The organism is Aminobacter sp. SR38, assembly GCF_014843375.1.
Classification (GTDB): domain Bacteria; phylum Pseudomonadota; class Alphaproteobacteria; order Rhizobiales; family Rhizobiaceae; genus Aminobacter; species Aminobacter ciceronei.
Genome location: NZ_CP062112.1, coordinates 2,983,948 through 3,207,030 on the forward strand (window position 1 = coordinate 2,983,948; position 223,083 = coordinate 3,207,030).

General features: G+C 64.1%; 222 protein-coding genes, 1 tRNA gene and 1 pseudogene (2 of these 224 cut by a window edge). 99 read left to right on the plus strand and 125 right to left on the minus strand.

Annotated features, from left to right (window positions below):
* The 9 genes from IG197_RS14540 to IG197_RS14580 form a co-directional block, all read right to left on the minus strand.
* Positions 1 to 517, minus strand: partial view of a nucleotidyltransferase family protein gene (locus IG197_RS14540; protein ID WP_192319765.1) — the 5' portion only. 188 nt of this gene lie to the left of the window's left edge; the window shows 517 of its 705 coding nt (coding positions 1–517); it begins with the start codon at positions 515 to 517; the stop codon falls past the left edge of the window.
* A gap of 36 nt (positions 518 to 553) precedes the next feature.
* Entirely contained in the window at positions 554 to 2,062 is a 1,509-nt protein-coding gene (gene tsaE, locus IG197_RS14545; protein WP_192312816.1) for a tRNA (adenosine(37)-N6)-threonylcarbamoyltransferase complex ATPase subunit type 1 TsaE, read from the minus strand.
* A gap of 5 nt (positions 2,063 to 2,067) precedes the next feature.
* Entirely contained in the window at positions 2,068 to 4,617 is a 2,550-nt protein-coding gene (locus tag IG197_RS14550) for a PAS domain-containing sensor histidine kinase (RefSeq protein ID WP_192312817.1), read from the minus strand.
* Positions 4,618 to 4,812: 195 nt separating this feature from the next.
* Positions 4,813 to 6,213, minus strand: coding sequence for an adenosylhomocysteinase (ahcY, locus tag IG197_RS14555; protein WP_067955742.1), 1,401 nt, complete (start codon positions 6,211 to 6,213; stop codon positions 4,813 to 4,815).
* Between the two features lie 152 nt (positions 6,214 to 6,365).
* Positions 6,366 to 6,668, minus strand: coding sequence for an HPr family phosphocarrier protein (locus IG197_RS14560; protein ID WP_067955743.1), 303 nt, complete (start codon positions 6,666 to 6,668; stop codon positions 6,366 to 6,368).
* Entirely contained in the window at positions 6,665 to 7,066 is a 402-nt protein-coding gene (locus IG197_RS14565; protein WP_067955745.1) for a PTS sugar transporter subunit IIA, read from the minus strand. Before IG197_RS14565 ends, IG197_RS14560 begins: the two co-directional genes overlap by 4 nt.
* A gap of 159 nt (positions 7,067 to 7,225) precedes the next feature.
* Entirely contained in the window at positions 7,226 to 7,672 is a 447-nt protein-coding gene (locus IG197_RS14570; RefSeq protein ID WP_192312820.1) for an HPr kinase/phosphorylase, read from the minus strand.
* Positions 7,673 to 7,675: 3 nt separating this feature from the next.
* The gene (locus tag IG197_RS14575; RefSeq protein ID WP_182574514.1) at positions 7,676 to 9,436 is read right to left on the minus strand and encodes a sensor histidine kinase; all 1,761 of its coding nucleotides are present in this window, start codon (positions 9,434 to 9,436) and stop codon (positions 7,676 to 7,678) included.
* Between the two features lie 28 nt (positions 9,437 to 9,464).
* Complete coding sequence (locus tag IG197_RS14580; protein WP_109578295.1) at positions 9,465 to 10,166, minus strand: response regulator transcription factor; 702 nt, start codon at positions 10,164 to 10,166, stop codon at positions 9,465 to 9,467.
* A gap of 357 nt (positions 10,167 to 10,523) precedes the next feature.
* On the opposite strand from IG197_RS14580, the gene IG197_RS14585 reads away from it, so the two are divergent.
* The 4 genes from IG197_RS14585 (at position 10,524) to IG197_RS14600 (ending at position 14,037) form a co-directional block, all read left to right on the plus strand.
* Positions 10,524 to 12,134 carry a phosphoenolpyruvate carboxykinase gene (locus IG197_RS14585; RefSeq protein WP_192312823.1) on the plus strand — a complete coding sequence of 537 codons (1,611 nt, stop codon included), beginning with the start codon at positions 10,524 to 10,526 and terminating at the stop codon, positions 12,132 to 12,134.
* Between the two features lie 86 nt (positions 12,135 to 12,220).
* Entirely contained in the window at positions 12,221 to 12,658 is a 438-nt protein-coding gene (gene arfB / locus IG197_RS14590) for an alternative ribosome rescue aminoacyl-tRNA hydrolase ArfB (protein ID WP_192312825.1), read from the plus strand.
* 140 nt (positions 12,659 to 12,798) lie between these two features.
* A complete protein-coding gene (gene lysM, locus IG197_RS14595) occupies positions 12,799 to 13,314 on the plus strand; it encodes a peptidoglycan-binding protein LysM (protein WP_067955760.1) in 516 nt (171 codons plus the stop codon).
* A 99-nt stretch (positions 13,315 to 13,413) separates the two neighbouring features.
* Positions 13,414 to 14,037 carry an alpha-ketoglutarate-dependent dioxygenase AlkB gene (locus IG197_RS14600; protein WP_182576154.1) on the plus strand — a complete coding sequence of 208 codons (624 nt, stop codon included), beginning with the start codon at positions 13,414 to 13,416 and terminating at the stop codon, positions 14,035 to 14,037.
* 12 nt (positions 14,038 to 14,049) lie between these two features.
* On the opposite strand, the gene coaA is transcribed toward IG197_RS14600, so the two are convergent.
* The 8 genes from coaA to hisB all read right to left on the minus strand — a co-directional run bounded on the left by coaA (position 14,050) and on the right by hisB (position 19,065).
* The gene (gene coaA, locus IG197_RS14605; RefSeq protein ID WP_067965886.1) at positions 14,050 to 15,012 is read right to left on the minus strand and encodes a type I pantothenate kinase; all 963 of its coding nucleotides are present in this window, start codon (positions 15,010 to 15,012) and stop codon (positions 14,050 to 14,052) included.
* A gap of 29 nt (positions 15,013 to 15,041) precedes the next feature.
* Entirely contained in the window at positions 15,042 to 15,368 is a 327-nt protein-coding gene (locus tag IG197_RS14610) for a phosphoribosyl-ATP diphosphatase (RefSeq protein ID WP_067965889.1), read from the minus strand.
* A gap of 121 nt (positions 15,369 to 15,489) precedes the next feature.
* On the minus strand, positions 15,490 to 16,275 hold the full coding sequence (gene hisF, locus IG197_RS14615; RefSeq protein WP_154385277.1) for an imidazole glycerol phosphate synthase subunit HisF: 786 nt from the start codon (positions 16,273 to 16,275) through the stop codon (positions 15,490 to 15,492).
* Positions 16,272 to 17,036 (minus strand): 1-(5-phosphoribosyl)-5-[(5-phosphoribosylamino)methylideneamino]imidazole-4-carboxamide isomerase, encoded by a 765-nt coding sequence (hisA, locus tag IG197_RS14620; RefSeq protein ID WP_192312828.1) that lies wholly within the window; start codon positions 17,034 to 17,036, stop codon positions 16,272 to 16,274. The genes hisF and hisA overlap by 4 nt, the downstream gene beginning before the upstream one ends.
* A 2-nt stretch (positions 17,037 to 17,038) precedes the next feature.
* Positions 17,039 to 17,332: a DUF1330 domain-containing protein gene (locus tag IG197_RS14625; RefSeq protein WP_067955765.1), complete on the minus strand. Its 294-nt coding sequence runs from the start codon at positions 17,330 to 17,332 to the stop codon at positions 17,039 to 17,041.
* A complete protein-coding gene (gene hisH / locus IG197_RS14630) occupies positions 17,329 to 17,979 on the minus strand; it encodes an imidazole glycerol phosphate synthase subunit HisH (protein WP_067955767.1) in 651 nt (216 codons plus the stop codon). Before hisH ends, IG197_RS14625 begins: the two co-directional genes overlap by 4 nt.
* 1 nt (position 17,980) lies before the next feature.
* Complete coding sequence (locus IG197_RS14635; protein ID WP_067955769.1) at positions 17,981 to 18,463, minus strand: DUF2628 domain-containing protein; 483 nt, start codon at positions 18,461 to 18,463, stop codon at positions 17,981 to 17,983.
* A 2-nt stretch (positions 18,464 to 18,465) separates the two neighbouring features.
* Positions 18,466 to 19,065 (minus strand): imidazoleglycerol-phosphate dehydratase HisB, encoded by a 600-nt coding sequence (gene hisB, locus IG197_RS14640; RefSeq protein ID WP_067955771.1) that lies wholly within the window; start codon positions 19,063 to 19,065, stop codon positions 18,466 to 18,468.
* A gap of 192 nt (positions 19,066 to 19,257) precedes the next feature.
* Here hisB and hslV point away from each other — a divergent pair, with 192 nt between their 5' ends.
* The 6 genes from hslV to IG197_RS14670 all read left to right on the plus strand — a co-directional run bounded on the left by hslV (position 19,258) and on the right by IG197_RS14670 (position 24,956).
* Positions 19,258 to 19,806, plus strand: coding sequence for an ATP-dependent protease subunit HslV (gene hslV, locus IG197_RS14645; RefSeq protein WP_067955773.1), 549 nt, complete (start codon positions 19,258 to 19,260; stop codon positions 19,804 to 19,806).
* Positions 19,803 to 20,912, plus strand: coding sequence for a glycosyltransferase (locus IG197_RS14650; protein WP_192312831.1), 1,110 nt, complete (start codon positions 19,803 to 19,805; stop codon positions 20,910 to 20,912). Before hslV ends, IG197_RS14650 begins: the two co-directional genes overlap by 4 nt.
* A 9-nt stretch (positions 20,913 to 20,921) precedes the next feature.
* Positions 20,922 to 21,428, plus strand: a complete 507-nt coding sequence (locus IG197_RS14655) for a GNAT family N-acetyltransferase (RefSeq protein ID WP_192312834.1) — start codon at positions 20,922 to 20,924, stop codon at positions 21,426 to 21,428.
* Positions 21,425 to 22,486 (plus strand): hypothetical protein, encoded by a 1,062-nt coding sequence (locus tag IG197_RS14660; protein ID WP_192312837.1) that lies wholly within the window; start codon positions 21,425 to 21,427, stop codon positions 22,484 to 22,486. The genes IG197_RS14655 and IG197_RS14660 overlap by 4 nt, the downstream gene beginning before the upstream one ends.
* A gap of 29 nt (positions 22,487 to 22,515) precedes the next feature.
* Complete coding sequence (gene hslU / locus IG197_RS14665; RefSeq protein ID WP_067955779.1) at positions 22,516 to 23,823, plus strand: ATP-dependent protease ATPase subunit HslU; 1,308 nt, start codon at positions 22,516 to 22,518, stop codon at positions 23,821 to 23,823.
* Positions 23,824 to 23,996: 173 nt separating this feature from the next.
* Complete coding sequence (locus IG197_RS14670; RefSeq protein ID WP_192312840.1) at positions 23,997 to 24,956, plus strand: DUF1402 family protein; 960 nt, start codon at positions 23,997 to 23,999, stop codon at positions 24,954 to 24,956.
* A 6-nt stretch (positions 24,957 to 24,962) separates the two neighbouring features.
* Here IG197_RS14670 and IG197_RS14675 read toward each other — a convergent pair whose 3' ends face one another.
* The 4 genes from IG197_RS14675 to IG197_RS14690 are packed head-to-tail and all read right to left on the minus strand — an operon-like array spanning position 24,963 to position 27,718.
* Positions 24,963 to 25,337, minus strand: coding sequence for a helix-turn-helix domain-containing protein (locus IG197_RS14675; RefSeq protein ID WP_115730016.1), 375 nt, complete (start codon positions 25,335 to 25,337; stop codon positions 24,963 to 24,965).
* Entirely contained in the window at positions 25,334 to 25,882 is a 549-nt protein-coding gene (locus tag IG197_RS14680; protein WP_067955785.1) for a Smr/MutS family protein, read from the minus strand. Before IG197_RS14680 ends, IG197_RS14675 begins: the two co-directional genes overlap by 4 nt.
* Positions 25,879 to 26,985 (minus strand): murein transglycosylase A, encoded by a 1,107-nt coding sequence (locus IG197_RS14685; RefSeq protein ID WP_192312842.1) that lies wholly within the window; start codon positions 26,983 to 26,985, stop codon positions 25,879 to 25,881. Before IG197_RS14685 ends, IG197_RS14680 begins: the two co-directional genes overlap by 4 nt.
* 22 nt (positions 26,986 to 27,007) lie before the next feature.
* Entirely contained in the window at positions 27,008 to 27,718 is a 711-nt protein-coding gene (locus IG197_RS14690; protein WP_067955788.1) for a Tim44/TimA family putative adaptor protein, read from the minus strand.
* Between the two features lie 216 nt (positions 27,719 to 27,934).
* Between IG197_RS14690 and IG197_RS14695 the strand changes: the two genes are divergently transcribed.
* Positions 27,935 to 28,408: an FxsA family protein gene (locus IG197_RS14695; protein ID WP_192312844.1), complete on the plus strand. Its 474-nt coding sequence runs from the start codon at positions 27,935 to 27,937 to the stop codon at positions 28,406 to 28,408.
* A gap of 111 nt (positions 28,409 to 28,519) precedes the next feature.
* A complete protein-coding gene (secB, locus tag IG197_RS14700) occupies positions 28,520 to 29,014 on the plus strand; it encodes a protein-export chaperone SecB (protein ID WP_067955790.1) in 495 nt (164 codons plus the stop codon).
* A gap of 70 nt (positions 29,015 to 29,084) precedes the next feature.
* Here secB and dnaQ read toward each other — a convergent pair whose 3' ends face one another.
* The 5 genes from dnaQ to IG197_RS14725 form a co-directional block, all read right to left on the minus strand.
* The gene (gene dnaQ / locus IG197_RS14705; RefSeq protein ID WP_192312846.1) at positions 29,085 to 29,798 is read right to left on the minus strand and encodes a DNA polymerase III subunit epsilon; all 714 of its coding nucleotides are present in this window, start codon (positions 29,796 to 29,798) and stop codon (positions 29,085 to 29,087) included.
* 70 nt (positions 29,799 to 29,868) lie between these two features.
* The gene (coaE, locus tag IG197_RS14710) at positions 29,869 to 30,459 is read right to left on the minus strand and encodes a dephospho-CoA kinase (RefSeq protein ID WP_067955792.1); all 591 of its coding nucleotides are present in this window, start codon (positions 30,457 to 30,459) and stop codon (positions 29,869 to 29,871) included.
* A complete protein-coding gene (locus tag IG197_RS14715) occupies positions 30,456 to 31,295 on the minus strand; it encodes a shikimate dehydrogenase (protein WP_192312848.1) in 840 nt (279 codons plus the stop codon). The genes coaE and IG197_RS14715 overlap by 4 nt, the downstream gene beginning before the upstream one ends.
* Positions 31,288 to 31,887, minus strand: coding sequence for a Maf-like protein (locus IG197_RS14720; protein ID WP_192312850.1), 600 nt, complete (start codon positions 31,885 to 31,887; stop codon positions 31,288 to 31,290). The genes IG197_RS14715 and IG197_RS14720 overlap by 8 nt, the downstream gene beginning before the upstream one ends.
* A gap of 52 nt (positions 31,888 to 31,939) precedes the next feature.
* Complete coding sequence (locus IG197_RS14725; protein WP_067955797.1) at positions 31,940 to 32,761, minus strand: pyruvate, water dikinase regulatory protein; 822 nt, start codon at positions 32,759 to 32,761, stop codon at positions 31,940 to 31,942.
* 400 nt (positions 32,762 to 33,161) lie between these two features.
* Here IG197_RS14725 and hemE point away from each other — a divergent pair, with 400 nt between their 5' ends.
* The 3 genes from hemE to rho all read left to right on the plus strand — a co-directional run bounded on the left by hemE (position 33,162) and on the right by rho (position 36,159).
* Complete coding sequence (gene hemE, locus IG197_RS14730; protein ID WP_192312852.1) at positions 33,162 to 34,196, plus strand: uroporphyrinogen decarboxylase; 1,035 nt, start codon at positions 33,162 to 33,164, stop codon at positions 34,194 to 34,196.
* Complete coding sequence (gene hemJ, locus IG197_RS14735; RefSeq protein ID WP_182576039.1) at positions 34,193 to 34,732, plus strand: protoporphyrinogen oxidase HemJ; 540 nt, start codon at positions 34,193 to 34,195, stop codon at positions 34,730 to 34,732. The genes hemE and hemJ overlap by 4 nt, the downstream gene beginning before the upstream one ends.
* A 161-nt stretch (positions 34,733 to 34,893) precedes the next feature.
* The gene (gene rho / locus IG197_RS14740; RefSeq protein WP_018430513.1) at positions 34,894 to 36,159 is read left to right on the plus strand and encodes a transcription termination factor Rho; all 1,266 of its coding nucleotides are present in this window, start codon (positions 34,894 to 34,896) and stop codon (positions 36,157 to 36,159) included.
* A 96-nt stretch (positions 36,160 to 36,255) separates the two neighbouring features.
* Here the strand turns inward: rho and IG197_RS14745 are convergent, their stop codons facing one another.
* Positions 36,256 to 38,274, minus strand: coding sequence for a thioredoxin domain-containing protein (locus IG197_RS14745; protein ID WP_192312854.1), 2,019 nt, complete (start codon positions 38,272 to 38,274; stop codon positions 36,256 to 36,258).
* A 61-nt stretch (positions 38,275 to 38,335) separates the two neighbouring features.
* On the opposite strand from IG197_RS14745, the gene mnmE reads away from it, so the two are divergent.
* The 5 genes and pseudogenes from mnmE (at position 38,336) to IG197_RS14770 (ending at position 44,080) form a co-directional block, all read left to right on the plus strand.
* Positions 38,336 to 39,655 (plus strand): tRNA uridine-5-carboxymethylaminomethyl(34) synthesis GTPase MnmE, encoded by a 1,320-nt coding sequence (gene mnmE, locus IG197_RS14750; RefSeq protein ID WP_192319767.1) that lies wholly within the window; start codon positions 38,336 to 38,338, stop codon positions 39,653 to 39,655.
* Positions 39,656 to 39,824: 169 nt separating this feature from the next.
* Entirely contained in the window at positions 39,825 to 41,699 is a 1,875-nt protein-coding gene (mnmG, locus tag IG197_RS14755) for a tRNA uridine-5-carboxymethylaminomethyl(34) synthesis enzyme MnmG (protein WP_192312856.1), read from the plus strand.
* A pseudogene (gene rsmG, locus IG197_RS14760) lies at positions 41,696 to 42,328 on the plus strand (16S rRNA (guanine(527)-N(7))-methyltransferase RsmG). Before mnmG ends, rsmG begins: the two are co-directional and overlap by 4 nt.
* A gap of 39 nt (positions 42,329 to 42,367) precedes the next feature.
* The gene (locus IG197_RS14765; RefSeq protein WP_067955810.1) at positions 42,368 to 43,165 is read left to right on the plus strand and encodes a ParA family protein; all 798 of its coding nucleotides are present in this window, start codon (positions 42,368 to 42,370) and stop codon (positions 43,163 to 43,165) included.
* Between the two features lie 33 nt (positions 43,166 to 43,198).
* On the plus strand, positions 43,199 to 44,080 hold the full coding sequence (locus IG197_RS14770; RefSeq protein WP_192312858.1) for a ParB/RepB/Spo0J family partition protein: 882 nt from the start codon (positions 43,199 to 43,201) through the stop codon (positions 44,078 to 44,080).
* Positions 44,081 to 44,210: 130 nt separating this feature from the next.
* Here IG197_RS14770 and holA read toward each other — a convergent pair whose 3' ends face one another.
* The 9 genes from holA to ccoN all read right to left on the minus strand — a co-directional run bounded on the left by holA (position 44,211) and on the right by ccoN (position 53,327).
* On the minus strand, positions 44,211 to 45,260 hold the full coding sequence (holA, locus tag IG197_RS14775; protein WP_192312861.1) for a DNA polymerase III subunit delta: 1,050 nt from the start codon (positions 45,258 to 45,260) through the stop codon (positions 44,211 to 44,213).
* A 52-nt stretch (positions 45,261 to 45,312) separates the two neighbouring features.
* Positions 45,313 to 45,453 carry a cbb3-type cytochrome oxidase assembly protein CcoS gene (gene ccoS / locus IG197_RS14780; RefSeq protein ID WP_067955816.1) on the minus strand — a complete coding sequence of 47 codons (141 nt, stop codon included), beginning with the start codon at positions 45,451 to 45,453 and terminating at the stop codon, positions 45,313 to 45,315.
* Positions 45,450 to 47,723 (minus strand): cation-translocating P-type ATPase, encoded by a 2,274-nt coding sequence (locus tag IG197_RS14785; RefSeq protein ID WP_192312863.1) that lies wholly within the window; start codon positions 47,721 to 47,723, stop codon positions 45,450 to 45,452. The genes ccoS and IG197_RS14785 overlap by 4 nt, the downstream gene beginning before the upstream one ends.
* Positions 47,720 to 48,217 (minus strand): FixH family protein, encoded by a 498-nt coding sequence (locus IG197_RS14790; RefSeq protein WP_192312866.1) that lies wholly within the window; start codon positions 48,215 to 48,217, stop codon positions 47,720 to 47,722. Before IG197_RS14790 ends, IG197_RS14785 begins: the two co-directional genes overlap by 4 nt.
* Positions 48,214 to 49,770, minus strand: a complete 1,557-nt coding sequence (ccoG, locus tag IG197_RS14795) for a cytochrome c oxidase accessory protein CcoG (RefSeq protein ID WP_192312868.1) — start codon at positions 49,768 to 49,770, stop codon at positions 48,214 to 48,216. The genes IG197_RS14790 and ccoG overlap by 4 nt, the downstream gene beginning before the upstream one ends.
* Before the next feature lie 171 nt (positions 49,771 to 49,941).
* A complete protein-coding gene (ccoP, locus tag IG197_RS14800; protein ID WP_192312871.1) occupies positions 49,942 to 50,805 on the minus strand; it encodes a cytochrome-c oxidase, cbb3-type subunit III in 864 nt (287 codons plus the stop codon).
* Positions 50,806 to 50,808: 3 nt separating this feature from the next.
* A complete protein-coding gene (locus tag IG197_RS14805) occupies positions 50,809 to 50,958 on the minus strand; it encodes a CcoQ/FixQ family Cbb3-type cytochrome c oxidase assembly chaperone (RefSeq protein ID WP_067955824.1) in 150 nt (49 codons plus the stop codon).
* Between the two features lie 10 nt (positions 50,959 to 50,968).
* On the minus strand, positions 50,969 to 51,700 hold the full coding sequence (ccoO, locus tag IG197_RS14810; RefSeq protein WP_067955826.1) for a cytochrome-c oxidase, cbb3-type subunit II: 732 nt from the start codon (positions 51,698 to 51,700) through the stop codon (positions 50,969 to 50,971).
* Positions 51,701 to 51,710: 10 nt separating this feature from the next.
* The gene (gene ccoN / locus IG197_RS14815; protein WP_067955827.1) at positions 51,711 to 53,327 is read right to left on the minus strand and encodes a cytochrome-c oxidase, cbb3-type subunit I; all 1,617 of its coding nucleotides are present in this window, start codon (positions 53,325 to 53,327) and stop codon (positions 51,711 to 51,713) included.
* 83 nt (positions 53,328 to 53,410) lie between these two features.
* Here ccoN and IG197_RS14820 point away from each other — a divergent pair, with 83 nt between their 5' ends.
* Positions 53,411 to 53,959 (plus strand): hemerythrin domain-containing protein, encoded by a 549-nt coding sequence (locus tag IG197_RS14820; RefSeq protein WP_067955829.1) that lies wholly within the window; start codon positions 53,411 to 53,413, stop codon positions 53,957 to 53,959.
* An 8-nt stretch (positions 53,960 to 53,967) separates the two neighbouring features.
* Here IG197_RS14820 and IG197_RS14825 read toward each other — a convergent pair whose 3' ends face one another.
* Positions 53,968 to 54,693 carry a Crp/Fnr family transcriptional regulator gene (locus IG197_RS14825; RefSeq protein ID WP_154387416.1) on the minus strand — a complete coding sequence of 242 codons (726 nt, stop codon included), beginning with the start codon at positions 54,691 to 54,693 and terminating at the stop codon, positions 53,968 to 53,970.
* 187 nt (positions 54,694 to 54,880) lie between these two features.
* Between IG197_RS14825 and hemN the strand changes: the two genes are divergently transcribed.
* Complete coding sequence (gene hemN, locus IG197_RS14830; protein ID WP_067965898.1) at positions 54,881 to 56,230, plus strand: oxygen-independent coproporphyrinogen III oxidase; 1,350 nt, start codon at positions 54,881 to 54,883, stop codon at positions 56,228 to 56,230.
* A gap of 70 nt (positions 56,231 to 56,300) precedes the next feature.
* On the plus strand, positions 56,301 to 57,632 hold the full coding sequence (locus tag IG197_RS14835) for a UDP-glucose/GDP-mannose dehydrogenase family protein (RefSeq protein WP_192312874.1): 1,332 nt from the start codon (positions 56,301 to 56,303) through the stop codon (positions 57,630 to 57,632).
* Positions 57,633 to 57,684: 52 nt separating this feature from the next.
* On the opposite strand, the gene scpA is transcribed toward IG197_RS14835, so the two are convergent.
* The 4 genes from scpA to IG197_RS14855 all read right to left on the minus strand — a co-directional run bounded on the left by scpA (position 57,685) and on the right by IG197_RS14855 (position 64,120).
* On the minus strand, positions 57,685 to 59,826 hold the full coding sequence (gene scpA / locus IG197_RS14840; RefSeq protein ID WP_192312877.1) for a methylmalonyl-CoA mutase: 2,142 nt from the start codon (positions 59,824 to 59,826) through the stop codon (positions 57,685 to 57,687).
* A 165-nt stretch (positions 59,827 to 59,991) separates the two neighbouring features.
* Positions 59,992 to 61,995, minus strand: coding sequence for an acetyl/propionyl/methylcrotonyl-CoA carboxylase subunit alpha (locus IG197_RS14845; RefSeq protein WP_192312880.1), 2,004 nt, complete (start codon positions 61,993 to 61,995; stop codon positions 59,992 to 59,994).
* 11 nt (positions 61,996 to 62,006) lie between these two features.
* Entirely contained in the window at positions 62,007 to 63,539 is a 1,533-nt protein-coding gene (locus IG197_RS14850; protein WP_192312883.1) for an acyl-CoA carboxylase subunit beta, read from the minus strand.
* On the minus strand, positions 63,539 to 64,120 hold the full coding sequence (locus tag IG197_RS14855) for a biotin transporter BioY (protein ID WP_192312886.1): 582 nt from the start codon (positions 64,118 to 64,120) through the stop codon (positions 63,539 to 63,541). Before IG197_RS14855 ends, IG197_RS14850 begins: the two co-directional genes overlap by 1 nt.
* A gap of 167 nt (positions 64,121 to 64,287) precedes the next feature.
* Between IG197_RS14855 and IG197_RS14860 the strand changes: the two genes are divergently transcribed.
* The gene (locus tag IG197_RS14860) at positions 64,288 to 65,700 is read left to right on the plus strand and encodes a short-chain fatty acyl-CoA regulator family protein (protein ID WP_067955840.1); all 1,413 of its coding nucleotides are present in this window, start codon (positions 64,288 to 64,290) and stop codon (positions 65,698 to 65,700) included.
* Between the two features lie 3 nt (positions 65,701 to 65,703).
* Here the strand turns inward: IG197_RS14860 and IG197_RS14865 are convergent, their stop codons facing one another.
* Positions 65,704 to 66,060 carry a DUF423 domain-containing protein gene (locus IG197_RS14865; protein WP_192312889.1) on the minus strand — a complete coding sequence of 119 codons (357 nt, stop codon included), beginning with the start codon at positions 66,058 to 66,060 and terminating at the stop codon, positions 65,704 to 65,706.
* Between the two features lie 203 nt (positions 66,061 to 66,263).
* On the opposite strand from IG197_RS14865, the gene IG197_RS14870 reads away from it, so the two are divergent.
* Positions 66,264 to 68,567, plus strand: a complete 2,304-nt coding sequence (locus IG197_RS14870) for a Tex family protein (RefSeq protein ID WP_192312891.1) — start codon at positions 66,264 to 66,266, stop codon at positions 68,565 to 68,567.
* A 125-nt stretch (positions 68,568 to 68,692) separates the two neighbouring features.
* Complete coding sequence (locus IG197_RS14875; RefSeq protein WP_067955844.1) at positions 68,693 to 69,913, plus strand: argininosuccinate synthase; 1,221 nt, start codon at positions 68,693 to 68,695, stop codon at positions 69,911 to 69,913.
* Between the two features lie 130 nt (positions 69,914 to 70,043).
* Here IG197_RS14875 and IG197_RS14880 read toward each other — a convergent pair whose 3' ends face one another.
* Both IG197_RS14880 and IG197_RS14885 read right to left on the minus strand, forming a co-directional pair.
* Positions 70,044 to 70,562 carry a hypothetical protein gene (locus IG197_RS14880; RefSeq protein WP_154386251.1) on the minus strand — a complete coding sequence of 173 codons (519 nt, stop codon included), beginning with the start codon at positions 70,560 to 70,562 and terminating at the stop codon, positions 70,044 to 70,046.
* A 130-nt stretch (positions 70,563 to 70,692) separates the two neighbouring features.
* A complete protein-coding gene (locus tag IG197_RS14885; protein ID WP_192312894.1) occupies positions 70,693 to 71,511 on the minus strand; it encodes a lytic transglycosylase domain-containing protein in 819 nt (272 codons plus the stop codon).
* 168 nt (positions 71,512 to 71,679) lie between these two features.
* Here IG197_RS14885 and IG197_RS14890 point away from each other — a divergent pair, with 168 nt between their 5' ends.
* Together IG197_RS14890 and IG197_RS14895 are read left to right on the plus strand one after the other, a co-directional pair.
* Positions 71,680 to 72,933, plus strand: a complete 1,254-nt coding sequence (locus IG197_RS14890; protein WP_192312897.1) for an NAD(P)/FAD-dependent oxidoreductase — start codon at positions 71,680 to 71,682, stop codon at positions 72,931 to 72,933.
* Positions 72,934 to 73,043: 110 nt separating this feature from the next.
* Entirely contained in the window at positions 73,044 to 73,655 is a 612-nt protein-coding gene (locus tag IG197_RS14895; protein WP_192312900.1) for a DUF1236 domain-containing protein, read from the plus strand.
* 38 nt (positions 73,656 to 73,693) lie between these two features.
* Here the strand turns inward: IG197_RS14895 and IG197_RS14900 are convergent, their stop codons facing one another.
* Complete coding sequence (locus IG197_RS14900) at positions 73,694 to 75,394, minus strand: bifunctional diguanylate cyclase/phosphodiesterase (protein WP_192312903.1); 1,701 nt, start codon at positions 75,392 to 75,394, stop codon at positions 73,694 to 73,696.
* 393 nt (positions 75,395 to 75,787) lie between these two features.
* On the opposite strand from IG197_RS14900, the gene ffh reads away from it, so the two are divergent.
* The 5 genes from ffh (at position 75,788) to IG197_RS14925 (ending at position 81,625) form a co-directional block, all read left to right on the plus strand.
* Positions 75,788 to 77,371: a signal recognition particle protein gene (gene ffh, locus IG197_RS14905; protein ID WP_067955854.1), complete on the plus strand. Its 1,584-nt coding sequence runs from the start codon at positions 75,788 to 75,790 to the stop codon at positions 77,369 to 77,371.
* A gap of 8 nt (positions 77,372 to 77,379) precedes the next feature.
* Positions 77,380 to 77,706, plus strand: a complete 327-nt coding sequence (locus tag IG197_RS14910; RefSeq protein WP_067955860.1) for a chorismate mutase — start codon at positions 77,380 to 77,382, stop codon at positions 77,704 to 77,706.
* A 59-nt stretch (positions 77,707 to 77,765) separates the two neighbouring features.
* Positions 77,766 to 78,158, plus strand: a complete 393-nt coding sequence (gene rpsP, locus IG197_RS14915; RefSeq protein WP_154386255.1) for a 30S ribosomal protein S16 — start codon at positions 77,766 to 77,768, stop codon at positions 78,156 to 78,158.
* A gap of 415 nt (positions 78,159 to 78,573) precedes the next feature.
* Positions 78,574 to 81,021, plus strand: a complete 2,448-nt coding sequence (locus IG197_RS14920) for a bifunctional diguanylate cyclase/phosphodiesterase (protein ID WP_192312906.1) — start codon at positions 78,574 to 78,576, stop codon at positions 81,019 to 81,021.
* A gap of 67 nt (positions 81,022 to 81,088) precedes the next feature.
* Entirely contained in the window at positions 81,089 to 81,625 is a 537-nt protein-coding gene (locus IG197_RS14925) for a cupin domain-containing protein (protein ID WP_192312909.1), read from the plus strand.
* Here the strand turns inward: IG197_RS14925 and IG197_RS14930 are convergent.
* From IG197_RS14930 to IG197_RS36660, 5 genes are all read right to left on the minus strand, one after another.
* Positions 81,616 to 82,521, minus strand: a complete 906-nt coding sequence (locus IG197_RS14930; RefSeq protein ID WP_192312912.1) for a bestrophin family protein — start codon at positions 82,519 to 82,521, stop codon at positions 81,616 to 81,618. The genes IG197_RS14925 and IG197_RS14930 overlap by 10 nt on opposite strands.
* A gap of 143 nt (positions 82,522 to 82,664) precedes the next feature.
* On the minus strand, positions 82,665 to 83,828 hold the full coding sequence (locus IG197_RS14935; RefSeq protein WP_192312915.1) for a glycosyltransferase: 1,164 nt from the start codon (positions 83,826 to 83,828) through the stop codon (positions 82,665 to 82,667).
* Between the two features lie 141 nt (positions 83,829 to 83,969).
* On the minus strand, positions 83,970 to 84,446 hold the full coding sequence (locus IG197_RS14940) for a GNAT family N-acetyltransferase (protein WP_192312918.1): 477 nt from the start codon (positions 84,444 to 84,446) through the stop codon (positions 83,970 to 83,972).
* 5 nt (positions 84,447 to 84,451) lie between these two features.
* A complete protein-coding gene (locus tag IG197_RS14945) occupies positions 84,452 to 85,486 on the minus strand; it encodes an aspartate-semialdehyde dehydrogenase (protein ID WP_192312921.1) in 1,035 nt (344 codons plus the stop codon).
* A gap of 110 nt (positions 85,487 to 85,596) precedes the next feature.
* Entirely contained in the window at positions 85,597 to 85,728 is a 132-nt protein-coding gene (locus tag IG197_RS36660) for a hypothetical protein (protein WP_256438667.1), read from the minus strand.
* Between the two features lie 143 nt (positions 85,729 to 85,871).
* Here IG197_RS36660 and IG197_RS14950 point away from each other — a divergent pair, with 143 nt between their 5' ends.
* Both IG197_RS14950 and IG197_RS14955 read left to right on the plus strand, forming a co-directional pair.
* Positions 85,872 to 86,258: a DUF6152 family protein gene (locus IG197_RS14950; protein WP_067955873.1), complete on the plus strand. Its 387-nt coding sequence runs from the start codon at positions 85,872 to 85,874 to the stop codon at positions 86,256 to 86,258.
* 14 nt (positions 86,259 to 86,272) lie between these two features.
* Entirely contained in the window at positions 86,273 to 86,731 is a 459-nt protein-coding gene (locus tag IG197_RS14955; protein WP_067955875.1) for a hypothetical protein, read from the plus strand.
* Between the two features lie 12 nt (positions 86,732 to 86,743).
* Here the strand turns inward: IG197_RS14955 and IG197_RS14960 are convergent, their stop codons facing one another.
* Positions 86,744 to 88,648 carry an ABC transporter ATP-binding protein/permease gene (locus tag IG197_RS14960; RefSeq protein ID WP_192312924.1) on the minus strand — a complete coding sequence of 635 codons (1,905 nt, stop codon included), beginning with the start codon at positions 88,646 to 88,648 and terminating at the stop codon, positions 86,744 to 86,746.
* Positions 88,649 to 88,951: 303 nt separating this feature from the next.
* On the opposite strand from IG197_RS14960, the gene IG197_RS14965 reads away from it, so the two are divergent.
* Positions 88,952 to 89,674, plus strand: a complete 723-nt coding sequence (locus tag IG197_RS14965; protein ID WP_192312926.1) for a DUF805 domain-containing protein — start codon at positions 88,952 to 88,954, stop codon at positions 89,672 to 89,674.
* A 67-nt stretch (positions 89,675 to 89,741) separates the two neighbouring features.
* Here the strand turns inward: IG197_RS14965 and leuB are convergent, their stop codons facing one another.
* The 5 genes from leuB to leuD form a co-directional block, all read right to left on the minus strand.
* The gene (gene leuB / locus IG197_RS14970; RefSeq protein ID WP_067955881.1) at positions 89,742 to 90,845 is read right to left on the minus strand and encodes a 3-isopropylmalate dehydrogenase; all 1,104 of its coding nucleotides are present in this window, start codon (positions 90,843 to 90,845) and stop codon (positions 89,742 to 89,744) included.
* A 137-nt stretch (positions 90,846 to 90,982) separates the two neighbouring features.
* Positions 90,983 to 91,786, minus strand: a complete 804-nt coding sequence (locus IG197_RS14975; protein WP_192312929.1) for an endonuclease/exonuclease/phosphatase family protein — start codon at positions 91,784 to 91,786, stop codon at positions 90,983 to 90,985.
* 17 nt (positions 91,787 to 91,803) lie between these two features.
* Positions 91,804 to 92,184 carry a RidA family protein gene (locus IG197_RS14980; protein ID WP_067955882.1) on the minus strand — a complete coding sequence of 127 codons (381 nt, stop codon included), beginning with the start codon at positions 92,182 to 92,184 and terminating at the stop codon, positions 91,804 to 91,806.
* Between the two features lie 13 nt (positions 92,185 to 92,197).
* The gene (locus IG197_RS14985) at positions 92,198 to 93,025 is read right to left on the minus strand and encodes a hypothetical protein (protein WP_246765153.1); all 828 of its coding nucleotides are present in this window, start codon (positions 93,023 to 93,025) and stop codon (positions 92,198 to 92,200) included.
* Positions 93,026 to 93,246: 221 nt separating this feature from the next.
* The gene (leuD, locus tag IG197_RS14990) at positions 93,247 to 93,852 is read right to left on the minus strand and encodes a 3-isopropylmalate dehydratase small subunit (protein ID WP_192312931.1); all 606 of its coding nucleotides are present in this window, start codon (positions 93,850 to 93,852) and stop codon (positions 93,247 to 93,249) included.
* Here leuD and IG197_RS14995 point away from each other — a divergent pair.
* A complete protein-coding gene (locus IG197_RS14995; protein ID WP_154386260.1) occupies positions 93,851 to 94,012 on the plus strand; it encodes a hypothetical protein in 162 nt (53 codons plus the stop codon). The two genes, leuD and IG197_RS14995, sit on opposite strands and share 2 nt — an antisense overlap.
* Here IG197_RS14995 and IG197_RS15000 read toward each other — a convergent pair.
* Positions 93,988 to 94,902 carry an ABC transporter substrate-binding protein gene (locus IG197_RS15000; protein WP_192319771.1) on the minus strand — a complete coding sequence of 305 codons (915 nt, stop codon included), beginning with the start codon at positions 94,900 to 94,902 and terminating at the stop codon, positions 93,988 to 93,990. The genes IG197_RS14995 and IG197_RS15000 overlap by 25 nt on opposite strands.
* 122 nt (positions 94,903 to 95,024) lie before the next feature.
* On the opposite strand from IG197_RS15000, the gene IG197_RS15005 reads away from it, so the two are divergent.
* From IG197_RS15005 to IG197_RS15025, 5 genes are all read left to right on the plus strand, one after another.
* The gene (locus tag IG197_RS15005) at positions 95,025 to 96,014 is read left to right on the plus strand and encodes an iron ABC transporter permease (protein WP_246765154.1); all 990 of its coding nucleotides are present in this window, start codon (positions 95,025 to 95,027) and stop codon (positions 96,012 to 96,014) included.
* Positions 96,011 to 97,063 carry an iron ABC transporter permease gene (locus IG197_RS15010; RefSeq protein WP_192312933.1) on the plus strand — a complete coding sequence of 351 codons (1,053 nt, stop codon included), beginning with the start codon at positions 96,011 to 96,013 and terminating at the stop codon, positions 97,061 to 97,063. The genes IG197_RS15005 and IG197_RS15010 overlap by 4 nt, the downstream gene beginning before the upstream one ends.
* Positions 97,056 to 97,871 (plus strand): ABC transporter ATP-binding protein, encoded by an 816-nt coding sequence (locus IG197_RS15015; RefSeq protein WP_192312936.1) that lies wholly within the window; start codon positions 97,056 to 97,058, stop codon positions 97,869 to 97,871. Before IG197_RS15010 ends, IG197_RS15015 begins: the two co-directional genes overlap by 8 nt.
* A gap of 181 nt (positions 97,872 to 98,052) precedes the next feature.
* A complete protein-coding gene (locus IG197_RS15020) occupies positions 98,053 to 99,600 on the plus strand; it encodes a phospholipase D family protein (RefSeq protein WP_246765155.1) in 1,548 nt (515 codons plus the stop codon).
* A gap of 32 nt (positions 99,601 to 99,632) precedes the next feature.
* Positions 99,633 to 100,820, plus strand: coding sequence for a chloride channel protein (locus IG197_RS15025; protein ID WP_192312938.1), 1,188 nt, complete (start codon positions 99,633 to 99,635; stop codon positions 100,818 to 100,820).
* 12 nt (positions 100,821 to 100,832) lie between these two features.
* On the opposite strand, the gene IG197_RS15030 is transcribed toward IG197_RS15025, so the two are convergent.
* The 7 genes from IG197_RS15030 to IG197_RS15060 all read right to left on the minus strand — a co-directional run bounded on the left by IG197_RS15030 (position 100,833) and on the right by IG197_RS15060 (position 107,220).
* A complete protein-coding gene (locus tag IG197_RS15030; protein WP_067955894.1) occupies positions 100,833 to 101,189 on the minus strand; it encodes a potassium channel family protein in 357 nt (118 codons plus the stop codon).
* A 65-nt stretch (positions 101,190 to 101,254) separates the two neighbouring features.
* Positions 101,255 to 102,385 (minus strand): aminotransferase class V-fold PLP-dependent enzyme, encoded by a 1,131-nt coding sequence (locus IG197_RS15035; RefSeq protein ID WP_192312940.1) that lies wholly within the window; start codon positions 102,383 to 102,385, stop codon positions 101,255 to 101,257.
* Positions 102,386 to 102,415: 30 nt separating this feature from the next.
* A complete protein-coding gene (locus IG197_RS15040) occupies positions 102,416 to 103,093 on the minus strand; it encodes an amino acid ABC transporter permease (RefSeq protein WP_192312942.1) in 678 nt (225 codons plus the stop codon).
* Positions 103,094 to 103,172: 79 nt separating this feature from the next.
* A complete protein-coding gene (locus tag IG197_RS15045) occupies positions 103,173 to 103,940 on the minus strand; it encodes an ABC transporter substrate-binding protein (RefSeq protein ID WP_192319777.1) in 768 nt (255 codons plus the stop codon).
* Positions 103,941 to 104,429: 489 nt separating this feature from the next.
* Entirely contained in the window at positions 104,430 to 104,870 is a 441-nt protein-coding gene (locus IG197_RS15050; RefSeq protein ID WP_192312945.1) for a glyoxalase superfamily protein, read from the minus strand.
* A 240-nt stretch (positions 104,871 to 105,110) separates the two neighbouring features.
* Complete coding sequence (locus IG197_RS15055) at positions 105,111 to 105,944, minus strand: aldo/keto reductase (protein WP_192312948.1); 834 nt, start codon at positions 105,942 to 105,944, stop codon at positions 105,111 to 105,113.
* Positions 105,945 to 106,038: 94 nt separating this feature from the next.
* The gene (locus IG197_RS15060; RefSeq protein ID WP_192312963.1) at positions 106,039 to 107,220 is read right to left on the minus strand and encodes an MFS transporter; all 1,182 of its coding nucleotides are present in this window, start codon (positions 107,218 to 107,220) and stop codon (positions 106,039 to 106,041) included.
* 136 nt (positions 107,221 to 107,356) lie between these two features.
* On the opposite strand from IG197_RS15060, the gene IG197_RS15065 reads away from it, so the two are divergent.
* On the plus strand, positions 107,357 to 108,259 hold the full coding sequence (locus tag IG197_RS15065; protein WP_192312966.1) for a LysR family transcriptional regulator: 903 nt from the start codon (positions 107,357 to 107,359) through the stop codon (positions 108,257 to 108,259).
* A 78-nt stretch (positions 108,260 to 108,337) separates the two neighbouring features.
* Positions 108,338 to 108,643 carry a hypothetical protein gene (locus IG197_RS15070; protein WP_246765156.1) on the plus strand — a complete coding sequence of 102 codons (306 nt, stop codon included), beginning with the start codon at positions 108,338 to 108,340 and terminating at the stop codon, positions 108,641 to 108,643.
* Positions 108,644 to 108,669: 26 nt separating this feature from the next.
* Here the strand turns inward: IG197_RS15070 and IG197_RS15075 are convergent, their stop codons facing one another.
* From IG197_RS15075 to IG197_RS15090, 4 genes are all read right to left on the minus strand, one after another.
* Entirely contained in the window at positions 108,670 to 109,158 is a 489-nt protein-coding gene (locus IG197_RS15075) for an SRPBCC family protein (protein WP_067955911.1), read from the minus strand.
* 26 nt (positions 109,159 to 109,184) lie between these two features.
* Positions 109,185 to 109,526 carry a helix-turn-helix transcriptional regulator gene (locus IG197_RS15080; RefSeq protein WP_067955913.1) on the minus strand — a complete coding sequence of 114 codons (342 nt, stop codon included), beginning with the start codon at positions 109,524 to 109,526 and terminating at the stop codon, positions 109,185 to 109,187.
* 181 nt (positions 109,527 to 109,707) lie between these two features.
* Positions 109,708 to 111,147 (minus strand): FAD-binding oxidoreductase, encoded by a 1,440-nt coding sequence (locus IG197_RS15085; protein ID WP_192312968.1) that lies wholly within the window; start codon positions 111,145 to 111,147, stop codon positions 109,708 to 109,710.
* Between the two features lie 194 nt (positions 111,148 to 111,341).
* A complete protein-coding gene (locus IG197_RS15090) occupies positions 111,342 to 112,214 on the minus strand; it encodes a sigma-70 family RNA polymerase sigma factor (protein ID WP_192312971.1) in 873 nt (290 codons plus the stop codon).
* A gap of 127 nt (positions 112,215 to 112,341) precedes the next feature.
* On the opposite strand from IG197_RS15090, the gene IG197_RS15095 reads away from it, so the two are divergent.
* A complete protein-coding gene (locus tag IG197_RS15095; RefSeq protein WP_192312974.1) occupies positions 112,342 to 112,800 on the plus strand; it encodes a carboxymuconolactone decarboxylase family protein in 459 nt (152 codons plus the stop codon).
* Between the two features lie 58 nt (positions 112,801 to 112,858).
* On the opposite strand, the gene IG197_RS15100 is transcribed toward IG197_RS15095, so the two are convergent.
* The gene (locus IG197_RS15100; protein WP_192312976.1) at positions 112,859 to 113,644 is read right to left on the minus strand and encodes a DUF2189 domain-containing protein; all 786 of its coding nucleotides are present in this window, start codon (positions 113,642 to 113,644) and stop codon (positions 112,859 to 112,861) included.
* Between the two features lie 187 nt (positions 113,645 to 113,831).
* Between IG197_RS15100 and IG197_RS15105 the strand changes: the two genes are divergently transcribed.
* Positions 113,832 to 114,074, plus strand: coding sequence for a DUF1127 domain-containing protein (locus IG197_RS15105; protein WP_182574047.1), 243 nt, complete (start codon positions 113,832 to 113,834; stop codon positions 114,072 to 114,074).
* A 74-nt stretch (positions 114,075 to 114,148) separates the two neighbouring features.
* Here IG197_RS15105 and IG197_RS15110 read toward each other — a convergent pair whose 3' ends face one another.
* Entirely contained in the window at positions 114,149 to 114,823 is a 675-nt protein-coding gene (locus tag IG197_RS15110; RefSeq protein WP_083948366.1) for a hypothetical protein, read from the minus strand.
* A gap of 75 nt (positions 114,824 to 114,898) precedes the next feature.
* Complete coding sequence (locus tag IG197_RS15115; RefSeq protein WP_192312979.1) at positions 114,899 to 115,915, minus strand: GlxA family transcriptional regulator; 1,017 nt, start codon at positions 115,913 to 115,915, stop codon at positions 114,899 to 114,901.
* A gap of 203 nt (positions 115,916 to 116,118) precedes the next feature.
* Between IG197_RS15115 and IG197_RS15120 the strand changes: the two genes are divergently transcribed.
* Together IG197_RS15120 and pepT are read left to right on the plus strand one after the other, a co-directional pair.
* Entirely contained in the window at positions 116,119 to 116,979 is an 861-nt protein-coding gene (locus IG197_RS15120) for an alpha/beta fold hydrolase (RefSeq protein ID WP_192319780.1), read from the plus strand.
* Between the two features lie 171 nt (positions 116,980 to 117,150).
* Positions 117,151 to 118,392, plus strand: coding sequence for a peptidase T (pepT, locus tag IG197_RS15125; RefSeq protein WP_192312982.1), 1,242 nt, complete (start codon positions 117,151 to 117,153; stop codon positions 118,390 to 118,392).
* 145 nt (positions 118,393 to 118,537) lie between these two features.
* Here pepT and IG197_RS15130 read toward each other — a convergent pair whose 3' ends face one another.
* Complete coding sequence (locus tag IG197_RS15130) at positions 118,538 to 121,399, minus strand: autotransporter outer membrane beta-barrel domain-containing protein (RefSeq protein ID WP_192312985.1); 2,862 nt, start codon at positions 121,397 to 121,399, stop codon at positions 118,538 to 118,540.
* A gap of 373 nt (positions 121,400 to 121,772) precedes the next feature.
* Positions 121,773 to 122,942 carry an FAD-binding oxidoreductase gene (locus IG197_RS15135; protein ID WP_192312988.1) on the minus strand — a complete coding sequence of 390 codons (1,170 nt, stop codon included), beginning with the start codon at positions 122,940 to 122,942 and terminating at the stop codon, positions 121,773 to 121,775.
* A gap of 97 nt (positions 122,943 to 123,039) precedes the next feature.
* Here IG197_RS15135 and IG197_RS15140 point away from each other — a divergent pair, with 97 nt between their 5' ends.
* Both IG197_RS15140 and IG197_RS15145 read left to right on the plus strand, forming a co-directional pair.
* Positions 123,040 to 123,930, plus strand: a complete 891-nt coding sequence (locus IG197_RS15140) for a CoA ester lyase (protein WP_192312991.1) — start codon at positions 123,040 to 123,042, stop codon at positions 123,928 to 123,930.
* 13 nt (positions 123,931 to 123,943) lie between these two features.
* Positions 123,944 to 124,150 carry a DUF1737 domain-containing protein gene (locus tag IG197_RS15145; protein WP_067955933.1) on the plus strand — a complete coding sequence of 69 codons (207 nt, stop codon included), beginning with the start codon at positions 123,944 to 123,946 and terminating at the stop codon, positions 124,148 to 124,150.
* Positions 124,151 to 124,165: 15 nt separating this feature from the next.
* Here IG197_RS15145 and IG197_RS15150 read toward each other — a convergent pair whose 3' ends face one another.
* Positions 124,166 to 124,588, minus strand: coding sequence for a metallopeptidase family protein (locus tag IG197_RS15150; protein WP_067955935.1), 423 nt, complete (start codon positions 124,586 to 124,588; stop codon positions 124,166 to 124,168).
* A gap of 190 nt (positions 124,589 to 124,778) precedes the next feature.
* On the opposite strand from IG197_RS15150, the gene IG197_RS15155 reads away from it, so the two are divergent.
* From IG197_RS15155 to IG197_RS15165, 3 genes are read left to right on the plus strand one after another with little or no spacing between them, the layout of a single operon-like run.
* Positions 124,779 to 125,765: an ImuA family protein gene (locus IG197_RS15155; RefSeq protein WP_192312993.1), complete on the plus strand. Its 987-nt coding sequence runs from the start codon at positions 124,779 to 124,781 to the stop codon at positions 125,763 to 125,765.
* Positions 125,707 to 127,179, plus strand: a complete 1,473-nt coding sequence (locus IG197_RS15160; protein WP_182574044.1) for a DNA polymerase Y family protein — start codon at positions 125,707 to 125,709, stop codon at positions 127,177 to 127,179. Before IG197_RS15155 ends, IG197_RS15160 begins: the two co-directional genes overlap by 59 nt.
* Positions 127,176 to 130,517 carry an error-prone DNA polymerase gene (locus tag IG197_RS15165; RefSeq protein ID WP_192312996.1) on the plus strand — a complete coding sequence of 1,114 codons (3,342 nt, stop codon included), beginning with the start codon at positions 127,176 to 127,178 and terminating at the stop codon, positions 130,515 to 130,517. The genes IG197_RS15160 and IG197_RS15165 overlap by 4 nt, the downstream gene beginning before the upstream one ends.
* Positions 130,518 to 130,765: 248 nt before the next feature.
* Here the strand turns inward: IG197_RS15165 and IG197_RS15170 are convergent, their stop codons facing one another.
* The 4 genes from IG197_RS15170 to IG197_RS15185 form a co-directional block, all read right to left on the minus strand.
* Positions 130,766 to 130,978, minus strand: coding sequence for a Trm112 family protein (locus IG197_RS15170; protein WP_192312999.1), 213 nt, complete (start codon positions 130,976 to 130,978; stop codon positions 130,766 to 130,768).
* A 22-nt stretch (positions 130,979 to 131,000) separates the two neighbouring features.
* Entirely contained in the window at positions 131,001 to 131,672 is a 672-nt protein-coding gene (locus IG197_RS15175) for an LON peptidase substrate-binding domain-containing protein (RefSeq protein WP_115730104.1), read from the minus strand.
* A 65-nt stretch (positions 131,673 to 131,737) separates the two neighbouring features.
* Positions 131,738 to 132,697, minus strand: a complete 960-nt coding sequence (gene trxA / locus IG197_RS15180) for a thioredoxin (RefSeq protein ID WP_192313001.1) — start codon at positions 132,695 to 132,697, stop codon at positions 131,738 to 131,740.
* 69 nt (positions 132,698 to 132,766) lie between these two features.
* Positions 132,767 to 133,279, minus strand: coding sequence for a prolyl-tRNA synthetase associated domain-containing protein (locus IG197_RS15185; RefSeq protein ID WP_192313004.1), 513 nt, complete (start codon positions 133,277 to 133,279; stop codon positions 132,767 to 132,769).
* A 211-nt stretch (positions 133,280 to 133,490) separates the two neighbouring features.
* Here IG197_RS15185 and IG197_RS15190 point away from each other — a divergent pair.
* Positions 133,491 to 133,565 (plus strand) — tRNA-Gly (locus tag IG197_RS15190).
* Positions 133,566 to 133,900: 335 nt separating this feature from the next.
* Here the strand turns inward: IG197_RS15190 and IG197_RS15195 are convergent.
* The 3 genes from IG197_RS15195 to IG197_RS15205 all read right to left on the minus strand — a co-directional run bounded on the left by IG197_RS15195 (position 133,901) and on the right by IG197_RS15205 (position 137,318).
* Positions 133,901 to 134,953 (minus strand): ornithine cyclodeaminase, encoded by a 1,053-nt coding sequence (locus IG197_RS15195; protein ID WP_192313007.1) that lies wholly within the window; start codon positions 134,951 to 134,953, stop codon positions 133,901 to 133,903.
* A 2-nt stretch (positions 134,954 to 134,955) separates the two neighbouring features.
* Positions 134,956 to 135,876: an arginase gene (gene rocF, locus IG197_RS15200; RefSeq protein WP_192313010.1), complete on the minus strand. Its 921-nt coding sequence runs from the start codon at positions 135,874 to 135,876 to the stop codon at positions 134,956 to 134,958.
* A gap of 335 nt (positions 135,877 to 136,211) precedes the next feature.
* The gene (locus IG197_RS15205) at positions 136,212 to 137,318 is read right to left on the minus strand and encodes an aminotransferase class I/II-fold pyridoxal phosphate-dependent enzyme (RefSeq protein ID WP_192313013.1); all 1,107 of its coding nucleotides are present in this window, start codon (positions 137,316 to 137,318) and stop codon (positions 136,212 to 136,214) included.
* 123 nt (positions 137,319 to 137,441) lie between these two features.
* Between IG197_RS15205 and IG197_RS15210 the strand changes: the two genes are divergently transcribed.
* Positions 137,442 to 138,275 carry a helix-turn-helix transcriptional regulator gene (locus IG197_RS15210; protein ID WP_154386284.1) on the plus strand — a complete coding sequence of 278 codons (834 nt, stop codon included), beginning with the start codon at positions 137,442 to 137,444 and terminating at the stop codon, positions 138,273 to 138,275.
* A gap of 3 nt (positions 138,276 to 138,278) precedes the next feature.
* On the opposite strand, the gene IG197_RS15215 is transcribed toward IG197_RS15210, so the two are convergent.
* Positions 138,279 to 139,124 (minus strand): MurR/RpiR family transcriptional regulator, encoded by an 846-nt coding sequence (locus tag IG197_RS15215; RefSeq protein WP_192313016.1) that lies wholly within the window; start codon positions 139,122 to 139,124, stop codon positions 138,279 to 138,281.
* A gap of 247 nt (positions 139,125 to 139,371) precedes the next feature.
* Here IG197_RS15215 and IG197_RS15220 point away from each other — a divergent pair, with 247 nt between their 5' ends.
* Positions 139,372 to 140,823 carry an MFS transporter gene (locus IG197_RS15220; protein ID WP_192313019.1) on the plus strand — a complete coding sequence of 484 codons (1,452 nt, stop codon included), beginning with the start codon at positions 139,372 to 139,374 and terminating at the stop codon, positions 140,821 to 140,823.
* An 8-nt stretch (positions 140,824 to 140,831) separates the two neighbouring features.
* The gene (locus IG197_RS15225; protein WP_192319782.1) at positions 140,832 to 141,515 is read left to right on the plus strand and encodes an aspartate/glutamate racemase family protein; all 684 of its coding nucleotides are present in this window, start codon (positions 140,832 to 140,834) and stop codon (positions 141,513 to 141,515) included.
* A gap of 33 nt (positions 141,516 to 141,548) precedes the next feature.
* On the opposite strand, the gene IG197_RS15230 is transcribed toward IG197_RS15225, so the two are convergent.
* Positions 141,549 to 142,832, minus strand: coding sequence for a glycosyltransferase family 2 protein (locus tag IG197_RS15230; RefSeq protein ID WP_192313022.1), 1,284 nt, complete (start codon positions 142,830 to 142,832; stop codon positions 141,549 to 141,551).
* Positions 142,833 to 143,030: 198 nt separating this feature from the next.
* Between IG197_RS15230 and cls the strand changes: the two genes are divergently transcribed.
* Positions 143,031 to 144,488, plus strand: a complete 1,458-nt coding sequence (cls, locus tag IG197_RS15235; RefSeq protein ID WP_192313025.1) for a cardiolipin synthase — start codon at positions 143,031 to 143,033, stop codon at positions 144,486 to 144,488.
* Positions 144,489 to 144,494: 6 nt separating this feature from the next.
* On the opposite strand, the gene IG197_RS15240 is transcribed toward cls, so the two are convergent.
* The 8 genes from IG197_RS15240 to IG197_RS15275 all read right to left on the minus strand — a co-directional run bounded on the left by IG197_RS15240 (position 144,495) and on the right by IG197_RS15275 (position 152,826).
* Positions 144,495 to 145,271, minus strand: coding sequence for an SDR family oxidoreductase (locus IG197_RS15240; RefSeq protein WP_192313028.1), 777 nt, complete (start codon positions 145,269 to 145,271; stop codon positions 144,495 to 144,497).
* Between the two features lie 11 nt (positions 145,272 to 145,282).
* A complete protein-coding gene (locus tag IG197_RS15245) occupies positions 145,283 to 146,560 on the minus strand; it encodes an L-fuconate dehydratase (RefSeq protein WP_154386288.1) in 1,278 nt (425 codons plus the stop codon).
* Positions 146,561 to 146,673: 113 nt separating this feature from the next.
* A complete protein-coding gene (locus IG197_RS15250; RefSeq protein ID WP_192313030.1) occupies positions 146,674 to 147,528 on the minus strand; it encodes a fumarylacetoacetate hydrolase family protein in 855 nt (284 codons plus the stop codon).
* 64 nt (positions 147,529 to 147,592) lie between these two features.
* On the minus strand, positions 147,593 to 148,540 hold the full coding sequence (locus IG197_RS15255; RefSeq protein ID WP_182574034.1) for an ABC transporter substrate-binding protein: 948 nt from the start codon (positions 148,538 to 148,540) through the stop codon (positions 147,593 to 147,595).
* Between the two features lie 104 nt (positions 148,541 to 148,644).
* Positions 148,645 to 149,643, minus strand: a complete 999-nt coding sequence (locus tag IG197_RS15260; protein ID WP_192313033.1) for an ABC transporter permease — start codon at positions 149,641 to 149,643, stop codon at positions 148,645 to 148,647.
* Positions 149,640 to 151,181 carry a sugar ABC transporter ATP-binding protein gene (locus tag IG197_RS15265; protein WP_192313036.1) on the minus strand — a complete coding sequence of 514 codons (1,542 nt, stop codon included), beginning with the start codon at positions 151,179 to 151,181 and terminating at the stop codon, positions 149,640 to 149,642. The genes IG197_RS15260 and IG197_RS15265 overlap by 4 nt, the downstream gene beginning before the upstream one ends.
* Complete coding sequence (locus IG197_RS15270) at positions 151,178 to 152,062, minus strand: amidohydrolase (protein ID WP_192313040.1); 885 nt, start codon at positions 152,060 to 152,062, stop codon at positions 151,178 to 151,180. Before IG197_RS15270 ends, IG197_RS15265 begins: the two co-directional genes overlap by 4 nt.
* Before the next feature lie 14 nt (positions 152,063 to 152,076).
* The gene (locus IG197_RS15275; RefSeq protein WP_067955972.1) at positions 152,077 to 152,826 is read right to left on the minus strand and encodes an SDR family oxidoreductase; all 750 of its coding nucleotides are present in this window, start codon (positions 152,824 to 152,826) and stop codon (positions 152,077 to 152,079) included.
* Positions 152,827 to 152,946: 120 nt separating this feature from the next.
* On the opposite strand from IG197_RS15275, the gene IG197_RS15280 reads away from it, so the two are divergent.
* The gene (locus tag IG197_RS15280) at positions 152,947 to 153,729 is read left to right on the plus strand and encodes an IclR family transcriptional regulator (protein ID WP_192313043.1); all 783 of its coding nucleotides are present in this window, start codon (positions 152,947 to 152,949) and stop codon (positions 153,727 to 153,729) included.
* 133 nt (positions 153,730 to 153,862) lie between these two features.
* Here the strand turns inward: IG197_RS15280 and IG197_RS15285 are convergent, their stop codons facing one another.
* The 7 genes from IG197_RS15285 to IG197_RS15315 form a co-directional block, all read right to left on the minus strand.
* A complete protein-coding gene (locus IG197_RS15285) occupies positions 153,863 to 154,303 on the minus strand; it encodes an RbsD/FucU family protein (RefSeq protein ID WP_067955975.1) in 441 nt (146 codons plus the stop codon).
* A gap of 166 nt (positions 154,304 to 154,469) precedes the next feature.
* Positions 154,470 to 155,219: an ABC transporter ATP-binding protein gene (locus IG197_RS15290; protein WP_192313046.1), complete on the minus strand. Its 750-nt coding sequence runs from the start codon at positions 155,217 to 155,219 to the stop codon at positions 154,470 to 154,472.
* Entirely contained in the window at positions 155,216 to 156,049 is an 834-nt protein-coding gene (locus IG197_RS15295) for an ABC transporter ATP-binding protein (protein ID WP_192313049.1), read from the minus strand. The genes IG197_RS15290 and IG197_RS15295 overlap by 4 nt, the downstream gene beginning before the upstream one ends.
* Entirely contained in the window at positions 156,046 to 156,948 is a 903-nt protein-coding gene (nikC, locus tag IG197_RS15300; protein WP_067965920.1) for a nickel transporter permease, read from the minus strand. Before nikC ends, IG197_RS15295 begins: the two co-directional genes overlap by 4 nt.
* Before the next feature lie 11 nt (positions 156,949 to 156,959).
* Complete coding sequence (locus IG197_RS15305; RefSeq protein ID WP_192313051.1) at positions 156,960 to 158,027, minus strand: ABC transporter permease; 1,068 nt, start codon at positions 158,025 to 158,027, stop codon at positions 156,960 to 156,962.
* A 105-nt stretch (positions 158,028 to 158,132) separates the two neighbouring features.
* Complete coding sequence (locus tag IG197_RS15310; protein WP_192319784.1) at positions 158,133 to 159,770, minus strand: ABC transporter substrate-binding protein; 1,638 nt, start codon at positions 159,768 to 159,770, stop codon at positions 158,133 to 158,135.
* Between the two features lie 36 nt (positions 159,771 to 159,806).
* Complete coding sequence (locus tag IG197_RS15315) at positions 159,807 to 160,865, minus strand: dipeptidase (RefSeq protein ID WP_192313054.1); 1,059 nt, start codon at positions 160,863 to 160,865, stop codon at positions 159,807 to 159,809.
* A 345-nt stretch (positions 160,866 to 161,210) separates the two neighbouring features.
* Here IG197_RS15315 and IG197_RS15320 point away from each other — a divergent pair, with 345 nt between their 5' ends.
* Complete coding sequence (locus IG197_RS15320; RefSeq protein WP_067955989.1) at positions 161,211 to 162,476, plus strand: Glu/Leu/Phe/Val dehydrogenase; 1,266 nt, start codon at positions 161,211 to 161,213, stop codon at positions 162,474 to 162,476.
* Between the two features lie 183 nt (positions 162,477 to 162,659).
* Positions 162,660 to 163,301 (plus strand): LysE family translocator, encoded by a 642-nt coding sequence (locus tag IG197_RS15325; protein WP_067955991.1) that lies wholly within the window; start codon positions 162,660 to 162,662, stop codon positions 163,299 to 163,301.
* Here IG197_RS15325 and IG197_RS15330 read toward each other — a convergent pair.
* Positions 163,282 to 163,749: a hypothetical protein gene (locus IG197_RS15330; RefSeq protein ID WP_192313056.1), complete on the minus strand. Its 468-nt coding sequence runs from the start codon at positions 163,747 to 163,749 to the stop codon at positions 163,282 to 163,284. The two genes, IG197_RS15325 and IG197_RS15330, sit on opposite strands and share 20 nt — an antisense overlap.
* Entirely contained in the window at positions 163,746 to 164,981 is a 1,236-nt protein-coding gene (gene rlmN / locus IG197_RS15335; protein ID WP_182574027.1) for a 23S rRNA (adenine(2503)-C(2))-methyltransferase RlmN, read from the minus strand. The genes IG197_RS15330 and rlmN overlap by 4 nt, the downstream gene beginning before the upstream one ends.
* Before the next feature lie 144 nt (positions 164,982 to 165,125).
* On the opposite strand from rlmN, the gene IG197_RS15340 reads away from it, so the two are divergent.
* Positions 165,126 to 165,458, plus strand: a complete 333-nt coding sequence (locus IG197_RS15340) for a DUF1294 domain-containing protein (RefSeq protein WP_192313059.1) — start codon at positions 165,126 to 165,128, stop codon at positions 165,456 to 165,458.
* A gap of 12 nt (positions 165,459 to 165,470) precedes the next feature.
* Here the strand turns inward: IG197_RS15340 and IG197_RS15345 are convergent, their stop codons facing one another.
* From IG197_RS15345 to IG197_RS15360, 4 genes are all read right to left on the minus strand, one after another.
* Positions 165,471 to 165,962 (minus strand): GNAT family N-acetyltransferase, encoded by a 492-nt coding sequence (locus tag IG197_RS15345; RefSeq protein ID WP_192313062.1) that lies wholly within the window; start codon positions 165,960 to 165,962, stop codon positions 165,471 to 165,473.
* Between the two features lie 80 nt (positions 165,963 to 166,042).
* The gene (locus IG197_RS15350) at positions 166,043 to 166,546 is read right to left on the minus strand and encodes an invasion associated locus B family protein (RefSeq protein ID WP_192313066.1); all 504 of its coding nucleotides are present in this window, start codon (positions 166,544 to 166,546) and stop codon (positions 166,043 to 166,045) included.
* 239 nt (positions 166,547 to 166,785) lie between these two features.
* The gene (locus IG197_RS15355) at positions 166,786 to 167,154 is read right to left on the minus strand and encodes a YkvA family protein (protein WP_192313071.1); all 369 of its coding nucleotides are present in this window, start codon (positions 167,152 to 167,154) and stop codon (positions 166,786 to 166,788) included.
* Positions 167,155 to 167,276: 122 nt separating this feature from the next.
* Positions 167,277 to 167,573, minus strand: a complete 297-nt coding sequence (locus IG197_RS15360; RefSeq protein ID WP_067956005.1) for a 4a-hydroxytetrahydrobiopterin dehydratase — start codon at positions 167,571 to 167,573, stop codon at positions 167,277 to 167,279.
* Between the two features lie 49 nt (positions 167,574 to 167,622).
* Between IG197_RS15360 and IG197_RS15365 the strand changes: the two genes are divergently transcribed.
* Positions 167,623 to 168,141 (plus strand): low molecular weight protein-tyrosine-phosphatase, encoded by a 519-nt coding sequence (locus IG197_RS15365; RefSeq protein ID WP_067956006.1) that lies wholly within the window; start codon positions 167,623 to 167,625, stop codon positions 168,139 to 168,141.
* On the opposite strand, the gene thpR is transcribed toward IG197_RS15365, so the two are convergent.
* Positions 168,045 to 168,641, minus strand: coding sequence for an RNA 2',3'-cyclic phosphodiesterase (gene thpR / locus IG197_RS15370; protein WP_067956007.1), 597 nt, complete (start codon positions 168,639 to 168,641; stop codon positions 168,045 to 168,047). The two genes, IG197_RS15365 and thpR, sit on opposite strands and share 97 nt — an antisense overlap.
* 140 nt (positions 168,642 to 168,781) lie before the next feature.
* Positions 168,782 to 169,414, minus strand: coding sequence for an arylesterase (locus tag IG197_RS15375; protein ID WP_192313074.1), 633 nt, complete (start codon positions 169,412 to 169,414; stop codon positions 168,782 to 168,784).
* A 64-nt stretch (positions 169,415 to 169,478) separates the two neighbouring features.
* Between IG197_RS15375 and IG197_RS15380 the strand changes: the two genes are divergently transcribed.
* From IG197_RS15380 to IG197_RS15395, 4 genes are all read left to right on the plus strand, one after another.
* Positions 169,479 to 170,186: an ABC transporter ATP-binding protein gene (locus tag IG197_RS15380; protein ID WP_182574022.1), complete on the plus strand. Its 708-nt coding sequence runs from the start codon at positions 169,479 to 169,481 to the stop codon at positions 170,184 to 170,186.
* Positions 170,187 to 170,409: 223 nt separating this feature from the next.
* Positions 170,410 to 172,953 (plus strand): ABC transporter permease, encoded by a 2,544-nt coding sequence (locus IG197_RS15385; RefSeq protein ID WP_192313077.1) that lies wholly within the window; start codon positions 170,410 to 170,412, stop codon positions 172,951 to 172,953.
* Between the two features lie 195 nt (positions 172,954 to 173,148).
* Positions 173,149 to 173,928 carry a Bax inhibitor-1/YccA family protein gene (locus tag IG197_RS15390; RefSeq protein WP_154386301.1) on the plus strand — a complete coding sequence of 260 codons (780 nt, stop codon included), beginning with the start codon at positions 173,149 to 173,151 and terminating at the stop codon, positions 173,926 to 173,928.
* Between the two features lie 101 nt (positions 173,929 to 174,029).
* Entirely contained in the window at positions 174,030 to 174,605 is a 576-nt protein-coding gene (locus tag IG197_RS15395) for a GNAT family N-acetyltransferase (RefSeq protein ID WP_067956015.1), read from the plus strand.
* Positions 174,606 to 174,609: 4 nt separating this feature from the next.
* On the opposite strand, the gene IG197_RS15400 is transcribed toward IG197_RS15395, so the two are convergent.
* On the minus strand, positions 174,610 to 175,248 hold the full coding sequence (locus IG197_RS15400) for a protein-L-isoaspartate(D-aspartate) O-methyltransferase (RefSeq protein ID WP_067956017.1): 639 nt from the start codon (positions 175,246 to 175,248) through the stop codon (positions 174,610 to 174,612).
* 558 nt (positions 175,249 to 175,806) lie between these two features.
* On the opposite strand from IG197_RS15400, the gene IG197_RS15405 reads away from it, so the two are divergent.
* Entirely contained in the window at positions 175,807 to 177,321 is a 1,515-nt protein-coding gene (locus tag IG197_RS15405) for an aldehyde dehydrogenase family protein (protein WP_192313080.1), read from the plus strand.
* A gap of 97 nt (positions 177,322 to 177,418) precedes the next feature.
* Here IG197_RS15405 and IG197_RS15410 read toward each other — a convergent pair whose 3' ends face one another.
* Positions 177,419 to 178,363 (minus strand): thioesterase family protein, encoded by a 945-nt coding sequence (locus tag IG197_RS15410; RefSeq protein ID WP_192313082.1) that lies wholly within the window; start codon positions 178,361 to 178,363, stop codon positions 177,419 to 177,421.
* A gap of 187 nt (positions 178,364 to 178,550) precedes the next feature.
* Here IG197_RS15410 and IG197_RS15415 point away from each other — a divergent pair, with 187 nt between their 5' ends.
* The 6 genes from IG197_RS15415 to IG197_RS15440 all read left to right on the plus strand — a co-directional run bounded on the left by IG197_RS15415 (position 178,551) and on the right by IG197_RS15440 (position 183,555).
* Entirely contained in the window at positions 178,551 to 178,931 is a 381-nt protein-coding gene (locus IG197_RS15415; RefSeq protein ID WP_192313084.1) for a hypothetical protein, read from the plus strand.
* A gap of 93 nt (positions 178,932 to 179,024) precedes the next feature.
* The gene (locus IG197_RS15420; RefSeq protein WP_192313086.1) at positions 179,025 to 179,555 is read left to right on the plus strand and encodes a copper chaperone PCu(A)C; all 531 of its coding nucleotides are present in this window, start codon (positions 179,025 to 179,027) and stop codon (positions 179,553 to 179,555) included.
* Between the two features lie 4 nt (positions 179,556 to 179,559).
* A complete protein-coding gene (locus tag IG197_RS15425) occupies positions 179,560 to 181,206 on the plus strand; it encodes a copper resistance protein CopC (RefSeq protein WP_192313088.1) in 1,647 nt (548 codons plus the stop codon).
* 77 nt (positions 181,207 to 181,283) lie between these two features.
* Positions 181,284 to 182,189 carry an NAD-dependent epimerase/dehydratase family protein gene (locus IG197_RS15430; RefSeq protein WP_192313090.1) on the plus strand — a complete coding sequence of 302 codons (906 nt, stop codon included), beginning with the start codon at positions 181,284 to 181,286 and terminating at the stop codon, positions 182,187 to 182,189.
* 21 nt (positions 182,190 to 182,210) lie between these two features.
* Entirely contained in the window at positions 182,211 to 182,654 is a 444-nt protein-coding gene (locus IG197_RS15435) for a nuclear transport factor 2 family protein (RefSeq protein ID WP_192313092.1), read from the plus strand.
* 37 nt (positions 182,655 to 182,691) lie between these two features.
* On the plus strand, positions 182,692 to 183,555 hold the full coding sequence (locus tag IG197_RS15440; protein ID WP_192313094.1) for an SDR family NAD(P)-dependent oxidoreductase: 864 nt from the start codon (positions 182,692 to 182,694) through the stop codon (positions 183,553 to 183,555).
* A 13-nt stretch (positions 183,556 to 183,568) separates the two neighbouring features.
* Here IG197_RS15440 and IG197_RS15445 read toward each other — a convergent pair whose 3' ends face one another.
* Positions 183,569 to 185,635, minus strand: coding sequence for a bifunctional diguanylate cyclase/phosphodiesterase (locus tag IG197_RS15445; RefSeq protein WP_192313097.1), 2,067 nt, complete (start codon positions 185,633 to 185,635; stop codon positions 183,569 to 183,571).
* Between the two features lie 238 nt (positions 185,636 to 185,873).
* Between IG197_RS15445 and IG197_RS15450 the strand changes: the two genes are divergently transcribed.
* Positions 185,874 to 186,425 carry a DUF308 domain-containing protein gene (locus tag IG197_RS15450; protein ID WP_192313100.1) on the plus strand — a complete coding sequence of 184 codons (552 nt, stop codon included), beginning with the start codon at positions 185,874 to 185,876 and terminating at the stop codon, positions 186,423 to 186,425.
* On the opposite strand, the gene IG197_RS15455 is transcribed toward IG197_RS15450, so the two are convergent.
* The 4 genes from IG197_RS15455 to IG197_RS15470 all read right to left on the minus strand — a co-directional run bounded on the left by IG197_RS15455 (position 186,426) and on the right by IG197_RS15470 (position 189,643).
* Positions 186,426 to 187,451 (minus strand): histone deacetylase family protein, encoded by a 1,026-nt coding sequence (locus IG197_RS15455; RefSeq protein WP_067956031.1) that lies wholly within the window; start codon positions 187,449 to 187,451, stop codon positions 186,426 to 186,428.
* Positions 187,448 to 187,966, minus strand: a complete 519-nt coding sequence (locus IG197_RS15460; RefSeq protein WP_182574017.1) for a GNAT family N-acetyltransferase — start codon at positions 187,964 to 187,966, stop codon at positions 187,448 to 187,450. The genes IG197_RS15455 and IG197_RS15460 overlap by 4 nt, the downstream gene beginning before the upstream one ends.
* 140 nt (positions 187,967 to 188,106) lie before the next feature.
* Positions 188,107 to 188,493, minus strand: a complete 387-nt coding sequence (locus tag IG197_RS15465; protein ID WP_067956035.1) for a DUF2794 domain-containing protein — start codon at positions 188,491 to 188,493, stop codon at positions 188,107 to 188,109.
* Positions 188,494 to 188,866: 373 nt separating this feature from the next.
* Positions 188,867 to 189,643 (minus strand): thioredoxin family protein, encoded by a 777-nt coding sequence (locus IG197_RS15470; protein ID WP_192313101.1) that lies wholly within the window; start codon positions 189,641 to 189,643, stop codon positions 188,867 to 188,869.
* Between the two features lie 200 nt (positions 189,644 to 189,843).
* Here IG197_RS15470 and IG197_RS15475 point away from each other — a divergent pair, with 200 nt between their 5' ends.
* Positions 189,844 to 190,569, plus strand: a complete 726-nt coding sequence (locus IG197_RS15475) for a ceramidase domain-containing protein (protein ID WP_192313104.1) — start codon at positions 189,844 to 189,846, stop codon at positions 190,567 to 190,569.
* Here the strand turns inward: IG197_RS15475 and zapE are convergent.
* The gene (gene zapE, locus IG197_RS15480; RefSeq protein WP_067956042.1) at positions 190,555 to 191,742 is read right to left on the minus strand and encodes a cell division protein ZapE; all 1,188 of its coding nucleotides are present in this window, start codon (positions 191,740 to 191,742) and stop codon (positions 190,555 to 190,557) included. The two genes, IG197_RS15475 and zapE, sit on opposite strands and share 15 nt — an antisense overlap.
* Positions 191,743 to 191,765: 23 nt before the next feature.
* A complete protein-coding gene (locus IG197_RS15485) occupies positions 191,766 to 192,311 on the minus strand; it encodes a protease inhibitor Inh/omp19 family protein (protein WP_067956044.1) in 546 nt (181 codons plus the stop codon).
* Positions 192,312 to 192,531: 220 nt separating this feature from the next.
* On the opposite strand from IG197_RS15485, the gene dapF reads away from it, so the two are divergent.
* The 7 genes from dapF (at position 192,532) to IG197_RS15520 (ending at position 198,604) form a co-directional block, all read left to right on the plus strand.
* Positions 192,532 to 193,416 carry a diaminopimelate epimerase gene (dapF, locus tag IG197_RS15490; protein ID WP_067956046.1) on the plus strand — a complete coding sequence of 295 codons (885 nt, stop codon included), beginning with the start codon at positions 192,532 to 192,534 and terminating at the stop codon, positions 193,414 to 193,416.
* A complete protein-coding gene (mtaB, locus tag IG197_RS15495) occupies positions 193,416 to 194,699 on the plus strand; it encodes a tRNA (N(6)-L-threonylcarbamoyladenosine(37)-C(2))-methylthiotransferase MtaB (protein WP_192313106.1) in 1,284 nt (427 codons plus the stop codon). Before dapF ends, mtaB begins: the two co-directional genes overlap by 1 nt.
* Before the next feature lie 13 nt (positions 194,700 to 194,712).
* Positions 194,713 to 196,455 (plus strand): signal recognition particle-docking protein FtsY, encoded by a 1,743-nt coding sequence (gene ftsY / locus IG197_RS15500; protein WP_192313107.1) that lies wholly within the window; start codon positions 194,713 to 194,715, stop codon positions 196,453 to 196,455.
* Positions 196,456 to 196,458: 3 nt separating this feature from the next.
* Positions 196,459 to 197,106 carry a septation protein A gene (locus tag IG197_RS15505; protein WP_067956052.1) on the plus strand — a complete coding sequence of 216 codons (648 nt, stop codon included), beginning with the start codon at positions 196,459 to 196,461 and terminating at the stop codon, positions 197,104 to 197,106.
* A gap of 9 nt (positions 197,107 to 197,115) precedes the next feature.
* Positions 197,116 to 197,730 (plus strand): pyridoxamine 5'-phosphate oxidase family protein, encoded by a 615-nt coding sequence (locus tag IG197_RS15510; protein ID WP_192313109.1) that lies wholly within the window; start codon positions 197,116 to 197,118, stop codon positions 197,728 to 197,730.
* A 41-nt stretch (positions 197,731 to 197,771) separates the two neighbouring features.
* Positions 197,772 to 198,305, plus strand: coding sequence for an NADPH-dependent FMN reductase (locus IG197_RS15515; RefSeq protein ID WP_192313112.1), 534 nt, complete (start codon positions 197,772 to 197,774; stop codon positions 198,303 to 198,305).
* 131 nt (positions 198,306 to 198,436) lie between these two features.
* Complete coding sequence (locus IG197_RS15520; RefSeq protein WP_154386754.1) at positions 198,437 to 198,604, plus strand: hypothetical protein; 168 nt, start codon at positions 198,437 to 198,439, stop codon at positions 198,602 to 198,604.
* A 121-nt stretch (positions 198,605 to 198,725) separates the two neighbouring features.
* Here IG197_RS15520 and IG197_RS15525 read toward each other — a convergent pair whose 3' ends face one another.
* The 5 genes from IG197_RS15525 to ccmA all read right to left on the minus strand — a co-directional run bounded on the left by IG197_RS15525 (position 198,726) and on the right by ccmA (position 202,099).
* On the minus strand, positions 198,726 to 199,616 hold the full coding sequence (locus IG197_RS15525) for a bile acid:sodium symporter family protein (protein ID WP_067956066.1): 891 nt from the start codon (positions 199,614 to 199,616) through the stop codon (positions 198,726 to 198,728).
* Positions 199,617 to 199,739: 123 nt separating this feature from the next.
* Positions 199,740 to 200,318, minus strand: coding sequence for a DsbE family thiol:disulfide interchange protein (locus tag IG197_RS15530; protein WP_192313115.1), 579 nt, complete (start codon positions 200,316 to 200,318; stop codon positions 199,740 to 199,742).
* Positions 200,315 to 200,479, minus strand: a complete 165-nt coding sequence (ccmD, locus tag IG197_RS15535) for a heme exporter protein CcmD (protein WP_067956069.1) — start codon at positions 200,477 to 200,479, stop codon at positions 200,315 to 200,317. Before ccmD ends, IG197_RS15530 begins: the two co-directional genes overlap by 4 nt.
* A gap of 120 nt (positions 200,480 to 200,599) precedes the next feature.
* Complete coding sequence (gene ccmB, locus IG197_RS15540) at positions 200,600 to 201,265, minus strand: heme exporter protein CcmB (RefSeq protein ID WP_067956070.1); 666 nt, start codon at positions 201,263 to 201,265, stop codon at positions 200,600 to 200,602.
* A 222-nt stretch (positions 201,266 to 201,487) separates the two neighbouring features.
* On the minus strand, positions 201,488 to 202,099 hold the full coding sequence (ccmA, locus tag IG197_RS15545; protein ID WP_067956074.1) for a heme ABC exporter ATP-binding protein CcmA: 612 nt from the start codon (positions 202,097 to 202,099) through the stop codon (positions 201,488 to 201,490).
* A gap of 284 nt (positions 202,100 to 202,383) precedes the next feature.
* Here ccmA and acnA point away from each other — a divergent pair, with 284 nt between their 5' ends.
* A complete protein-coding gene (acnA, locus tag IG197_RS15550) occupies positions 202,384 to 205,074 on the plus strand; it encodes an aconitate hydratase AcnA (RefSeq protein ID WP_192313118.1) in 2,691 nt (896 codons plus the stop codon).
* Between the two features lie 842 nt (positions 205,075 to 205,916).
* On the opposite strand, the gene IG197_RS15555 is transcribed toward acnA, so the two are convergent.
* Positions 205,917 to 206,363, minus strand: a complete 447-nt coding sequence (locus IG197_RS15555) for a GNAT family N-acetyltransferase (RefSeq protein WP_246765157.1) — start codon at positions 206,361 to 206,363, stop codon at positions 205,917 to 205,919.
* A 229-nt stretch (positions 206,364 to 206,592) separates the two neighbouring features.
* Between IG197_RS15555 and mdh the strand changes: the two genes are divergently transcribed.
* From mdh to lpdA, 12 genes are all read left to right on the plus strand, one after another.
* A complete protein-coding gene (mdh, locus tag IG197_RS15560) occupies positions 206,593 to 207,561 on the plus strand; it encodes a malate dehydrogenase (RefSeq protein WP_115730173.1) in 969 nt (322 codons plus the stop codon).
* A gap of 12 nt (positions 207,562 to 207,573) precedes the next feature.
* Complete coding sequence (gene sucC, locus IG197_RS15565; RefSeq protein ID WP_192313124.1) at positions 207,574 to 208,767, plus strand: ADP-forming succinate--CoA ligase subunit beta; 1,194 nt, start codon at positions 207,574 to 207,576, stop codon at positions 208,765 to 208,767.
* 7 nt (positions 208,768 to 208,774) lie between these two features.
* A complete protein-coding gene (locus IG197_RS15570; protein WP_192313127.1) occupies positions 208,775 to 209,290 on the plus strand; it encodes a hypothetical protein in 516 nt (171 codons plus the stop codon).
* A gap of 56 nt (positions 209,291 to 209,346) precedes the next feature.
* Positions 209,347 to 210,243: a succinate--CoA ligase subunit alpha gene (gene sucD / locus IG197_RS15575; protein ID WP_115730175.1), complete on the plus strand. Its 897-nt coding sequence runs from the start codon at positions 209,347 to 209,349 to the stop codon at positions 210,241 to 210,243.
* Between the two features lie 121 nt (positions 210,244 to 210,364).
* Positions 210,365 to 213,355 (plus strand): 2-oxoglutarate dehydrogenase E1 component, encoded by a 2,991-nt coding sequence (locus IG197_RS15580; RefSeq protein WP_192313130.1) that lies wholly within the window; start codon positions 210,365 to 210,367, stop codon positions 213,353 to 213,355.
* A 23-nt stretch (positions 213,356 to 213,378) separates the two neighbouring features.
* Complete coding sequence (gene odhB / locus IG197_RS15585; protein ID WP_067956082.1) at positions 213,379 to 214,650, plus strand: 2-oxoglutarate dehydrogenase complex dihydrolipoyllysine-residue succinyltransferase; 1,272 nt, start codon at positions 213,379 to 213,381, stop codon at positions 214,648 to 214,650.
* Between the two features lie 126 nt (positions 214,651 to 214,776).
* Positions 214,777 to 215,190: an MAPEG family protein gene (locus IG197_RS15590; protein ID WP_192313133.1), complete on the plus strand. Its 414-nt coding sequence runs from the start codon at positions 214,777 to 214,779 to the stop codon at positions 215,188 to 215,190.
* Between the two features lie 36 nt (positions 215,191 to 215,226).
* Positions 215,227 to 215,685 carry a VOC family protein gene (locus IG197_RS15595; RefSeq protein WP_192313136.1) on the plus strand — a complete coding sequence of 153 codons (459 nt, stop codon included), beginning with the start codon at positions 215,227 to 215,229 and terminating at the stop codon, positions 215,683 to 215,685.
* Entirely contained in the window at positions 215,682 to 216,326 is a 645-nt protein-coding gene (locus tag IG197_RS15600; protein ID WP_192313139.1) for a LysE family transporter, read from the plus strand. Before IG197_RS15595 ends, IG197_RS15600 begins: the two co-directional genes overlap by 4 nt.
* Positions 216,326 to 216,820 (plus strand): hypothetical protein, encoded by a 495-nt coding sequence (locus tag IG197_RS15605; RefSeq protein WP_067956089.1) that lies wholly within the window; start codon positions 216,326 to 216,328, stop codon positions 216,818 to 216,820. Before IG197_RS15600 ends, IG197_RS15605 begins: the two co-directional genes overlap by 1 nt.
* A complete protein-coding gene (locus tag IG197_RS15610) occupies positions 216,817 to 217,572 on the plus strand; it encodes an SDR family oxidoreductase (RefSeq protein ID WP_192313142.1) in 756 nt (251 codons plus the stop codon). The genes IG197_RS15605 and IG197_RS15610 overlap by 4 nt, the downstream gene beginning before the upstream one ends.
* Positions 217,573 to 217,598: 26 nt before the next feature.
* On the plus strand, positions 217,599 to 219,005 hold the full coding sequence (lpdA, locus tag IG197_RS15615) for a dihydrolipoyl dehydrogenase (RefSeq protein WP_154386744.1): 1,407 nt from the start codon (positions 217,599 to 217,601) through the stop codon (positions 219,003 to 219,005).
* A 92-nt stretch (positions 219,006 to 219,097) separates the two neighbouring features.
* On the opposite strand, the gene IG197_RS15620 is transcribed toward lpdA, so the two are convergent.
* The gene (locus IG197_RS15620) at positions 219,098 to 219,451 is read right to left on the minus strand and encodes a hypothetical protein (protein ID WP_083948376.1); all 354 of its coding nucleotides are present in this window, start codon (positions 219,449 to 219,451) and stop codon (positions 219,098 to 219,100) included.
* A gap of 48 nt (positions 219,452 to 219,499) precedes the next feature.
* The gene (locus IG197_RS36215; RefSeq protein ID WP_246765433.1) at positions 219,500 to 219,772 is read right to left on the minus strand and encodes a hypothetical protein; all 273 of its coding nucleotides are present in this window, start codon (positions 219,770 to 219,772) and stop codon (positions 219,500 to 219,502) included.
* Between IG197_RS36215 and IG197_RS15625 the strand changes: the two genes are divergently transcribed.
* Positions 219,719 to 220,114 carry a DUF2867 domain-containing protein gene (locus tag IG197_RS15625; protein WP_371746547.1) on the plus strand — a complete coding sequence of 132 codons (396 nt, stop codon included), beginning with the start codon at positions 219,719 to 219,721 and terminating at the stop codon, positions 220,112 to 220,114. The genes IG197_RS36215 and IG197_RS15625 overlap by 54 nt on opposite strands.
* 9 nt (positions 220,115 to 220,123) lie before the next feature.
* Here IG197_RS15625 and IG197_RS15630 read toward each other — a convergent pair whose 3' ends face one another.
* Positions 220,124 to 221,194, minus strand: coding sequence for a TraB/GumN family protein (locus tag IG197_RS15630; protein ID WP_192313145.1), 1,071 nt, complete (start codon positions 221,192 to 221,194; stop codon positions 220,124 to 220,126).
* A 122-nt stretch (positions 221,195 to 221,316) separates the two neighbouring features.
* Positions 221,317 to 222,255, minus strand: coding sequence for a tyrosine recombinase XerC (locus IG197_RS15635; protein ID WP_192313148.1), 939 nt, complete (start codon positions 222,253 to 222,255; stop codon positions 221,317 to 221,319).
* A gap of 69 nt (positions 222,256 to 222,324) precedes the next feature.
* Between IG197_RS15635 and rimM the strand changes: the two genes are divergently transcribed.
* A complete protein-coding gene (gene rimM / locus IG197_RS15640) occupies positions 222,325 to 222,921 on the plus strand; it encodes a ribosome maturation factor RimM (RefSeq protein ID WP_067965934.1) in 597 nt (198 codons plus the stop codon).
* Positions 222,918 to 223,083, plus strand: partial view of a tRNA (guanosine(37)-N1)-methyltransferase TrmD gene (gene trmD / locus IG197_RS15645; RefSeq protein ID WP_192319786.1) — the beginning only. It continues 536 nt past the right edge of the window; 166 of the gene's 702 nt are visible here — the first part of the coding sequence; its start codon is at positions 222,918 to 222,920; its stop codon lies beyond the right edge, outside the window. The genes rimM and trmD overlap by 4 nt, the downstream gene beginning before the upstream one ends.

A 223,083-nucleotide genomic window follows, 5' to 3' on the forward strand; every position in this document is an offset into this window, starting at 1 on the left:
CGATCGCAGCACCGGCATAGATAAGCCCGTCGGGCGCGCCCCTGGCGCGGCTCAACGTCCCGTCCGGCGCGACCAAGAAGTCGGTACCACCCGAGTGTCCGGTCGCCTGTTCGAGGTCCGCCAGCATCAGCAGAATATCCATGCGCCCGGCATCCCAGGCAAGGGCGAGGCGGGTCAGGTTGGGCACGCCCTCATCGATCCAGAAGGTGTCGGCGTTGACGATGTAGAACGGTGCTGCGCCAAGCCGGGGCAGCGCCCTGACGATGCCGCCGGCGGAATCGAGCAGTCCGTCGCGCTCGTCGGAGATTTCGATGCGCGGCGCCTGGCGGGAAGCGACATGCTCGACGATCTGGTCGGGCAGATAGTGGACATTGACGACGGCTCGCTCGACGCCCGCCTCGGTGAGGCTGTCGAGACCCCAGTCGAGCAGGGTCTTGCCAGACACGCGCACCAGCGGCTTGGGGATCGTATCGGTGATCGGCCGCATGCGCTTGCCGAGACCGGCGGCCAGAACCATGGCGACGGAGGGATTTTTGGCAGGCCCATTCACGCGTCAGAACTCCTCAAGCAGGCGGTTGTCGCGGTAGAAGTCGCGCAGTTCCGCAAGTGACGGGTGTGAGAGCGAGCGGTGCAGATAGTCCCTGATACGCGGCAGGTGCCTGAGATATTGCGGCTTGCCATCGCGCCGGTCGAGGCGAACGAAAATGCCGAGAATCTTCGAATTCCGCTGCGCCGCCATGATGGCGTAGGCTTCGCGGAAGGCCATCTCGTCAAAACTGCCGGCAGCATGTCGCGCGGCGACATAGGCATCGACGGTGCCGCACTCGATGTCGGGCGACACGGTCACCCGCGCATCCATGGCGAGTGAGGCGACGTCATAAGCGACGGGGCCAATCAGCGCGTCCTGGAAGTCGACGATGCCGAGGCGGTCGTGGCCATGGCGATCGCCACGCCAGATGATGTTTGGCGAATGGTAGTCGCGCAGGACAAGGCCATATTGCTTGTCGGCGAGGCGGTCGAAGACGGCGTTCCAGGCGGCGCGGTAGCCGTCGCACAGCTCAGCCGAAGCGGGCGCACCGGTGACCGCCTTCACATACCATTCGACCAGCAGCTCGACCTCGATCATCAAAGCGTCCCGGTCGAAGGGCGGCACCTGGTGGACGACACCGGGCGCGGCCTCCAGCCGGTCGTCCCAATGTTTCCCGTGAATCATTGCCAGCAGTTCTGCCGCAGCTGCGTAGCGCTCGGTGACCGGCCTGCCCTCGGGATCGAGGAAAGCGCCTGAGCCGAGATGCTCGAGCAGCACGAAACCCTGGTCGAGGTCCTGGGCGACGATGCCCGGCACGGTGACGCCACCGGCGGCAAGCGCGCGATCGATGGCGGCGAAGGCGGCGACGGTCTGGGCGGTGTGCGCGATCTCGGCGTAGGGCTTGCCGTCACGCACGGGCGGACCGAGCGTCAGTCTCGGCGAGTTCATCAGCACCAGCGGTGCATGGCCTTCCCTGGTCACCGTCTCATAAGACCGCGCCGATGCGTCTCCGATGAAACGGGCGCGATGAGCATCGCTCCACGCCGAGGCTACGAGGAAGTCGCGCATGGCGAGTGAGCGGGCGACACGGTCGAAGGCCGGTCCATCGCCTGTAATCGTGATGCGGCGGCCATCGCCCTCATGCTGGAACGCAATACGCAGGCTGGTTGCCGGCATGGCATCAATGGCGCGCTCAGGCCATTCGACCAGCGCCACGCCCGAGCTAACCGCCTCGTCGAAACCAAGCTCTTCCAGCTCCTCTGGCGAGGACAGGCGATAGAGGTCGAAATGATGGACGGCGACAGGCGTGTCGTAGCTCTGGACCAGCGTGAATGTCGGGCTCGGCACCTCATGGGCGGGATCGGCGGCCAGGGCGCGGATCAGGCCGCGCGCCAAAGTGGACTTGCCGGCGCCGAGATCGCCGTCCAGCAGGAACACGTCGCCAGGCCGCACGGCCATGGCGAGGTCCTCGCCCAGCTGCGTGGTGGCGGCTTCGTCGGGCAGGTGCCGTTCCAGCGATCTGGCCGTCGTCAAACCTGCTACTCCGCCGCGACCCGGACGCCGGCGGGCATGTCTGGGAACAGGCAGATGACGGTCGTGCCAAGATCTTTGCCGCTGTCGATCCGGACGGTGCCGCCATGCAGCTCAACGAAGCTCTTGACGATCGACAGGCCAAGGCCCGCGCCGCGCTTGCGGCCGCCGTTGACGCGGGATTCGAAGCGCTGGAACATGGTGTCGAGCACCTCGGGCGGCACACCCGGGCCGTCGTCATGGACCGAAAATTCGACGCCTTCGGCGCGCTGGCGGCAAGCGAGCGTGATGGTGCTGGCAGCCGGCGCGTAGTTCACCGCGTTCGAGAGCAGGTTGTAGAGGATCTGGCGGACGCGGGTCTCGTCGCCGTTGAAGCTCTTCGGCGCGCCCTTGATCTCGATGGCAAGCTTGATCGAGTGCTCTTCCAGCCGGTCGGCGACGAGCTCGGCAGCAGCCTCGATGGCGCGATGGACATGCACTTCGGAGATATCGAGCTGCATGATGCCGGCGTCGACGGTAGCGAGGTCGAGGATGTCGTTGACGATGGTCAACAGCACGCCCGACGACGAGCCGATATGCTCGACATATTCGCGCTGGCGCGGCGACAGCGGTCCGGTGCCGGGCAGCGACAACAGCTCGGTGAAGCCGATGATGTTGGTCAGCGGCGAACGCAGCTCGTAGGAGACGTGCTGGACGAACTCGTTCTTGATCTGGTCGGCGCGCTGCAGCGCCTCGTTCTTGTCCTTCAGCGCGCGCTCGACATTGACGCTGTCGGTGACGTCGACGAAGGTCAGCATCACCTGGCCGTTGGGCAGGTGGATGACGGCATGGTGCAGCACCGAGCCGTTCTTGAGCTCGGTCTGGCCATGGCGGTCGCTGCGTTCGTCAAAGCCGGTGACGGCGGAGACGAAATCGCCCCACGGGCTGTTGTCGGCACGCGTGTCGCATTCGGCGCGGATGGCCGAGATGTGCGTGTTCTGCCGCAGCACCTCGGGCGAGACGCCCCAGAGCTGGCCGAAGGCCGGATTGAACAGGCGGATACGGCCATCTGGGCCAAAGACGACGACGCCTTCGGCCAGATTGTCGAGGGTTTCGCCCTGCACACGCACGGCTGTGGTGTAGCGGCTTTCGAGATCGATCCGCTCGGTCAGGTTCTCGAACACCCAGGTGACGCCGCCCTTGGGCTGCGGATTGGCGACGACGCGGATGGTGCGGCCGTCGGGCAGGTGCCAGAGGTGCTCCTGCGGATCGACGGCGCGATAGGCCGACAGCAGGTTCTCCTTCCAGCGGCGCCATTCCTGCTGCTCGGGCAGCTTGCGTTCGCTGCGGAGGCGGTCGAGCAGCAGCGCATTGTCGGGCGCGCTCGAAATGTAGCCGGCGTCGAGATCCCAGAGCTTCTGGAAGGCGTTGTTGTAGAAGCGCAGCTTCTGCCCGGCGTCGAAGGTGGCGACGGCGGTGGCAACCTGGTCGAGCGTATCGGCATGGCTGCGCACGACCAGGCTGTATTCCTCGCGGATGGCGTCGGCAGCGCTCATGTCGGCGGCGATGCCGGCCGAGCCTTCCTTGCCGACCAGATCGGTGACGGCAAACATCTTGCGGTCGCCATCGATGACGGTCGACAGTGTCTGCTGGAACAGCGGCTGCGTCTGGTGCTGCTGGACGATCGCCTCGCGCGCCTGGGTGCCGAGAAATTCCTTGCCGTCACGAATGGCGGCGGACGAATCCACCGCCTCGACGGCCTTGGCGAAGGCCTTGTTGACCCATTTCAGGCGGCCGTCGGCATCGCGCATCCAGAACGGCATGTCGATTGCGTCCATCAGGCCGATCAGCGTCTCGTATTCGGCGCTCAGGCGCTGGTTTTCGAGCTTCAACCGGGCCTGCCCGCGCTGCGCTTCGGAAATCGAGACAAAGCGGACGATGACATGGGCGCCGCTCTTGCGACCATGGACCTCGAGCGCAGCATTGGCGTGGGTCTCGGCAATCAGTTCGAAGGCCGTGCCCTTGTCGCGCAAGGCAGCGATGGCGTTTTCGAGCGCTGCGGCCGAACGCGGCATCAGCCAGCGGCCAAAGCCGAGGAAGGCGGCACGATCATCCGGGGCCCCTGTCTCGATCGGCAGCGAACCGACGAGTTCGGGCTTCTTGTTCTCGTTGGCCCAGACGATGACGCGCTGGTCGCGCAAATTGAGCAGGGCCTCGGAGCGCTGCAGCGAGGCATTGAGATCGGCAACGCGGCCACGCAGCTCGACATTCTCGGCGCTGATGCGGCCCTTCTCGCGGATCAGCGCGATTGCCGAGATCAAGGCAGCGCCCATCACGCCGACGAACATCGCAAGCTGGATGACTTCGACGGTGCTCACGGGCAGGCCGGCAATCGATGCCTGCTGGGCGTGGGCGAAGCCGAGAGGCGTGCAAATCGCAGTCGTGGCAAGGGCCGCGCACGCCGCCCAACCGCCCACACGCCGCAAGGCATGCCAGGAGCGACCTGCGGTCGCGTTCTGCGAATCCTCGTGGCCGCCGGAGACGGCCTGTCCCGCTGGAAGCGGGTATTCCCCCGGCATGTCTTGTTTCCTCTGTGCCGCCCGACTGCAAGACCGCCCCGTAGCGCCCGAAATTCCCGCCAAGAATGGGCGCGTGACGAATCATGTCACCATACCGCTTAGGCGAATCGACGTGAAGCAGGCGAGCGCCCAAAAAAGAAACCGGGCGAAAGTCAATCGCCCGGCTTCAATATCTAGTAGGTATTTTCGCTATGGTTAATAGCGGTAGTGTTCCGGCTTGAACGGACCCTTTGGCGTGACGCCGATATAGGTAGCCTGCTCATCGCTCAGCGTGGTCAGCTTGGCGCCGAGCTTGTCGAGATGCAGGCGCGCGACCTTCTCGTCGAGATGCTTGGGCAGGACATAGACTTCGTTCTTGTACTGGCCGGGCTTGGTCCAGAGCTCGATCTGGGCCAGCGTCTGGTTGGTGAACGACGCCGACATGACGAAGCTCGGATGGCCGGTGGCGTTGCCGAGGTTGAGCAGACGGCCTTCCGACAAAAGGATCATGCGCTTGCCCCCCGGGAAGGTGATCATGTCGACCTGCGGCTTGACGTTGGTCCACTTCAGATTGCGCAGCGCGGCAACCTGGATCTCGTTGTCGAAGTGGCCGATGTTGCCGACGATGACCATGTCCTTCATCAGGCGCATGTGATCGAGGGTGATGACGTCCTTGTTGCCGGTCGTGGTGATGACGATGTCGGCGGTCGGCGCGGCATCCTCGAGGGTTACGACTTCAAAGCCGTCCATCGCCGCCTGCAGCGCGCAGATCGGATCGACTTCCGTGACCTTGACGCGGGCGCCGGCGCCCTGGAGCGAGGCGGCCGAACCCTTGCCGACGTCGCCGTAGCCGCAGACGACGGCGACCTTGCCGGCCATCATGACGTCGGTGCCGCGGCGGATGCCGTCGACCAGCGATTCCTTGCAGCCATACTTGTTGTCGAACTTCGACTTGGTGACCGAGTCGTTGACGTTGATCGCCGGGAAGGGCAACAGGCCCTTCTTCTGCAGCTGGTAGAGACGATTGACGCCGGTCGTGGTCTCTTCGGTGACGCCGCGGATCGCAGCTTTGTGCTTGGCGAAGAAGCCCGGCGTCTCGGCCATGCGCTTCTTGATCTGGGCGAAAAGGATTTCTTCCTCTTCGCTGCCCGGATTGGACAGCACGTTTTCGCCTGCTTCAGCGCGAGCGCCGATCAGGATGTACATGGTGGCGTCGCCGCCATCATCGAGGATCATGTTGGTGGCGCCGCCATCGGTCCACTGGAAGATCTGGTCGGTGTACTGCCAGTATTCCTCGAGCGTCTCGCCCTTGACGGCGAAGACCGGGATACCAGATTCGGCGATCGCCGCAGCGGCGTGGTCCTGCGTCGAAAAGATGTTGCACGAGGCCCAGCGGATGTCGGCGCCGAGAGCCTTCAGCGTCTCGATCAGCACCGCTGTCTGGATGGTCATGTGCAGCGAGCCGGAAATGCGTGCGCCCTTGAGCGGCTGTGCTTCACCGAACTCCTCGCGGCAGGCCATCAGGCCCGGCATTTCGGTTTCGGCGATCTCGATTTCCTTGCGACCCCAGCCGGCGAGCGAAATGTCGGCGACCAGATAATCCTTGCTACCCGTCATGGCTTGCTCCGATTCCTGTTTGCTGCGCGCCGAAGCGGGAGGCTTGAGAGGGCGCGCGAAAGATCGGCCTGACTACCAGATCAGGCCGTCATCGACAATGGGACATAAAGAAATCTTTATTCGTGCATGTCACAGGGCAGATAACCCGGCGATCAGCACTCCTCGCCAAAACGCGCGGCAACGAGTGTCGCAAGCGCTTCCATCGCCTGGTCGGCCTCGGGGCCGCTTGCGGTCACCCGGATCGTGCAGCCGGGACTGGCGGCCAGCATCATCAGGCCCATGATCGAGGTGCCGCCAACGGAAATGCCGTCCTTCTCGACGCTGATCGAGGCTTCGAACTCGCCGGCGATCTGCACGAACTTCGCCGAAGCGCGCGCATGCAGGCCCCGCTGGTTGACGATGGCGAGGTCGCGGACGACGTGGCCCTTCTCGGGCGAGTAGGGCATGCCGCTCATTTGCCGCTCAGCACCTGGCTTGCAACGTTGATGTATTTGCGTCCTGCCGCCTGCGCTTCGTCGAGCGCGCCGGACATGTTGTCGGCCTTGCGAACGCTGGTCAGCTTGATCAGCATTGGCAGGTTCATGCCGGCGATGACCTCGACACGGCCGGCCTCCATCACCGAGATGGCGAGATTCGACGGCGTGCCCCCGAACATGTCGGTCAGGACGACGACGCCGGCACCGGTGTCGGCGCGGGCAACGGCGTTGATGATGTCGCTGCGGCGCTGCGCCATATCATCGTCGGCGCCGATTGAGACGGTCTCGAAATTCTCCTGCGGTCCGACGACGTGTTCCACGGCATGGCGGAACTCCTCAGCCAGTTGACCGTGCGTCACAAGCACGAGTCCGATCATTCTGTCATGGCTCCCGTCATGGCCCTTTCACAGCCGCGCAGTATTTTTGCCGCCTTGGGGGCGGGAGCGCTATCTTGTCGACGGCGAGGGCGTTTACAAGCCCCAATTTACGGCAAGACATGCCATTTTGACGCAATGCAGCAAAAATGTTGGGCAGCCTCAGGCTGGAAACCGGGCGCCGAGCAGCGCCAGCAGCGCGGGTGTGGCCACTGCGATTTCGCGCTCCGCGAGCATCAATCTTGGCACTTTGCAACCCAAGAGAAGCTCACTTGCGTCCTCGGGCAGCCGCTCCACCGCGCCGGCCGGAACCAGCCTGACAAGCAGGTCGACCGTTGTCGCGGCCTCATGTTCGACGGGGATTGGGCCGTCGCCTCTGACTTCAACGAGACCGGCGATCGTTGACGGCGCATGGCAGACGAGCCGACCCTGATGGGCCGACAGGAAAACCTGATCGTCGGATACCAGCCGGGCAAAACGGTTGCCGGCGCGAAATTTTTCGACAAGCGCAAGAGCCAGTGACGATTTGCCTGAGCCCGACGGTCCGGCAATCAGCACGCCGCGATCGCCGAGTACTATCGCCGTCGCATGCATGTTGGTCGGCGCCACGGATCAGCTTTCGGCCGGGAAGGCGACAATGAAACGCGCACCCTTGAGTTCGCCCGGCTTGGTGCCGGTGATGTTCTCGGCCGTCAGCGTGCCGCCATGGGCTTCGACGATCTGGCGGCTGATCGAGAGGCCGAGGCCGGAGTTCTGGCCGAAGGCTTCGCTGGCGGGCCGGTCGGTGTAGAAGCGCTCGAAGATGCGGTCGATGTTTTCGGCGCGGATGCCGGGGCCGTTGTCCTCGACGGTGATGACGTTGAACTTGCCGACGCGTGCAAGCGAAATGGCGATGTGGCCATGCTCGTCGGGCACGAAGGAGCGGGCATTCTCGATCAGGTTGGTGATGACCTGGCCGATGCGCAGATCGTGGCCGGCGACATTGTAGTTCTTCACGCCGGCCGGCAACTTGGCAGGGGTGAATTCGATCTCGACCGGCTTCTTGTGGCGGCCGCTCTCACGCGACACCGAGACTAGGTCGCCGATGAACTTCTTGAGATCGACCCTGCTGGCGTCCTCGCGGGCCAGTTCGGCATCGAGGCGCGAAGCGTCGGAAATGTCGGTGATCAGCCGGTCGAGCCGGCGCACGTCGTGCTGGATGACCTCCATCAGGCGCGCCCGCGAACTTTCATTCTTGGCCAGCGGCAAGGTCTCGACGGCGCTGCGCAGCGAGGTCAGCGGGTTCTTGAGCTCGTGGCTGACGTCGGCAGCAAAGCTCTCGATCGCTTCGATACGGTTGTAGAGCGCGTTGGTCATGTCGCGCACGGCGACCGACAGGTTGCCGATCTCGTCCTGGCGATCCGAGAAATCGGGAATCTCGTCGCGGTTCTTGCTACCGCGCCGGACGCGATTGGCTGCAGCCGAGAGGCGGCGCAGGGGCGTGGCGATCGTCGAGGCCAGAACCATCGAAAGGATGGCGGTGACCAGTGCCGCGACACCGAAGACGCGCAGAATGGCCTTTTGCTCGGCCGCCACGATCTTGTCGATGTCGCCGCCTTCGGTCGACAGCATCAACACGCCGAGCACGGCGCGGAAACGCTGGATCGGAACGGCGACGGAGACGATCTGCTCGCCCTGCTCGCTGACGCGCACGATGGTCGCGGGACCGCCGGTCAGAGCCTGGACGACTTCCGGGAAGGCAGCACCATTGCCGCCCGGCTGCTCCTTGTAGACCGGCAGGGAGCTGTCGACGAAGAAGTCGAAGATGAATTTCTGCGCCCGCTCGATCAGCGTCGGCTCTTCTTCCTCCACCGGCGGCAGGTCGTAGCGCAGGATCTGGTGGCGCGAGTCGAGCAAAAGGTTGGCGTCGCGGTCGTAGATGCGGGCGCGGGTGCGGGTCGGCGAGATGACCCGCCGCAGCAGCGGCGCGACACGCTCCGGATTGATCGGGAAATCGAGGCTGTCGAGCTGGTCGGTGCCGGGGCCAAGGCTTTCGCCGGCCTGCAGCTCAAGCAGCTTTTCCGGATCGATCCTGATGGCATCGGTTTCGACCGTTGCCGACGAGGCGATGGCGCCGGCAATGATACCGCCCTGCGTCATCAGGCTTTCGACGCGTGCCTCGATCAGCGCGCCGCGGAACGCGTTGAGATAGAAGATGCCCGCCACCAGCACCGCCAGACCGGCGAGGTTGAGGAACAGGATGCGGCGGGTCAGGCTCGAGAAGAAATAATGGCCAAGCAGGCGGCTCAGGCGAATCCGGGTCCGGTCGAGAAACAGCAAACGCCCGCGCGGCCGCTTGGAGGCGGCCGCCGGCTTCCTGATCTCTGCGTCCATCGCCATGTGATCTCAGCCCTCGCCGATATCACGCTTCGCGGAATCTGTAGCCGACACCGTAGAGGGTTTCGATCATCTCGAAGTCGTCGTCGACAGCCTTGAACTTCTTGCGCAAGCGCTTGATGTGGCTGTCGATGGTGCGGTCGTCGACATAGACCTGCTCATCATAGGCCGAATCCATCAGGGCGTCGCGGCTCTTGACGACGCCCGGGCGCTGCGCCAGCGAGTGCAGGATCAGGAATTCGGTGACGGTAAGCACGACCGGCTCGCCCTTCCAGGTGCAGGTGTGGCGCTCCTGGTCCATCACCAGCTGGCCACGCTCGAGCGAGCGAGCCTGCTGCGTCGGCGCCTTGGTCGCGGCCTCGCGGGCGCTTGCCCGGCGCAATACGGCGCGGACACGCTCGACCAGCAGGCGCTGCGAGAACGGCTTGCGGATGAAATCGTCGGCGCCCATCTTCAGACCGAAGAGCTCGTCGATCTCGTCATCCTTGGAGGTCAGGAAGATCACCGGCAGATCGGTCTTCTGGCGCAGCCGGCGCAACAGCTCCATACCATCCATGCGCGGCATCTTGATGTCGAGGATGGCAAGGTTCGGCGGACGCGCGGCCAGCCCTTCGAGCGCCGACGCACCATCCGTATAGGTCTCGACGCGATAGCCCTCGGACTCGAGTGCGATCGAAACCGATGTCAAAATGTTGCGGTCGTCGTCGACAAGCGCGATCGTTGCCATTTCCAGCGGCTCCCTCATGAGCGGGTGTCCCTTCCTGCTTAGAGCAGGGCTTGTGCAGGACAAATTAGGTACAAAATGTGGCATAGCCTCCGTTCGAGGGGAGCGCAACCGCCATGCCTTGTGCTTGCCTTATATGGGGCGGCGGCGCCAAAGCTCGAACAAAAAACTGCCGATCTTGTGTGGGCCGGCGACTGCTTGCACACCTTTTAAACGATTTAGACAAATTTCAAATTTTTTAAATCGATTAATGATTTGATATCGCTGATCTTTTCTGTTTCAGCCTGCCTCAGTCCCGTTGGGACAGCGGCGTCCGGCCCGCAGACCGGACACAGCGTCATGGCTACGAGGCTTCACTAAATGACCGAAACCGGTAAGCGAAATCCCGCCTGCGGGATCGAAACGGCAGGGCTCAAAACGTCGGGCACCGTCCGTTACAACTTTGGCGCTGCATTTCTCACCGAAGAAGCGATCCGGCGCGGCGAGGCTAAGCTGACCGCGCATGGCGCACTCGTCGCAGAGACCGGCCAGCACACCGGCCGCTCGCCCAAGGACAAGTTCGTCGTGCGCGACGAAAACACCGAAGACCATGTCTGGTGGGACAACAACAAGCCGATCAGTCGCGCCCAGTTCGACGCGCTGCACGCCGAATTCCTGGCCCAGGCGGCCGACAAGGATCTCTATGTCCAGGACCTGATCGGCGGCGCCGACCGCTCGCTGTGCCTGCCGACGCGCGTCGTCACCGAATTCGCCTGGCACTCGATGTTCATCCGCAACCTTTTGATCCGTCCGACGGCGGCCGAGCTTGCCAGCTTCGTGCCCGAGATGACGATCATCGACCTGCCGTCGTTCCGCGCCGACCCGGCCCGCCACGGCACCCGCACCGAGACCGTGATCGCCGTCGACCTGACCCGCATGATCGTGCTGATCGGCGGCACCGCCTATGCCGGCGAGATGAAGAAGTCGGTGTTCACCGCGCTCAACTACCTTCTGCCGACCAAGGGCGTGATGCCGATGCATTGCTCGGCCAACGAAGGTCCCGACGGCGACGCCGCCGTGTTCTTCGGCCTGTCGGGCACCGGCAAGACGACGCTGTCGGCCGATCCCAAACGCACGCTGATCGGCGACGACGAGCACGGCTGGGGCCCTGACGGCATCTTTAACTTCGAGGGCGGCTGCTACGCCAAGACGATCCGGCTGTCGGCCGAAGCAGAACCGGAAATCTTCGCCACCACCCAGCGTTTCGGCACCGTGCTCGAGAACGTGGTGCTGGACGACAACCGCGTTCCCGATTTCGACGACGGCTCGCGCACCGAAAACACCCGCTGCGCCTATCCGCTCGACTTCATCCCGAACGCCAGCGCCACCGGCCAGGCCAGCCACCCGAAGAACATCATCATGCTGACGGCCGATGCCTTCGGCGTGATGCCGCCCATCGCCAAGCTGACGCCGGCGCAGGCGATGTACCACTTCCTGTCGGGCTACACGGCCAAGGTTGCCGGAACCGAGCGTGGCGTGACCGAGCCGGAAGCGACCTTCTCGACCTGCTTCGGTGCTCCCTTCATGCCGCGCCACCCCTCGGAATACGGCAACCTGCTGCGCCAGCTGATCGCCGAGCACAATGTCGACTGCTGGCTGGTCAACACCGGCTGGACCGGCGGCGCTTATGGCACCGGCTCGCGCATGCCGATCAAGGCAACGCGCGCCCTGCTGTCGGCAGCGCTCGACGGCTCGCTGAACGCGGTCGAGTTCCGCACGGATGCGAATTTCGGCTTCGCCGTGCCCGTCTCGGTGCCGGGCGTCGACAGCAAGATCCTCGACCCGCGTTCGACCTGGGCCGACGGCGCTGCCTATGACCGCCAGGCCAAGAAGCTGGTGTCAATGTTCGTCGACAATTTCGGCAAGTTCGAAAGCCATGTCGACGCCTCCGTTCTGGGCGCAGCACCGCAGGTGCGCGAAGCCGCCGAGTAACACTCGCATCGGCTGAACAAACATCGAAAGGCCCGGCCAAGCGCCGGGCCTTTTCTTTTGCGCGCCGGCACGGCATGACTTCACGCATGAGCGCCGACGACAAGATTTTCATCGCCAATGACGTGGTCATCCATCCCGACGACCTCGAGGAGAACTTCATCCGCTCCTCGGGGCCGGGTGGCCAGAACGTCAATAAGGTGGCGACAGCCGTGCAGCTGCGCTTCGACGCCGCCAACGCACCGGGGCTGCCCGAGCGCGTGCGCGAACGGACCATCAAGCTCGCCGGGCAGAAGGCGACCAAGGACGGCGTCATCGTCATCGAAGCCGGGCGCTATCGGACGCAGGAACAGAACCGCGCCGATGCGCGCGCCAGGCTGACGGCGCTTGTCGCCAAGGCGGCCGAGCCGCCACCGCCGCCGCGCAAGAAGACCAAGCCGACAAAGGGTTCGGTCGAGCGCAGGCTGAAGACCAAGTCCGGCCGCTCGACAGTCAAGAAGTTGCGCGGGCGGGTCGACGGCGACTAGGCCTCTTTAGCCCGACGGCCGACGGCAGGGCGTTTCGCACCTCCTCAGGATTGCCCTGGGACACAGCCTTCGGTTGCCGCTTCCAATTTGCTCCCGCAGATGCCAAGTTTCGGCGACTGCCACAGCAAGGGAGACCACGAATGGGCATGTTCGATTTCGTCAAGAATGTCGGCAAGAAGCTTGGTTTCGGGGATGACGAGGCGCCGAGCGCCGACACGCTGAAGAAAGAGCTCGATTCGCACAAGCTCGGCACCGACAACGTGCAGGTCGTGGTCAAGGGCGACACCGCCGTGCTGACCGGCGTGGTCAAGGACCAGTCGATCTTCGAAAAAGCGGTCATCGCCGTCGGCAACACGCTTGGCGTTTCCAAGGTGCAGGCAGACGAGCTCAAGGTCGTTGCGCCCGACTCCGGCCTCAAGCTCGACGGCACTGTCGACATGACGGAGCTGGTCAAGGCATCCACGCCTGCCAAGGCGCCGGTGTTCTACACCGTCAAGAAGGGCGACAACCTGTCGAAGATCGCCGAAGCCCAGTACGGCAAGGGCAAGGCGTCGAAATACACCGTCATCTTCGAGGCCAACAAGCCGATGCTGACGCACCCCGACAAGATCTATCCCGGCCAGGTGCTGCGTATCCCCGATATCGCGACGGCCTGAGCCGAAGACACTCGGTTCATGCGAACGGCGGCTTTCGGGTCGCCGTTTTGCGTTTCAGCTGGCATCGTGGACGGCCAGATCGAACAAGGCAGCTTAGACGTGCTCGTATTGCCCAAAGGCGTCCGCCACATGCCAGGCTTTCTCACCCGCGAGGTGCAGGAAGGACTGGTCGAAAGCATCCGTGAGGTGGTGAAGGCCGCACCGCTCTACACGCCCGCCATGCCCAGGACCGGCAAGGAAATGAGCGTGCGCATGACCAATTGTGGTTCGCTCGGCTGGGTCACCGACAAGGAGCGCGGCTATCGCTACCAGCCGGAACACCCGGTGACGGGCGAAGCATGGCCGCCGATCCCCGAGGCCTTGCTTGCGCTGTGGCGCGAGGTTTCGGGCTACCCGCATCCGCCGGAAGCCTGCCTCGTCAATTTCTACACCGACGCGGCCAAGATGGGGCTGCACCAGGATCGTGACGAGCGCGAATTCGAAGCGCCTGTCGTCTCTGTATCTTTGGGTGACGCTTGCCTGTTCCGCGTCGGCGGTGTCAGGCGCGACGACCGGACGGTGTCGTTCCGGCTCGAGAGCGGTGACGTGGTGGTGCTGGGCGGGGAGGGGCGGTTGGCCTTCCACGGCGTCGACCGCATCTATCCGATGACCTCGGCCCTGCTGAAGCAGGGTGGCCGTATCAACCTGACGCTAAGACGCGTGACCAAGCCGGCTGCGGCGTAAGCGGCCGAACTCTCAGAGCTTGCGGATCGCCACTTCCTCAACCAGATGGCCGGCACCCTTCTTGAGGATCAGGTCGGCGCGCGGACGCGTCGGCAGGATGTTTTCGCGCAGGTTCTTCAGGTTGATGTTGGCCCAGAGCCCTTCGGCGATGGCACGTGCGGCATCTTCCGACAGCTGCGAATAACGATGGAAGAAGGACTGCGGATTGCGGAAAGCGGTCTCGCGCAGGCGCATGAAGCGTTCGATGTACCACTCGTGGATGATCTGTTCGTCGGCGTCGATATAGATAGAGAAATCGAAGAAATCGGAGACGAAGGGCACGAACTTGCCATCCTTGGGCAGTTCGCGCGGCTGCAGCACGTTGATGCCCTCGAAGATCAGGATGTCGGGCCGATCGACGGTGACGAACTCACCGGGCATGACGTCATAGGTCAGGTGCGAATAGACCGGCGCGCGGACATTGGGCTGCCCCGACTTGATGGCCGAGAGGAAACGCAACAGAGCGCCGACATCGTAACTGTCGGGAAAACCCTTGCGCTCCATCAGATTGTCGCGGCGCAGCACCTCGTTGGGATGAAGGAAGCCGTCCGTCGTCACCAGGTCGACCTTCGGACTCGACGGCCAACGGGTGAGCAGCTCTTTCAGGATACGTGCCGTCGTCGACTTGCCGACGGCGACCGAGCCGGCCATGCCGATGATGAAGGGCGTCTTGGTGCCCTTCTTCTCCGAGTTGAAGAAGCGCTGGCGTTGGCGGAAGAGCTGCTGGCTGGTCTCGACATGGGCCGAGAGCAGGCGCGACAGTGACAGATAGATGCGCCTGACCTCGTCGAGGTCGATCGGCTCGTACATGGAGCTCAGCCGCCTGACCTCGTCGGCGGTCAGTGTCATCGACATGTCGACGCCGAAACCCGCCCAATGCTCGGCGGAGAAGAACCAGTAGGGGGAGTATTTGTCCGTCGGTGCGAGTTGATCCATCGACTGTTCCCTGCGGCGGCCGACCAAGGTCAGCCTTCGTTCTTGCGCGAGGCCTTTTCGGCAATTCCGGACTGCGAGGTGCGCCGCTCCAGTTCGGCCATCACCTCAGCCATCGGAATGCCGGCGACGGCCAGCACGACGAGCCAATGATAAAGGAGATCGGCACTTTCCGAAACGAGCCCGGCGGCGTCGCCCTTGACCGCGGCGATGACTGTTTCAACCGCCTCTTCGCCCAGCTTCTTGGCCGCTCGCTCCATGCCCGACTGGTAGAGCTTGGCGGTCCAGGAACTGGCATCGCCCGAGCGGGCACGCTCGGCGACGATCTCTTCCAGGTCGGAAAGGGAAAATCCGGTCATTGTGGCCTCGGCAGTCCAGAACATGTTCCATTCCGAAGAGCCGAAACGGAACATGTTCTATCATTTTGTTGTCGCATGATCTTTTCCGAAAACCAGTCCCCGCTTTTCGGGATCATGCCAGTCAGCCAATGGGGTCCAGCCGCATCGGCAAGCCCGCTTTTGCCATGTGCGCCTTGGCCTCGGCAATGGTGTAGGTGCCGAAGTGGAAGATCGAAGCGGCCAGCACCGCCGTGGCGTGGCCATCGCGGATGCCCGCGACCATGTGGTCAAGGTTGCCGACGCCACCCGAGGCGATGACCGGCGCACGCACCGCATCCGCCACCGCGCGGGTCAGCGCAATGTCATAACCGATCTTGGTGCCGTCGCGGTCCATCGAGGTGAGCAGGATCTCACCGGCGCCAAGATCCACGACCTTACGGGCAAACTCGACGGCGTCGATGCCGGTGCGCTCGCGGCCGCCATGGGTGAAGATCTCCCAACGGTCGGCTTCGTCAGCCTCGGACACCTTCTTGGCGTCGATGGCGACGACAATGCACTGGTTGCCGAACTTGTCGGCGGCCTCGGCGACAAAGGACGGGTTCTTCACAGCCGCCGTGTTGATCGACACCTTGTCGGCGCCGGCGAGCAGCAGCTTGCGGATGTCGGCAACCTGGCGCACGCCGCCGCCGACGGTCAGCGGCATGAAGCACTGCTCGGCAGTGCGGGCGATGACATCGAAGATGGTCTCGCGGTTGTCGGATGAGGCGGTAATATCGAGGAAACAGAGTTCGTCGGCGCCGGCGGCGTCATAGGCCTTGGCAGCCTCGACCGGATCACCGGCATCGATCAGGTCGACGAAGTTGACGCCCTTGACGACGCGGCCGTCTTTCACGTCCAGACACGGAATAACGCGAGCTTTAAGGGTCATTTCCGTTCCTCGAAAAGGCCCGGCTCGGGCTTGAGCGTGCCGCGCAGAATGGCCAGCGCCTGGGCCGGGTCGATGCGGCCGTCATACAGCGCGCGGCCGGAGATGGCACCTTCGAGCTTTTTCGCGTCGGGCATGGTCATGCGGACGATATCGGCCAGCGAGGCGAGGCCGCCCGAGGCGATGACCGGGATCGAGACCGCCTCGGCGAGGTCGATAGTCGAATCCCAGTTGATGCCGGCCAAAACGCCGTCACGGTCGATGTCGGTGTAGATGATGGCGGCGACGCCGGCGCCCTCGAACTTCTTCGCCAGCTCGACGACACCGAGGCTTGAGGCTTCGGCCCAGCCCTCGACGGCAACCTTGCCGCCCTTGGCGTCGATGCCGACGGCAACCTTGCCGGGGAACTTTTTGCAGGCTTCCTTGACCAGCTCGGGGTCGCGCACGGCAACGGTGCCGAGGATGACACGGGCGAGGCCCTTGTCCAACCAGCTCTCGATATGGGCGAGCGAACGGATGCCGCCACCGAGTTGCACCGGGTTCTTCGTGGCCTTGAGGATCGCCTCGACGGCCGAACCGTTGACGCTCTCACCGGCGAAGGCGCCGTTGAGGTCGACGACGTGCAGCCACTCGAAACCCTGGTCCTCGAAGGCTTTTGCCTGGGCGCCGGGATCGTCGTTGTAGACGGTGGCCTGGTCCATGTCGCCGAGCTTGAGGCGCACGCACTGGCCATCCTTGAGGTCGATGGCGGGGAAAAGGATCATGCTCAGACGCCTTCGACGATGACGAACTTGCCGACGGAGGCGGCGTGGCGAAGCTTCACCACCTCCTGGTATGCGGGTGAGTGGTAGCAGGCGATCGCCCGCTCGTAGGATTCGAATTCGACCAGGACATGGCGGTTGCCGGTCGGGCCTTCGGGCTGGTCGTACTGGCCGCCGCGCACCAGAAGCTTGGCGCCATAAGGGGCGATCGCCGCAAGGTTTGCGGCGATGTAGGCCGGATAGGCCTCGGGGTCGGTGATCTCGATCATCGCCATCCAGTAGGCCTTCTTGGTCGTCATGGCTTCCACCTCAAGAAATTGGCAATCAGGCCGAGGCCAAGCGCCTGGCTCTTTTCGGGATGAAACTGGGTGCCGACAAGATTGTCGCGCGCAACCGCCGCGGTAACCCGGCCGCCATAATCGGCGGTGGCCAGCACTTCTTTCTCCTTGCTGGCGTCGAGATGGTAGGAGTGCACGAAATAGGCGTGCAGCCCTTGCGGCCCGGTGGCGATGTCCTTGAACACCGGGTGGTCGTGTTTCACGTGAATCGTGTTCCAGCCGATCTGCGGAATCTTCAGCGTCGGATCAGTCGGCGTGATCTCCTTCACGTCGCCTGATATCCAGCCGAAGCCCTCGGTGACGGTCTTTTCGAGCCCGCGCTCCGACATCAGCTGCATGCCGACGCAGATGCCGAGGAAGGGATGCGCCTTGCGGATGGCGACCTCCTCGACCGCTTCCCACATGCCGTCGACGGCGCGCAGGCCCCGGGCACAATCGGCATAGGCGCCGACACCGGGAAGCACGATGCGGTCGGCCGAACGCACGCGATCGGCATCGGCGGTCAGTTCGATCTCAGCCGTAATGCCGGCCTCGCGGGCGGCGCGTTCGAAGGCCTTGGTTGCCGAGCGGAGATTGCCCGAACCGTAGTCGATGATGGCGACGCGCATGTCAGTGTCTTCCGGGATAGTGCAGGAGGCCGAGCGCCGCACCCGATGGCTGTGGGCGCGGCGACGCGGCGGGGGCGATGGTAACGGGCGTCGGCTGGGTTTCATCAGCGTCGTCGTCGGCCGCATAGAGGTAGCGTATCTCGGCGTCCTCGATGGTGTCGGCCTCGATCACGCCCCACTGATGCCAACCGGCGCGGCGAAGGGCGGCGACCCTGAGCGCACCGCCTTCGAGGCCGACATAGAGCGAGATGAGCAGCGACAGCAGTGGCACGGCTGCGATCAGCTCGGTCCATTCGCCGACGGCACCCAGTGCAAGCGTGACCGCGAAGGTCAGCGCCGCCAGCACCCAGAGCCGATGCCACAGCATCCACAACAGCGGGGCGATGAATCCGAAGAAATAGAAGCCGTCACGGACGAAGACGGCGCCTTCCGAAGCGGTTTTTCCTGCCGAGGCAGGCGGCTCCATGACGACATGGATGGCCATGGCTATCCCTTCAGGCTGCCCTTGGTCGAGGGTACTGCGTCAGGCTGGCGCGGATCGCTTTCCAGGGCCATGCGCAGCGCGCGCGCCACGGCCTTGAAGCAGGTTTCGGCGATGTGATGGTTGTTGGCGCCGTAATGGTTGGTGACGTGCAGTGTGATGCCGGCGTTCTGAGCCAGCGCCTGGAAGAATTCGCGCACCAGCTCGGTGTCGAAGGTTCCGATCTTGGGTGCCGAGAAATTGACGTTCCAGACCAGGAACGGGCGGCCCGACACGTCGATGGCGGCGCGCGTCAGCGTCTCGTCCATGGCAAGGTCGATCGAGGCATAGCGCATGATGCCGCGGCGGTCGCCGAGCGCCTTGGACAGCGCCTGACCTATGGCGATGCCACAATCCTCGACGGTGTGGTGATCGTCGATATGCAGGTCGCCCTTGGCGGAGACCTTCATGTCGATAAGCGAATGCCTGGAGAGCTGGTCGAGCATATGGTCGAAGAAGCCGACGCCGGTTGCCATCTCCGAACGGCCGGTGCCGTCGACATGTACCGAAACCGAAATCTCGGTTTCCTTGGTCTTGCGGCTGACTTCGGCGGAACGGGGGGCCATTGGCGGATCCTTGTCCTCAAAAACGAGATGCTAATAACAGCATGTTCGGCCGGTTGCCAATCGCCGCGAAAGGGCATTTCGTGATGCGGCGTGACGATTTGCAATCCTTGCGCCGCGTCATACATAAGACGCCAACTTCCACTCGTAACGCGCAAGCCGCCAAACAGGGGCCGCGCGCCATCGGAGCAACATATGTCCAATGAACAGAGCATGCACGCCACGACGATCGTGACCGTGCGCAAGGGCAACAAGGTTGTCATCGCCGGCGACGGCCAGGTCAGCCTCGGCCAGACCATCATGAAGGGCAACGCCCGCAAGGTCCGCCGTCTCGGCAAGGGCAATGTGATCGCCGGATTTGCCGGCGCCACCGCCGATGCCTTTACGCTTCTCGAAAGGCTTGAAGCCAAGCTCGAGCAATATCCTGACCAGCTGACCCGCGCCTGCGTGGAACTGGCCAAGGACTGGCGCACCGACCGCTATCTGCGCCGCCTCGAAGCGATGATGCTGGTGGCCGACAAGAACGTGTCGCTGGCGCTGACCGGTACCGGCGACGTGCTGGAACCGGAATTCGGCGTGATGGCCATCGGCTCGGGCGGCAATTACGCGCTCGCCGCTGCGCGTGCGCTGATGGACACCGACAAGGACGCCGAGGAGATCGCCCGCAAGGCGATGCAGATCGCCGCCGACATCTGCGTCTACACCAACCATAGTTTCGTGGTTGAGACGCTCGACGCGGCATGAGCACGGGCGCCGCAACCTGCTCCGCGGGCGCGACCCTGCCTCCGCAGCGCAGGGCACTGCGACTGCCTGACCGGTTCGATCTTGCGCCGGTCGACGACCGTAACTTCTCGGCATGCGAGCGGGTTGGGCAAGCGATCGATGCGGTCGTCGCCGGGTGGCTCGCCAGCCGCGGCTACGACAGGCTGTTCGTGACGCTGGCTACGCCGGACTTCGCAATGGGCCTGTCCGCGCTTGTTCGCTCGCTGCGGACGGTCAGCGACGTCCCCATTCTTGTCCTTACGCAGGGTGATTTCGTACCCGATGTCGAGGCCGACGACGTGGCATTCCTTGAGGTGCCCCCATTGGTGCGCCTCGGCCACGCCTTCCCTGCCGATGCGCAGCATCTCGCGGTGACGCTCAGCAAGCTATGGGTCTTTTCGCTGACCCGGCCTGCGCGCGTCGCCTTCATCGACGCAGACTGCCTCGTGCTTCAGCCCATCGACGATCTCTTCGACGGTGAGGGCTTCGCAGCGGTGCCCGATCTCTTCATCAACTACAAGACACCCGCCTTCAACGCGGGTGTCTTCGCCTTCACGCCATCCGCCGAAATCAGTCGCGGGCTCTTTCAACGGCTGCCGGAGCTTTCGGTGGGGGACGGCGACCAAGGCATCCTCAACGCCTTCTTTCCCAACTGGCGGCAGTTGCCGCAGGGGCTCAACTTCCTGCGAGCCCATGCGCTCGTGCGCGCGCAGGCCCAGGACCAGGCGATCAGGATCGTGCACTACACGCCCTCGAAGCCCTGGGTACCCGCTCCCGTTTCGCCGCGCGACCCGGTGCTCGCCCCACTCGACGATCTCTGGACAGAGCGGCTGACGCCCGTCGAGCATGTCGCGCTGGTGCGTGATTGGCGGGCACGCCTGGCCACGGCCGAAGCCAACATCGCCTCGTGGATGGGGCCGGACACCGCAAGATTCCTTCAGGACGACATGGATTTTGCCGACGGCAGGAAGCGTCGCAGGCGCGAGCGGCGTTTGAAATACGGGCTTGTCGCGCTTGTAGTCCTGCAGGCAGTGCAAGCAAGTTTTATTGCCTGGATGCTTCTCCATCAGACGAATGCATTGAAGTAAGGGGTTTGTATGACGTCCTACACATTCCGATCCGTCGAGCTGGATGACCTTGATATCCTCGCCGAGTGGCTCTCCGAGCCGCATGTCGCCGAGTGGTGGGACGATCCCGAGACCGAGATCGCTCTGATCAAGGAGCACATCGACAGCATCTCGGTCGAACCGCTGATCATCGAGCTGGACGGCAAGCCGATCGGCTACCTCCAGAGCTACGATCCGCACATGGAGGACGACCATCCTTACCAGGACCAGCCCTTTGGCACGCTCGGCGTCGACCTGACGATCGGCGTGCCGGGACTGGTCGGCAAGGGCCATGGTTCGGCGATCCTCGCCCAGTTCGTCGAGGAACTGTTCGAGGAAGGCGTGCCACGCGTGATCATCGACCCGCACCCCGACAACAAGCGGGCGATCCGGGCCTATGAGAAGGCCGGCTTTGTGGCGTTCGGCACGCGGACCTCTGAATATGGTCCGGCGCTGATGATGGCGCGCGATGCCGACCAGGAGGATTTCGACGCATGAGCAGTGCGCAGGAAATGCTCGCCATATCGCCAGGTGTACTGCGAACAGCGGTCGACAGCGGATTGGTGACGGCCGAACAGGCGCAAGGCCTGCGCGAGCTGGAACAGGCTAGGGCACAGGTGAGGGAGGCGGAGCCGCATGATGACGAGAAGTTCCGCTTCATCAGCGGCTTCTCCGACATCTTCGTGACCATTGGCCTCGGACTTTTCCTCGGCGCACTCGGCTACTTCTCCGGCGACGCAGTTGGCAATGCCGGCATGTTCGCCGTCATCGCCGTGGCGAGCTGGCTTCTGGCCGAATACTTCACCCGCCGGCAGCGCATGGCGCTGCCCAGCATCGTGTTGCTTCTTGTCTATGCCGGGGCGGTGTTTTTCACAGTCGCCGAAGCCTTCAACCCGAGCCTCGGCTTCGGACTAGGGCTCGGCAACCATGGCGGCCTGCCGATCGTCATCGCCGGGCTTGTGACCGCTGTGGCAACCGCATTGCACTACCGGCGTTTCCGGGTGCCGGTGACGATCGCAGCCGGCGTAGCCTCCCTTGTCGCCTCGGCCGTCGGGGTTCTTTTCATGATCGTTCCCGATTTCGCCGAACAAGCGGCCAAGCCGTTGCTGCTGGCTTGCGGGCTCGCTGTGTTCACGCTCGCCATGCGCTTCGACCTGAGCGACCCGCAGCGCCAGACACGTCGTACCGACATAGCGTTCTGGCTGCACATGCTGGCCGCACCGCTGATCGTACACCCGCTGATCAGCGGCCTGGTTGGAGACGGCGGTTCCGACGTCGTCTCGGCCTGGAGCATCCTTGCGATCTTCGTCGGACTGGCGTTGGTCGCGCTCGTCGTCGACAGGCGCGCCATCCTTGTTTCCGGCCTGTCTTATGCCGGCTTTGCCTTCGGCGCGCTGGTCGTGAAGGCAGGGCTGTCGGACAGCGTCGTGCCGTTGACGATGCTGGTGCTCGGCGCGCTGGTGCTGCTGCTCAGCGCCGGCTGGCATGCGTTGCGGCGGGCCATTCTGTCACTGCTGCCCGGCGCCCTTGCGCACCGGCTTCCAGCCCATACATAAGCCCCAACTGAGTATCCGAGAGTATCCACATGTCCACATTCTCCCCCCGTGAGATCGTTTCCGAACTCGACCGCTTCATCATCGGCCAGAAGGACGCCAAGCGCGCCGTGGCGATTGCCCTGCGCAACCGGTGGCGCCGCCAGCAGCTGGAAGGCCAGATGCGCGAAGAGGTCATGCCCAAGAACATCCTGATGATCGGACCTACCGGCGTCGGCAAGACCGAGATCTCGCGCCGTCTGGCCAAGCTGGCAGGTGCGCCCTTCGTCAAGGTCGAGGCGACCAAGTTCACCGAGGTCGGCTATGTCGGCCGCGACGTCGAGCAGATCATCCGCGACCTGGTCGAAATCGCCATCGGCCTGGTGCGCGAAAAGATGCGTGAAGACGTCAAGGCGCGCGCCCACGTCAACGCCGAGGAACGCGTGCTCGAGGCCCTCGTCGGCAAGACGGCGAGCCCCGCCACCCGCGACTCGTTCCGCAAGAAGCTGCGCGACGGCGAACTCGACGACAAGGAGATCGAGGTCCAGGTCGCCGACACCGGCACCGGCGGCATGCCGAGCTTCGACATCCCCGGCATGCCCGGCGGCAATGTCGGCGTGCTCAACATCAATGACATGCTGCAGAAGGCGATGGGCGGCCAGCGCACCAAGTCGCGCAAGATCACCGTCAAGGAATCCTACGCGCTTCTGATCGGCGACGAGTCCGACAAGCTGCTCGACCAGGACGAGGTGGTTCGCCGGGCGCTCGAAGTGACCGAGAACGAAGGTATCGTGTTCCTCGACGAAATCGACAAGATCGCACGCGGTGACGTCCATGGCGGTCCGTCACGTGAAGGCGTGCAGCGGGATCTGCTGCCGCTCGTCGAAGGCACGACGGTTGCGACCAAGTACGGCCAGGTGAAGACCGACCACATCCTGTTCATCGCTTCGGGTGCCTTCCACGTCTCTAAGCCGTCGGACCTTCTGCCGGAACTGCAAGGCCGCCTGCCGATCCGCGTCGAGCTCCGTGCGCTGGAGAAGGACGACTTCCGCCGCATCCTGACGGAGACGGAAGCCAGCCTGATCAAGCAGTATATCGCCTTGATGCAGACCGAAGGCGTCAACCTCGAGTTCACCGACGACGCCATCGATGCGCTCGCCGGCATCGCCGTCGATCTCAACGCCAGCGTCGAGAACATCGGCGCCCGGCGCCTGCAGACGGTGATGGAGCGCGTGCTCGACGAGATCTCCTACGACGCGCCGGATCGTAACGGCACGACAGTGAAGATCGACGGCGCCTATGTGCAGAAGCATGTCGGCGACCTCTCGAGGAACACCGACCTGTCGCGCTTCATCCTCTAGGCCTGGTTCGGCCGGCGCGCCAAACGGGCCGGCCATTCCTTGCGGCAGCTGCGGCAGATGTGGCCGAATGGTTCCAGCCGGCCAGCTTTCGCCTGACACCGGAGACAATATTCTCGACTAAGCCGAGGGCATTTCCTAGTTTGCCCTGACAAAGCTTGGGCAAACAGCAGCACATGAAGCGCGTATTCTTCTCGGCATTTCTCCTGGCGGCGGCCTTCGCCGTTCCGCAAGCATCAGCGGCGACCGTCGTCGCGGCCGGCAACGTGCATGCCGAACAGCCTGATGTGCCGGGTGCCTCGTCCAAGCGCACCAAGGCCGGCAAGACCACCTTCGACGCCAAATACCGCAAGGTCTATGCGCTGCTGCAGAACGACGCCGATTTGCGCGGCAAGATCAAGACCGTGGCGCGGGCTTACGGCATCGACCCGATGCATATCGTCGGCGCCATCGTCGGCGAGCATACCTACAATGTCGACGCCTATGACCGGCTGCAGACCTATTACGTCAAGGCGGTCTCCTATCTCTCCAGCAAGCTGCGCTTCGCCTATGAAGGCGAGGACATCTCCGACTTCATCAAACGGCCGGAATTCGCCGACTGCGCCGGCAAGGCCGGCAGCTACGATTTGTGGGAATGCCGCGAGCGCGTCTGGAACCAGCATTTCCGCGGCAAGACGGTCGGCGGCACCAGCTTCCCCAATGACCGCTTCAGCGCCACATTCTTCCAGCCCTTCTATGCCGGCCAGACTTTCGGCATCGGCCAGCTCAACCCGCTGACCGCACTGCAGATGAGCGACGAGGTCCACACTGTATCCGGCCTGCCCAGGCTCGACGAGAAAGATCCGAATGCCGTCTACAAGACGATCATGGATCCCGACTTGACGCTGCCTTACGTCGCCGCGACGCTGAAGACGTCGATCGACGCCTACAGGAACATCGCCGGCTTCGACATTTCGCAGAATCCGGGGCTGACGGCGACGCTCTACAATGTCGGCAGTCCTGAGGCCCGCGCCTACGCGCTGAAAGCCGAAAACGAGCGACGCCAGGCCGCAGGCGAACCGGCGAAGCTGCCCGAGGAAAACTATTACGGCTGGCTGGTCAACGACCGCCTCAGCGAGCTGCAGGCGCTGTTCTAGGAAAAACTATCTGCGTTTCTTGCGCGCGATCGCCTCGCGGACCTGCGCATTCAGTGCCGCCAGTTCGACATCATTCAGTTCGTCGATCGCTTCGGCCATCAGGTTGGCAAGCTCGGTTGCTGCCGGTGACAATCCCGCCGTGTCGACTACCACCCGTGGATGCGAGCCCTCTGCCAGCTTCTGCAACTCCTCGGCATCATCCCAGATGACGTTGAAGTAGCCGATGATCTTCTGGATCATCGCCCAGGTCGGCACACCACGATGGCCGTGCTCGAGCGCCGAGAGATAGGCGGCGCTGACGCCGATGCCGGCGGCCATGTCCTTCTGGCTGACGCCGCGTTCGCGCCGGAGTTCGCGGATGCGTTCGCCGAGCGGCGTCATGCACCGAGCCTCCGCCTGATCCTGATGTAGAGCGCGCCGGAGCCGCCATGGTGGCGCTCGGCATGGTCCTGGCTCGAAATCAGCATGCGGAACGGCGCGGTGTCGAGCCAGGCCGGTACCATGCGCTTCAGCACGCCGTCGCCGCCCTTCGAATTGCCCTTGCCTGTGATGACCAGAACATAGCGCAGGCCGCCGGCATGCGCCCGGCTCAGGAAGGCATAGAGCAGCGAATAGGCCTCGTCCTGGGTCATGCCGTGGAGGTCGACCCGGCCCTCGATCGGCAGGCGGCCCTTGGAAAGCTTGTCGCGTGTCGGAACGTCGAGCGAATGGGCGACATACTGCCGTTTCGGCGCCTTCGCTGGCGCCGGCGCAGACTGCTCGGCGGCGATTTTTACCGGCATGGGCTCGGCCTTCGGCGCCTCGACCTTGGCAACCTCGGGGATTTCAACCGCTCTTTTGCCCTTGAGCGGCGAGGCGGTGCGGGCGATGACGTTCCACAGCACACGCTCCTCGTCGCTGAGCTTACGATCCCGACGCGTGCTCATCGCTGGCCCACGGCGAGCAGGGATTTCGGCAGAAGCGCAAAGAAATCGGCGTCGTTGCGGACCACGCCGGCGATCTCGCCAGCGTCGAAGCCGGAACCGGCAAACAGGTCACCGCGCGCCGGGCCGGTGATGGCCGAGCCGGTATCCTGGGCAATCATCAGTCGGGCAAATGGCTTGCCACCGAAGGCAGTCAGGCCGGGAGCGGCGATGTAAAACGGCGTGCCGAAGGTGTGCAGCAGACGGTCGACGGCGACTGACCGGCCAGGCGTCAAGGGGACTTTCGCCGCGGCGACCGGGCCAAGTGCGGCGTTCTCGACTTCGGCGTGCCGGAAGAAGATGTAGGACCGGTTCTGCCAAAGGATCTCGTCGACGCGGTCAGGATTGGCCTTGAACCAGGCCCGGATCGACTGCATCGTCACCTTCTCAAGCGGTATTTCGCCGATCCTGGCGAGAATTCCGCCCGGACCGGTGAACCGCTGGCCGGATTTCGCGGCATAGGTCACACGACGCAGCGACCCATCGGTCATGTTCAGCCGGGCGGCACCCTGGACGTGGATAAAGAACGCATCGACCGGATCGGCGACCCAGGCGATCTCCAGGCCCCGGCCGGCGAGCGCACCCTGTTCGATCGTTGGGCGGTCGAAATATTCGATCAGCCCGTCCGGGGTCTGCCTGGCGAAAGCAAGGTAAGGGTCCATGCCGACGGGGCGATTGGTGTCCTCGACATCGACAAGATCAGCCGGGCGCGACAAAAGCGGCACGGCAAACGTGTCGGTGCGAACAGGAGACGCCTCGACGTCTGGTTCGTAAAAGCCGGTGACGAGGCCATGGTCGCGACCTTCGGGTGCGACGAGCGCAGGCTGGAAGTGGCGCTCGAAGAAAGCGCGGGCGTCAGCGCGATTGACAGCCGGTCTTTCGCGGGCCTCCGCGTAAGCGGGGCCAAAAGCGTCGGAGGCGACGCCGAGGGCGCCGCTGCGGTAGGCTTTGGTCAGGACGTGGAAGGCAGAACGGCGGAAAGCCTCAAAGGCGGCCAGCTGGTCATCATCATACCAGGCGGGCAGGTCGCCAAAGCCGACCTGGGTGAATGCGGGCGAGAGCAGCACGGGCTTCGCCCGCCGCGCGCGATCAGTCTTCTTCCTCGGTCGCGACGAGCTTCCAGTTCGGGTCACGCGAGCGGGTGTCGCGGGCAAAGGTCCAGACGTCCTTGACCTCGGCCACTGTCTCCGGATCGCCGTCGATGACCTCGCCGGCCTTGTCGCGGGTCGCCGAAATCAACTCCGAGACGATGCGCAGCGTGACATGAGCCTCACCACCCTTCATTTCAGCCGACACGATGTCGGCCTTGTCGATGCCGACGAAGGAGGACTGGATCTTCTCCGAACGGCCCTCGCGGTCGGCGATGGCGGCGACGAAGCCGTCGAAGACTTCACGCGACAGAAGATTCTTGAGCGTTTTGCGGTCGCCATCGGCATAGGCCATGACGATCATCTCGTAAGCCATCTTGGCGCCGTCGACGAAGCCCTTGGGTTCGAAGGAGGCGTCGGCGTCCTTGATGGCACGCAGGCCCTTGTTCAGCTCGGTGCCCGGCTTGGCAAACGCGTCGATGGCGACATAGGCCTCGTCGGCTGCCTCGCCCGGAGCGCGCTTGCGCTGTGGCAGCGACACGACGTTCTCCGGCTTGCCATTGGCGTCCTGCGGCTTGCTGCGGGCCGCGGTGTAGGGATCGAAGGGCGGACGTTCATTGCCCGTACGGCGTCCAAGCACGTTGCGCAGCTGGAAAAAGATCACCACCGCCGCGATCAGAAAGAAAATCGTGCCGAAATCGAAGAATTCCATATCTTCCGCCGATCCGTCCCTTGTTCGCGGCCGAAGCCAGCTTATGTGCCATTCGCCGGCGCCGCATCTGTGCCGCGCCCGTAGCCCTTGCATATAGAACGCATGCGCCGATCATTCAAATTAAAGGCGCAGCACCCTATCTAAAGATGTATGCACTATGCCTGTGACCGCATCTGGCTGTCACGTCAACTCAAACCGGACGGATCGACGCTCTTCATGCTGCCCCTCCTGCTCCTTGCCCTGCCTTTGCTCGAGATTGCCGGCTTTGTGGTGGTCGGCAGCGAAATCGGCGTGCTTGCGACCATCGGCCTGATCCTGCTCAGCGGCATCGTCGGCTCGATCCTGCTGCGCGTCCAGGGTTTCGGCGTCATGACCCGGATCCGCAATGAGATGGACGCCGGCCGCGATCCGTCCAAGGAACTGGCCAATGGCGCGATGATCGTTCTGGCCGGCATCCTGCTTTTGATTCCCGGCTTCATCAGCGACATCATCGGCATCCTGCTGTTCCTGCCGCCGGTGCGGGCGCTGGCCTGGCGCTTTCTCAGCAAGCGGGTGCGTTTCAGCACCGATTTCGGCGGCTTTGCTCGCCGTGGCGGCCCGGCAGGAGGCAAGACCATCGACCTTGATGAGGACGACTTCACGCGCCAGCCGGACCCGAATTCGCCGTGGCGCTCGATCCGCGACGAGTAGTCGAGCGACTTCCAGCGCCGGCAAAACCTTGTCTTGGCATGCCGAGCGTGCTAGCGAACCGCGGATTCCAATCCGGGCCGCGTCGCGGCCAAGCCAAGAGGACATGGGCTAATGGCCACGAATGAAGCGCCTGAAGGCGCCAACGGCAACGGTAATGCACAGCAGCCCACGCTCAACGTGCTGGCGCAGTATGTGAAGGACCTCTCCTTCGAAAGCCCCGGCGCTCCGAATTCGCTGCGCGGCCGCGACAAGGCTCCCGGCATCAACATCAACGTCAACGTCAACGCCAACCCGATGACGGACAAGCAGTTCGACGTCAACCTGACGTTGAGTGCGAAGGCTGCCTTCGACAAGGACGTGCTGTTCAACGTCGAGTTGGTCTATGGCGGCGTGTTCCGCATCGACGGCTTTCCGCAGGAGCACATGCTGCCGCTGCTCTTCATCGAGTGCCCGCGCCTGCTGTTCCCGTTCGCTCGTCAGATCATCGCCGAAGCGACCCGCAACGGCGGCTTCCCGCCGCTGATGCTCGACCCGATCGATTTCGCCCAGATGTTCCAGCAGAAGATCGCCGAGGAACAGGCCGCTTCCAAGGTCAAGGTCAGCTAAGACCCCACGCCTTCAAGCGTCATCAATCAAAAGCCCGGCCTCAGCGCCGGGCTTTTTTTGTCGTGGGGGTTCAGCTCGGTTCGGCGGGCGCCAGCAGCTTGGCCCAAAGGGCCTTTTCGCCAAGGCCGCCGACGAGCTTGTCGTGGGCGGCGAGCTCGGCCTCGGTCAGGCGTGGCGGCAACGGCTCGGGGCGCGTGGCGACGACGATCTCGATCTGCCTGGTGTTGCCGCCGCCATTGCCTGACGAAAAACTCTCCAGCACCAGCGCCGACTGCTTGCCGCCGATCAGTTCGATGTAGACTTCGGCCAGCAGTTCGGAGTCGAGCAAAGCGCCGTGCTTGGTGCGGCGGCTGTTGTCGATGCCATAACGCCGGCACAATGCGTCGAGCGAATTCGGGCCCATCGGGTGCTTGCGGCGGGCCAGCGCCAGCGTATCGATGAGACGGTCGGCTTGGATTGCCGGCTGCTCGAGCCGGGCGAATTCGGCATTGATGAAACCGAGATCGAAGGTGCCGTTATGGGCGACGAGTTTGGCGCCATCGATGAACTCTAGAAATTCGTCGATGATCTCGGGGAAGGTCGGTTTGCCTTCGAGATCGGCGTTGGAGATGCCGTGCACGTCCTGCGCGTCGGGGTGGACCTGGCGCCCCTGCGGGTTGATGTATTTGTGGAAGGTGTTGCCGGTCGGGAAGCGATTGATCATCTCGATCGCGCCGATTTCGATCACACGGTCCTCGCGGTTGTCGAGGCCGGTGGTTTCGGTATCGAAAATGATCTCGCGCAACAGCTGATTCTCCTTGGCCGACAGCATGCCCTCCCGGGCAGCCGGCGAACAAGTGCGGCGATTCGCCTGTCTAGGGCTTTCCCACCGTCAATTCGGCGATGATGGCCTGAACCGCGGCCCGCGCCGGCTCCAGGCCGTTGCCGGTGTCGACGATGTAGTCGGCAAGCTTGCGCTTTTCGGCGTCGGGAACCTGCTTGGCATGGATCGCCTCGAATTTCTGCTCGCTCATGCCAGGGCGCGCCAGCACGCGCTTACGCTGCACATCGGCAGGCGCGGTGACCACCACCACCTTGTCGACCCGGCCCCGGCCATTGGTCTCGAACAGAAGCGGGATGTCGAGGACGGCGATCGGCGCGCCGGCGGCGCGGTTGCGTTCGAGGAACGCGTTGGCATCAGTGCGGACCAGCGGATGGATGATGCTCTCGAGCTTCTTCAGCGCCACCGCGTCGCCCAGTACATGGCGGGACAGCTCGGCGCGATCGACGACACCGCCCTTCACCGTGCCCGGGAAGGCAGCTTCGATCAAAGGGGCCGCCAGACCAGCATAGAGGCGATGCACCGCCTCGTCGGAATCGTGAACCGGAACGCCTGCGTCCGCGAACATTTTCGCCGTCGTAGACTTGCCCATGCCGATGGACCCGGTCAGGCCGAGAACGATCATGTCTTGGCGTCCAGGTCGGCGACGATGAGTTTGCGCAGCTCGGCTGTCACTTCCGGCCGGCGGCCGAACCAGCGCTCGAAACCCGGGACCGCCTGGTGCAGCAGCATGCCGAGCCCGTCGACAGTCTTCAGTCCGCGCGCCCTGGCAGCCGCAAGCAGCGGGGTTTCGAGCGGCACATAGACGATGTCGGTGACGATGGCGTGGTCGGGCAGGGTGGATGGGTCGGCGGGCAGGCCCTCATTGCCATGCATGCCAAGCGCTGTGGTGTTGACCAGCAGCGACGCATCGCCAAGCAGCTCCGCGGTTGCCGCCTGCGGATGCGCACTGATGCCATCGCCGAACTGGTCGGCAAGTTCCACCGCACGTGCAACAGTGCGGTTGACGACGCGGATGTTGGTGAAACCGCGCTGCTTGAGCGCGTGGATGATCGCCCGCGAAGCGCCGCCGGCGCCCAGGACCACGGCGACGTCACCAGTCGAAGCCCAACCCGGCGAAAGATGGTCGAGATTGGCGGCAAATCCATAGGCATCTGTATTGCCGCCCCACAGCACCCCGTCCTCCAGCCACACGGTGTTGACCGCACCAATCTGCTCGGCGGCCTCGTCGCGGCGTTGGACCGCAGCGAAAGCAGCTTCCTTGTGCGGGATGGTGACGTTGCCACCACGCAACCCAGCCGCGGAAAGGCCGCCGATGAAGGCTCCGAAATCCCCGGGCGCAACATCGATCGCGGTGTAGCTGCCGTCAATGTCGTAACGCTTCAGCCAATGACCGTGGATTTTCGGCGAGCGCGAATGCGCGATCGGATGGCCGCAGACGAACGCCTTCAACTCAGCCATCGATGGCCCCGAGCTGACGCAATTCCTTGAGTACCGGCAACAGCGGCAGGCCGACGATGGTGAAGTGGTCGCCCTCGACCTTGTCGAACAGCTGGATACCTTCGCCTTCGATCTGGTAGGCGCCGACGCTCGACAGCGCCTTCTTGCCGACACGGGCGAGGTGGCGGCCGATGAAGGCCGGATCGAGCGCGCGCATGGTCAGCGAGGCAATCGCCACGTGACGCCACAAGGTTTCGCCGTCGCGCACCAGCACCACGGCGCTGTTGAGCTGATGGGTCTTGCCGGACAGCTTGAGCAGATGGCGGCGGGCGCCTTCCATGTCGTCAGGTTTGTGGAACACTTCGCCGCCGAGCGACAGCGTCTGGTCACAGCCAAGCACCAGCCGGCCGGGATGCTCCTCACTGACGGCAACCGCTTTGGCTTCGGCCAGGACGAGGGCGACCTCCTCGGGCGTTGCACCGCTTTCGGCCAGCGGCGCTTCCAGCGCCCGTTCGTCGAGGTCGGCCGGGATTGCGTCGACTGGAACGCCGGCATTTTCGAGCATGGCTTTGCGGAAGGGGCTTCCGGAAGCAAGGATGAGTTTTTCGGTCACTGGCTTTACCTGAAAACGAACCGCGCGGCGGCGTTGTTGGGTGTTTTTGGTCCTAGCGGCTCTTGTTGCGCAGGGCAACGATCGCGGCCGCCGTTTCCTCGATCGAGCGGCGGCTGACATCGATCATCGGCCAGTTGTGCTTGGTGCAGATCTTGCGCGCATAAGCCAGTTCCTCGGTGATCGAGGCGCGGTCGATATATTCCTGGGCATCAAAAGCCATCGTCGTGCCGAGGATTCGGTTCTGGCGCACATGCGAGATGCGCTCGGCGGTGGCGATCAGGCCGACGACCAACGGCTTCTCCGCCTTGACCAGGCTGTCGGGTACCGGCACGCCGAGGACGATCGGGATGTTGGCGGTCTTGATGCCGCGATTGGCGAGATAGATGCTCGTCGGGGTCTTTGACGTCCTGGATATGCCGATCAGCACGACATCAGCCTGCTCCATGTCAGCAGGCAGCTGGCCGTCATCATGCTCCATGGTGAAGTTGAGCGCATCGATGCGGCGGAAATATTCGGCGTCGAGCACATGCTGGGCACCAACCCGGCGGCCGGCCGGCGCACCAAGATAGGACTGGAACACCGACAGCACCGGTTCGAGCACCGAGACACAAGGCAAGCCCATCGAGGCGCAGCGGCTGTCGATGATGCCGGCCAGGTGCTGGTCGACCACTGTATAGAGCACGATGCCCGGCTCTTCCTCGATGTCGTCGAACACCTTCATCAGCTGCTTTTCGGTGCGGATCAGCGGGTAGATGTGCTCGATCGCGCGCGCATCCTTGTACTGCGCCGAAGCCGCGCGCCCCGCCGCCAGCAGAGTCTCGCCGGTGGCGTCGGAAATCAGGTGCAGATGGAAGAAGCTCTGGGGTTTGTTCACAGCGGGCGCCTGGGTCTGTGGTCAAATGTGGATAAACGGGCAGTTCGGCCCGAAGCGGTCGGCGCGACTGTATCAGATGCCGACTTGTCCACAATTCGCCCCGCTGTCTGTTTCGATTCAGCGACGGGGAGTATTGTGGGGATAGTTTTTTAGTCCCCGGCTGTCCACAGAATCAGCACCTGCGATGCGCTCGGCTAGATTCCTGATTCAAATCGACGAATCCGCTTGCTGCCCGAAGTTTTCCCCGCTGGCGAAAACGGCCGCGCGTCACTATGACAAGTGGATATCCGAGGCTGCCTATGGACAGGTCGGAATTCTCGATTCCAACAGACTCTAAGAATTAGAAGAATCCTTCAGAATAAATTTTTGTTTATAGAAGGCTCTAGGAAAGGCAGACCGGATGCCCGTGAAACGCGCCCTGCTCCAAGTCCTGAAAGGCGAGAGCCTGGAGGTTCCGCCGCTCTGGATGATGCGCCAGGCAGGCCGTTATCTCCCGGAATATCGCGAGAGCCGGAAGAGGGCCGGGAGCTTCCTGGACCTCTGCTACAATCCCGACTTCGCCGTCGAGGTAACTCTGCAGCCGATCCGGCGCTTCGACTTCGATGCCTCGATCCTGTTCTCCGACATTCTTGTCGTTCCGCACGCGCTTGGGCGCGACCTGCGTTTCGAGGAGGGCCGTGGGCCGCTGATGACGCCGATCACAGCCGACGGTGTCGCAGCACTCGATGGCGAAAAGTTTCACGTGAATCTCGAACCGGTCTACGAAACCGTGCGCCGTCTGCGCCGCGAATTGCCGGAGAAGACGACGCTTATCGGCTTCTGTGGCGCGCCGTGGACCGTCGCCACCTACATGATCGCCGGACACGGCACGCCGGACCAGGCGCCGGCGCGGCTGTTTGCCTATCGCGAGCCGGCAGCGATGGCGCAGCTGCTGCAGGTTCTCGCCGACCATTCGGCCGCCTATCTCATTCGCCAGATCGAAGCCGGCGCCGATGTCGTGCAGATATTCGATTCCTGGTCGGGCGTGCTCGACGAGGCGACTTTCGAGGCCTACTGCGTCAAGCCGGTGGCCGAGATTGTGCGCAAGGTGCGCGCCGTCTATCCGGACGTTCCGATCATCGGCTTCCCGAAGGGCGCAGGTGTCCAGCTCGACAGCTACAGGCAGCGCACCGGCGTCACCGGTCTTGGCCTCGACTGGACGGTACCGCTGAGCCAGGCGCAGCGCCTGCAGGCCGGGGGAGCCGTACAGGGCAATCTCGACCCTCTCAGGCTCGTTGTCGGCGGCAAGGCTCTGGAAGAGGGCGTGGATGCCATCCTTGAGGCGCTGGGCACTGGTCCGCTGATCTTCAATCTCGGCCACGGCATCACGCCCGAGACGCCGGTGGCCCATGTCGAGGAGATGGTGCGGCAGGTGCGAAAGGCAACAGGCCAATGAGCGGCCAGAATGTCGGACCGTCGAGTGGTGCGACGGCGGCCAAGCGAGCGGTCGCTGCCATCATCGTGCTGGTTGCGTTGACGGCTTTGCTTTTCCTTGCCGCACCTGACAGCTTCTATCCCTGGGCCAAGGCGATCCATGTCATTGCCGTGATTTCGTGGATGGCCGGCATGCTCTATCTGCCGCGGCTGTTCGTCTATCATGTCGATGCGGAGAAGGGGTCGGTGCAATCCGAGACCTTCAAGGTGATGGAACGCCGCCTGCTGCGCGCCATCATCAATCCGGCGATGATCGTCACCTGGGTTTTCGGCCTGTGGCTGGCCTGGAAGGGTTTCGACTTCGCCGGTGGCTGGCTGCACGCCAAACTGGTTGCGGTGCTGCTGCTTTCGGGCGTGCACGGCTATCTCTCGGCGTCGGTCCGGCGCTTTGCCGAGGACCGCAACGAAAAGCCGTCGCGGCATTGGCGCATCGTCAATGAAATCCCGACGTTGCTGATGATCGTCATTGTCATACTGGTGGTTGTAAAGCCGTTTTGAGTTCCTAAATTTGCTCGACTGCGCCTTGCTCTTTCGTTTCGGGAGGGCTAAAAGGCTGTTCTTCCTTCCCGCCATGCGCCGCCCCATTTTCATTCCCTGGCCGCGCCCGGCGCTTATCGCAAAATGCCGATAGCCAACCTCCCCACGCTCAGAGTCCGTCCATGCAGGAAATGAAACTACAGGATTTCAAGAACAAGAAGCCGACCGACCTGATCGCGTTCGCTGAGTCGCTTGAAGTCGAAAATGCCAGCGTCATGCGCAAGCAGGAGCTGATGTTCGCGATCCTCAAGAAGTTGGCGGCGCAGGACATCGAGATCATTGGCGACGGCGTCGTCGAGGTGCTCCAGGACGGCTTCGGCTTCCTGCGGTCGGCCAACGCCAATTACCTTCCGGGTCCGGACGATATCTATATCTCGCCCTCGCAGATCCGCCGCTTCTCGCTGAAGACCGGCGATACGGTCGAAGGCCCGATCCGCAGCCCCAAGGAAGGCGAGCGTTATTTCGCGCTGCTCAAGGTCAACACCATCAATTTCGACGATCCCGAAAAGATCCGTCACAAGATTCATTTCGACAATCTGACGCCGCTGTACCCGACCTCGCGGCTCAAGATGGAAGTCGAAAACCCGACCACCAAGGACATTTCGCCCCGCGTCATCGACCTGGTGGCGCCACTCGGCAAGGGTCAGCGCGCCCTGATCGTGGCGCAGCCGCGTACCGGCAAGACCGTGCTGCTACAGAACATTGCGCACTCGATCACCACCAATCATCCCGAATGCTATCTGATCGTGCTTCTGATCGACGAGCGTCCGGAAGAAGTGACCGACATGCAGCGCTCGGTGAAGGGCGAGGTCGTGTCCTCGACCTTCGACGAACCGGCTGTCCGTCACGTCCAGGTCGCCGAAATGGTCATCGAGAAGGCCAAGCGCCTTGTCGAACATGGCCGCGACGTCGTCATCCTGCTCGATTCGATCACCCGTCTCGGCCGCGCCTACAACACCGTCGTGCCGTCATCCGGCAAGGTTCTGACCGGTGGTGTCGACGCCAATGCACTGCAGCGGCCGAAGCGCTTCTTCGGTGCCGCCCGTAACATCGAAGAGGGTGGTTCGCTGACCATCATCGCTACAGCGCTGATCGATACCGGCAGCCGCATGGACGAAGTCATCTTCGAAGAGTTCAAGGGTACCGGCAACTCGGAAATCGTGCTCGACCGCAAGGTCGCCGACAAGCGCATCTATCCGGCGATGGACATCCTCAAGTCGGGCACGCGCAAGGAGGACCTGTTGGTCCAGCGTCAGGATCTGCAGAAGATTTTCGTGCTGCGCCGCATTCTGGCACCGATGGGAACGACCGATGCAATCGAGTTCCTCATCGACAAGCTCAAGCAGACCAAGACCAATGCCGATTTCTTCGATTCGATGAACACCTGACGCGTCAGCCCGAAAATCGTAAGCGATCTTCGGGACAGATGCGGAAACTCAGGTTTGGAGCGCCTCTTGGGCGGCGACGCACGGCGCTCCGATCGGTCAGCGACGACGAAGCGCGTCTTCAAGCTTCGCCGGATCGCTGATCACGGGCAGACAGATGAGGCCGGTGCAGAGATATGCGCCGGCCTTTTTCGTATCGGGAAGGATGTCGCCCGGCAGTTTCGCCCGCGCCGTGTCCTCACCGAGAGCCAGGAAGATGTCGACGCGGCGCGGATCCGGATTCCGATTCGCTACCGAAACAAGCGCTGGCCGCTCTGGATCCTCGACGACAATCAGCTTTGATGGTTCAATTGCCAGGATACAGGCGTTCACGATTCCGGCCTGGCCATATTGCTGGTTCTGGATGCGGCCGGCGGCGTGTTCGGCGATTGTCCAGGCGCGTCGCTGCAGTTCAATGTCGCCCGTGATGTTGGCCAGGCGCACAACAGCCTCGATGATCTGGCTGGTTGCCGAAGGAATGGCTTCGTCGATGTCGCCGCGAATGCGCATCGGCACGTCGGCGCTGTCGGATGCGGTGAGATAGTGCCCGGTTCTGTCGGCATCCGCGTGCCAGTTATCGAGCATGTTCACGAAACGAGCACCGTGCTCGAGATATCGCGCATCCCTTGTTGCCTCGAACAGGGAGATGGCGGCGTTGACCATCGCCGCGTAGTCGCTCGACAGCGCGGGATGGAGCCGCTTTTCGCCCAGACTTGAATGCGGCAGTCGGCCTTCAGCTGTTGCTGACGCCAGAATCGCGCCGAAAGCACCTGCCGCGACAGCCACCCAGTCGCTTCTTCCAAGGCTTCGCCCGGCTTCTGCCAGCGCGACGATGGCCAAGCCGTTCCAATCCGTGAGCGCCTTGTCATCGCGGGCGGGGCGAATGCGCTGTTCTCGTTTAGTCAGCAGGCGTTTCGTCAGGCCTGAAACCAGCGCACGATCTTCGATGGCCTGGGCACTCTGGGCCGCGTTCTGGTGGATGATCGGGTCGCCTTCCCAGGCGTCTGGCTTACTGATCGTGAAGTATTTGAAAAATATAGATGAATCATCTCCAAGCGCGTCGGCTATGTGTTGCCCCGTCCAGGTGTAGAACAGCCCTTCTTCACCCTCGCTGTCGGCATCGAGGCTGGAAGCGAAGGTTCCGTCGGGCAGTTGCATCTCGCGCAACAGCCAGTCGATCGTGTGTTCGATTCGTATCCGAAACAGTTCATTTCCTGTGGCGGCATAAGCCCAGTTCGCTTGGCGTATCAGCTGGGCGTTGTCGTAGAGCATCTTTTCGAAATGCGGCACCAGCCATTGCGCGTCGGTCGAATAGCGCGCCAGCCCGCCGCCGACATGGTCGTAGATGCCGCCAGCGAGCATATGCGCCATGCTTTCCGTCATTGCATCACGATGCTGCTCATTGCCGGAGCGCAGCCAGGACAGCAACAAGGTCTGCATGAAAGGCGCATTCGGGAACTTTGGGGCGCCGCGAAGCCCACCCAGATCGCGGTCAAGCAAATCGTAGATGCCGGACGCCAACGTCCTGGCCGTATCGGTCGAGATCGCGGAGCGCGGGCTGCTGCCGCCGAGGCGCTTGCCGACATGTTGGGCAAGCTCACCCGCGCTCTGCAGGATGCTGGCGCGCTTGCCGCGCCAGGCGGCGTCGACAGCACTGAGCACCTGGATGAACCCCGGCCGTCCATACCTCGCCTCGCGCGGAAAATAGGTCCCGCCCCAGAAGGGCTTGGCATCGGGGGTCAGGAACATCGTCAGTGGCCAGCCACCTTGTTCGCCCATGCTGGCGAGCGCCGCCATGTAGATCTGGTCGATATCCGGCCGTTCCTCGCGGTCGACCTTGATGTTGACGAAGAGTCTGTTCATGACTTCGGCGACTTCGGCGTTCTCGAAGCTTTCATGCGCCATGACGTGGCACCAGTGGCAGGCGGCATAACCGACCGAAAGCAGGATCGGCCGGTCGAGCCGCACCGCTTCTGCCAACGCCGCGGGCGACCACGGGCGCCAATGCACCGGGTTGTCGCCATGCTGGCGAAGGTACGGGCTACCTTCGTCTCGAAGCAGGTTTTCGTGCGGAAGCATGTGGCAAGCCCAAAACAGTGATATGAGGCGTCAACCTAGGGCGCTTCCAAGAGACCGGCAAATGCTATTCACCGATTCGATCGCCGCTTTGTCCAGCGGTCACCTGCCGTCCGGTGTCGCGATCGTCAGGATTTCAGGTCCACATGTCCGATTCGCTCTCGAAACGATTGCAGGTAGCCTGCCGCAACCACGTCGCGCGCATTTTGGACCACTGTGTGCAGTGGACGGGCGGAAACTCGACCAGGCGCTGACCTTGTTTTTTCCCGGGCCGCATAGCTTCACGGGGGAGGATTGTGGTGAATTCCATGTGCACGGCGGCCGGGCTGTGGTCACGGCACTGCTCGCGGAGCTCGGAAAGCTGCCGGGTTTCAGGCAGGCCGAGGCGGGAGAATTCACCCGGCGGGCATTCCTCAACGGCAAGATGGACCTTCTGGAAGCTGAAGCGCTTGCCGATCTCATCAACTCCGAGACTGAGGCGCAGCGTCAGTTTGCCATGATGAACTCCGGCGGTGCGCAAAGCGAGCTATATCTCACTTGGCGCAAGCGGCTCATTCACGCTCGGGCGATGATTGAGGCCGAGATGGATTTTGCCGACGAATCGGACGTACCAGGCTCGGTTTCCGCTCAGGTGTGGGACGACGTCCACCAGCTGATCGCCGACATCGGGCGACATGTCGATGGCTACAGCAAGGCTGAGATGATCCGTGACGGTTTCGACGTCGTGATCCTCGGTGCGCCGAATGCGGGCAAGTCGAGCCTGCTCAATGCGCTGGTCCGACGTGAGGCGGCAATTGTCACCGACGAACCCGGCACGACGCGCGACCTCGTTGAGGCAACACTCGATATCGGCGGCCTCAAGGTGCGCATCACCGACACGGCCGGGCTTCGCGAACCTGCGGGCAAGGTTGAAGCCATCGGTATCGAACGCGCGAAGGAACGAGCGAAGGCCGCCGACCTGGTGTTGTTCCTGCAGGATATGTCGGCGCCAACCGAGCTGCCGCCGCCAGGCGATGCATCCGCAGTCATAATTGGCACCAAGCTGGACCGCATCAAAGGTGGTGATGCCGGGTCGAGCTTTGCCCTCGCCATTTCCACGATGAATGGCGAAGGTATCGACGGGTTGATCGAATTGATTGGCGCGCGCGCCGCGGCGGCGATCGGGCAGCGTGGCGATGTGCTGCCGTCGCGGTTGCGCCATGTGGAACTGCTGAACGACGCCAGCGAGTATCTGCGTGCCGCGTTAGCTGCGCCGGAGACTTTGCTGGAACTGAAGGCGGAGAACCTTCGCCTGGCGAGCGACCGAATCGGCAAGCTGTCTGGAGCCGTCGATGTCGAGGACCTGCTCGACGTGATCTTCTCGCAGTTCTGCATCGGCAAGTGATTCACGTGAAACATTAAGCGGTGGAATCAAAGGATTCACGTGAAACATCGGCATTGACTCGCTGCCGCGCGGCCAAGTTGTTTCACGTGAAACCACCACCGCGGCGATTCTCTTGACATGAGGCGGAGATGAGGACATCTGTCTCGCCAAATGTTTCCTGGAGACTGTGATGAGTGAGAGCTACGACGTCGTCGTGGTGGGCGGAGGCCATGCGGGCTGCGAAGCGGCCTCGGCAGCCGCACGGGCCGGTGCAAAAACCGCGCTCGTCACCCTTCGTCGCGATACGATCGGCGTGATGTCGTGCAACCCCGCCATTGGCGGTCTGGGCAAAGGCCATCTCGTCCGCGAGATCGACGCACTTGACGGCCTCATGGGTCGGGTCGCCGATGCCGCTGGCATTCAGTTCCGCCTTCTCAACCGCCGCAAGGGCCCAGCGGTGCGCGGGCCGCGCACCCAGGCCGATCGCAAGCTCTATCGCCTGGCCATGCAGCAGGCGATCGCTGAACAGCCGAACCTCACCGTCGTTGAGGCAGAAGTATCTGATTTCATTATAGATAACGACCGCCTGACCGGTGTTGTGCTGGGCGATGGACAAACGCTTTCCTGTGCCACCGTGGTTCTCACGACAGGCACCTTCCTGCGTGGGCTGATCCACATCGGCGAACGCAAGTTCCCGGCCGGCCGGATGAACGAACAGGCTTCGATGGGATTGTCCGAGACGCTGAAGCGGGCGGGCTTGCGCCTTGGCCGATTGAAGACTGGGACCCCGCCGCGGCTCGATGGCCGCACCATTAACTGGACTTCGCTCGAAACGCAGGCGGCCGACGAGGAACCGGTTCCTTTTTCGCTGCTCACCGATAGGATCCGCAATCCGCAGATCGAATGCGGCATCACGCGGACGACCGACGCCACTCACAGCATCATTCGCGAGAATCTTGGGCGATCGGCGATGTATTCCGGGTCGATTGAGGGCATCGGGCCGCGCTATTGCCCGTCGATCGAGGACAAGATCGTCAAGTTTGGCGACCGGGAAGGCCATCAGATCTTCCTCGAGCCGGAAGGGCTCGACGATCACACAGTCTACCCGAACGGTATCTCGACCTCGTTGCCGGAGGACGTGCAGCTCGACATTCTGAAGTCGATTCCTGGGCTGGAACGGGCAGTGATGCTGCAGCCGGGATATGCGATCGAGTATGACCACATCGATCCGCGCGAGCTGGAGCCGACGCTCGAGACCAGGCGTATTCGCGGTCTTTTCCTTGCCGGACAGATCAATGGCACGACGGGTTATGAAGAGGCCGGTGCACAGGGCCTGCTTGCCGGGCTTAACGCCGCGCGGTTTGCCGGCGGCAGCGAGCAGCTGATCTTGAGCAGGACACAGGCGTATATCGGCGTCATGGTCGACGATCTGACCAGCCGTGGGATCAGCGAGCCATATCGCATGTTCACGTCGCGTGCGGAATTCCGGCTTTCACTGCGGGCCGACAATTCGGACGAGCGTTTGACGCCCCTGGCCATGGAACTGGGCATTGCTTCGGCCGAGCGGGAAAAGCGTTTTGGCGAGATGACGGGCCGCGTAGCAGCCGCGCGCGAACTGACGCAATCGCTGAAGCTATCACCCAACGAGGCGCGCCGTTATGGCATCGAGGTCAATCTCGACGGTGTGAAACGGTCGCTTTACGAACTACTCGCTTATCCCAATATCCAGTTCATGCAACTTGTTAAGATCTTGCCGGAGCTGGCGTCGGTTGACGCCAAGACGGCGGAAGCCATTGAAACCGAAGCCAAATATGCCGTCTACCTTGACCGCCAGAAGGCTGACGCGGCGTTGATGCTGAAGGAAGAGGAGAGGGTGATCCCGGAAGCGCTTGATTTTGAGTCGGTTCCTGGCCTTTCCAACGAGCTTCGGCAGAAGATGCGCGTCCGTCGGCCGCGTTCATTGGCCGAGGCGCAGCGTATCGATGGCATGACGCCGGCAGCGCTGGCCATCATTCTGGCCCATGTCCGCAACTCAGAAGCTCAGTCACGTAGGGGCGCCGCTTGAACAATGACGCCTATGCCCGGTTGCAGGAAGTGGCCGGTCCCGTTTCACGTGAAACATTCGCTAAGCTGAAAGCCTTCGAGGCTGTGTTCCGAAAGTGGGCACAGCGCATCAATCTGGTGGCGCCGTCGACGCTCAATGACGTTTGGGAGCGCCATATCCTTGACAGCGCCCAGATCGTGAAGCTTGGGGGCGCCGCAATGAAATGGCTCGACATTGGGTCGGGCGGCGGGTTCCCAGGCCTGATCATCGGTTCGATGCTCGCCGAACGGCCAGGCGCGACCATCGATCTGGTGGAAAGCAATCGCAAGAAGACCGGCTTCCTGCAGGCCGTGGTCGGTGAGCTCAGCTTGCCGGCTAAAGTGCACTCGAAGCGCATCGAAGATGTCCATGCGCTCATCAAGTCGCCCGAGATATTGAGTGCACGAGCCTTGGCACCACTACCGCTGCTCCTGGAGCTGTCGTGGCCATAGTTGGAGGCGGGAACCACAGCGCTTTTCCACAAAGGCCGGGATTACCGTCAGGAAATCGAAGATAGCGCTCACCAGTGGAGATTCGATCTGGTAGAACACCAGAGCCTGACCGACGCCCAGGGAGTCATTCTCGAGATTCGGAATCTGCGCCGCGCCTAGCTGCCGCGCTGTGACGAGACGGAAAACAGCAGTCGAGCCATGAAAACCACACCTAGAATCATCACAGTCGCCAATCAGAAAGGCGGCGTCGGCAAGACGACGACCGCCATCAATCTGGCGACCGCCCTTGCCGCCATCGGCGAGCGCGTGCTCATTATCGACCTCGATCCGCAAGGCAATGCCAGCACGGGCCTCGGCATCGATCGCAAGGACCGCAGCGTGTCGTCCTATGACGTGCTGACCGGCGAGCTGGAGATAGAACAGGCGGCGATGGAAACGGCAGTGCCGGGTCTGTCGATCATTCCGTCGACGCTCGATCTGCTTGGAATCGAAATGGAAATCGCCTCGGCGCCCGATCGCGTCTTGAAGCTGCGCAATGCCTTGCGGGCATCGGCTGAGCGGGCGGCCGGCTACAGTTACGTACTGATCGATTGCCCACCTTCGCTCAACCTCTTGACGCTGAATTCGATGGCCGCGGCTGATTCCGTCCTGGTGCCGCTGCAGTGCGAGTTCTTTGCGCTCGAGGGCTTGAGCCAGTTGCTTGAGACGGTGGATCAGGTACGCCGCTCGATCAATCCGGAGCTGACGATCCAGGGCATCGTGCTGACCATGTTCGATGGTCGCAACAATCTGGCCAACCAGGTGGTCGAGGATGTGCGCGCCCATATGGGAGAAAAGGTCTACGACACGGTGATCCCACGCAACGTGCGCATTTCGGAAGCGCCGTCCTATGGCAAGCCGGCGATCCTCTACGACCTGAAATGCTCGGGCAGCCAAGCCTATCTGCAGCTCGCCTCGGAAGTCATCAGGCGCGAACGTAAACTCCGGGCCGCATAAATCGATTCGGACTCGAAACAAGCTGGACTAGACATGAACGAAGACCTTTCCAGAAAGCGCCTTGGCCGGGGACTTGCTGCTCTCATCGGCGAGATGGACAAGCCGGCGGTCCCGGAAAAGCCGGCGGCGCCGGCCGACGGCCGGGTGCCGATCGAGTTCGTCAGCCCCAATCCGCGCAACCCTCGTCGCCATTTTGGCGAAGCCGAACTTGCCGACCTGGCGCAGTCTATCCGCGAGCACGGCCTGGTCCAGCCAGTCGTCGTCAGGCCAGCTGCGCAGGCCGGGCACTATGAAATCATCGCCGGCGAGCGCCGCTGGCGTGCAGCACAGCGGGCCGGCGTCAACGAGATTCCGGTCATCGTTCGCGACGTCAACGATCGCACGGCGCTTGAGCTCGCCATTATCGAGAACGTCCAGCGCTCCGATCTTAATGCAATTGAAGAGGCAATGGGCTACCAGCAGCTGATCGACGATCACAACTATACCCAGGCCGATCTCGGCCAGGTCATCGGCAAGAGCCGCAGCCATGTCGCCAACACGCTGCGGCTGCTGAAGCTGCCTGACGTTGTGCGCGACATGCTGGTCAATGGCGAGCTGTCGGCCGGTCATGCCCGGGCACTGATCACGGCTGCCGACCCGGCGGGCCTGGCCAAGCGGATCGTCGATGAGGGCCTGTCGGTACGCCAGGCCGAGGCGCTGGCGCAACTTCCGGCCGATGCGCTGCTGGAAAAGCAGCCGTCACGTCCTGTCGAGAAGGATCCGGACACGATCGCGCTGGAGAAGCTTCTCACCGACGTCGTCGGCATGAAGATCTCGATCGCGCACAAGGAAAAAGGCGGCGAGCTGCGCATCAGCTACCGCTCGCTGGAACAGCTTGACGACTTGTGCCGTCGCCTGAAGAGCGAGCATATCTGATTGATTCTATTGACTCTTGTCTGAAAACGTCGGCCTCGCGCCGGCGTTTTTGCGTTTGCAGCAAATCCGGGAAAGGCATGCAGCCGATTTCGTTCGGACTGTATTAGAACGAGACGTGCGACGGCGTTCTTTAGCGCCGGCCGGAGGAGAGGCGGGCGCCTTCGACGGCGATGCCGAGCATCGCCTGGCGCGCCAGCGCAACCGCAAGGTCGGGCCGGCGCCGCGTCTGCAGCGTTGTCGATTGCAGCCGTGTCAATGCGCGGGTCAGCGCTGCCGCGCTCCAGCTCGATAAGGTCTTTTCCACGGCCCGGCGGCGGGAGAAGAACACCGGGGGGCGTGCCGCGGCGACGACCGCCGAGGCGTTGCGGCCGCCATTTTCCATCTCGCCGCGCATCAAATGAATGTTCTGGAGGTGGCGGGTTGCGGTCGCGAGAAGCTGTGCCGCCTGGCTGCCGGTCTGGCACTGCTTGGTGAAAGCGGCGTCGAACTCGGCGATGTTGCCGCCAAGGGCTGCGTCGATGGCGTCGTCCAGCGACAATGCCGAGACATCGCCAGTCATGTCCTTGACGTCTTCGAGCGAGATCTCGCCCTTGCCCATGGCATAGAGTGTCAGCTTCTGGATCTCGCCGCGTGTCGCAAGGCGGTCGCCGCCGAGGCTGCGGCGCAGTGCGTTGCGGGCGTCCATGGCCATGTTCAGGCCGGCGGTGCGCAGTTCCTCGTCGATGACGCTTTCGATATCGCGCGCCTCGTCGGTGTAGCAGGGCAGGGCCATGCCGGCAAAGGCGCCTTCGACGATCGTGCGCAACGGCGCGCCCTTCTTGAGATCCTGCGCCTCGATCAGGATGACGGCGTCGCGCGGCGGGTCGGCGGCCAGCGCCTTGACGTCGTCGGCAAGGCTCTTCTGGGCAGCGGCGTTGCGCACCCAGATCAGCCGGCGCGGCGAAAACATCGGCACGGTGCGGGCCTCATCGACGAGACGGCCGCTGTCGCGCTCGACATCGGCGGCGTCAATCTTGACGACGGAGAAGGGATCATCGAGCGGCAGGCCGGTCTTGGCGGCAAAGGCTGAAGCGCGCTCAGAAACGAGGCCCCGGTCGGGGCCGTAGATCAACACGATGACGGCTTCGGCAGCGGGCCGGGCCAGCCAGGAATCGACTTCGTGAGCTTTCTTCTGCGCCATGCCGTCCTGTTAGCACAGGCCCGGCTCCGATCGCAGCCATTTTGTCGTCAGGCTAGTCGTCGTCGACCAGGATGCGTTCGGCGGCGCCGTCCATATCTTCATACTGGCCACTGCGCAGCGACCACAGGAAGGCCGCGAGGCCAAGGGCGCCGAGAAACAGCGCGATGGGCAGGAGGACGAGAAGACCGCTCATGATGCCATGACCTCCTTGGCTGGGAAGGGTCTTGCCGGTCTGATGGCAGCCTCTGCCGCGCTGTGTTTGCCGGCGCTGAGCCGCAGTCCGTTGGCGATCACGATGACCGAGGAGCCGGACATCGCCAGGGCCGCCACCAGTGGGGTGACGTAGCCCAACAGTGCGATCGGCACGGCGACGGCATTGTAGATGACGGCAAGCACCAGGTTCTGCCGGATCAACTTGTTGGCCTCGCAGGAGGCGGCCAAGGCCAGTGGAATGGCAGAAAGGCCCTCGCGCAGGAAGACGAAGTCGGCGGCGCTGCGGCCAATGTCGGCGGCACCGGCAGGGGCGATCGAGACATGGGCGGCGGCCAGCGCCGGCGCGTCGTTGAGCCCGTCGCCGACCATCAGCACCTTGCGGCCTTCTGCCTTGAGTGCCTCGAGACGCTCCACCTTGCCGTTGGGCAGCACGCCCGCGGAGAAGGTTTCGACACCGAGAGCCTTGGCCACGGCAGTCACGGCTTCCGAGCGGTCGCCGGAGAGGATTTCGACGGAGAGGCCCTTGGCGCGCAAATCTGCAACTGCCGTTACGGCGCCGGTCCGCAATCTGTCCTCGAAGGCGAAGGCGGCGAGGTCGGCGCCGTTCTTTGAGAGGACGGTGCCAACGGCCGAGGCGGCATCATCCAGCGCCCAGGCTGAGCGGCCCAGACGGTAGGTGTCCGCGCCCAGCCGCGCCTCCAGGCCGAAACCCGGAATTTCCTCGACGCTGTCGAAGTGCCAATCCTTGGCAGGCATAGCGGCCTGGGTCTCGGAGAGGGCGCGTGAGATCGGATGGCGCGAATGGAGTGCGATCGCGGCTGCCAAAGTGAGCGTCTCGGCTGATATTTCGTGGGCGTTCACCAGCCTCGGTCTACCAAGCGTCAGCGTGCCGGTCTTGTCGAAGACGACGGTATCGATCTCGGCCAGACGTTCCATGGCGGCGCCGTCCTTGACCATGATGCCGTTCTCGAACAGGCGTCGCGCGGCGGCAACCTGTACGATCGGCACGGCGAGACCGAGCGCGCAGGGGCAGGTGATGATGAGGACGGCGATGGCGATGGTGATAGCTTGGTGCCAGTTTCCGTCGGCGACCATCCAGGCGACGAAGGTCAGGAAGGCGGTCAGGTGGAGAACGGGCGCGTAGAGTGCGGCGGCGCGATCGGCAATGCGGCGATAGCCGCCGCGGCCACTTTCGGCGGCTTCCATCAACCGCGCCATCTCGGCGAGGAAGGAATCCCGCGCCTTGGCCGTTGCCTCGATTGTCAGCGCTCCAGTCAGGTTGAGTGTACCGGCACGCAAGGCGGCACCTGACTCGACCGCAACAGGCACGCTTTCGCCCGAGACGATGGCGCAGTCGAGTTCCGAGCGGCCATTGATCACCTTGCTGTCGACAGGCACGCGCTCGCCGGCGGCGAGAAGGATCCGCATGCCCGGCTCGATCTCCTGGACCGGAAGGTAGGCGTTGGCGCCGCCGGCCTGCAGCACGGTCGCGCCACGGGCGGCAAGCCGGGCGAGACCCTTGACGGCGACGCGGGCGCGCTCGCGCATGACGTGGTCGAGCGTACGGCCGATCAAAAGAAAGAACAGCAGCGAAGCCGAGGCGTCGAAATAGGCATGCGGGCCGCTGTTGGCTGTGTCGTAGAGGCTCATGCCGAAGGCGAGCAGGATGCCGATGGAGATCGGCACATCCATGTTGGTGCGGCGGTTGCGCAATGCGCCCCAGGCCGAGCGGAAGAAGATGCGACCGGAAAAGGCAAGCGCGGGCAGGGCGATCAGCGCGGAGATCCAGTGGAACAGGTCGCGCGTGGCATCCGTCGCGCCGGACCAGACGGACACGGACAGCAGCATGATGTTACCGGCGGCGAAGCCGGCAATGCCGAGCCCGCGGATGAGTTCGGCCAGCGTCTCGTCCTTGTCATCGGCCCCTTGCTCGAAAAGATGGCTTTCGTAGCCGAGCCGCGCCAGGGCTTCCGAGATGGCGGGAACGCCTGCGTCCTCGCGCCAGCGCACGGAAACACGCTTCGTCGACAGGTTGACGCGTGCGTGCTCGACGCCGTCGAGCTTGCCGAGCGTGGCCTCGATATTGGCGATGCAGGCGCCGCAATGCACGCCTGGCACGGAAAGTTCGACCTGCCTGGCACTGCCTGGCAGAGCGCGACTGGCAAGCAGCAGTTCTTCGCGCGGCGGTCCGCTTGCGGCAACCGGCTTGAAGCTGAGGGCAAATTCGGCTTCTGGACCGCAGCAGTTCATTTCTCCGCTCCATCGAAAACGACGATCCGGCGCGCTTCGCGATAGGGCTCGCGGTTCGTAACCGAGGCTTCGGTGCTGACGATCCAGATGCCGTCGCGCAGCGGTGTGGCGATGGAAAACGTGCCGTCCGCTTCGCGCTGCAAGGACACCTGCCAGTCTTCGGCTTCATAGGCCGGACGGCGGAAGGAAGCGGTCACATTGTCGATCGCGACCGGAGCGCCGGCGGCATCGGTCAAGCTGTAGTGGATCTCGCCATTGGCGATGGTGAGCTTGCCCTTCCAGCCCAGCGCTGCCTGAGCACGCTGCTCGGCGACGCGCTCGTTGAACTGCTGGCTGGCGACATAGGTGTTCTGGACGACGAGCCCGGTCCAGCTCGTCCTGGCAAAGGTCGCCATGAGCAGATTGACTGTTATGATGACGCCGAAAAAGGCAACCATGATGGCCAGCATGTGCCGTCCGGTGAATGCTCTCGGCTGAATGGCGCGCGTGCTCATCTCAAGGTCTCCGGAACGTTGAACTTTGCGGCGTAGACATCTCGTTCGGCGCCCGCCCTGTCGGCGACGACGAACGAGAAGCCCTGTCCCTGGCTGAGTTGGTCGCGCGGCTGGCGGACATAGACCCTGACGGTCTTGAGCTTGTCCGGCTCGGCGTCGATGGTGATCGAGCGCGTCTCCTGCTGGTCGATGCCGACGACGCTCATGACCGCACCGGGGAGGCCCTCGATGCTGAGCTCGAAGCTGCGAGGTTCGGGCACCATGTTCAGCAGCTTGACGGTGTAGCCGTTGCGGATCGAGCCGTCGGACAGGACGACATATTGCGGGTTGCGGTCCTGCAGCACGTTGATGTCGAGCCGATCGCGGCTGAGCAGCGCTATCAACAGCCCAAGGCCGACAAGGCTCCACGCACCGGCATAGACGAAGGTGCGCGGCCGGAAGAGCCTGCGGATGTGGAAATGCGAAATGCCTTTGTCGAGCTTGCCTTCGCCATCACGCACGCGCCCAGGGTCGATAGTCTGCGTGGCAGGATCTGTGGCGATCACCATGTTGGACTGATAGTCGGCGAGCGTGGCGTAGGAAATCAGGCCGCGCTCCTTGCCGATCTTGTCCATGACCCCGTCGCAGGCGTCGATGCAGAGCGCGCAAGTGATGCATTCGAGCTGCTGGCCGTCTCTGATGTCGATACCCATCGGGCAGACCGCGACACAGGCGTTGCAGTCGACACAGTCGCCGACCGAAAGCCCCTCGGCTGCCGCCTTCTTGGCGTGGCGCGAGCGCGGCTCGCCGCGCCAGTCATTGTAGGTGACGGTCAGCGAGTTCTCGTCCAGCATCGCCGCCTGGATGCGTGGCCATGGGCACATATAGGTGCAGACCTGCTCGCGCATCAGCCCGCCGAAGGCATAGGTCGTGGCGGTGAGGATGCCGACGGTGATGTAGGCCACGGCTTCAGCTTGGCCGGTGACGAACTGGCCGAGCAGGGTCGGGGCATCGGCGAAATAGAAGATCCAGGCGCCGCCGGTGGCCACTGCGATGACAAGCCAGATGGCGTGCTTGGTCATGCGCTTCCACAGCTTGGCAAACGACCATGGCGCGCTGTCAAGCTTGATGCGGGCGTTGCGGTCGCCCTCGATGCCGCGCTCGACGACGAGGAACAGGTCGACCCAGACGGTCTGCGGGCAGGTGTAGCCGCACCAGGCGCGGCCGACGGTGGAGGTGACGAGGAACAGCCCGATGCCGGCCATGACCAGCAGGCCGGCGACATAGAAGAATTCCTGCGGCCAGATCTCGACGGCGAAGAAGTAGAAGCGGCGGTTGGCGATGTCGAGCAGCACGGCCTGGTCGGGCGCATAGGGACCACGGTCCCAACGCAACCATGGCGTCAGATAATAGATGCCGAGCGTGACCAGCATCACCAGCCACTTGAACTGGCGGAACCGGCCCGAGGCCCGCTTGGGAAACACCTTCTGGCGTGCGGTGTAGAGCGGTTGGCGGGTCTTGGCAGAGTTGACTGCCGTGACCTCGAGCCTCTCCACCTGCCTCTCGTCGAGCATTCTCGTCTCCTGCTGGACGCCAGGCCATTGCTTCGGCAGCGTCTCATCTCGCTTTTGCCGTGACCGTGACCGGCCAGCCTTGATTCAGGTCAAGCGAACGTAAAAAGAGGCCCGGCATCGCTGCCGGGCCTCTTCCCCGCCCTTCGTCCACCACCCACCGGCGATGGAGGGTTATTCGCCGCCGCCGAGCGAATGGACGAAGATCGCAAGTTCCTTGACGTTGACGTCGCCAAGCCGTGCGCCCCAGGCGGGCATCACGCCATGCTTGGGATGGCGCACTTGGCTGGCAATGGCGGCCTGGCCGGAGGCATAGAGCGCGATGGCGTCGGACAGGTCGGGAGCGCCCATCTCCTTGTTGCCCTTGGCGTTGTCGCCGTGGCAGGCGGCACAATTGTCGGCGAACACCTTGGCGCCTGCAGGCACCAGCTCCGGCGTGTCGGCCGTGCCCGACAGGCTCGCGACATAGGCCGCGACCTCGTTGACCTGCTTTGGCTCAAGAATCTCGGCGAAAGCCGGCATTTCGGACGCATGGGTGTTCTCGTCGCCATCGAACCGGACGCCATGCGCAATGGTCTTGTAGATCTGGTCGATGCTGCCGCCCCACAGCCATTCGTCGTCATTGAGGTTGGGGAAGCCGGGCGAGCCTTGCGCTCCGGAGGCGTGGCACTGGATGCAGTTGACCTTGAAGGCGGCCGAGCCGGCAGCGGTGGCGAACTGGCGCAGCTTGTCGTCGGCCAGGATCTCGCGGACGTTCTTCGCCTTCACCGCCTCGACATAAGCGCTCTTGGCCTGTTCGGCTGCGGCGAGTTCGGTCTTCACCTCTGCCCGGCTGGAATAGCCGAGCACGCCCGTCGTCGCCGAGCTGATCATCGGCCAGGCAGGGTAGGCGACGGTGTAGGCCAACGCCCAGACGACTGTGGCGTAGAAAGTCCACAGCCACCAGCGTGGCATCGGGTTGTTGAGCTCGGTGATGCCGTCCCATTCATGTCCTGTCGTTTCGACGCCGGACAGTTCGTCGATGTGCTTGTCGCCCACAGATCAGTCCTCCTTCAGCGGAATTTGCGCGGCGCGCTCGGCGGCCTGCTTGCCGCCGGGGCGAAGGGCGAAGAGAACCGCGCCGATGAAGAAGACGGTCATCGCCAGCAGTCCCCAGCTGTCGGCGAAATGCCGCAACGTCGTGTAGTCCATGGCATATCTCCTAGCGGTAGCCGGTGGCCGGGTCGTAGGTCGAGAAGTCGACCAGCGTCCCGAGCATCTGCAGATAGGCGACCAGCGCATCCATCTCGGTCAGCGCTGCCGGATCGCCGTCGAAGTCGCCGAGCTTGGCCTTGGGATAGCGCGCCAGTACGCCCGACGTGTCGGCATTCGGATCGGCCTGCGCCTTGATGTCGGCATCGGCGCTGGCGATCATCTCGTCGCTGTAGGGTACGCCGACACGACGGTTGGCGATCAGGTCGTAGCTGATGGTCTTCACCGCCAAGGGCGTTTCCTTGAGGAAGGCGTAACTCGGCATGACCGATTCCGGCACCACCGAGCGCGGCTCGACCAGATGCTGGACATGCCATTCGTTGGAGTAGCGATTGCCGACGCGGGCGAGGTCGGGGCCGGTGCGCTTCGATCCCCACTGGAACGGATGGTCGTACATCGACTCCGCTGCCAGACTGTAGTGGCCATAGCGCTCGACCTCGTCGCGGAATGGCCGGATCATCTGGCTGTGGCAGGTGTAGCAGCCCTCGCGGATGTAGATGTTGCGGCCAGCGAGCTCCAGCGGCGAATAGGGCCGCATGCCCTCGACCTTCTCGATCGTGTTCTCGAGGTAGAACAGCGGCGTGATCTGGACCAGGCCGCCGATGCTGACGACCAGAAGCGTGCCGACCAGAAGCAGCGTCGCGTTCTTCTCGATTGTCTTGTGTTTGTCGAGCAGTGCCATTTCGGGCTCCTTACTGCGCAGGCTGGAGGGCGGGGGCTGAGGTGGGCATCGGCTCTTCCTGGCGCTGGTGGCCGCGGATCGTCATGTAGACGTTCCAGGCCATGACCAGCGCGCCGGCGAGATACATCAGGCCGCCAATGGTGCGGACGACGTAATAGGGCGCCATGGCCGCGACGCTTTCGGCGAAGGAGTAGACCAGGAAGCCCTGCTCGTCATACTCGCGCCACATCAGGCCCTGGCTGATGCCGGCAACCCACATGACCGCGGCGTAGACGACGATGCCGAGGGTCGCTAGCCAGAAGTGCCAGGTCACCAAACGCAGCGAATAGAGCCGCTCACGACCCCACAGGCGCGGCACCAGGAAGTAGATGGCGCCGAAAGTGATCATGCCGTTCCAGCCAAGCGCGCCGGAGTGGACATGGCCGATGGTCCATTCGGTGTAGTGGCTGAGCGAGTTGACCGCCTTGATCGACATCATGGGGCCCTCGAAGGTCGACATGCCGTAGAAGGCGATGGCCAACACCATCATGCGGACGATCGGATCGGTGCGAATCTTGTCCCAGGCGCCCGACAGCGTCATCAGGCCGTTGATCATGCCGCCCCAGGACGGCATCCAGAGCATGATCGAAAACACCATGCCGAGCGTCTGCGCCCAGTCGGGCAGGGCGGTGTAGTGCAGGTGGTGCGGGCCGGCCCAGATGTAGAGGAAGATCAGCGACCAGAAATGGATGATCGACAGCCGGTAGGAATAGACAGGGCGTTCGACCTGCTTGGGCACGAAATAATACATCATGCCGAGGAAGCCGGCGGTGAGGAAGAAGCCGACGGCGTTGTGGCCGTACCACCACTGGGTCAGCGCATCCTGCACGCCCGAGAACAGCGAATAGCTCTTCGAGCCGAGGAAGGATGCCGGCACCGCCAAGTTGTTGACCACGTGCAGCATGGCGATGGTGATGATGAAGGCGAGGTAGAACCAGTTGGCCACATAGATATGCGGCTCCTTGCGGTTCAGGATGGTGCCGAGGAAGACGGCGAGATAGGCGACCCAAACAATGGTCAGGAAGATGTCGACATACCATTCGGGCTCGGCATATTCGCGGCTCTGGGTGATGCCGAGCAGATAGCCGGTCGCCGCCATGACGATGAACAACTGATAGCCCCAGAACACGTACCAGGCGAGGTTGCCGCCGAAGAGCCGCGCCCGCGAGGTGCGCTGGACGACGTAGAACGAGGTCGCGATCAGCGCGTTGCCGCCGAAGGCGAAGACCACTGCCGAGGTGTGCAGCGGGCGCAGGCGGCCGAAGTTCAGCCAGGGCTCGATGTTGAGATCGGGGAATGCCAACTGGGCCGCCACGACGACGCCGACCAGGAAGCCGGTGACGCCCCAGAACACGGTGGCGATAACGCCGTAGCGTATTGGCCCGTCCATGTAGGGCGAGCTGTCCGCGGGCGCGGCAGCGGCCGGTGCGTAGTTGCCGGTGCGCAGCAGGACGGTGGCGCCACCGGCAAGGGCGAAGAACAGCACCCACATATGAGCGCCGAACTGGCTATCCTGCGCGAAGGCGGCGCCCAGCAAGGCGGCGAACGCCGCCAGTGCCAGCAGGACGATTTCGTTTCCATATTTCATGAGCGATCCCCGACTATGGTCGCGCGCCGACGGTTTCTGCCGACGCCAGACCGGACACATCCATGACATTGGCGGCTCGCGCCTTGATCTGGATCAAGGTCAAGCCGGCCGTGTCGGCCCAGCCTTGGCCTCAAAAAGGGAACCTCTGGGTAATGATCGCGCTCAATGACAGGCAAGCCGGATCGCAGGATGGTGCTGAGCGCGAGGCCGTCGAGGTGATGCGGCGCGCCCACACCGCCGAACTTGCGCTGTGCGACCGGCTTGAGGAGATTGCCGATTCACTGCCCAACGGGCTTGACCGGAGAAAATGCATCCTGGCGGCGCGGGCGCTTGGGCCGACAATGGCAAAAATCCACCGCTTCGAGGAGCAGCGGATCTTTCCGTGCTTTTGCCAGCGTCTGGGCCACAGCGTCGAGTCGGGCAAGACCATCGAGCGACTGAGGAACGAACATCTCGAGGATGAGGGCTACGCCGCCGAGTTGCGGGACGCCTTGCGCTTTGCCGCGCGGCAGGGCGAGGCCGACAGTCCGGAAACCCTGGGATTCATGTTGCGAGGCTATTTCGGCGCGGTGCGCCGGCACGTCGCTTTTGAGCGCGACCATGTCATGGCACTTCTGGCGCCCGCCGGTTGACGGCCTGCTCAGATATTGGCGCGTCGCTCCAGCCTGTCCAAGTCGAAGACCGTGATATGGCGGTTGTTTTCGACCGTGATCAGACCGTCCTTGCGCAGCTTGGTCAGCTGGCGGCTGACGGTTTCGATGGTCAGGCCAAGGAAATCGGCGATGTCGGCGCGGGTAAGCGGCAGGTCGAAGCTGATTTCGCCCGCGCTCTCGGCCTCTGGGTCGCCATGCCTGGCGATGAGGTGAAGGAACGAGGCGACACGCTCGGCGGCGGTCTTGCGTCCCAGCGTCAGCATCCAGTCGCGTGCCTCATCGAGCTCGTCGAGCGCCTGGAGATGCAGCCGGTGGCCGAGCTCCGGCGCCTGGTCGATCATACGGTCGAGCGAGGTCTTGGGAAAGGCGCAGACGCGGACGGCGGTTGCGGCTTCTGCCGTGATTGAGCTCTCCTGCTTGAACGGACGGCCGATGAAGTCGGGCGCGAACTGCAGGCCGACGATCTGCTGGCGGCCGTCGGGCAACGTCTTGACCAGCTTGACCACGCCGGCCAGCACGTTGGCGTAGCTGTCGATCGTGTCCGAGTCCGACACCAGCACGGTGCCCGGCTCGACCTTGCGTTTGGTGGTGTGTCGGCTGAGCTCGACAAGCTGTTCCGGCGTCAGCGCACCGCAAACGCCGCGATGCCGCGCCTCGCAGGAGCGGCACAACGCCGGTATTTCAGAATTATGAATGTCCTGGCGAATGGCCATTTCTTCGTCCAGCACCCCGATTTGCCCAATCTAGGCATCGCGGCCGCCAAAAGGAACCGTGTCATTGTGTCCATCGCCCTGTGTTGCTTTTGATCCAGCTCGTTGCTTGATCCAGGTCTTCGCTTGATCCAGGTCAAGGCGATACCGGCGTCTCCGCAGCATGCTTCAGCAATTGATGGAGACGATCATGGACAGGACCCTCGTCGAGAAATACGCAGCGCCGGTGCCGCGCTACACCAGCTATCCGACCGCGCCGCACTTCAATGCGGCGGTGTCTTCGACGACCTATGGTGGCTGGTTGCGCGCGTTGCCAAAGGGGGCGAGTGCGTCGCTCTACATCCATGTTCCCTATTGCGACCGGCTGTGCTGGTTCTGCGCCTGCCATACCAAGCAGACCCGTCGCTACGATCCCGTCGAACGTTATCTCAGGGCGCTGGAGTGCGAGATCGATACGATCTCCGCGCTGTGTGGAAGCCGGCTAAATGTCCGCAACTTGCATCTCGGTGGGGGCTCGCCGACGATGCTGACACCGAAGGACATGATGGCGCTCGGCAGCCGCCTGCGCGAAAAGTTCAGCTTTGCCGATGATGCCGAAATCAGTGTCGAGATCGATCCCAACGATATGGACGAGGCGCGTTTTGATGCGCTGGCGGCCGTAGGTCTGACACGGGCGAGCCTGGGCGTGCAGGATTTCGATGAGCGGGTTCAAAAGGCCATAAACCGAGAGCAAAGTTTCGAACAGACGAAGGCAGTGGTCAACGCCGTTCGCGCGCGCGGCGTGCGTTCGGTCAATCTCGACATGCTCTACGGCCTGCCGCACCAGACGCTCAACAGCATCGCCGCAACAACGGAAAAGCTGCTGTCGCTGCGGCCCGACCGCATCGCGCTGTTCGGCTACGCCCATGTGCCGTGGCTGAAGAAGCACCAGACGATGATCGACGATGCGTTGTTGCCCGACGCTGTGGCGCGGTTGGCGCAGTCGGAAGTGGCCGCGCGGCTGATCCTGGACGCCGGCTACGAAGCCGTCGGCATGGATCATTTCTCCTTGCCTGGGGATAGCCTGGCCGTGGCGGCGCATGCGGGCACGCTGCGGCGCAATTTCCAGGGCTATACGACCGACCAGGCCGACGCGCTGATCGGCCTCGGTGCTTCGTCGATCGGGCTTCTGCCACATGGCTATGTCCAGAACATGCCGGCAACGGGAGAATATGAACGCCGCGTGCTGGCCGGTGGCTTGGCCACGGTGCGCGGCTTCGCCCTGTCGAATGCCGACCGCATGCGTGCCTGGGTGATCGAGCGGCTGATGTGCGATTTTTCCTTCTCGCGCTGCGAGCTGCTCAGCCGTTTCGGCGATGGCGCCCGCGGCGTCATTGCCGAGGCCGAGCTGCTTGCCGCTAACGACAGGGACGGCGTCTTCGTGCGCGCAGGCAACCGCTTCGTCGTCACCGAACGCGGCAAGCCGTTCGTTCGATCGATCGCGGCTGTCTTCGACGCCTATCTCGGCCAGGGCACCGCGCGCCATTCCGTAGCCGTCTGAACTTCTACGCGCTGTCAAATTCCTGTATCAAGCGCGTGCGAAACGCACGGCGCGAACGGGATCTGGCTTCATGAATCTGACAGTATTTGGGATTGGCTATGTCGGTCTTGTTCAGGCGGCTGTTCTGGCCGAGGTCGGTCATGATGTCGTCTGCGTCGACGTCGATGCGGCCAAGGTCGAGCGGCTGAACCAGGGTTTCATCCCGATCTTCGAGCCGGGGCTGGAGGCGCTGGTGCGCGAGAACCACGCGGCGGGGCGTATCGTCTTCACGACGGACGCTTCGATGGCCGTGCGCCATGGCGCGATCCAGATGATTGCGGTCGGCACGCCGCAGGGCGAGGACGGCTCGGCCGACCTCAAATATGTGCTGTCGGTGGCCGATGCCATCGGCCGCGAGATGGCGGGTGCCAAGATCGTGGTGACCAAGTCGACGGTGCCGGTCGGCACCGCCGACAAGGTGCGCGAGACGATTGCGGTGGCCTTGAAACAGAGAGGCCGAGAGGAGCTAAGCTTCGACGTCGTCTCCAACCCGGAGTTTTTGAAGGAAGGTTCGGCGGTCGCCGACTGCATGAAGCCCGACCGCATCATCGTCGGCACCGACAGCGAAGCGGCCGAGGAGGTGATGCGCGAGCTCTATGCACCGTTCAACCGCAACCACGAGAAGATGATCGTGATGGACGTGCGCTCGGCCGAGTTCACCAAATACGCCGCCAACTGCATGCTGGCGACCAAGATCAGCTTCATGAACGAGATGGCGAACCTGGCCGAGCTGCTCGGCGCCGATATCGAGGAGGTGCGCAAGGGCATCGGCTCGGATCCGCGTATCGGCTACCACTTCATCTATCCCGGGCTGGGTTATGGCGGCTCGTGTTTCCCCAAGGATGTGCGGGCACTGATCCGCACCGCCGGCGATGTCGGTTTCGAGCCGGTGCTGCTGCACTCGGTCGAGGCGCGCAACAATGCCCAGAAGGCGGTGCTGTTCGACAAGCTGAAGAGCCACTTCAACGGTGACCTCGCCGGCAAGACCTTTGCGCTCTGGGGTCTGGCCTTCAAGCCCAACACCGACGACATGCGTGAGGCACCATCGAGGGTGCTGATGGAGGCGCTGTGGCAAGCCGGCGCCAGGGTGCAGGCCTATGATCCCGAGGCGATGAACGAGGCGCAGCAGATCTATGGCCAGCGCGACGACCTCACCTTGTGCGGTACCAAGGAGGCGGCGTTGCGCGGCGCCGATGCACTCTTGATCGCCACCGAGTGGAAGAATTTTAGGGCGCCGTCCTTCGAGCTGATCCGCGACCAGCTCAAGACCGCCGTCATCTTCGACGGCCGCAACCTCTATGACCCGGCGGTGGTCGCCCGCCACGGTATCCAATACGTCTCCATCGGCCGCAAGGCGTCATAACACCGGCAAAGAAAGGGCCCGCGCGAGCGGGCTCTTTTGTCTGATACGGCGCTCACTGGTTGCGGCGCTTGCCTTCCATCAGGTCGAGCACCGCGCGGGCGGCGTCGAGCACATTGGTGCCGGGTCCGAAGACCGCCGACACGCCATGGTCAAGCAGGTACTGATAATCCTGCCGCGGAATGACGCCGCCGACCACCACGATGATATCCTCAGCGCCCTTGGCCTTGAGAGCCTGGACAAGCTGTGGGGCAAGCGTCTTGTGGCCGGCCGCCAGCGACGACATGCCGACGACGTGGACCCTGGAGGTGATTGCCGTGTCTGCGGCTTCGCCCGGTGTCTGAAACAGCGGCCCGGCAATGACCTCGAAGCCGATGTCGCCAAAGGCCGAGGCGATAATCTTGGCACCGCGATCATGGCCATCCTGGCCGAGCTTGGCCACCATGACACGCGGCTTTTCACCCAGTGAGCCGGCAAACTGTTCGAGCCGCGACACCAACGTCTGGAATTCCGGCTCGTCGTCATAGGCCTTGCCATAGACGTTTTCGACCACTTCCGGCACCGCCGCATGGTCGCCAAAGGCGCGGCGCATGGCATCGGAAATCTCGCCGACCGTGGCACGGGCGCGGGACGCGTCGACGGCCGCGGCAAGGATGTTGCCTTCACCTGAGCGAGCGACCTGTTCCAGCGCGGCAATCGTTTCGGCGACGCGCTTCGGGTCGCGCTGGCGGCGGGTGCGCTCGATACGGGCGATCTGTGACAGGCGGACGGCGGAATTGTCGATCTCAAGGATATCGAGATGATCTTCCTGCTCGAGGCGGTACTTGTTGACGCCAACGATGACCTCGTCACCTTTGTCGACGGCGGCCTGGCGCCGGGTCGCCGCCTCCTCGATCATCCGCTTGGGCAATCCGCTCGCGACAGCCTTGGTCATGCCGCCCATCGCCTCGACCTCCTCGATCAGCGCCCAGGCCTTCTCGGCGAGGTCGTTGGTCAGGGCCTCGACATAATAGGAGCCGGCGAGTGGGTCGACGACCTTGGTCACGCCGGTCTCATGCTGCAGGATCAACTGGGTGTTGCGGGCGATACGGGCCGAAAACTCGGTTGGAAGTGCTATCGCCTCGTCGAAGGAGTTGGTGTGCAGCGACTGCGTGCCGCCGAGGGCCGCCGACATCGCCTCGAAGGCGGTGCGGACGATGTTGTTGTAGGGATCCTGCTCCTGCAGCGACACGCCGGAGGTCTGGCAGTGCGTGCGCAGCATCAGCGACGAGGCCTTCTTCGGCTCGAATTCGGTCATGATGCGCGACCACAGCAAGCGCGCCGCCCGCAGCTTTGCCGCCTCCATGAAGAAGTTCATGCCGATAGCGAAGAAGAAGGACAGCCGGCCGGCGAAGTCGTCGACATTGAGCCCCTTCTTCAGCGCCGCACGAACATATTCGCGCCCATCGGCCAGGGTGAAGGCAAGTTCCTGCACCAGCGTCGAACCGGCCTCCTGCATGTGGTAGCCGGAGATCGAGATCGAGTTGAACTTCGGCATCTCTCTGGCCGTGTACTCGATGATGTCGGCAACGATGCGCATCGAGGGTTCCGGCGGGTAGATGTAGGTGTTGCGGACCATGAACTCCTTGAGGATGTCGTTCTGGATGGTCCCCGACAGCTTGTCGCGCGACACGCCCTGTTCTTCGCCCGCGACGATGAAATTGGCGAGGATCGGGATGACAGCGCCGTTCATGGTCATCGACACCGAGATCTGCTCGAGCGGGATCCCGTCGAACAGGATCTTCATGTCCTCGACGGAATCGATTGCCACGCCGGCCTTGCCGACGTCACCTTCGACGCGCGGATGGTCCGAGTCATAACCGCGATGGGTGGCGAGGTCGAAGGCGACCGACACGCCCTGCTGGCCGGCGGCGAGCGCCTTGCGGTAGAAGTTGTTGGAAGCCTCCGCCGTGGAGAAGCCGGCATATTGCCGGATGGTCCAGGGGCGGCCGGTGTACATGGTGGCGCGTGGACCGCGCAGGAACGGCGCGATGCCCGGCAGCGTGCCGAGATGGCCGATGCCTTGGAGATCATCCGCCGTGTAGAGCGGCTTGACCTCGATGCCCTCAGGCGTGTTCCAGGTCAGCGTGTCGGGCGATGCCTTGATCTCGCGCTCGGCGAGTTTTTTCCAGGAATCAATTGTTGGTTTGTCGGTCATTGGGGCCTCCTCAGGCGCGGGGCTCACCCTCCCCCTTCTGGGGAGGGTCGGACCGCAGGTCCGGGGTGGGGGTAAGAGTGCCAAGTCGAGCACGTGCGACGATGGGGTCGATCGTGTCCACTTTGCGGATCGACCCTAAGCAGTCTGAAGAGGCGCTAGGCGCCATCACTCGAACTCCATGATCAGCTCGTCGACTGCGAGGCTTTCGCCCGCTGTCGCCGCCACGCGCTTGACCGTGCCCTTGCGCTCGGCGCGCAGCACGTTTTCCATTTTCATCGCCTCGACGGTTGCCAGCGACTGGCCGGCCTCGACGGTGTCGCCTTGCTTGACGAGGATCGACGTCACCACGCCCGGCATCGGGCAGAGCAGCATCTTCGAGGTATCCGGCGGCAGCTTGACCGGCATCAGCCTGGCCAACTGGGCGACGCGCGGGCTGCGCACATGGGTCACCACGTCCATGCCGCGCCAGCGCAGGCGCCAGCCTGTGCCCGACCGCGACACCTTCACGCCGATGGACGTGCCATCGACGGCAAAGTTGGCGTGCGGGTGGCCTGGCAGCCAGTCGCTCGACACCGCAAGTGTGGTGCCGTCGTCGAATTCGACCATCATGCCGTCGGCTCCGTCCCTGACATGGAGCGGCAGGGTGAAGCCGGCAAGGGTGACCACCCAGTCGGCGCCGACGGGACGCTGGTGGTTGGCGAGCGAGCCCGAGATCTGGGTGCCGCGACGCTGGACGGACTGGTTGATAAGTGCCGCCACCGCGGCAAGCTTGCGGGCATCGGACTCGGAGGGTGCCACGCCGGCAAAGCCGTCGGGGAACTCCTCGGCGATGTAGGCGGTGGTCAGCGCGCCGGAGCGGAACCGCTCCTGGTCCATGACCGCCGAGAGGAACGGCAGATTGTGGCCGATGCCTTCGACTTCGAAATCGTCCAGCGCCCGGCCCATCGCCTCGACCGCCGTCAGGCGATCCGGCGCCCAGGTGCAGAGCTTGGCGATCATCGGATCGTAATACATCGAGATTTCGCCGCCCTCGAAGACGCCGGTATCGTTGCGGACGATGGTGCCGTCGTCGCGCTTGCCCTCGACCGGCGGGCGGTAGCGGGTCAGCCGGCCGATCGACGGCAGGAAGTTGCGGTAGGGATCCTCTGCATAGAGGCGGCTTTCGACGGCCCAGCCGTTAAGCTTCACGTCGGCTTGCGTAAAGCGAAGCTTCTCGCCGGCGGCGACGCGGATCATCTCCTCGACCAGGTCGATGCCGGTGATCAATTCCGTCACCGGATGCTCGACCTGCAAGCGGGTGTTCATCTCGAGGAAGTAGAAGTTCCTGTTGCCGTCGACGATGAACTCGACCGTGCCGGCCGAGAAGTAGCCGACGGCCTTGCCGAGCGCCACGGCCTGTTCGCCCATTGCCTTGCGGGTGGCGGCGTCGAGGAAGGGCGACGGCGCCTCCTCGATGACCTTCTGGTTGCGGCGTTGGATCGAACATTCGCGCTCGCCGAGATAGACGAGGTTGCCGTGCTGATCGCCCAGCACCTGGATCTCGATGTGGCGCGGCTGGGTGACGAATTTTTCGATGAAAATGCGGTCGTCGCCGAAGGAGGACTTTGCCTCGTTCCTGGACGACTGGAAGCCCTCGCGCGCCTCGGTGTCGTTCCAGGCGATGCGCATGCCTTTGCCGCCGCCGCCGGCGGAGGCCTTGATCATGACGGGATAACCGATCGAACTGGCGATCTTGACCGCCTCGTCGGCGTCTTCGATCAGCCCCATATGGCCGGGCACGGTGTTGACGCCGGCGGAGGCCGCGATCTTCTTCGAGGTGATCTTGTCGCCCATCGCCTCGATGGCAACCGGCGGCGGGCCGATGAAGGCGACGCCTTCGCCCTTTAGCGCCTCGGCGAAATTCGGGTTCTCCGACAGGAAGCCATAGCCCGGATGCACCGCATCGGCGCCGGTCTGTCGGATCGCGTCGATGATTTTCTGGATGACGATGTAGGACTGGTTCGACGGTGCCGGCCCGATATGGACGGCCTCGTCGGCCATCTTCACGTGCAGCGCCTCACGGTCGGCGTCGGAATAGACTGCGACCGTTGCGATACCAAGCTTCTGGGCCGTCTTGATGACCCGGCAGGCGATCTCGCCACGATTGGCGATGAGGATTTTCTTGAACATGTTTGTCCTGCTCACAGCGGTATCGTGTCGTGCTTCTTCCACGGTGCATCGAGCTTCTTGCCGCGCAGGGCGGCGAAGGCGCGGGCGATGCGACGGCGCGACGAATGCGGCATGATCACCTCGTCGATGAAACCGCGCTCGGCTGCCTTGAACGGGTTGGCGAAGTTGGTTTCGTACTCCTTGGTGCGCTCGGCGATCTTTTCCGGATCGCCAAGATCGGAGCGGTAGAGGATCTCGGTCGCGCCCTTGGCGCCCATGACGGCGATCTCCGCCGTCGGCCAGGCATAGTTGATGTCGGCGCCGATATGCTTGGAGGCCATGACGTCATAAGCGCCGCCATAGGCCTTGCGCGTGATGAGCGTGACCATCGGAACGGTGGCCTGGCTGTAGGCGAAGAGCAGCTTGGCGCCATGCTTGATGACGCCGCCATATTCCTGTGCGGTACCAGGCAGGAAGCCCGGCACGTCGACCAAGGTCAGGATCGGGATCGAGAAGGCATCGCAGAAACGGACGAAACGCGCAGCCTTGCGCGATGAATCGATGTCGAGACAGCCGGCCAGCACCATCGGCTGGTTGGCGACCACGCCGACGCTCTGGCCTTCGATGCGCATGAAGCCGGTGATGATATTCTTGGCGAAGGCTTCCTGGATTTCGAAGAAATCGCCCTCGTCGGCGATCGCCAGGATCAGCTCCTTCATGTCGTAGGGTTTGGTCGCGCTGTCGGGGATCAGCGTGTCGAGCCGCATCTCCAGCCGGCTCGGGTCGTCGTGGAACGGCCGTACCGGCGGCTTCTCGCGGTTGTTGAGCGGCAGGAAGTCGAACAGCAGGCGGACCTGCTCCAGCGCCTCGATGTCGTTTTCGTAGGCGCCGTCGGCAACCGAGGACTTCGCGGTGTGGGTGCGGGCGCCGCCGAGTTCTTCTGCCGTGACGATCTCGTTGGTGACCGTCTTCACCACGTCCGGGCCGGTAACGAACATGTAGGAGCTGTCGCGCACCATGAAGATGAAGTCGGTCATGGCCGGCGAATAGACTGCGCCGCCAGCGCACGGGCCCATGATGACCGAGATCTGCGGCACGACGCCGGAGGCATCGACATTGCGCTTGAACACGTCGGCATAGCCGGCGAGCGAAGCGACGCCTTCCTGGATGCGGGCGCCGCCGGAGTCGTTCAGGCCGATGACGGGCGCGCCGTTGCGCATCGCCATGTCCATGATCTTGCAGATTTTCTGCGCGTGCGTCTCCGACAGCGAACCGCCGAGCACGGTGAAATCCTGGCTGAAGACATAAACAAGGCGGCCGTTGATGGTGCCCCAGCCGGTGACCACGCCATCACCCGCCACCTTCTGCTCGGCCATGCCGAAATCGGTGGTGCGGTGGGTGACATACATGTCGAACTCTTCGAAAGAGCCTTCGTCGAGCAGCACGTCGATGCGTTCGCGCGCCGTCAGCTTGCCCTTGGCATGCTGGGCATCGATGCGCTTCTGGCCGCCGCCGAGGCGGGCCTCGGCGCGGCGGGCTTCCAGTTGTTCGAGTACGGCGCGCATCAGTTCATGCCCTTGTGAGAAAGCCATTTCCAGGCGGCGGGGAAGGCGATCGCGGCAAGCACGGCCTTCATGATATCGCCTGATATGAAGGGGTAGAGGCCGAAGGCCAGCACAGGCTTGTCCCAGCCGACGACATTGCCGAGCCAGAGCAGGCCGGGCACATAGATGACGGCTCCGGCAAGCAGTGCGGCCAGCATGGTGGTGACAGCGTGGCGGTCCCAGCCGCGCTCGGCGAGCCAGCCGGCGAGCACTGCGGCAGGCAGGTAGCCGGCGAGATAACCGCCGGTCGGGCCCGTCATGTAGGCGAGGCCGATCCCCTTTTCGGGCGTGCCGGCAAAGACCGGCAGGCCAAGAGCGCCCTGCGCGAGATAGAGAGCAACGGCAGCAGTGCCACGTACCGGGCCGAGCGCTAGGCCGAGGCCGATGACGACAAGCGTCTGCATGGTCATGGGAACGGGGTAGAACGGCACCTGGATCTTGGCGGAGGCGGTCAGAAGCAACGAGCCCGCGACGACGGCCACGATGTCCATTGTGCTGAGCCGACTGGTCCGCCGGTCGGCAACGGTCTGGTAGAGCGTCATGGGGCTTTCTCCCGCGCTACGAGGTTGAAAAACAATGGCCTCTCGCCGCGTCAGCGGCAAGCAGCGAAGTTGGCGCAATAGCTCCATGGCGCGCGCAGGAAAACAGTTGAAAGTGTGCAAAAGCGTAATATACAAATTCGAGAAATGTAAATTGCGAATTTGCAAACATGGCGACCCGCAAACTCTATATCGGCCGCAAGGTGCGCGAGCTGCGCGAGGCCAACAAGGCGACGCAGGCGAGCTTCGCCGAGCGCATCGGCATCTCGACCAGCTATCTCAACCAGATCGAGAACAACCAGCGTCCGGTTTCCGCCTCGGTGCTGCTCGCGCTCGCCGAAAAATTCCAGATCGACATCTCGGAGATTTCGCAGGGCGACAATGACCGGCTGCTGTCGGCGCTGACGGAGGCACTGTCCGATCCGATCTTCGAGAACTACGCGCCCAACCTGCAGGAACTGAAGCTGGTGACGCAGAACGCGCCGGGCTTCGCCCGGGCGCTGATCTCGGCCCATCAAGCCTATCGCCGCAATTCCGAGCAGCTGGCGAGCCTTGACGACACACTGGGGCGCGGCACGTCGGCCTCCGAGCCGACGCCCTATGAGGAAGTGCGCGACTTCTTCCATTTCGTCGACAATTACATCCACGCGCTCGACGTGGCGGCCGAGCGGCTGGCCGGGGAGCTCGGCATCGGCGAGCGCGACAGTTATGCGGCGATGGCGGGGCATCTGGACAGCCGGCACGGCGTCCGCATCGCCCGCGCCGATGCCGACGACGATGCGCTGAGGCGCTTCGACGCCAAGTCGGGGGTGCTGTTCCTCAACCCCTACTCGCCTCTGGCCACCCGCAGCTTCCAGATCGCCTTCCAGATCGCCGAGATGGAGATGGAGGCCGAGGTGGCACAGATCGCTCGTTCGGCCGAATTCCGTACCAGCGAGGCGCAGGAAATCTGCAAGATGGGGCTGCGCAATTATTTCGCCGGCGCGCTGACCCTCCCCTATCAGGCCTTCATGCGCGCGGCGGCGGAGCTGCGCCACGACCTCGAGCTGATGGCCGCGCATTTCGGCGCCTCGATCGAGCAGGTGGCCCACCGCCTCAGTACGCTGCAGCGGCCGGGGCACAAGGGCGTACCGATCTTCTTTGCCCGCATCGACCGCGCCGGCAACATCACCAAGCGCCACAGTGCCGCCAAGCTGCAGTTCGCTCGTTTCGGCGCGGCCTGTCCGCTGTGGAACGTGCACCAGGCCTTCGAGACGCCGGGCCGGATCATCCGCCAGCTGGCCGAGACGCCCGACGGCGCGCGATATCTCTGCATCGCCACGGAAATCTCCAAGGGCGGCGGCGGCTTCAACGCGCCGCACCGGCGCTATTCCATCGCGCTTGGCTGCGAGGTCACTTACGCGCAGGATTTTGTCTATGCCGACGGGTTGGAACTGGGTAGCAGAACCGCCTTCGATCCGATCGGCATTTCATGCCGCATCTGCGAGCGCACCAACTGCCTCCAGCGCGCCGTGCCGCCGCTCAAGCGCCGGCTGGTAATCGACAAGGACGTCCGTCACCCCCTTCCCTATCGAATCGGCTGAGGATCAGCCGTCTTGGCGGACCGTCAGCCCGCCAACCGCCAGCGTCAGCCAGCCCAGGATCATGCCGGTGCCGCCCAAGGGGGCGGCGAAGGGAAACAGGCGTTGGCCGAGATAGTCGCGCGCCAGGAGATCGCCTGAGAACAGCAACACTGACAGGAGTAGAATAGCTGCTCCGACGTGCAGGGTGCGGCTGTGGGCTGCCATCAGCGACAGAGCGATCAGTACAGGCGCATGAAACAGCAGAAAATTAGCCGCAGTGGCGACATTTGCGCTGCCGCCATGGCTGGCCGCCGCCGACAGCGCCACGCCGGCTGCGCCGCACAGCGCCGCTGCGACAAACAGAAACCGGCCGAATTTCATTGATTTGCTCCTGAGGGCGCTTTCCCGGGAAGATACGCGGAAGCTGCGAAGATGCCTGCCAAAATTCCATCCGTTTGCCGCGCCGATTGCCGCAGCCCTGCCGCTTTTCTGTGGAGCTTGAGACGGCGCGGGAAAATGGTCGTTTGGCGTTCCGCCCGGCAGTCACTATGTTCGCGCACCCGTACAACAGGCACCAGGATTCCATGGCTGGCGACATCAGGAAAATCGCTGCGATCATTGCAGCCGAGATCAATGCGAAGGCCGAGCAGGTCATAGCTGCCGTCGGGCTGCTCGACGAGGGTGCGACCGTTCCCTTCGTCGCCCGCTACCGCAAGGAAGTCACCGGCGGCCTCGACGACACCCAGCTGCGCGATCTCTCCGAACGCCTCGCCTATCTGCGCGAACTCGAGGCGCGCCGCACTGCCATCATCGAATCCATCACCAGCCAGGGCAAGATGACCGACGAGCTGGCGATCCGCATCGCCACCGTCACCACCAAGGCCGAACTCGAAGACATCTACCTGCCTTACAAGCCCAAGCGCCGCACCAAAGCGGAAATCGCCAGGGAGCGCGGGCTTGGACCGCTGGCAGAAGCCATCCTCGCCGACCGTTCGAAAGTGCCGGCCGAGCTGGCCGTGCCTTACGTCGCCGGTGAAGTGGCCGATGTGAAGGCGGCGCTGGAAGGCGCGCGCGATATCGTCGCCGAGGGCATTTCGGAAAACGCCGATCTCCTCGGCCGCCTGCGCACCCACATGAAGGAACGCGCCGTCATGCGTGCCCGCGTCGTCGACGGCAAGCAGGACGCCGGCGCCAAGTTCTCCGATTATTTCGACCATTCCGAGCGCTGGGCCTCCGTGCCGAGCCACCGGGCGCTCGCCATGCTGCGCGGCCGCAACGAGGACGTGCTGACGCTCGACCTCGAGATCGATGCCGACGACACCTCGCCGGTCAAGCCGGTCGAGCGCATGATCGCCGCCGCCTACCAGATTGGATCGACCCTGCCCGGCGACCAGTGGCTGATGCAGGTCGCCGGCTGGACCTGGCGCGTGAAACTGTCGCTTTCGCTGTCGCTCGACCTGATGCGCGACCTGCGCGAGGCGGCCGAGGAAGAGGCGATCCGCGTGTTCTCGCGCAACCTCAAGGACCTGTTGCTCGCCGCCCCTGCCGGCTCGCGCGCCACCATGGGCCTCGATCCGGGCATCCGCACCGGGGTCAAGGTTGCGGTCATCGACGCCACCGGCAAGGTGCTCGACACCACCACGGTCTACCCCTTCCCGCCGAAGAACGACGTGCGTGGAACCCAGGCTGAACTGGCCCGGCTTATCATCCGCCACAAGGTCGAGCTGATCGCCATCGGCAACGGCACCGGCAGCCGCGAAACCGAGCGCCTCGTCGCCGACATGCTGACTGACATGCCGGCGCCCAAGCCGACAAAGGTCATTGTCAGCGAGGCCGGTGCCTCGGTCTATTCGGCCTCCGCCACGGCCGCGGCCGAGTTCCCCAATCTCGACGTGTCGCTGCGTGGTGCCGTATCGATTGCGCGCCGCCTGCAGGATCCGCTCGCCGAGCTGGTCAAGATCGAGCCCAAGTCGATCGGCGTCGGTCAGTACCAGCACGACGTCGACCAGTTTCGCCTCGGACGTTCGCTCGAAGCGGTGGTCGAGGACGCGGTGAACGCCGTCGGTGTCGACCTCAACACCGCCTCTGCCCCCCTGCTCGCTCGGGTCTCCGGTCTCGGGCCGTCGCTGGCCGAGTCGATCGTCGCCTACCGTGACGTCTCGGGCGCCTTCGCCACACGTCGCGACCTGTTGTCGGTCCCCCGCCTTGGCCAGCGCGCCTTCGAACAATGCGCCGGCTTCCTGCGCATCCGTGACGGCAAGGAGCCGCTCGATGCTTCGTCCGTCCATCCTGAAGCCTATGGCGTCGCCAAGAAGATCGTGGCGTCCTGCGGCCGTGACCTGCGCCAGCTGATGGGTGACAGTGCAGCACTTAAGGCGATCGATCCGCGCGCCTTCGTCGACGAACGTTTCGGCCTGCCGACGGTGCGCGACATCATCGCCGAGCTGGAAAAACCGGGTCGCGACCCGCGTCCGGGCTTCAAGACCGCGACCTTCGCCGACGGCGTCGACGACATCAAGGATCTCAAGCCCGGCATGCTGCTCGAAGGTACCGTCACCAACGTCGCCGCTTTCGGCGCCTTCGTTGACATTGGCGTGCATCAGGACGGCCTCGTCCATGTCTCGCAGCTGGCCGACAAGTTCGTGAAGGACCCACATGAGGTGGTGAAGGCCGGCGACGTGGTGAAAGTCCGCGTCGTCGAGGTCGACATTGCGCGCAAGCGCATCGGGCTTACCATGCGCAAGGATGGCGGCGAGCCGGCGCCCCGCTCGGCCGCTCCCGCCAAGAGCCGCGACATGAAGTTCGCGTCATCGAAGCCGCAGCCAAACAAGGCGGACCAGCAAGGTGCGTTCGGCGCGGCCCTGCTCGAGGCGATGAAGCGCAAGTGAGCAAGCCTGGGCGATCACGCTGCTATCGCAGCGGCATGATCGCCCTTGCCCGCTTGCCCGTTCCTGCTTAGAAAGCCCGGGAAACGCGGCCCCAGCCGGCCGCTTGCAAAAGGTGCCGTGCTCAAATGTCCAAGTGGAAAGACGTCAAGAAGGTTGTGCTCGCCTATTCCGGCGGTCTCGACACCTCCATCATCCTGAAGTGGCTGCAGACCGAGCTCAACGCCGAGGTCGTCACCTTCACTGCCGATCTCGGCCAGGGCGAGGAGCTCGAGCCGGCGCGCAAGAAGGCCGAGATGCTGGGCATCAAGGAGATCTTCATCGAGGACGTGCGCGAAGAATTCGTCCGCGACTTTGTTTTCCCGATGTTCCGCGCCAATGCCGTCTATGAAGGCGTTTACCTGCTCGGCACTTCGATTGCTCGTCCGCTGATCTCCAAGCACCTCGTCGATATCGCCAGGAAGACCGGTGCAGACGCAATCGCCCACGGCGCCACTGGCAAGGGCAACGATCAGGTCCGCTTCGAGCTGTCGGCCTATGCGCTCAATCCCGACATCAAGATCATCGCACCGTGGCGCGACTGGTCGTTCAAGAGCCGCACCGACCTGCTCGACTTCGCCGAAAAGCACCAGATCCCGGTCGCCAAGGACAAGAAGGGTGAGGCTCCCTTCTCCGTGGATGCCAACCTTTTGCACTCGTCCTCCGAGGGCAAAGTACTGGAAGATCCGGCCGTCGAGGCACCCGAATATGTGCACATGCGCACCATTTCGCCCGAGGCTGCGCCTGACAAGGCAACCATCATCAAGATCGGCTTCGAAAAGGGTGATGCCGTCTCGATCAATGGCGAGCGCCTGTCACCGGCGGCGCTGCTGGCCAAGCTCAACGACTACGGCCGCGACAACGGCATCGGCCGTCTCGACCTGGTCGAGAACCGCTTCGTCGGCATGAAGAGCCGCGGCGTCTACGAGACCCCGGGCGGCACGATCCTGCTTCAGGCGCACCGCGCCATCGAATCGATCACGCTCGACCGTGGTGCCGCGCATCTCAAGGATGAGCTGATGCCGCGTTACGCCGAGCTGATCTATTACGGCTTCTGGTTCTCGCCCGAGCGCCAGATGCTGCAGGCAGCGATCGACCTCAGCCAGAAGGACGTCGAGGGCGAAGTCACCCTCAAGCTCTACAAGGGCAATGTCATGGTCATCGGCCGAGAGAGCGCGAAGTCGCTCTATTCCGACAAGCTGGTCACCTTCGAGGACGACCAGGGCGCCTACGACCAGAAGGACGCCGCCGGCTTCATCAAGCTCAACGCCTTGCGCCTGCGCACGCTCGCCGCGCGTAACCGGCAATGACGAGCTTTTTCTTCTCCCCGTTCTACGGGGAGAAGATGCCGGCAGGCAGACAAGCCTCTCAGAATTACGCGCTGCCCCTTATTCAGCCTTTTGGGCCACATTCTCCCCGCAAGCGGGGAGAATGAAAGACTCACGCCCCACCTTCGTAATAATCCTCAAGATACGCCCGCTTGGCCGCCTCGTCGCGCGCTGAATAGAGGTACCGGCTGAAGGCCAGCCGCTCGTGGTTCACTGCGGCCAGCTCCCAGACACAGAAGGTGGCGCGGTGCGGGCCGGGCAGCGGAAACAGCGAGAAATCGGGGGCGTCCGATGTCTTGGCGTAGACCGTTTCCCACATCTCGTTGGCATTGCGCCACGAACTCACCAGCAGAAAATGAAAATCGCCGCCGCAGCGGTGCAGGATGACAAAGCCGAGCTCGCCCTTGAGCTTGAGTCGCCCGGTTGCCGTCTCCGCCGCCAGGAAACGCTGTGCCAGCGCACTGGTGTCGCGTGTCACCGGCGTCGCGGCCTCGGCGATGTCGTACCACTTCAGCAGGCCGCCGCCGGCGGGTGCCGGCAACCCCGGTGTCACGGTCTTTGGGTAATGGCTGTAGCCTTCGACATTGCCGAAGCGCGAGAGATCGGCGGGCAGGCCGCTCTGGCTGTTCATGACAAGATCCTCGTCCGCATTGAAAAAGCCCGGCGTCGCCACCGGGCTCTTGTCATTTTGCGTCCGAGGCCCTGGCTTTGCCAGTGCCTCGGAAATGTCTCCTGACAGGGTTGTGTCAGGTCGTCAGGCGTCAGTTGCCGTCGATCTCGGCGCCGATGATGGCGATCGCCTGCTGGTAGACGCTGGCTGCGTTCCAGCCCTGCAGTGCGCCGAAATTGGCCTGGCCGGGCTGGTAGCCGCCGCCTGCGCTCCAGCCGTGGCCGCGCAGGAAGTTGGCGGTCGAGGCCAGCGCGTCGGCCTTGGAGCGGACCATGTCGATCTTGCCGTTGCCGTCGCCGTCAGCACCGTATTTCAGCACGTTGACCGGCAGGAACTGCGTCTGGCCGATTTCGCCATGAGCAGCGCCGATGGCGTTGGGCGCCAGCGTGCCGCTCTGGACGAGCTTGAGCGCTGCGTAGAGCTGGTCGGTGAAATATTCCGAACGGCGGCAGTCATAAGCGAGCGTGGCGACCGCCGACAGCGTGTGTTGGTTGCCCATGAAGCCGCCGAAGCCGGTCTCCATGCCCCAGATCGCGATCAGCGGGCCGGCCGGCACGCCATAGCGCGCCTCAATGCTCTGGAACAGCGCCGCGTTCTGCTTCTTGATCGTCTTGCCCTTGGAGGCAATCGCCTTGCCGCCGCGCTTGGCCATGAACTGGTCGAGCGAGAGCTTGAAGCTCTTCTGGTTGCGGTCGGCGTAGATCGTCTTGGTGGCATAGGTCGTCTTGGCGAGAGCGCTCAGCGCGTTGCCCTTGATGCCGTTCGCCGCCGCCTGGTCGGCAAATGCCGCCTTCCATGCTTCGAAGCCGCCCGCGTTGTTGCCGCATTCCGCCGCAAATGAGCTGCCTGCCGAAACCGCCAGTATGGCGGAGGCCGCAGCAAAATTCTTCACCTTGGCAGTCAATGCCATGCCGTTCTCCTGATGCCTGAACCAAATGTCCCTGGGAGGGGTGTTGCCAGCCCAACGCTCGCTTTTTAGCATTAAGAAGGCGTTTACGTCCCCGTCTGCCTGCAATGGCAGGTGGCAAAATTCTCGCATAGGATCAAGCGGTGAATATGGCGAGAGCGGGGAAAAAACATGGATGATGTCGATGTTGTGATCGTCGGCGCCGGTTCCGCCGGCCTTTCGGCGGCAAAAGTCCTGCGTGCCGCAGGACTTAGCTTCAAAGTGCTGGAAGCCATGGATCGTACAGGGGGGCGCGCCTGGACCAGCAGCAAACACTTCGGTGTGCCCTTCGACATCGGTTGCGCCTGGTTGCACGCCGCCGATCGCAACCCCTATTTCCCGGAAGCCGAGGCCGCCGGCTGGACCATGCATCATCACGACATGAACATTGATCACCTCTACTATCGCAACCGTAAGGCGAGTGAGGCCGAGGAAGCGGAGGTCAAACAGGCGGATGCCGCCATGGCGGCCTTGCTTGAAAGTCACGCCGACCCCGACGACCGGCTTGGCGCGCTCTTGGCCAAGGGACGCTCGTCGCGTGCCGCCGCCACCTTCTGCGGACCGATGGATTTCGGCGCCGACGAAGACGAGATTTCGATCGCCGACTTCAGGAATGCCGCCGATCTCGATCCCAATTACTTCACTCGGGAAGGGTATGGCGCACTGGTCGCGCGTTTCGGCGCGGATGTTCCGGTCGAGCTTGCCACGCCGGTGCGACGGATCGACTGGGATGGTGCAGGCGTCAGCTGCCACACCGATCGCGGCGTGCTGCGTGCCGGGGCTGCGATCGTGACGGCATCGCCGGCGGTGCTGGCCTTCGAGGAGATCGCCTTTTCGCCCGCGCTGCCGGAACACTATATGACGGCGTTTTTCGACCTGCCGATGGGCATGTTGACCAAGCTGCCCGTCGAAATCAAAGGCAGCCGCCTTGGTCTCAAACCCTTCGATGACCTGCTCATCGAGCGGTCCGCGCGTCACGACATCTACTTCCTCAGCTTTCCCTTCGATCTCGACCTGATGGTCGGCTTCGTCGGCGGCGATTTCGCCTGGGAGCTGTCGGCAGCCGGCGAGGCAGCCGGCGTCGATTTCGCCACCGACCGGCTGTGCGAGATCTTCGGCAACGACACGCGCAAGCATGTCGGCCGGGCGATGATGACGAATTGGGGCGGCGAACGCTATGTCAGGGGCGCCTATGCCGCAGCGCGTCCCGGTCGTTCCGAGGCGCGGTCGGTCCTGATGCAGCCGCTCGGCGAGCGCATCTTCTTTGCCGGCGAGCATCTTGCGGGGCCGCTGATCCAGACCTGCGGTGGGGCCCGGCTGTCGGGCGAAGCGGTGGCAGGACAGGTCGCTTCGCAACTGGCGACACATTGGAGGACATCAGCTTAGCGAACGTCAATCTGCTACAATTCGTGAGCGTTCCGGGCCATTTCGTCAGGAACCGATGACTGTCGGCTCCGTTTCGGCACCTTGAGGGACCAAGAAAACGGAGCGAAAAGATGAAAACGAAACTGTTGTTGCCCGCCATCGCGGGGGCGCTTCTCGCCTTCTCCGGCCCGTCATTTGCCGACATTGCCGTGCAGGCTGCGACCGATCTCAACGTCCGCGCCGGCCCTGGGCCGCAATATCCGGTCATCGGCGTCATCGGTGCCGGACAGGGCACTACGCTTCGCGGCTGCCTTGAAGGCAGCAAATGGTGCAGCGTCGCCGATTCCGGCGGTGATGGCTGGGTTTACTCCGATTATCTCGTCGGCGATTTCGGCGGCCAGCAGATCGTGCTTTCGGCGCGTCCGGTCGATTCCGGCGTGATTGTCGTTGATCCGCCGGCTGCCGGTGGCGCCGGTGACGTTGTCATCGACGGCACGACAGGGGCGATCGTCGCTGGTGAAGTGATGCCGGCCATCGAGCCGCCCGGGGCGGTTCGTACCTATGTGACCGACCATCGGGTCGAGCCGGTCTATCTCGACGGCGAGGTCGTGGTGGGTGCCGGCCTGCCTGATACGGTCGAACTGACCGAGATACCCGACTACGAGTATCGTTATGTCAATGTAAACGGCCAGCCGGTGCTGGTTGAACCGTCGACACGGCGCGTGGTCTACGTGGTCCGATAGCCTTGGAGGCCGCCGGGCAAGCTGTCCGGCGGCCGGTCCTAGAGCGGCGTGACCGACGTCTCGGAAGCATGTTCCGCCCGCTTCAGCATTTGCTCGAACTCTGCAGCCGGCAGCGCCTTGGAATAGAGATAGCCTTGGCCGACGCGACAGCCCATGGCGTAGAGTGCCGCCTCCTGTGCCCGCGTCTCGATGCCTTCGGCGATAACCGACAGCCCCATGTCACCGGCCATGCCGAGCACCGCGCGCACGATTGCCGCGTCCTTTGGATCGCGCAGCATGTCGCGGATGAAACTGCGGTCGACCTTGAGCACCGTGAGGGGAAAACGCTTGATAGTGCTGAGTGCTGCGTGGCCGGTGCCGAAATCGTCGAAGGCGAGGCCGACGCCCGCCTTGCCGAGTTTGCGGAACGGCTCCAGAGTACGCTCTTCATAATCGAGCGCGATGGTTTCGGTGACCTCGAGTTCGAGCGCGTCGGCGAGCAGACCGTGACGCGACAGCGTCGACGTCACGGTTTCGGCCAGGTTACCGGCGTTGACCTGAACGGCAAACAGATTGACGGCCATCGTGATGGGGGCAAAGCCTGAAGCCCGCCACGCGGCCGACTGTCGGCAGGCTTCATCAAGGATCCAGTTGCCCACCGTCAGCGCGCCGGAATGCGTTTCGAGCACGGCAAGGAAATCGGCGGGCGCGAGCAGCCCGCGTAACGGGTGGTTCCAGCGCAGCAGCGCCTCGGCGCCCATCACCCTGCCGCTCTCCAGACAGACCTGCGGCTGGTAGTGCAGCACGAATTCCCGGGCCCTGATGGCGCGCAGCAACTCGTCCTGCAGCGCGCGCCGTACGGCCACGGCGTTGCGCATGCCCGGCTCGAATATGCGATAGCTGCCGCCTTGCTGCCGTGCGCGGTAAAGCGCCAGATCGGCGCTGGCCATCAGCTCTTCCGAGTCACCGCCATCGCGGGGCGCAACCGCGCCGCCGATGCTGACGCCGAGCTTGAGAAAGTGGTCGCCGATCTCGAAGGGCTGTTCGAACGAATGCAGCAGGCTGTTGGCGGCGGCAGCGACCGCCGCCGGCCTGTCGATACCGCGCAACAGCACCGCAAACTCGTCGCTGCCTAGCCGCGCCACTATGGCATTGGCGTCGAGCGCTGCGGGCAGGCGCACGGCAAGCGCCTGCAAAAGCGTGTCGCCGGTGGCGTGGCCGAGCGTGTCGTTGACCTTCTTGAAGCCGTCGAGGTCGACAAGCAAAAGTCCGGTCGCCTCGCCTCTCTCAAGTGCATCCTCAAGCTGCATGTCGAACTGCAAGCGGTTGGGCAGGCCAGTCAGCGTGTCCTGATGCGCCAGACGATACAGGCGCATGTCGCGCTGCCTGCGCTCGGAAATGTCGCGGATGATGCTGCCCATGGAAACGCCGTTGGGCCCATCCCAGACCGACAGCGACAGTTCGATGGGGAATTCGCTGCCGTCGCGACGCAGTGCCGAGACCTCGACGGTCTTGCCGCTCAGCTTGGATGGAGTGCCGGCGGCGACGCGCGCGATGCCGGCATTGTGGGCGCCGCGTAGTCTCGCGGGAATGATCAGATCGAGGGTTTCGCCGACGAGTTCGGCCTTGTCGTAGCCGAACATGCGCTCGGCCGACTTGTTGACGAAGGAGATGTTGCGGCTGGCATCGATGACCACCAGGGCGAATTCGATATTCTCGACAAAGCCGGCAAGCGGCGAGGCATCTGCGGTCGGGGTCATGAAGTCACCACCGTCCATACATTTATGCGGATCAACCCGATGATCACACATGGTGGTAGAAGACTCTAAAATAGTACATGTATCCCCCCGGATGGCGCATATGATAGCAGGGAAGTATTAACAGCCACTGATTTTCGTCCGAGAATCCGCCAACAATCGCCGTTCTCGGGCCCTTGCCTTGACTCGCCCGGCATTTTCCTGTCTACAGCCGTCAAATTCCGCGACGAGTTCCACTCCGAGCGGCCGACCGGGACACCCTTAGAGGTACAAAACGATCCCGGAGGCCAACACCCGGCAGCGCAATGCGCCCCCGGGTGCTTTTTGGTTTGGTTCAGGCGCGCAGAGGCATTACCTCTCGGTTCGACACCGGTTGGCTGAGAGAAGGGAAGTCGAATGTTTGAATCGCTGCAAGAGCGGCTTGGATCGATCCTTAACGGCCTGACCGGCCGTGGCGCACTGTCGGAGGCCGATGTCTCGGCAGCCCTGCGCGAGGTTCGCCGTGCCCTGCTCGAAGCCGACGTGGCGCTGGAAGTCGTCCGCTCGTTCACCGACAAGGTGCGCGAGAAGGCCGTCGGCGCCGCCGTCCTGAAGTCGATCAAACCCGGGCAGATGGTCGTCAAGATCGTCCATGACGAACTTGTCGAAATGCTTGGCGCCGAAGGCGTCGCCGTCGACCTCAACGCGCCCGCTCCGGTCGTCATCATGATGGTCGGCCTGCAGGGTTCGGGCAAGACCACCACCTCGGCCAAGATCGCCAAGCGCCTCACCGAGCGCCAGGGCAAGAAGGTCCTGATGGCCTCGCTCGACACGCGCCGCCCGGCCGCGCAGGAGCAGCTGCGCCAGCTCGGCGAGCAGACCAAGGTCGCGACCCTTCCCGTCATCGCCGGCCAGTCGCCGGTCGACATCGCCAAGCGCGCCGTTCAGGCGGCCAAGCTCGGCGGCCACGACGTCGTCATCCTCGACACGGCCGGCCGCACCCATATCGACGAGCCGCTGATGGTCGAGATGGCCGACATCCGCAAGGTGTCGGACCCGCACGAAATCCTGCTCGTCGCCGACTCGCTGACCGGCCAGGATGCCGTCAACCTCGCCAAGAATTTCGACGACCGCGTCGGCATCACCGGCCTGGTGCTGACCCGTATGGACGGCGACGGCCGCGGCGGTGCTGCGCTGTCGATGCGCGCTGTCACCGGCAAGCCGATCAAGCTGATCGGCGTCGGCGAAAAGATGGATGCGCTGGAGGAGTTCTATCCCAAGCGCATCGCCGACCGCATCCTCGGCATGGGCGACATCGTTTCGCTGGTCGAGAAGGCTGCCGAAACCATCGACGCGGAAAAAGCCGCGGCGATGGCCAAGAAGATGCAGTCGGGCAAGTTCGACCTGAACGACCTCGCCGACCAGCTTGGCCAGATGCAGAAGATGGGCGGCATGGGTGGCATCATGGGCATGATGCCGGGCATGGGCAAGATGAAGGACCAGATGGCCGCGGCGGGCCTGGACGACAAGATGTTCGGCCGCCAGCTTGCCATCATCTCGTCGATGACCAAGGCCGAGCGTGCGAACCCCGACGTTCTCAAGCACTCGCGCAAGAAGCGCATTGCCGCCGGTTCCGGCACCGACGCCGCCGAGATCAACAAGCTGCTCAAGATGCATCGCCAGATGGCCGACATGATGAAGGCCATGGGCGGCAAGGGCAAAGGCGGCGGCCTCATGCGCGGCATGATGGGCGGCCTGGCTTCCAAGATGGGCCTCGGCGGCATGATGCCTGGCGGCGGCATGCCCGACCTGTCCAAGATGGATCCCAAGCAGCTCGAAGCCCTGCAGAAGCAGGCCGAAGCCGCAGGCCTCGGTGGCGGGCTCAAGGGTCTTCCGGGCGGCATGCCTGGTCTCGGCGGCGGTGGCCTTCCCGGCCTGCCCGGCGGCATGAAGCTTCCCGGTCTCGGTGGCGGCCTGCCTGGCCTTGGCAAGAAGAAGTGAGGAGCGCGATGACCGACATCACCCCGCAGGCACAGCTTCAGGAATTGCGCGCTTCGATCGACAACATCGACGCAGCCTTGATCCACATGCTGGCCGAGCGCTTCCGCTGCACCAAGTCAGTCGGCGTGCTCAAGGCCACCCACGGCCTGCCGCCGGCCGATCCGGCGCGTGAGCAGACCCAGATCGCGCGCCTGCGCCGCCTGGCCGACGACGCCCATCTCGATCCCGATTTCGCGGAGAAGTTTCTCAACTTCATCATCCGCGAGGTGATCCGTCACCACGAAATGCTGGCTGCCGAACACAACGGCGCGTCAGACAAGACTACCTCCGCCTGACGGCGGAACAGACAGCAGACCAAGAACAACCCAAGACAGAACTATTCAGGAGTAAGACAATGTCCCTTAAGATCCGCCTGGCCCGCGCCGGCTCGAAGAAGCGCCCCTACTACCACATCGTCGTTGCCGACGCCCGCAGCCCGCGCGATGGCCGCTTCATCGAGGCAATCGGTGCCTGGAACCCGCTGCTGCCCAAGGACGGCGACCGCGTGAAGCTCGACGCCGACCGCGCCAAGCATTGGCTGTCGAACGGCGCCACGGCGACCGACCGCGTTGCCCGCTTCCTCGACGAGGCAGGCATCGTGAAGCGCGACGCTCGTTCGAACCCGACCAAGGGTGAGCCGGGCAAGAAGGCCCAGGAGCGTCTGGCTGCCCTGAAGAAGGCCCAGGACGACGCCGCTGCCGCCATCGCGGCTGCAGCTGCTGCCCCGGCTGAAGCTTCGGCCGAATAATTTTTCGCCTTATCGGCGAAACAAGCAACGGCGGGCCGAAAGGTCCGCCGTTTTGCTTTTTCGGGGCGTGTTTCAGCCGTTTCGGCGACATGGATCTGGCCCCGCCCGCGCCACCGCTGCTGCCCCTAAGCACATGACACTTATGTGACATTCGGCTTAAGCAGGCGGTAAGGCGGCAGCGGATAGCTTGACCCTGACAGCGCGCGGACACCGCGCAGGCATGAGGCCGTGCTGTCGGCCGAGGGGGGGCTTCGGCATGCCGACAATCGATGCGACGTGCCTGCGACCGGGCTGATCTGGTCCGGGCGGTCGCAGGCTGACAGGTGACCGGATGCTTTTGGCAATGCGAGCTTGGGACAGGCAGCGGGCGCTTCCGTCGGAAATGCCGGGTGGTGCGGCGGAGCAGCCGATCGCAATGTGCGCCGCGGACCTGTCAGCTGGCGTCGACACCGAGTTCGACGACGTCAGGTTGGTTCTGCGGCGCTGGCAGGCGGCCTGCATCGACGGCGCCTTGCCGCCCTATGAAGAGCTGGCGCTCGGCAGCGTCGGCCGCTTCGCCGACGAGATGGCGGTTGTTCGTCTCCAGCCCGCCACGGACAGCTTCATCCTGCGCGCCGGCCCGCGCTTCGGCGCGATTGCCGGCCTCAGCGTGCCCGCGGCGGTGCTGTCGGTGCTGCCTTTCGCGTTCCAGCGCGCCATATCGGGCGCGATCGAATTGGCCCGCCTGGCGGCGCGTCCGCAATTGGCGTTGTGCCGCTCGATCGTCGACGGCATGGTCTCCACCGTCGAGGTTTTGGCGCTGCCGCTGTCGTGCCGCTGGCCGGGCGAGTATTTCCTGATCTTCGCGCGGCCGCGCAAGAGCCAGATCGACCTGGCCCGGCTGCTCATCAACTCGACCGACGAAGGTATATTAGCGCTCAGCGCGCTCGAATCCGCCGGTGGCGAGGCACGGGACTATCAGGTCCTCAGCATCAACAACGCCGCAGCGCGCCTTCTCGGGGTCTCGGCCGAAGACATGCGATTCAAGCTGCTGTCGCAGGCGAATGCCGCTTGCGGCCTGTCGCGCCTGCTCGACGAATGCGGCGTCGCCCGTGCGCATGGTGTCGCTGCGCCGTCGCTCGAACTGGAACACCAGCTTGGCGGCGAAACCGTCTCGCTGCAGGTCGGCGTCGCTGAAACCGACGGACTGCTGGCGGTGACGCTGACCGACATACGCGAGATCCGCAACCGCGAAACGCTGTTTCGCTCGCTGTTCGACGACAACCCGGTCCCGATGTATGTGCGCCAGGCCGATGGCGGTGCGTTCCTGAACGTCAACACCGCAGCGCTCAATCTCTATGGCCGAGGCCGGGGCGAGTTCCTGGCGCTCGGCATCGCCGATCTGGAGCCCGGTGTCGCCGACCTGCCGGCGACGGGCGAGCGCTTCGTGCGTCACCGCACGGCGGCGGGCAGCGAGCTCGATGTCATCGAATATGCCAGGAACATTCAGGTCGGCACCGCACCGGCGACGTTGTCGACAATCGTCGACATTACCGAGCGCAAGCGCGCCGAGGATCGCATTTCCTACCTCGCCCACCACGATCCGCTGACAGGCGTCGGCAACCGCACCACCTTCTCGCAGGAGATCGAGGAGGCCGTCGGCGCTGCCGTCGCCGGCCACCAGCCTTTCGCGCTGTTGCTTGTCGACCTCGACGACTTCAAGGCGGTCAACGACACGCTCGGCCATGCCGCCGGCGATTCCCTGCTGGTCGAGACGGCATCCCGCATCCGCACGCTTCTGCGCCGCAGCGACCTCGTCGCCCGGCTCGGTGGCGACGAGTTCGCCATCCTGCTGCGCGGCGCGCTCAGCCGCGCCGATGTCCAGGCGCTTGCCAAACGCATCATCCAGGCGATCAGCGAGCCGCACGCCTATGAGGGCCACAAGCTGTCGATCGGCGCCAGCCTGGGTGCTGCGATCGCGCCGGCCGATGCGCGCGACGCCGGCACGCTGCTCAAATGCGCCGACCTGGCGCTCTATCGCTCGAAGCGCGACGGCAAAGGCGCGTTCCATTTTTTCGAACCGGAGATGGACGCCGAAATGCGCGATCGCCGCGAGCTTGAACTGGAGCTGCGCTGCGCCGACCTCGATCGCGAACTCGAGCTGCACTACCAGCCGATCATTTCGGTGAAGACGGGTGCGCTGCGCGGCTTCGAAGCACTTGTACGTTGGCGCAATCCCAGGCGCGGCATGGTCTCGCCTGCGGAATTCATTCCACTCGCCGAAGAGACCGGCATGATCGAGGCGATCGGGCGTTGGGTGCTCGACGAGGCCTGCCGGCGTGCCGCCACCTGGCCGGACGACCTCGTCATCGCTGTCAACGCGTCGGCTGTGCAGTTCCGGCAGGGTCAATTCGCGCAGACCATCGGCCAGGCGATTGCGCGGTCGGGGCTCGACCCGTCGCGGCTCGAGATCGAAATCACCGAATCGGTTCTTCTGGCCGACACAGGCGCCAATCTCGCCGTCCTGCAACAGCTCAAGCAGATCGGCGTGCGCATCGCGCTCGATGATTTCGGCACCGGATACTCATCGATGAGCTACCTCCGGCGCTTTCCATTCAGCCGGCTGAAGATCGACCGTTCCTTCGTCCGCGATATCGGCAGCAGCCGTGAATCGATGGCGATCGTACGCGCCATCATCGGCCTTGGCGCCAATCTCGGCATCGACACGACGGCCGAAGGCGTTGAAACAGGCGCCCAGCTCGAGCTGCTCCGGCGGGAGCGCTGCGGCGAGATCCAGGGATTCCTGTTCAGTCCGCCGGTCGACGGGGCAGGAGCGGCCGACATCATCGCGAGCTATCGTGGCAACAAGGTTCAGGTGGCTTAGGGCGACTGCTTGACCGAACCGGATGACCGGCCACCTAAGCTGCAGCAAGGTTGCCGGAGGAAATGCCATGCCCGAGAAGATATCCGCACTCAACGCTGACGGTATCTCCGAGCCCTTTGCCGCCGAAGCGGCGCCACTCGAGGTCTTCTCGCATGGCGAGCGCTTCGGATCGAGCTTCTGCCATTTGTCCAGCTTTGGCGGCGGCGACCATGTCGGCGTCGCGCTGGAGGAACTCGTGCCAGGCAAGGAGACGAACCCGTCGCACTATCACATGCTCGAGGAGGAGCACGCCTACATCCTCGAGGGCGCGCTGACACTGAAGCTCTGTGCGCGCAACTATTTCATGAAGGCAGGCGACAATGTCTGCTTTCCCGCCGGCCAGAAGGTTGGGCACTCGTTGTTCAACCACACCGATGCGCCGTGCCGCTATCTCATCATCGGCGAGCGCAATCCAAACGATGTCATCGTCTACCCGGAATCAGGCCGCGTCAGCGTCCGCCTGACCGGCGAAGGCTACGGCAAGGCGGCGACGATGGACTATTGGGAGGGCATCGATGCGAGCGCCCCCGATGCCAAGGCCCGGCCCGGGCTAGCTCAGGAATAATAAAAATTTTCCGCCGGCAGCATTGGTGGCGGTGTTTCGCCCAGCGCCTCGAACACCGAGATCTCGCAGACCCGGCACAAGCCGTCGAGGGCAAGATCGTTGGCTTCCATGCCGAAGGGGTCTTCGAGTTCTTCGGAGAGTGCATCGAGGCCGAAGAATGTGTAGGCGATCAGCGCCGTGAACAGCGGCGTCACCCAGCCGGCCGAACCCGCCAGCCCGAACGGCAGCAGCAGGCAGAAGATGTAGGCGGTGCGCTGCAGCAGCAACGTGTAGGCGAAGGGCAGGGGCGTGCCCATGATGCGCTCGCAGCCGGCCTGCAGCGCCGAGATCGCCGCCAGACGCTCGTCGAGGATGCGATAGTCCATCGCCTCCAGCACTTTCGCGCGCTTGAGCGCACCGATCTTCTCGCCCATCCGCCGCATCGCTGCGTCAGGCCTGTTGGTCGCGGCATGGATTTCGTCGACGGCATCGCCGATGAATGGGCGAGCCGCTTCCCTGGTGTCGACCCGTCGCAGTTCGCCGCGCAGGAAATGGCAGAAGGCGAGCGAATCCATTAAGAGCGGCCTAAGTTCGCTTCGGTCGGAGATCATCGCGGTCGCGGCACGCGACAGGTTCCTGATTTCGAAGACGAGCTGGCCCCATAACTTGCGGGCTTCCCACCAGCGGTCATAGGCGGCGTTGTTGCGGAAGCCGAGATAGACGGAAAGCGCGACGCCCAGCAGCGCGAAGGGTGCGACGCCGGCGTCGCCGAGATCGAGCTTGAGCAGCTTGACGGCGGCGACCACCGCGGCGCCATAGAGCGCGAAGCCGAGAATCTGCGGCAGGATGCGCGGCACCACGGAGCCGCGCATGACGAAGAACAGCTTCAAAAGGTTTGTGCGCGGGCGAACGATCATGCGGGGTGGTACCTGTTTCCAAAAGATAGTGCGCCGCCAGGCCTGCCGGTGTCATCTCCAATCACGACATGAATAGCGATTGCGTTGATTTGTCCGATAAGGCAGCCGGCCCCGCCGCCCAATGGGGAGGCGCAAAACTTGGGTCAGTTCTCGTAGGTTCGCCCGGTCAGCTTGTCGACCAGCCTGCGAAGAACGCCGCCCCGCCTCAGCCGGCGGACCTCGTGCGCAAGCGCGGCTGTCTTGCTCGACAGCTCGCCGAGCTGGAACTGCAGTTCCTCGCTTGGGCCAAGACCCTCGCGCAATCTGACGAAGCTGCGGTCGTAGATCTGCTTCTGCTGCAGAAATCGTTCGATGATCGCGGCCATGGCGCGTTCGTCCTCGTTCGGCTCCCGCCTCGGCCAGGGCTTTTCCGCCAGCACGTCGCGGTAGATCGCCTCGATCTGCTCGGCGCCCTTTTCGCTGGCGAAGTCACGCCGCACGCGTTGGGTGACCGCAATGGCATCTTCAGCCCTGTAGGCGGCAATTTCGCGGTCGAGCAGTTCGGGTGATGCTGCGTCGGACAATGCGCCATAGGCGAAGTTCACCGCGGCAAAACCGTCAAACCTGTCCGTCGTCACCAAGCCGCCAACGCCGAAGCGGTCGACATTGATCACGGCGCAGCCCCGCGCTATGGCTTCGAGCGCCATTCGGCCGCTGGCGAATGCCAGATCCGTGCCGCCCAGCCGCTTGACCACGTCGTCCGCTGCCTTGCCGATCAGCTCACCGCGAAAGGCAATGCCATGGCGCTGGCAGGCTTCGGCGATCATGCCGGTAAAGCGAATGGTCCCGGGGTGGGCGAAGATTGCAGCGGTTGCCAGCCTCGCGGGAGCCGGGGCAGCAGGTCCGACGCGCTGCAGGTCGATGGTGTTCGGCCAGAACCTTACCTTCGACGCAGCGATCCCGCATTCGTCCACCAGCCTGCCGCGCAATGCGGCCCGCACATGGAGATAGCGGCTGATCCTGGGATGAATGGGGGGCGCGTCGATCTCGCTGCTGAAGTCGTGGCAGACGAAGATTGCGGGCGTCCCGGGAAAGCGCGTTAGGGCGGCGATGGTTGGTCCGGTGTGATGGCCGTGAATGATGTCGGGCGCTTCGAGCGCCGCCAGCGATGTTGCCACCGGCGAACCCGTGGCACGGATTTCCGCTACTGCAGGGCCTGTGATCGGCGCAAACGCGGTTACCGAATGGCCACGCCGCCGCAGTGCCAGCACCGTGTCGCGGACGAGCGTTTCGGTGCCGCTGCGCCCGGTCAGCACGGCATTTGTCATCAGGATCCGCAGCGGGCGGTGCACGCCGTTCTGACGGCTGCTGTCGCTGGCTAGACTATCGCGCGCTATCGTCCTGCCTCCGGTACCTCAGCCCCGCTGCCTCCCTGCGACGGACCCAGTCTACCGTAGCAATGTCCGGAATCAACCTTGAGGGGATTGTGGCCGAGCCGCCGGCATGCCGCGGCGGACGTAGAGGATGTCGGGCAAGCCTTCTTCGTTGGACGAGCCGTCGCCGAAGGCGTCGGCAACAAAACCGTGGCGCTCGTAGAAACGGCACGCGCCTGCGTTGGCTTCGAAGCAGAAAAGTTTCACGTGAGTCATTGCGGCCGTCACATGGTTCAAAAGCCGGGCGCCAATGCCGCGAGCGGTCCAGTCGGGATGGAGATAGAGCTGTTCGATCCACTCATTCTTGGTGGCGGCAAAGCCGACAATCCTGTCCTCGATCGTAGCGACGGTGACGGTCTGCTCGGCGAGGAGGACGTGCCTGACAAAATACAGGTCTTCGTCGGGTGTATGCAGCTGGGGCATCCAGTTGAAGGCGGCGAGTGCCGCCCTCAGGATGCGGGCGATGTCGTGTGCGTCTTCGGCCTCGGCCGGACGCAGCACGACATCGGGCACTGGTGTCAGGCCGCCTTCTTCTTCGGCGAGATCAGGCCGCGCTCGACAAGAAGCTCGGCGATCTGGACGGCGTTGAGGGCAGCACCCTTGCGCAGATTGTCGGAGACGATCCACATCGACAGGCCGTTGTCGACGGTCTGGTCCTCACGGATGCGCGAGATGTAGGTCGCGTCTTCGCCGGCCGAGTCGAGCGGGGTGGCGTAGCCGCCGTCCTCGCGCTTGTCGATGACCAGGCAGCCTGGCGCCTCGCGCAGGATATCGCGTGCCTCATCGGCGGTGATCGCCTTGTCGAACTCGATGTTGACGGCTTCCGAGTGGCCGATGAACACCGGCACGCGCACGCAGGTGGCGCTCAGCTTGATCTTGGGATCGAGCATCTTCTTGGTCTCGGCGACCATCTTCCACTCTTCCTTGGTCGAGCCGTCTTCCATGAAGACGTCGATGTGCGGAATGACGTTGAAGGCGATGCGCTTGGTGAACTTCTTGGCTTCGACCGGGTCGGCGACGAAGACGGCGCGCGTCTGGGTGAACAGCTCGTCCATGCCTTCCTTGCCGGCGCCGGAAACGGACTGGTAGGTGGCAACGACAATGCGCTTGATGGTCGCGGCGTCATGCAGTGGCTTCAGCGCCACAACCAGCTGGGCAGTCGAGCAGTTCGGGTTGGCGATGATGTTCTTCTTGGTGAAGCCGGAGATCGCGTCGGGGTTCACTTCCGGAACGATCAGCGGCACGTCCTGGTCGTAACGGAAGGCCGACGAGTTATCGATGACGACACAGCCCTGCTTGCCGATCTTCGGAGACCATTCCTTGGAGATGTTGCCGCCGGCCGACATGATGCAGATGTCGGTGTCGGAAAAGTCGTAGGTGTCGAGAACCTTGACCTTCAGCGTCTTGTCGCCGAACGAAACCTCGGTGCCGAGCGAACGGCGCGAGGCAAGCGCCACGACCTCATCGACCGGAAAGCCTCGTTCCTCGAGGATGTTGAGCATTTCCCGGCCGACATTGCCCGTGGCGCCGACGACTGCAACCTTGAATCCCATATCGAAAATCTCCTGTCCCTCTCCGCTCGCTTTTTGGAGAAAACCCGCTGGCCGTTGCGGGCTTCATCCCCCGGGCCGGACCCGGGAGAGGGTGAGCAGGCCAAGGGAAATCACACCATTTTGGTGGTGGTGGTTTTGGCCATGGTTTTGGTCGAAAGCAGGGAAACGGCTCCGCGCCCGGCACGATCTCTGTCGTGGCCGGGAAAGTCGAATGCGAAAAGCGCCATCAAGAGGCCGCGCATCGGAGGGATCCCTGTTCGCCGCCGCTTTTATCCGGTTTGTATGGAGAGTCAATCGGGGACCGGTGGGCTCCGGCTGATGTGATTTGACCTTTGTCGCTTGCCACCTAGGCTTCTGCGCGGATCGATTGACGGAGGAACCCCAGATGGAAGTCCTGCCGAAAAGCATCTCCCTCGCCGCGACCCTTGCCGTGGCTGCGTTGTTTGCGCTGCCGGCACTTGCTCATCACGGCTGGTCCTGGACCCAGGACGGCTTCTTCGAGCTCAAGGGCGTGATCGCCGACATCTACATCGGCAACCCGCATGCGACGCTTGACGTAGACGTCGAAGGCGAGCTGTGGCGCGTGGAGCTGGCGCCGCCGGCGCGGACCATTGCCGCCGGTTTCACCGATGAGGTCGCCAAGAAGGGTGACGAGGTCGTCGCCATCGGCAACCGCTCGCGCGACGAAACCGAAAAGCGCATGAAAGCCGTCCGGATCATCATCAACGGCAAGACCTATGACGTCTATGCGGACCGCGTGCCGCCGAGCTGACCGGGATTGTACGGGTGGAGCCCCTGCAGGCAGTCGAACAATGGGATTTGGTCAGGCAACTGAAGACCTCGTTTGTCGCCTATCCGGTCGTCAACGCAGTGCACATTGCCGCGATAGGCGCTTTGCTGACGTCGGTCGCGCTTCTCGATCTGCGCATCCTCGGCGCCTTCGGCAGCCTGCCGGAACGCCCCTTTGTCATGTTGCTGCGGCGGCTGGCATTGATGGCCTTCTGCCTCGCCGTGCTGAGCGGCCTCGCCCTGTTTTCCGTGCGGGCGTCGTATTATGCCGGAATGCCGGTCTTCCTCGGCAAGATGGGGCTTATCGCCTTGGCAGGTGCAACCTTTGCCCTGTTCGCTGCGATCGAAAGCGACAAGCAGCGTCGATGGTCTTCGTTGCGGCGCCCGCTTGCTGTGATGTCGGTGGTGATCTGGTGCACGGTCCTGTTGTGCGGCCGCTTCATCGGCTTCCTGTAACGCGAGCGCGTTCTACTTCTCCTTCAGCTTGACGCGCGGAAACCTGAGCGGCGGCCATTCTTCCTCCGGCTGCTGCGGCTGGGCCAAAAGCGTGGTGAGTTCGGCCGGCAGGCTGGCCAGTGCCTTCTTCGATCCGATGCCGTCTGAAATGCTGAGGATGCTGTCGTAGAACTCGACGCCTTGCGCCGATTTTGGCGGCACGGCCTCATGCATGACGCTGATGACGGTGACATCGGGGCAATTGTCCTTGATCACCTGATGAAAGGCGATCTTGGCCTCGAGATCGAGGGCAGCGGTCGCCTCGTCGAGGAACAAAAGCCCCGGCTGCAACAGCAGGATGCGGGCCGCGACCAGTTTCTGCTTCTGGCCGCCCGACAGCAGCTGGTCCCAGCTCTTGCCCTGGCGGGTTTCGTCGTCGAGATGATCGATCAGGTCGCCAAGGCCGGCCTTGTGCATGGCCACCGCCACCTTCGCCTCGGAATGGTTGCCTGGGTGGTCGGGCAGGCAGACCAGCTGCTTGAGCGAGACCTGTGGCAGCTTGACGTCCTGGGTGGCATAGAACGACCTGACGCCTTCGGGAAAAACGATGGCGCCGCGGCCATATGGCCACAGTCCGTTGATCGCCTTGACCAGCGAGGTCTTGCCGCAGCCGGACTGGCCCGACACAAAGGTCCACTCGCCGCGGCGGAAGCGCAGGTTGGGGACGGTCAGGAAGGGGCTGGCTTCAACACCCTGGTGCATCAGTTCGAGATTGCGGACGGTCAGGCCGAACAGCGCGTTCTGGCTGCCATAGCTGAACTCGGACTTTCCAGTCGCGGCATAGAATGACGGCGGCCGCTGCACGTTCTCAATCGCCTTGGCGAGATCCGTGACACGTTCGCTGTTGGCCCTGAGCGTGGCGATCGCCGGCATCACCTGGATGAACCACGAGCACTGGCTGATCAGCGAGTTCACCAGTTCGGCGCCTGTTATGTAGCCCTTCAGGTTGATGTGGCCGTGCATGTAGGGCACCAGCCCCGGCCCATAGGCGACGATGCGCGCGGCGATGAAGCCATAGATCGACTCGAACGACATGTAGCCGGCATTGACGATGTTGAGGCGCGACCAGGTCTTGTCGATGTCGACATAGAGGCGGTCATGCATCGAGCGCTGCACGTTTTCGCCGTGCGATGCCGCGACATGGAAGCTGCGCCGCAAAAGCACCGTCAGCTCGCCGCGATAGCTGCCCTCGGCCTGCTGCATGCGGATGCTGAGACGCTCCATCATGCCGCCGAGCTTCATGGCAATATAGGTGTTGAGCGGCACGTAGGCGGCAACGGCGGCAAAGGCCAGGATGACGCTGCCATAGGGGCCGAGAAATTCAAGGCCAGGAACGATGGTCGAGGTTTCGAGTAGCTTCTGCCCGACGAAGAACAATGAGGTGGTGACGCCCATCACACCCATGGCGAGGCCGATGGCACCGCCGGTCATGCCCTTGATCGAATCCTGGACGCGTTGGTCGATGTTGTCGGGCGCCGTGCCCGGGCCGTTGCCGGCGCTTGCGTTGTGCTGGACGTGGAAATGGGTGTGGTTGGCGTCGAGCAAGGCGGCGTTGAAGCGGTTGTTCAGCCAGCCGCGCCATTTGCGATGCAAGGTGGTGGAGAAAAGGTGCCGGATGCCGATGAAGCCTGCATCCTTGATGACGACGAGAAGAAGCAATGTGCCGGCACTGGTCAGCAGCGACGCCAGGGGCGCCATGTTGGCCGGGTCATGGAAGAAGGCGATCGAATTGACCAATTCGCCTGAAGCCTCGGCCATCCAGACGCTGGCCTTGCTGGAAAGTGCGGTGAGGAGGGCGATCACCAGCGTCAGCCCCCAGGCTTCCTTCCAGCGATCCGAGAACCAGTAGGCCCGCATCAGGCCCCAGAAGCTTCGCATCGTGGAAACCGGCGTCAGGGGAGGCGGCCTGGCGGCGCCGCGACGCCATCTGTTCGACGATGGATCTCGAGGTCTATCGACCCGAATCACAGTTCCTTACCCCATGCCCTTTGCCTATCGAAAGGGTAACACGAGTTGAACATTTCACAGTCAACATATGGTTACCGGCTAATCAACGCGCCGCGAGCGTTGCGTGAGGGCAACGTTTGGCGGCGAGCTCGATGACCTGCGCCGGCTACCCCTGGAGCTTGCGGCCCAGGGCAAGTTGGAACACTGTCTGGTTGGCAATTCACGAGGCGACAGATGCGCGGCGAAGTACTGCATTACGATCAGGCTCAGGGTTTCGGCTTCGCCGCCGCGGTCGACGGCAACCGCTACACCTTTGCCCGCGAGGATTTGAGGGGCACGGCGATTCCGGGCAAGGGCACCGAGATCGAGTTTCAACCGAGCGGCAGTCAGGCCCGTGACGTGTTTGTAATCCACGCCCAGGTCGGCGCTGCGCAAATGGCTGCTGCGGCGCCCGCTGCCGCAACATCGGTACCCCAGTTCGGCCGCCGCGGATCCGATCAGGAGGGAGCCGCCGAAAGCGGCGTGGTCGCAACGACCGGGCTGTGGTCGTATTTCCGGCGCGCGCTGACCACCGACTATGTGAACTTCCGCGCCCGCGCCCGGCGTAAGGAATGTTGGGGCTACTATCTGTTCTGGACGCTTTCCGCTGTCGCGCTGGCAGCGATCGGCTTCGGTATCGATGGCGCACTTGGCAATCTCGATGCGGAACCGATTGTCGGTTTCGCACTGCCAGGCTTGTTCATCCTGGCAACGCTGTTGCCCAGCATCGCCGTCACCATCCGCCGTATTCATGACCTCGGCCTGTCGGGATGGTTCTATCTGCTGATCCTGCTGCCTTATGTCGGCAGCCTGATCATCTTCGTCTTCACTTTGATTCCGTCCCAGAAGCACGACAACAAATGGGGCCCGGTGCCGGTTGGGGTGAACGTTCCGCCGCCTTACGTCCCTGTCGGATAGGGCAACTTCAGAAGCGCAAAAGAAAACGGCGCCGCGTGGGCGCCGTTTTGGTTTCTTCGACCTGGTATCAGGCGAAGAACTTCGTGATGATGGCGTCGCCCATCTGGGTCGTGCCGACCTCGGTCTTGCCTTCGGACATGATGTCCTTGGTGCGCAGGCCGTCTTCCAGCACGGCGGCGATCGCCGCCTCGAGGCGGTCGGCCTCGGCCACCATGTTGAACGAGTAGCGCAGGCACATGGCAAACGACGCGATCATGGCGATCGGGTTGGCGATGCCCTTGCCGGCGATGTCGGGGGCCGAGCCGTGCACGGGCTCGTAGAGGGCCTTGCGCTTGCCGGTCAGTGCGTCCGGCGCGCCGAGCGAGGCGGAAGGCAGCATGCCGAGCGAGCCGGTCAGCATGGCTGCGACGTCCGACAGCATGTCGCCGAACAGATTGTCGGTGACGATGACGTCGAACTGCTTGGGCCAGCGCACAAGCTGCATGCCGCCGGCATCGGCCAGCATGTGGTCGAGCTTGACGTCGGAATACTTGGCCTTGTGGGTGGCGGTCACCACCTCGTTCCACAAGACGCCCGACTTCATGACGTTGCGCTTTTCCATCGACGTCACGCGGTTCTGGCGCGTGCGGGCGAGTTCGAATGCGACGCCCGAGATGCGCTCGATCTCGAAGGTGTCGTAGACCTGGGTATCGATGCCGCGCTTCTGGCCGTTGCCGAGGTCGATGATCTGCTTGGGTTCGCCGAAATAGACGCCGCCGGTCAGCTCGCGCACGATCAGGATGTCGAGGCCCTCGACAACTTCCTGGCGCAGCGAAGACGACGAGGCGAGCGCCGGGTAGCAGATCGCCGGACGCAGGTTGGCGAACAGCTCCATGTCCTTGCGCAGGCGCAGCAGGCCGGCCTCGGGGCGCACCTCGTAAGGCACGGCATCCCACTTCGGGCCGCCGACGGCGCCGAACAGCACCGCGTCCGCCGCCATCGCCTTGGCCATGTCGGCATCCGAGATCGCCTGGCCATGCGCGTCATAGGCCGAGCCGCCGACGAGACCCTCCTCGGTGGTGAAGCCGCTGCCGAGTTTCTCGTTCATTGCGGTGATCAGCTTGCGGACCTCGGCCATGGCCTCGGGGCCGATGCCGTCGCCGGGCAGGAGAAGAAGATTGCGCGTCGCCATGGAAAGCCTTTCCGAAAGATGCGTGAACCGCGGTCTTGCTAGCCTTGGAGGGGCGCCGGTGCAAGCAGGAAAGGACGCTCCAGAGCGCGCAAATGGCTCCGCCGGCGCCTGTTTGACCGGATTCCTATCCGGATCATCTAGCCGATCTCCAGAAGCAGGGCGCGGTGGTCGGAGACTTCGGGCTGGCCCACGACCTCGAAGTTGCGCACATCGACGTTGTCGCTGACCAGCATGTAGTCGGCGAAGCGTGGCGCTTTCAGGTAGTGCGAGGTGCGGGTGTCGGTGAAGCCGCCCTGTGTCACCAGATCCGTCAGCCCGATGCTGCGTAGTTCGGTGAGCATCCGGCTCTCCGGCAGCACGTTGAAGTCGCCGCAGACGACGAGGCGGTCGCCCTTGCGGCGGATCCTGCCGATCAGCTCGACAAGCCTTGCAGTCTGCGCGTCGCGGGCCGGGGTGTCGCCCTTGCCGTCGAGTTCGCGCAGGCCGTGGAGATGGGCGACGAGAACAGCGTTGCCGGTCACATAGTCATGCAGTCTTACCGCGTGGGCGTTGCGCGAGCGCGGGTGCTCGCCGAAGTCGTCGGCCGAGAAGGCGCCGTGGATGAAGTCCTGTATCTGCCCGATGATTGGCAGCGAGCGCCTGACGAAGGTTGCCAGTCCCCATTCCGACCGCAGCGTCCGGTCGCTGTCATAGAGCGGGCCGCGCGCGGCTGGGCAGAAAAAGGCCTGGTGGCCGGGCAGGGCGTCGGCGACCTCGCCAAAAAGGTTGGCCCGTTGCAACAGCTCGCCGCCGCCGTCGCGATAGACCAGCCACGGCGACGTCGCCGCAGGCGTTCTGGTCGCCTCCTGGAGGCAGAAAACGTCGGGATCCGTGCTGCTGACATAGGCGACGAGCTCCTCGCCGAGCCTGCCGCCCCAGCCGTTCAGCGATAGAATGCGCAAGCGGCCCCCCTTCGCGGTCACGGACGCTTCAGTGCAGTGACTTCGATCTCGATCTTCATCTCCGGCTTGTTGAGCTGGCAGACGATCATTGTCGCCGCCGGGCGGATGTCGCCGAAGGTCTCGCCGAGGATCGGGAACACTGCATCCACATAGGACTGGTCGGTGATGTAGTAATGCGCGCGCACCACGTCGGCCATTTCGAAGCCGCCGTCGTCAAGCGCCTTGGCGATGGTCGCCAGGCAATTGCGCGTCTGTGCTTCCACGCTGTCGGGCATGGTCATGGTGGCGTAGTCGTAACCCGTCGTACCCGAGACGAAGCACCAGTCGCCCTGGACCACGGCGCGCGAATAGCCCGCGGTCTTCTCGAAAGGCGATCCTGTCGAAATCAGCTTGCGCATTGTCACCTCTCCCTCATTCGTCTGCCAGCGCCTTGGTCAAGGCGTCCCTGAACTCGGCCGGCCAAGTCGCCAGTGCCGGCCAGGCCTTGGGCTCAGCCTCCGTCTGCTGCGCCAGATAAAGCTTCCTGGCCTTGGCATCGATCGCTATGAAACCGTCGCTGACGCCGCAGGCATGCGGGACGCAGCCGCTGGCGTAGAAGGCCCCTGACGGCAACGGTTCCGTGCCGCCATTGACCAGCAGGCTGGTGGCGAAGCCAGGCAGGTCGTCGCCAAGCAGTTGTTGAGCAGCCTTGTAGACCGCCTCGTTCTTGAAGGCCGCGACGATGCCGTCCGCGTATGTTTTCGGCGTCAGATCGGACCAGTCGGTGCCCGGCTGCGGCGCATAAGCGAGATTGCCGTGCATTGTCAGGCCGTTTTCCGGATCCCATGTCGTGACCGGCAGCGTCTCGCCGGGGAGCGGATAAGGGATGAAGAAGATGTTGTACGCCGTCACCGCCGGCGACGGCGTGTCGCATTTGCCCGCGCCGATGGTCGTCGACTGGATGCCCGCCTCGGTCTTCCAGGCAAGTACAGTTTCGGGACTGCAGGCGTTGCCGCCGTCGCCGACCGCAAAGATGGCCACTTTGGTATCGCTCACCTCGACCGTGCGGTCGTGGAAGGCGACATAGTTCTCGGCCAGTTCCTTGCCTTCATAGGCAAGCACCTTCTCGCCCTCGGCGTTTTCGACGATGGTGAAATTGCCGCCTTCGAACGGAATGGTCTGCGGCTCGCTGTCCTGGGCGATGGCAAGGCTCGGCAAAAGCGCGATCGATGCGGTGGCGAAGAGGGTGGATGGTTTCATGCGGCGCTCCATTGTCCGGGCGTGAGCGATGTGCCGAGGCCCAGTCGTGCGCATGCCCCGAATCCCGAGGCGGGACAATGGCATGCCCCAGTTGGCCTGTCAGCTTCAGGTGGCTGGGCCAGCATTTGCGCAGCCGCTAATGCATTCCGGCCGGAGATGAAAAAAGGCCCCGAACCTTGCGGAACGGGGCTTTCGAAACTCTGAGATATGAAGCCGAGCGATCAGGCCCAGGGGCGGCTCTCGGCGACCTTCTTTTCGTAGCTGTCGATCGACGCGGCCTTCTCCATTGTCAGGCCGATGTCGTCGAGGCCGTTGAGCAGGCAATGACGACGGAAGTCGTCGAGGTCGAAGGTGACCACGCCGCCGTCGGGGCCGCGGATCTCCTTGGCTTCGAGATCGACCGAAACGGTGGCGTTGGCGCCGCGCGAAGCGTCGTCCATCAGCTTGTCGACATCTTCCTGGCTGACGGTGATCGGCAGGATGCCGTTCTTGAAGCAGTTGTTGTAGAAGATGTCGGCGAACGACGTCGAAATGACGCAGCGGATGCCGAAGTCGAGCAGCGCCCATGGCGCATGCTCGCGGCTCGAGCCGCAGCCGAAATTGTCGCCGGCGACGAGGATCTCGGCCTTGCGATAGGCCGGCTTGTTGAGCACGAAGTCGGGGTTCTCCGAACCGTCCTCATTGTAGCGCATCTCGGCGAAAAGCCCGGTGCCAAGCCCAGTGCGCTTGATCGTCTTGAGATAATCCTTGGGGATGATCATGTCGGTGTCGACATTGACGATTGGCAGGGGGGCGGCGACGCCCGTGAGCTTGGTGAATTTTTCCATGGCTTTTGCCCGTCTGGCTGTTGCGGGGATTTTGGCTTGCCCCGCTTTACACAAGCTTGGCCGGGAATCAAAGCGTTTCGACGTTGGGGAAGAAGCCGTGGGCATCATGCGCGGCGGCGCGAAGCCCGGTGCCGGTTACTTCGTCGGCGTCACGCCGTAGACGCGGGCGATGTCGTCGAGCAGGAGATTGGCGGCGATCGCGCCGCCCGCGGTGTTCCACACCGCATCGTCCACCGCGACGGCCTTGCCGGCCTTGACCACCGGCAAGTTCTGCCACAGCGGCTCGGACAGCCATTCTTCCGACTGTTTGCTCGCCTTGCCGTTGCCGGTCTCGTAGACGAAGTAGAACAGGTGGTCGCCGTCGAATTCGGGGATGCGCTCCTTGGTGACGTCGTCGGCGAAGCCCGGCTTGTCCTGTACCGCCGGGCGCTGGATGCCGATCTGGCTGAAGATCATGCCGGGGAAGGTGTCCTTGTAGTAGATGCGGGTCAGGCCCGGCATGAAGCGGATCAACGACACCTTCTCGGCCTTTTTGTCGCCGAGCGCCTCGCCGAGCTTGGTCGCCTTGTCGTCGAAGGCCTTGAGTTGTGCCTCGCCTTCGGCCTTCATGCCGAGCGCGTCGGCATACAGGGCGAAGTTCACCTTCCAGTCGCCGCGCAGGCGTTCGGACATGACCGTGGGCGCGATTGCCGATAGCTGATCGTAGATCTTTTCCTGGCGCGTCTTGTTGCCGAGGATCAGGTCCGGCTGAAGGCCGGCGATGAGCTCAAGATTGACCGCCGATTCCTCGCCGACAACCTCGACGCCGTCCATTTTTTCGACGATGTGCTTGTACCAGGGCGAGCCGGTCCAGGAGCGGACGGCGCCGACAGGCTTGAAGCCCAGCGACAGCACGGCTTCGGTGCCTTCGTTGGTCAGCACCACGATGCGCTGCGGATTCTCGGGCACGTCGGTCACGCCCATGGCGTGTTTCACTTCGTGGGCGAAGACGGAACTGGCGGCGAAAGCGGCCAGTGCGAGGCCGAGTGCGGCTTTGGCGATGAGCTTCATGGTCATGGCTCCAAACTTGACGGGGGCAAGAAGGTTTGGCAAAGGGTCAGAACAAACCCTGACTGTCAAGTTCATATTAAGGCTGCCGCGTGCCCCTCGCTTCGTCGAACACGAGCATCCGAGTGCATCAGCGCATCGGTCGGCGCGCGCTGTTCTCAGGGCTTGCGGCGATGCTTCTGATCCTGATGTATCTCAGCCTGGCGATCGGCTATCGCCTCTATTCGCCCGGCGAGATCTGGCGCGCAGTGACCGCCTTCGACGGCAGCGAGGCGCATGTCGTGATCCGTGATCTCCGTCTGCCGCGTGCGCTGATGGCGCCGCTTGTCGGCGCAGCCCTCGGCATATCAGGCGTGCTGGTCCAGACCCTGTCGCGCAACCGCATCGCTTCGCCCGACACGCTCGGTCTCAATGCCGGTGCCGCTTTCGCCGTGGTCATGGCAAGCGGGCTGTTCGGCGTCGCATCCTTGCCTGGCTTGTCGATGGCCGCCGCCGCGGGTGCGCTGGCCACCAGCCTGCTGGTCTTTGGTCTCGCTGCCGCCGCCGGCGGCATCTCGCCGCTCAGGATCGTGCTGGTCGGCGTCACCTTCGCCGGCCTGTTCGACAGCTTCGTCAACGTCGTGCTGACGGTCAACGAGACGATGCTCGACCAGCTCTTGTTCTGGCTCGCCGGCTCATTCGCCGACCGCAAGCTCAGCCTGGCGCTCAACGGCCTGCCCTTCGTGCTGATCGGCGGCGGCATCGCCTTCTACCTCACCCGTTCGCTCGACATCCTGCAGACCGACGATTCCACGGCGCGCGGGCTCGGCGTGCCGCTCGGCGCCGTGCGCGGGCTGAGCTTCGTTGCGGTTGCCTTGCTCAGCGGCGCCTCGGTGGCCATGGCCGGGCCGGTGCTGTTTGTCGGCCTCGTCGTGCCGCATGCGGCGCGCGCGCTTGTCGGCCTCGAGCATCGTCTGCAGATCGTGGCCGCAGCTCTTGTCGGCGCGGTCTACACGACGCTTGCCGACATCGTCGCCCGTTTCGTCATCTTTCCGCGCGAGGCACCCGTTGGCGCGGTCACCGCGATCGTCGGCGGCTGCCTGCTTCTTGTCCTGCTCAGAAGGCGCGCGGCATGAGTGTTGTCGCTCCACGCCTGTCGCCGGCATTGGCCCGCGTCAATCGCCGCGCCTGGATATTCGTCGCAATCATTGCGGTCGTCACAGTCGAGCTTGCGTTGTGCGGCATCGGCTTCGGTTCGACCTGGATCGACCCGCGTCGCATCGTCGAGATCCTGATGGGCGAGGGCACGCGCGGCGAGCGTGTCGTGGTGTTGCAGCTGCGCGCGCCGCGCGTCGCCATTGCCGCACTCGCCGGCGGCGCCATGGCGGTATCAGGCTATCTGCTGCAGAAGGTGACGCGCAACGAACTGGCTTCACCAGGCGTGCTCGGCGTCATCGGCGGTGCCGGACTGGGCGTGGTCATCTTCCTTGCGCTGCTCTCGGACGAGAGCAATTCGCTCGTCACCTCGATCGTCTGGCAGCCGGTGGCGGCGATGATCGGCGCAAGCCTGGCTATCGCGGCGGTGTTCCTGCTCTCCGGCCAGCAGGCCTCGTCGGCGGTGCGGCTGCTCCTGTTCGGTATCGCCGTCGGCGCTGTCTGCAAGGCCGCGACTTTGATCCTGATGATCGTCGGGCCGATCTACCGCACCACCCAGGCCAGCCGCTGGCTCGCCGGTGCGGTCAACGAGATCAACTGGGGCGAGGTCCAGGTCGTGGCCATCGGTCTCGCCGTCGCCATGGTCGGCGTCATCGCGGTGGCGCGTCGCCTGCCGCCGACCGATCTCGACGAGGTCTCGGCGCGCGGACTCGGCCTCAACCTGCCGGTGTTCCGTATCCTGGTCTTCGCACTGGCCTCCGCCTTGACTGCGCTTGCCGTCGCCTTCGCCGGCGGCGTCGGCTTCATTGGCCTGATGGCGCCGCACCTGGCGCGGCTGATCGTCGGACGCCCGGTGCTTGCCGGCATCGCCGCCAGCTTCCTGTTGGGCGCCATCATGCTGATCGGCGCCGATCTCATCGTACGCGTGCTGTTCGCGCCGACCGAGGTGCCCGCCGGCACCGTGACGGCGGTGATCGGCACGCCCTATTTCCTCTACCTCGTGCTGCGCAGGGGAAGCACCAATGGATAAGGCCATCAGCGTCCAGGCGCTCACCATCGCTTATGGGGCGGCGACAGCGGTCAGCGCCGTCGACCTCGACATTGCCAGGGGCAAGGTCACCGTGCTCGCCGGGCCCAACGGCTGCGGCAAGTCGACCTTGCTGCGCGCCATCCGCCGGCTCCACCAGCCGAAATCAGGTGAGATCCGGCTCGGCGACCTGCCAATATCAGGCCTCAAGGAAAAGGAGCTGGCGCGCCATATCGGCCTTCTGGCGCAGAGCCCGTCGGCCCCCGACGACATGAGTGTCGAGGAACTCGTCCGGCTCGGCCGCTATCCGCACCAGACCATGCTGCAGCCGTGGAGTGCTGCCGATTCCGACGCCATCCAGGCGGCGATGTTCGGCACCGGCGTTTCGCATCTTGCCGAGCGGCGGCTGGGCTCGCTTTCGGGCGGTCAGTTGCAGCGTGTCTGGATCGCCATGGTGCTGGCGCAGGAAACCGACATCATCTGCCTCGACGAGCCGGTCAACCATCTCGACATGGCCCATCAGATCGACTGCCTCGATCTCGTCAGCCGCCTCAACCGCGAGCATGGCCGCACCGTGGTCCTGGTGCTGCACGACCTCAATCTCGCAGCGCGCTACGCCGACCGTCTGGTGTTCATGAAAGAGGGCAGTCTGGTCGCCGATGGTGCGCCGGCAGAGTTGATGCAGGAAGCGCTGATCGAGAATGTGTTCGGTATCAGCTGCCGCGTCATCGAGGATCCGGTGCATCAGCGTCCGCTGTGCATCCCGATCCGCAATTCGTCGCCGCGCTTCGGGACGGCTCCGCAAGTCTGAGCCGAAACTCCACACCCATCCGGGTAACAGTCTTCGCCTTGTGACGAATCCCGTTTGCGCGGCCTGTCATGCCGCTTCATTGCAACCGCGGCTTGTCATCGGGTGCATGCGCGCGCTTTAACTGGCGGGGATGTCTGTGTGATGCGCGCATGATCCTGCTACCAGGCGAGGGACTGGCCGAATGAGAATGATCAAGGCAGTCCTTGTCCTGCTCCTGGCTGCAGCCGTAGCCATCCTTGTTGCCCGTATGATCTTCCCGTTGCCGTCGATCAAGGACAGGCCCGTCGAGACGGCCCTGCCGCCGGTCACCGAGGGCGCACTTGCCACGATGGTAGCGCAAGGCAGCGCCGAAAATCCCGGCAAGAGCGGCGTCGTGCCGATCGCCGCCGGTCACGACGCCATTGCCAGCCGGCTGTTCCTCGCCGGTATCGCTCAGCGTTCGATCGACGTGCAGTACTACATCTGGCACGATGACACCTCCGGCCGGCTGCTGCTCCGGGCACTCTATGAGGCGTCAAAGCGCGGCGTCCGCATCAGGTTGCTGCTCGACGACAACGGCATTCCTGGCCTCGACCCGACAGTAGCAGCCCTCGACGCGCAGCCCAATTTCGACATCCGCCTGTTCAATCCCTCGATGATCCGCTCGCCCAAGCTGCTCGGCTATTCCTTCGACTTCTTCCGGATGAACCGGCGCATGCACAACAAGTCGTTCATCGTCGACGGCCTTGCCGCCATCGTCGGTGGGCGCAACATCGGCGACGAGTATTTCAAGGTCGGCGACGGCACCTATTATCTCGACCTTGACGTGCTGGGCGCCGGTGCCGTGGTCCAGGACACGTCGACGGCTTTCGACCTCTACTGGAACAGCGCGTCTGTGTTTGCCGCCGACAAGATCATCGATCCGTCCGCCGGCACGCTGGAGGCGTTCGTCCAGGGCACCGACGAGGCTGCGAAGCGCCCTGCCGCAGCCAATTTCGTCCGGCCGGATGCGCCGGCCTACAACAGGTTGCGCAGCGGTGGGCTTGGCCTCGAATGGGTCGACGTCAAGCTGGTGGTCGACGACCCGATCAAGGGAGAAGGCAAGGCAAGCAAGGACCAGCTGATGATCAGCCGGCTCGCCCAGGTGGTCGGGCCGGTGCGGCAGGGCCTCGACCTGGTTTCCGCCTATTTCGTGCCGGGCAAACCTGGCGTCGACTACTTCGCCAATCTGGTGAAGGGCGGTGCCAAGGTGCGGATCCTGACCAATGCGCTCGAGACCACGGATGTTGCGATGGTCCATGCCGGCTATTCGAAATATCGCCGTGAGATGCTGGAAGACGGCATCGAGCTGTTCGAGCTCAAGCCGATGGCCGATGCCGTCCGGGGCGAAGAGGAACTTAACCTCACCGGTTCCTCCGGCTCCAGCCTGCACGCCAAGACCTTCGCCGCCGATGGCGACCGGGTCTTCATCGGCTCGTTCAATTTCGACCCGCGCTCGGCCCTGCTCAATTGCGAGATGGGCTTCCTGATCGGCAGCCCGACCATCGCCAAGGCGATGTCGCAAGGTTTTGATACCAAAGTCGCCGAGGGATCCTACAGGGTCTCGCTTGGCCCGGATGACGGCATGCAATGGTCGAAGAACGAACCCGGCAAGCCCGTTGTCACCGTCGACGACGAACCGAACGCCTCGGCGCTCAAACGGCTTATGGTGACGGTGTTCGGCTGGCTGCCGATCGAATGGCTTCTTTAGCAAGGACCGCATATGACGGAGAGGGGCCAGGCATGAGCAATCGGCAGGTGATCAGGTTGGTGCTGCTGGCCGCCGGTGTCGGCCTGCTCGCCGGCATATCAGCGGCGCTGACGCTGTGGCTGATGCAGCAGGTCAGCCATGCGGTCTGGTCGATCAGCGATGCCATCTGGTACATTCCGCTGGTGACTGTCGCCGGCGGTGCGCTGATCGGCCTGACCCGGCTGCACGGCCCCAGCCCCGACCTCGACCAGCAGATCGCCGAAGCGCAGGATCCGGCCCATCTGCACAGGCGCAAGGCACTGTTCATCGCGCTTGCGGCAATCGTCGCGGTCGGCTTCGGTGGCGCCATCGGGCCGGAGGCCGGGCTGCTGGCCGTGGTTGCCGAAATGACCGCGGCAATTGCCATCGTGCTTGGCCGCAGCCATGCCGAACAGCGTGTGATCGGCGAGGCAGGTGTCTCCGGCGCGCTGTCTGGCCTGTTCGGCTCGCCTCTCGGCGGGGCTGCCTACGCCGACGACAAGCCACAGGCACCGCGCGCCCTGCTCCTGCTCGCCGCCCTTTGCGGCCTGCTCGGCTTCCTGCTTGCCGGCCGGCTGCTGTTCGACGGCGGTCTGCACCGCCTCGCGCTGCCGGCCTATGCGCCTGCAGGCGACGGGACCGACCTGATGATGGCGATCGTTCCGGCGATCCTCGGCGCTGCCGTTGGCATGGCCTTCCTGTTCCTGCATCCGATACTCAAGCACGCGATCGAGACCCGCGCGCCCTGGCCCTTCTGGCAGCCGGTCATCGGTGGGGCCGTGTTCGGCCTGCTCGCCATGGCGTTTCCTATCCTCAGGTTTTCAGGACACCACGAAATCGAGCCGATGCTGGCATGGGCAGGCGGCGTCGGCATGGCGGTGTTGCTCCTGCTTGGCCTGCTCAAAGTGCTGGCGCTGAGCATCTGCCTGTCCACCGGCTGGCTCGGCGGAGCGATGTTCCCGCTCATTTTCGCCGGTGCCGCCGCAGGGGCGACAGCGCTTGCCGTGATACCCGGCATGGAGGTGTCGGTGGCGATCGCGGCGGGCATGGGAGCCGCCACCGCGGCGGGCCTCGGCCGACCGATCGCGGCGGTGCTGATCATGCTGTTCATCGTCGACCCGGCGCTGTTCGGGCCGCTCTGCGTCGGCGCGCTGTTCGGCTATGCCGGCGGCATGCTGGCGCCGAAACCGGTGGCTCACTGACGCTGTCGCGTTCTATTCGTTTTCGTCGTCCGTGACGCGAAAGATGATCTGCTTGGCGACGGATGAGCACAGCACGACAAACAGGCCGATGCCGACCAGAGCGAAGAAGATGGTGAAGAGCTTGCCGAGTGCCGTGTGCGGCGCAAGATCGCCATAACCGACGGTAGCCAGCGTCATGACCGAGAAGTAGATCGCGTCCAGATAGCTCCAGCCTTCGATCCAGACGTAGACGACGGACGCAACGGCGACGAGTGTCGAGGTGACGACCAGCAGGGTGCGGACCTGCGGATCGGCGAACGCATCGCGCATGCCACGTGCAAGCGAGGTCAGATGCCATCCGGCGTGGTGCTTCTTGGGGTGCTGGTCCATCGCTTGCCTCCGCCCAAGCGGGCATCAAAGCAAGCCGGCCGGCTCCCGTCCAGTGCGTCGGCCGACTACAACAGCGCGTCCAGCCCGGCGAACAGCCGCGCGATACCAGCTTCCGTCGTGACGGTGCCGGGCGACAGGCGCAGGATGCGGCCACGGCAATCGGTGAAAACACCATGTTCGCGCAGGCCGTTGACGATCGTCGCCGTGTCGGTTTGCTCGGGCAGGCGCAGCATGATGCTGCCGCCGCGCCGCGTTTCGTCGCGCGGGCTGGCAAGCGTCAGGCCCATCTCGTCGGCCTTGGCGATGATCGCGGCGCCGAGCTTGCGGTTGTGCGCGAGCAGTGCTGTCTTGTCCTGCGCCGCGTGCCATTCCAGCGCCGGCACCGAGCCGATGCAGGCCAGTGCCGACGGCGTACCGTGGTCGAAGCGACGGGCATCCGGCGCATAGGCGAAGGCGTCGAGATCCCAGGAGAAGATGTTGTCCTGGCTGAACCAGCCGCGCAGTTCGGGCCGGCATTCCCTGAGCAAGGGCTCTGCGACATGGATGATGCCGGCGCCTGGCGTGCCGCAGAGCCATTTGAGGCTCGTCGACAGGGTGAAATCGACCGCCGGTGCGTCGACGTTGAACGGGATCAGCCCGACGCCCTGGGTGATGTCGACGCCGACGAGGCTGCCCATCTCTCGGCCATGGGCCACCAACCGGTCGAGGTCGCAGCGGTGCGAAGAAGTCGAGGTCACCTGCGTCAGGAGCGCCAGGCCGACGTCCGCGCCCCATGACGCGATGACATCGTCGTCCTGGACCCAGCTTTCGCCGTCCCGCATTGGCACGGTGTCGAGCGTGAAGCCGAAGCGCGGCGCGAGACCGGCGAGCAAGAAATGCAGGCTCGGAAAGCAGTCTGCCGTCACCAGCACGCGGCGACCGGCAAGATGATGGGCTGAAAGCGCTCCGATCAGGCTGTAGAGCGCGGTGGTGACGTTCTCAGCCGAGGTCAGCGTTCCCTTCGGCGCTCCGATCAGATCGCTCCAGAGGTCGATGAAGCGCTGGCGCTTGCCGAGCGCCCGCATCCACTGACCGTCGTCGAAGGCGCCCCAGCTGGCGGCGAATTCCGACAACCCAGCCGTCATGGCTTCGGCCTTGCCGGGATACATGCCGATCGAATGGTAGAGGAAGTAGGCGGAGCCGTCTGGCGTTGTCATGGTGCGGATTTCCGTATTGCTTTCGCGGGCTCAGCGCGCCGTCATCTGGCGCTTGCCGCGTTCCTCGAGGAAGCTCACCAGCCTGACCAGCGGCAGCAGGAAGACGAGATAGAGTGCGGCAGCACCGATCAGCGGGGTCGGGTTGGCCATCAGCGCCTGTGCGTCCGTCGCCTGCTTCAACAGGTCGGGCATGGCGACGACCGAGGCGAGCGCCGTGTCCTTGAAGATCGAGACGCAGTTGCTGGTCAGCGGCGGGATGATGACACGCAGCGCCTGCGGCAGGATCACCGTGCGCATCGTCGTCCAGAAGCCGATGCCCAGCGCAGAGGCTGCCTCAAACTGGCCCTTCGGCACGTTTTCGATGCCGGCGCGGCAGACCTCCGCGGTAAACGCCGAGAGCACCAGCGACAGTGCCAGCGTCGCTGCGGTGAAAGACGAGAAGCGGATGCCGACGAAGGGCAGCGCGTAATAGATCAGGATCAGCAGCACCAGGATGGGCATCGCCCTGAGGAAATCGACATAAGCGATGGCGACGTAGCGCACCGGCTTCGGCCCGTAGAGCCGCATCAGGCAGACGAGCAGCCCGGCCACGCCGCCGAAGACGATGCTGGCGACGCCGAGAAGAATGGTGTTGCCGACACCCCGCATGAGCATCGGAAAACTGCGGACCAGTATGTCCCAGTTGAAGAAGGTGGTGATCAGGTCCATGGCGAGGTCCGGGCGCGGGACGCCGCGGCCTTGGGGGGCCGCAGCGTCGTTTCAACGGTTTGCGGGTCGAGCCGTCGGCTCACTCGGCCTTGGGCAGCGGCATCGCGGTCGTCGTGCTGGTGCCCGCGTCCGGTTCGACGCCGAACCACTTCTTGTGGATCGCGGCCATCGTGCCGTCGGCCTTCATCGCCGAGACGGCGTCGTTGGCGGCGACGATGGCAGGATGGTCCTTGCGCGCCATCATGGCGAAGCGCTCGCCGGTCGGAATGCGCACCAGCACCTTGAAGCCCGGCGTCTTGGTCATGGCATACTGGAAGCCGGCGAGTTCACCGGCACCGCCATCGACGCGCTGGGCCTGGATGTCGAGCAGAAGGTCCTGCTGGGCGTTGTAGCTGCGTACTTCGGCGAGGCCGAGTTTCTCGGTGTTCTCCTTGGCCCAGGCTTCGCCCGTCGTGCCGGCGACGACGCCGATGACCTTGCCCTTCAGCCCGTCTAGGCCGGTGATGTCGGACGCTTCGCGGCCGATGACCGTGCCGTCGCCGTCATAATAGGGCTGGGTGAAGGACTGGTTCTGCAGGCGCTCGTTATTGACCGAGATCGATGACACGGCGAAGTCGATGCGGCCCGAGCTGGAGGCGGCGAAGAGCGCCTGGAAGCCCATGTCCTGGAATTCGACCGGACGCCCCAGGCGCTTGGCGACCTCTGTGGCGACATCGATCTCGAAACCCTCGAAGCTGCCGCTTTCGGTCTTGAACTCCCATGGCGGATTGGCCGGGTAGGCGCCGACGACGAGCTTTTCCTGGGCGCTGGCCGGTGCCGAGAGCGCGAGGGCAAATGCCATGGCCATGCCGGCCGCTAGTTTAGAGAATGCCAATTTTCTTCCTCCCTTTGATCGATCGACGCTGACAGGCGATCCAGTCGCCAGTCACATGTCGCTGCTTCAAGCCTGTAAGTATGCATGGGCATATGGCGAGCGACGGGTTCTGTCCGCCGCCGGCACCACCGCACTTTCCGTGGCTGGCCATGTTGGCTGCCTCTGAATCTGGCGATCCGTGCTTTGCTTCGTTTGCGTACGAGGGTTTCGGGCAAGTGTCCCGTGTACGCCATCGTTGCCGATGCGCGAGCGCGAAATCTCGATCCTACCCTTGTGCCTCCTCCGTCCTCCTCAGCAAGATATTTGCATTTGCATTTAAATTTGTCCAGATAGTTGTTCTCAGGGTGCCCGAGGTGACTCAGCGTTGATCCTGGTCGGCGATCGACGCGCCGACGCAAACGAAAACGGCCGCGGATCGTGTCGACGATCCACGGCCGCTTGAATGCGGAGAGGGTAATGAGGTCAGGCGCGGCTGAGCGCCATCACGCCTGTTTCGGTGCCGGTCAACCGACGCGAACGACCGTCGGCGCCGACGACCATCTGGATGCGGCGTCGCTCCGACGAAAACAGCTTCGACGTCGACACGTCCACCGGCGGATTGAAGGCGACGGTGACACGCCAGAGATCCGGCTTGATCGTCTCCTCGAGGCCGATGACGCGTCCCTTCGCCGGGTTGCCGTTAAAGGTGCCCGACACCGTCTCGCCGACGGCGAAGGGGACGCCGCCCGTGGTCTCTTCGGCCCTGGTGTCCTTGGGACGCGCGGCCAGCGTGTTCCAGTCGCGGACGCCTTCCTGACGGGCGACGAGTTCAAGCGCCTTGGCGTGGCTGATGGCGATGCCTTCGCTGGCCAGCGCGTCGCGCAGCCTGCGGGCATTGGTTTTGTAGTCGGGACCTGTGGTCATGGTTTCGCTCCTTCGCGATGCGCGAACGGCGTGGTGAAAGTCGGGAGCCCGCATTGCCGCTTCGGCCGTCGCATCGACAGGGAAACGAAATTTATGAAGGGAAGCTTCACCGGGGCCTTGCGGCTGCGGGCGGCAGGGGCTCCCCGCCCTTGACCGCCCTCAGATAGGAAGTACAAGGCGCGCCGTCAATGAGGGCGCGCCGGAGGCCGGGTCAGCGGCCCCTGTTCAGGCGCCCCCTGTTCAGGCGGCTTTGTCCCACACCGGGGCCAGCCCGCCGGGACTGACGATGCGCCCGCCAGGTGCGGCCAGGGCATGGATCGCCGCCATCTCGTCCGCCGACAGGTCGAAATCGAAGATGGCGAAATTCTCGGGCAGGCGCGACAGCGTCGACGTCTTGGTCAGTGTCACGACGCCGTCCTGCTGCACCAGCCAGCGCAGCACCACCTGAGCTGCCGTCTTGCCGTGGCTGGCGCCGATCGCTTTCAGCACGGGATCGGAGATCACCTTGCCGTCGGCCATGGCGTAGTAGGCGGTGACCGACATGCCGGCCTTTCGCGCGGCTTGGAGCACCGCGGTCTGGTCGAGATAGGGGTGGTATTCGACCTGGTTGGTCACCAGCTTGGCGTCACTCAGCTTCACTGCCTCGGCCATCAGTGTGGTGTTGAAGTTGCTGACGCCGATATGGCGTACCTTGCCGGCCTTTTTCACCTCGTTCAGCACGCCGATCTGCTCGGCCAGCGGCACCGCGTCGTTCGGCCAGTGCAGCAGCAGCAGGTCGACATTGTCGGTGCGGAGCTTCTTCAGGCTGTCGTCGACCGACTTCACGAAGGCATCGCGCCGGTACTTGTCGACCCAGACCTTGGTGGTCAGGAAGATGTCCGAACGTGCCACGCCCGAGGCGGCCATAGCCTGGCCGACTTCGGCCTCGTTGCCATAGATCTGGGCGGTGTCGATGTGGCGAAAGCCCTTGCGGATCGCTTCAGGCACCACTTCGAGGACTTCTGCGCCGGGCATGCGGAAGGTGCCGAAGCCCAGGGCAGGGATTGTCGCGCCATTGGCGGTAACGAATTTCATGATGTTCTCCTTGAGAGGAAATTGGGGGCGGTGGGAAATTCGGACGGATGGCTCCGCCCCTTAGGTAGGTCGGCAGTGAAACCGGTCAATCAACTTAAGCCGGTTGGCACAGCGGTTCCTGGCGCCGGTCGAGCGCGCCACTCCATACCGTCAGCACGAAGGCACCGGCCACCAGCACAGCACCCACCCATGGCGTGGCGCCGAGGCCGAGCGGCGAGGCGACAACCAAGCCGCCGATCCAGGCGCCCAGTGCGATGCCGAGATTGAAAGAGGCGATGTTGAGCGCCGAGGCGACGTCGACGGCGCCCGGGCGATGCTCCTTGGCCAGTTGCACGACATAGAGCTGCAGGCCCGGCACATTGGCAAAAGACAGGAAGCCGAGTGCTGCCAGCGTTGCCAGCGTCCACACGGGCGAAAGCGCGGTGAAGGAAAACAGCATCAGCACCATAGCCTGCAATGCAAACAGCACCGTCAGCGCCTTGACCGGGTTGCGGTCGGCGATGCGTCCACCGGCAATGTTGCCGATGGCGATGGCGAGACCGTAGAGCACCAGGATCAGGCTGACGCTCGAAGCCTGGAAGCCGGTGACCTGTTCGAGGATCGAGGCGAGATAGGTGAAGGTGACGAAGGTGCCGCCATAACCGAGCGCGGTCATCGCAAACACCAGCAGCAGCCGGCCGGAACCGAGCACGCGGACCTGGTCGAGCAGGCTGGACGGTGCGGCCTTGTTGAGGGTCGAGGGCAGCAGGGCAGCGATGGAGACGAAGGCGATGACGCCGAGCAGCGAGACGCCCCAGAAGGTGGCGCGCCAGCCGAAGGTCTGGCCGATGAAAGTGCCGAGCGGCACACCGGTGACGATCGCCACCGTCAGGCCCATGAACATCATGGCGATCGCCGAGGCGCGGCGGTTTTCCGGCACCAGATCGGCGGCAATGGTGGCGCCGACCGAGAAGAACACGCCATGGGCAAAGGCCGACAGCACGCGCGCGACCAGCAGCAGCTCGTAGCTGGGGCTCAGCGCCGCTGCCGTGTTGCCGACGACGAACAGCGCCATCAGCCCGAGCAGCAGCGGCTTGCGTTCGATCCGGCCGGTAATTGCCGTCAGCACCGGCGCGCCGAAAGTGACCCCCAGCGCGTAGACGCTGACGATCAGGCCGGCAAGCGGCAGAGTGATGTGAAGATCCTGGGCCACCGTCGGCAACAGCCCGACGATGACGAATTCGGTCGTGCCGATCGCATAGGCGGCGATGGTGAGCGCGAAGATGGCTAGGGGCATGTCGTGCACCGTTCCCGAGTTGAATGGGCGGCCTGCGCCGCGGTTGATCCGTGGCTGCATATGGGGCAAGGGCACTTGCGCAATAATGCGCGATGATGGACGAATACTTGTGAATTTGATTCACAAGAGGCCAGTCATGGACAATCGCGCCGGTGAGATGGAGGTCTTCGTCCGGGCCGTCTCGCTGAAGAGCTTCTCCGCCGCCGGCCGGCAGCTCGGCCTGTCGCCGTCGGCGGTCAGCAAGCTGATCACGCGCATCGAGGACAGGCTGGGCACCCGCCTGGTCGTGCGTTCGACGCGGAGCCTGCAGCTCACCCCGGAAGGTGAAGTCTATCTCGAGCGCGCCGCCCGCATCCTCGGCGAGATCGAGGAGGCCGAACGTATCGTCGCCGGAGGCGCCAACGCGGTGCCGCGCGGCCTGCTCAGGGTCAGCGCCTCGGTCGCTTTCGGCGCCAGCCATGTCGTGCCCCACATCGCCGAGTTTCTGGCGCTTTATCCCGAGGTCGAACTCGACCTGTCGCTGACCGACAGCGTCATCGACCTCTACGAAGAGCGCGCCGACGTCGCCATCCGGTCCGGCAGGCTCCGCGATTCATCGCTGAAGGCGCGCAAGATTCTGGAAATCCGCCGCGTCGTCGTTGCCTCGCCTGCCTATCTGGAAAGGCATGGCGTGCCGGAAAGACCGGCCGATCTGGTTGGCCACAACTGCCTGCGCTTCAACTTCCTGCGCAACCGCGACGAATGGATGTTTCGCGACCCGGCAACCGGTGAGACCTTCGCACAGCGCATCGGCGGCAACCTGCTTGCCAATAACGGCCCAAGCCTGCGCCGGCTCTGCCTCGACGGCGTCGGCCTGATCCGCAGCGGCCGCTTCCAGGTCCAGGCCGACATCGACGCCGGCACGCTGGTGCCGGTGCTCGAAGCCTACAACCCCGAGGACATAGAGATGATCCACGCCGTTTTCGCCGGCCATGGTCACCTTGCCGCGCGCATCCGCGCTTTCATCGATTTCCTCGCCGATAAGTCGCGCACAGGCTAACGCTATTGTTTCGGCGGATAGGCGCACTACCTTCGTGAGGCGCGGTTGTTTCGCGCGGAAAATGTGCTGGTGGCGAAGATGGTGAGATCGAAACGGGCTCTGATGGTGGCCGGCATTCTGCTTGCCGGCGCAATGCAGGCGCATGGCATCGACCTGCCTGGCCAGCCCGACCAAAACCAGCTTGCCCGCGAAGGGCGCATCAACGAGCTGCAGATCCTGCAAAGCCGGCAGGGCCGCGCCGATTTCCAGGCCGAGCAGCAGCGGCTGCGTGAGCAGGACCGCCAGATCGTGATACCGCAGATGCAGCGGCCCGAAATTCCGGTGATGAAGTCGAACTGCCAGATCGAGCTCTACGGCAACATCTATCGCCGCGTCTGCCGCTGAGCGACCGTCGCCCGTCAGCCCCCGAGCTATCGCGCTGCCACTTGCTCGGCCAGCACCCCGTCGAGCCTGTCGTATCCGGCCTCGACGCCCCTGGCCATGCCGATGGCGATCGCGCCGTCCCTGGCCTCGCGGGAGCTGTAGAGCACGGTGTTGACCGAAATGGTGCGGCCGTCCCTTTCGGTCAGCACCAGGGTCGAGCGCGCCTCGCCGTCGGTCCAGTCCATGTCGAACAGCTCGACGCTGACGATCCTTTCCGGCCGGGCGATCTCGCGATAGGTCCCGGTCATGCCCATGTCGCGGCCGTCGTCATGGCGCCAGACGAAGCGATACGTGCCGCCGACGCTGAGGTCGATCTCGCAGACGGCAAACGACCAGCCGTCGGGCCCGGTCATCCAGCGTTTCAGCAATGCGGGAATCGTCCAGCAGTCGAACACCAGCTCGCGCGGCGCGTCGAACACACGCGTCATGGCGATCTCACGGTCGCTCGGCGTCGTCACTTCCAGCCTGTGGCTCATCGTCGTTTCTTCTCCTCGCTTCCGCTTCAGGCTTTGCCCTGGTTCGCCTGCAGATCAGCGAGCAGCGCGTCGAGACGCTTGTAGTTGCCCTCCCAGACCTTTCGGTACTCGTCGAGCCACCCGGTCACTTCTGCCAGCGCCTCGCCCTCGATGCGGCAAGGCCTGCGCTGGGCGTCGCGGCCGCGCGAGATCAGCCCGGCGCGCTCCAGCACCTTGAGATGTTTTGAAATCGCCGGCTGGCTCATGGCAAAGGGTTCGGCCAGCTCCATCACCGAAACCTCGCCCGTCATCAGTCGCGCCAGGATCGCCCGCCGTGTCGGATCGGCCAGTGCGGTAAAGGTCGCGTCAAGGCGTTCGGACGGAGTCATGGCGCTGCTCTCTCATTCTATAACTGAAAGGTTATATAGAATGAGAGAGCCCGTCAAGCTTGGCCGAGAAAAGGCAGGCGCAACGCCGACCTATCCCTCCCCTTTTTGAGAGGGATCCAGGGTGGGGGCCTCGTCGAGCACGTCCGTGCCGTGGGCTCTCAGCGCAGGCGGCAGAAACGCGTCACGCCGCCTTGCGCGTCTTCTTGGCGTGAACGTTCTGGTTCATGCGGAACATGTTGTCGGGGTCGTATTTGCGCTTCACTTCGAGCAGCCTGCTGTAGTTGGCGCCATAAGCCGCCTCGACACGATCGGCCTCATCAGCCGGCATGAAGTTGATGTAGGCGGTGCCGACAGCCTGCGGCCGCGTTGCTTCATAGATGTTGCGGGCCCAGCCGATGCAGGCCTTGTCCATCGACGCTTCGCGCCAGCGCGCATGCACGTTCATGACGAAGTGCGAATTGCGCTGCGGAAATGCCGTCGCATCGGTCGCCACCCGCCCGGCAGCGCCGCCGACATGGCCGACGAAGATTTCGCATTCCGGCCCCGGCAAGGCACGGATCGCGCTGTCGAGCATGTCGATGGTGGTATCTTCCAGATCGATGAAGTCGTGGCTCTTCCAGTAGTTGCGCGCGCCGGGCGCAAGCAGCGGATCGAACGCCATCTGCCATCCGGCGAACGGGTTCGGCCCGACGACGTCGACGATCGGCTGGCCGATGCCGCGCAAGGCAGCGGTCGCCTTCTCGCCGGCCTCGAGTTCGCCGCACCAGCACATCGCCAGCACCAGCACCTCCTTGCCGTGCCATTGCGCCGGCAGGAACGGCAGCGGCGGCGCCTGCCGCATCACCGTCCAGCAGGTCAGCTCGTCGGGCGCGTCCTCGAGCGCTTCGCGATATTGCCGTAGCACCGACTTGGCCTCGTCGAACGGGTGCACGACAAGCCCCGACAGCACCTGCGGGCCGAGCTTATGCAGCTTGAACTCGAAGGCGGTGACGACGCCGAAATTGCCGCCGCCGCCGCGTATCGCCCAGAACAGGTCGGGATGCTCGGCCGTGCTTGCCCGCACAAGCTCGCCATCCGCAGTCACCACGTCGGCCGACAGCAGATTGTCGATGGTCAGGCCGAGCTTGCGTGTCGTCCAGCCGAAGCCGCCGCCCAGCGTCAGTCCTGAAATGCCCGTCGTCGAGTTGATGCCGGTCGGCACCGCAAGGCCGAACGCCTGCGTTTCCTTGTCGACGTCGGCGAGGATGGCACCCGGCTCGACCCAGGCTCGCCGCGCCACCCTGTCGACGCGAACCGACCTCATCTGCGACAGGTCGATCATCATGCCGCCGTCGCACACGGCGCTGCCGGCGATGTTGTGGCCGCCGCCGCGTACCGAGACGAGCAGCTTGTTGTCGCGCGCGAACTTGACTGCGGCGATAACGTCGCTGGCGCCGACGCAGCGCACGACAAGGCCGGGGCGACGGTCGATCATGGCGTTCCAGACCGTACGCGCCTCGTCATAGCCGGCATCGCCGGCATTCAGCACTTGGCCGCGCAGGCTTGCTGCGAAAGCATCGAGGACAGGCGCGCTCACCGTCGCCAGCCCGCCGTCAAGGGTCGTGAGGTTCAGGTCGTTCATGGAGCTTTCCTCCGCTCAGAGAAAAGGCCTCCTCATCCGCCGTGCCAGGCAATTCTGCGCCTGCGATCCGGCGGCAGCAAGGCAAGAGTGCCCATGTTGCGGGAAAGTGATGGGTTTTGCCGGATCGCCGGCATCGGCTGCGCGCCTTGTGGCACGCGCGGCCCACCGATCTTTGGAAGGCAGGGTTCTACCGACTAGTCGAGCAAAGCCAGATCCAGCTGTGCCAGCCGGTCCGGATCGGCGACGGCGTCGATGCCGACGATCCTGTCGCCGTTGAGCCTGAGCATCAGCACGACACGGAGCTTGCCCATCGGGGCGACCAGCAGGCCGATCGCGCCGTCGACAAGCGCCGGCAGCGCGCCCTGCGCCCGGCCCTTGAAGCTTTGCGCCACGGCCTGCGCGCCGCGCAGTTCGGCAACGGCACCGAGATGTGCGGCGACGGCATCGGCGCGGAACACGACGTCGGGATCGAGCACGGCAAGCAAGCCGGCGAAATCGCCGCCGCGCGATGCCGCGAGAAACGCGTCGACAATCTGCCGCTGGCGCGTCCGGTCGGGCGCGCGCGCCTCGTCGCTGCCCTGGACCCGGCGCCGGGCCCGGCTCGCCAGCTGCCGCGCCGCGACCGGCGTCCGCTCGACGACGGGGGCGATGTCATCGAAGGACAGGTCGAACATGTCGTGCAGCACAAAGGCGATGCGCTCGGCCGGCGCCAATTTCTCCAGAACCACCAGCAGTGCCAGGCCGACGGCGTCGGCCATCGCCAGCTCGCGTTCGGGATCGACGGCAGGGGCATCGTCGGCAATTTCGTCGGGCCCTTCGGTGTCGAGCTGCTCCTCGCGCCGCGACTTGCGCCGGCGCAGCATGTCGAGGCAGACGCGCGCCACCACCGTCGTCAGCCATCCCGAGAGATTGTCGATGTCGTCGGTGTCGGTGCGCGCCAGGCGCAGCCAGGTCTCCTGGACCGCGTCCTCGGCCTCGCTGACCGAGCCCAGCATGCGGTAGGCGACGGCGCGCAGATGCCCGCGCTTCTCGGCGAATTTGTCGGCCAGAAAAATTTCTTCGTTCATCGGTCACATTCCCTGCTGCTGTTCCGTCAAGGCCATGACGAAAGAAACTCGGCCGATGTGACAGAGACTGTCGCGGGGCCGGCGCCGTCAAGATCGAATGGACCCGAACCCGACAAGGAAGACTCACATGCAAGCTCGTATGACCAACCCCGCCATCCTGCTTCCCGATGCCATGCAGGCGCTGTTTGCGCTCAACAAGGCGACCGAAAAGGAAGGCCTGCCCGAGGTGACGCGCAAGCTGATCCATTTGCGCGCCAGCCAGATCAACGGCTGCAGCGTCTGTGTTCACATGCATTCGCTCGAACTCAGGAAGCTCGGCGAGAAGGACGACCGCATCTTCGCCGCCGCCGCCTGGCGCGACACGCCTTGGTTCACGCCGGCCGAGCGCGCAGCCCTTGCGCTGACGGAAGCCGTGACCCGCATCGCCGACAAGTCCGACCCGGTGACGGACGACGTCTGGGAAGAGGCGACGCGCTACTACGACGAGAAGGCGATTTCGGCGCTGCTGCTATGCATAGCGGCGATCAATGTCTGGAACCGCCTCAACGCCGCGGTCCGCCAGGTCGCGGGTGCTGCCTGGAACTGACGATCCACGTCGTGCGCTCCCTCATCCTGCGCCTGTCGAAGGGTGAGGGACAAGTACGCTAAACCACCGCGCGGCGATAAAGATGCCAGGTAGCATGGCCCAGCACCGGCAGCACCACCAGGAGGCCGAGAAAAAAGGGCAAGCAGGCTGCCAGCACCGCAACCGTCACCACCAGGCCCCAGCCGAGCATGACAAGCGGGCTCGCCAGCACCGCGCGGATCGATGTCAGCATGGCGGTGACGAAGTCGATTTCGCGGTCGAGCAGTATCGGGATTGAGATGACCGTGATGGAATACAGCACCAGCGCCAGTGCCGCGCCCTCGATATGGCCGATACCGAGGAAGATCCAGCCCTGGTTGGTGGTCAACACAAGATCGGCGAAGCGGTCGAGCGTGGCGTAGGACATGCGGCCGAGAATCAACGCCATCAGCAGCCTGATCTGGTACATCCACACCCAGAACACGAACAGCATGACGAAAGCCATCCACGACACTTCGCGTCGGCGCTGGGCCCAGATCACGTTGAGGACCTGTCCAAGCGTTGGCTTATGCCCGGCCTCCATTTGGCGGCTTACCTCATAGAATCCGACGGCGGCGAAGGGCCCGACCAGCGGGAAGCCGATCGCGAACGGATAGATCAGCCATGGGGCGTGCAGCACCAGCAGGGACGTTGTAATTGCCAAGCCGATCACCACGAAGACCAGCGCAATAGCGAGCCCGATGCGCGGGCTCCGGGCGAAGTCGGCGGCGCCCTCCGCCAGGCTCTGCCTGATGTCGGCTACGGTCAGTGCGCGCACTTCCGGCGGCCTAGCCGGTCGCTTGGCGTAGGTGTCCATATCCGCCATTCGTCCTCCCTCGTCCCGCGCTGCATCCGACCGCAGCGATCTATCTGCGCGGCAATGCGACTTCCCGCATTGATCGAGATCAAGCGGGAGTGTTTCCGCATTAGACGTCTCGTTCACGCGCCGAACACGCTGCACTCACGCCTGCATGGCAAGCTCGCCGGGTCATGTCAGGAGACGGGAGGCCGAGATGGCTTACTCAGTGCATTCCAGCCACGGACATCAGACGGCGGATCTGACGATCCGGCTCCTCCAGGCAACTGCACGCCGTATCGCGGCAGCCGAGATGTGGTATCGCCGTGCCCAGAGCAGGCGGATCATCGCGGCACTCAGCCCGGAGCAGATGAAGGACATCGGCTACCCTGCCGTTGATGCCATTCCCAGCCTCGACGTCGAGGCTGGTCTCATGTCCAGACTGCAATCGATGCGATAACGACCCGTCGCGGGCAACACGTCGCGGGGTGGCGGTCGCCGGGCCGGCATGCCGCGACGGCGATGGCCGTTGCGTTACGTCCCTGGCGCCTGCGTCAGGGCGATGGCCGTGCCGACGATCAGCATGGCTGCCACACCTTGCAGCACGCTGACAACGACACTGAGCAGCGCGCGGCCGAGACCAAGGTCGAGATTGCGGGCAAACCAGCGCGTTTCCACCGCCACGTACCAGACGACGGCAACGACCAGCAGCAGCAGTGCCGCGACGCTCGCGGTGCTGTTGTGGACGCGCCACACCACGCCCGCCAGGCTGACGCCGAGGGCGAAGGGTGCCGCGACATAACACTGGCTGTAGAACGGCGGCTTCAAGGTTGCCCTGTCGATCCGGGCGCCGCGAAAGCGCAACAGCTTCACCGCCATCAGCAGCGGGAAGACGCTAAAGACGACGGCCCGAAAGATCAGAAGGTTGGAGTCGCTGGCGAGCATCGACGGCGCCACCCAGGAACGATCGCTGATGAAGCCGAGCTCCAGGCCATGCACGATCAGCAGCGTCAGCAGCAGGAACATCGGCGGGCTCATCGTGTCCTGGTACTGCTCGTCCACGTCGTCGGACAGCTCGACATTGGCATAGCGCATCATCTTGTCGGGGTCGCGCAATGCTCGCCACATCGTCAGCGGGTAAAACAGCAGCCACGACACGACCTCGTAGAGCAGTTCCTCGATCGATTTCAGCAGTCGCATGAAGTCCATGCGTCGCTCCTTCGCAGAGTGATCCGCGCGCCATGATGACGGCGGGAATGGGTGAAGGGAAGGGCCGGGTGGCCGCTACGACCGCTTCAGGCGAAACCGCTGCCGGTATTGCGCCGGCGTAATGCCGGTATGGCGCCGGAACAGCCGGCGGAAGAACGCCGGATCCTCGTAGCCGACTGTCTCGGCGATGGTGTCGGTGGCCTCGGTGGTTACCTCCAGCATCTGCTTGGCCTCCTCGATGCGCAGACACTGGACATAGTCGACCGGCGTGTAGCCGGTCGCTGCCTTGAAGCGGCGTTTGAAGGTGCGTTCGGGCAGGCCGCTTTCGGCGACCATGCGCGTCACCGGATTGGCGCAGGCGTAATTGTCGGCGATCCAGAGCTGGCAGTTGCCGATCGCCGCATCCTCGTGGCGCCTGGGCTTGGCCATCGCGGCGAAAGGCAACTGGCCGTCGCTACGGTCGCCGAGCAGGAACACTTTTGCGATGCGCGCTGCTTCCTCCCTGCCGCTGTAGCGCGCGATCAGGTGCAGTGCGAGGTCTTCCCAGGACGACGCGCCGCCTGTGGTGATCAGCTGTCCCTCAGGGTCCATGTCGCAGACGATGCGCTCGGGCCGGAATCGCACCAAGGGATAGTTGTCGCGGAAGATGTCGGCGGCGATCCAATGCGAGGCTGCGTCCTTGCCGTCGAGCAGCCCCGCCTCGGCGAGGAAGATCGAGCCTGTGCACACCGAGCAGATGGTGGCGCCAGCGGACAGCTGCGCCCGGACCCATTCCATCTCATCGCCCCATCCGAGCGCCGCGCCACCCTCGAGCGGCAGCGCCAGGTCGGTGACGATCACCACGTCGGTATTCTCTGTGTCGGCGAATGTCGCATGCGGCTGGATCGGTGTGCCGATGGCGCAGGTGAACGCCTCCTTGCTTCGTGCCACGATCTCGGCTGAGATGCGCCGTGCCCTGGTCTGCTGCCCGGTCAGCCGGTCCCAGATCGAGCCCACCGCCGACAGCACCTCGAACAGCCCGTATACCGCCGCCGGTGTCGTCTGCGGCAAGGCAAGCAGGCTGATGCGGAGGGGTTCGGCCTGGGTTTTCATGTGCCATCAGTGGCACGTATGCCTCGTTTTTGTCCAGTATCGCTCTCGCGCTCCGACTTCGACGTCCCTAGTGTCCGTCCAAGCCGCCCAGCGGGCGCGAGGAGATCGAAATGCCAGATCACATCAACACGACCAGCCGGCGCCGCTTCCTGCTCTCCGCAGCAGTGCTCGCCGTTTTCGGCGCAACCCCGGGGAGTAAGGCGATGGCCAGCGAAACCACCACAAAGACCGTCCGTGCCAATGGCGTCGAGATTGTCACCGAAGCCTTCGGCGATCCTTCGGCGCCGCCCGTCCTGCTGATCATGGGCGCCATGGCCTCGATGCTGTGGTGGCCGGAGGATTTCTCCCGCCAGATCGCTGCCAGCGGCCGCTATGTCATCCGCTACGACAACCGCGACACCGGGTTGTCGACCAAGTTCGCGCCGGGCAAGCCACCCTATTCGATGGACGACATGGCCCAAGACGCCATCGCCGTGCTCGACGCCTACGGCATCGAAAAGGCTCATGTCGTCGGCATGTCGCTCGGTGGCATGATCGCCCAGATCCTGGCGCTCTCGGCGCCTGGCCGCGTCGCCTCGCTGACGCTTCTGTCGACGACACCCATCGGCCTCGATCTCGACTTGCCGCCGCCGAGCCCTGCTTACATGGAGCATGCCGCGACGGGCGAAAGCGTCGACTGGTCGGACCGCGCTCAGGCGACCGGCTTCATTGCCGGCGAGGCCCGGGTGATCGCAAGCACTACCCATCCGCATGACGCGGTGAAGACTCTTTCCTTCATCGAACGTGACTACGATCGCTCCGGTGGCTACCTCTCGGCGACCAACCACTTCATGCTCGCCGGCGGCGAAGCGGTGAAGGGCAAGCTTCCCGGCCTGAACGTGCCGCTTACCGTTATCCATGGCACTGCCGACCCGATCTTCCAGATCGTCCATGGCAAGGCGATCGCCGACGCGGTCAAGGGCTCGACATATGTCGTCGTCGAAGGCGGCGGCCATGAGCTTCATGAGGACGACTGGGGCATCATCATCCCGGCAATCGCCAAGAACAGTGCTGCGCCGCGCTGAGGCGCAGGCACATCGCACCGAAGCATCCGGTGAAGCGGCCGGTTCCGCCGGGCGCGCCTTGGGCCAGACCACGCCGATCGCGCGGACAGCGGCCACAACAGGCGCGAAACCCGTTCACGGCATCCGCCCGGGCGGCTATAGCAGTGCATCGCCGATGCATTGGAGCCTGACATGACCGCCACCACCGACACCGTGCTCGACCGCTTCCTCCGCTACGTCGTCATCGACACCCAGTCCGATGCGAGCTCGCCGACCCAGCCCTCGACCGAGAAGCAGAAGAACCTCGGCCGCCTGCTTGTCGAAGAGCTTCTGGCGATCGGCCTCAGCGATGCCCATCTCGATGAGCATGGTTATGTTTACGCCACGGTGCCGGCCAACACCCAAAAGCAGGTTCCGGTCATCTGCTTCTGCTCGCATATGGACACCGCGCCCGATTTCACCGGCACCAACGTCAAGCCGCAGATCCTCCGCAACTATGCCGGCGGCGACATCCGGCTCACAGGCGACCCGCAGCAGGTCATCCGCATGACCGAGCATCCCGAGCTGAAGAACCAGATCGGCAATGACATCGTCACCACAGACGGCACCACGCTGCTCGGCGCCGACGACAAGGCCGGCATCGCCGAGATCATGACGGCAGCACAGTTCCTCATCGCCAATCCCGATATCAAGCACGGCGCGGTCAAGCTTTTGTTCACCGCCGACGAGGAGATCGGCCGCGGTGTCGACAAGGTCGACTTCGCCAAGCTCGGCGCCGAGTTCGCCTACACGATGGACGGCGAGACCGCCGGCCATATCGAGGACGAGACCTTTTCCGCCGACGGCGTCGAGATCGCCATTTCAGGCGTCGCCATCCATCCCGGTTTCGCCAAGGGCCGCATGGAAAACGCCATCAAGATCGTTGGCGCCATCGTCGACCGGCTGCCGAAGGAGCTTTCGCCCGAAACCACCGAGGGCCGCGAAGGCTTCCTCCACCCCACCGCTTTGTCGGGCTCGATGGAAAAGGCCGCGCTCAGCCTGATCGTGCGCGACTTCACCGAAGCGGGCCTCGCCGCCAAGGAAAAACTGCTCGAAGACATCGTCAAGGACGTGCTGAAAGCCTATCCTGGCTCTTCCTACAGCTTTACCGTCAAGGAGCAGTACCGCAACATGAAGGTGGTGCTCGACCGCCATCCCGAGATCGTCGAAAACGCCCTCGAAGCCGTCCGCCGCGCCGGCATGGAGCCAGTGCGCGGCAGCATCCGCGGCGGCACCGACGGCTCGCGCCTGTCCTTCATGGGCCTGCCCTGCCCCAACATCTTCGCCGGCGGCCACGCCTTCCACTCCCCGCTGGAATGGGTCAGCCGCCAGGATATGGAAAAGGCGGTGAAGACGATCGTGGAGCTGGCGCGGGTTTGGGAGGAGAGGGCGTAGGGGCGGCCAGCTTGGCTTTGCGCCAATAGCGGCAATCGCCTGCTCATATGTCGCAGTTTGGGCCGATAGCGGACTGGCAGCCTTCAAGACGTTGAAACGAAAAGGCCCGCCGCCGTCAGCGGTGGGCCATCGTGCTCCTTGGAATCTAGAACGCGGTGCTGAACCCAACCGTGCCCTTGAAGCCGTAACTGCCCTCGAAACTGGTGGAGGCCAGTGCTTCGCCGTACAGGGCGTACTTGCCTCCGGCCCAGCGATAGGTGCCGCCAAGACCGAGTTCCACACCGAAGGAATCGGGTTCGAACGCGACCTTGCTACCCGCCACATCGACAGCCGTTCCATCCAGGAATTCGTAGGTGAGATTGGCGATGCCGTAGACATGGCTGCCGCTCGCGCTGCTGCCTGCGTCATAGTTCAGGGCAACGCCAATCCGTCCTTTCAGGCTGTCGCCACTGTCCAGCGACACCTTGGCGCCGAACGGATCGGCGAACGCGTCGAAATCGACGGAGGTGTAGGCAAGCTGTGCCTGCGGGGTCACCGACAAGTTGCCGCTTACGGCAACCTTGCGGCCGGCTTCGATGCTGAAGGCATAGCCAAGGCCTTGATTGTCGTCGACGAGCTTGCCGACAGTATCGGCAGCAAGTTTGCTCGAGAGGCGGGTAACCGAGGCTTGGCCGTCGACATAGATGCCGTTGCTGCCATACCAGGTCAATGTCGCGCCGCCGCCATAGGAGTCAGTCGAATTGGTACCATTGCCGAGGCTGGAGCGGATGGCGGCGTTGACCCGGCCATATTGCGCGTTGATGCCGCCAATCAGCACGCCCGAGCCGTTTTCGGTTAGCAGACCGTCGATGCCTGCCTGCACCAGATAGCGGCTGCTGTCATAAGAGGCGCCCGCCGACGAATCCCCTTCGACATGGCCGTGCGCACCTTCGATTCGCGTCCAGAAATTGCGCGGGCCCGCATCACCCATGGCGGAGTCGGCCACTTCGCTTGCCCCAGGCCAGTAGCGGTCGCCGACGCGCTGCTGCAGCGTTGGCAGGTCGGTCAGGCCGAGTAAGACGATCGGATAGTTCTCATAGATAGGCACGGTCGGCGCTAGGGTATCGGTCATACGCAGATACCAGTCGCCGTCTGTCGGATCGACGATGCCGTTCTGGAAGAGGCCGTAGAGGTAGGCCCCGCCGATTGCCGGAGCACCGAGCACGAAGGCATTGGCGGCGGATGTCCCCGCCACATCGACGATCTTGATGCCGTCGCCGATGGTCTCCGCCCCGGCTCCGCCGAAGTTGGTGACGAAGACCCGCGTCGCGCCGGTCCCAAGGATCGAGTCTCCGGTGATGGCGAGAAGATCGGTGGGCGAGGAGTCGCTGCCGAGGGCGGTGTCGATCTGAAGGGTGCCGCCATTGCCCGTGTAGTTGCCGTCGATGGTCAGCGTGCCGATGCCGTTGATCCCGGGAGCGATCGCTCCGCCGGCGAAATTCCGGGTGTCGCCGACCGAGCCAGTACCGGCAAGAGTGCCTCCTCGGACGTCCATGATGCCGCCGAGCATGCCGTTCACCTCGAGCGCGCCGCCATAAACGCTGGCAAGGCCGGTGAAGCCGGTCTGGTTGGTGTTGAAGATGGTGCGGCCGGCGAGCTGGTTGATCGCGCCGCTGCCGTTGATCGGCAGGTCAAAGATGTAGCCGGCTTCGGTGTGGTTGAAGTTGATGTCGGCGGTGGCCGCGAGGGTGATGGCAGAGGCTTCGAGTGTGCCCGCCCCCGTCGCAACCTGGCCAACCGCTCCGCCGATGTTCAGCGTGGCGTTGCTGTCCGGATCGAGGCCGCCCATCACGAGCGCCGAGCCACCTCCATTCACTACCACCCTGCTCCCGTTGGCGATGGTCAGGACACCGGTACCCGTGGTTCCCAGATTGATCGCGGTTCCACTGAGTTCAGACCCTTCGCCGGAAACGAGAACGTTGAAGTTGGGCACCACGTTGCCCGGAACGGTCGCGATGTTCACGGTCGTCCCGGTCATGACGCCGCCGTCGAGGATCGAAAGCGAGCCACGGTACATGGCTATGGCGCCAGAGTTCCATCTGGAGCCCTCGCCGGACACCTGCGCCATGACTTGTGCTGTGTACCAGCTGGCATTTCCGGCGCCACCGAAGGAGGTGGCGCCGCTGATGTCGACCAAGCCGCCGTCGAGGACATTGATGTAGCTTGTGCCGTTGGTTGAGATGAAGGACGCGGCTTCCAGCGTCGAACCTTCACCTTGCACGTTGACGGTGGCGGTACCCTGCGAACTTGTCGTGTGAACTCTTAAGGCCCGCGTCGTGGTGTAGACGGCTCCATCCTCAATGGTCAGGGCCGATTGGCTTCCGGCGCCGCCGCTCAAGTCATTCGGGTCGGTTCCCGTCGCGACCAGCCGGGTGCCCTGACCCGATATCGTCAGGCTCGCCACTTGGCCGGCCCCGCCGGCAATATCCAATTGCGACACGGTTCCGCCGGCGGAGGAGCCGAATGTGACCCGGCTGCCGCCGTTGAGGAGGGTGTGCCCCGCGCCAAGGCCGATTCTGGTGATGCCGGTGCCGGTCGCCCCACTGATGGTGAGTTGTCCACCGCCAACCTTGCTGAGCACGCCAGGGTTCAGGACGCCACTGCCCAAGATATTGCCCGTGAGCGTCAGACTCGCGCCGGTCGTGACGTTGAACGACACGGCGGGGTTGTAAGAGAGCGTGTTGGTGCCTGTGGCGATGGTGATGTTCTTGCCTGAAATGGCCGGTAGCGAGCTATTGAGGGAGAAGCTGCCGGTCAGCGTGATGGTCGAGGCTGCATCGCCGTGCGCCTCGGCGTCGACGATCGCCTGGTAGAGTTCCGTCTGGCTGGACGCCTCGAAACTCGCCGCCCGTGCCGCTGGCGTTGGGAAGGCTATGGCAAGGGCGGTCATGCAGACGCCCGAAAGAAGCTTGTAATTTCTGGTTGATTTGGTACCCGGTGCGCCCCCGTCCGCGTAAGACTGCATCATTCCAATTCCCTGTATGCACTGCCTGAGATTTGTTACGTTGAAATCGATAGAAGCTTCTTTGGCAAGGAAAAGCCGGTTCCGCTTGTCAGAGAGACTTAATGAATTCTTATCTGTTCAGCTCTGATACATAAAGCCCAGCAAATCGGATTTGCCTGACTGATGTTTGGCATTGCCAGGCGCACAAAGCTCAAAGAGGCTCTGTCACCCATAGGGTGAGTTCTTGGGCACTTCGCAGACCAGCGAAAACCACTATCGGGACACCGAGGGCGCTTTTCATGGCCAGGGCTCCTCACGGCATGGGCGGAGGAACCAACCTCCCCATAAGTTGGCGCAGATGAAGCTCTACGCCAGGAGGTTGGCTGCAGCAAAATACCTAAATCACGTTCAGTTCGCGGAACGGTCGCCCCTCCGCGATGCGCTGATAGCCGAAGGCTGAGCAGTCGATGGTGCGGTAGGCGCCGTGGACCAGAAGCTCGGCCAGCGCTTTGCCGACCGCCGGCGCCTGCTGCAGGCCGTGGCCGGAAAAGCCGTTGGCGAAGATGAAGTTCTGAACCTCGGGATGCGGGCCGATGACGGCGTTCTGGTCGAGCGCGTTGTAGTCGTAGTGTCCGACCCAGGCCTGCGTCGCCTTGATCGCCTCGAAGGCCGGAACGCGGGTGGCCAGCACCGGCCAGATCATCTCCTCGAACAGGCCCCAGTCGGGGTTGAAATCCTTGGGGTCGGCGGCCAGTTCGCCATCCTCGCTCTCGGCGCCGCCCGTGATGTAGACCGAACCTTCGGGGCGAACATAGACGCCGGAGGGGTCGACCATCAGCGGCATGTCGGCGAATTTTTCGCGCGCTTCGAAGACGAAGACGTTGCGCTTGCGCGGCTCGACCGGCAACACCAGCCCAGCCATGGCGGACACCTTGCCGGCATTCGGCCCGGCGGCGTTGAACAGCGTGCCGGCCTCCAGCCGCTCGCCATTGGCAAGCGTGACCGCCGCGACGCGGTTGCCGACACGCTCGATGCCCGTCACCTCTGCGGTGATCAGGTCGATGTTTTTGGTCTTCAGCGCCTTGCGGAACAGGCCGAGCATGGCGTGGGCGTCGAACCAGCCTTCGCCTGACAGCCCATAGGCGCCGGCGGAAATGCCCTCGGTCGAGATCCAGGAGAAGCGTTTCTGCAGCTGCTCGGCGTCCTCGAGAACGATGTCGGCACCCTCGGCCATCTGGGCCTCGTGGTTCGCCCTGAGGATCGGCAGGCCGCTGTCGCCGGCGAGGATCAGGTAGCCGCCCTCACGGAAGCCGATATCGGCGTCAGGGCCGAACTCCTGCTTGAGCCGCCGGAACAGGCCAAGCGTGAACTGCGACAGGCGGATGTTCTCGGGGATCGAGAATTGCTGGCGGATCGAGGCGCAGGACAATGTGGTCGCGGCATGGGCGAATTGCGGGTCGCGCTCGACAAGCGCGATCGAGCCGGTAAAACCCTCCTCGCGCAGATAATAGGCGATCGAGCTGCCGACGATCGCGCCGCCTGTGATGACCACGTCGTAGCGTGCCATGGAGTGTTCCCGTATGTCTGTGATGGAGGACAAAAGCAGTTACGCCGTCGTCCGGCAAGGACTTGCAAGGGCCAGCATTGCCGGGCAAGAAGACCAGATGCAACATTCCCTGCCCCGCCCGCGCCGCTCGGTGCTGTTCGTGCCCGCCACAAACGAAAAGGCGATCGCCAAGCTTGCGCAGCTTGCCTGCGACACCGTCATCTTCGACCTGGAAGATGCCGTGCTGCCCGAGCAGAAAGCCGCGGCGCGCGACAGGCTGGCAAAATTCTTCGCCGAACGGCCGGCGGGCGCGCGTGAATATGTCGTGCGCATCAATGGGCTGAAAAGTCCGTGGGGCGCGGACGATCTTGCTGCCGCCAGCGGCTGGGTCACCGATGGCGTTGTGCTGCCCAAGATCGAGACGCCGCGCGACCTGCTCGAAGCCAATGACGTGCTCGACGAGGCCGACGCCCTCGACACGCTCAAGCTCTGGGCGATGATCGAGACGCCGCGGGCGCTGGTCAATCTCGCGGCCATCGCCGAGCTCGGCCGCGATCCTTCGGCACGGCTGTCATGCCTGATCGCCGGGCTCAACGACCTTGCCAAGGACACCGGCGTCAGGCTCACGCCGGACCGCCGCTATGTCCAGCCCTGGCTGATGCAGATGGTGCTTTGCGCGCGAGCCGGCGGGGTCGACATGCTCGACAGCGTGTCCAACGATTTCCGCGATCTCGATGCCTTCGCCGCCGAATGCGGCGAGGCCGCCGCCATGGGATTCTCGGGCAAGACCGTCATCCACCCGGCCCAGATCGGCCCGGCCAATGCGGCGTTCTCGCCGTCGGTCGAGGCACTTGCCGAAGCGCGCGCCGTCGTCGATGCCTTCGCGCTTCCTGAGAATACGTCCTCAGGTGTAATCTCGCTCGGCGGCAAGATGGTCGAAAGGCTGCACCTTGCGGAGGCCGAGCGGCTTCTGGCGCGGGCAGCGCAGCTCGAAAGCCTCAGGCACTGAAAGGGACACCGCCATGAAACTCTACCGCTTCCTGACCGGCCCTGACGACGCCACCTTCTGCCACAAGGTCACGGCTGCGGTGAACAAGGGCTGGCACCTGTTCGGCTCGCCGACCTATTCCTTCGACGCCGAAACCAGGACGATGCGCTGCGGGCAGGCGGTGGTGAAGGATGTCGAGGGCGCCGAATACACGCCTGACATCAAGCTCGGCGACTACTGATCTCAGGTTCTGCCGCTATTCGGCGGCTTCCTCCAACCGCTCCATATCCTCGTCGGACAGGCCGAAATGGTGGCCGATCTCGTGGATCAGCACATGGGTGACGATGTCGCCCAGCGTCTCTTCGTTTTCGGCCCAGTAGTCGAGAATGGCGCGGCGGTAGAGTGTGACGCGGTTGGGGCCTTCGCCGGTCTGCGGGTTCCAGCGCTCGGCGATGCCGCGGCCCTCGAACAGGCCGAGCAGGTCGAACGGCGTTTCCAGCGACAGGTCGTCCATGATCTCGTCGGTCGGGAATTCGGCCAACTGAATGACGACCTCGCCGGTCAGCTGGCGAAACTCTTCCGGCAGATGCGCATAGGCTTCGAGCGCCAGAAGCTCCATCTCCTCGATCGAGGGCGAAAGCTGGTCGTGCCAGGCGCGGGTCTTGTAAATGCGGGCCATTCTTTGTCCTTTTGGGGGCATATAGCCCTTTGCCGCCGCGCTTACGAGGCCTTTGCCGCTCGGGCGCCAAATTAGCGGCGACAGCAGAAGGAGAGGAGAGGAATAAATTCTCCTTGAATCGGCTTGACTCTCCAGGGCGCCTCTGGAATCTATAGGAACATAACGGGAACAACAGGGAAAGCAGATCGACATGGCGACCAGCGCCGTGGCGCGGGATGTCGTTTTTGCCTTGCGTCAGAAGATAGCCAAGATCGAGGGAACACTGGCTGAGAGGCTGGTCTTGCCTGCCGACGGCCAGCCGGTCGCGGGGCTGCTGGTCCGCCGCAACGGCCACGCCTCGGCGCGTGACTTCTTCCTGCCGACCGGTGTCGAGAGGCTCGACGAGGTGCTTGGCGGCGGCCTGCCGAAGGCGGCGCTGACCGAGATCCATGGCACCGAAACCCGCAATGCGGGGGCTGCCGCGGGGCTGGCGCTGGCGCTCGTCAGCGGCATGCTGAAGGAGCGGTCGCGGCCCAGCGACCTGGTGCTGTGGGTCGGTACCACAGAGATGTTCCGCGAGGCAGGGTTGCCCTACGCACCGGGCCTCGCCAGCTTCTTCGGCATACCGGCCGAAAGCCTGCTGCTTGCCGAGGCGCCGAAGGCCGCCGACGTGCTGTGGATCGCCGAAGAAGCAGCCCGCATCGAGGAGATAGCAGCCGTCGTCGTCGAATTGCGCGGCAACCCGCGCATTGTCGACCTCACGGCGACGCGGCGCCTGCACCGCCGGGCGCAGGACAGCGGCCGGCCCGTCCTCCTGCTGCGCCAGTCGGCCGAGCCGGAACCAACGGCAGCCCCCGTCCGGCTGGTCATCTCGCCGGCGCCGGCCACCTTGCGGCAAACGCTTCTCGGGCCGCTGGCCGGTTCGATCGCAGCTCCCGCCTTCGCTGTCGAGATTGGCAAGAGCCGCACGGCTCTTCCCGGCAGCTTCATTCTGGAATGGAACCTCGATGCACGCACCCTCGCAGAACGAAGCCCAGAGAATCGTATCGCTGTGGTTTCCCCATCTCGCGGCCGAACGCATCCTCCGGCGCAGGCTGGGGCGGTCCTGGCGTTCAAGCCCGCAGCCGTTGAAGCCGCTGGTGATCAGCCACCGCGAGAACAACACCCAGCGCATCGCCGGCCTCGACGCACGGGCTGAGGCGCTTCGCTTGAAGCCGGGCATGGGCATCGCCGAGGCGCGCGCCATGCACCCCGACATCGATGTCGTCGAAGCCGATCCCGAGGCCGACCGCCGGTTGCTCGAAGGACTTGCCGACTGGTGCGACCGCTACACGCCGCTTGTCGCAATCGACGGTGAAAACGGACTGTTCCTGGACATTTCAGGCTGCGCTCACCTCTTCGGCGGCGAAAAGGCGCTGCTTGCCGATCTGATGGCGCGGTTTTTCCACCAGGGTTTCGACGTGCGCGCCGGTCTTGCCTCGACGCCTGGTGCTGCATGGGCAACGGCACGTTTTGCCACGGGTCAAATCCTGGCCCCGGGCAACGAACGCAAATTTCTCGCGCGCTTGCCACTGTCGGCGCTGAGGATCGATGCCAGGACGAAGGCGAGCCTCGAAAGCGTCGGGCTGCGCAGCGTCGGCGCGATCATGGACGGGCCGCGCGCGCCACTTGTCCGTCGCTTCGGGGCAGAGCTCATCGAGCGCCTCGACCAGGCGTTGGGTCGGCTCGAGGAGGCGATCTCACCGCGCCTTCCTGTCGCCCCGCTTTCGGTCGAGCGCCATCTCGCCGACCCGCTGTCGCTCATCGACGACATCGAGCGGCTGATCGGCCTGCTTGCTGCCACCCTCAAGGTCGATCTCGAGCGCCGGGAAGAGGGCGCACGCGCGCTCGAACTGCTGCTGTTCAGGGTCGACGGCATGGTCAGCCGCATAACTGTCGGGGCCTCACGCCCCATCCGCGAGCCGGTACTGGTGCGCCGGCTGTTTCATGAGCGGCTGGCGGCACTCGGCGAGACAATCGATGCCGGCTACGGCTTCGACCTCGTGCGTCTCTCTGCCCTGTCGACGGCCCGCTTCGACGCGCGCCAGGCCGATCTTGCCGGCGAGGTGGTGGAGGATGGCGGCGAAGAACTGGCGATCTTTGCCGATCGCATCAGTGCACGCCTTGGCGAAGCTGCGGTGCTCGAAGCGATCCCGGTCGAGAGCCATTTGCCGGAACGTGCCGCCTCCGCCCGGCCCTATGCCCAGGAAGAGGCCCGCAAGGACGGAGCCGAGCGTCCTGCCAGAGCGGCGCAGCAAGCTACCAGGCGGCTCCGGTTGCCCGACCGCCCCATTCGCCTGTTCCGGCAGCCTGAACCAATCGATGTTCCGGCGACCGAGATTCCCGATGGTCCGCCGCTCAATTTCCGCTGGCGCCGGGCGTTGCATCGCGTGGCGCGGGCGGAAGGGCCCGAGCGCATCGCGCCCGAATGGTGGCGCCAGGCGGCCGATGCGCCGACGCGCGACTATTACCGCATCGAGGACGCCGAGGGCCGCCGCTACTGGCTCTACCGGCAGGGCCTCTACAATGCGCAGGCGGTGCCGCGCTGGTTCCTGCACGGGGTCTTTGCATGAACATGGTCGTCGCTGCCAGCTATGCCGAATTCGGCATCCAGTCGAATTTCTCCTTTCTGCGCGGGGCTTCCGCTCCGGAAGAGCTGGTGATCGCGGCGAAATTCCTGGGGCTTTCTGCCATCGGCCTTGCAGATTGCAATACGGTGGCTGGTGTCGTCCGCGCGTGGAAGATGGCGGAGACGGAAGGGCTGGCCTACCACCCGGGATGCCGCCTGGTTTTCGCCGACGGTACGCCCGACATGCTCGCCTACCCCAGGGATCGCAAAGGTTGGGGACATCTGTGCCGCATGCTTACCCAGGCCAATGCCCGGGATGAGAGCGAAAAGGGTGCGCCGCTTCTCTATCGGGAAGATCTTTTCGAGTGGGGCGACCTGCTGTCGCTTGCCATCCTGCCCGACGTCGCGGTCGCCAGGGAAGATGACGTTGCGCTTCTGCGCAGTCTCAAGGAGCGCTTCGGCACTTCCTTGTGGCTCGCGGTCGCTCCGAATTTCGGTGGGGACGACCGCTTCAGGATCGAGCAGGCCGCTACCATGGCCGCCATGGCAGGCATACCGCTGATGGCGACCAATGATGCGCTCTACCATGCACCGGACCAGCGCCCGCTGCAGGATGTGCTGACGGCAATCCGCCTCAGCGTGCCTGTTGCCGAGGTCGGTTTCGAGCTCAAGGCGAATGCCGAACGCCACCTCAAGCCGCCTGTCGATATGGCAAGGTTTTTCCGCAACCACCCGGAGGCCCTGGCCGAGACGTTGCGCTTTGCCGAAAGCCTGCATTTCTCGCTGAGCGAGCTCAAATACAATTACCCCGACGAACCGACGGAATCCGGCCTCGAACCGCAGGCGGAATTGGAACGGCTGGCCTGGGAGGGTGCCAAAAAGCGCTACCCGGACGGCGTTTCGGAAAAGGTTCAGGGCATCATCCGGCATGAGCTCGACATCGTCGAAAAGCTCAATTACGCCCGCTATTTCCTCACCGTCCACGAGATTGTGAAGTTCGCCCGTTCGAGGGGCATCCTCTGCCAGGGGCGCGGCTCCGCTGCCAATTCTGTCATCTGCTTCTGCATCGGCATCACCGATGTCGGACCCGATATCGTCGATGTGCTGTTCGAGCGCTTCATTTCGGAGGAACGTGGCGAGCCGCCGGATATCGACGTCGACTTCGAGCACGAGCGGCGCAACGAGGTGATCGAATTCATCTACGAAAGATACAGCGCCAAGCGCACCGCGCTCGCGGCTTCCGTCGTCACCTATCGCGGTCGCTCGGCGCTGCGCGAAGTCGCCAAGGCGATGGGTCTGTCGGATGACGTCAGGGGCGCCATGTCCGGCTCGATCTGGGGTTGGTATTCGTCGGAACTGGGCGAGAAGGAAGCGACGGCCGGCGGCCTCGACAAGGCCGACCCGGTGACCCGGCATGTCATCGACCGCGCCAATGAGATCATGGGCTTTCCGCGCCATCTGTCCCAGCATGTCGGCGGTTTCGTCATCACCAGAGACCGGCTCGACGAGATCGTGCCGATCGTCAAGACGGCGATGGACGAGCGCAAGATGGTGGAATGGGACAAGGACGACCTCGACGCCGTCGGCATCTTGAAGGTCGATGTTCTGGCGCTGGGCATGCTGACCTGCCTGCGCAAGGCCTTCAACCTGCTTGAGGCGCATTACGACGAGCGTGACCGACATGGCCGTCCGTTCGAGCTGGCGACGCTGCCGCCGGAGGACCCCAAGGTCTATGACATGATCTGCCGGGCCGACACGCTCGGCGTCTTCCAGATCGAGAGCCGGGCGCAGATGTCGATGCTGCCGCGGCTGAGGCCACGCAAATTCTACGATCTTGTCATCGAAGTGGCGATCGTCCGTCCCGGCCCGATCCAGGGCGACATGGTGCATCCCTATCTCAGGCGCCGACAGGGCAAGGAAGCGCACGGCTTTCCCAAACCGGAGCTTGAGGACATCCTGGGCAAGACCCTGGGCGTGCCGTTGTTCCAGGAGCAGGCAATGAAGATCGCTATCGTCGCCGGCGGCTTCACGCCCGGCGAGGCCGACCAGCTCAGGCGCGCGATGGCGACTTTCAAGCGCACCGGCACGATCGGCAATTACCGCGACCGCATGATCCAGGGAATGGTCGACAGGGGCTACCAGCGCGACTTCGCCGAGCGTTGCTTCAAGCAGATCGAGGGTTTTGGCGAGTATGGTTTTCCCGAGAGCCATGCCGCGGCCTTCGCATTGCTCGTCTACGCCTCATGCTGGTTCAAGGCCTACTATCCAGACGTGTTCTGCGCGGCGATCCTGAACGCGCAGCCGATGGGCTTCTACCGGCCGGCACAGCTGGTGCGCGATGCACAGGATCACGGCGTCGAAATTCGCCAGATCGACGTCAACCATTCCGTCTGGGACTGTACGCTCGAGCGTTCGGGCTTCGACCCAAAACGCATCCAGCAACGCCACGCCGAAATGCGGGATGTCATCAGGACCAGCCATGCCGTCCGGCTCGGCTTCCGCCAGATCAAGGGGCTGAGCAAAGCCAGGATGGAGCAGTTTGCTGCGCGGCGTGGCAAGGGCTACGTCTCGGTGCGCGATGTCTGGCTGCGCTCTGGGCTCGATGTCGGCGAGATCGAGCTTCTCGCCCAGGCGGACGCCTTCCGCTCCATCGGCGTCGACAGGCGGGCGGGGCTGTGGGCGGTGCGGGCACTCGATGGCAAGAGTGCCGCCGAGATGCTGCCGCTGTTCGACCGTCCCGAAGTGCAACTGGGCGACAACGAACCAGAAACACACTTGCCGTCAATGCCGCTCGGCGAACATGTCATTCACGACTACCGCTCGCTCGGCCTGTCGCTGAAGGCGCATCCGGTGGCCTTCCTCAGGCACCATCTCGACCGTGCCGGCATCACACCCAATGCCCGGCTCGGTGATGTACCCGACGGGCGGCGGGTCTCCGTCGCCGGGCTGGTGCTGGTTCGCCAGCGACCGGGTAAAGGCAATGCCATCTTCCTCACGCTGGAGGACGAGCATTCGATCGCCAACATCGTCGTCTGGGCACGTGTCTTCGAGCGCTTCCGGCCTGTCATCATGGGATCGAAGTTCATCCGCGTCACCGGCAAGCTGCAGAAGGAATCCGGTGTCATCCATATCGTTGCCGACAATATGGAGGACTGGACGCATTGGCTGGCGACGATGTCGGAGGAACTGCAGGCAACTGCCGACCAAAGCAACCGGCCGATTGCGGAGGGACGGGCCAGTTCCGCCGACAAGGCCGCACGTGACCCGCGCATGCTGCAGAGCTACGAAACGCTGGCCCGCGAGGCGAGCAGCGTCATGCCCAAGGGCCGCAACTTTCAATAGCGGATGGAGGGGGGGAAGAGCGCAGGCAAATGGCGAACCGTGCCGGGCGGCAAGGCGTGTCCGTCGATCATTCATTTGCGATGTATCGGCCGGCGGCGTGCCGACGGGAAGCACGTCCGCGCGTGGTGAAGCTGGCGGGCAAATCTCTCTCGAGGTGCCGGGCGAAGCGTTCATTGTGTGATGTGGAATCGGCCCGCAGCAGGGCGCGCAATCCTGTCCCGGGTTCGAAGGGCAAGGAAGGTCGCGTATCAGGTGCTCGGGCCGGCTTCCCGGTCGCCGATCTGCCGTGCCTCGGAGGGCAGCATGACGGGAATGCCGTCGCGCACGGGGTAAGCCAGCTTTGCCAGCCTGGAGACCAGTTCACCGCGTTCGGCATCCCACTTCAGCGGCCCCTTGGTCAGCGGGCAAGCCAAAAGCTCGAGCAGCTTGACGTCGATGTCGCGTTTGTTGGTCTCGACCATTCCGGCTCTCCGGCAGCGTTGCCTATTGCAGGCTCGATCCGAAATCCTCGTTTTCGCGGGCAAGTGCCATTTCGGTGATCGCAATCAGCGTCTCGGCGCGGGTCTTGAGATCGGGGGCTTCGAGCAGTGCCTGTTTTTCGGCGGCGCCATAGGGCGCCATCATCGACAGCGCGTTGACCAGTATGGCGTTGTCGGCACGGCTGACGCTCTCCCAATCGGCCTCGAGTTCGTTGGCCTGGAGGTAGGTGCGAAAGGCCTTGAGCAGTGCCGGCCGGTCGACTTCCGCGCCGGCTTTGTCCTCGCCGAGATCCGCCGCAAACGAGGTGATCCTGCACTGCCGGAAAGGCGTCTTGACTGCCAGCTCCTGGGCGACGCGGAAACGGCAGACGCCTTGCAGCGAAATCAGGTAGCGCCCGTCTCCCGTCTCGGCGAGCGAAGTGATACGGCCGATGCAGCCGACCGGGCAGAGCGCCGGTTCGCCGTCCGGACGCAGATTGCCGTCGAGCGAGGGCTGGATCATGCCGATCAGCCGCGAACCGGCCATCGCATCGTCGATCATCTGGAGGTAGCGCGGCTCGAAGATGTTGAGCGGCATGCGCCCGCCCGGCAACAACAAGGCCGCCGTCAGCGGGAACACTGCCAGCGTTGTCGGCAGATCGCTGTCGAGCCGGTAATGGGCGTTTCCTGCCTGCATCTTGTCCTCAGCTGCTACTCATCTGGGGTTGTTGCAACCAAACGCAAGGCCGCGGCGCTGCTCGATTACGAAAACAGCAGCGACGACAGCTTGCGACGCGTCGAAAGCGTCACCTCGTCGGTGAAGCCCCAGGCTTCGAACAGCTTGAGCAATTGTGCCCGGGCGCCGTCGTCGTTCCAGGTCCGGTCCGCCTTGACGATGGCCAGCAGGTTGTCGGCAGCCTCGGTGCGCTGGCCCTTGGCGTTCTGGATCATGGCGAGATCGAAACGCGCCTGGTGATCGCCGGGATCCAGCGCCAGCCGGCGCTCGAGCTCGGCGGAATCGCCAAGCGCTGCCGCTTCTTCGGCAAGCGCCATCTTGGTGCGGACGGAAACCAGTGCCGCAGCGGATTTCTTGTCGTCGGGCGCGCGTGCCAGAACCTCGTTCGCGCCTTCTACATCGCCTGACTCGAACAGGATGTCGGCAAGCGCTGCGATGGCGTCGATATTGTCGGGCACCTGTTCGAGCACGGCATCATAGATCTGTACCGCAGTCTGCAGGTCGCCAGCTTCGCGCGCTTCGGCTGCTGCCGCAAGCGCCTCGGCAATCTGCGGCTGGCCGCCATCCTTGCCGGCGATCTTGTCGATGAAATCGCGGATCTGGCTTTCGGGCACTGCACCCATGAAGCCGTCCACCGGCTGGCCGTTCTTGAAGGCGATAACCGCGGGAATCGACTGGATGCCGAGCTGGCCGGCAATCGCCGGATGGTCGTCGATGTTCATCTTGACCAGCTTGACCCGTCCGCCGGCAGCCTGGACGACGCGCTCGATGACCGGAGTCAGCTGCTTGCACGGGCCGCACCAGGGTGCCCAGAAGTCGACCAGCACCGGCTGCTTGCGCGATTCCTGGATCACGTCGGCGCTAAAGGCCGCCGTCGTCGTGTCCTTGATGAGCTCGGCCACGGGGGCGGCAGGCGCGGTGCCAAACTGGACGTTGGTGGCGTACTGGCTGCCCATGCCGCCGAAGGGATTGCTTTCGTTGCTCATCTTCACTCTTCCGGTATTCGCTATATTCTGCCGGCGACCTGGCCTGGCCGTCAGCCCACCATGTGGCGATCAGCCCGAGACTTTCAAGATAACAGCATCATGGCCGGTTGCCTCGACGAATCGCAGCAGGTCGGCATTGGCAATCGAGGTCGTGGCTTCGTTGGTCAGCGGGTGGGCGTTGATGACGGCGTTTTCCATCAGCGCGCTGTCGAGCACCAGCTTCACCCTGGCTGAGGTGTCGTTGATCAGCCCGAAGACGGTGACAGCACCAGGCACGACGCCGAGCAACTCCATGAGCGCCTCCGGCTTGCCGAACGAAACCCGGCTCGAGGCACCGATCAACTGGTGGATCTGCTTGAGGTCGACGCTTGCTTCCTCATCGACAGTGACCAGAAAGAAGTTGTCCTTCTTGTCCTTGAGGAAAAGGTTCTTGGTGTGCCCGCCTGATATGGTGCCGCGCAGCGCCTGCGAATCGGCGACGGTGTAGAGCGGGGGATGGTCGTGGGTGGTCACTGAAATGCCGAGCCCAGCCAGATAGGCGAGCAGTTCGGCGCGGGTCTTGGGTGTCATCGGGGCGGTCATCGCAGCTTCCGGGAATTGCCGTTGCGCGAGGTTTATGGGCAAAGCCGGCTTGCTGCACAAGTCCGGCATAGCGCTGACGCAGAGCTTCCCGAGGGGAATCATGGGATTTTCAGCCGCCGCGAAAAAAGTTCAAGACAGAGCGGTTTTTCCCTGTTGCATTCGCCGCGAGCTTCGGCCATATAGCAGCCGTTGCGGCGACGAGCCGCGGCGAGCGGGTGTAGCTCAGGGGTAGAGCACAACCTTGCCAAGGTTGGGGTCGAGCGTTCGAATCGCTTCACCCGCTCCAAATATCCCACGAAAAGGCCGCGGTTTCACCGCGGCCTTCGTCGTTTCTGGAAGGCGGTAAGACCGCGACGCTTCAATGCAGCTTGTCCTCGAAGCACGTCGAATGGCTTGGTCCACGGCAAATGTCCGTATCGTCACCGCGGCCGCTGGATTCGCGTCAGGCGCTCGAAGCGCGACAGAATCATCAGCGCGGTTGCCGCGCGGCCGACCCAGAACCCAGCACAGCCTCTACAGGGCCCAACGTACAAGATAGCGTGCTGGCATGAGCCCTCGACAGACGCCAAGGCCAGTGGCGCCGAACGCCTTGCGGTCTGCTTGGCGAGGTTACGATCCCAGCTAGACGGCCGATGCCTTCGCGGCGCGCAACAGCATGCCGAACAGGTCTCGCGGCTCATCGGGGTCGGCCAAAAGGTCGAGTTCCTCGAACAGGCCGGTGTCGATCAGCTTGTCCCTGACGTAACGCAAAGCGGAAAAATCTTCGATGGCAAAGCCGACACTGTCGAACAGCGTGACCTGCGCGCTGGAGTTGCGGCCCTGCGCCTTGCCTGCCATGACCTGCCACAGCTCGATGACGGGGTGATCGGCAGCCAATTGCTGGATCTCGCCCTCGATGCGGGTCTGCGGCGGGAACTCGACGAAGATGTCGGAGCGCAGCAAGATATCCTTGTGCAGCTCGGTCTTGCCGGGGCAGTCGCCGCCGACCGCGTTGATGTGAACGCCGGTGCCGACCATGTTGTCGGTCAGGATGGTCGCAAGCTGCTTGTCGGCGGTGACGGTGGTGATGATCTGGGCACCTTCCACCGCGTCCTGCGCATTGTCCGCAATGACGATGTCGAAGCCCATGCCTGCGAGGTTGGCCTGGCATTTCCGCGAGGCGGAGGCGTCGATGTCGTAGAGCCTGAGCTTGTTGACGCCAAGCAGCGCCTTGAACGCCAGGGCCTGGAATTCCGACTGGGCGCCATTGCCGATGATGGCCATGGTGTCGGCCCCCTGGGGCGCGAGATATTTGGCTGCCACCGCCGAGGTGGCCGCGGTGCGCAGCGCCGTCAGGATGGTCATCTCGGTCAACAGCATCGGATAGCCGTTGCCGACATCGGCGAGCACGCCGAATGCGGTTACCGTCTGGCGGCCGTCGCGGGTGTTCTTGGGGTGGCCGTTGACGTATTTGAAGCCGTAGAGGTGGCCGTCGCTCGTCGGCATCAGCTCGATGACGCCGTCATGGCTGTGCGAGGCGATGCGCGGGGTCTTGTCGAATTGCTCCCAGCGCAGGAAGTCCTCTTCGATGTAGGCCGACATCTCGGTCAGGAAACGCTCGACGCCGACCGCCAGAACAAGCTTCATCATGTGGTCGACGCTGACGAAGGGAACGACGTTCAGTTTTTCGGTCATGGTCAGTAACTCCTGGTCGGACGGTCCATGATGCGGCGGCCCATCAGGCTCGCCGTCAGGTCGACCATCAGCGTTGCGGTGCGGCCGCGTTCGTCGAGGAAGGGGTTCAGTTCGACAAGGTCGAGGCTGGTGACCAGGCCGCTGTCATGCAGCATTTCCATCACCAGATGTGCCTCGCGGAAGGTCGCTCCACCGGGCACCGTGGTGCCGACGGCAGGCGCGATCGCCGGATCGAGGAAGTCGATGTCGAAGCTGACATGCAGCATGCCGCCTTCGGCCGCCACACGCTCGAGGAAGGCGCGCAGCAATGGCGCGATGCCATGCTCGTCGATGGCGCGCATGTCGTGGACGGTGACGCCCGCCTCGGCAAGCGCGACACGCTCGGCCGGGTCGACGCTGCGAATGCCCAGCGCGCAGATGCGCTCGGGGCTGACATTGGCCTGAAGCTTGGGGAAATAGCCCTGGAAACCGGACAGGCCGCTGGCATAGGCAAGCGGCACGCCGTGCAAATTGCCGCTGGTGGTGGTGTCGAGCGTGTGGAAATCCGGATGGGCGTCGAGCCAGAGCACGAACAGCGGCTTGCCGAGTTCGCCCGCGCGCCGGGCGATGCCGCTGACGGTGCCTGCCGAGATGCTGTGATCGCCGCCGAGGAAGATCGGCATGGCGTCGGCGCTGATCTGGTAGGCCGCCTCGGCCAGGGCCGCCGTCCAGGCCGCGATCGCGGGCAGGGCTTTCAGCGCCTTGTTCGGATGCTCCAGCGCCGGCCCCGGCACTGGCACGACTTGCCCCATGTCGGCAACGGAATGGCCAAGTTCGACAAGCGCCTCGACAAGGCCTGCGGTCCTGAGCGAGCTTGGTCCCATGTCGCAGCCCCTACGGTCGGTGCCTTCCTGAATGGGTGCGCCAATGATCCGGCAATGCATCTCGATGTCTCCTCGCGGGCATGGCCCGGTATTGTTTTCTGTTTTCGCGGCAGCGGCCGTTTCATCCTGCGTTTTCGAACTGGCTCTTGCCAGGCAAGGACGGCGTCGACGCTCGAGCGCGCATGCACCACGGCATAATATGCCCCGAGCGTGGCGTCCACCGACGAGTACCGATGTCTGATTGGTGTCGGCGGGCCTCGATCGCGGCCTCGTCGATGCCGAAGCCAAACTGTCGCCATCGTCCGCGAACGTGATGCTGACCGCAGCCGCGCGATGGAAATGCAGGTGCTTCGGCAACTTTCGGTGCCGTCGTCATCCCGCGACCAGGATGTCGCTCAATTCTGCTCGCGCAGGGCGGCGGAGATGGCTTCGAGCCCGCCCCTCAGTTGCGCTTCAGTCGGCCAGCCGAAACCGACGCGGAAAAAGGTTTTCGGCATTTCGAACCAGTGGCCGGGGCCGACATAGGCACCGTGCTTTTCCAGCAGGCCGTCGTAGAATCGGTCGAGGTCGAAATCGGGACCCACATTGATCCGGGGGAAGCCGACGACGCCGCCTTGCGGCCGGACCCAGTCGACGAGCGGCTCACGGTCGATCCATTGCTGGACGATGTCGCGCCGCGCCTTCATCTCGGGCATCAGCGCGCCGAGGAACTCGTCGCGGCGTTCCAGCATGGCACGTGCGATCGCCTCGTCGATGACGCTGCCGCAAATGCCGATCTGCTCCTTGGCGGCGAGAAACCGTTCGTAGAGCCCGGCGTCCTGGGTAACCAGCCAGCCGATGCGGATGCCGGGGATGCCATAGGCCTTGGACAGCGACGAGACGCTGATGGCGCGCGGGCTGAGCGAGGCGGCTGCGGGCAGGCGTTGGCCGTAACTCAGGTCGCGATAGGTCTCGTCGACCAGCAGGTAACAGCCGTGGCGTTCGGCAAGGGCGATCAGCCCGTCGAGATCGGCGCGGCTCATGATGGTGCCGGTCGGGTTATGCGGGCAGGTGACGCTGATGAAGCGCGTGTTGGGCCGCAGGGCAGCCGCCACTTCGGCAAGATCGACGGCGAAGCCGTTGTCGAAGTCGAGGTCGATGTAGCTGATGGCGCAGCCGATGGCGCGCGGCGTCTCGATGTTGGTGGCGTAGTTGGGCCGCACCACCACGAGATGGTCCTTGTCCGACAACAGGCCGGTAGCGATGATGAACAGCGCGCCGGCAGCGCCGGCGGTGACCAGCACATGGTCGGGCGAGAGCCCGGCATCCTGGCCGGCGATCAACTCGCGCAAGGCCTTGTCGCCACGATGTTCGCCGTAGAACAGCGTCAGGTCGGGCAGAGACAGGCCGATCTCGGACAGCTTCTGGTCGGCAATGGAGCTTTCCGAGAGATTGTAGCGAATACGGTCGTAGCCATATTCCTCCGGCGCTTCCTTTTCGATTACCATCCTGGCGTAGTTCATCGTCGCGCGCTCCCGTCCCACGGCATGCCACTGTGTCGGTGAGCAGTGTTAGTCAGGATCGCCGCGGCAAGCCATCCTCCCAGGGGAGGAGGTTGCCGGCACATAAGGGGACGCAGCAAGCGTATGCCGCAGGACGACTATCGCGACGTGGCGGAACTGGTCGGCGCCATCGGCGCTCCGCGGTTTCCGTCGGTCCTGGCCGCCTGGATCCGCAGCCACGTCGCCTTCGACATGATCGCCATCGTCGTCTATCGCGGCAGCCGCCCGCCGCTGCATATCCATGACGACTTCAAGGGCGAGCGGGCGCGCAACGGGCTGAAGCAATATCTGGCGCAGACCTATATCCTCAATCCGTTCTACCAGAGCCATCTCAAGGGAATCGCTTCGGGCGTCTACCGCGTCCGCGATCTCGCGCCCGACCACTATCTGCAGAGCGAGGTCTACCGCTCCTATGAAATCATCATCGCGGAGACGGAGGAGATCGGCTACGTCACCCGCGACTGGCCACGCGGGCTCGAAGAGATCGACATCGCAGTGACCCTCGACGATGGCGAGACGACGGAGATCGGCATCTACAGCGCCCGGCCCGGGAGCTTCGACGACGCGGCTGTCGAGAGGCTCAACGGCCTGTTGCCGCTGATCGAGACGAGCTTTCGCCAGCACTGGCAACGCATCAAGGCGCGGCATGCGGCCAAGCGGCATTCCATCGATGCCGGTTGGGCGGAGGCGGCCTATGAAAGCTTCGGCGCCGAGCTGTTGACCAACCGCGAGCGCGAGGTGGTGGTGCTCGTGCTGCGCGGGCATTCTTCGGATTCGATCGCGGCTCACCTCGACATCTCGCGCGCCACGGTCAAGACCCATCGCAAGCATGCTTATGAGAGGCTTGCCATCTCCACCCAGGCCGAACTTCTGTCGCTGTTCCTCCGGCATGTACGCGACCGCATGCCGGCAGGCTGAAGACTACAGTTCCTCAAGCGCGTCGCCGATGGTCTCGATGCCCCTGAGGCGGGTCCGGCCCGCAGCGCCCGACCGTTCGATGGCGCGGGTGGCGAGCAGGTGGCAGATCGCCATCGCCGAGACGTGGTTGAACAGCGGGCCCGGGGCGAGTGTCTGGCAGCGGAAATGCCAGGCCGCACCCGGGCGGTGGGGCACCCCTTCGTCGGTGATGTAGAGCAGTTTCGCGCCGCTTTTCTCGATCGCCGACAGCACCATTTCCATGCGCGCGATGCGGCGGCGCAACCCGAATACGACTGCCACGTCGTCCTTGCCGACGCTGACGAGATGTTCGCCCAGCGTCTGCCCGCCACCCGGTATGGCGACGATGTTTTCCACCACCTGCGTCATCTGCCACTGGAAGTAGTCGGCGAAAGGGTGGCTGCTGCGGAAGCCGAGCACCCAGATCTTGCGGCTGGCCAGCATCGCTTCGACGGCGGCGTCGATCTGGCTGTCGGTGATGGTGGCGAAGGTGCCTTCGATGTTGGCGATGCCTTGAGCGATATGGGCGCCCAGCGATTGCACCCCGGCAGTATCCGTCGAGGTCGTCAGGAACAGGCGCGAGCCGGTCTGCTTTTCCTCGCGCGCATGGCGCCGGGCTTCTTCGTAGTTGTCATAACCCAGCCGTTTGACGAAGCGCGAGACGGTGGCGTTGGAGACGTTGGCCAGGCTGGCGAGCTCGGACGCGGAATAGCTCGCCAGCTCGCCGGGAAAGTCGCAGACGAAATCGCCGAGCCGCCGTTCGGCCGGGTGCAGCGTGTCGAGCGCCTCGCGTACACGGAAAAGAAATGGCCGATCCTTGGGATTTGTCATGCCGCCTGCCGATGGAATTCCAGTCGCGCACATTTGCGCCGTTCGGCCGCCGCCGCAAGGGCGGAGGCCGTCAAAACTCAGCCTTGGCTGCCGCAATCACGAGGAATCACAACGACATAAGCTCCTTGCCGCACCGCGCGAGCCGTCCTGTCTGCCTTGACGTAAGTTTAGACTATAAAAACACAGTTTCATATGTTAGATTGGTGAAAATCAGTTTTCATCTGGTTCAGCCAAGGGAGGAGAAACCATGGCAGCGGAAAGTATGGTGCAATCCGGCAAATCATCGCCGGTCATTCGACAACTCGAATCGTCGCTGAGCCGGATCGGCGTGACAGGCGCCCACAAGCAGATCATCGCACTGGTCCTGATCGGCTGTCTCTTTGACAGCTTCGAACAAAACACGATCGGCGTCGCTGGCCCGATGCTCAAGGCGACCTGGGGCCTGACCGGCGCCGACATCGGCTTCCTCAACACAATCACCTTCGGCAGCGCCGCCATCGGCCGTCTGCTCTCGGGCATTCTCGGCGACCGCTACGGTCGCCGCGTCATGCTGACCTTCAATCTTCTGCTTTTCACCATCGGCTCGGCCGCTTGCGCGCTGGCGCCGAACTTCGCCACCTTGTGCTTTGCTCGCGCCATCGTCGGCTTCGGCGTCGGCGGGGAGATTTCGACCGCCGTCACCATGCTGTCGGAGTTCTGCTCGCCAAAGTTTCGCGGCACGGCTGCCGGCCTCGTCAATGTCGGCGCCGGCGGCTTCGGCAACTTCCTGGCGCCCGCCTTTGGCCTGATGATCTTCACCCTTTTCCCCGGCGACAACGCCTGGCGCTGGCTGTTCGCCTCGCTGGCGCTGCCGGCCCTTCTGGTGGTGTTCTATCGCCGTTTCGTACCCGAGACGCCGCGTTTCCTGGCGTCGCAGAATAGGATTGCCGAGGCCAACAAGGTGCTGTCGATCCTCGAATCCGGAACGCTCAGGCCACGTAACCTGGTTGTACGCGAGCATCTGACGAGTGACCACGCCGAAGAGGCCGCACCCAGCAAGCATGCCTGGAAGGAACTGTTCCGCGCCCCCTTCATCGGCCGCACCATTCCGGTCGCCATCGCCATCCTGATGAGCTACGGCGCCCAGCTGTCGGTGCTGACGCTGATGCCGATCATCTTCGTGTCGATGGGCTACACGCTGCAGGGCAGCCTGCTTTACTCGATGATCATCCAGAGCGGCAGCGTGCTCGGCGCGATCGCTGCCTCGATGTTCGGCTACTACTTCCCGCGCAAGAAGGTGCTGACCGTCGGCGCCGTCTTCGCCTGCCTCGCCGCCGTGTCGATCGTCTATCTCGGCACCAACATCTACCTGGTGCTGCTGTTCGGCGCGATCTTCCAGTTCTTTGTGCTGCTGCTCAACACCTCGATCTGGATCTATGCGCCCGAACTGTTCCCGACCCGGATCCGCGCCTTCGGCGTGGCCTTCATCCTGGCGACGGGCTCGGCTGCCGGCTCCTTCATCCCCACCGTTGCCGGCGCATTGTTCGACAATTACGGCATGGTCGGCGTGTTCAGCCTGGCGGCGGCAATGTATGCGGTCTTTGCCTTCTGCATCCAGATGGGCCCCGAAACCTATGGCATGTCGATGGAAGACCTGACCCAGCCGGCCGAGGTCGAGACACCCGAAGTGTCGACCCGGCAGGCGCAAGCAAGAGCGTAACGATGAGCATGACGTCACATATCCTGTTGATCAATCCCAACAGCTCGCAGGCAACCAGCGACATGATGCATGCCATCGCGCGCAAGACTGCAGCAGGACGGGTAGCCGTGGCGATTGCCACGGCTACCCGCAACCCGCCGATGATTGTCAACGGCCCGCAGCTTGAAGCTGCGGCCGACCAGGTCATCGAGATCGGGTCCAGCCATGGCCAGGACTGCCGGGGCATCATCGTCAGCGCCTTTGGCGATCCTGGACTGGCGGCACTGAGGGAACGGGTCGACGTGCCAGTCGTCGGCATCTGCGAGGCCTCGATGATCGAGGCCGCGCGCGACGGGCGGCGGTTCGGCGTCGCGACGACGACACCGGATCTTGTCGAGGCGATTGCCGGTCGTGCCCGTGACCTTGGCCTCGACCATCTCTATGCCGGCATCCGCTGCACGGCGGGTGATCCGATCGCGCTTGCCGGCGACGAAAAACTTCTCGGGCAGTCGCTGGCCGAGGCTGTACGCGAATGCATCGAACTGGATGGAGCGGAGGCCGTCATCATCGGCGGCGGCCCGCTCGGCCAGGCGGCCGAACAACTGCAGCCGATGTTCGACACGCCGATCATCGCGCCGATCCCTTGCGCCATGGAACGCGTGCTTGGACTGTTGCCGACAGGTTGCGGGGTCTTGTCTCCGGTGCCCGCTTGAGATTGGCCGCCACGCTTTCACGGGACGGCGTCCTTAGGGGCTTGGATTCCGCCGTGCAGCTTTGGCGCGACGCTTGCGCCTCAGCCTGGCTTCGAGCATCGACAGCTCGATGCCGACCATGCGCGGTGCATAGGCAGCGGGGCTCAGGCCGGCGGCGCGGAGAATAGCCTTCAATGCGCTTCTCGACATCAGCTGCCGCAGCTTGCGCAAGGTGTCCCACTTGCCGAAGGTCGCGAACAGCCCAGGCAGGTTCTCAACGATGATGGCCTGGGCTTCGGGCGCTTCGAAGACCTGAACCGAAGTGACGCCGTCGCTGTCGAGAACCTGGGCAATCGCGGACCAGAAGCGCCATGCCCCCATGCTCGCCGAAAGCGACGCCGCGTCTTCGACGAGAACACGCATCGCTTCGCGGCGGCGCGCGGGGAAAAATCTCCTGGCGGGGCCGGAGACGTTCACGGTCCCGTCCAGGGTCGGATTGCCGGCAAAGAAGTTGTTACCGTGCAGCCGATAGGCCGACAGCGGCATGGCGATCGTGGCCGATCCGGCAAATACATGGGCGAGCCGGCAGAAATGGCCGTCGACCGAAAGCCCGAACATGACGTCTGATTTGGCGCGCGGGCGGATGGTTTCGAGCAGGAAACGGCGGAACATGTTTGATGTGCCCGGCGACCACAGCCAGCCGTTTTCGGTGGGTGGATGGGCAACGACGCTGTCGTCGAGCTGGTCGAACTGCGGACCGGAAACCTCAGACAAACGGACGACCAGGAAGGAGCGCCGCAGACTGCCCTTACGCGTGTCGGGCTGCGATCCCCTGAGACCGGTTCCCAATGCCGCGCCAGTCGCATCGATCTCGATCACCGCGCTCGATGTGAAGGCGACGCTCCGTGGCAGCGCCAGATGCGTCTGGACATGCATGGCGGTAAAGTCGGCAAGCAGATAATCGTCGGAATCGACGAAGGTGACGAAATCGCCGCGTGCGACATCCAGGCCTTTCAATGCCCCTGCGAGTGCGCCGAGGTTTTCGTCGAGCCAGATCGTGCGAAACCGCGGGTCGTCGCCGATCGCCGCTTCTATCTCGCGTCGACTGTCATCGGTCGAGCCATTGTCGACGACGATGGCTTCGAAATTGGGATAGGTCTGATGGCGAACCGAGCGGATCGCCGATCCGACGAAGCGGGCGTAGTTCCAGTTTCGGATGATGAAGGAGACGAGCGGGTAGGTCACCGGCTCGGGTGCAAGCTCGCTGAGCGAAAGCCCGCGCAGCGTCAAATCAGACGCTGACGTCTCGACCGACAGCCCGTCCACCTTCTTGTGCACTGACAACTCCCCCGGCAATTGGCTGAGCGGGGCAGGCGCTCTTGGCATTGCACATTGCACGGCATGAGTGCCTTGGCAACAAATTGCCTGCCGGCGTGTCCGGGCCTTCCGTCGCTCTCCCCGAGAGCAAGGGTTATGGCTCCCGCATCGAATTATCTGTTATCGGTTGAACCTAATGTCTGGAGGGCCACCCCAAGCATGAGCGCTTCCGCCTATTTCGGTTGGGCCCTGGTCAACCTGACCATCTGCCTGCAGATCGTCTATCTCGTGCGGGCGCTGCTGCGCCCGCATCGCGAGCCGGCCTCGCGGCTGGCCTGGATCGTGGTCATCGTCGTTGCGCCGGTGGTCGGCGTTGTCGCGTACATCCTGTTCGGTGATACCAACGTCGGCAGCCGCCGTATCGCCCGGCTGCGCGACGCGCTCCAGCACTTGCCCTCGCTTGCCACGATCAACACGACCGATCTCGACGGGCGCGAGCAGCCAAGCGTCCCGGAGCCCTACGCGCCGCTGTTTCGTGTCGGCGAATCGATCAGCAATTATGCGCCGGTCGGTGCAAACCGGGCTCACCTCATGCCCGGTTCCGATGCTGCCATCGATGCGATCATCGCCGACATCGATGCGGCCACCGATCATGTGCACCTGCTATTCTACATCTGGTTGCCCGATAGCAACGGCGTGAAGATGGTCGAGGCGGTCAAGCGCGCGGCGATGCGCGGCGTGACGTGCCGGGTGATGGTCGACGACATCGGCTCGCGCCGGTTGATCCGGTCGCCGCACTGGCGCGAGATGGCTTCAGCCAAGGTCAGGCTGGCGCGCGCCCTGCCGGTAGGGATCGCGCTGCTGCGCCCGCTCAAGGGGCGGGTCGACATGCGCAACCACCGCAAGATCGTCGTCATCGACAACAAGACCACCTATTGCGGCAGCCAGAACTGCGCCGATCCGGCCTTTGCCATCAAGGCGAAGTACGCGCCCTGGGTTGACGTGATGATGCGTTTCGAGGGCCCGGTCGTGCTTCAGAACCAGCATCTGTTTGCCAGCGACTGGATGGCGCAGGTCAAGGAGGACCTGAGCCCTCTGATGCGCCAGCCGCCGCCGTCGGCGCAACCCGGCTTTACGGCGCAGGTCATCGGCACGGGTGCTGCCGTGCGCTATTCGGCGATGCCCGAAATGTTCATCGCGCTGATGAACGCCGCACGGCGCGAGCTCGTCATTTCGACACCCTATTATGTGCCGGACGAGCCGCTGCAGGCGGCGCTGTGCGCTTGCGGCCACCGCGGCGTCGAAACGACCATCGTCCTTCCCCGGCGCAACGATTCCTGGATCGTCGCGGCGGCAAGCCGCAGCTACTATCGCGAACTGCTCGATGCCGGCGTGAACATCCACGAATATGAAGGCGGCCTACTGCACGCGAAAACGCTAACGGTCGATGGCGAGGTGACGCTGATCGGTTCGGCCAATCTCGACCGGCGCAGCTTCGAGCTGAATTTCGAGAACAATATCCTGCTGCACGACGCACGCGTTACCGGCGAGGTGCGGAAGCGGCAGCAGAGCTATATCGAGTCGTCCATCCCCATCAGCGACCGCACGGTCGCCAAGTGGAGCCGGCCGCGCCAGATCTGGAACAACGCCATCGCCATGCTCGGGCCGGTGCTTTAGCCGCGTTCAGTCCAATGCGCGGTCGAGATGGGTATAGCCGCCGTCGACGAACAGCCACTGGCCGGTGGTGTGGCTGGCCTTGTCGGAGAGCAGGAAGATGATGGTGTCGGCGATCTCTTCCGACGTCGTCATGCGCTGCCCGAGCGGGATGCGTCGGGTGATTTCTTCCAGCCGTGCTTCCGGATCGTCGAATGTCTTCAGCCACTTTTCGTAGAGCGGCGTCATCACCTCGGCCGGGATGACCGCGTTGACGCGTATGCCATCGCCGCGCAGGGCGGCGGCCCATTCACGGGTGAGTGACAGCTGGGCGCCCTTGGCGGCGGTGTAGCCGCTGGTGCTGCCCTGGCCGGTGAGTGCGGTCTTGGACGAGACGTTGACGATCGCGCCGCGCGATTTTCTCAGCCACGGCAGGCAGTGATGGGCGGTGGTGTAGTAGTGGATCAGGTTGCGTTCGAGCGACTCGCGGAAAGCATCCGAACCGGCCTCGAGATCGATGCCGTCATTGATGCCGGCATTGTTGACCAGCCCGTCGATGCGGCCGAAGGTTTTTGCCACCTGCTCGACAGCTGCGCCGATCTCGGGATCGTGCATCAGCTCGACCTGGACGAACGGCGAGCGCGGCGAAACGGCCTTGAGCTTCGCGGCGAAATCCTCGGCCAGTGGGCTGCGGCCGAAGATGACCGGAATGGCGCCTTCGGCAGCGAGACCGAGTGTGACCGCGCCGCCGATGCCGGCACCGCCGCCGGTGACGATGACGATCTTGTCCTTCAGCCCGAGGTCCATTGTCGTTTCCCTCAACCGCGGAACTGGAAGTCTTCGAGCGTCGCCGGCTTCATCTCGATGGAGAAGCCGGGCGCGGACGGGGGCATGTAAGCGGCGTGCTGCACCACGCAGGGTTCCTTGAAGTGCTCATGCAGGTGGTCGACATATTCGACGACACGGCCCTCGCGGGTTCCGGCGATTGAGACGTAGTCGATCATCGACAGGTGCTGGACATATTCGCACAGGCCGACACCGCCGGCGTGTGGGCAGACGAGCAGATTGTATTTCGCCGCCATCAACAGCACGGCGAGGATTTCGTTGACGCCGCCGAGGCGGCAGGAGTCGATCTGCACCACGTCGATGGCGCCGCGCATGATGAACTGCTTGAACATGATGCGGTTCTGGCACATCTCGCCGGTGGCGACCTGGACCGGGGCGACGCCCTCGCGGATCTTGCGATGGCCCTCGACGTCGTCGGGATTGGTCGGCTCTTCGATGAACCACGGTTTGGCAAAGGCGAGGTCGCGTACCCAGTCGATGGCCTGGCCGACTTCCCAGACCTGGTTGGCGTCGATCATCAGCTGGCGGTCTGGGCCGAGCACCTCACGCGCGATGCGCAGGCGCCTGATATCGTCGGCCTTGTCGCGGCCGACCTTGAGCTTGACGTGGTTGAAGCCGGCGTCGACCGCTTCCTGGCACAGCCGGCGCAGCTTCTCGTCGCCATAACCGAGCCAGCCGGCCGAGGTGGTGTAGCAGGGATATCCCTCGCGCTCGAGGGTCGCGATCCGCTCGGCCTTGCCCGGCTCTTTTTCGCGCAGCATGGCGAGCGCTTCCTCGGGCGTGATGCAGTCGGTGATGTAGCGGAAGTCGATGCAGCGCACGAGTTCTTCCGGCGACATGTCGGCGACCAGCTTCCACACCGGCTTGCCAACCATCTTCGCCCAGATATCCCAGACGGCGTTGACGACGGCGCCGGTGGCCAGGTGGATCGCGCCCTTGTCCGGGCCGATCCAGCGCAACTGGCTGTCCGACGTCACGTGCCGCCAGAAGGCGCCCATGTCAGCGGCCACCTTGTCCATCTCCAGGCCGACGACCAGATGGCGCATCGCCTCGATCGCCGCGCAGCAGATTTCGTTGCCGCGGCCGATGGTGAAGGTCAGACCATGACCCTCGATCCCTGCCGTGTCGGTCTTCAGGATGACATAGGCCGCCGAATAGTCGGGGTCCGGGTTCATCGCGTCGGAACCGTCGAGATGCTGCGACGTCGGGAAACGCAGGTCGAGCACCCGCATGTCGATGATTCTGGTCATGGTGTGGGTCCTCTGGGCACGATCCCGAAAGGCTGGGAGCCTCGAGGGCAAGTTCGTGCGGCTGAAACGAGAGCGGAAGGATTGCCTGGGAGACGCCTCCCGCTCCAAAGGGGTCAGGCAGCGATAACGCGCTGCCTCTGGCTGCCCAGGCCTTCGATGCCAAGAGTCATCGTCTGGCCTGCTTTGAGATAGACGGGAGGTTTCTGGCCAAGGCCGACGCCGGGCGGGGTGCCGGTCGAGATGACGTCGCCGGACTGCAGGCTCATGAAGCGGCTGAGGTAGGATACGACCTGCTGCACCGAGAAGATCATCGTTTTGGTCGAGCCGTCCTGGAAGCGCTTGTCATCGACATCGAGCCACATCTTGAGGTTCTGCGGGTCGGCGATCTCGTCAGCGGTCACCATCCAGGGGCCGGTCGGGCCGAAGGTGTCGCAACCCTTGCCCTTGTCCCAGGTGCCGCCGCGCTCGGTCTGGAATTCGCGTTCGGAAACGTCGTTGATGACGCAATAGCCGGCAACGTGGGACATGGCGTCGGCCTCGTCGATGTAGCGGCCGGGCTTGCCGATGACGACGCCAAGCTCGACCTCCCAATCGGTCTTGACCGAATTGCGCGGGATTTCGACGTCGTCGTTGGGACCGACGATGGCCGAGGTCCACTTGTTGAAGACGATCGGTTCGGCGGGAATGGCTGCACCGGTTTCGGCGGCATGGTCGGCATAGTTGAGGCCGATGCAGATGAACTTGCCGATGCGGCCGACGCAGGCGCCGAGGCGCAGATCCTGCTGAGGCGTGCCGGCTACCAGCGGCAGCGTCTCGATATCGAGGGTGCGCAGGCGGGCGAGGCCTTCGGGCGTCAGAACGTCGCCGGCGATGTCGTCGACGTGGCGCGAGAGATCGCGGACGCGGCCTGATCTGTCGAGGATGCCGGGCTTCTCGTTGCCCTTGGGGCCGTAGCGGAGCAGTTTCATCTGATGTCACCTTGATTGGAAAAAGCCGGAGGCGGCGGACCGCCTCCGGTAGAGTTGCACAGGATCAGTCGTACAGCACCGCTGCGATTTCGGGCTGATCGATGTTCGACTTGTCGTAGTAGTAGAAGCCGGTGTCGATGTTCTTTTCGACGGCTTCGCCCTTTGCCGCCTTCACGGCTGCCTCGACAGTCTTGTAGCCGATGCCGACCGGGTTCTGGGTGATGGCGCCGGCCATCTGGCCGTCGCGGATCGCCGCCTTCTGCTGGGCGCCCGAGTCGTAGCCGATGATCACCAGCTGGCGGCCGAGCTCCTTGGCGCCGTTGACGACGCCGATGGCCGAGCCTTCATTGGCACCGAACATGCCCTTGAGGTCGGGGTTGGCCTGCAGGATCGCCTTGGTGATTTCGGTCGACTTGAGATGATCGCCCTCCCCATATTCGATGGCGACGATCTCGACCTTCGGGTGGGCTTCCTTCATGCGGTTGACGAAGCCGTCGCGGCGGTCCACGCCGGTGCGGCTGGTCTGGTCATGGACGACAAGTGCCACCTTGCCTTCGTCGCCGATCAGCTCGGCCATCTTGTCGGCGGCGAGGGCCGCCGCCGCAATATTGTTGGTCGAGGCTGTGGCCACCGGGATGTCGCTGTCGACGCCGGAGTCGAAGGCGACGACCGGGATCTTGGCGTCCTTGGCCTGCTGCAGCAGCGGGATAGCCGCCTGGCTGTCGAGGGCGGCGAAGCCGATCGCCGCCGGTTTTTTGGCAAGCGCTGCGGCCAGCATGTCGATCTGACGGTCGACCTGGGTTTCCGAGTCAGGGCCTTCGAAGGTGACTTCGACGCCGAGATCGGCGGCAGCCTTGTCGGCGCCGGCTTTCACCGCTTGCCAGAACTGGTGCTGAAAGCCCTTGGAGATCAGCGGGATGTACATCTTGTCCTGGGCCATTGCCATGGTCGAGCCGTAGCCGAGGATCGTCATGGCGCTGAGAGCGCCAATCACTGTGCGTCTGGTGAACATGTTTCCTCCGATTGAACCTTGGTTGTTGAACTCTGCTGGTGGAGCGCTTTCGCTCTCTTCTTGATGTTGGCGCAGCACCCCGGCGCTGCGCGAAGCAAGCTTGCTCAAAGACTGCGCCGCCGCAGAATGTCGGTGTAGACGGCGAGAATGATGATCGAGCCGGTGACCACGGTCTGCCATTCCTGGGCGACCGAGAGGATGCGCAGGCCGTTGGCGAGCACGGAGATGATAAGGGCGCCGATCAGCGTGCCGATGATGGTGCCGCGGCCGCCCGAGAGCGAGGTGCCGCCGATGACAACCGCCGCAATCGCATCGAGCTCGTAGCCCTGGCCGAGCGCGGGCTGGGCCGAGTTGAGCCGCGAGGCGATCAGCAGGCCGGCGATGCCACAGATCGAGCCGGCCAGCGCATAGACCGCGATCTTCCAGCGGTCGGTGTTGACGCCGGAAAGCCTGACCGCCTCTTCGTTGGAGCCGAGCGCAAAGGTGAAGCGGCCCAAAATGGTGCGCTCGAGGATGAAGCTGGTGGCGATGGCGACCAGGAACAGGATCAGCACGCCGTTGGGGATCGGAAGGCTCGGGATGACCGAGCCGATCAATGAGCCTTGCGAGATCTGGGTGAAGCCGGGCGTGCCGTTGAAGTAGATCGGGCGCGTGCCCGAGATCACCAGCGACAAGCCCTTGAGGATCAACATCATGCCAAGCGTGGCGATGAAGGGCGGGATTTTGAGCTTGGCGACGAACGTTCCGGACAGCGTGCCACTGGCAGCCCCCGCCAGGATCGCGGCCAGCACGCCGAGGCCGAGCGGCATGCCCCAGAAGGTCAGCACCACGCCGGCAATCACCGCACAGAAGGTCATCAGCGTGCCGACCGACAGGTCGATGCCGCCTGTGATGATGACCAGCGTTGCTGCGATCGCCAGCACGCCGTTGACCGACGTCGCCTGCAGGATGGCGATGATGTTGGACGTCTGCATGAAATTGGGCGAGGCAAAGCTGAACACCGCGACAAGGATGATCAGGCTGGCGAAGGCGAGCAGCCGGTGTTGCGCGCCGGAAAATCGCGAAACGGCAGAGGTGTTCGCCGTGGATGCTGCAGCACTCATTTGGCCTCTCCCTTTGCCGTCTTTTGCTTGTTCTGGTTGGCGGCATCGCCGCGAAGCGTCGCCAAATGCATGATCTCCTCCTGGCTGGCGCCGCCGGGCAAGATGCCGGTCAGCCGCCCCTCGCACATCACCGCGATGCGATGGCTGAGCCGGAGCACCTCCGGCAGTTCGGAGGAGATGACGATGATGGCGCGGCCCTGCTGGGCCAGCGCATTCAAGAGCTTGTAGATTTCGTTCTTGGCGCCGACGTCGATGCCACGCGTCGGCTCGTCGAAGATCAGCACCTCGCAGTCGCGCAGCAGCCATTTGGCGATGACGATCTTCTGCTGGTTGCCGCCCGACAGCAGGCGCACTTCCTGCCGGTCCGACGGGGTCTTGATCGCCAACTGGTCGATGTAGCGGGCGGCGACATCGTGCATGACGCCTTCCCTGAGCAACCCGGCCGGGCCGGCGAAGCGCGCAAGGCTGGCCAGCACGACGTTGTTGCGTACGTCCATGCCGGTGGCGAGGCCGAAATGCTTGCGGTCCTCGGAGAGGTAGCCGATGCCGGCACGCACGGCGTCTTGCGGGATACGGATGTCGACCTTTTTGCCATGCATGAAGATGTCGCCGCCGTCGCGACGGTCGGCGCCGAATATGGCACGCGCCACCTCGGTGCGGCCGGCGCCCATCAAGCCGGCGAAACCGAGGATTTCGCCCTTGCGGACAGAAAGGCTGACGTCGCGGATGACCGTACCGCGATTGAGGTTCTTGACCTCCAGCACGGTCTCGGACTTGCTGTGGTCGGGAATGTCCGGCCGTTCGTCGGTCAACGTGCGGCCGACCATCATCGAGATGATCTTCTCGACTGGCGTCTCGGCAGCCGGCACCGTGCCGATATATTCGCTGTCGCGCATGACGGTGACGCGGTCGGCGATGCGCTTCAGCTCGTCCATCTTGTGCGAGATGTAGACGATGCCGACACCCTCGGCCTTCAGCCTGGCGATGATGGCGAAGAGCTCCGCGATCTCGGCGTCGTTGAGGGCCGCCGTCGGCTCGTCCATGATCAGCACGCGCGAGCGATAGGACAGCGCCTTGGCGATCTCGACCATCTGCTGGCGTGCGATGGTCAGCCCGCCGACCGGGGTGCGCGGGTCGAGCTTCAGATGCATCGAGGCAAAGATCTCGGCGGTATCAGCGTTGAGTTTCGCCTCGTCGAGCAGCAGGCCGCCGGCCTTGCGTGGCTCGCGGCCGATGAAGATGTTCTGCGCCGCTGTCAGATGCGGCATCAGATTGAGCTCCTGATGGATGATGCCGATGCCGAGATCCTGGGCCTGGCGCGGCGAGTTGATCTCGACCGGCTTGCCGTCGAGCAGGATCTCACCCGCATCGCGGCGGTAGATGCCGGCGAGGATCTTCATCAGCGTCGACTTGCCGGCGCCGTTCTCCCCCATCAGGGCATGCACTTCGCCTGACAGCAGCTCGAGTTGGGCATTGTGCAGGGCGCGCACGCCGGGGAACGACTTGCCGATGTCCTTCATGACGACGAGAGCGGTCATGCGCGACCTCCTTCGATGCCGTAGAAGCGGGCGGCTGTGCCGCCCAGGATCGCCATGCGCTCGCGTTGGCCAAGGCCGTCAAGCAGGCGGCCCGTGACCTCGTCCCAGAAGGCGAAGGGGTTGGCCAGTGTCAGCACCGGCCAGTCCGACCCCCAGATCAGGCGATCCGGCCCAAACCAGTCGAGCAGGCTGCAGATCGCCGGGTGCAGCGCTTCAGCCGCGGCCTTGGACGTCGCGCGGCGCTCCGCGGGCAATTCGGTGAGCAGGCCAGACAGCTTGCAATAGACCTGCGTGTGCCCCGACAGCTCGGCCATGCCGAACCGCCACATGCCATGGCGCGGATCGTCGGCAGAAGCGGCGAAGGCGGGCTTGGCAGCATGGTCGATGACGACGGGGAGCTCGGGATGTGCCTCGACGAAACGCCCGAGCGCCTGAAGATGCTGCGGCATCACGAGCGCGTCGAAACGCAGGCCGAGCCGCTTGAGTGCTGCGATAGCGTCCAGGTGCGGGCGGGTGGCGATCCAGTCGGGATCGTCGAGATCCTGCAACATCGGCCGGACGCCCTTGAACAGGGGATCGGCAGCGAAGCGATCGAGCGTGGCAACGCTGTCGGTGGAGGACAGTTCGACCCAGCCGACGACGCCGGCAACAGCCTTGTCGTCGCGGCCCTGGTCGAGCAGGAACTGCGTCTCGGCTTCCGTCGGGGCTGCCTGGACCAGGATGCGTTTGGCGATGCCGGCGGCTTCCGCCAGCGGGCGCATCTCGGCCGCGCCGAAGTCGCGGTAGATCGGCTGGAGATCGGCGGCGTCTGATGTCAGCCAGCCATAGTCGCCGCGCTGGAGCGTCCAGTAGTGGCAGTGGCCGTCGATCCTTTCGATCATGGCCGCCGCTCCGCCTATATGGTGACGCCGCCGTCGACCAGGACCGCCTGGCCGGTGACGAAGCGCGACTCGTCGGACAAGAGATAGACGACCAGTGGTGCTATGTCGTCGACCGTGGCGAGCCGGCCGATCGGCTGGCGGGCGATGAAGTCCTTTTCGGCCTGCACCGGGTCGGCGGCAGCAGCGATGCGGCCGCGCAGCGACGGCGTGTCGACTGTGCCCGGGCAGAGCGCGTTGCAGCGCACGCCGCGGCGCACATAGTCGGCGGCCATGCCCTTGGTGAAGCCGATGACCGCCGCCTTGGTGGCGCCGTAGAGCAGCCGGTTGGGGAAGCCTTTGATCGACGAAGCCATGGAGGCCATGTTGAGGATCGACACGGCGCCGGTCTTTTCGGCGCGTTCGAGCATGCCGGGCAGGAACGCCTTGGTCGTGCGGTACATGCTCTTGACGTTCAGGTCGAAGCTGAAGTCCCAGTCTTCGTCGCTGCAGTCCATGATGGTGCCGTTGTGGACGAAGCCGGCGCAGTTGAAGAGCCCGTCGAGCGGCGCCTGGCCGGCGGCGAAGCTTGCCACGGCCTTGCCGTCGCGGACGTCGAGACGATGGGTCTCGATGTTCTTATGTTCGGTCGAAAGCGCTTTGAGCGCGTCGTCATTGATGTCGGTGGCGATGACATGGGCGCCCTCATTGGCGCAGGCCAGCGCGCTGGCGCGGCCGATGCCCTGAGCGGCGGCGGAAATGAAAATGCGTTTCCCGCTTAGTCGCATAACCGTCGCTCCTCCCAGCAAACTGCTTGCGCTTCTGTCTATATACGAACATACTATTCATAAATGAACCGACCATGCAATGGGGAATCGTGGGCCGGTCGACAGGGAGGTTCTCGCGTCATGCCAAAAGGGCCGGCAAAGACCGCCAATAGCGTCGACAAGGACGAGCGCTACCGCGCACCGGCACTGGACAAGGGCCTGGACATTCTCGAGCTGCTTTCGGAGCAACCGGGTGGCCTGACCCGGGCCGAGATCGGTGAGGCGATGGGACGTGGGCCGAGCGAGGTCTACCGCATGCTCGAACGTCTGGTGGCGCGCGACTTTGTCAGCCGCTCGCCAGAGGGCGACCGCTACGCGCTGACCATGAAGCTTTTCATCCTCGCCCATCGGCATCCGCCGATAAGGCGGTTGGTGGCGCGGGCTCAGCCTTTGATGGATGCATTTTCGGTGGCTGCCGGCCAGTCATGTCATCTGGTAGCGCCCGACCGCGACGCGGCGATCGTGGTGGCGCATGCCAGCCCGCCCGGCAACTGGGAATTCGGCATCCGCATCGGCGCCCATATCGATCTCCTGACCACCAGCTCGGGTCATATCCTGCTCGCCTTCCAGGACCCGCATTCGCAATCCGAGGCAGCTGCGCGTTGGGAAGGCACCAGGCAGGCAAGCGCGCGCGAAAAGCTGGAGCCGATCCTGACCGGCTATCGCGAGGCCGGCCACCGTGTCGGCCCGAGCCAGCAGATGCGCGCCATCGACGACATCTCGGTGCCGATCCTGTCGCCGGACGGGTATGCCATCGCCGTGCTGACCTGTCCCTACATCCTGCGGATCGACGACAGGCAGGCGGACATTGATCAGACGCTGGTGTTGCTCAAGGACGTGGCGGCGAAGCTGTCGCTGTCGTAGGCGCGGGTTGGACGTTGCTTTGGCGCTGCGTAGCGCAGAGCTCGATGCTACGTACCGGCAGGCGGTTGAGGGGGCGGCTGCGCCCCTTTCAGGGAAAGTTCTGGCTCTCCTAAACCTGCGCCGAAGACGCGGTTCATCCCCCCGGCGGTACCACGCCCTTGCGCACGGCGAAGTCGGCATAGAAGCGGCGTTCCTGGGTCTGGATGACGGCATAGGCCTTCTTGGCGCGCTCGTAGAAGGCGAAGCGTTCGATGCCGACCATCTTGGTGGCCGTGCCCTCGATCAGCTTGCCGACCTCACGCTGCACCTCGGGGATCTCGTCCGGCTTGCCGACCACTTCCATGCGGCCGAAGGCGTCGTCGACGAAAGTGTCGACCGGCATCACCGACAGCACCGCCTTCATGACGCTGACGATGTCGCCGTCGATGCGCAGTGGCCGGCCGAAGACGGTCTGCCTCGCCATCGCATCGGCCGGGAAATTGGCATCGGCGATAACAAGGTCGTCGCCATGGCCCATGGCGCGGAGCACGTAGAGCACGTCGGGGCCAAGCAGCGGATCGATGCCAAGGAGCATTTTTGTCACCTGAGATGGGGGTTGCGGATGCGGGGCGGCCGCACCTGAACGCCATAGTTTCCAGTCCAGAATTGCAGGCAAGTGCTTGCGCGCGCAACCTGTCCATCTGACATTTTCACCTTTCGCGGAAATGCGGAAAACGGACTTCCGCATTTCCGTAACACCCCTAGGCGTCGCGGACGAAACCTTCGCTCGCAACCAGAAGGTTGCGCGTGTAGTCCTGCGCCACGTTTCGCGTGGCGAGGTCGCCGGCCTGCAGCCGTTCGACCTCCTGTCCGCCCTGCATCACCATCAGCCGCTCGCACATGTGGGTGATGACGCCGAGGTCGTGGCTGACCATGACGAAGGTCAGCTTGCGGTCGCGGCGCACCTGTTCGAGCAGGTTGAGCACTTCGGCCTGCACCGAAGCATCGAGGGCCGATGTCGGCTCGTCGAGCAGCAGGATCGACGGTTCGAGGATCAGCGCGCGGGCGATCGCCACGCGCTGGCGCTGGCCGCCCGAGAGCTGGTGCGAGTAGCGGAAGCGGAAGCCGGAGCCGAGGCCGACCTCGTCGAGCGCGCGCTGGATGCGTTTCTCGGTGTCGCCGAAACCGTGAATGTCGAGCGGTTCGAGCAGCAACCTGTCGACGGTCTGGCGCGGGTGCAGCGAACCGTACGGATCCTGGAACACCATCTGCACCTGGCGGTAGAATTCCTTGTCCCTGAGCTTGCCCAACCGCTTGCCGCTGACGTCGATGGTGCCGCCGGAGACGGGCGCGAGACCGGCGACGGCGCGCAGCAGCGTCGATTTGCCCGAGCCGGATTCGCCGACGAGGCCGAAGGATTCGCCTTGCGCCACGGTCACGCTGACGTCCTTCAGCGCGACGAAATCGTCGTAGACCACACGCAGCTTGTCGATCGAGAGAGCAGGGGTCACAGCAGCCACTCCGGCTTTCGGTCGAGCACGGGCAGCGGGTGCCGGTCGGCGCCGATCTTGGGCATGCAGTTGAGCAGGCCTTGCGTGTAGGGATGCTTCGCCTGCGACAGTTCCGAGGCCTTCAGTTCCTCGACGATCTTGCCGGCATACATGACGATGACGCGGTCGCAGAAGGTCGAGACCAGGCGCAGGTCGTGGGAAATGAAGATCAGGCCCATGCCGCGGTCGATCACCAGCCGGTCTAGAATGCGCAAGATGTCGAGCTGGACAGTGACGTCGAGCGCCGAGGTCGGTTCGTCGGCGATCAGAAGTTCCGGCCCGGCAATCAGCATCATGGCGATCATGGCGCGCTGGCCCATGCCGCCCGAGACCTCGTGCGGGTAGAGGTCGTAGACCCGCTTCGGGTCGCGAATCTGGACGGCGGCGAGCATGTCGAGAGCGCGCTCGCGGGCCGCCGACTTGCTGACCTTTTCATGCGTCCGCAGCGTCTCCACGATCTGGCGGCCGATGGTCATGACCGGATCGAGCGAATATTTCGGATCCTGCAGGATCATGGCGATGCGGTTGCCACGCAGCGCCCGGCGCTCGGAGACGGAGGCCTTGAGCAGGTCGATGCCGCTGAATTCAAGCCTTCTGGCGCCGATCTCGGCATGCTGTGGCGTCAACCCCATGATCGCGCGGCCGGTCTGCGACTTGCCCGAACCGCTTTCGCCGACGATGCCGAGCCGTTCCTGGCCGAGCGCGAAGGATACGCCGCGCACCGCTTCGACCACACCGGTGCGGGTGGGGAAGGAGACCCTGAGGTCTTCGACATGCAGCAACGTGCTCATTGGCCACCGCTGCGTGTGTCGAGTGCGTCGCGCAGGCCGTCGCCGAGCAGGTTGAAGCCAAGGCTGACGATGAGGATCGCAGCACCCGGTGCTGCCGCCACCCACCATTGGTCGAGGATGAAGCGGCGCCCCGAGGCGATCATCGCGCCCCATTCCGGCAGCGGCGGCTGGGCGCCGAGGCCGAGGAAGCCGAGACCGGCGGCGGTCAGAATGATGCCGGCCATGTCGAGCGTGACGCGGACGATCAGCGAAGAGATGCATAGCGGCATGATGTGGCGGAGCACGATGCGCATCGGCGAGGCACCCATCAATTTCACCGCTGCGATGTAATCGGAATTGCGCACGGTCAGCGTTTCGGCACGAGCGATGCGGGCATAGGGCGGCCACGAGGTCAGCGCGATGGCGATGATGGCGTTCTCGATGCCGGGCCCGAGGGCTGCGACGAATGCCAGAGCCAGAACCAGCTTGGGGAAGGCGAGGAAGATGTCGGTGATGCGCATCAGCACCGCGTCGATCCAGCCGCCGGCATAGCCGGCCGCCGTGCCGACCAGGAGGCCGATCGGCGCTGCGATGATCGCCACCAGCACGATGACCTGCAAGGTCAGACGCGAGCCGTAGATCAGGCGTGAAAGGATGTCGCGGCCCTGGTCGTCGGTGCCGAGCCAGTAGGTGGAGCTCGCCGGCAGCAGGCGGGCGTTCTTGAGGTCGCCAATATAGGGCGAATGCGGCGCCAGGAGCGGCGCGAAGGCGGCAACAAACAGCAGCAGAAGGATAATGCCGAGGCCGATCGCGGCAAGCCGGTTGGCGGTGAAGCGGCGCCAGGTCACATAGGCGCGGCCGAGCCGCGCCTGCAGGCGCGATTGCGGTCGGTCGGTGAGCAGCCATTCGCGGCGGGTCATGGTCGTGTCGCTCATCGGATGCGCGTCCTTGGGTCGAGCAGACGATAAAGCAGGTCGGAGAGCAGGTTGAGCGCGATGAACACCGAACCGATGACGATCGTGCCGCCCAGCACCGCGTTCATGTCGGCGTTCTGCAGCGAGTTGGTGATGTAGAGGCCGAGGCCGGGCCAGGCGAAGACGGTTTCGGTCAGGACCGAGCCTTCGAGCAGGCCGGCATAAGAAAGGGCAATGACGGTGACCAGCGGCACGGCGGCGTTGCGCAGTGCGTGGCCCCAGATGATGCGGGTTTCCGACAGGCCCTTGGCGCGGGCGGCGACGATGTATTCCTGGCTCAGCTCGTTCAGCATGAAGGAGCGCGTCATGCGGCTGATATAGGCGAGCGAGAAATAGCCGAGCAACGACGCTGGCAGGATGATGTGGGCGAAGATGTCCTTGAAGGCGGCCCAGTCGCGATTGAGGACCGCGTCGAGCAGGTAGAAGCCGGTGATCGGCGTGAAGGTGTATTCGAACACCACATCGATGCGGCCGGGGCCGGCGGTCCAGCCGAGGCGGGCATAGAACACCAGAAGCGCCAAAAGACCGAGCCAGAAGATCGGCACCGAATAGCCGATCAGGCCGATGATGCGCACGATCTGGTCGGCGAGGCTGCCACGCTTGACGGCGGCGAGCACGCCAAGTGGGATGCCAAGGGCTGCGCCGATGATGGTGCCGACGGAGGCGAGTTCCATCGTTGCCGGAAAGACGCGGCGGATGTCGGCCATGACGGGATTTGTGGTGAGCACCGAGGTGCCGAAATCGCCCGACAGCACGCCTTTCACATAGAGATAGAATTGCTGGTAATAGGGCAGGTTGAAGCCCATCTGCTCGCGCGTCCGCTCGACGACGTGAGCCGGCGCCCGGTCGCCGACGATGGCGAGCACGGGGTCGATCGGCACGACCCGGCCGATGAAGAAGGTGACAGCCAGAAGGCCGAGATAGGTGGTCCCCACGATCACCGCGAAACTGGCGACCGCCTTGAGAATGGTGGAGGCGCGCCTGTTGGCGCGCCTCGCGGGCGTTTGTGTATCAGCAGTGCTCAATGGTCCGATCCTTTTGCGCACGGCCCCTTGCGGATGTCATGCGCAGACTCGAATGGCTACAGCGTCGCTTTGCGCGTTCCGGAGAACGCGCGGCGCCGTAAAGGATCATTCCTTGGTCACGGGGGCGACGAAGTTCGAATCGAAGTTCGGTCCAAGCTTGTAGTTCTTGACGTTGCCGCGCAGGCCGGCGACCTCGGTCTGCTGGAAGATCAGCACGAACGGGCTGGTGTCGAGGGCTGCCTGCTGCAGTTCCTTGTACATCGTCGCACGCTTGTCGTTGTCGCGTTCCAGCAAGGCTGCCTTGGTCTTTTCGGTCAGCTCCGGCACATCCCATGCATTGCGCCAGGCCAGGGTCTTCACCGTGCCGTCGTCGGCATTGTTCGGGTTGGAGGTGAAGGTCTCGGCGTTGGAGTTCGGATCCCAGTAATCCATGCCCCACTGGCCGATATACATGTCGTGGTTGCGGGCACGGTACTTGGTCAGGGTCTGCTTGCCGTCGCCGGGGATGATCTCGACCTTCACGCCGGCCTGGCCGACCGTCTGCTGGAAGGATTCGGCAATGCCCGTCACCGGCTGGGTGTTGCGCACGTCCATGGTCACCGAGAAGCCGTCCTTCAGGCCTGCCTTTTCCAGCAGTTCCTTGGCCTTGGCGACGTCGAAGGTGAACGGGTTGGAATCGAGTGCGCCGAGCACGCCCTTGGCCTGGTAGGTCTGGCGGATTTCGCCGATGCCCTTGATCAGCGTCGAGCCGATGGCATCATAGTCGACCAGATATTTGAGCGCCTGGCGTACTTCAGGCTTGGCCAGGTTCGGGTTTTTCTGGTTGAGGCTGATGTAGTAGACGGTGCCCTTCGGCGCGCTCGTGGTAGTCAGCTCGGCGTTCTTCGAAATGGCTTCCAGGTCGCCTGGCTCGAGGTTGCGGGCGACGTCGATGTCACCGGCTTCGAGCATCAGGCGCTGGGTGGCGCTTTCCTTGACGTGGCGGTAGATGACGCGGGCAAGCGCCGGCTTGTCGCCATAATAGTTGTCGTTGCGTTCGAGCACGAGGATCTCGTTGGCGCGCCAGTCGCGGATCTTGAACGGACCCGAGCCGGCGTAGCCGGTCTTCAGCCAGCCATTGCCGAAGTCGTTGTCGAACTTGTACTCGTCGGTCGGTGTAACTGGAGCGACATGCTCGAGCACCAGCTTGCTGTCCATCACGGCACCGACCGTGGCGGTCAGGCAGTTGAGCACGAAGGACGGCGCATAGGACTTGTCGACGGTGAAGACGAAGGTACTGTCATCGGCGGCCTTGGCCTTCTCGGTGACGTTGTCCTTGGTCAAGCCGAACTGGGTGAGGATGAAGGCCGGGCTCTTGTCGAGCTTGACCACGCGCTCGAACGACCAGGCGACGTCCTTGGCGGTGATCGGATTGCCCGATGCGAACTTCAGGCCCGACTTGAGCTTGAAGGTGTAGGTCAGGCCGTCGTCGGAGACGGTCCAGCTTTCGGCGACGCCGGGACGCACCTTGGTGGTGTCGTTGATGTCGAGACGTACAAGCATGTCATAGGCGTTGCCGAGGAATTCGGCCGGGCTGAGCTCGAAGGACTCTGCCGGGTCAAGCGTGATGGTGTCGTCGATGGCCCATGCCTGGACCAGCGTGTCGGCCGGCGTCGCCGCAAGTGCCGGCGCCGCGAAGACCATCGCCGACAGAGCGGCGCCGGCAAGCATCAGACGGAAGTGTCCGTTCATTTTACCAAGCATCATTTTTCAGTTCCCCAAGTTGACGATTATTTGTTGTTAGGCTGCCGTTTCGTGCCAGGCCGAGCGCAAGACCCTCAGCCAGTTGTCGCGGCAGATTTTCGCCAGATCGTCGTCACCGTAGCCCGCGCCGCTGAGGGCGGCAACGAGGTTCTGCAGGCCGGCGGCATCGCCGATCTCGGCCGGCACGGTGGCGCCGTCGAAGTCCGAACCCAGCGCCACGCCATCGATGCCGACATGTTCGACGAGATAGTCGATATGGCGAATCATGTCCGATAGCGGCGTGTCGACGCTCTTCAGCCCGTCTTCGCGCAGCATGGTGACGGCGAAGTTCAGGCCGACAAGGCCGTTGCTCTCACGCACCGCTGCAAGCTGCTTGTCGGTCAGGTTGCGGCTGATCGGCGTAATCGCATGAACGTTGGAGTGGCTGACGATCAGCGGCTTCTCAGAAAGCCTGGCGACGTCCCAGAAGCCTTTCTCGGTGATGTGGGCAAGGTCGATGGCGACGCCGATGCGGTTGCATTCCTTGACCAGCCGCTTGCCGGCGTCGGTCAGGCCGGGGCCGGTGTCGGGGCTCGACGGGAAGGCGAAGGGCACGCCATGGCCGAAGACGGTGTTGCGGCTCCAGACAGGGCCGAGCGAGCGCAGGCCGGCGGCATAGAACACGTCGAGTGCGGCGAGATCGGCGTCGATCGCCTCGCAGCCTTCCATGTGCAGGACGGCGGCAAACTTGCCTTCGGCCTCGGCGGCCTCGATATCGTTTGCGTCGCGGCAGATCTTCCAGCCGCCGGCGCGCTCGACGCGGAACGCGATCGACGCCATGTCGAGGGCGATGTCGAGCGACGGCGCGCGTTCGAGCGGCTTGCACAGCGGAATGGCGTAGTGGCCGTTTTCGTCGCGCTGCTCGTCGGGCATGCTGGCCGAGGTGATGTAAATGGCGCAGAGGCCGCCGGCGAGGCCGCCCTTTGCGGCGCGCGGCATGTCGATGTGGCCCTGGCGGGTGCCCTCGATGAACTCGGCCACCGGATCGGCGCCCTTGGCGGCGTTCTGCCACAACCGGAAAAGGACGTCGTTGTGACCGTCGAATACTGCCTGCATTACCCACTCCTGTAAGTGGAAGGCAGTTGAAGGATGCCGGGCGGGGGGAGTCAACATGTGCCAACGGGCGCCCGATGGGTCGAAGCCGCGGTTCCGCTGGGGAAGCCCTATCCAGGACCAACACTAAGCCATGCCTGGACCACTCGCGCCTGAATCGGCCGCCACGGTCCTCAAACAGGCTCGATATGAGGGGTTGACCGCCCTCGGCTGCCGCCGGGGCTGACGCAGCGGCAGTGATTGGCTCTGGCTGGACGTTGTGCGCTGGCGCATTTTTGTGCAGGCGGGTCGGGTGCGGTCGATGAGCCGTGCATCACATTGCCAATCCAATCACAGGACATATTCATTATGACAGAAGGCAGTCTTCTTGATCATGCACTCGTGCGCCTCGACGAGGCGGCAAAACACCTGAACGTCGACGCCGACGTGATCGAGAAACTGAAGTTCGCCCGCGAGACGACCAAGGCACGGCTGATGATCCGCATGGACGACGGCTCGCGAAAATCGTTCCTCTCGTGGCGCTGCCGTTATGACGACACCCGTGGCCCGACCAAGGGCGGCATCCGTTTCCATCCGGAATCGACCGCCGACGAGGTCGAGATGCTGGCGTTCTGGATGACCTTCAAATGCGCCGTGATGAACCTGCCCTATGGCGGCGGCAAGGGTGCTGTGCAGGTCGACCCGCGCAAGCTGTCCAAAGCCGAGTTGGAGCGCCTGTCGCGTGCCTACATGCAGGCCTTCGCCCGCATCATCGGGCCCGACCGCGACATCCCGGCACCAGACGTCTACACCAACTCGATGATCATGGGCTGGATGGCCGACGAGTACGCCCAGATCGTCGGTCAGGCTTCGCCCGCCGTCATCACCGGCAAGCCGCTGGCGCTGGGCGGCTCGCTCGGCCGCGGCGACGCCACCGCGCGAGGCGGCTTCTATCTCGTGCGGCACCTCGCCGACGAACTCGGGCTCAAGGGCAGCCTGCGCATTGCCGTGCAAGGCTTTGGCAATGCTGGCCAGCATATCGCCCGCCTGCTTGCCTCGGACGGCCACAAGATCATTGCCGTGTCGGATTCGGAAGGTGCCGTGCATGCATCCGACGGCCTCGACCTCGACCGCCTGTTTGCGGCCAAGAACAGCGCCCGTTCGGTGACCTCGACCGCCGGTCAACACGGTCATGAGCTGCTTGCCGGCGACGCGCTCGTCGGCGTCGACTGCGATATCCTGGTGCCGTCGGCGCTGGAAAACATGATCCGCGTCGACAACGCCGACAGCGTCAAGGCGCGCATCGTGCTCGAGCTCGCCAACGGTCCGGTGACCTCGGAAGCCGACGCCATCCTGGAAAAGAAGGGCATCGTCGTGCTGCCCGACATCCTGGCGAACGCCGGCGGCGTCACCGTCTCCTATTTCGAATGGGTGCAGAACCGCCAGGGCTTCTACTGGCAGATCGAGGAGATTCACGACCGGCTGCGCGCCATCATGGAACGCGAGGGCCGCGCCATCTGGGACGTCGCCAGCAAGAAGGAGATCTCGGTGCGGACAGCCGCTTATGTGCATGCGCTCGGCCGTCTCGCTGAGGCGATCGAGGCGCACGGCACGCAGAGCTACTTCGACAGCTGAGCCACGCCGGGGTGTAGCGCCGGGCCATTCGGCCCGGCGGTCCGTCTTTCATCTTCATTTGTCAGGCCGGTGCCCGGCTCTGGCCTGCTATTTTCCGGTTGAAGCGCCGAATTGGTGCGATTAGGGCTATTGCCGGAAAATCCCCACAACCCTTGCCTTCCAGGCAGACCCGGCGGCCCGATTATGTCCTTCATTCCCGATTGGTCGACCATCATCCAGTTCGCGATCGCAACCTTCATCATCGCGATCACGCCCGGACCCGACATGACCCTGTTCGTCGGCCGCGCGTTGTCGGAAGGCCGCAAGGCCGGCTTTGCCTGCATGGCAGGCGCGATGACCGGCATCGTCATCCACACCACGCTGGTGGCGCTTGGCCTCTCGGCCCTGATCGTCGCTTCGCCGCAAGCCTTCATGGCGCTCAAGGTCGTCGGTGCCGGCTACCTGGTCTGGCTCGCCTTCCAGGCGATCACCAAGGGTTCGGCGTTTTCGCCCGACACCACCAAGCGTGCGCCGCGCTCTGTGTTCCAGAACTGGGCCACCGGCCTCGGCATCAATCTGCTCAACCCGAAGATCATCCTGTTCTTCATGACGTTCCTGCCGCAGTTCGTTTCGGCCCACGACACCAACGCGCCGGGCAAGCTGTTCTTCCTCGGTGCGATGTTCATCGTCCTGTCGCTGCCGGTGACGGCGCCGATGGTGATTGCCGCCGACAAATTCGCCGGGCTGCTCAAGAAGAGTCCGCGCGTGACGCGCATCGTCGACTATCTGTTTGCAGGGGTGTTCTCGGCCTTCGCGCTGAAGATCCTCACGGCGCAGGCGAAGTAGGGGTATTCCTGAGCGCGCCGGCGAAGCGGCCGGTGACGAACCAGTAGGCGATGCCGCCGACCAAACCGCTGCCGATGATCGACACCGGCCAGAGCGGATCGCGATAGGCGAAGCCGCCGTCGTCGCTCTGGTAGGCGACGCCTATGAAGACCAGCGCCACGAAGCCGCCGGCAAGGGCGTAGAACAGCCAGTCGCGCTTGCCGAGCAATTCGGCGAGCAGCATGACGACGACTGCCGGCACGAAGCCGAAATAGGCGACGAACAGCGCGATGAACGGAATGGTGAAGACCATCGAGCCGCTGGCTACCTCGGGCGGTATGTCGGTGGCTATCAGGCCCGCAACGCCAAGGAACACAACGTTGAGGAAGGCGCTGGCGGCAATGGACGCCGCGGCATAGCCCAGCACCATGTGGGCGAATTTGCCGAGATAGACGAGGACGCGGCTCACGCCTCGCCGTGTCCCGCGATCATCATCGCCTCGAGCGCCAGGCGCTCGCTCTTCTTCATGCGCTCGGATTCCGACTTGAGCTGGCCGCAGGCGGCGAGGATGTCACGGCCGCGCGGGGTGCGGATCGGCGAGGCATAGCCGGCATTGTTGATGTAGTCGGCGAACTTCTCGATCGTTTCCCAGTCCGAGCACTGATAGTTGGTGCCGGGCCATGGATTGAACGGGATCAGATTGATCTTGGCCGGCACGCCCTTGAGCAGCTTGACCAGCGCCTTGGCATCTTCGAGGCTGTCGTTGACGTCCTTCAGCATCACATATTCGAAGGTGATGCGGCGGGCGTTCGACAGGCCGGGATAGTTGCGGCAGGCGTCGACCAGATCCTTGAGCGGGTACTTCTTGTTGATCGGCACCAGCAGGTCGCGCAGGTCGTCATTGGTGGCGTGCAGCGAGATCGCCAGCATGACGCCGATTTCCTCGCCGGTGCGGAAGATTTCCGGCACGACACCCGAGGTCGACAGCGTGATGCGGCGCTTGGACAGCGCCAGCCCGTCGCCATCGGAGGCAATCAGCAGCGCCTTCTTGACCGCCTCGAAATTGTACAGCGGCTCGCCCATGCCCATCATGACGATGTTGGAGACCTTGCGGCCCTCGGCCGGAACAATGGCGCCGGCGGGCGTGTCGCGGTCGGGGAAATCGCCGAGCCGATCGCGTGCCGTCATCAGCTGCGCCAGGATCTCTTCCGCCGTCAGGTTGCGCACCAGCTTCTGGGTTCCGGTGTGGCAGAACGAGCAGGTCAGCGTGCAGCCGACCTGCGACGAGATGCACAGCGTGCCGCGGCCTTCCTCGGGGATGTAGACGGTCTCGATTTCAACCGGGCGACCGGCGCCTCGCGGCGGGAAACGGAACAGCCACTTGCGCGTGCCGTCCGAGGAAATCTGCTCCTCGACGATCTCCGGCCGCGCGATTGTGAAGTGCTTGGCGAGCTCGGCGCGCAGGTCCTTGGAGATGTTGAACATGTCGGCGAAGTCGGAGACGCCGCGGACATAAAGCCAGTGCCAGAGCTGCTGGACACGCATCTTGGCCTGGCGTTCGGGGACGACGCCTGACGTAACGAGCGCTTCGGCAAGCTCCTCGCGGGTGAGGCCGATCAGCTCGCCCTTGACGGGCGCGGCCGCACGGGCGCGCAACGCGTCACGGGTAGCATCGGTGGTAAGGTCGAGCGAAAGGGTCATTCGGGCTCAGCTAGCTGTAGATATCGGCAAATGTAGGATTTTGGCGCGACATATCACAGGTCTGGCGCTGCGTCACGTTTTGGCGGCCATGCATTTGTGCCGCAGCTTTGCAGTCTGTTAGGCAATGGCTGGGATGCTGGCCCGATGAGCAACATCTTTAACGTTGTCCTGGTGGCGCTCGTCGTCAATCTTGCGGCGTTCGCTGCCTTCTGGCGCGACAAGTATCTGGCCCGCGCCGGCGGCCGGCGCATCCCCGAGAAAACCCTGCTCTGGCTCGCCTTCGCCGGTGGCAGCCTGGGTGCCTTGTCGGCCCAGCACCTGTTCCGACACAAGACCCGCAAGGAGCCGTTCCGATCGCGGCTCTACACAATTGTCATCGTGCATGCGGTCGCCATTGCCGTACTGGCGATCTGGCTGATCGCGCCGCAATGGGCCTCGGGGTTGCTTGATGCGCTGAGCCGACCGGCCGTGTCTTAGGCCGAAGATGTTTCAGGCGGTTGGGCGGAGCACCAGCCGGTAGCGCTGCTCAGGCCGGCCGCTGCGTTGGTGTGGCACCGGTTCGCCCAGGCGTCGCCAGCCGAGACGTTCGTAAAGCCGGACGGCGCGCTCATTGTCCGAATAGACCGCGAGTTCGGCCGCATCGAAGCCGCGCTCGCGCAGCAGCGCTGCGATGCCGGCCAGCAATTCGACTGCCGCGCCCTTGCCCCAATGGTTCGGGTCGACGCCGAAATAGTGCAGTTCCGCCACGTTGCCATCTCCCGGCATCGGCGCAATGGCACCGAAGGCAACAGCGGTCCCATCGGTGGCCTCGGCGATGGCGAGCAGAGCCCGCTCCGAGCTGGCGAGCACCCGCGAAATGATCGGCCGCGCCTCGTCGAGCGTCGCCACATCAGGATCGTTGTCGCGCACCGCCGTCGCCCGCGCCCAGATGATCGCGGCCTGGTCGAGATGGCTACTGGTCCCGTCAATGATCCTGTGCATCTGCAGACCCCGGCTCCTGTCGCAAAAAAAGCCGGGCGATCGGGCCGCCCGGCTTTCGAAAACCTGTCTTGCGTCTGCGCTTATTTGCAGGTGGTGATCGACGTCAGCGCCGCCGAAATGCCCTTGAGCGAGAAGACGTAATTGGTCGGGTTGCCACGGCCTGATTTGGCCGAGACCTTCATGTCCGAGCCGCCCTTCATGGCGCTGATCAGGGCAGGTTCCTCGGCTGCGTTCTCGACCCAGGCCGACTTTCCCTTGGTGAACATCGAGAACGACTTGTCGCCGATGGTGACGGTGACCTTGGAGTTTTCCTGGAAATTGTAGCCGGCGATGAACTGCGGCTCGAAGGAAACCTTCTGGCCGGGGCGCTGGCTGACGAAGAAGAACATGTCGCCATGGTCGAGCGTCGGCGGCTGCTTGTCGGTCGGCACCGTCAGCACGTAGCAGACCTTGCCGTTCTGCGCCTGGTAGCTGTAGGTGCCCCAGGCGTTGTGCTGGCCGATCTTGGTCGCCGACTGGGCGAGCGCCGGCATTGCCGACACTGCAAGCACCAGACCCGAAATTGTAGCTATCAAACCGCGCATCGTTTTTCCTGTAGTTCAAATGGAGCGGGGCAGGCCGACTGCGCGCCCGCCCGTTCGCTTCATTTTGATTTAATCTGGGTTACCAAAGGGTGAATGCTTTTCAGAAAGGACATTCATCGCATGGAACCCCGCCGAACTGCCCATCGTGGACGGGCACCTTGTCCCTGACGTGGTTGAAAACCACGAAAACGGCAAGAGTTTGACTTTTCGTTTCAGGATGAAACAAGCGGGCAGCGCTGTCACTGGTCCTGTGACAGCGCTTCCTTCGCGGCAAGGCGGTGGGCTGGTGTCATGTGCGCCCGGACCGCCGTGATCGCAGCGGTCAGCACGGCGATGTCGTCGGTGAAGCCGAGGCCCAGTATGACATCGGGAATGGTGTCGACCGGCAGGATGAAATAGCCGAGCGCCGCCAACAGGATACCTTTGGCTCGCAGCGGCGTGTCCTTGTCCAGCGCGCAATAATAGGCCGCCACCACCTCTTCCATGAAAGGCACGTGGCGGGCGGCGCGCTTGGCGGTGCGCCAGAACTTCTCGCGCACCTCGGCTTCGCTTGCCGGAGCGCCGTTCGCGCCGCCGCGAAAGCTGTCAAAGCCGGGAAACTTCACCATCCAGACAATCTCCTTTGCCCGAACTCTAACTTCTCACGCTTGCCGGAAACCGGTTCCGGTTTCGGTGCCAATGCGCGATCAAAGATGTGGGAAGGTTCGGTCCCCTCTGCAAGATGCCGGCCTCAGGAACCGAAATAGCCGTTCATGCGCTTGGCCAGCTTGAAATCCAGCTCGGTCAGCCCGCCGGCGTCGTGGGTGTTCAGCGTGACGTCGACCGTCTTGTAGACATTCGACCAGTCGGGGTGGTGGTCGAGCTGTTCTGCCGCCATGGCGACGCGGGTCATGAAGGCGAAGGCCTCACTGAAGTTCTTGAACACGAAGCTGCGCGACATCGACAACCCGTCGGCGGCGAGTGTCCAGCCGCCGAGCGCGTCGAGCGCTGCCTTCAGCTCCTGCTGTCCAAGTTTCTCTCTGGCCATTTCATGCTCCCGTGATATGCGAAGTGTTCACCAGCATAGCGCGGGATCGATGAGCGAGAAGCCGGTAAAATCAATTCTGTTCGTTTGCCTCGGCAACATTTGCCGTTCGCCCCTTGCCGAAGGTGTGTTTCGGGCCGTGCTCACCGAGCGCGGGCTGGATGGCGAATACACAATCGACTCGGCTGGCACCGGCGGCTGGCACGCGGGTTCGGCCCCGGATCCGCGGTCGATTGCGGTTGCGGCCGAGCATGGCATCGACATCACCGCCCAGCAGGCCCGCAAGGTGGTGGCGCGCGATTTCGAGCGCTTCGACCTGATCCTCGGCATGGACCGCTCCAATGTCGACGATCTCAGGGCGCTTGCGCCGGCGAGCTTGGCCGAGCGTGTCGAGCTTTTCATCGGCCAGGCCGTGGGTGGACCACGCGACGTGCCCGATCCCTATTACGGCGGGGAAGACGGCTTCGCTGCGGTCTACCGCATGATCCGCGACGCTTCGGAGGCGCTTGCCGACCGGCTGGCAGCGCGGGCGTCGACGCCATTCAGCGGCCAGGCTTCCTCGACGATGTAGGGGCCGCCGCCGACCGAGTCGCGCGACGACATCAAGACGAAGCGGCCGACACGGAAGGGCACGGTGGCGAAGTTGCCGCGCGCTGACAGATAGTGTGCGACATCGAGCGGGCTGGTGTTCCTGAGCCGCGCCAGCGTGACATGCGGGGTGAACTTGCGCGGATCCGACGGCAGGCCGAGGCGCTTGCTGATGCGCTCGATTTCGGCCTGCAGCGCGTTCATCTCCGGCGAGGGTGTGACGCCGGCCCAGACCGCGTGCGGCTTTTTCTGACCGAAGGCGCCGACACCCGAAAGCGTGAGCTGGAAGCTCGGACGGTCGACACGGTCGAGTGCTTCGACGATCTCGTCGGCGACGTGGCCTTCGATGTCGCCGAAGAAACGCAAGGTGAGGTGGTAGTTTTCGACATCGATCCAGCGGGCGCCTGACAGGCCGCCCCTGAGCAGCGACAGCGATAAGGCGGCATCACGCGGAATTTCGAGGGCGGTGAAAAGTCGCGGCATGGCCAGGCTCCCTTCCTCGAATCGCAGTTCGTAGGGCTCAGCGAATCATCGATCGCTGCGCCGGGCAAGCGCTTTGTTCAGCGCCTGCTGTTTCGACAACGCAACGAAATCGGATGTGTTGCAACGATGCATGACGACGTTCATTTGCCGGCAATTGTCTTTTCGACAGTCGGCAGCGCCTTTGCGACCATGCGGTCGATACCTTCTGCTGTCGGGTGCATGCCGTCCTCCAAAAGCAGTTTCGGATCACCGGCGACGCCATCGAGAAAGAACGGGTAGAGCGTCACGCCGTACTTCTCGGCCAGCCTCGGATAGATCGTGCCGAATTGTTCGCCATAAGCGTGACCGAGATTTGGCGCCGCAACCATGCCGGCCAGCAGCACCTCGATCTTTCGCTCCTGGAGCCGGGCAAGCATCTTGTCGAGGTTCTGCTCGACGAGCGCCGGGTCGATGCCGCGCAGCATGTCGTTGGCGCCGAGCTCCAGTATGACCAGCTGCGTTCCGTCGGGGACGGACCAGTCGAGCCGCGACAGGCCGCCGCTTGTGGTGTCGCCAGAGACGCCGGCATTGGTAATCACGACATCGTGACCATTGTTGCGTAGCGCCTTTTCGAGCTTTTCGGGAAAGCTCTCGCCGGGATTGAGGCCATATCCGGCCATCAGGCTGTCGCCAAAGCCGACGATCTTGAATGGTTCGGCCCAAACCGGGGCAATGGTCGTGAAAAAGGCCAGAGAGACGGCAAGGAATGCGAAGGTCAGATGTTTCAATGCCATGTTTCAAAACCCATATGACGGAAAAATTCACGCCTCTTAGATTTTCATATAGGACAGATTTGCCGTGACAGAAGCAGTCATCGAACTGAGAGACGTGTCGTTGACGCTTGGGACGGGGGCTTCTTCAGTGCATGTGCTGAAGGGCGTGAGCCTTGATGTCGCCGCCGGCGAGGCCACCGGCATCGTCGGCCCTTCCGGTTCCGGCAAATCGACGCTGCTGATGGTTCTGGCCGGACTCGAACGTGTCGATGGCGGCACGGTCAAGATCGCCGGCGAGCTGCTCAACGGCCGCAGCGAGGACCAGATCGCGGCGTTTCGCGGCCGCAACATCGGCATCGTCTTCCAGTCGTTCCATCTGATCCCCAACATGACCGCGCTGGAAAACGTCGCCGTGCCGCTCGAACTGGCCGGCAAGCGCGACGCCTTTGCCATCGCTGAACGCGAGCTTGCGGCCGTCGGCCTCGCCGACCGCGTCACGCACTATCCGGGCGAGCTTTCGGGCGGCGAACAACAGCGCGTGGCGATTGCGCGTGCGCTGGCGCCGGAGCCTGCCATCCTCATCGCCGACGAGCCGACAGGCAATCTCGACCAGGCGACAGGGCGGCAGATCGCCGACCTCCTGTTCGCCAAGGCCGCCGAACGCGCCATGACGCTGGTGTTGGTGACGCACGATCCAGCACTCGCCGCGCGCTGCGACCGGCAGGTGGCGATGCGCTCCGGACGGATCGAGACGGCGACAATTGCGCCTCTGGCCGAGAAAGTCCGGGCATGAGGTCTCTCATCCCGGCCCACCCCCCTCGGGCCTGCCGGCCATCTCCCCCGTATGGGGGGAGATCAGCCTACGTCACCGCCTTTGCCAACCTCAGATGGTGCAGGACGAGCGCCGTCGGCGACGCGACCAATCTCGCCCCATGCGGGGGAGATGGCCGGCCGGCCACAGGGGGGTGGCGTGGAGCGCCAACCTCGCAGTTGTCCGCCGGATCGCAGGTGCTCCCATGCTGAAGGACCTGCCTCTCGCCTTCCGCTTTGCCGCGCGCGAAATGCGTGGCGGCCTGCGCGGCTTCGTGATCTTCCTGATCTGCATCGCGCTCGGCGTGGCGGCAATCGGCGGCGTCAATTCGGTGGCGCGGGCGATTACCGCCGGCGTTGCCAGCGAGGGTCAGGCGCTCCTCGGCGGCGACATCCGTTTCCAGCTGATCCAGCGCGAGGCGACCGACAAGGAAAAGACCTTCCTCGAAAGCCTCGGCACCGTCTCGCACAATGCCGGCATGCGCTCGATGGCACGGCTGGAAGACGGTTCCGACCAGTCGCTTGTCGAAGCCAAGGCGGTCGACGACGCCTATCCGCTTTACGGCCAACTGGTGACGGAGCCGGCGCTGCCCCGCGCCGAACTCTTTGCCGAGCGCTCGGGCATCTTTGGCGCGGCGGCCCCGGATCTGTTGTTCGAACGGCTCAACCTCAAGCTTGGCGACCGCATCAAGCTCGGCAGCGTGACCTTCGAACTCCGGGCAAAGCTGGTCACCGAGCCCGACGCGGTCTCCGACGGCTTCGGCTTTGCGCCGCGCCTGTTGGTGTCGATGGAAGGGTTGAGCACTTCCGGACTGATCCAGCCCGGCAGTCTCGTCGAACACGCCTACAAGCTGCGCATGCCGGTCGGTACCAGCGAAGCCGAAGTGGCTGATGTGCGCGAGCGGGCGAATGCCGAGTTCCCCGAGGCTGGCTGGAGCGTGCGGACAAGGACCAATGCCGCGCCGGCATTGTCGGCCAACATCGAACGCTTCACCCAGTTCCTGACGCTGGTCGGCTTGACCTCACTGGTCGTTGGCGGTGTTGGCGTAGCGAATGCCGTGCGCGCCTATCTCGACGGCAAGCGTGGCGTCATTGCCACCTTCAAGAGCCTGGGCGCCTCGGGCGGCTTCGTACTGACAGTTTATCTCATCCAGATCCTGCTTATTGCAGGTCTCGGCATCGCCATCGGCCTGGCGCTCGGCGCGCTGATGCCGTTTGCGGCGAGCGCAGCACTCCAGTCGGTCATCCCGGTACCGGCCGAAGCCGGCGTCTACCCGGCGGCACTTGCCATGGCCGCTCTGTTCGGCGTCCTTGTGACGCTTGCTTTCGCCATCCTGCCGCTCGGCCGTGCCCGCGACGTGCCGGCCACCGCGCTGTTCCGCGAGATGGGTTTTGAAGGTCGGGGCCTGCCGCGGCTGGTCTACATCGCAACCGCTTTGGGCATCGCCGCTATACTCGCGGCGCTCGCGATCTGGTTCGCCGGCGACCGCCGCATCGCCACCATTTTTGTCGGCGCGACGATCTTTTCGTTTCTGGTGCTGCGCGCCGTGGCCGTTGCGGTGCAGTGGCTGGCGCGGAAAAGCCCGCGTGTGCGCTCGACCGCGCTCAGGCTCGCCGTCGGCAACATCCACCGCCCCGGCGCTTTGACGCCGTCCGTGGTGCTGTCGCTCGGCCTCGGGCTGACGCTTCTCGTCACGCTGGCGCTGATCGACGGCAATCTGCGCCGCCAGATATCAGGCAGCCTGCCGGAGCGGGCGCCGAACTTCTTCTTCGTCGACATCCAGCCTGACCAGGTCGACGACTTTGCTAGGCTGGTTGCGACAGAGGCGCCCGGCGGCAAGCTGGTGCGGGTGCCGATGCTGCGCGGCCGTGTCATGGCGCTCAACGGCACCGACGTGCAGAAACTCAACGTACCGCCGGAAGGCGCCTGGGTGCTGCGCGGCGACCGTGGCCTGACCTATGCCAAGAACCTGCCGGAGAATTCGACGCTGTCGCAAGGCACGTGGTGGCCGGCCGACTATTCGGGCGAGCCGCTGGTGTCATTCTCGGCACAAGAGGCGGGCGAACTCGGCCTCAAGATTGGCGACATGGTCACCGTCAACGTGCTGGGCCGCAACGTCACGGCCAAGATCGCCAATTTCCGCGAAGTGCAGTGGGAATCGATGGGCATCAACTTCGTCATGGTGTTTTCACCCAACACCTTCGCCGGTGCGCCGCACAGCTGGCTGGCGACGCTGACCGAAGACAAGGCTGTCCCTGCCGACGAGGCTAAGATCCTGAACGCGGTGACGCGCAGCTATCCGGCAATCACCACCGTGCGGGTGAAGGACGCGCTCGACGTCGTCAACCGGCTGGTCGCCCAGCTCGGTACTGCGATCCGTGCCGCTGCCGGCGTGGCGCTGATCGCCTCGGTGCTGGTGCTGGCCGGCGCACTTGCCGCCGGCAACCGTGCCCGGGTCCATGACGCGGTCATCCTGAAGACGCTCGGTGCGACGCGGCGGACGTTGATATCGGCGTTTTCGCTGGAATACATGCTGATCGGCCTCGCCACCGCCATCTTCGCGCTCGCCGCCGGCGGGGTCGCGGCCTGGTTCGTCGTCGCGCGAATCATGACGCTGCCATCGTCCTTCCTGCCGGAGGTGGCGGTTGCGACGATCGTCTTTGCCCTGGTGCTGACCGTCGGCTTCGGTCTGGTCGGCACCTGGCGGGTGCTCGGCCACAAGGCGGCGCCGGTGCTGCGCAGCGAATGACGAAATGCCGTTGCGCGGGCTGGACTTCAACGACATTTGTATGAGATTGTGCGCTCACAGCCGGTTTCAAGGCGTTACAGGCCTTGTTTAGGTCTGAAAGAAACATCATATTTCGGCGGAGGCATGCTGGAGTCCCGCCAGCGGCGCCTGGGTCTCGGCCTGACACCCGACGGGGCAGAAGCAACAGAGGAAACCATGTCCGACTTTAGAAACTACCAGACGCGCATGGCGACGGCAGGCAGCCGCACCGACGCGTCGATCGACGAAGGCCTGCGCGCCTACATGCTCAAGGTTTACAACCTTATGGCGCTCGGCCTGGTCATCACCGGTCTTGCAGCGCTGGGCACCATGACGCTGGCGACCACCAACGATCCGGCCACCGCCGTCGCCACGATGGGCAACGGCAAGATGCTGACCAGCCTCGGCGTTGCGCTCTATGGTTCGCCGCTGAAGTGGGTCGTCATGCTGGCTCCGCTCGGCATGGTGTTCTTCCTGAGCGCCCGCATCCAGTCGATGAGCGTTTCCGGCGCGCAGACCGCGTTCTGGGTGTTCGCCGGCCTGATGGGCCTGTCGCTGTCGTCAATCTTCCTGGTCTACACCAGCGCCAGCATCGTCCAGACCTTCTTCATCACCGCGACCGCCTTCGGTGCGCTCTCGCTTGTCGGCTACACGACCAAGCGTGACCTGACCGCCATGGGCACGTTCCTGACCATGGGCGTGATCGGCCTGCTGATCGCGATGGTGGTCAACATCTTCCTGCAGTCGCCGGCCCTGCAGTTCGCCATCTCGGCGATCGGCGTGCTGGTGTTCGCTGGCCTGACCGCCTACGACACGCAGAAGATCAAGGAGATGTATTTCGACGGCGACGACGTGCTCGTCTCCGGCCGCAAGGCGATCATGGGCGCGCTCACGCTCTATCTCGACTTCATCAACCTGTTCTCGTTCCTGCTGTCGTTCCTGGGCAACCGCGAATAATCAGCTGGACCATCAGACTTTCGAAGGGCGGCCAATGGCCGCCCTTTTCATTTGTTCGGAGCTTTGCTCTAATGGAGGCAGAAGAATGGATTGCCTAAAAAATGAGCATGAAGATTCGGCACGCGCTGCCTGACGACCTCGACCGGATCACCGAAATCTATGCCGACGCGGTCCTCAACGGCACGGCGAGCTACGAGCTCGATCCGCCCTCGCGCGCCGAGATGGGGGAGCGCTACAACAGCCTGACGGATGCCGGTTATCCCTACCTCGTCGCCGAGCGCGACGCTGTCATTCTGGGCTATGCCTATGCCGGCCCGTTCCGTGCGCGCCCTGCCTATCGCTTCATTGTCGAGGATTCGATCTATGTTGCGCCGGAAGCCAAGGGCGCCGGCATCGGCAAGGCGCTGATGCAGGCGCTGATCGACGAATCAACTGTTCTCGGCTTTCGACAGATCATCGCCGTCATCGGCGACGGCCATGCCGACAGCGCTTCGGTGCAGCTGCATGAAAGGCTCGGTTTCCATCACACCGGCCGCATGGAAGGCTCCGGCTACAAGCATGGCCGCTGGCTCGACACCGTGTTCATGCAACTGGCGCTGAATGGCGGCGCGACACTGCCGCCGGATCCGGGCTCGATGCCGGAACGGCGCTTCGTCGCCAAAGGCGGCAAGGGCTGAGCCGTCAGCCCGTGCCGCCGAGAAGCGGCACGAAACGCACGGCCACGAGCGTCTTCCGCGCATAGTCGTTCTCGCCGTTGCGCACGATCTTGACCAATTGCTGGTCGCCGAACGGGCCCAAGGGCATGATCAGCCGTCCGCCTATCGCAAGCTGTTCCTTCCACGCCGACGGCACGGTGCGTGAACCCGCTGCCGAGAGAATGGCGTCGAACGGCGCCTCGGCCTCGCAGCCGGCCGAGCCGTCTCCCGCGATGACTTGTACATTCGCATGGCCGAGCTTGTTCAGCCGAGCCCTGGCGCTGTCGGCCAGCGAAGCGATGCGCTCGATGGTGACGACGCGGCCGGCTAGCCTGGCCATGACGGCCGCCGCATAGCCCGAGCCGGTGCCGATCTCCAGAACCTTGTTGCCGCGCTCGAGTTCCGCCGCCCAGGCCATCAGCGCGACGATGTAAGGTTGCGATATAGTCTGGTCGTGGGCGATGGGCAGGGCGGTGTCGTCGTAGGCGCGGTCGCGCAGGGCCGTGGGTACGAATTTCTCGCGCGGCACCGCGGCCATGGCCTCCAGCACCGCCGGCTCGGTCAATCCACGCCGGGCGATCTGGTACTCCACCATGTTGAGGCGCGCTGCCCGATAGTCGACCATGGCCTTCCTGCCGTCGCCCCTTTAACCGTCGCGGTTGCGCAAGGTTCCCCTATCAGGGCTGCTTACGCAGCGTCCGCAAGATGGTGCAGCGCGGCGCCTCTTGCTGCATTGCACAAAACGCAAAGCTCCTATGCAATATCAACACTTTAAATCGATACGCAGCGGAGCTAGATATCAGTCATCGAATTTGTCGGGCCTACCTCCTCCCAGGTTTCCGACGAATAGGTCAGCGCCTACCTCCTCCCAGACGCTGGCCACAAATACGACACCCGCCGGACCTCCTCCCCCGGCGGGTGTTGTTTTTTCAGCCTCCCTCACATCGATGTCAGCTTCGCCGCACGTACCGCGTGGCGGTGGATCATGTCTGGCCAATTCGCCGGACAGCACGCTCACAGCGATCGCCGATGTGGCGCTGAGGTGGTCGATCAGGCTATAGCCATTGCCAAGCGTCTTGCGGCAAAGGCCGTCGAGAAACGAAGCGATAATGCCCCGACCGACGACGCGAACACACGCGCAAACGGCCCCGGGGCGGGTGAGGAACGAGGAAAGGAATTCAGCATGAACATGACCAGCGAAACCGCCGCTCTTCTGGAGCGGCTTGGCGTTGCGTCAGCTGCCTTCACCGGCGGCGACCTGATCGTGCGCAGCCCGGTGACGGGCGACCAGATCGGCGCGCTCAAGTCGATCTCATCAGCCGAGGCGGAAGCCGTAATTGCCCGCGCCGATGCCGCCTTCAAGGCCTGGCGCAACGTGCCGGCGCCGAAGCGCGGCGAGCTTGTCCGCCTGCTCGGCGAGGAGCTGCGCGCTTCAAAGGCCGATCTCGGCCGCCTGGTCTCGATCGAGGTGGGAAAGATCGCCTCCGAGGGCCTCGGCGAAGTCCAGGAGATGATCGACATCTGCGACTTCGCCGTCGGCCTGTCGCGCCAACTTTATGGCCTGACCATTGCCACCGAGCGTCCCGGCCATCGCATGATGGAAACCTGGCATCCGCTCGGCGTCACAGGCGTCATCTCGGCCTTCAACTTCCCCGTTGCGGTGTGGTCGTGGAATGCAGCCCTGGCCTTTGTCTGCGGCAATTCGGTTGTCTGGAAGCCGTCGGAAAAGACGCCGCTGACCGCCCTTGCCTGCCAGGCGATCTTCGAGCGTGCGGCAAAACGTTTTGGCGCTGATGCGCCCGCAGGCCTGTCGCAGCTTTTGATCGGCGACCGCGCCATCGGCGAGGTGCTTGTCGACCACCCCAAGGTGCCGCTGGTCTCGGCCACCGGCTCGACCCGCATGGGCCGTGACGTCGGCCCGCGTCTGGCCAAACGTTTCGCCCGCGCCATCCTCGAGCTCGGCGGCAACAATGCCGGCATCGTCTGCCCTTCGGCCAATCTCGACATGGCGCTGCGCGCCATCGCCTTCGGCGCCATGGGCACCGCCGGCCAGCGCTGCACCACCATGCGCCGCCTGTTCGTCCATGACAGCGTCTACGACCAGCTCGTGCCGCGGCTGAAGAAGGCCTATCAGAGCGTCTCGGTCGGCAGCCCGCTGGAGAGCTCGGCCCTCGTCGGCCCGCTGATCGACAAGGCCGCCTTCGACGGCATGCAGAAGGCGCTGAAGCACGCGGCCGAGGCCGGCGGCGAGATCACCGGTGGTGCGCGCGTCGACCAGGGCCATGACGGCGCCTATTACGTCAAGCCGGCACTGGTCGAGATGCCTGATCAGACAGGTCCGGTGCTGGAAGAGACCTTCGCACCGATCCTTTATGTGATGAAGTATTCCGACTTCGATGCTGTGCTCGACCTGCACAATGCGGTCGGCGCCGGCCTGTCGTCGTCGATCTTCACGCTCGACCTGCAGGAAGCCGAACGTTTCCTCTCGGTCGAGGGTTCGGACTGCGGCATCGCCAATGTCAACATCGGCACCTCGGGTGCGGAGATCGGCGGCGCGTTCGGCGGCGAGAAGGAGACCGGCGGCGGCCGCGAAAGCGGCTCGGACGCCTGGAAGGCCTATATGCGCCGCGCCACCAACACGGTGAACTACTCCAGGGCGCTGCCGCTGGCCCAGGGCGTCAGCTTCGACATCGACTGAGCAAGCCGACACCGGTTGCGGCGCTGGCATCGGCCACGCCGCAGCCACGTGATTTCAAGCGCCGTCCGCAGAAGCGGGCGGCGTTTCCGCTTGCGGTTCAGAGTGTCAGGTCGGGGATTGTCCATCCCGCCAACTCCGCTTGTGCTGCCGGCGCGATGGGCAGAAGCTTGCGCGTTTCCAGGTCGAAGCAGATGGCCACAACCTCCATCGAGCCGAACGGCCTTCCGGAGAACGGGTCGAGCATCCAGTTGACGATGTTCATGGTCCGCCCGTCGATGCGGGCGAGGCCGGAGCGCACCTCCCAGCAGTCGCCGCTTGCGGGCAGGCCGTCCACGCCGATCAGGAACTCGAGTGCTGCGGCACCGAAATGTGGTCCAGTCCTGTCGCTGTGGCGGGCGCAGGCCTCGCGCAGCGGCGTGATGATGTTGCGGACGCTGTCGGCCATGGCGCCGACGAAGGCGTAAGGCAGCATCCTGCCCCAGGGGTCACAGGCCTGATGCGGCACGGCGCCTTGGCCAAGCCGATGCAGGCCGAGTTGTTCGGCCCGCGCGCCCGATGCGGATATCACCGTGGGGAGATCGCCTGTGCCACGCGGCATTGCCAGCCTCGGCGTCTCGGTGAGCTCGGCCGCAATATGATTGGCGAAGGTCTCAGGCCATGGCCGCCCGCTGCCGTCCGTCGATGCGACATGATGGAGGCGGATGCGAAAGGTCGCGGCGCAATCATTCGAGGCTGTGTCGAACATCATGGCAACGATGTCGGCCGTGCCGTTGCCTATGGCGGCGAACCCGGCCGAGATGTGCATCGAGCTTCCGGCCCGCGCCTCGCGCAGGAAGCGGATATGCATGGTCCTGACGGCCAATGTCGTCTCCGAGCCGACCGCCAACAGGCGGGGCAGGCCAGTCCGGTCGAACAGCATGGTGATGGCCTCCATGCAGCGCGCGACGTAGAAGCGCGTGTTCATATGGCCCATTTCGTCGCATTCCCAGGTGGCGACGCCGCCGCGCCAGACGTCGCGCAACCCCGATATGCCAGCCTTCATGCGTATTCTCCCGTGCTCGACTGCAAGTCGTACCGGTGATGGCAATGAAGGCCATCGTCCGATGCGACGATGGCCGACGGGAGAGACGGGCGTTCGCTCGAACAAAGAATTTGTCGCAGCGTGGTCCATTTTCGCTTTCGTGCCATCGATGCTATCAGTGGCCCCCGAAAAGAAAAGGTCGCGACGCTTGGTCGGATTTCGCCGCAAGGGATTTGGGTTCGGGGTCGCGCTTGTCGCGGCGCTGATGCTCGTCCTGCAGACGGTGGCGGGTGCCATCGCGCTCGGCCAGGGCACGCCGCCGCTCGACATTTTCGGCAACCCGCTCTGCATCACCTCGGCAAGCGGCCACACCGCACCGGCCAAGAGCGAACATCCTGCCTTGACCGCGTGTTGCACGCTTGGCTGCAATATGGTCTCGCCGCTCGCGGTGATGCCGCCCGATGGCGCTGGTCTTCTGCTCGGGCGCCTGATCGAGACAAAGACCGTCTTCCTGGCGCTCAGACCCGATGCGGCGACAGCGCCGGAGCACGACCCCGGAAATCCGCGCGCGCCGCCACCACTGGTCTGAGACGGCTGCCGCATAGCAGCAGCCGAACGAATTCGCTTATCTCGACAGAGCCTGCGCTGCATGTGCCGGCGCCTTAGACATCCGGAGTTTTCCATGACCCGTTCCGTTCGCGCCTTTTCGCGCCCGCTTTTCCGCAGCTTCGAGGAGCGTATCGGCATCGCCGTCTTTGCGCTGCTGCTGCTCTTCGCTTCGACCCAGCAGATGCTCGCCCATGGCTTCAAGGCGGGCGATCTCGAGATCGGCCACCCCTGGTCGCGCGCTACGCCGGCCGGCGCCAAGGTCGCTGCCGGTTATTTGACCATCACGAACAACGGCAGCCAGGCCGACCGCCTGGTTTCGATCCAGTCCGACGTTTCCGAAAAGGCCGAGATTCACGAGATGGCGGTAGACGCCAAAGGCGTGATGAAGATGCGCCAGATTACCGACGGCCTCGAAATCCCGGCCGGCGGCGAGGTCGCGCTCAAGCCGGGCGCCTACCACATCATGTTCATCGGCCTGAAGGCGCCGGTCAAGGAAGGCGACAAATTCTCCGGCACGTTGACCTTCGAAAAGGCCGGTACGGTGACCGTCGAGTTCCAGGCCGACAAGATCGGCGGCCAGAGCCAGGACCATTCGGGCCACTGACATCATGCGGGCGCGCTTTCCTTGCCTGACCGGGGGCGGCATTGTTGGCGACAGCGCGCGCCTGCTCGTTTTCCTGTGCGGCCTGATCATGGCCGCCAGTGCCTTTCTGGGCACGACGTCGGTCGCACGTGCTCATGCCTCGTTGCTGCGCTCGGCGCCTGTCGAAGGTGCGGTGGTGCAGGCAGCCCCCGCCGAGCTCTTGCTCGGTTTCAGCGAGACTGTGGCGCCGCTGGTCACCGAGCTGATTGGGCCCGACGGCACCAAAACGCGCCTGACAGCCAAGGCAAATGGCGCCGACCTGGCGATTGCCTGGCCGGACTGGAGGGCCGAAGGCACCTACCTTTTGTCCTGGCGTGTCGTCTCTTCCGACGGGCACCCTGTGGCGGGCGTGTTGTCCTTTTCGGTCGGCAATCCGAGTGTCACGCCTCCCGCTACACCTGAGCTGAACGACACGTCGCTGCGACTTGCCATCTGGAGCGCCAAGCTGGTGCTCTATCTCGGCCTGTTCCTTGGCGTCGGTGGCGCATTCGCGCTCGCCTGGCTCATGCCCGGCAAGCACTCCGGTGTCGGTGTCATCGGCGCGCTGCTCGTTGCGGGCCTTGTCGCAGCACCCGTCTCGTTCGGGCTGCAAGGGCTCGATGCGCTCGGCGCGCCGCTCGCATTGTTCGGTCAGGGCATGGGCTGGCAGGCGGCGGCTGCGACCAGCTATGCCGTCACCGCGGCTATCGCCTTCATCGCGCTGTCGCTGGCGCTGCTGGCACTCGCCAGCGATGCCAGCCTGGCCCGTTGGCTGTCGCTTGCCGGCCTCGTCGGCGTCGGCACCGCCTTGGCCGCGAGCGGCCATGCCAGTGCCGCAACCCCGCAATGGCTGACGCGTCCGATGGTGTTTTTCCATGGGACCGGCATCGCCTTCTGGGCCGGGGCGTTGCTGCCGCTGGCCTTTTGCGGGCGCGAAGGTGGAGAAAGCGCCGAGCTGGCGCTGCGACGGTTTTCGGTGGCCATTCCCTATGTGGTTGCGACGTTGGTCGCCGCCGGTCTCGTGCTGACAGTCATCCAGGTCGAGGCAGTTCCCGCGCTCTGGCATACCGGATACGGGCTGCTGCTGTCGGCGAAGCTGGTGCTGGCTTTCGCCCTGCTTGCGCTCGCCGGTTTCAACCGTTGGCAGCTGACGAAACCGGCCTTGGCCGAGCAGCGTGGGGCACAGCGCCTGCTGGTGCGCAGCATTCTGGTCGAGACGCTGCTGATGGTCGCGATCCTCGGTTTCGTCGCCGGCTTCCGCTTCACGCCGCCACCGCGCGTTCTGGCTATCGAGACGGCGGCGCCTGCAGCAATTCACATCCATACTCCGGAGGCCATGGCCGACTTTGCCCTCAGCCCCGGCCATGCCGGCGCTGTCAGCGCCTCGATCATGGTGATGACTGGCGATTTCGGCCCGCTCGACGCGCGCGGCGTCGTGCTGCGGCTGAGCCAGTCCGGCTCGACCGAAATCAAGGCCGACGCCTACAAGCCCGGCGACGGCACCTGGCGAATCGACAGCCTCGACCTGCCGGCGCCGGGCATATGGGCCGTCGCCATCGACATCGACATGGCGGAAGGGCAGGTGGTCACTCTGGACGGCGCGGTCGCCATTCGTCCTGCAACCGGCTGGTAGTCGATACGGACGATGCCGCACCCGTGACGCTGCCTATCGTCCGGGCATCTTTTTTGCAGATGCCCGGGAGCACGCGCATGAAAATCCTCATCATTGGCGGAACGGGCATGATCGGCGGCCACACCGCCGCCTACCTCAAGGCTCAAGGCAACGAAGTGGTGCTGGCGGCACGCAAGCCGGCACCCGAGACGACCCCGATGGCGGCCTATCCGACCATCTATGGCGACTACACCAAGGGTGATTTCTTGGCTGCCGACCTCGCGCCATTCGACGGCATCCTGTTTGCCGCCGGCAACGACATCCGCCACCTGCCCAAGGGCGTCGACGAGAACGAGTTCTGGACCAAGATGCAGATCGAGGGCGTGCCGACCTTCGTCGAGCTGGCGCGCAAGGCCGGCGTCCGTCGCGTCGTCCACATCGGCAGCTACTATCACCAGGTCATGCCGAACCTGGTGGAGACAAACGCCTATGTGCGTGGCCGCAGCCTTGCCGACGAAGGCGTGCGTGCGCTTGCGACCGCCGACTTCAACGTCTCGACGCTCAACCCGCCGTCGATCGTCGGCTATGTCCAGGGTCTGCCGACCAAGCGCTACGAGACGCTGATGGCTTATGCGCGCGGCGAGACGCAGATGCCGATCTTCGCGCCGCCCGGCGGCACCAACTACATGTCGGTGCAGTCGCTGGCGGAAGCCATCTGGGGAGCTTTCCAGCGCGCCGAGAGCGGCAAGGCCTATCTGGTCGGCGACGAGAACCTGACGTTCCAGCAATATTTCCAGTCGCTGTTCGACGCCGTCGGCAATCCGCACCGGGTCGAGGAGCGCAATGAGGAGCACCCGCTTTTGCCCGACATGTTCATCGTTCCGGGCCGTGGCAACATCCTCGCTTACGAGCCTGAGGCCGAGGAGACCAAGCTGCTCGGCTATCGCCGCAACGACGTGCAGCGGGCGCTGCGCGAGGTCTTCGCGCAGGTCTCGGGCCGGTAGCGCTTCTCCGGGGAGGACGTCATGGCCGACAATCAGGCGGATCTGCTGATGGAAGTGGCGCTGCGGCGGGTGTCGGAGCGCTATGCCTATGCTGTCGACACTGGCGATGGCGACCTGCTCGCCGCGCAGTTCACCGCTGATGGCGCGGTCATCGCGCCGCGTGGGACCTTCGAGGGTCTCGCCCAACTGCGCGGCATTCCAGCGATGGTCGCCGGCCGCTATCTCAAGACCTTCCATGCCGTGCTCAATCAGGCGGTCAGGCCGGTCGAGGGCGGTGCCGAAGGCGAGACATACTGCATCGCACGGCACTATTTCCGCGATCCGGCCGGCCGCTACCTCTGCTACGAGATGACCATCCGCTACCAGGATCGCTTCGTCCGCACCCCTGACGGATGGCGCCTTGCGCGCCGCGAGTTGGTGGTGGTCGGCACCCACACATATGAGGCGCAGGACGCGGCGAGCTGAGCCGCCTGTGCTTGAACCGTCGACTGCGGAGGACAAGATGACCGACGAAATCTCCATCCTTGGCCTCGCCGGCAAAGTCGCGCTGGTAACCGGCGGCGGCGCTGGCATCGGCCGCGCCACGGCCGAACTCTTTGCGCGCGCCGGCATGAAGGTTGCTGTCGCCGAGATCGACCCCGTTCGGGTGACATCGATGCGCGAGATGCTGGGCCCCGATCACCTCGTCGTCGAAGCCGACGTACGCAAGGCGGATGACGTGGCGCGCCTTGTCGAAGCGGTGCGCGGCAGCTTCGGCCGGCTCGATGTGGTGGTCAACAATGTCGGCGACTATCTCGGCTTCAAGACGCCGTTCGAGCACTCGACCGAGGCCGAATGGAACGCGCTCTACCACGTCAACTTGCTGCACATGTTCCATGTCAGCAAGGCGGCGATCCCGCTGATGCGGGCAAGTGGGCAAGGCGGCAGCATCATCAACGTTTCGACCATCGAGGCCTTCCGCGGCATCCCGATGACGGTTGTCTATTCGGCCTTCAAGGCAGCGGTCACCGGCTTCACCCAGAGCCTCGCCGTCGAGCTTGGCCAGCATGGCATCCGCGTCAACGCCATTGCGCCCGAGACCACCAATTCGGCGCAGATCGTGGCGACGCCGCGCGTGCCCAAGGAAAATCTCGAGCACCTCAAGCGCTGGTTCCCCATTGGCCGCTTTGGCGAGGGTTCGGACTCGGCGGGTGCCGCACTGTTCCTGGCGTCGGACACGCTGTCAGGCTGGGTGTCGGGCACGACGATCCTTGTCGATGGCGGCGCGCTTGCCGCCGGTGCCTGGATGCGCATGGCCAACGACGCCTGGACGCACCTGCCTGTCATCCAGTCCGACGGCTACACGCCACGGCCGGAAGCGCGCTGAGGCCTGACAGGCTTCAGGCAGCGCTCGACCGCTGGAGCTCCGAGCGCATGTTGCCGGGAGCTTCGTTGCGACCGACGAGGCTTGCAATCTCCGACAGCGGCAACGGCCGGCCGAACAGGAAGCCCTGCATCTCGGTGCAGCCTTCGGCGCGCAGGAACTCGAAGCTTTCCCGCTTTTCCACGCCTTCGGCCAGAACCGGGATGCGCAGGTCGTTGGCGAGCAGGATCGTTGCCCTCACGATCGCCGCGGCTGCGCTGTCATTGCTGACGTCCTCGACGAAGGAGCGGTCGATCTTGACCCTGTCGAAGGGGAAGATCTGCAGCGTCGACAGCGAGGAATAGCCGACGCCGTAATCATCCATGGCGATGGTCACGCCGAGCGCCTTGAGCTGGCGCACCACGTGCAGGGCGCGGTCGCGGTCCTCGATGATGCTGGCCTCGGTGATCTCGAGCTCCAGCCGCGAGGCCGCAAGGCCGGTCGAAAGCAGCGTCTCATGCACAACCTTGGTCAGGTCGGCCTGCACCAGCTGGGCGGCGGCGATGTTGACGGCGATCTTGTAGGGCTTGCGCCAGCCGGCAACCTCGGCGCAGGCGGTCTTCAGCACCCACTCGCCGATCGGGATGATCAACCCATTCTCCTCGGCGATGGGGATGAATTCTTCCGGCGCCACGATGCCGCGTTCGCGATGATGCCAGCGCAGCAGCGCCTCATAGGCGGTGACCTCGCCAGTCTTCATGTCGAGCTGCGGCTGGTAATAAAGTTCGAACTCGTCGCGCTCCAGCGCGTGCCGCAGTTCCATGGCGAGCGCGCTGCGCTCGCGCCGGCCCTCGTCCATCGAGCGGTCGTAGTAGCAGACCTTGTCTGTTACGGCGCGTTTGGCGCGGTACATGGCAAGGTCGGCCGCGCCGATCAGCTCGTCGGCGTCGCTGGCGTGGTGCGGGAACAGGCTGATGCCGATGCTGGCGCCGACGGACAACGTCTTGGACTTGTTCTGGATCGGGTCGAGCACACCGGAAATCAGCCTGATGACGAAGCGATCGACTTCTTCCTTGCTCGAAATGTCCTGCTTGACGGCGATGAACTCGTCGCCGCCGACGCGCGCCACCAGTTCACCGGGGCCGGTCAGGATCTTCAGCCGGTTGGCCACCGTCTGCAACAGCAGGTCACCAGCGTGGTGGCCGTGGACGTCGTTGATCTCCTTGAAGCGGTCGAGGTCGACCACAATGACAGCGGCTTCCTTGCCGGCGGCAGCACTGCGCTTGAGCATGCCGGGCAGGTTGTCGGACAGGAAGGCGCGATTGGGCAGGCCGGTCAGCGGGTCGTGCTGGGCGGCATGGCGGAAGCTGTCGACCAGTTCGCGCTGCGACTTGGCGTCCATCACGTAAAGCGTCAGCCCAGCGATGATCGCCATGGTGGCGAGCACCAGAACGGCGAGGAATTCGCTCGACAACACCTTTGTCGGCACCGGAACCGACGGATCGGGCACAATGGTGGCAGCGCCCATGGCAGTGAAATGCATGGCGCAGATGGCAAGCACGAGAGCCAGCACCGAGAGCGGCTTGGCGTAGCGAATGCGCTGCCGCGCCGCCAGATGCATGGCGAGTGCGCCGAAGGCTACGGCAAACAGGATCGAGGCCTCGACGAGACCGGCATCCCACTCGATGCGGCCGGCGATCTCGAAACCGCGCATGCCGGTGAAATGCATGGCAACCACACCCGCGCCGATCACCGCGCCGCCCGTCTCGACCGGCAGTCCATTGGGCGGGCTCGCTGAAAGATGCAGTCCGGCGGCGGTGAAGGCGATGGCGATGAGCAGCGAGGCGATGGTCAGAAGCGGGTCGAAGGCTGCCTCGAACGGCAGTTGGAAGCCAAGCATGGCAACGAAATGTGTGGTCCAGATCGCGGCGCCGCAGGCGATGCCGGAAAGCACGATCCAAGAGGAGCGGGCACTGGCCGAGAGACGAGAGGCACGCTCGAAAAGCCGAATAGTCATGGCCGCGCCGGCAATACAGACGATCGCGGCGACCACGACGAACGAATAGTCATGCTCGTAAGCAAGACAGGAAATGACCTTGAACATTGCCACGCCCCCATGCCCGCCAAGACTGTCTGGTCAGGCCGTGGCTAAGTCTCCTCCCGAAAGATGAAAGAAATTCCTAATCTAAGCAGGCTTTTGTTCACGCGGTACGCGCATCTGGTCGCGGTGTACGCGCTGCCCGCGAGCTGTCCGCCGCGGGAAGGCTATCACAGCATCACGGTTGCGAACCGCGCGCATTTCTTCGACAAATGATTGTCTCAGTCTAAGCAGGAGCAGGGGCATGGCAGAGGGCAAGACCAAGCGGTTCGACGCAACGCTGACCGCGTTGCGGGGAGTTCTGATCGCGGCGGCGGCATTGGTCGCCTTCTTCTATCCGTCCCAGGCGGTGCAATTGCTGGTGCTGGTCGGCGGCGGGCTGTTGCTCGTCGACGGCATTTTGGGCCTGGTGACGCTCGACCGCTCGCCGCCACGCACGACCGGCCAGACGCTCGGGCTGGTCCGCAACCTGTTGTCGATCGCCGCGGGCGCGATCGTCGTCGCCAGCGGCCTGTTGACCAGCGTGTTCACCTTGTCGGCGCTGACATGGATCGTCGGCCTGCTGGCGCTGCTCGTCGGCCTGATCGAGATGGCGTCGAGCTTTCTCGATAGCGAGCGGCAGACGCGGCTGTGGCCGACACTTGTCGGCGGCGCGGTCTATGCCGCCTTTGGCCTGGCGCTGATGTTCGTGCCGCTTTCAAGCGCTGAAACGCTGCTGCGCATCGCCATGATCCTGATGCTCGCCTATGCGCTGCTGTTGTTCTACCGCGCCTGGAGCATTCGCGCGGCGCGCTAACTAGTTCGCGCCGGAAAAACCGGTGAGGAAGGCGGTCAGGTTGTCGCCGAGCGCGTCACAGAGATAGCCGCCCTCCTGGACGATGACAGTCGGCAACCTTAGCTGGGCAATCGCCTCGGCAATGCGCGCAAAGCCCGATGTCGTCACCGACAAGCCGCCGAACGGGTCGCCTTCGAAGGCATCGAGCCCGAGTGCCACGACAAGCGCGTCGGGCGCAAAGGCCCGGATGCGGCTGACGGCGTGGCCGAGCGCCTCCAGGAACTCGGTATCGCCCGACTTGCGCGCCAAGGGCAGGTTGAGGTTGTAGCCGAGACCGGTAGCCTCGCCGCGCTCGTCGGCATGGCCCCAGAAGAACGGGTAGAAGCGGCTCGGATCGGCGTGCAGCGACACTGTCAGCACGTCCGGTCTCGCGTAAAAGATGCCTTGCGTGCCGTTGCCGTGATGAAGGTCGACATCGAGGATGGCGACGCGCGAGGCGGTCGCCCGCAGCCGCTGCGCGGCAATGGCCGAATTGTTGAAGAAGCAGAAGCCGCCGGCGACGTCGGCAAAGGCATGATGGCCGGGCGGGCGGCACAGCGCGTAGGCCGCCGGTTCACCCGACATCACCGCCTCTGTGGCGGCGACGGCACTCCATGCGCTCCAGCAGGCGCTGTCGAAGGTCTCTGCCGAGATCGGGCAGGCGGTGTCGGCCATGTGGTAACCGGCCTGGCCGGCCGCACCCGCTGGGTAGCTGCCATTGCGGGCAAAAGGATGGACGTTGGGAATGACCTCGGCGGAAGCGCCCTCCATGCGCTGCCAGCGCTCGAAGATGTGGGTGAGGAACTCGATGTATTCGGGCGTGTGGACCGCAGCGATCGGGGTGAGGCCGTAGCTGGCCGGGCGATGGATCGTCGAGCCGGCCGCCCGGGAGCCCGCCAGCAGGCGCTCGACGCGTTCGGGCTGTTCCGGATTGGGCTTTTGCATTCCCATCGACAGGAACGCCTTGGGGTCGTGCCGCTTCTGCTCCTCGGCATAGAAGGTTTTCATTCCGGCTCCCCCGTCGTTTGGCTCAGCGCCTGGAATGTCGGTCCGCCGGCAATGTAGGACCTCTGGTCCTTCGTCCAGGCAAAGCCGAGCCTGGTGTAGAAGGGATGCGCCCGCGCATTGTCCTCATCGACCGCGAGCCTGATGTAGACGCCGCCTCTGTCCCGGCAAAGCCGGGCGACATGGCGCAATAGCCGCTCGCCGATGCCGAAGCTGCGGAATTGCTGGTCGACGAACAGGTCCTGCACGAAGACGCCCGGACGACCATACCAGGTCGAGAAGATCGGAAAGAACAGGCACATGCCAGCGAAAGCGCCGTCGATCTCGGCGATGACCGCTTCAAAGGCCGGCTTTTCGCCAAAGCCGAAACGCCGGATGTCGTCTTCCGTGCAGGCGATGCCGTCAGCCTCACCGACATGCGCGGCAAGGCCGATGATCGCCTTCATCAGCAACGGCGAATCGTCAGTGGTTGCCGGCCGGATGAGAATGGCGGCCGGTTCTGTCTTCTTGGCGCCCATTGGCTTGTTCCGCATTCAGTCGCGGTATTGATAGCATCGAGGAAAGGGCCGGGGAGCGGGATTCGGTCTCTGGCGCAAGCATCGCGGCATCATGGCCCGATGCGCTGCAACTCGCGCTTGGCGCACCGGTCGAGACGACTTTAGGCTTCCACTACCTTCAGGCGCTTGTCGAAGACGCCGAGCACACGGGCCAATTCGTGGCCGCGCTTGAGGATCAGGCCGCCGGCGGCGATGACCGAGAAGGCGCCCTGCTTGCGGGCGAGCCTGGGATCCTTGACGATCTGGAATAGCGGCGTTTCGCTGGTGCGGCGAAATACCGAAAAGACGGCGCGGTCGCTGAGATGGTCGATGGCGTAGTCGCGCCACTCATTGGCGGCAACCATGCGTCCATAGAGCCTGAGAATCTGGTCGAGTTCCCGTCTCTCGAATGCCACCGGGAGTTCTTGTCGCTCCCGACGGGCCTCATGGAGCGGGATCAAAACCGCGGATGGCTCGCCATCCTCCGCCCCAGCACCGCGATCAGTCATCAATCGTTCCCTTGCAGAACATGACCTCGGCTAAAGAATCGCGCATTCGCACCCGAAATGCAACAAGTAACACCTGTATGAAGAGTGTAAGGTAGCTTGCCGCAGCGGTAACGTTTGCGAAACAGACTGTCGGAATTGGTGATGACTCGCCACATTCCTGCCGTTTTTTATCCGCGCTGACGCCCCATTGTCCGACGAATTTACCCGTGTTGCCTGAGACGGTTCGGTCCGGCACCGGCTCGTAAACCCCAAGCCCCCCGCCCACGGGCTAGAGTCGGATCGAACCAACCTCGGTTCCTTTTCAGGACGAGGGCGACGATCCCAAAATCTGAAGCCGACGTCTGGCCACAAGCCTGCGTCGGCTTTTTTGCATCTACAGCGCCGTCTTCGACGGCTTGCGCACGACAGCCGCGCCGAGAATCGGGCCCGGTACGCCATCCTTGCCGACAGCCTGCAACAGCACGGCGCAGCCGCCCTTCTTTTCCACTTCGCTCTTCGGCAGCTCGAACCGTTGCGTCTGGCCGTGCCACATGCCAGCGGTGTGCAGGTCGGTGACGGCATTCCAGTAGGTGACGCTGCGGCCCTTGTTTTCGCCCTTCTGGAGGTCGACGACCTGCGGCGGCTGATAATGCACGATCACCACATGGGCCGGGCTGGCCGGGCCGGTGGCGGCGCCGACCTCGATGGTGAAGGTGTCGCCATTGTCGGTCACCTTGAGGTCGACATTCATGCCCTGGCCGGTCTCGGCGAGGTTGGCGAGTGCGCCGTTCACATCCTCGCTTTTGGCGCCATTTACATGGGTGCGGCCATTGATGACGGCCTGGGGCGTGTAGACCGAGCGCGCGCCGAAGGCACGCATATAGGCATATTGCCGGTCGGTGTTGTCCTTGCTGCCGAGTTCGTCCTGCCAGCCGAGATAATCCCAGTAGGTGACGTGATAGGCGAGCGCGACCATGTCGTCCTGGGCGGCGAATTTGGCAAACAGTTCATCGGCCGGCGGGCAGGAATTGCAGCCCTGGCTGGTGAAGAGTTCGATGACGCCGAGCGGGCGCACGGGTGCCTTGGCTGTCGAGTCGGCATGCGTTGCGCCGGTAAACCCGGCAAAGGCCAGCGCCACGGCCGCCAGCCGAAAATATCTGCGAAACTCCATGACCGATCCAGATCCTCAGCCAGCGAAACCGGCCTTTTTGTAGTTGCTGAAATATGTGGCAGAAGCGCCATTCAACGGGAAGTCACGTTGCGGTGAAATTTTCAACAAGTGAAGTTTCCGCTGCGTCAGGCTGTCGGGACAAATTACCGTTATGAAAATTGGCTGGCGGCGGTAGAATTGGGCCGTGGTGAGGCAAGGTGATGCTGGAACAGTTCAGCCAACATCTCGATCTCTATTGCGAGCGCACTGACATCGGTCTGTGGACTGAGCCGTTCAATGCCGTCAGCAATCTCGCCTTTTTCCTCGCCGGCCTGTGGGGCGTCTACGAGGCACGGCGGCGCGATGCCGGCACTTTCGTCGAGGTGCTGGGCTGGTGGGTGGTGGCGATCGGCATCGGCTCGACGCTGTTCCATACGTTTGCCAACGAGGCGACCAAATGGGGCGACATCGTCCCGATCGCCGGTTTCACGCTGGTCTATTCGCTGTTCAACCTGCGCCGCTTCGCCGGCATGGGATGGACCAAAGCGCTGGTGATCTTCTTTGCTTTCTATGTCGCTGTCGGGTTCGTCACCTACATGGTGCCGGACTGGCTGCGCACAGCTTCAAACGGCACTACCGGCTACCTGCCGCCGTTCCTGGCGCTGATCTTCTTCGGTTGGGTGGTCATCGCCAGCGGCAGCCGTGCCGGCTGGTACAACATCGCCGCCGCCGTCATCTTCCTCGGCGCCGTCACCTGCCGGGTCATGGACCCGCTGGTCTGCGACGCCATGCCGATCGGCACGCATTTCATGTGGCATATGCTGGACGGGCTGATGCTCGGCGTGCTGCTCGCCGCGACGACACGCTACGGCAGGCCACGTACAGTGCGGGCAGTTCATGAAAATCCAGCACGTTTGACGGCGGACGGTGCCTTACCCGGCCAGTGAAGCTGCAGGCTCGGCGTGCCGTTCGGCCCAGCCGTCGAGCCATTCGGCGCCTTGCATCTCGATAAGCCGCGACGACGTCCGGTCGAACTCAAAGGCCTCGTGTCCACGTTTTCCGACATAAAGCTTGTCGGGCGTGGCGGCGGCGCTGATCACCAGCCTGATCTGCTGGTCATAGAGCGTGTCGACCAAGAGGATGAAGCGCTTGGCCTCGTTGCGATTGGCTTCTGCCAGAACCGGCACATGGTCGACGAAAATGGTCTTGTAGTGTGCGGTGATCGCCAGATAGTCGCGCGCCGCAAGCGGCTTTTCGCAGAGATCGGCGAAGCCGAAGCGCGCACAGCCGGGAACGGCCGCCGGCACGGCGACCTTGCGGCCCTTGACCGCGACGGTGGCCGCCTCAGCTGCGGCACCATGGGTCATCCTGGCCCAGGCCTTGTCCATCGCCTTGTCGGCAGCCTCGCCGAGCGGGCTGATATAGACAGGCACGCGATCGAGCTTCTCCAGCCGGTAATCGGTGTCGGCATCGAGGTTGAGCACGTTGGTGTTCTGCTCGAGCATACCGATGAAGGGCAGGAACAGTTGGCGATTGAGCCCGTCGCGATAAAGATCGCGCGGCGCGACGTTGGAGGTGGCGACCAGCACCACGCCTTGGGCAAACAGCGCCGAAAACAGCCTCGACAGGATCATCGCGTCGGCGATGTCGGTGACCGAGAACTCGTCGAAGCACAGCACCCAGGCCTCCTCGGCCAGTGCCGCCGCCACCGGGGGGATCGGGTCGTCATCGCGCGAGGTGCCGTTCTTGCGCGCCGCCCGCTGCCTCTGGATGCGGTCGTGCACGTCGGCCATGAAGTCGTTGAAATGGACGCGACGCTTGTGCTTGACCGGCACCAGCTCGAAGAACATGTCCATCAGCATGGTCTTGCCGCGGCCGACGCCGCCATGGACGTAGAGGCCCTTGACGTGTTCGTGCTGCGGCTTGCGCCGGGCAAACAGCCAACCCAGGGCGCTCGACTTGCGCGCCAGCCTCTTCTCGGAAATCTCGTCGATCAGCCGGTCCAGTGCGGCCACGATCGGAAGCTGGGCCTGGTCGCTGCGGATGCTGCCGCTCTCGACCAGGTGGTCATAACGCTGCCTGACGGTCACATGAGTCTGCAGGCCGTCACGAACGTGCATGATTTACTCTGGCTGCCGAGATGTCAGCGGTTCAGCGAAATCGGCAGGCCGTTCGAGGTCTGGCCGTCGAAGCGGCCTTCGCCCGATTGATAGAGCCTGGCCAGCGGCGAGCCGCTTTCATCGAACAGCGTCAGCTGCTTGCCAGCGACGTTCCACGACTTGACGCCGTCGATCGGAGCCGGGCAGCGCAGCGGGCCGGCGCGGAAGCCCTGGCCGAACTTGGTCTGCGGCGTCGCCACCTTGCAGCTCTGGCCGGAAACCGACGCGCTCCACACCCCAGCCACGCTGGTTGCGGTGATGTCGGGTGCGTTGGCGGCGGCAGCGCCACCGTCGGCGGGCAGGGCCGCGACCTGGGTCTGTGCCGGCGCGGCCGGGAATTGCGAAGCACCTGCGGCGGCGCCTGGTGCCGAGGGCGGCGGCAGCTGGCCGCTGGTGACAGTGCCGGCGGGCGCCGCGGGCAGCGGGGCCGGCTGGGTGTCCATCGAGGAAAGGCGCGTGCTGTTGCAGCCAGCTGCAGCCAGAAGCGCCACCAGCGATGCGGCCAGCAGGCCGGTTTTCGAAAAAGCCATTGCATTCCCTCCGTGGGGCAGTTCTGGGGGCGCCCCCGCGCGATCGACAATTCGCCTCTAAAGCGGCGAAGTTGGCAGAATTTCAACCTGATATGGTTAAAATAGGGTTTGCGTATGAAATTGTTGCAAAATTGTCTCAATAGGCCAACGTGCCGCGAGACTGGTAATTCGGTGATGTTTCCGCCATATAGGCCCCAAACAGCCGCGAGACTTACCGACCATGGCCATTGAGGCCCCTTTCGCCAAGATGAACGGGCTCGGCAACGACATTATCGTTGCCGACATGCGCGGTCGCGCGGACCGCGTTACGCCTGCCGCGGCGATTGCGCTTGCCGCCGATCCGGCGACCAAGTTCGACCAGATCATGGCGATCCACGACCCGCGCACCCCGGGCACCGTGAACTACATCGAGATCATCAACTCCGACGGCACCCATGCCCAGGCCTGCGGCAACGGCACGCGCTGCGTCGTCCAGGCGCTGGCCGCCGAGACCGGACAGAAGGTGTTCACCTTCGAGACTGTCGCCGGCATCCTCAATGCCGAAGAGCATGAGGACGGCTCGATCTCGGTCGACATGGGCATTCCCCGCTTCGGCTGGCAGGACATCCCGCTGGCGGAAGAATTCCGCGACACCCGCGCCATCGAGTTGCAGATCGGGCCGATTGACCAGCCTGTGCTGCATTCGCCCTCGGTCGCCTCGATGGGCAACCCGCACGCCATTTTCTGGGTCGACAACGACGTCTGGTCCTACGATCTCGACCGTTTCGGCCCGCTGCTCGAAAACCATCCGATCTTTCCCGAGCGTGCCAACATCTCGATCGCCCAGGTGACCTCGCCCGGGACGCTCAACCTGCGCACCTGGGAGCGTGGCGCCGGCCTGACCTTGGCTTGCGGTTCGGCCACCTGTGCTGCTGCCGTCTCAGCCGCGCGCACCGGCCGTACCGGCCGTAGCGTGACCGTCACCGTGCCGAGCGGCGGTACGCTTCAGATCGACTGGCGTAACGACGACCATGTCGTCATGACCGGTCCCGCCGAGTGGGAATTCTCCGGCAGCTTCAATCCGGCGACCGGCGCCTGGCGTCGCGATCAGCAGGACGTCGCCTGATGGCGGTCGACGTCGTAACTTTCGGCTGCCGCCTCAACACCTACGAATCCGAGGTGATGAAGCGCGAGGCCAAGGCCGCAGGCCTTGAAGAACTCAAGGGCGGCGCGGTCATATTCAACACCTGCGCAGTGACGAGCGAAGCGGTGCGCCAGGCCAAGCAGTCGATCCGCAAGGCGCGCCGCGAGAACCCTGACGCGCGCATCATCGTCACCGGCTGTGCCGCCCAGACCGACCCGGCGGCTTTTGCCGACATGGCCGAGGTCGACCTCGTGCTCGGCAACGAGGAAAAGCTCAAGGCGCACAATTACCTGGCGCTGCCGGACTTCGGCGTCAACGATTTCGAGAAGGCCCGCGTCAACGACATCTTTTCCGTGCGCGAGACGGCTGGCCACATGGTCGATGCCATCGAAGGCCGCGCACGCGCCTTCGTCCAGGTGCAGAACGGCTGCGACCATCGCTGCACCTTCTGCATCATTCCCTATGGCCGCGGCAATTCGCGCTCGGTGCCGATGGGCGCGGTGGTCGAGCAGATCAAGCGCCTGGCCGGCAACGGTTATGCCGAGGTGGTGCTGTCGGGCGTCGACATGACCAGCTATGGCGCCGACCTGCCGGGCGCGCCGCGACTGGGCAAGCTGGTCAAGACCATTCTGCGCCAGGTTCCCGACGTTCGCCGCCTGCGTCTCTCCTCGATCGATTCGATCGAGGCCGACGAGGACCTGCTCGAAGCGGTCGCTACCGAGAGCCGGCTGATGCCGCATCTGCATCTGTCGCTGCAGTCGGGCGACGACATGATCCTGAAGCGCATGAAGCGCCGCCACCTGCGCGACCAGTCGATCCAGTTCTGCGCCGATGTGCGCAAGCTTCGCCCCGACATTGTCTTCGGCGCCGACATCATTGCCGGTTTTCCGACCGAGACCGACGAGATGTTCGAGAATTCGATCCGCATCGTCGAGGAGTGTGGGTTGACCCATCTCCACGTTTTCCCGTTCAGCCCGCGAGAGGGCACGCCCGCCGCGCGCATGCCGCAGGTTCGTCGCGACATCGTCAAGCAGCGCGCCGCCCGCCTGCGCGCTGCCGGAGACGTCGCCTATACGAACCATCTCGAAAGCCTCAAGGGCTCGCGCCAGAAGGTGCTAGTCGAGCGCGAGGGGCTCGGCCGGACGGAAGGTTTTACGCTCGTTGCGATCGACAGGGGCACGGCGGGTGAAATCATGGAAGTCGACATCGCCGGACATGACGGCGAGCGGCTGACAGCGGCACCGGCCGCCGCGCGCGCGGCCTGACGAAAGCGACCGCATGGCATTCGGGTTCATCAAGAAAGTTTTCTCCTTCGGCAAGAAGGAGACTGTCGAGCAGCCGGCCGAGAACGAGGTTCTGCCGCCGCTGAATTTTGACGCTCTGGAAGCGTTGAAGCCGGCGGAAGAGGTGCCGGCCGCAGCGGAAACGCCTGTCGCTGGGGAGACACCGGCCGTTCCGATCGAAGAGCCGACGCCGGAGCCGGCTCCAGAAACGCCGCCGACGCCGCCAGTGGTGCCGGAGCCAAAGCCGGCCGAACAGCCGGTACCGGTCGAGCCCGGGCCGCAGCCCGTTCCGCCGGAAGAACCTGCTTTCGAGCCGGAAAAGCCAGCCGAACAGCCCGTGCCTGCGCCGAGCCCGGTCGAGCCGGAGCCAACGCCGGCGGAGGTTCCGCTGCCGCCGGTTGAGCCGTCCACGCCGGAGTTGCCCGAAGAAGTTCCGGCCCAGCCGGTGCCCTCTGCGCCCGAGCCGACAATGCGTGCCTCTGAAACGGAGCCGGTTGTCGAAGAGCCCGTCGTCGAGGCGCCTGCCCCTGTACCGCCGGAACCTGTGGCTGAACCACGTCCCGTCGAGCCAGTCGACGAGGAGCCTGCGCCGATCGCAGCCGAAGCGCCTGTGCCTGTGGCGATGGCGGCCGAGGAAGCGCAGCCGGTAGCCGCGCTGCGCGATGCCGTTTCCAAGCCTGCACCTGTTGTCGTTCCCGCTCCCGCTGAACCGGTACAGGCTTCCTCTGCGCCTGAGCCGAAACCCTCGGCCGGCAAGGTCACCGTCCAGAAGAAGGTCGAGCAGAAGGCCGAAATCGTCGAAGTGGCGGCGCCCGCGCCGCGCCAGAGCTGGTTCCAGCGCCTGCGCCAGGGCCTGTCGCGCTCATCCAAGGAACTGTCGGGCAACATTGCCGGCATCTTCACCAAGCGCAAGCTGGACGAAGACACGCTGCAGGACCTCGAAGACGTGCTGATCCGCGCCGATCTCGGCGTCGAGACCGCGCTTCGGGTCACCGACGCGCTGGCGGCGAGCCGCTATGGCAAGGACGTTTCCGACCACGAGGTCCGCTCGATCATGGCGGTCGAGGTCGAGAAGGTGCTGAAGCCGGTGGCGCTTCCGCTGGAGCTCGACCTGTCGCACAAGCCGCATGTCATCCTGGTCGTCGGCGTCAACGGCACCGGCAAGACCACCACCATCGGCAAGCTGGCCGCCAAGCTCACCGAAGGCGGGCTGTCTGTCATGCTCGCCGCCGGCGACACGTTCCGTGCCGCGGCCATCGAGCAGCTGAAGATCTGGGGTGAACGCACCAAGTCGCCCGTCATCGCCACCAAGCTCGGCGCTGATGCCGCCGGTCTCGCCTACGATGCGTTCGAGCAGGCCAAGGCCGCCGGATCCGACGTGCTGATCATCGATACCGCCGGCCGCCTGCAGAACAAGGCCGAGCTGATGGCCGAGCTCGAAAAGATCGTGCGTGTTCTCGGCAAGCTCGATCCCGAAGCCCCGCACACGGTGCTGCAGACTGTCGATGCCACCACCGGCCAGAACGCGCTCAATCAGGTCGAGATCTTCCGCAATGTCGCAGGTGTGAACGGGCTGGTGATGACAAAGCTCGACGGTACGGCGCGCGGCGGTATTTTGGTCGCAATCGCCGCCAAACATAAGCTGCCGGTCTATTTCATCGGCGTCGGCGAGCAGGTCGACGATCTCGAACCCTTTTCGGCAAGCGATTTCGCCAAGGCGATCGCAGGAGTCGCCTGATCCATGAATGCACCTATCCTCGAACGCGATCCGTCGGACCCGAAAACCAAGAAGGAAGACGTCAGCCCGCTGCTCAAGCTGGCGCTGGAGCTCGGGCCGCTGGTCGTGTTCTTCTTCGCCAACGCGCGCGGCGAGTGGCTGGCGTCGCACTTCCCGATACTGGCAGAGCTTGGCAAGCCGATCTTCGTCGCCACAGGCCTCTTCATGGTTGCCACGGCGGTTGCGCTGGCGGCTTCCTGGCTGCTGACCCGCTCGCTGCCGATCATGCCACTGGTCTCGGGCGTCGTTGTCTTCATATTCGGCGCGCTGACGCTCTATCTGCAGAACGACATCTTCATCAAGATGAAGCCAACGATCATCAATTCGCTTTTCGGTGTCGTGCTACTGGGTGGCCTTGTCTTCGGCAAGTCGTTGCTTGGCTATGTTTTTGCATCGGCCTTTCGCCTCGATGCCGAAGGCTGGCGCAAGCTGACCTTCCGCTGGGGCCTGTTCTTCCTGTTTCTTGCTCTGGTCAACGAGGTTGTTTGGCGGTCCTTTACGACCGACACCTGGGTGGCTTTCAAGGTCTGGGGCATCATGCCGATAACCTTGCTCTTCACTTTCAGCCAGATGCCGCTCATCATGCGCCATTCGTTGGAAGACCATAAGTAAGAGGGCATCATGGAGTTCATCACCGACCGCGAGGCGTTGCGTCAACATTATCGCGCGCCGGGTGATGGCGCCGTGCGCAAGGAGCTCCGCCGCCTCGACCATCACGCCAAGGGCTTCCTGGCGCGCAGCCCGTTCGTGCTTATCGGTTCGTCCGACGACAAGGGCAACGCCGACGTCACGCCCAAGGGCGACAAGCCGGGTTTCGTCGCCATCCTCGACGATGCCACCATCGCCATTCCCGACCGGCCCGGCAACAACAGGCTCGACACGCTGGAAAACGTCATCGTCAATCCCGCTGTCGGCCTGCTGTTCCTGATACCGGGCATGAACGAGACACTGCGTATCAATGGCGATGCGCGCCTGACCGCCGATCCGGCGTTGTGCGAACGGCTCGCCGCCGAAGGCAAGCTGCCGGTCACCGTCATGGTGGTTGCGATCAAGGCTGTCTACATGCATTGCGCCAAGGCGTTCATGCGTTCCGAGCTGTGGGTATCAGGCACATGGCCCGACCGCACCAGCCTGCCTACGCTCGGCCAGATCCTCCGCGACCAGCTGGTGCTCGCCGACAATGCCGAGACGCTCGACCGCTCGCTGGACGAGTCCTATCGCAAGAGCATGTGGTAGCTTTCGCCGGACACGAATCGTCCGACGCTGGCGGCCTTGCCTTGATCAATATTCTCGCCCTTTCCGGCAGCCAGCGGGCTGCCTCTACCAACACTGCGCTTGTTGTCGCCCTGGCGCGCAATGCGCCACCGGGATGCCATGTCAGCGTCTATGACGGGCTTGGCCACCTGCCGATTTTCAATCCCGATGACGAGGGTGAACGCACACCGCAGGAGGTGACGGCGCTCATCGCTGCCGTTACGCGAGCCGACGGAGTGATCGTCTCTTGTCCTGAATACGCCCATGGGGTGCCGGGCGGACTGAAGAATGCGCTGGACTGGCTGGTTTCACGTGACGCCGTCGTCGGCAAGCCGGCGATGCAGGTTCATGCCTCGCCGCGGTCGCAATTTGCCCGCGCTGCCCTTGCCGAGATCATGAGAACAATGTCCTTCGACCTTTTTGACGGGCAAGACCTGACCATTACGCTGCTCGGCAAGAGACCGCAGGAGATGGACGAGATCCTTGCTGACGCGGCTAGCATCGCATTGATGCGGGACAGGTTGGCGGCGTTTTCCAGTTTTGTTTGCACTCGTTAACTCGTTATGCGCGCCGTGCATTGCTGCGTTGCAGCATCTTATTTTGCAGCGCAACGGTTCCTATGTCATGTTCGGATCGATCAGGGAGGTCGGTTCAAGCCGCATCGGGCGGCAGACGAAAGGAACGCAAGATGTTGTTCGACAACCTTCTGACCCGCGCGCGCCAGAGCGCCGCCAAGCGCAAGCAGTACAAGCGCCTTGTTGCCGAAATCGACGGCTTCTCGAGCCGCGACCTGGCCGATATGCGCGCCGACCGCAGCGAGATGCTGTTCCAGGCCTACAAGCAGGTCTACGGCTGATTCCTAGCCAGAAATGTCCGGCCGGCTTTTGACCGGCCGTTGCGACAAGGCGCCAGGGGCTCCCGCAAGGGATGCCGCAAGCGCCTTTTTCGTTTCCAGCATCGTGGGCTCCGCGGTGGCCTCAGTGCACCGGCATCGTCGCAGTCGCGCGGCCATGCGACCGCTTCAGCCAGTAGCCGAAGATCGCTGCGGTGATGAAGGCGATCAGCCCGTAGATCGCTGCCGGAACCGCCATTGTCGCGTTGTTGAGCAGCAGCGGGCTCAGCGCGATGGCGATTGCCAGCGTGCCGTTGTGGATGCCGATCTCCATGCCGATCGCGGTGGCCTGCCGTTTTTCGACGCCGGCGGCGCGGGGCACGAAATAGCCGACGCCAAGGCTGACGAGGTTGAAGGCAAGGGCTGCCAGGCCGACGATCGGTCCCCAGGCCTTGAGTGTTTCCCATTCCTGCACGAGCGCCACGGCAACCACGGCGAACAGGAACAGCATCGAGAAGATCTTCACCGGCCGCGCCATGCGTTCGGCGAAATCAGGGAAGCGGCTGCGCAGCCACATGCCGATCAGCACGGGGCCGAGCACGATGACGAACACCTGCATCACCTTGGCGAATTGCAGCGGGATGGCCTGGTCGCCCGACATGAAATGCATCAGCGACCAGTTGACGATCAGCGGCAGCGTCACGATCGACAGCGCCGAATTGATCGCCGTCAGCGTGATGTTGAGCGCCACGTCGCCGTCGGCCAGGTGGCTGTAGAGATTGGCTGAGGTGCCGCCGGGGCTTGCCGCCAAAAGCATCATGCCCACAGCCAATGCCGGTTCGAGGCCGAAGACGTAGACCAGCCCGAGACACGCAAGCGGCAGGATGACGGTCTGGCAGAGCAGCGCCACGATCACCGCCTTGGGCTTTTGCAGGACGTTGCGAAAATCCTCCGTCGTCAGCGACAGGCCGAGGCCGAGCATGATGACGCCGAGCGCGAGCGGCAGAAAAATGATGAGCGCGGAACTGTCTTGCATTGACGTCTCCCCCAACAGCCACCGGTCGCGCCCTCACGGCGCGCCTCTCCCCAGCGGTTGTATGAAAACGTAGTTGAAATCTTGATGATTCGCACGTGGTGCGCGAGCCGGCCCCGATCCGGTCTATTGCGCCGCCAGTGCCTTCTCGATTTCGGGCATGAGTGTCGTGCTCACCGCCTCCGGCGACAGCGGTCCGACATGCTTGAATGCAACCTTGCCGTCCTTGCCCAGAAGGAAGGTCTCCGGCACGCCATAGACACCCCAGTCGATCGCCGTGCGGCCGTTCTGGTCGACGCCGATCGCTTTGTAGGGGCTGCCGAGGTCGCCGAGAAAACGACGGGCATTCTCGGGCTTGTCCTTGTAGTTCAAGCCGGCGATGGAAAAGCGCGGGTCCTTCGACAGTTCGAGCAGCACCGGGTGTTCCTCGCGGCATGGCGCGCACCACGACGCCCAGACATTGACCAGCGTGACCTTGCCGGCGAAGTCGGCTGAGTTCAGCCCGGGAACCTGCATGCCTTCGAGCGGCGGCAGGTCTGTCTCTGGCGCCATCTGGCCGATCAGCGCCGAGGGCACCGCGGTGAGGTCGCGGCCGGACAGCAGCTGCGCCAGAAACAGGCCGGCGAGGCCCATGAAAATCAGCAGCGGCAGCAGAACCATAAGCCTGCGAGGCCGCGCCGTCGGCTTCTGGCTGTCGGTGCTCATGCCTTGGCCTTGTCCGAGCGACGGCGATGGCCGGCGGCCTCAAGTTCGGCCATCTCGCGCTTGCGCGCGCGCTGGTCGGCAAGAATCCACAGCACCAGTCCGACGATGGCAATCGCCGAAACGGCATATGCCGCGGTGACATAGAGGGCATGCGCGCTCATCGGGCACCCTGGCAAGACGTGGTCATGTCGCTGTTTCCGAGCATGTCATTCACTTAGCGGCGAGGCTGCCGCTGCGCAATCGGACGCCGCGCCGCACCGTTGCGGTTGAAGGAAACGTGATCAGTCGGTGCCCGAGCGAAGCGCAACCGCCGCCGCCAATGGGCCGATGACGGCGAGGAACATCGTCAATGCGCAAAGAATCAGGAACGGCGGGGTGAACGGGTCGGGGTCGTTGACAGCACCGTAGCTTGCTGTGACGCCGAAGATCAGCACCGGGATGACCAGCGGCAGCACCAGCACCGAGATCAGCAGCCCGCCCCGCGGCAGGGCGACGGTGACGGCGGCACCCGTCGCGCCGATGAAGACGATGGCCGGCGTGCCGACGAGCAAGGTGAGTGCCGCGGCCCCGATGCCGATGAGCTCCATGTTCATGAACAGGCCAAGCAGGGGGGCTGCGATGACCAGAGGCAACACGCTTGCTGTCCAGTGCGCCAGGCATTTGACCAGCACCGTCAGCGCCAGCATGTGGCGGTCGGCATTGAGCACCAGAAGATCGAGCGAGCCGTCCTCGCGGTCGGCCTGGAACAGCCGGTCGAGGCCGAGCAGGCTGGCCAGCAGCGCGCCGATCCAGAGAATTGCCGGGCCGATGCGGGCAAGCAGGTTGAGATCGGGCCCGACGCCGAAGGGGATGGTGACGATGACGGCGAGGAAAAACAGCACGCCCGTCAAGGCGCCACCGCCGGCGCGGACGCCCATGCGTAGGTCGCGAAGGTAGAGGGCTAGCATGGGAGCTGCCTTCCGTCGATCTGTTCGGAGAGGTGGCGTTCTTTGCCACCCCCCTCTGTCCTGCCGGCCATCTCCCCGGCAAGGGGGGAGATCACGCAGTGGGCTGGCCATTGCCAATCGCCAATGTTGCAGAAGGGGCGTCGAGGTCGAAGCCGCCAATCTCCCCCCATGCGGGGGAGATGGCCGGCAGGACAGAGGGGGGTGGGAAGAAGGGCAGCGTTTTCAGACATGCACCCGCCCCATCTCCAGCGCCTTCACCCCCTCCAGCCCAAGCGGCAGATGGGTCGCGGCGACGACGATTCCGCCCGCCGCGCAATGATCCCGCATCAGCCCTGCCAAGCGCGCGTCGGACGCCTTGTCGAGACCTGCAGTCGGCTCGTCGAGCAGCCAGACCGGGCGGTGGCTAATGAGCAGCTTGGCGATCGCGGCACGGCGCTTCTGGCCGGTGGAGAGGTAGCCGAAGGGCAGGTGGCTGAGGCCGCCGAGGCCGACATCGTCCAGGGCGTCAGCAATGCCCAGCTTTCCACTGCCCGCAAAGCTCTGCCAGAATTCGAGATTCTCGCGAACCGTCAATGCGGCCTTCATTGCGTTCTGATGACCGAGATAGTGGCAGGCTGCGGCAACGGTCGGAAACTCCTCGCCGCCGCCCTCGATGCCGATTCGTCCCGATGCATGCGGCAAAAGCCCGGCGATGACGCGCAGCAGGGTCGACTTGCCCGAACCGTTGGGGCCGGTGACGATCAGCGCCTCGCCGTTCTCCAGCGTGAAGCCGATGTCTTCGAAAACCGGCTCGCCACCCCGTTCACCGCTGAGATTTTCGGCGATCAGCCGCATTCTTCCCCCGTCGCCGAAACCATCTCGCTGCCGCTTTGCGTCGCAGCAAAATAGGCGAATCTCCGTCTAGAACTATTCCAATAAATTCTCTATATGCCACTCGACCATGCCAGCGGTCGGCATGGAAACAGAATTTGCGCCGAACCAGCGCACGCGCCGCCTTGAACGGCTCGGGTTGCTTGGGACCGGACAGCGGAAATGGCCGTACCCGCACCTTTGCGCGTGATTGCATGCCCATCGGAGTCCGTTCCCTTTCAGGCTGAACAGACAAGGATGGATCGCACGTGTCCAAATCACTCGACAGTTTCAATTGCCGCCGCACGCTCACCGCTGCAGGCACGGACTATGTCTATTACAGCCTCATCGAGGCCGAAAAGAACGGCCTGACCGGCATCTCGCAGCTGCCCTATTCGATGAAGGTGCTGCTGGAAAACCTGCTGCGCAACGAAGACGGCCGCACCGTCACCAAGGACGCCATCCAGGCGGTTGCCGGCTGGCTTGTCGACAAGGGCACCGCCGGCGTCGAGATCGCCTACCGCCCGGCCCGCGTGCTGATGCAGGACTTCACCGGCGTTCCGGCCGTCGTCGACCTTGCCGCCATGCGTGACGGTATCAAGACCCTGGGCGGCGACCCTGAGAAGATCAACCCGCTGGTTCCGGTCGACCTCGTCATCGACCACTCGGTCATCGTCGACGAATTCGGCACTCCGCTGGCCTTCGCCCGCAACGTCGAGCTCGAATATGAGCGCAATGAAGAGCGCTACAAGTTCCTGAAGTGGGGCCAGCAGGCGTTCCGCAACTTCCGCGTCGTGCCGCCCGGCACCGGCATCTGCCACCAGGTCAACCTCGAATACCTCGCCCAGACGGTCTGGACCAACACCGAGGACGGCGTGACGACCGCCTATCCCGACACCTGCGTCGGCACCGATTCGCACACCACCATGGTCAATGGCCTCGGCGTGCTGGGCTGGGGCGTCGGCGGCATCGAGGCTGAGGCCGCGATGCTCGGCCAGCCGGTCTCGATGCTTCTGCCCGAGGTCATCGGCTTCCGCCTGACCGGCAAGCTCAAGGAAGGCGTCACCGCCACCGACCTGGTGCTGACCGTCACCCAGATGCTGCGCAAGAAGGGCGTCGTCGGCAAGTTCGTCGAGTTCTTCGGCCCCGGCCTGTCCAACATGACGCTGGCCGACCGTGCCACCATCGGCAACATGGCGCCGGAATATGGCGCGACCTGCGGCTTCTTCCCGGTCGATTCCGAGACCATTCGCTATCTCAACATGTCGGGCCGCGCCGAAAACCGCATTGCGCTGGTCGAGGAGTTCTCCAAGGCGCAGGGCATGTGGCGCGACGCTTCGTCGGCCGATCCTGTCTTCACCGACCTGCTCGAGCTCGACATGGCGTCAGTCGTTCCATCGATGGCCGGCCCGAAGCGTCCCGAAGGCCGCATCCCGCTCGAAGGCATCGCCTCGGGCTTCGCGACCGCGCTCGAAGCCGAGTACAAGAAGACCGTCGACACCGCCAAGCGTTATGCGGTCGAGGGTGAAAAGTTCGACCTCGGCCATGGCGACGTGGTGATCGCTGCGATCACCTCCTGCACCAACACCTCGAACCCGAGCGTGCTGATCGGCGCCGGCCTTCTGGCCCGCAATGCCAACCGCATCGGCCTCAAGCAGAAGCCGTGGGTGAAGACCTCGCTGGCTCCCGGTTCGCAGGTGGTTGCCGAGTATCTCGAGAAGTCGGGCCTGCAGAAGGAGCTCGACCAGATCGGCTTCAACCTCGTCGGCTTCGGCTGCACGACCTGCATCGGCAACTCCGGCCCGCTGCCGGCGCCGATCTCCAAGACCATCAACGACAAGGGCCTGATCGGTGCGGCCGTGCTCTCGGGCAACCGCAACTTCGAAGGCCGCGTGTCGCCCGACGTGCAGGCCAACTATCTGGCCTCGCCGCCGTTGGTGGTCGCTTACGCGCTCGCCGGCACTGTGACCCTGGACCTGACCTCCGAGCCGATCGGCGAGGACCGTGACGGTAAGCCGGTGTTCCTGAAGGACATCTGGCCGACCAATGTCGAGATCGAGCAGTTCATCGCCGAGAACGTCACCCGCGAGCTGTTTGCCCGCAAATATGCCGACGTCTTCAAGGGCGACGAGAATTGGCAGAACGTCAAGGCGCCGGAAGGCCAGACCTACGCCTGGGACGACAAGTCGACCTATGTGCAGAACCCGCCCTACTTCGTCGGCATGGGGTCGAAGCCCGGTCAGATCGGCAAGATCGAGGGCGCACGTGTGCTCGGCCTGTTCGGTGACAAGATCACCACCGACCACATCTCGCCGGCCGGTTCGATCAAGGCGGCTTCGCCCGCCGGCAAGTACCTGACCGACAACGGCGTCGGCGTTGCCGACTTCAACCAGTACGGCACGCGTCGTGGCAACCACGAAGTGATGATGCGCGGCACGTTTGCCAACATCCGCATCCGCAACCACATGCTGGGCGAGAACGGTCGCGAGGGTGGCTACACCTTCCACTATCCGTCCAAGGAAGAGATGCCGATCTACGATGCCGCCATGCAGTATCGTAGCGAAGGTACGCCGCTGGTGATTTTCGCCGGCGTCGAGTACGGCAACGGCTCATCGCGTGACTGGGCTGCCAAGGGCACCAACCTGCTCGGCGTTCGCGCCGTCATCGCCCAGTCGTTCGAGCGTATCCACCGCTCGAACCTGGTCGGCATGGGCGTGATCCCCTTCACCTTCGAAGAGGGCACCAGCTGGAAGACGCTTGGCCTCAAGGGTGACGAGCAGGTGACGATCGACGGCCTCGAGACGATCAAGCCGCGCCAGAAGATGGTGGCCAAGATCACCTTCGCCGACGGTTCGGTGAAGGACGTTCCGATCCTCTGCCGCATCGATACCCTTGATGAACTCGACTACTTCAAGAACGGCGGCATCCTGCAGTACGTCCTGCGCGACCTCGCCGCGTAAGTTCTCGACGCGATTCATGTGAAACAAACCGCCGGGGCGAAAGCTCCGGCGGTTTTTTGCAGGTGCTGTTTGCAATAGACGTGTTCTCGGTCCGGGGGCGCCGGGCAAGAGCCACTGGCCGCCAGATGGGTCGGCGACGCCATCGGCTGCAGTTTCTGGATGTTCATGGGCCGGATCGTGCTCGACGCCGATTGCAGCGGTCTTGCCGGTGGCCTCATCGCGGCGGGCAGCATCGAGCCATGCCGCGTGTCTCTGACCCTTCTCAGCCTTCCCCATGTGCCGCTCTGTGCGGCCTGCCGCCGTCCCGTAGTGCAAGGGTTTCATGCGCAGGATCGGCAACTTGTCCCATGGTACTACGTCTTTGCATTCCCGATGCAGCAGATGACGGTTGCGCGCCCAGGGCGGTGGCTGAGCGTGATCGTGGTGCCCATAAAGCTTAATCTTCGGTGTCATGATCCTTCGCACCCCCCTCTGGCCTGCCGGCCATCTCCCCCACAAGGAGGGAGATTAGTCGCTCCGCCGGCGGCCCTCATCCCGCGATGCTGATGGATCAGGCTTGCGGCCTTTGTCGCTTGGCCGAGGCGCCGATGACGGCCTGATCTCCCCCCTTGTGGGGGAGATGGCCGGCAGGCCAGAGGGGGTGGGAGGGGAATAAGAGGCTGGGGGAAAGCGTCAACAAGCGAAAGATGCCCGGCAGGGCAGAGGGGGGGGGGGTGCGAAGGAACGAGACGATGGAAACCAAGCCTGCGGCATCGCCAGAGCGTGAAGGCGTGAGGATCCTATCCCGCTCTCTTCCGTAGGCCCCGCCAAAACGAAGGTCAGGCCGTCATCGACGCTCCGGTCTACTTCGATCCTTCGCCAAGGTCGTAGAGATACATCACAAACGTCTCCGCCGGTTCGGCCGGCTCCCTGCGGCTGTCGTAGAGGGCACGGGCGGGGAGGTTGTCGGGTTCGGTGCCGAGCCAGGCTTCCGCACAGCCGGCTTCGCGGCCGGCGGCGAAGAGCGCGTCCATCAGCAGGTTGGCGATGCCGCGGCGCTGCCAGGCCGGCGCGACGCCGACCTCGTCGACATAGAGCTCCGACGGCTTGTCGACGTGGTGGTGGATCATGCCGGCTGCCTGCGCCACAACCTGGCCATCATCGAGGGCGACGAAGAGCAGATGGCCCGGGGAGGCGAGACAGGCCTTCAGGCGGAGCGGGTCGACCCGCTCGTCGAAGACGTCTGCGGCGACGGTGTCGAGCAGGCGTTCGTCGCCGGGACCCAGTCTGCGGATCTCGATGGGAGGCATCGTTCTCTTCACCATTTCTTCGTAAAGTCGTCACAAAACTTTGACGTTTACGTAAATCCCGTTGTTTCTAACCGATTGAAAAAGTTGAGGTCAAAATAATCGGTTGAATTATTTTGGCCATGGAGCTATTGCGAGCCGCTATTTCTGGCTGCATTTCCGCGGCCTCTCTGGCCCAAACCTAATCCACCCCGCCGCCACGGCGTCGTTACAGGCAAAGGGAAATTCCTTCATGGCACGCAACAAGATAGCCCTCATCGGCTCCGGCATGATTGGCGGCACGCTCGCCCATATGGTTGGCCTCAAGGACCTCGGCGACGTGGTCATGTTCGATATTGCCGAAGGCATCCCGCAGGGTAAAGGTCTCGATATCGCGCAATCCTCGACGGTCGACGGCTTCGACTCGCGCTACACCGGCGTCAACGACTATGCCGGCATCGAGGGTGCCGACGTCTGCATCGTCACCGCCGGCGTGCCGCGCAAGCCCGGCATGAGCCGCGACGACCTGCTCGGCATCAACCTCAAGGTCATGGAACAGGTCGGCGCCGGCATCAAGAAGTATGCCCCGAAGGCCTTCGTCATCTGCATCACCAACCCGCTCGACGCCATGGTGTGGGCGTTGCAGAAGTTTTCGGGCCTGCCCAAGAGCCACGTCGTCGGCATGGCCGGCGTGCTCGACTCGGCGCGTTTCCGCTACTTCCTGTCGGAAGAGTTCAAGGTTTCGGTCGAAGACGTCTCGGCGATGACGCTGGGCGGCCACGGCGACGACATGGTGCCGATGGTGCGCTATTCGACCGTTGCCGGCATTCCGCTGCCGGACCTGGTCAAGATGGGCTGGACCAGCCAGGACAAGCTCGACGCCATCGTCGAGCGCACCCGCAAGGGCGGCGGCGAGATCGTCGGCCTGCTCAAGACCGGCTCGGCCTACTACGCGCCGGCCTCGTCGGCGATCCAGATGGCCGAAGCCTATCTCAAGGACAAGAAGCGCGTGCTGCCCTGCGCGACGCACCTGTCGGGCCAGTATGGCGTCAAGGACATGTATGTCGGCGTTCCCGTGGTGATCGGCGCCGGTGGCGTCGAGCGCATCATCGAGCTCGACTTCAACAAGGCCGAGCAGAAGATGTTCGAGAAGTCGGTCGAAGCGGTGAAGGGTCTGTGCGAGGCCTGCGTCGCCATCGCGCCGAACCTCGCCAAGAAGTAAGGGACAACGGGCATGAACATCCACGAGTATCAGGGCAAGCAATTGCTCAAGGGTTTCGGTGCTCCCGTCGCTGACGGCGTGCCGGTGTTCAAGATCGAGGAAGCCGAAGCTGCCGCCAAGGCGCTGCCGGGCCCGCTCTACGTCGTGAAGAGCCAGATCCACGCCGGCGGCCGCGGCAAGGGCAAATTCAAGGAACTGCCCGCCGACGCCAAGGGCGGCGTGCGTCTCGCCAAGTCGGTCGACGAGGTCGTGGCGTTTGCCAAGGAAATGCTCGGCAACACGCTGGTGACCAAGCAGACCGGTCCGGCCGGCAAGCAGGTCAACCGCCTCTACATCGAGGACGGCGCCGACATCGACCGCGAGCTGTATCTGTCGATCCTCGTCGACCGTTCGGTCGGCCGCATCGCCTTCGTGGTTTCGACCGAGGGCGGCATGGACATCGAGGCTGTCGCCCACGACACGCCGGAGAAGATCATCACCGTTGCGATCGACCCGGAAAAGGGCGTGACGGCTGACGACCTCAAGGCGCTGAATTCGGCGCTGAAGCTTTCGGGCGAGGCGGCCAAGGACGGCGAGAGCCTGTTCCCGATCCTCTACATGGCGTTTGTCGAGAAGGACATGAGCCTGCTCGAGGTCAATCCGCTGATCGTCATGAAGAATGGCCGCCTGCGCGTGCTCGATGCCAAGGTGTCGTTCGACAACAATGCGCTGTTCCGCCACGCCGACGTGCTCGAGCTGCGCGACACCACCGAAGAGGACGCCAAGGAGATCGAGGCGTCGAAATACGACCTCGCTTATGTGGCGCTCGACGGCAACATCGGCTGCATGGTCAACGGCGCCGGCCTGGCCATGGCGACGATGGACATCATCAAGCTCTACGGTGCCGAGCCTGCCAACTTCCTCGACGTCGGCGGCGGCGCTTCCAAGGAGAAGGTGACGGCGGCGTTCAAGATCATCACCGCCGATCCGGCTGTCGAAGGCATCCTGGTCAACATCTTCGGCGGCATCATGAAGTGCGACGTCATTGCCGAGGGCGTGATCGCGGCGGTCAAGGAAGTCGGCCTCAAGGTTCCGCTGGTTGTGCGCCTCGAAGGCACCAATGTCGAGCTGGGCAAGAAGATCATCAACGAGAGCGGGCTGAACGTCATCTCGGCCGACGACCTCGACGACGCGGCGAAGAAGATCGTCGCTGCGGTGAAGGGGTAGTAATCAAATGCTTCGCGCTTCGCAAATGATGGTGCTGTCGGTCTTCGGACTGACGTCGCCTTCGTTTGCGGGCGAGGCGGCTGACGCGGCCGCCCTCTTTCGCGACATATGTCTCGCGACAGAGGGTGATCTGGTCGTAGCCAAGGAACGGGCGCAGGCGCACGGCTTCGAATTTCAGAACGGGGTGGGAAATCTCGCCGGAGTGAAGCAGCCCTCTGTGGTGCTGACGCCTGCAAGCGGCAACGTCAGGCACGACAAGTGCGCGCTTCATGGTGAAACCGTTGCGGAGGAGGCGATTGCCGCCACTGCCTTGTCAAAGGGATTGGTCGAGGTTCCGGCCGTAGGGCAGCTCTTCGAGGGCATGTTGGTCCGGACTTTCGTCAGCCGCGAATGTGCTGAGGCGTCTGAGTTTTTTGGCTCTTGCGAGCTGATTCAGTTCCTTGGCGATGAAAGACCTGGGCCGTCATCAACGCCGTTCTTTCGCACCTTCAATTACGTACCCAGCAGGAAACCGGTTAGCTGACGATTTTGAGCCAGCCTGATCGACAAGTTAAAACTTACTCGGATAGAGGACTTTAGATGTCCATTCTCATCGACAAGAACACCAAGATCCTGGTGCAGGGCCTGACCGGCAACACCGGTTCGTTCCACACCGAGCAGGCGCTGGCTTATCACGGCACCAAGATGGTCGGCGGCATCCACCCCAAGAAGGGCGGCGAGAAGTGGGACGGTTCCGTGCCGCTGCCGATCTTCTCGACGGTTGCCGAAGGCAAGGAAAAGACCGGCGCCAATGCGTCCGTCGTCTACGTGCCGCCGGCAGGTGCCGCCGCAGCGATCATCGAGGCGATCGACGCCGAGATCCCGCTGATCGTCTGCATCACCGAAGGCATCCCGGTCACCGACATGATCAAGGTCAAGGCACGCCTCGACCGCTCGAAGTCGCGCCTCATCGGCCCGAACTGCCCCGGCATCGTCACGCCGGACGAGTGCAAGATCGGCATCATGCCGGGCAACATCTTCCGCAAGGGTTCGGTCGGTGTTGTTTCACGCTCGGGAACGCTTACCTATGAAGCGGTGTTCCAGACCACCAATGCCGGTCTCGGCCAGTCGACGGCTGTCGGCATCGGCGGCGACCCGGTCAAGGGCACGGAATTCATCGACATGCTCGAGATGTTCCTGGCTGACGACGAGACCAAGTCGATCATCATGATCGGCGAAATCGGCGGCTCGGCCGAAGAGGACGCAGCGCAGTTCCTCATCGACGAGGCCAAGCGCGGTCGCAAGAAGCCGATGGCCGGCTTCATCGCCGGACGCACCGCACCGGAAGGCCGCACCATGGGCCATGCCGGTGCAGTGATCTCCGGCGGCAAGGGCGGCGCGGAAGACAAGATCGCGGCCATGGAGGCAGCGGGCATCCGCGTGTCGCCGTCGCCGGCACGCCTCGGCACCACGCTGGTCGAGGCGATCAAGGGCTAAGGCCAAGTGAATAGGGGAGTAGGGCAGTACAGGCAGTAGGAATTCCAGATCATTGCCCTACTGCCTTACTGCGCTACTCCCTTCAAAACAGGAGAGGAGCCAGAGGCTCCGCAGGACAAAGATGGCACGATCCGATCAGGCCAACGACCAATTTTCCCTCACCTCGTTCCTCTATGGCGGCAATGCCGACTACATCGAGGCGCTGCACGCCGCCTATCTCGACGACCCTGAAGCGGTCGACCAGGAGTGGCGCGACTTCTTCGGCGCGCTGAAGGACGACGCCGGCGACATCCGCAAGAACGCCAAGGGCGCCTCGTGGTCGACGCCGAGCTGGCCGCTGCAGGCCAATGGCGAACTGGTTTCCGCGCTCGACGGCAACTGGGGCATGGTCGAGAAGCTGATCGAGAAGAAGGTCAAGGACAAGGCTGTCGCCACAACCGGCACCGAACCGTCCAAGGCCGACGTGCTGCAGGCGACGCGCGACTCGGTGCGCGCCATCATGATGATCCGCGCCTACCGCATGCGCGGCCACCTGCATGCCAATCTCGACCCGCTCGGCATCGCCAAGCCGCTCGAGGATTATAACGAGCTGTCGCCTGAGGCCTATGGCTTCACCGCCGCCGATTACGACCGGCCGATCTTCATCGACCATGTGCTGGGCCTCGAATACGCGACCATCCGCGAGATGCTCGAGATCCTGAAGCGTACCTATTGCTCGACGCTCGGCGTCGAGTTCATGCATATCTCCGACCCCGAGGAAAAGGCCTGGATCCAGGCCCGCATCGAAGGTCCGGACAAGGCGATCGAGTTCACGCCTGAGGGCAAGAAGGCGATCCTGTCGAAGCTGATCGAGGCCGAGGGCTTCGAGCAGTTCATCGACGTCAAGTACAAGGGCACCAAGCGTTTCGGCCTCGACGGCGGCGAGTCGCTGATCCCGGCGCTGGAGCAGATCGTCAAGCGCGGCGGCTCGCTCGGCCTCAAGGAGGTCGTGCTCGGCATGGCCCACCGCGGCCGCCTCAATGTCTTGACCAACGTCATGGCCAAGCCGCATCGCGCCGTGTTCCACGAGTTCAAGGGCGGCTCCTACGCGCCTGACGACGTCGAGGGTTCGGGCGACGTGAAGTACCACCTTGGTGCCTCGTCGGACCGCGAGTTCGACGGCAACAAGGTCCACCTGTCCTTGACCGCCAACCCCTCGCATCTCGAGATCGTCGATCCGGTGGTGATGGGCAAGGCACGCGCCAAGCAGGACCAGCTGTTCGGCCGCGCCCGCGGCGAGATCGTACCGCAGGAAGAGCGCGCCAAGGTGATGCCGCTTCTGCTGCACGGCGATGCGGCATTCGCCGGCCAGGGCGTGATCGCCGAAATCCTCGGCCTGTCGGGCCTGCGCGGCCATCGCGTCGCCGGCACGCTGCACTTCATCATCAACAACCAGATCGGCTTCACGACCAACCCGCGCTTCTCGCGTTCGTCGCCCTATCCGTCCGACGTTGCCAAGATGATCGAGGCGCCGATCTTCCACGTCAATGGCGACGACCCGGAGGCAGTGGTGTTCGCGGCCAAGGTCGCGACCGAGTTCCGCATGAAGTTCCACAAGCCGGTCGTCGTGGACATGTTCTGCTACCGCCGCTTCGGCCACAACGAAGGCGACGAGCCTGCTTTCACGCAGCCGATCATGTACCGCAACATCCGCACCCATAAGACCACGGTGCAGACCTATGCCGAGAAGCTGATGGCCGAAGGCCTGATGAACCAGGCCGAGGTCGACAAGATGCGCGCCGACTGGCGCGGCTTCCTCGAAGCCGAGTTCGAGGCGGGCCAGGCCTACAAGCCGAACAAGGCCGACTGGCTTGATGGCGCGTGGTCGGGCATGCGCACGGCCGACAACCAGGACGAACAGCGCCGCGGCAAGACCGCGGTGCCGGTCAAGACGCTGAAGGAAATCGGCAAGAAGCTGACCGAGGTGCCGAAGGACTTCGAAGTCCACCGCACCATCGGCCGCTTCCTCGAAAACCGCCGCCAGGCGATCGAATCGGGTGAAGGCATCGACTGGGCAACGGCGGAATCGCTGGCGTTCGGCTCGATCCTGCTCGACGGCAATCCGATCCGCCTGTCGGGCCAGGATTCCGAGCGCGGCACGTTCTCGCAGCGCCACACCGTGCTCTACGATCAGCGTGACGAAAACCGCTACATCCCGCTCAACAATTTGTCGGCGGCGCAGGCCGGTTACGAGGTCATCAACTCGATGCTCTCGGAAGAAGCCGTGCTTGGCTTCGAATATGGCTACTCGCTCGCCGAGCCCAAGGCGCTGACGCTGTGGGAAGCACAGTTCGGCGACTTCGCCAACGGCGCCCAGGTGGTGTTCGACCAGTTCATCTCGTCTGGCGAACGCAAGTGGCTGCGCATGTCGGGTCTCGTCTGCCTCTTGCCGCACGGCTATGAAGGCCAGGGCCCCGAGCACTCGTCGGCGCGCCTCGAGCGCTTCCTGCAGCTCTGCGCCGAAGACAACATGCAGGTGGCCAATGTCACCACGCCGGCCAACTACTTCCACATCCTGCGCCGGCAGCTGAAGCGCGACTTCCGCAAGCCGCTGATCCTGATGACGCCGAAGTCGCTGCTGCGCCACAAGCGTGCCGTGTCGTCGCTGTCGGAGATCTCGGGCGAGAGCTCGTTCCACCGTCTCTTGTGGGACGACGCCCAGTATCTCGGCGATCAGCCGATCAAGCTGGTCAAGGACTCGAAGATCCGCCGCGTCGTGCTGTGCACCGGCAAGGTCTATTACGACCTCTACGAGGAGCGCGAGAAGCGCAGTATCGACGACATCTATTTGTTGCGCGTCGAGCAGCTCTATCCGTTCCCGGCCAAGGCGCTGATCACCGAGCTCAGCCGCTTCCGCAACGCCGAAATGGTGTGGTGCCAGGAAGAGCCCAAGAACATGGGCGCGTGGTCGTTCATCGACCCGTATCTGGAATGGGTGCTCGCCCATATCGACGCCAAGCACCAGCGCGTGCGCTACACCGGCCGTCCGGCTGCCGCCTCCCCGGCGACGGGCCTGATGTCCAAGCACCTGGCGCAGCTCCAGGCATTCCTCGACGACGCCCTCGGCGAATAAACAAAGAACGGACAGGCAAAAAAATGGCTACCGAAATCCGTGTCCCTACCCTCGGTGAATCCGTTTCCGAGGCAACCATCGGCAAGTGGTTCAAGAAGGCCGGCGACGTGATCGCCGCCGATGAGCCTTTGGTCGAGCTCGAGACCGACAAGGTCACCATCGAAGTGCCGGCGCCTGCCGCCGGCGTGCTGGTCGAGCTGACCGTCAAGGAAGGCGAGACCGTCGGCGTCGGTGCGCTGCTCGGCACCATCGGTGCCGGCGATGGCGCCGTGCCCGCGGCCAAGCCCGCAGCTGTCGCCCAGGCGTCGGCGCCGAACGCGGCATCGACCGTCAAGGAAGCCGTCGCGCAGACCGCATCGGTTGCCGGCTCGCCGCCCATCGAAGAGCGCAAGATGCCGCCGGCACCGGCTGCTGCCAAGATTCTGGCCGAGACCAACCTGTCGGTCGACCAGGTCGCCGGCTCCGGCAAGCGCGGCCAGGTGCTGAAGGGCGACGTGCTTGAAGCCATTGCCAAGGGCGTTTCGGCGCCCGCCGCTGCACCGGCCGCTGCCGCCGCACCGGTTGCGGCACGCGTTCCCTCGTCAACCGAAGACGCTCCGCGTGAAGAGCGCGTGCGCATGACCAAGCTGCGCCAGACGATCGCGCGCCGCCTCAAGGAAGCGCAGTCGACGGCTGCCATGCTGACCACCTTCAACGAGGTCGACATGAGCGCGGTGATGGCGCTGCGCACCAAGTACAAGGACATCTTCGAGAAGAAGCATGGCGTGAAGCTCGGCTTCATGGGCTTCTTCACCAAGGCGGTGACCCATGCGCTGAAGGAAATCCCGGCCGTCAACGCCGAGATCGACGGCACCGATATCATTTACAAGAACTTCGCCCATGTCGGCGTTGCCGTCGGCACCGAAAAGGGCCTGGTGGTTCCGGTGGTGCGCGATGCCGACCAGATGTCGATCGCCGAGATCGAGAAGGAAATCGGTCGCCTCGGTCTCGCCGCGCGCGATGGCAAGCTGTCGGTCGCCGACATGCAGGGCGGCACCTTCACCATCTCCAACGGCGGCGTCTACGGCTCGCTGATGTCGACGCCGATCCTGAACGCACCGCAGTCGGGCATCCTCGGCATGCACAAGATCCAGGACCGTCCGGTCGTAGTCGGCGGCCAGATCGTCATCCGCCCGATGATGTATCTTGCACTGTCCTACGATCACCGCATCGTCGACGGCAAGGAAGCCGTGACCTTCCTGGTCCGCGTCAAGGACAGCCTGGAAGATCCGGAGCGTCTGGTTCTCGACCTCTGATCGAAAAAGGCTTCAAGGGGCCCGGCTGACCGGGCCCCTTTGCTTTCCTGAGCTAATGCCGGACTTGCCAGCGGCCGGAGACGCCGTACTGATCAGCTATCTTGCACTTCGAGGGCGGTAGTGGTGATGGAAGCCGCAGCAGCATCGACTGAAATCTGGGTTCTGGGCTGGAGTGTCGTGCTGCTGATCGCGCACATACTGGTGCAGGCGCTTTCGCTCGACCTGTCGGGCGATTTCAGCATCAAGTATCTGCTCAGTTCGCGTGACGACGGCCGCGCGCCGAAGAGCATCGTTTCGGGGCGTCTGATCCGGTCGCTCAACAACATGCTGGAGACCTATCCCGCCTTCATCGCGCTGGCGTTGGCGCTGGCGGTGACAGGCAAGACGGGCGAGCTGGGTGCCCTGGGCGCCGTGATGTGGATCGTCGCCCGCCTTGTTTATGCCTTGCTGTACGTGGCCGGAATTCCGGTGCTGCGTACGCTCGTCTGGTTCGTTTCGATCGCCGGGCTGGTCCTGATGGTCGTGCGCCTGATGACGTAACATTGCCGCCTGAAGAAACCGAAACGAGACGGTCGCATGGCTTTCGAACCAGACATTCCCGCAATCCAGGTGCATCTGTGCGTCAAGGACGGCAAGGAGGCGATCGCCTTCTACGAAAAGGCGTTCGATGCCGTCGAGACCTTCGAGCAGATGGCCGATGACGGCGTGCGTGTACTGCATGCCAACCTCGCCATGTTCGGCAGCGAGGTGATGCTGCATGACGAGTTTCCCGAATTCGGCGGCGATGTGTTGTCGCCGCACTCCCGCGGCGGCGCCAGCATGACCGTCAACATCAATTTGAAGCTGCCCGGCCAGGTCGACCAGGCGGTCGAGCGGGCGGTGGCGGCTGGGGCGAAGACTGTGATGGAGCCAGACGACATGTTCTGGGGCGCACGCTACGCCAAGATTCAGGATCCGTTCGGTCATGTCTGGGCGTTCAATGCGCCCTTGGGCAATGCGTCACTGGGCGCGCAGTCGGGGAGTGACAAGGCATGACGCAATATGCGTTCGAATTTGCCGGCCTGCTGGCCGTGTTCTCGGTGCTGATGGTGGTGCCGGGTGCCGATTTCGTCATGGTGGTGCGCCAGAGCATCGTGCATGGCCGCCGCGCCGCCATCATCACCAGCTTCGGCATCGGCGTGTCGCTGCTGTTTCATGTCAGCTACACCATCCTCGGCATCGGGCTGATCGTGTCGAAGTCATTGCTGCTGTTTTCGCTGATCAAGTGGGCCGGTGCCGCATACCTGCTCTATCTCGGCATCAAGGCGCTGCGTGCCGGGCCGATGGAGATGGCGTCGGTCGAGGTGCAGGCGGGCGCAAGTGAGACCCGGGAGATTTCTGCTGTGCGCTGCTTCCTGACGGGCTTCGTCACCAATGCGCTCAACCCCAAGGCGGTGCTGTTCTTCCTGCCGCTGTTCACGGCGATGGTCAGCCACGAGACGCCCGCCGCGGTGAAGGGCGTCTACGGGCTGCTGATGGCCGTGGTGCTGATCGCCTGGTTTGTTGGCGTGTCGATGTTCTTCACCATGGCCTCGGTGCGCGAGCGCTTCGTCGCCTGGGGCCGCTGGTTCAACAAGGTGACCGGCATGATCTTCATCGGGCTTGGCGTGAAGCTCGCGACCGTGCAGGCCGGCTGATGCGGCTTCAGGCACTGATCACGGCTGTTGCAGTGCTGTCGGCGACGGTGGCGCAAGCGGCATGCCCGATCGAGCTTGCTGTCTATGGCGACCGCGACGGTGCCGCCGAGATCGACTTCCGGCCGACGCTGGAATCGGCAACCGTGACCAACAGCTTCAAGATGGTGATGGACAATTCCATCGTGCTCGACGGCGTGGTGATGTGGTCGCAGGACGTGGCGCGGCCGAACGGCATGCTGATGCATCAGTGCCCGGAAGGCGACGTGACCGGCGAGGAGATCGAAGCCTGCACGGTGTGGCAGGGTGTGATCTACAGCGTCGACGAGCAGGGCAATGTCGGGCTTCTGCCGCGCGAGCGCATCGCGGCGGCCGCGCCGAAGAAACTTATCTTCTCCGACCTGGGCCACGGGCTCAGGACATCTGCAGCCTATGGTCCCCAAGGCTTTTCCAAAGTGCCGTGGGACGTTTTCGAGCTGAAGGGGTGCCAGGAATGAGCGCTCAGAGAAAAGTCCTGCTGGTCACAGGCGGCAGCCGCGGTATCGGGGCCGCCATCTGCAGGCTGGCGGCCAAGGCCGGCTATCGCGTGGCGTTCAGCTACGTGTCCAACGCTGCCGCGGCCACAGCACTGGTGGCCGAGCTGAAGTCGGCAGGCGGCGATGCCATCGCCATCAAGGGCGATGTCGGTAACGAGGCCGACGTGCTCGCCATGTTCGCCGAGGTTGACCGCGCCTATGGCCGGCTCGACGCCTTCGTCAACAATGCCGGCGTGGTCGACATGAAGGCGCGCGTCGACGAGATGAGCGCCTTCAGACTCGAGCGCATGATGCGCATCAACGTCGTCGGCTCGATCCTGTGCGCCCGCGAGGCGGTGAAGCGCATGTCGAGCCTGCATGGTGGCGCGGGTGGCGCCATCGTCAACATCTCGTCGGCGGCCGCCTCGCTCGGCTCGCCCGGCGAATATGTCGACTATGCCGCCTCCAAGGGCGCGATCGACACCTTGACCATCGGGCTTGCCAAGGAAGTGGCGACCGAGGGCGTGCGCGTCAACGCGGTGCGTCCCGGCATCATCGACACTGAAATCCACGCGTCGGGCGGTCAGCCCGACCGGATCGCCGCCATTCGCGGGCTCGTGCCGATGAAACGCGAAGGCAAGGCGGAAGAAGTTGCCCGTGCCGTCATCTGGCTTTTGTCGGATGAGGCATCATATACGACGGGCTCGATTTTGAATGTGAGCGGCGGTCGCTGACCGCCCCAGGCAAGAAGGAAAGAACAATGGCATATGACGTCGTCGTAATCGGCTCGGGCCCAGGCGGATATGTGTGCGCCATCAAGGCGGCGCAGCTCGGATTGAAGGTCGCCGTGGTCGAGAAGAACGCGACCTTCGGCGGCACCTGCCTGAACATCGGCTGCATTCCCTCCAAGGCGCTGCTGCATGCGTCGGAAATGCTGGCCGAGGCGCAGCATTCCTTCGACGCGCTCGGCGTCGAGGTCGGCACGCCGAAGATGAACCTGAAGAAGATGATGGCGCACAAGGATGCGACCGTCGCTGCCAACGTCAACGGCGTGTCGTTCCTGTTCAAGAAGAACAAGATCGAAAGCTTCCAGGGCATCGGCAAGGTGTTGGGCGCCGGCAAGGTCGGCGTGACCGGGGCCGACGGCAAGACCCAGGAACTGGAGACCAAGAACATCGTCATCGCCACCGGCTCCGACGTCGCCGGCATTCCGGGCGTCAATGTCGAGTTCGACGAGAAGGTGATCATCTCGTCCACCGGCGGCCTGTCGCTGGAGAAGGTGCCTGCTCATCTGGTGGTTGTTGGCGGCGGCGTCATCGGCCTCGAGCTCGGCTCGGTCTGGGCGCGCCTCGGTGCCAAGGTGACTGTTGTCGAGTATCTCGACACCATCCTGGGCGGCATGGACGGCGACGTCGCCAAGCAGTTCCAGCGCATGCTGGCCAAGCAGGGCTTCGAGTTCAAACTCGGCTCCAAGGTGACGGGTGTCGCCAAGGCCAAGAAGGGCGCGACGGTGACCTTCGAGCCGGTAAAGGGAGGAGACACTGAGACCATCGAGGCCGATGTCGTGCTCGTTGCCACCGGCCGTCGGCCCTACACTGACGGTCTGGGGCTCAAGGAAGCCGGCGTCGAGATGGACGAGCGTGGTCGGGTCAAGACCGACGGCCATCTGCGCACCAACGTTGCCGGCATCTATGCCATCGGCGACGTCGTCGTCGGCCCGATGCTGGCACACAAGGCAGAGGACGAGGGCGTGGCGGTTGCCGAGATCATCGCCGGCCAGGCCGGTCATGTAAATTACGACGTCATCCCCGGTGTGGTCTACACCAGCCCCGAAGTGGCTTCGGTCGGCAAGACCGAAGACGAGCTCAAGAAGGCCGGCGTTGCCTACAAGGTCGGCAAGTTCCCGTTTACCGCCAACGGCCGGGCGCGCGCCATGCTGCACACCGACGGCTTCGTGAAGGTGCTGGCCGACAAGGACAGCGACAGGGTGCTGGGCGTGCACATCGTCGGCTTCGGCGCCGGCGAGATGATCCACGAAGCGGCGGTGCTGATGGAATTCGGCGGCTCGTCGGAAGATCTCGGCCGCACTTGCCATGCGCACCCGACGATGTCGGAAGCGGTGAAGGAAGCGGCACTCGCCACCTTCTTCAAGCCGATCCACATGTAAGAACCGCTGGATCGCTTCGGTCCGCAGTTCGTTTCGAACCAAATTGAAACGGCCCGCTCGATGAGCGGGCCGTTTGCATTTGAGCTGGTGCCTTAGCCGCCGGAAGGTGCCGGGGCCGGAGCCGTTGTGCCGCCGCCCGAAGGCGCTGGCTCGGCCGGTGCCGGCGTTGCCGGTGCGGGTGCAGGCTCGGCAGGTGCCGGCGCGGGGGCCGGTTCAGCAGGCGCGGGCGCCATCGTGCCCGACGGTGCCGGAGCAGCAGGTTCGGCCGGAGCTGGTGCCGGGGCCGTCGCTGCCGGTGGCTCGGCGGGTGCCGGAGCTTCGGCGGTCTTGGGACCGAAGATGTAATAGGCCACCGCGGCGAGCAGCACGACGATGATGGCTATCAGCCACGTGCTGCCCATGCTCGACTGGCCGGCCGGGCGTCCTGGATCTGGATTGTTCACCATTGAGATCTCCCTCAGCTGCGCTCCGCAATCGTTGCGTGAACATCGCAATCAACGCGCGAAGGCCGTTTCGGTTTCACTTTGACGTGAAAATTTCGAAACGAACGTTCCGGCGGCGTCGTTTCGCCACACTTCAAAGGCGATCAAACAGGAATAGGCTCGGTCAGGTTGCAATGAGCAGAGGCCAAGAACATGCCAGTGGTGCCTGTCTTTCCCGATGCCGCGCAAATATTGCCCGGCGCGAGTTTCGCCGACAAATTTACCGTTGTGGTGCATGGCCAGCGTCTTGACGTCGGGACTGCGGCCGAGCGGGTGTTCCGCCATCGGCCGAGTTGGATCGGGGCACTGATGACGCTGCGCAACGTGATGGTCAGGCCGTTCGGCTTGAAGACTCGCGACGAAGACCTTGCGCCGGAGCTGGAACGGAAGGGGATGTTCCCTGTGCTGAGCCAGTCCGGGCAGCGGATGGTGCTTGGCTTGGACGACCACCATCTCGATTTCAGGCTGCTTGTCGAATTGACAGAGCTTGGTGGGGGCCGGCAGGAGGTCAGCGCAACAACGTTGGTCAAGCCGCACAACTGGCTCGGCCGAACCTATCTCACCATTGTCCTGCCGTTCCACAGGATCATCGTTCCGGCCATGCTGGCGCGGGCTGCCAAGCCTTAGAAGCAGTTGTCAGCGGTCGGCCACCGTCACGGTGTAACCGGCCTTGCGGAACAACTCGACCAGCCCGTCCGGGCCGGGCAGGTGCAGCGCGCCGACGGCCATGAAGGCGTCGCCCGGACCGACGAGCGGCCCGGCGCGCTCGACCATGGTCTTGTTGCGCGTCGTCACCATCGCTTCCTCGAAGGCGGCATAGCTGGTTTCGTCGCCGGCTGAGCTCGGCAGCGCATTGCGGAACAGCGGCCAGAACATGCCGGTGTCGCCGCGCTGGTAGAGCACGACCATCGTTTCGATGACATCGTTCATGCGGTTGCCCAGCTTGAGGGTTTCGACGAGGCCCTTGATATGGAATTCGATCGGCAGCGACGCCATCGCCGAGAGCTGGTCGGCCGCACTTTCGAGGCCCTTGACCTGCTTGCCGGCCGCCTTGGCCTGCTGGGCCAAGAGGATGTCGAGCACCGGCGCGCCGCCGGACTTGCGGGCGAGCTCGCAGGCTGGAAGGGCGACCATCGCCGACAGCATCCACGGCTTCATCTTGGTCACGCTTGCCGGCGGGATGCCGCGCGCTTCCAGCGCCGCATTGACGATCTTTGCTTCCTCTGCCGACAGCAACGACGGCAATGTCGTCGCATCGGTGAACATCATCAATTCGGGCTGTTTCATCAGGCCGGCGACCATCGCCTGCTGGTCGAGCACATCAGTGGTTTCGATGACCAGCGTGTGCGATCCGTCGAAGGCCTTTTGCGCCGCCGGCTCAAGCACGGTGACGCGCGGATCGGTGACATGCATTGTGCCGTACAGCCAGGACGGCTTCTGGCCGGGCTTTTCCAGCTTCCACAACAAGCCCTGGCCGTTGAGCGTGTCCCTGGCCTCGGTTTCGATCCTGGCGAGCGCTGCCGGGTCGCTCTTCTGCAACTCGGCCAGCATGTCGGAGCCAGTGCAAACAGGCGCCTCGGCACGTGCCTTGCCGGCGAGCAGGAAGGCGATGGCGAAGAACAGGATGAAGAACAGCATGTTGAGCGCTGCAAGCAGCTTCAACGACAACAGCGAGGTGCGATCGGCAATGGCAGCGAGACGTGTCATGCTGCTGGTGTAACGGTCAAAAACGGCAAAACGGTTAATGCGGTGGTGACAATTGTCGAGCCGCAAGAGCTGTTGCAGGCGGAATATGCTCCGGAAATCGGGGGCGACTTCCGGACGAGGCGTCAGGCACGCGGGTGGGCGGCTTCGTAGATTTCCAGCAGCCGCGCCGTGTCGACGCCGGTGTAAATCTGGGTCGTCGACAGGCTGGCGTGGCCGAGCAGTTCCTGGATGGTGCGCAAGTCGCCGCCTCGGCCGAGCAGGTGGGTGGCAAAGGAATGGCGCAAAGCATGCGGGGTTGCCGTATCGGGCAGGTTGAGTGCTGCGCGCATCTTGCGCATCTCGCGCTGGATGATTGCCGGATCGAGCTGGCCGCCGCGCGCGCCGCGAAACAGGGCGCCGCCAGCGCAGAGATGGTAGGGGCAGAGCTTGCGGTATTCGGCGACGGCCTGGAGTGCAACTGATAGAACCGGCACGAGACGGGTCTTGCCGCCCTTGCCCGAAACGCGCAGCACGGTGTCGGCAGGCGAGGCCAGTTCCGCGCCGGACAGGTTGAGTGCTTCGGAAATACGCAGGCCTGAGCCATAGAGCAGGGTCAGCACGGCGGCATTGCGCGCGGCGATCCATGGTTCTTCGGCGAGCTGTTCGCCCACCGAGACGACACGCCTGGCATCGACCGCGGTCAGCGGTTTGGGCAGCGATTTCGGTTGCTTCGGCGCCCTGAGGGCCGACGAACCGGCTGCATTGACCAGGCCCTGGCGTTCGAGGAAGCGCAGCAGCGAGCGAACGCCGGCAAGGCCGCGCCCGAGCGTGCGGGCACCGGCGCCGTCGGCGCGGCGCGAGGCAAGGAAGCCGCGCAGGTCGGCCGGGCGCAGGTCGCTGATGTCGGAAATGCCGGGTGGGTCGCCATTGTGGCCGGTCAGGAACTGCAGGAACTGGCGTGTGTCGCGCTCATAGGCATCGACCGTTGCTGCCGAGAGGCGACGTTCGCCGGCAAGCGCCTTCAGCCAGCCTTCGCGGGCTGATTGCAGGTCGGGTTTTGCGGCGATGAGGAATTCCTGCATTGGCAGCGGGCGTCCGATTGGAATATGGCAGTGTTGAACGCGTGAAGTTGACAAGCAGTGAAGCAGGCGATGGCCAAACCCCAAAATCCTATCCAGATGGCCGTGATCGGCGCCGCCCATGGCATCAAAGGCGAGTTGCGGGTCAAGACCTTCACCGGCGACCCGCTGGCTTTGGCCGACTACGGCCCGCTCTATGCCAAGGACGGGCGCGCTTTCGAGATCGCCGCGATCCGGCCTGCCAACGAGGTGGTGGTGGTGCGTTTCAAGGGCGTGGCCGACCGCAACGCGGCCGAGGCGCTGACAGGCACGGAGCTGTTCGTCGACCGTTCGGCGCTGCCCGACGATGGTGACGAGGGCGAGTTCTATCACGCCGACCTGGTCGGCCTCCAGGTTCGCGATGAAACCGGCGCACCGGTGGGCAAGGTGTTTGCCGTGCAGAATTATGGCGGCGGCGACATTTTGGAAATCCAGTACCAGGGCCGCAAGGGCGTGCTGATCCCGTTCACCCAGGCCGCGGTGCCGGTCGTCGATGTATCAGGCGGCTTCGTGGCCATCGACACTGTGGCGGCCGGACTTGTCGATGACGAGGACGACGAAGACGCACCCTCCGATGGCGAGTTCGACAAACGGCCGCGCGGCCCGAAGGACGCCGGGGGCAATCGCTGATGTTCCGAGCAACCGTGCTCACGCTTTATCCGGAAATGTTTCCGGGCGCGCTGGGGCTGTCCCTGGCCGGGCGGGCGATGGAGCGCGGCGACTGGGCGCTGGAGGCGGTGCAGATCCGCGACTTCGCCACCGACAAGCACCGGACCGTGGACGATTCTCCGG

Coding starts and splice junctions, on each gene's coding strand:
- IG197_RS15620 (WP_083948376.1), bottom strand. CDS start 219,451: ATGGTGAACAATCCAGATCCAGGACGCCCGGCCGGCCAGTCGAGCATG.
- IG197_RS15460 (WP_182574017.1), bottom strand. CDS start 187,966: ATGGGCGCCAAGAAGACAGAACCGGCCGCCATTCTCATCCGGCCGGCA.
- rimM (WP_067965934.1), top strand. CDS start 222,325: ATGGCCAAACCCCAAAATCCTATCCAGATGGCCGTGATCGGCGCCGCC.
- IG197_RS15075 (WP_067955911.1), bottom strand. CDS start 109,158: ATGAGCCACAGGCTGGAAGTGACGACGCCGAGCGACCGTGAGATCGCC.
- IG197_RS14675 (WP_115730016.1), bottom strand. CDS start 25,337: ATGACGCCGCTCGGCGAACGCATCCGCGAACTCCGGCGCGAACGCGGC.
- IG197_RS15630 (WP_192313145.1), bottom strand. CDS start 221,194: ATGACACGTCTCGCTGCCATTGCCGATCGCACCTCGCTGTTGTCGTTG.
- IG197_RS14935 (WP_192312915.1), bottom strand. CDS start 83,828: ATGACAAATGCCGTGCTGACCGGGCGCAGCGGCACCGAAACGCTCGTC.
- IG197_RS15175 (WP_115730104.1), bottom strand. CDS start 131,672: ATGCAGGCAGGAAACGCCCATTACCGGCTCGACAGCGATCTGCCGACA.
- IG197_RS15140 (WP_192312991.1), top strand. CDS start 123,040: ATGCAACATTCCCTGCCCCGCCCGCGCCGCTCGGTGCTGTTCGTGCCC.
- IG197_RS15050 (WP_192312945.1), bottom strand. CDS start 104,870: ATGACCACAGGTCCCGACTACAAAACCAATGCCCGCAGGCTGCGCGAC.
- IG197_RS15275 (WP_067955972.1), bottom strand. CDS start 152,826: ATGCGACTAAGCGGGAAACGCATTTTCATTTCCGCCGCCGCTCAGGGC.
- IG197_RS36660 (WP_256438667.1), bottom strand. CDS start 85,728: ATGCGCGGCCTCTTGATGGCGCTTTTCGCATTCGACTTTCCCGGCCAC.
- IG197_RS15145 (WP_067955933.1), top strand. CDS start 123,944: ATGAAACTCTACCGCTTCCTGACCGGCCCTGACGACGCCACCTTCTGC.
- IG197_RS15170 (WP_192312999.1), bottom strand. CDS start 130,978: ATGGTCGAGACCAACAAACGCGACATCGACGTCAAGCTGCTCGAGCTT.
- IG197_RS15255 (WP_182574034.1), bottom strand. CDS start 148,540: ATGTTCACCAGACGCACAGTGATTGGCGCTCTCAGCGCCATGACGATC.
- cls (WP_192313025.1), top strand. CDS start 143,031: ATGAGCGCTTCCGCCTATTTCGGTTGGGCCCTGGTCAACCTGACCATC.
- IG197_RS15395 (WP_067956015.1), top strand. CDS start 174,030: ATGAGCATGAAGATTCGGCACGCGCTGCCTGACGACCTCGACCGGATC.
- IG197_RS14890 (WP_192312897.1), top strand. CDS start 71,680: ATGGATGATGTCGATGTTGTGATCGTCGGCGCCGGTTCCGCCGGCCTT.
- lpdA (WP_154386744.1), top strand. CDS start 217,599: ATGGCATATGACGTCGTCGTAATCGGCTCGGGCCCAGGCGGATATGTG.
- leuB (WP_067955881.1), bottom strand. CDS start 90,845: ATGGCGACGCGCAATCTTCTTCTCCTGCCCGGCGACGGCATCGGCCCC.
- IG197_RS15350 (WP_192313066.1), bottom strand. CDS start 166,546: ATGCGCGGTTTGATAGCTACAATTTCGGGTCTGGTGCTTGCAGTGTCG.
- IG197_RS15090 (WP_192312971.1), bottom strand. CDS start 112,214: ATGAACGAAGAAATTTTTCTGGCCGACAAATTCGCCGAGAAGCGCGGG.
- IG197_RS14650 (WP_192312831.1), top strand. CDS start 19,803: ATGAGCACGGGCGCCGCAACCTGCTCCGCGGGCGCGACCCTGCCTCCG.
- IG197_RS14785 (WP_192312863.1), bottom strand. CDS start 47,723: ATGAACTGCTGCGGTCCAGAAGCCGAATTTGCCCTCAGCTTCAAGCCG.
- IG197_RS15245 (WP_154386288.1), bottom strand. CDS start 146,560: ATGACCAGAATCATCGACATGCGGGTGCTCGACCTGCGTTTCCCGACG.
- IG197_RS14855 (WP_192312886.1), bottom strand. CDS start 64,120: ATGACGCTCTACCAGACCGTTGCCGACCGGCGGACCAGTCGGCTCAGC.
- ffh (WP_067955854.1), top strand. CDS start 75,788: ATGTTTGAATCGCTGCAAGAGCGGCTTGGATCGATCCTTAACGGCCTG.
- IG197_RS14870 (WP_192312891.1), top strand. CDS start 66,264: ATGGCTGGCGACATCAGGAAAATCGCTGCGATCATTGCAGCCGAGATC.
- IG197_RS15080 (WP_067955913.1), bottom strand. CDS start 109,526: ATGACTCCGTCCGAACGCCTTGACGCGACCTTTACCGCACTGGCCGAT.
- IG197_RS14925 (WP_192312909.1), top strand. CDS start 81,089: ATGCCCGAGAAGATATCCGCACTCAACGCTGACGGTATCTCCGAGCCC.
- ccoN (WP_067955827.1), bottom strand. CDS start 53,327: ATGAAATATGGAAACGAAATCGTCCTGCTGGCACTGGCGGCGTTCGCC.
- coaA (WP_067965886.1), bottom strand. CDS start 15,012: ATGGATCAACTCGCACCGACGGACAAATACTCCCCCTACTGGTTCTTC.
- hisA (WP_192312828.1), bottom strand. CDS start 17,036: ATGATCCTTTTCCCCGCCATCGACCTCAAGGATGGCCAGTGCGTGCGC.
- IG197_RS14980 (WP_067955882.1), bottom strand. CDS start 92,184: ATGCGCAAGCTGATTTCGACAGGATCGCCTTTCGAGAAGACCGCGGGC.
- IG197_RS15635 (WP_192313148.1), bottom strand. CDS start 222,255: ATGCAGGAATTCCTCATCGCCGCAAAACCCGACCTGCAATCAGCCCGC.
- rlmN (WP_182574027.1), bottom strand. CDS start 164,981: ATGACCCTTTCGCTCGACCTTACCACCGATGCTACCCGTGACGCGTTG.
- rpsP (WP_154386255.1), top strand. CDS start 77,766: ATGTCCCTTAAGATCCGCCTGGCCCGCGCCGGCTCGAAGAAGCGCCCC.
- IG197_RS15320 (WP_067955989.1), top strand. CDS start 161,211: ATGACAGAAGGCAGTCTTCTTGATCATGCACTCGTGCGCCTCGACGAG.
- hemN (WP_067965898.1), top strand. CDS start 54,881: ATGGACAGGACCCTCGTCGAGAAATACGCAGCGCCGGTGCCGCGCTAC.
- IG197_RS15155 (WP_192312993.1), top strand. CDS start 124,779: ATGGCGACCAGCGCCGTGGCGCGGGATGTCGTTTTTGCCTTGCGTCAG.
- IG197_RS14880 (WP_154386251.1), bottom strand. CDS start 70,562: ATGAACAGCCAGAGCGGCCTGCCCGCCGATCTCTCGCGCTTCGGCAAT.
- IG197_RS15510 (WP_192313109.1), top strand. CDS start 197,116: ATGGAGTTCATCACCGACCGCGAGGCGTTGCGTCAACATTATCGCGCG.
- ahcY (WP_067955742.1), bottom strand. CDS start 6,213: ATGACGGGTAGCAAGGATTATCTGGTCGCCGACATTTCGCTCGCCGGC.
- IG197_RS15185 (WP_192313004.1), bottom strand. CDS start 133,279: ATGACCGCCCCGATGACACCCAAGACCCGCGCCGAACTGCTCGCCTAT.
- IG197_RS14765 (WP_067955810.1), top strand. CDS start 42,368: ATGAAAACCACACCTAGAATCATCACAGTCGCCAATCAGAAAGGCGGC.
- coaE (WP_067955792.1), bottom strand. CDS start 30,459: ATGATCGTTCTCGGCCTGACCGGGTCCATCGGCATGGGCAAGTCTACG.
- ccmA (WP_067956074.1), bottom strand. CDS start 202,099: ATGCGGCTGATCGCCGAAAATCTCAGCGGTGAACGGGGTGGCGAGCCG.
- IG197_RS15455 (WP_067956031.1), bottom strand. CDS start 187,451: ATGAAAACCTTCTATGCCGAGGAGCAGAAGCGGCACGACCCCAAGGCG.
- IG197_RS15025 (WP_192312938.1), top strand. CDS start 99,633: ATGAGCAATCGGCAGGTGATCAGGTTGGTGCTGCTGGCCGCCGGTGTC.
- IG197_RS15600 (WP_192313139.1), top strand. CDS start 215,682: ATGACGCAATATGCGTTCGAATTTGCCGGCCTGCTGGCCGTGTTCTCG.
- nikC (WP_067965920.1), bottom strand. CDS start 156,948: ATGACCCGCCGCGAATGGCTGCTCACCGACCGACCGCAATCGCGCCTG.
- mnmE (WP_192319767.1), top strand. CDS start 38,336: ATGCTATTCACCGATTCGATCGCCGCTTTGTCCAGCGGTCACCTGCCG.
- IG197_RS14625 (WP_067955765.1), bottom strand. CDS start 17,332: ATGACGACCAAGAAGGCCTACTGGATGGCGATGATCGAGATCACCGAC.
- IG197_RS15505 (WP_067956052.1), top strand. CDS start 196,459: ATGAATGCACCTATCCTCGAACGCGATCCGTCGGACCCGAAAACCAAG.
- trxA (WP_192313001.1), bottom strand. CDS start 132,697: ATGAGCAACGAAAGCAATCCCTTCGGCGGCATGGGCAGCCAGTACGCC.
- IG197_RS15400 (WP_067956017.1), bottom strand. CDS start 175,248: ATGGTCGACTATCGGGCAGCGCGCCTCAACATGGTGGAGTACCAGATC.
- IG197_RS15060 (WP_192312963.1), bottom strand. CDS start 107,220: ATGCCCCTAGCCATCTTCGCGCTCACCATCGCCGCCTATGCGATCGGC.
- IG197_RS15010 (WP_192312933.1), top strand. CDS start 96,011: ATGAGTGTTGTCGCTCCACGCCTGTCGCCGGCATTGGCCCGCGTCAAT.
- IG197_RS15120 (WP_192319780.1), top strand. CDS start 116,119: ATGGCCAGCGAAACCACCACAAAGACCGTCCGTGCCAATGGCGTCGAG.
- IG197_RS14575 (WP_182574514.1), bottom strand. CDS start 9,436: ATGGACGCAGAGATCAGGAAGCCGGCGGCCGCCTCCAAGCGGCCGCGC.
- IG197_RS14930 (WP_192312912.1), bottom strand. CDS start 82,521: ATGATCGTTCGCCCGCGCACAAACCTTTTGAAGCTGTTCTTCGTCATG.
- IG197_RS15355 (WP_192313071.1), bottom strand. CDS start 167,154: ATGGTGAAGTTTCCCGGCTTTGACAGCTTTCGCGGCGGCGCGAACGGC.
- IG197_RS15220 (WP_192313019.1), top strand. CDS start 139,372: ATGGCAGCGGAAAGTATGGTGCAATCCGGCAAATCATCGCCGGTCATT.
- leuD (WP_192312931.1), bottom strand. CDS start 93,852: ATGGAAAAATTCACCAAGCTCACGGGCGTCGCCGCCCCCCTGCCAATC.
- IG197_RS14965 (WP_192312926.1), top strand. CDS start 88,952: ATGCGCGGCGAAGTACTGCATTACGATCAGGCTCAGGGTTTCGGCTTC.
- holA (WP_192312861.1), bottom strand. CDS start 45,260: ATGGCGCAGAAGAAAGCTCACGAAGTCGATTCCTGGCTGGCCCGGCCC.
- IG197_RS14845 (WP_192312880.1), bottom strand. CDS start 61,995: ATGTTCAAGAAAATCCTCATCGCCAATCGTGGCGAGATCGCCTGCCGG.
- ccoO (WP_067955826.1), bottom strand. CDS start 51,700: ATGGCACTGCTCGACAAACACAAGACAATCGAGAAGAACGCGACGCTG.
- IG197_RS15295 (WP_192313049.1), bottom strand. CDS start 156,049: ATGAGCACGTTGCTGCATGTCGAAGACCTCAGGGTCTCCTTCCCCACC.
- IG197_RS15035 (WP_192312940.1), bottom strand. CDS start 102,385: ATGACAACGCCAGACGGCTCCGCCTACTTCCTCTACCATTCGATCGGC.
- IG197_RS14635 (WP_067955769.1), bottom strand. CDS start 18,463: ATGGCCATCCATGTCGTCATGGAGCCGCCTGCCTCGGCAGGAAAAACC.
- sucD (WP_115730175.1), top strand. CDS start 209,347: ATGTCCATTCTCATCGACAAGAACACCAAGATCCTGGTGCAGGGCCTG.
- hisH (WP_067955767.1), bottom strand. CDS start 17,979: ATGCGCGTCGCCATCATCGACTACGGTTCGGGCAATCTCCGCTCGGCA.
- IG197_RS14670 (WP_192312840.1), top strand. CDS start 23,997: ATGAAGCGCGTATTCTTCTCGGCATTTCTCCTGGCGGCGGCCTTCGCC.
- IG197_RS15195 (WP_192313007.1), bottom strand. CDS start 134,953: ATGACCGAAAAACTGAACGTCGTTCCCTTCGTCAGCGTCGACCACATG.
- IG197_RS14875 (WP_067955844.1), top strand. CDS start 68,693: ATGTCCAAGTGGAAAGACGTCAAGAAGGTTGTGCTCGCCTATTCCGGC.
- pepT (WP_192312982.1), top strand. CDS start 117,151: ATGACCGCCACCACCGACACCGTGCTCGACCGCTTCCTCCGCTACGTC.
- IG197_RS15310 (WP_192319784.1), bottom strand. CDS start 159,770: ATGCTTGGTAAAATGAACGGACACTTCCGTCTGATGCTTGCCGGCGCC.
- IG197_RS15475 (WP_192313104.1), top strand. CDS start 189,844: ATGCTGGAACAGTTCAGCCAACATCTCGATCTCTATTGCGAGCGCACT.
- IG197_RS15470 (WP_192313101.1), bottom strand. CDS start 189,643: ATGGAGTTTCGCAGATATTTTCGGCTGGCGGCCGTGGCGCTGGCCTTT.
- IG197_RS14715 (WP_192312848.1), bottom strand. CDS start 31,295: ATGGCTGAGTTGAAGGCGTTCGTCTGCGGCCATCCGATCGCGCATTCG.
- IG197_RS15485 (WP_067956044.1), bottom strand. CDS start 192,311: ATGGCTTTTTCGAAAACCGGCCTGCTGGCCGCATCGCTGGTGGCGCTT.
- IG197_RS15440 (WP_192313094.1), top strand. CDS start 182,692: ATGACCGACGAAATCTCCATCCTTGGCCTCGCCGGCAAAGTCGCGCTG.
- IG197_RS15385 (WP_192313077.1), top strand. CDS start 170,410: ATGCTGAAGGACCTGCCTCTCGCCTTCCGCTTTGCCGCGCGCGAAATG.
- IG197_RS15465 (WP_067956035.1), bottom strand. CDS start 188,493: ATGACTGATCGCGGTGCTGGGGCGGAGGATGGCGAGCCATCCGCGGTT.
- IG197_RS15040 (WP_192312942.1), bottom strand. CDS start 103,093: ATGGACCTGATCACCACCTTCTTCAACTGGGACATACTGGTCCGCAGT.
- IG197_RS14995 (WP_154386260.1), top strand. CDS start 93,851: ATGGCTTTTGCCCGTCTGGCTGTTGCGGGGATTTTGGCTTGCCCCGCT.
- IG197_RS15165 (WP_192312996.1), top strand. CDS start 127,176: ATGAACATGGTCGTCGCTGCCAGCTATGCCGAATTCGGCATCCAGTCG.
- IG197_RS15420 (WP_192313086.1), top strand. CDS start 179,025: ATGACCCGTTCCGTTCGCGCCTTTTCGCGCCCGCTTTTCCGCAGCTTC.
- IG197_RS15030 (WP_067955894.1), bottom strand. CDS start 101,189: ATGGACCAGCACCCCAAGAAGCACCACGCCGGATGGCATCTGACCTCG.
- IG197_RS15020 (WP_246765155.1), top strand. CDS start 98,053: ATGAGAATGATCAAGGCAGTCCTTGTCCTGCTCCTGGCTGCAGCCGTA.
- IG197_RS14910 (WP_067955860.1), top strand. CDS start 77,380: ATGACCGACATCACCCCGCAGGCACAGCTTCAGGAATTGCGCGCTTCG.
- IG197_RS14655 (WP_192312834.1), top strand. CDS start 20,922: ATGACGTCCTACACATTCCGATCCGTCGAGCTGGATGACCTTGATATC.
- arfB (WP_192312825.1), top strand. CDS start 12,221: ATGAGCGCCGACGACAAGATTTTCATCGCCAATGACGTGGTCATCCAT.
- rho (WP_018430513.1), top strand. CDS start 34,894: ATGCAGGAAATGAAACTACAGGATTTCAAGAACAAGAAGCCGACCGAC.
- IG197_RS14835 (WP_192312874.1), top strand. CDS start 56,301: ATGAATCTGACAGTATTTGGGATTGGCTATGTCGGTCTTGTTCAGGCG.
- IG197_RS14985 (WP_246765153.1), bottom strand. CDS start 93,025: ATGAAACCATCCACCCTCTTCGCCACCGCATCGATCGCGCTTTTGCCG.
- IG197_RS15430 (WP_192313090.1), top strand. CDS start 181,284: ATGAAAATCCTCATCATTGGCGGAACGGGCATGATCGGCGGCCACACC.
- IG197_RS14660 (WP_192312837.1), top strand. CDS start 21,425: ATGAGCAGTGCGCAGGAAATGCTCGCCATATCGCCAGGTGTACTGCGA.
- IG197_RS14695 (WP_192312844.1), top strand. CDS start 27,935: ATGCTGCCCCTCCTGCTCCTTGCCCTGCCTTTGCTCGAGATTGCCGGC.
- IG197_RS15450 (WP_192313100.1), top strand. CDS start 185,874: ATGGCAGAGGGCAAGACCAAGCGGTTCGACGCAACGCTGACCGCGTTG.
- IG197_RS15215 (WP_192313016.1), bottom strand. CDS start 139,124: ATGACAAATCCCAAGGATCGGCCATTTCTTTTCCGTGTACGCGAGGCG.
- IG197_RS15555 (WP_246765157.1), bottom strand. CDS start 206,363: ATGCCTCCCATCGAGATCCGCAGACTGGGTCCCGGCGACGAACGCCTG.
- IG197_RS14585 (WP_192312823.1), top strand. CDS start 10,524: ATGACCGAAACCGGTAAGCGAAATCCCGCCTGCGGGATCGAAACGGCA.
- ftsY (WP_192313107.1), top strand. CDS start 194,713: ATGGCATTCGGGTTCATCAAGAAAGTTTTCTCCTTCGGCAAGAAGGAG.
- IG197_RS15405 (WP_192313080.1), top strand. CDS start 175,807: ATGAACATGACCAGCGAAACCGCCGCTCTTCTGGAGCGGCTTGGCGTT.
- IG197_RS15000 (WP_192319771.1), bottom strand. CDS start 94,902: ATGAAGCTCATCGCCAAAGCCGCACTCGGCCTCGCACTGGCCGCTTTC.
- dapF (WP_067956046.1), top strand. CDS start 192,532: ATGGCCATTGAGGCCCCTTTCGCCAAGATGAACGGGCTCGGCAACGAC.
- IG197_RS14895 (WP_192312900.1), top strand. CDS start 73,044: ATGAAAACGAAACTGTTGTTGCCCGCCATCGCGGGGGCGCTTCTCGCC.
- IG197_RS15055 (WP_192312948.1), bottom strand. CDS start 105,944: ATGAAATTCGTTACCGCCAATGGCGCGACAATCCCTGCCCTGGGCTTC.
- IG197_RS15530 (WP_192313115.1), bottom strand. CDS start 200,318: ATGAGCACCGACAGCCAGAAGCCGACGGCGCGGCCTCGCAGGCTTATG.
- IG197_RS14885 (WP_192312894.1), bottom strand. CDS start 71,511: ATGGCATTGACTGCCAAGGTGAAGAATTTTGCTGCGGCCTCCGCCATA.
- zapE (WP_067956042.1), bottom strand. CDS start 191,742: ATGCACGTTCGTGACGGCCTGCAGACTCATGTGACCGTCAGGCAGCGT.
- mnmG (WP_192312856.1), top strand. CDS start 39,825: ATGAGTGAGAGCTACGACGTCGTCGTGGTGGGCGGAGGCCATGCGGGC.
- IG197_RS15085 (WP_192312968.1), bottom strand. CDS start 111,147: ATGAACGACCTGAACCTCACGACCCTTGACGGCGGGCTGGCGACGGTG.
- IG197_RS15605 (WP_067956089.1), top strand. CDS start 216,326: ATGCGGCTTCAGGCACTGATCACGGCTGTTGCAGTGCTGTCGGCGACG.
- hemJ (WP_182576039.1), top strand. CDS start 34,193: ATGAGCGGCCAGAATGTCGGACCGTCGAGTGGTGCGACGGCGGCCAAG.
- IG197_RS15340 (WP_192313059.1), top strand. CDS start 165,126: ATGAGCAACATCTTTAACGTTGTCCTGGTGGCGCTCGTCGTCAATCTT.
- IG197_RS15365 (WP_067956006.1), top strand. CDS start 167,623: ATGAGCGAGAAGCCGGTAAAATCAATTCTGTTCGTTTGCCTCGGCAAC.
- IG197_RS14860 (WP_067955840.1), top strand. CDS start 64,288: ATGGCGACCCGCAAACTCTATATCGGCCGCAAGGTGCGCGAGCTGCGC.
- IG197_RS15345 (WP_192313062.1), bottom strand. CDS start 165,962: ATGCACAGGATCATTGACGGGACCAGTAGCCATCTCGACCAGGCCGCG.
- IG197_RS15115 (WP_192312979.1), bottom strand. CDS start 115,915: ATGAAAACCCAGGCCGAACCCCTCCGCATCAGCCTGCTTGCCTTGCCG.
- IG197_RS14950 (WP_067955873.1), top strand. CDS start 85,872: ATGGAAGTCCTGCCGAAAAGCATCTCCCTCGCCGCGACCCTTGCCGTG.
- IG197_RS14690 (WP_067955788.1), bottom strand. CDS start 27,718: ATGGAATTCTTCGATTTCGGCACGATTTTCTTTCTGATCGCGGCGGTG.
- IG197_RS15360 (WP_067956005.1), bottom strand. CDS start 167,573: ATGGCCAGAGAGAAACTTGGACAGCAGGAGCTGAAGGCAGCGCTCGAC.
- IG197_RS14960 (WP_192312924.1), bottom strand. CDS start 88,648: ATGCGAAGCTTCTGGGGCCTGATGCGGGCCTACTGGTTCTCGGATCGC.
- IG197_RS15270 (WP_192313040.1), bottom strand. CDS start 152,062: ATGATCGAAAGGATCGACGGCCACTGCCACTACTGGACGCTCCAGCGC.
- IG197_RS14865 (WP_192312889.1), bottom strand. CDS start 66,060: ATGAAATTCGGCCGGTTTCTGTTTGTCGCAGCGGCGCTGTGCGGCGCA.
- IG197_RS15260 (WP_192313033.1), bottom strand. CDS start 149,643: ATGAGTGCTGCAGCATCCACGGCGAACACCTCTGCCGTTTCGCGATTT.
- hisF (WP_154385277.1), bottom strand. CDS start 16,275: ATGACCCTTAAAGCTCGCGTTATTCCGTGTCTGGACGTGAAAGACGGC.
- odhB (WP_067956082.1), top strand. CDS start 213,379: ATGGCTACCGAAATCCGTGTCCCTACCCTCGGTGAATCCGTTTCCGAG.
- hisB (WP_067955771.1), bottom strand. CDS start 19,065: ATGGCCCCCCGTTCCGCCGAAGTCAGCCGCAAGACCAAGGAAACCGAG.
- IG197_RS15110 (WP_083948366.1), bottom strand. CDS start 114,823: ATGGACTTCATGCGACTGCTGAAATCGATCGAGGAACTGCTCTACGAG.
- IG197_RS14850 (WP_192312883.1), bottom strand. CDS start 63,539: ATGCGCGCCGTACTCGAACAACTGGAAGCCCGCCGCGCCGAGGCCCGC.
- IG197_RS15210 (WP_154386284.1), top strand. CDS start 137,442: ATGCCGCAGGACGACTATCGCGACGTGGCGGAACTGGTCGGCGCCATC.
- ccmB (WP_067956070.1), bottom strand. CDS start 201,265: ATGCTAGCCCTCTACCTTCGCGACCTACGCATGGGCGTCCGCGCCGGC.
- lysM (WP_067955760.1), top strand. CDS start 12,799: ATGGGCATGTTCGATTTCGTCAAGAATGTCGGCAAGAAGCTTGGTTTC.
- scpA (WP_192312877.1), bottom strand. CDS start 59,826: ATGACCGACAAACCAACAATTGATTCCTGGAAAAAACTCGCCGAGCGC.
- IG197_RS15520 (WP_154386754.1), top strand. CDS start 198,437: ATGTTGTTCGACAACCTTCTGACCCGCGCGCGCCAGAGCGCCGCCAAG.
- IG197_RS15375 (WP_192313074.1), bottom strand. CDS start 169,414: ATGGCATTGAAACATCTGACCTTCGCATTCCTTGCCGTCTCTCTGGCC.
- IG197_RS15595 (WP_192313136.1), top strand. CDS start 215,227: ATGGCTTTCGAACCAGACATTCCCGCAATCCAGGTGCATCTGTGCGTC.
- IG197_RS14825 (WP_154387416.1), bottom strand. CDS start 54,693: ATGGCCATTCGCCAGGACATTCATAATTCTGAAATACCGGCGTTGTGC.
- thpR (WP_067956007.1), bottom strand. CDS start 168,641: ATGCCGCGACTTTTCACCGCCCTCGAAATTCCGCGTGATGCCGCCTTA.
- IG197_RS15425 (WP_192313088.1), top strand. CDS start 179,560: ATGCGGGCGCGCTTTCCTTGCCTGACCGGGGGCGGCATTGTTGGCGAC.
- IG197_RS14945 (WP_192312921.1), bottom strand. CDS start 85,486: ATGGGATTCAAGGTTGCAGTCGTCGGCGCCACGGGCAATGTCGGCCGG.
- IG197_RS15570 (WP_192313127.1), top strand. CDS start 208,775: ATGCTTCGCGCTTCGCAAATGATGGTGCTGTCGGTCTTCGGACTGACG.
- IG197_RS14790 (WP_192312866.1), bottom strand. CDS start 48,217: ATGAGCACGCGCGCCATTCAGCCGAGAGCATTCACCGGACGGCACATG.
- IG197_RS15095 (WP_192312974.1), top strand. CDS start 112,342: ATGCAAGCTCGTATGACCAACCCCGCCATCCTGCTTCCCGATGCCATG.
- IG197_RS15265 (WP_192313036.1), bottom strand. CDS start 151,181: ATGACCGCTCTCGTCGTCATGAAGGACATCGGCAAGTCGTTCCCCGGC.
- hslV (WP_067955773.1), top strand. CDS start 19,258: ATGTCCAATGAACAGAGCATGCACGCCACGACGATCGTGACCGTGCGC.
- IG197_RS14565 (WP_067955745.1), bottom strand. CDS start 7,066: ATGATCGGACTCGTGCTTGTGACGCACGGTCAACTGGCTGAGGAGTTC.
- IG197_RS14580 (WP_109578295.1), bottom strand. CDS start 10,166: ATGGCAACGATCGCGCTTGTCGACGACGACCGCAACATTTTGACATCG.
- ccoS (WP_067955816.1), bottom strand. CDS start 45,453: ATGAGCGGTCTTCTCGTCCTCCTGCCCATCGCGCTGTTTCTCGGCGCC.
- IG197_RS15390 (WP_154386301.1), top strand. CDS start 173,149: ATGTCCGACTTTAGAAACTACCAGACGCGCATGGCGACGGCAGGCAGC.
- IG197_RS15610 (WP_192313142.1), top strand. CDS start 216,817: ATGAGCGCTCAGAGAAAAGTCCTGCTGGTCACAGGCGGCAGCCGCGGT.
- IG197_RS14900 (WP_192312903.1), bottom strand. CDS start 75,394: ATGACCCCGACCGCAGATGCCTCGCCGCTTGCCGGCTTTGTCGAGAAT.
- IG197_RS15525 (WP_067956066.1), bottom strand. CDS start 199,616: ATGCAAGACAGTTCCGCGCTCATCATTTTTCTGCCGCTCGCGCTCGGC.
- sucC (WP_192313124.1), top strand. CDS start 207,574: ATGAACATCCACGAGTATCAGGGCAAGCAATTGCTCAAGGGTTTCGGT.
- IG197_RS15015 (WP_192312936.1), top strand. CDS start 97,056: ATGGATAAGGCCATCAGCGTCCAGGCGCTCACCATCGCTTATGGGGCG.
- hemE (WP_192312852.1), top strand. CDS start 33,162: ATGCCCGTGAAACGCGCCCTGCTCCAAGTCCTGAAAGGCGAGAGCCTG.
- IG197_RS15105 (WP_182574047.1), top strand. CDS start 113,832: ATGGCTTACTCAGTGCATTCCAGCCACGGACATCAGACGGCGGATCTG.
- IG197_RS14560 (WP_067955743.1), bottom strand. CDS start 6,668: ATGAGCGGCATGCCCTACTCGCCCGAGAAGGGCCACGTCGTCCGCGAC.
- IG197_RS15070 (WP_246765156.1), top strand. CDS start 108,338: ATGGTGAGATCGAAACGGGCTCTGATGGTGGCCGGCATTCTGCTTGCC.
- IG197_RS15280 (WP_192313043.1), top strand. CDS start 152,947: ATGCCAAAAGGGCCGGCAAAGACCGCCAATAGCGTCGACAAGGACGAG.
- IG197_RS14610 (WP_067965889.1), bottom strand. CDS start 15,368: ATGACCGGATTTTCCCTTTCCGACCTGGAAGAGATCGTCGCCGAGCGT.
- IG197_RS15325 (WP_067955991.1), top strand. CDS start 162,660: ATGTCCTTCATTCCCGATTGGTCGACCATCATCCAGTTCGCGATCGCA.
- IG197_RS15150 (WP_067955935.1), bottom strand. CDS start 124,588: ATGGCCCGCATTTACAAGACCCGCGCCTGGCACGACCAGCTTTCGCCC.
- IG197_RS15045 (WP_192319777.1), bottom strand. CDS start 103,940: ATGGCCATGGCATTTGCCCTCGCGCTCTCGGCACCGGCCAGCGCCCAG.
- ccmD (WP_067956069.1), bottom strand. CDS start 200,479: ATGAGCGCGCATGCCCTCTATGTCACCGCGGCATATGCCGTTTCGGCG.
- IG197_RS15580 (WP_192313130.1), top strand. CDS start 210,365: ATGGCACGATCCGATCAGGCCAACGACCAATTTTCCCTCACCTCGTTC.
- IG197_RS14920 (WP_192312906.1), top strand. CDS start 78,574: ATGTGCGCCGCGGACCTGTCAGCTGGCGTCGACACCGAGTTCGACGAC.
- IG197_RS15590 (WP_192313133.1), top strand. CDS start 214,777: ATGGAAGCCGCAGCAGCATCGACTGAAATCTGGGTTCTGGGCTGGAGT.
- mdh (WP_115730173.1), top strand. CDS start 206,593: ATGGCACGCAACAAGATAGCCCTCATCGGCTCCGGCATGATTGGCGGC.
- IG197_RS15445 (WP_192313097.1), bottom strand. CDS start 185,635: ATGTTCAAGGTCATTTCCTGTCTTGCTTACGAGCATGACTATTCGTTC.
- IG197_RS14550 (WP_192312817.1), bottom strand. CDS start 4,617: ATGCCGGGGGAATACCCGCTTCCAGCGGGACAGGCCGTCTCCGGCGGC.
- IG197_RS15205 (WP_192313013.1), bottom strand. CDS start 137,318: ATGAACTACGCCAGGATGGTAATCGAAAAGGAAGCGCCGGAGGAATAT.
- IG197_RS15410 (WP_192313082.1), bottom strand. CDS start 178,363: ATGAAGGCTGGCATATCGGGGTTGCGCGACGTCTGGCGCGGCGGCGTC.
- IG197_RS15130 (WP_192312985.1), bottom strand. CDS start 121,399: ATGATGCAGTCTTACGCGGACGGGGGCGCACCGGGTACCAAATCAACC.
- IG197_RS14770 (WP_192312858.1), top strand. CDS start 43,199: ATGAACGAAGACCTTTCCAGAAAGCGCCTTGGCCGGGGACTTGCTGCT.
- IG197_RS36215 (WP_246765433.1), bottom strand. CDS start 219,772: ATGGCGGAACACCCGCTCGGCCGCAGTCCCGACGTCAAGACGCTGGCC.
- IG197_RS14745 (WP_192312854.1), bottom strand. CDS start 38,274: ATGCTTCCGCACGAAAACCTGCTTCGAGACGAAGGTAGCCCGTACCTT.
- hslU (WP_067955779.1), top strand. CDS start 22,516: ATGTCCACATTCTCCCCCCGTGAGATCGTTTCCGAACTCGACCGCTTC.
- IG197_RS15135 (WP_192312988.1), bottom strand. CDS start 122,942: ATGGCACGCTACGACGTGGTCATCACAGGCGGCGCGATCGTCGGCAGC.
- rocF (WP_192313010.1), bottom strand. CDS start 135,876: ATGCATTGCCGGATCATTGGCGCACCCATTCAGGAAGGCACCGACCGT.
- secB (WP_067955790.1), top strand. CDS start 28,520: ATGGCCACGAATGAAGCGCCTGAAGGCGCCAACGGCAACGGTAATGCA.
- mtaB (WP_192313106.1), top strand. CDS start 193,416: ATGGCGGTCGACGTCGTAACTTTCGGCTGCCGCCTCAACACCTACGAA.
- IG197_RS14680 (WP_067955785.1), bottom strand. CDS start 25,882: ATGAGCACGCGTCGGGATCGTAAGCTCAGCGACGAGGAGCGTGTGCTG.
- IG197_RS14805 (WP_067955824.1), bottom strand. CDS start 50,958: ATGGACTACACGACGTTGCGGCATTTCGCCGACAGCTGGGGACTGCTG.
- IG197_RS15065 (WP_192312966.1), top strand. CDS start 107,357: ATGGACAATCGCGCCGGTGAGATGGAGGTCTTCGTCCGGGCCGTCTCG.
- IG197_RS15240 (WP_192313028.1), bottom strand. CDS start 145,271: ATGGACCTCGGGCTGAAGGACAAGATCGTCATCGTCACCGGCGGCGGT.
- IG197_RS15100 (WP_192312976.1), bottom strand. CDS start 113,644: ATGGCGGATATGGACACCTACGCCAAGCGACCGGCTAGGCCGCCGGAA.
- IG197_RS15435 (WP_192313092.1), top strand. CDS start 182,211: ATGGCCGACAATCAGGCGGATCTGCTGATGGAAGTGGCGCTGCGGCGG.
- ccoG (WP_192312868.1), bottom strand. CDS start 49,770: ATGCTCGACGAGAGGCAGGTGGAGAGGCTCGAGGTCACGGCAGTCAAC.
- IG197_RS15225 (WP_192319782.1), top strand. CDS start 140,832: ATGACGTCACATATCCTGTTGATCAATCCCAACAGCTCGCAGGCAACC.
- IG197_RS15250 (WP_192313030.1), bottom strand. CDS start 147,528: ATGAAACTGCTCCGCTACGGCCCCAAGGGCAACGAGAAGCCCGGCATC.
- IG197_RS15285 (WP_067955975.1), bottom strand. CDS start 154,303: ATGCTCCTTGGCATCGATCCGCTGCTTGGCCCCGACGTGCTCTACGTG.
- IG197_RS15315 (WP_192313054.1), bottom strand. CDS start 160,865: ATGCAGGCAGTATTCGACGGTCACAACGACGTCCTTTTCCGGTTGTGG.